General features: G+C 67.5%; 221 protein-coding genes, 1 tRNA gene and 5 pseudogenes (2 of these 227 only partly in view). 144 read left to right on the forward strand and 83 right to left on the reverse strand.

From position 1 onward, the window contains the following. A protein-coding gene (locus KXD98_RS02470) for an endonuclease domain-containing protein (RefSeq protein WP_260761714.1) crosses the window boundary here: on the forward strand, window positions 1-326 show its final stretch. Its footprint begins 508 nt before the window's first position; 326 of the gene's 834 nt are visible here — the last part of the coding sequence; the start codon falls outside the window, past its left edge; it ends in the stop codon at window positions 324-326. Between the two features lie 79 nt (window positions 327-405). On the opposite strand, the gene KXD98_RS02475 is transcribed toward KXD98_RS02470, so the two are convergent. Beyond that, window positions 406-768 (reverse strand): pyridoxamine 5'-phosphate oxidase family protein, encoded by a 363-nt coding sequence (locus tag KXD98_RS02475; protein WP_260761715.1) that lies wholly within the window; start codon window positions 766-768, stop codon window positions 406-408. 58 nt (window positions 769-826) lie between these two features. Between KXD98_RS02475 and KXD98_RS02480 the strand changes: the two are divergent. Continuing rightward, window positions 827-1644 (forward strand): annotated as a pseudogene (locus tag KXD98_RS02480) (SDR family NAD(P)-dependent oxidoreductase). 8 nt (window positions 1645-1652) lie between these two features. Here the strand turns inward: KXD98_RS02480 and KXD98_RS02485 are convergent. The 10 genes from KXD98_RS02485 to KXD98_RS02530 form a co-directional block, all read right to left on the reverse strand. Continuing rightward, the gene (locus KXD98_RS02485) at window positions 1653-2843 is read right to left on the reverse strand and encodes an AI-2E family transporter (protein WP_260761716.1); all 1191 of its coding nucleotides are present in this window, start codon (window positions 2841-2843) and stop codon (window positions 1653-1655) included. Window positions 2844-2935: 92 nt separating this feature from the next. Further along, entirely contained in the window at window positions 2936-3472 is a 537-nt protein-coding gene (locus tag KXD98_RS02490) for a Na+/H+ antiporter subunit E (RefSeq protein ID WP_260761717.1), read from the reverse strand. Continuing rightward, on the reverse strand, window positions 3469-5265 hold the full coding sequence (locus KXD98_RS02495) for a complex I subunit 5 family protein (protein WP_260761718.1): 1797 nt from the start codon (window positions 5263-5265) through the stop codon (window positions 3469-3471). The genes KXD98_RS02490 and KXD98_RS02495 overlap by 4 nt, the downstream gene beginning before the upstream one ends. Beyond that, a complete protein-coding gene (locus tag KXD98_RS02500) occupies window positions 5262-6755 on the reverse strand; it encodes a complex I subunit 5 family protein (RefSeq protein ID WP_260761719.1) in 1494 nt (497 codons plus the stop codon). The genes KXD98_RS02495 and KXD98_RS02500 overlap by 4 nt, the downstream gene beginning before the upstream one ends. Continuing rightward, window positions 6752-8239, reverse strand: a complete 1488-nt coding sequence (locus KXD98_RS02505; protein WP_260761720.1) for a complex I subunit 5 family protein — start codon at window positions 8237-8239, stop codon at window positions 6752-6754. The genes KXD98_RS02500 and KXD98_RS02505 overlap by 4 nt, the downstream gene beginning before the upstream one ends. Next, window positions 8236-8550: an NADH-quinone oxidoreductase subunit K gene (locus tag KXD98_RS02510; protein ID WP_260761721.1), complete on the reverse strand. Its 315-nt coding sequence runs from the start codon at window positions 8548-8550 to the stop codon at window positions 8236-8238. The genes KXD98_RS02505 and KXD98_RS02510 overlap by 4 nt, the downstream gene beginning before the upstream one ends. After that, window positions 8547-9458, reverse strand: a complete 912-nt coding sequence (gene mbhE / locus KXD98_RS02515) for a hydrogen gas-evolving membrane-bound hydrogenase subunit E (protein ID WP_260761722.1) — start codon at window positions 9456-9458, stop codon at window positions 8547-8549. The genes KXD98_RS02510 and mbhE overlap by 4 nt, the downstream gene beginning before the upstream one ends. Next, window positions 9455-9748: a monovalent cation/H(+) antiporter subunit G gene (locus KXD98_RS02520; RefSeq protein ID WP_260764940.1), complete on the reverse strand. Its 294-nt coding sequence runs from the start codon at window positions 9746-9748 to the stop codon at window positions 9455-9457. The genes mbhE and KXD98_RS02520 overlap by 4 nt, the downstream gene beginning before the upstream one ends. Next, window positions 9748-10023: a hypothetical protein gene (locus tag KXD98_RS02525; RefSeq protein WP_260761723.1), complete on the reverse strand. Its 276-nt coding sequence runs from the start codon at window positions 10021-10023 to the stop codon at window positions 9748-9750. The genes KXD98_RS02520 and KXD98_RS02525 overlap by 1 nt, the downstream gene beginning before the upstream one ends. Window positions 10024-10033: 10 nt before the next feature. Continuing rightward, a complete protein-coding gene (locus KXD98_RS02530) occupies window positions 10034-11812 on the reverse strand; it encodes an amidohydrolase family protein (RefSeq protein WP_260761724.1) in 1779 nt (592 codons plus the stop codon). Window positions 11813-11834: 22 nt separating this feature from the next. Between KXD98_RS02530 and KXD98_RS02535 the strand changes: the two genes are divergently transcribed. Genes KXD98_RS02535 through KXD98_RS02550 form a run of 4 tightly spaced genes read left to right on the forward strand, consistent with a single transcriptional unit; the run spans window position 11835 to window position 15257 of the window. Continuing rightward, on the forward strand, window positions 11835-12227 hold the full coding sequence (locus KXD98_RS02535) for a VOC family protein (protein WP_260761725.1): 393 nt from the start codon (window positions 11835-11837) through the stop codon (window positions 12225-12227). 60 nt (window positions 12228-12287) lie between these two features. Further along, entirely contained in the window at window positions 12288-12809 is a 522-nt protein-coding gene (locus KXD98_RS02540) for a mycothiol transferase (RefSeq protein WP_260761726.1), read from the forward strand. Between the two features lie 52 nt (window positions 12810-12861). After that, window positions 12862-14391 carry an aldehyde dehydrogenase family protein gene (locus KXD98_RS02545; protein ID WP_260761727.1) on the forward strand — a complete coding sequence of 510 codons (1530 nt, stop codon included), beginning with the start codon at window positions 12862-12864 and terminating at the stop codon, window positions 14389-14391. Window positions 14392-14408: 17 nt separating this feature from the next. Then, complete coding sequence (locus tag KXD98_RS02550) at window positions 14409-15257, forward strand: hypothetical protein (RefSeq protein ID WP_260761728.1); 849 nt, start codon at window positions 14409-14411, stop codon at window positions 15255-15257. 9 nt (window positions 15258-15266) lie between these two features. On the opposite strand, the gene KXD98_RS02555 is transcribed toward KXD98_RS02550, so the two are convergent. From KXD98_RS02555 to KXD98_RS02565, 3 genes are read right to left on the reverse strand one after another with little or no spacing between them, the layout of a single operon-like run. Continuing rightward, the gene (locus tag KXD98_RS02555; RefSeq protein WP_260761729.1) at window positions 15267-15872 is read right to left on the reverse strand and encodes a TetR/AcrR family transcriptional regulator; all 606 of its coding nucleotides are present in this window, start codon (window positions 15870-15872) and stop codon (window positions 15267-15269) included. After that, a complete protein-coding gene (locus KXD98_RS02560) occupies window positions 15869-17371 on the reverse strand; it encodes an FAD-dependent monooxygenase (protein ID WP_260761730.1) in 1503 nt (500 codons plus the stop codon). The genes KXD98_RS02555 and KXD98_RS02560 overlap by 4 nt, the downstream gene beginning before the upstream one ends. Before the next feature lie 39 nt (window positions 17372-17410). After that, entirely contained in the window at window positions 17411-18307 is an 897-nt protein-coding gene (locus tag KXD98_RS02565) for a crotonase/enoyl-CoA hydratase family protein (RefSeq protein ID WP_260761731.1), read from the reverse strand. A gap of 231 nt (window positions 18308-18538) precedes the next feature. Between KXD98_RS02565 and KXD98_RS02570 the strand changes: the two genes are divergently transcribed. Next, window positions 18539-19204 carry a DedA family protein gene (locus KXD98_RS02570; protein WP_260761732.1) on the forward strand — a complete coding sequence of 222 codons (666 nt, stop codon included), beginning with the start codon at window positions 18539-18541 and terminating at the stop codon, window positions 19202-19204. Here KXD98_RS02570 and KXD98_RS02575 read toward each other — a convergent pair. Genes KXD98_RS02575 through KXD98_RS02585 form a run of 3 tightly spaced genes read right to left on the reverse strand, consistent with a single transcriptional unit; the run spans window position 19134 to window position 22097 of the window. Then, window positions 19134-19454 (reverse strand): hypothetical protein, encoded by a 321-nt coding sequence (locus tag KXD98_RS02575; protein WP_260761733.1) that lies wholly within the window; start codon window positions 19452-19454, stop codon window positions 19134-19136. The genes KXD98_RS02570 and KXD98_RS02575 overlap by 71 nt on opposite strands. Beyond that, the gene (locus tag KXD98_RS02580; RefSeq protein WP_260761734.1) at window positions 19454-20086 is read right to left on the reverse strand and encodes an LpqN/LpqT family lipoprotein; all 633 of its coding nucleotides are present in this window, start codon (window positions 20084-20086) and stop codon (window positions 19454-19456) included. The genes KXD98_RS02575 and KXD98_RS02580 overlap by 1 nt, the downstream gene beginning before the upstream one ends. Window position 20087: 1 nt before the next feature. Further along, entirely contained in the window at window positions 20088-22097 is a 2010-nt protein-coding gene (locus KXD98_RS02585; protein ID WP_260761735.1) for a prolyl oligopeptidase family protein, read from the reverse strand. 95 nt (window positions 22098-22192) lie between these two features. Here KXD98_RS02585 and KXD98_RS02590 point away from each other — a divergent pair, with 95 nt between their 5' ends. The 10 genes from KXD98_RS02590 (at window position 22193) to KXD98_RS02635 (ending at window position 30670) form a co-directional block, all read left to right on the forward strand. Next, the gene (locus tag KXD98_RS02590; protein ID WP_260761736.1) at window positions 22193-22471 is read left to right on the forward strand and encodes a putative holin; all 279 of its coding nucleotides are present in this window, start codon (window positions 22193-22195) and stop codon (window positions 22469-22471) included. After that, window positions 22464-22928, forward strand: coding sequence for a hypothetical protein (locus KXD98_RS02595; protein WP_260761737.1), 465 nt, complete (start codon window positions 22464-22466; stop codon window positions 22926-22928). The genes KXD98_RS02590 and KXD98_RS02595 overlap by 8 nt, the downstream gene beginning before the upstream one ends. A 54-nt stretch (window positions 22929-22982) precedes the next feature. Next, entirely contained in the window at window positions 22983-24557 is a 1575-nt protein-coding gene (locus KXD98_RS02600) for an ABC transporter substrate-binding protein (protein ID WP_260761738.1), read from the forward strand. Continuing rightward, entirely contained in the window at window positions 24545-25579 is a 1035-nt protein-coding gene (locus KXD98_RS02605) for an ABC transporter permease (RefSeq protein WP_260761739.1), read from the forward strand. The genes KXD98_RS02600 and KXD98_RS02605 overlap by 13 nt, the downstream gene beginning before the upstream one ends. Further along, the gene (locus KXD98_RS02610) at window positions 25576-26406 is read left to right on the forward strand and encodes an ABC transporter permease (protein WP_260761740.1); all 831 of its coding nucleotides are present in this window, start codon (window positions 25576-25578) and stop codon (window positions 26404-26406) included. The genes KXD98_RS02605 and KXD98_RS02610 overlap by 4 nt, the downstream gene beginning before the upstream one ends. Then, window positions 26403-27170 carry an ATP-binding cassette domain-containing protein gene (locus tag KXD98_RS02615; protein ID WP_260761741.1) on the forward strand — a complete coding sequence of 256 codons (768 nt, stop codon included), beginning with the start codon at window positions 26403-26405 and terminating at the stop codon, window positions 27168-27170. The genes KXD98_RS02610 and KXD98_RS02615 overlap by 4 nt, the downstream gene beginning before the upstream one ends. Continuing rightward, entirely contained in the window at window positions 27167-27802 is a 636-nt protein-coding gene (locus tag KXD98_RS02620) for an ABC transporter ATP-binding protein (RefSeq protein ID WP_260761742.1), read from the forward strand. Before KXD98_RS02615 ends, KXD98_RS02620 begins: the two co-directional genes overlap by 4 nt. Further along, entirely contained in the window at window positions 27799-29193 is a 1395-nt protein-coding gene (lpdA, locus tag KXD98_RS02625; RefSeq protein ID WP_260761743.1) for a dihydrolipoyl dehydrogenase, read from the forward strand. Before KXD98_RS02620 ends, lpdA begins: the two co-directional genes overlap by 4 nt. Continuing rightward, window positions 29194-29475: a hypothetical protein gene (locus tag KXD98_RS02630; RefSeq protein ID WP_260761744.1), complete on the forward strand. Its 282-nt coding sequence runs from the start codon at window positions 29194-29196 to the stop codon at window positions 29473-29475. Window positions 29476-29551: 76 nt separating this feature from the next. Next, entirely contained in the window at window positions 29552-30670 is a 1119-nt protein-coding gene (locus KXD98_RS02635; protein ID WP_260761745.1) for a diguanylate cyclase, read from the forward strand. On the opposite strand, the gene KXD98_RS02640 is transcribed toward KXD98_RS02635, so the two are convergent. Together KXD98_RS02640 and ramB are read right to left on the reverse strand one after the other, a co-directional pair. Beyond that, a complete protein-coding gene (locus KXD98_RS02640; RefSeq protein WP_260761746.1) occupies window positions 30633-31175 on the reverse strand; it encodes a carboxymuconolactone decarboxylase family protein in 543 nt (180 codons plus the stop codon). The genes KXD98_RS02635 and KXD98_RS02640 overlap by 38 nt on opposite strands. Further along, window positions 31172-32599, reverse strand: coding sequence for an acetate metabolism transcriptional regulator RamB (gene ramB, locus KXD98_RS02645; protein WP_260761747.1), 1428 nt, complete (start codon window positions 32597-32599; stop codon window positions 31172-31174). Before ramB ends, KXD98_RS02640 begins: the two co-directional genes overlap by 4 nt. Window positions 32600-32698: 99 nt before the next feature. Between ramB and KXD98_RS02650 the strand changes: the two genes are divergently transcribed. The 4 genes from KXD98_RS02650 to KXD98_RS02665 all read left to right on the forward strand — a co-directional run bounded on the left by KXD98_RS02650 (window position 32699) and on the right by KXD98_RS02665 (window position 36918). Next, complete coding sequence (locus tag KXD98_RS02650) at window positions 32699-33472, forward strand: acyl-[acyl-carrier-protein] thioesterase (RefSeq protein WP_260764941.1); 774 nt, start codon at window positions 32699-32701, stop codon at window positions 33470-33472. A gap of 265 nt (window positions 33473-33737) precedes the next feature. Beyond that, entirely contained in the window at window positions 33738-35024 is a 1287-nt protein-coding gene (gene aceA, locus KXD98_RS02655; protein WP_260761748.1) for an isocitrate lyase, read from the forward strand. Window positions 35025-35081: 57 nt separating this feature from the next. Beyond that, window positions 35082-35957 (forward strand): 3-hydroxybutyryl-CoA dehydrogenase, encoded by an 876-nt coding sequence (locus KXD98_RS02660; RefSeq protein ID WP_260761749.1) that lies wholly within the window; start codon window positions 35082-35084, stop codon window positions 35955-35957. A 100-nt stretch (window positions 35958-36057) separates the two neighbouring features. Further along, window positions 36058-36918 carry a hypothetical protein gene (locus KXD98_RS02665; RefSeq protein WP_260761750.1) on the forward strand — a complete coding sequence of 287 codons (861 nt, stop codon included), beginning with the start codon at window positions 36058-36060 and terminating at the stop codon, window positions 36916-36918. A gap of 74 nt (window positions 36919-36992) precedes the next feature. Here the strand turns inward: KXD98_RS02665 and KXD98_RS02670 are convergent, their stop codons facing one another. Continuing rightward, window positions 36993-37859 (reverse strand): polyphosphate kinase 2 family protein, encoded by an 867-nt coding sequence (locus tag KXD98_RS02670; protein WP_260761751.1) that lies wholly within the window; start codon window positions 37857-37859, stop codon window positions 36993-36995. Beyond that, a complete protein-coding gene (locus KXD98_RS02675; RefSeq protein ID WP_260761752.1) occupies window positions 37856-38560 on the reverse strand; it encodes a TetR/AcrR family transcriptional regulator in 705 nt (234 codons plus the stop codon). The genes KXD98_RS02670 and KXD98_RS02675 overlap by 4 nt, the downstream gene beginning before the upstream one ends. 92 nt (window positions 38561-38652) lie before the next feature. On the opposite strand from KXD98_RS02675, the gene KXD98_RS02680 reads away from it, so the two are divergent. From KXD98_RS02680 to deoC, 6 genes and pseudogenes are all read left to right on the forward strand, one after another. Beyond that, window positions 38653-39981 carry a DUF445 domain-containing protein gene (locus KXD98_RS02680; RefSeq protein WP_260761753.1) on the forward strand — a complete coding sequence of 443 codons (1329 nt, stop codon included), beginning with the start codon at window positions 38653-38655 and terminating at the stop codon, window positions 39979-39981. Between the two features lie 90 nt (window positions 39982-40071). Then, window positions 40072-40560 carry a helix-turn-helix domain-containing protein gene (locus KXD98_RS02685; RefSeq protein ID WP_260761754.1) on the forward strand — a complete coding sequence of 163 codons (489 nt, stop codon included), beginning with the start codon at window positions 40072-40074 and terminating at the stop codon, window positions 40558-40560. A gap of 494 nt (window positions 40561-41054) precedes the next feature. Next, a pseudogene (locus KXD98_RS28475) lies at window positions 41055-41195 on the forward strand (hypothetical protein); the annotation flags it as partial. Between the two features lie 55 nt (window positions 41196-41250). Then, window positions 41251-41535, forward strand: coding sequence for a DUF2516 family protein (locus KXD98_RS02695; RefSeq protein ID WP_260761756.1), 285 nt, complete (start codon window positions 41251-41253; stop codon window positions 41533-41535). Continuing rightward, the gene (locus tag KXD98_RS02700) at window positions 41535-41951 is read left to right on the forward strand and encodes a DUF2599 domain-containing protein (RefSeq protein ID WP_396882303.1); all 417 of its coding nucleotides are present in this window, start codon (window positions 41535-41537) and stop codon (window positions 41949-41951) included. Before KXD98_RS02695 ends, KXD98_RS02700 begins: the two co-directional genes overlap by 1 nt. Beyond that, entirely contained in the window at window positions 41951-42631 is a 681-nt protein-coding gene (gene deoC, locus KXD98_RS02705) for a deoxyribose-phosphate aldolase (RefSeq protein ID WP_260761757.1), read from the forward strand. Before KXD98_RS02700 ends, deoC begins: the two co-directional genes overlap by 1 nt. A gap of 4 nt (window positions 42632-42635) precedes the next feature. Here the strand turns inward: deoC and KXD98_RS02710 are convergent, their stop codons facing one another. From KXD98_RS02710 to KXD98_RS02725, 4 genes are read right to left on the reverse strand one after another with little or no spacing between them, the layout of a single operon-like run. Then, window positions 42636-43526 carry a DUF2993 domain-containing protein gene (locus KXD98_RS02710; protein ID WP_260761758.1) on the reverse strand — a complete coding sequence of 297 codons (891 nt, stop codon included), beginning with the start codon at window positions 43524-43526 and terminating at the stop codon, window positions 42636-42638. Then, window positions 43523-44341: a carbon-nitrogen hydrolase family protein gene (locus KXD98_RS02715; RefSeq protein WP_260761759.1), complete on the reverse strand. Its 819-nt coding sequence runs from the start codon at window positions 44339-44341 to the stop codon at window positions 43523-43525. Before KXD98_RS02715 ends, KXD98_RS02710 begins: the two co-directional genes overlap by 4 nt. 36 nt (window positions 44342-44377) lie before the next feature. Then, window positions 44378-45169: a class I SAM-dependent methyltransferase gene (locus KXD98_RS02720; RefSeq protein ID WP_260761760.1), complete on the reverse strand. Its 792-nt coding sequence runs from the start codon at window positions 45167-45169 to the stop codon at window positions 44378-44380. A 21-nt stretch (window positions 45170-45190) separates the two neighbouring features. Continuing rightward, complete coding sequence (locus KXD98_RS02725) at window positions 45191-45703, reverse strand: DUF2505 domain-containing protein (protein ID WP_260761761.1); 513 nt, start codon at window positions 45701-45703, stop codon at window positions 45191-45193. A gap of 26 nt (window positions 45704-45729) precedes the next feature. Here KXD98_RS02725 and KXD98_RS02730 point away from each other — a divergent pair, with 26 nt between their 5' ends. Together KXD98_RS02730 and KXD98_RS02735 are read left to right on the forward strand one after the other, a co-directional pair. Next, window positions 45730-46779, forward strand: a complete 1050-nt coding sequence (locus KXD98_RS02730; protein ID WP_260761762.1) for a UDP-N-acetylmuramate dehydrogenase — start codon at window positions 45730-45732, stop codon at window positions 46777-46779. 15 nt (window positions 46780-46794) lie between these two features. Next, the gene (locus tag KXD98_RS02735; protein ID WP_313901261.1) at window positions 46795-48075 is read left to right on the forward strand and encodes an Ig-like domain-containing protein; all 1281 of its coding nucleotides are present in this window, start codon (window positions 46795-46797) and stop codon (window positions 48073-48075) included. A 99-nt stretch (window positions 48076-48174) separates the two neighbouring features. On the opposite strand, the gene KXD98_RS02740 is transcribed toward KXD98_RS02735, so the two are convergent. Then, the gene (locus KXD98_RS02740) at window positions 48175-48930 is read right to left on the reverse strand and encodes an SDR family oxidoreductase (protein WP_260761764.1); all 756 of its coding nucleotides are present in this window, start codon (window positions 48928-48930) and stop codon (window positions 48175-48177) included. A gap of 276 nt (window positions 48931-49206) precedes the next feature. Between KXD98_RS02740 and KXD98_RS02745 the strand changes: the two genes are divergently transcribed. The 6 genes from KXD98_RS02745 (at window position 49207) to regX (ending at window position 55179) form a co-directional block, all read left to right on the forward strand. Further along, window positions 49207-50466 carry an ROK family protein gene (locus KXD98_RS02745; protein ID WP_260764944.1) on the forward strand — a complete coding sequence of 420 codons (1260 nt, stop codon included), beginning with the start codon at window positions 49207-49209 and terminating at the stop codon, window positions 50464-50466. Window positions 50467-50515: 49 nt separating this feature from the next. Then, a complete protein-coding gene (mshA, locus tag KXD98_RS02750; protein WP_260761765.1) occupies window positions 50516-51853 on the forward strand; it encodes a D-inositol-3-phosphate glycosyltransferase in 1338 nt (445 codons plus the stop codon). Beyond that, window positions 51850-52392 (forward strand): YbjN domain-containing protein, encoded by a 543-nt coding sequence (locus tag KXD98_RS02755; RefSeq protein WP_260761766.1) that lies wholly within the window; start codon window positions 51850-51852, stop codon window positions 52390-52392. Before mshA ends, KXD98_RS02755 begins: the two co-directional genes overlap by 4 nt. Before the next feature lie 25 nt (window positions 52393-52417). Then, on the forward strand, window positions 52418-53170 hold the full coding sequence (locus tag KXD98_RS02760) for a phosphoglyceromutase (protein WP_260761767.1): 753 nt from the start codon (window positions 52418-52420) through the stop codon (window positions 53168-53170). 136 nt (window positions 53171-53306) lie between these two features. Beyond that, window positions 53307-54485 (forward strand): cell wall metabolism sensor histidine kinase WalK, encoded by a 1179-nt coding sequence (locus KXD98_RS02765; protein ID WP_260761768.1) that lies wholly within the window; start codon window positions 53307-53309, stop codon window positions 54483-54485. Window positions 54486-54492: 7 nt separating this feature from the next. Further along, complete coding sequence (regX, locus tag KXD98_RS02770) at window positions 54493-55179, forward strand: two-component sensory transduction protein RegX (protein ID WP_260761769.1); 687 nt, start codon at window positions 54493-54495, stop codon at window positions 55177-55179. 4 nt (window positions 55180-55183) lie between these two features. Here regX and KXD98_RS02775 read toward each other — a convergent pair whose 3' ends face one another. Next, a complete protein-coding gene (locus tag KXD98_RS02775) occupies window positions 55184-55984 on the reverse strand; it encodes a hypothetical protein (RefSeq protein WP_260761770.1) in 801 nt (266 codons plus the stop codon). Between the two features lie 12 nt (window positions 55985-55996). Between KXD98_RS02775 and KXD98_RS02780 the strand changes: the two genes are divergently transcribed. The 9 genes and pseudogenes from KXD98_RS02780 (at window position 55997) to KXD98_RS02820 (ending at window position 63719) form a co-directional block, all read left to right on the forward strand. After that, on the forward strand, window positions 55997-57067 hold the full coding sequence (locus KXD98_RS02780) for a Ppx/GppA phosphatase family protein (protein ID WP_260761771.1): 1071 nt from the start codon (window positions 55997-55999) through the stop codon (window positions 57065-57067). A gap of 836 nt (window positions 57068-57903) precedes the next feature. Then, window positions 57904-58180, forward strand: a pseudogene (locus KXD98_RS28480) (hypothetical protein); the annotation flags it as partial. Between the two features lie 24 nt (window positions 58181-58204). Next, window positions 58205-59050: a sugar phosphate isomerase/epimerase gene (locus KXD98_RS02790; RefSeq protein WP_260761773.1), complete on the forward strand. Its 846-nt coding sequence runs from the start codon at window positions 58205-58207 to the stop codon at window positions 59048-59050. Window positions 59051-59075: 25 nt separating this feature from the next. Beyond that, window positions 59076-59903: a thioesterase family protein gene (locus KXD98_RS02795; RefSeq protein WP_260761774.1), complete on the forward strand. Its 828-nt coding sequence runs from the start codon at window positions 59076-59078 to the stop codon at window positions 59901-59903. A gap of 62 nt (window positions 59904-59965) precedes the next feature. Then, window positions 59966-60841, forward strand: coding sequence for a pyrroline-5-carboxylate reductase (proC, locus tag KXD98_RS02800; protein WP_260761775.1), 876 nt, complete (start codon window positions 59966-59968; stop codon window positions 60839-60841). 139 nt (window positions 60842-60980) lie between these two features. After that, complete coding sequence (locus tag KXD98_RS02805) at window positions 60981-61247, forward strand: helix-turn-helix domain-containing protein (RefSeq protein WP_260761776.1); 267 nt, start codon at window positions 60981-60983, stop codon at window positions 61245-61247. A gap of 129 nt (window positions 61248-61376) precedes the next feature. Continuing rightward, window positions 61377-61478, forward strand: a complete 102-nt coding sequence (locus tag KXD98_RS02810) for a 30S ribosomal protein bS22 (RefSeq protein ID WP_003402602.1) — start codon at window positions 61377-61379, stop codon at window positions 61476-61478. A gap of 29 nt (window positions 61479-61507) precedes the next feature. Then, window positions 61508-62608 (forward strand): SDR family oxidoreductase, encoded by a 1101-nt coding sequence (locus KXD98_RS02815; RefSeq protein ID WP_260761777.1) that lies wholly within the window; start codon window positions 61508-61510, stop codon window positions 62606-62608. 49 nt (window positions 62609-62657) lie between these two features. Next, complete coding sequence (locus tag KXD98_RS02820) at window positions 62658-63719, forward strand: lysophospholipid acyltransferase family protein (protein WP_260761778.1); 1062 nt, start codon at window positions 62658-62660, stop codon at window positions 63717-63719. Between the two features lie 14 nt (window positions 63720-63733). Here the strand turns inward: KXD98_RS02820 and KXD98_RS02825 are convergent, their stop codons facing one another. Together KXD98_RS02825 and KXD98_RS02830 are read right to left on the reverse strand one after the other, a co-directional pair. Beyond that, window positions 63734-64273, reverse strand: a complete 540-nt coding sequence (locus tag KXD98_RS02825; RefSeq protein ID WP_260761779.1) for a MaoC family dehydratase N-terminal domain-containing protein — start codon at window positions 64271-64273, stop codon at window positions 63734-63736. Between the two features lie 61 nt (window positions 64274-64334). Continuing rightward, entirely contained in the window at window positions 64335-65240 is a 906-nt protein-coding gene (locus KXD98_RS02830) for an HAD family phosphatase (protein ID WP_260761780.1), read from the reverse strand. A gap of 81 nt (window positions 65241-65321) precedes the next feature. Here KXD98_RS02830 and KXD98_RS02835 point away from each other — a divergent pair, with 81 nt between their 5' ends. From KXD98_RS02835 to KXD98_RS02900, 14 genes are all read left to right on the forward strand, one after another. Further along, complete coding sequence (locus KXD98_RS02835) at window positions 65322-65552, forward strand: glutaredoxin family protein (protein ID WP_396883084.1); 231 nt, start codon at window positions 65322-65324, stop codon at window positions 65550-65552. A gap of 65 nt (window positions 65553-65617) precedes the next feature. Continuing rightward, window positions 65618-67006 carry a glutamyl-tRNA reductase gene (locus KXD98_RS02840; protein ID WP_260761782.1) on the forward strand — a complete coding sequence of 463 codons (1389 nt, stop codon included), beginning with the start codon at window positions 65618-65620 and terminating at the stop codon, window positions 67004-67006. Between the two features lie 25 nt (window positions 67007-67031). Continuing rightward, window positions 67032-67970 carry a hydroxymethylbilane synthase gene (hemC, locus tag KXD98_RS02845; RefSeq protein ID WP_260761783.1) on the forward strand — a complete coding sequence of 313 codons (939 nt, stop codon included), beginning with the start codon at window positions 67032-67034 and terminating at the stop codon, window positions 67968-67970. Beyond that, the gene (locus KXD98_RS02850; protein WP_260761784.1) at window positions 67967-69652 is read left to right on the forward strand and encodes a bifunctional uroporphyrinogen-III C-methyltransferase/uroporphyrinogen-III synthase; all 1686 of its coding nucleotides are present in this window, start codon (window positions 67967-67969) and stop codon (window positions 69650-69652) included. The genes hemC and KXD98_RS02850 overlap by 4 nt, the downstream gene beginning before the upstream one ends. Before the next feature lie 13 nt (window positions 69653-69665). Further along, entirely contained in the window at window positions 69666-70646 is a 981-nt protein-coding gene (gene hemB / locus KXD98_RS02855; protein ID WP_260761785.1) for a porphobilinogen synthase, read from the forward strand. Then, window positions 70643-71083, forward strand: a complete 441-nt coding sequence (locus KXD98_RS02860) for a hypothetical protein (protein ID WP_260761786.1) — start codon at window positions 70643-70645, stop codon at window positions 71081-71083. The genes hemB and KXD98_RS02860 overlap by 4 nt, the downstream gene beginning before the upstream one ends. A 20-nt stretch (window positions 71084-71103) precedes the next feature. Continuing rightward, window positions 71104-71562: a hypothetical protein gene (locus tag KXD98_RS02865; protein WP_260761787.1), complete on the forward strand. Its 459-nt coding sequence runs from the start codon at window positions 71104-71106 to the stop codon at window positions 71560-71562. Beyond that, window positions 71559-72050, forward strand: coding sequence for a DUF3093 domain-containing protein (locus KXD98_RS02870; RefSeq protein ID WP_260761788.1), 492 nt, complete (start codon window positions 71559-71561; stop codon window positions 72048-72050). Before KXD98_RS02865 ends, KXD98_RS02870 begins: the two co-directional genes overlap by 4 nt. Then, window positions 72047-72322, forward strand: a complete 276-nt coding sequence (locus tag KXD98_RS02875; RefSeq protein WP_260761789.1) for a hypothetical protein — start codon at window positions 72047-72049, stop codon at window positions 72320-72322. Before KXD98_RS02870 ends, KXD98_RS02875 begins: the two co-directional genes overlap by 4 nt. 116 nt (window positions 72323-72438) lie before the next feature. Beyond that, window positions 72439-73311, forward strand: coding sequence for an oxygenase MpaB family protein (locus tag KXD98_RS02880; RefSeq protein WP_260761790.1), 873 nt, complete (start codon window positions 72439-72441; stop codon window positions 73309-73311). After that, complete coding sequence (locus KXD98_RS02885) at window positions 73298-73891, forward strand: TetR/AcrR family transcriptional regulator (RefSeq protein ID WP_260761791.1); 594 nt, start codon at window positions 73298-73300, stop codon at window positions 73889-73891. The genes KXD98_RS02880 and KXD98_RS02885 overlap by 14 nt, the downstream gene beginning before the upstream one ends. A gap of 37 nt (window positions 73892-73928) precedes the next feature. Next, complete coding sequence (locus tag KXD98_RS02890) at window positions 73929-74231, forward strand: hypothetical protein (protein ID WP_260761792.1); 303 nt, start codon at window positions 73929-73931, stop codon at window positions 74229-74231. A gap of 34 nt (window positions 74232-74265) precedes the next feature. Beyond that, window positions 74266-74751, forward strand: a complete 486-nt coding sequence (locus tag KXD98_RS02895; protein ID WP_260761793.1) for a pyridoxamine 5'-phosphate oxidase family protein — start codon at window positions 74266-74268, stop codon at window positions 74749-74751. Continuing rightward, the gene (locus KXD98_RS02900; RefSeq protein ID WP_260761794.1) at window positions 74748-76109 is read left to right on the forward strand and encodes a cytochrome P450; all 1362 of its coding nucleotides are present in this window, start codon (window positions 74748-74750) and stop codon (window positions 76107-76109) included. Before KXD98_RS02895 ends, KXD98_RS02900 begins: the two co-directional genes overlap by 4 nt. A 5-nt stretch (window positions 76110-76114) precedes the next feature. On the opposite strand, the gene KXD98_RS02905 is transcribed toward KXD98_RS02900, so the two are convergent. Then, window positions 76115-76735 (reverse strand): superoxide dismutase, encoded by a 621-nt coding sequence (locus tag KXD98_RS02905; protein ID WP_260764945.1) that lies wholly within the window; start codon window positions 76733-76735, stop codon window positions 76115-76117. A gap of 154 nt (window positions 76736-76889) precedes the next feature. Between KXD98_RS02905 and KXD98_RS02910 the strand changes: the two genes are divergently transcribed. The 12 genes from KXD98_RS02910 (at window position 76890) to KXD98_RS02965 (ending at window position 88589) form a co-directional block, all read left to right on the forward strand. Next, window positions 76890-77147 carry a hypothetical protein gene (locus KXD98_RS02910; RefSeq protein ID WP_260761795.1) on the forward strand — a complete coding sequence of 86 codons (258 nt, stop codon included), beginning with the start codon at window positions 76890-76892 and terminating at the stop codon, window positions 77145-77147. A gap of 52 nt (window positions 77148-77199) precedes the next feature. Continuing rightward, a complete protein-coding gene (locus KXD98_RS02915) occupies window positions 77200-77742 on the forward strand; it encodes a hypothetical protein (RefSeq protein WP_260761796.1) in 543 nt (180 codons plus the stop codon). 153 nt (window positions 77743-77895) lie between these two features. Further along, window positions 77896-79488 carry a PepSY domain-containing protein gene (locus KXD98_RS02920; RefSeq protein ID WP_260761797.1) on the forward strand — a complete coding sequence of 531 codons (1593 nt, stop codon included), beginning with the start codon at window positions 77896-77898 and terminating at the stop codon, window positions 79486-79488. Further along, window positions 79488-80018, forward strand: a complete 531-nt coding sequence (locus tag KXD98_RS02925) for a copper chaperone PCu(A)C (protein ID WP_396883086.1) — start codon at window positions 79488-79490, stop codon at window positions 80016-80018. The genes KXD98_RS02920 and KXD98_RS02925 overlap by 1 nt, the downstream gene beginning before the upstream one ends. A 4-nt stretch (window positions 80019-80022) precedes the next feature. Continuing rightward, on the forward strand, window positions 80023-81237 hold the full coding sequence (locus tag KXD98_RS02930; RefSeq protein WP_260761799.1) for a Dyp-type peroxidase: 1215 nt from the start codon (window positions 80023-80025) through the stop codon (window positions 81235-81237). 57 nt (window positions 81238-81294) lie between these two features. Next, window positions 81295-82599: a glutamate-1-semialdehyde 2,1-aminomutase gene (gene hemL, locus KXD98_RS02935; protein WP_260761800.1), complete on the forward strand. Its 1305-nt coding sequence runs from the start codon at window positions 81295-81297 to the stop codon at window positions 82597-82599. Next, the gene (locus tag KXD98_RS02940; protein WP_260761801.1) at window positions 82596-83225 is read left to right on the forward strand and encodes a histidine phosphatase family protein; all 630 of its coding nucleotides are present in this window, start codon (window positions 82596-82598) and stop codon (window positions 83223-83225) included. Before hemL ends, KXD98_RS02940 begins: the two co-directional genes overlap by 4 nt. Beyond that, window positions 83222-83824, forward strand: a complete 603-nt coding sequence (locus KXD98_RS02945; RefSeq protein ID WP_260761802.1) for a TlpA disulfide reductase family protein — start codon at window positions 83222-83224, stop codon at window positions 83822-83824. Before KXD98_RS02940 ends, KXD98_RS02945 begins: the two co-directional genes overlap by 4 nt. A gap of 50 nt (window positions 83825-83874) precedes the next feature. After that, window positions 83875-84597, forward strand: coding sequence for a cytochrome c biogenesis CcdA family protein (locus tag KXD98_RS02950; RefSeq protein WP_260764946.1), 723 nt, complete (start codon window positions 83875-83877; stop codon window positions 84595-84597). 128 nt (window positions 84598-84725) lie between these two features. Further along, window positions 84726-86279, forward strand: a complete 1554-nt coding sequence (locus tag KXD98_RS02955) for a cytochrome c biogenesis protein ResB (RefSeq protein ID WP_396883088.1) — start codon at window positions 84726-84728, stop codon at window positions 86277-86279. After that, on the forward strand, window positions 86276-87247 hold the full coding sequence (gene ccsB / locus KXD98_RS02960) for a c-type cytochrome biogenesis protein CcsB (RefSeq protein WP_260761803.1): 972 nt from the start codon (window positions 86276-86278) through the stop codon (window positions 87245-87247). Before KXD98_RS02955 ends, ccsB begins: the two co-directional genes overlap by 4 nt. 187 nt (window positions 87248-87434) lie before the next feature. Next, entirely contained in the window at window positions 87435-88589 is a 1155-nt protein-coding gene (locus KXD98_RS02965) for a MinD/ParA family protein (protein WP_260764948.1), read from the forward strand. Here the strand turns inward: KXD98_RS02965 and KXD98_RS02970 are convergent. Continuing rightward, window positions 88574-88738: a hypothetical protein gene (locus tag KXD98_RS02970; protein WP_260761804.1), complete on the reverse strand. Its 165-nt coding sequence runs from the start codon at window positions 88736-88738 to the stop codon at window positions 88574-88576. The two genes, KXD98_RS02965 and KXD98_RS02970, sit on opposite strands and share 16 nt — an antisense overlap. Before the next feature lie 48 nt (window positions 88739-88786). Here KXD98_RS02970 and KXD98_RS02975 point away from each other — a divergent pair, with 48 nt between their 5' ends. Both KXD98_RS02975 and KXD98_RS02980 read left to right on the forward strand, forming a co-directional pair. Beyond that, the gene (locus KXD98_RS02975; protein WP_260761805.1) at window positions 88787-89134 is read left to right on the forward strand and encodes a DUF4229 domain-containing protein; all 348 of its coding nucleotides are present in this window, start codon (window positions 88787-88789) and stop codon (window positions 89132-89134) included. 201 nt (window positions 89135-89335) lie between these two features. Beyond that, window positions 89336-89674: an ester cyclase gene (locus KXD98_RS02980; protein ID WP_260761806.1), complete on the forward strand. Its 339-nt coding sequence runs from the start codon at window positions 89336-89338 to the stop codon at window positions 89672-89674. Here KXD98_RS02980 and KXD98_RS02985 read toward each other — a convergent pair. From KXD98_RS02985 to KXD98_RS03015, 7 genes are all read right to left on the reverse strand, one after another. Continuing rightward, a complete protein-coding gene (locus tag KXD98_RS02985; RefSeq protein ID WP_260761807.1) occupies window positions 89671-90381 on the reverse strand; it encodes a hypothetical protein in 711 nt (236 codons plus the stop codon). The genes KXD98_RS02980 and KXD98_RS02985 overlap by 4 nt on opposite strands. Then, a complete protein-coding gene (locus tag KXD98_RS02990) occupies window positions 90378-91292 on the reverse strand; it encodes a VWA domain-containing protein (protein WP_260761808.1) in 915 nt (304 codons plus the stop codon). The genes KXD98_RS02985 and KXD98_RS02990 overlap by 4 nt, the downstream gene beginning before the upstream one ends. Then, complete coding sequence (locus KXD98_RS02995; RefSeq protein WP_260761809.1) at window positions 91289-92302, reverse strand: hypothetical protein; 1014 nt, start codon at window positions 92300-92302, stop codon at window positions 91289-91291. The genes KXD98_RS02990 and KXD98_RS02995 overlap by 4 nt, the downstream gene beginning before the upstream one ends. Further along, the gene (locus tag KXD98_RS03000) at window positions 92293-92766 is read right to left on the reverse strand and encodes a hypothetical protein (RefSeq protein ID WP_260761811.1); all 474 of its coding nucleotides are present in this window, start codon (window positions 92764-92766) and stop codon (window positions 92293-92295) included. The genes KXD98_RS02995 and KXD98_RS03000 overlap by 10 nt, the downstream gene beginning before the upstream one ends. Further along, window positions 92756-93622 (reverse strand): DUF58 domain-containing protein, encoded by an 867-nt coding sequence (locus tag KXD98_RS03005; RefSeq protein ID WP_260761812.1) that lies wholly within the window; start codon window positions 93620-93622, stop codon window positions 92756-92758. The genes KXD98_RS03000 and KXD98_RS03005 overlap by 11 nt, the downstream gene beginning before the upstream one ends. Window positions 93623-93631: 9 nt before the next feature. After that, window positions 93632-94636: a MoxR family ATPase gene (locus KXD98_RS03010; RefSeq protein ID WP_260761813.1), complete on the reverse strand. Its 1005-nt coding sequence runs from the start codon at window positions 94634-94636 to the stop codon at window positions 93632-93634. Window positions 94637-94736: 100 nt separating this feature from the next. Further along, on the reverse strand, window positions 94737-95606 hold the full coding sequence (locus KXD98_RS03015) for a 1,4-dihydroxy-2-naphthoate polyprenyltransferase (protein WP_260761814.1): 870 nt from the start codon (window positions 95604-95606) through the stop codon (window positions 94737-94739). A gap of 42 nt (window positions 95607-95648) precedes the next feature. On the opposite strand from KXD98_RS03015, the gene KXD98_RS03020 reads away from it, so the two are divergent. From KXD98_RS03020 to KXD98_RS03035, 4 genes are read left to right on the forward strand one after another with little or no spacing between them, the layout of a single operon-like run. Further along, window positions 95649-95852, forward strand: a complete 204-nt coding sequence (locus KXD98_RS03020; protein WP_260761815.1) for a hypothetical protein — start codon at window positions 95649-95651, stop codon at window positions 95850-95852. 5 nt (window positions 95853-95857) lie between these two features. Then, on the forward strand, window positions 95858-96634 hold the full coding sequence (locus KXD98_RS03025; protein ID WP_260761816.1) for an S-methyl-5'-thioadenosine phosphorylase: 777 nt from the start codon (window positions 95858-95860) through the stop codon (window positions 96632-96634). Next, window positions 96631-97671, forward strand: coding sequence for an NAD(P)-dependent oxidoreductase (locus KXD98_RS03030; RefSeq protein WP_260761817.1), 1041 nt, complete (start codon window positions 96631-96633; stop codon window positions 97669-97671). The genes KXD98_RS03025 and KXD98_RS03030 overlap by 4 nt, the downstream gene beginning before the upstream one ends. 30 nt (window positions 97672-97701) lie before the next feature. Then, window positions 97702-98829, forward strand: coding sequence for a nitronate monooxygenase family protein (locus tag KXD98_RS03035; RefSeq protein ID WP_260761818.1), 1128 nt, complete (start codon window positions 97702-97704; stop codon window positions 98827-98829). Between the two features lie 86 nt (window positions 98830-98915). Here KXD98_RS03035 and KXD98_RS03040 read toward each other — a convergent pair whose 3' ends face one another. Further along, window positions 98916-99938: a cell wall metabolism sensor histidine kinase WalK gene (locus tag KXD98_RS03040; RefSeq protein WP_260761819.1), complete on the reverse strand. Its 1023-nt coding sequence runs from the start codon at window positions 99936-99938 to the stop codon at window positions 98916-98918. Continuing rightward, window positions 99925-100629, reverse strand: a complete 705-nt coding sequence (locus tag KXD98_RS03045; RefSeq protein WP_260761820.1) for a response regulator transcription factor — start codon at window positions 100627-100629, stop codon at window positions 99925-99927. Before KXD98_RS03045 ends, KXD98_RS03040 begins: the two co-directional genes overlap by 14 nt. A 103-nt stretch (window positions 100630-100732) precedes the next feature. On the opposite strand from KXD98_RS03045, the gene KXD98_RS03050 reads away from it, so the two are divergent. Genes KXD98_RS03050 through KXD98_RS03060 form a run of 3 tightly spaced genes read left to right on the forward strand, consistent with a single transcriptional unit; the run spans window position 100733 to window position 102692 of the window. Then, on the forward strand, window positions 100733-101389 hold the full coding sequence (locus KXD98_RS03050; protein WP_260761821.1) for a glycosyltransferase family 2 protein: 657 nt from the start codon (window positions 100733-100735) through the stop codon (window positions 101387-101389). Continuing rightward, entirely contained in the window at window positions 101386-102057 is a 672-nt protein-coding gene (locus KXD98_RS03055; RefSeq protein ID WP_260761822.1) for a DUF2064 domain-containing protein, read from the forward strand. The genes KXD98_RS03050 and KXD98_RS03055 overlap by 4 nt, the downstream gene beginning before the upstream one ends. 5 nt (window positions 102058-102062) lie before the next feature. Then, a complete protein-coding gene (locus tag KXD98_RS03060; RefSeq protein WP_260761823.1) occupies window positions 102063-102692 on the forward strand; it encodes a class I SAM-dependent methyltransferase in 630 nt (209 codons plus the stop codon). 35 nt (window positions 102693-102727) lie between these two features. Here KXD98_RS03060 and KXD98_RS03065 read toward each other — a convergent pair whose 3' ends face one another. The 12 genes from KXD98_RS03065 to KXD98_RS03120 form a co-directional block, all read right to left on the reverse strand. After that, window positions 102728-104080, reverse strand: a complete 1353-nt coding sequence (locus KXD98_RS03065; RefSeq protein ID WP_260761824.1) for a hypothetical protein — start codon at window positions 104078-104080, stop codon at window positions 102728-102730. A 24-nt stretch (window positions 104081-104104) separates the two neighbouring features. Continuing rightward, complete coding sequence (locus KXD98_RS03070) at window positions 104105-104719, reverse strand: pyridoxamine 5'-phosphate oxidase family protein (protein WP_260761825.1); 615 nt, start codon at window positions 104717-104719, stop codon at window positions 104105-104107. A gap of 8 nt (window positions 104720-104727) precedes the next feature. Then, the gene (gene menE, locus KXD98_RS03075) at window positions 104728-105837 is read right to left on the reverse strand and encodes an o-succinylbenzoate--CoA ligase (RefSeq protein WP_260764950.1); all 1110 of its coding nucleotides are present in this window, start codon (window positions 105835-105837) and stop codon (window positions 104728-104730) included. Window positions 105838-105910: 73 nt separating this feature from the next. Then, window positions 105911-106294 (reverse strand): VOC family protein, encoded by a 384-nt coding sequence (locus KXD98_RS03080; protein ID WP_260761826.1) that lies wholly within the window; start codon window positions 106292-106294, stop codon window positions 105911-105913. A gap of 19 nt (window positions 106295-106313) precedes the next feature. After that, window positions 106314-107852: a long-chain-fatty-acid--CoA ligase gene (locus KXD98_RS03085; protein ID WP_260761827.1), complete on the reverse strand. Its 1539-nt coding sequence runs from the start codon at window positions 107850-107852 to the stop codon at window positions 106314-106316. Then, window positions 107849-108736, reverse strand: coding sequence for an SDR family oxidoreductase (locus tag KXD98_RS03090; RefSeq protein WP_260761828.1), 888 nt, complete (start codon window positions 108734-108736; stop codon window positions 107849-107851). Before KXD98_RS03090 ends, KXD98_RS03085 begins: the two co-directional genes overlap by 4 nt. Window positions 108737-108803: 67 nt before the next feature. Beyond that, window positions 108804-109715 (reverse strand): 1,4-dihydroxy-2-naphthoyl-CoA synthase, encoded by a 912-nt coding sequence (locus KXD98_RS03095; RefSeq protein WP_260761829.1) that lies wholly within the window; start codon window positions 109713-109715, stop codon window positions 108804-108806. Further along, a complete protein-coding gene (locus tag KXD98_RS03100; RefSeq protein ID WP_260761830.1) occupies window positions 109712-110164 on the reverse strand; it encodes a nitroreductase family deazaflavin-dependent oxidoreductase in 453 nt (150 codons plus the stop codon). The genes KXD98_RS03095 and KXD98_RS03100 overlap by 4 nt, the downstream gene beginning before the upstream one ends. A 10-nt stretch (window positions 110165-110174) precedes the next feature. Next, on the reverse strand, window positions 110175-110876 hold the full coding sequence (locus tag KXD98_RS03105) for an HAD family hydrolase (RefSeq protein ID WP_260761831.1): 702 nt from the start codon (window positions 110874-110876) through the stop codon (window positions 110175-110177). Window positions 110877-110893: 17 nt separating this feature from the next. Beyond that, complete coding sequence (locus KXD98_RS03110; RefSeq protein WP_260761832.1) at window positions 110894-112147, reverse strand: hypothetical protein; 1254 nt, start codon at window positions 112145-112147, stop codon at window positions 110894-110896. Between the two features lie 161 nt (window positions 112148-112308). Next, window positions 112309-113952, reverse strand: coding sequence for a fatty-acid--CoA ligase FadD8 (gene fadD8, locus KXD98_RS03115; protein ID WP_396882329.1), 1644 nt, complete (start codon window positions 113950-113952; stop codon window positions 112309-112311). Between the two features lie 76 nt (window positions 113953-114028). Continuing rightward, window positions 114029-114322 carry a hypothetical protein gene (locus KXD98_RS03120; RefSeq protein ID WP_260761833.1) on the reverse strand — a complete coding sequence of 98 codons (294 nt, stop codon included), beginning with the start codon at window positions 114320-114322 and terminating at the stop codon, window positions 114029-114031. Window positions 114323-114558: 236 nt separating this feature from the next. Between KXD98_RS03120 and KXD98_RS03125 the strand changes: the two genes are divergently transcribed. From KXD98_RS03125 to KXD98_RS03200, 16 genes are all read left to right on the forward strand, one after another. Next, on the forward strand, window positions 114559-115782 hold the full coding sequence (locus tag KXD98_RS03125) for a TetR/AcrR family transcriptional regulator (protein WP_260761834.1): 1224 nt from the start codon (window positions 114559-114561) through the stop codon (window positions 115780-115782). A 256-nt stretch (window positions 115783-116038) separates the two neighbouring features. Next, window positions 116039-116896 carry an ABC transporter permease gene (locus KXD98_RS03130; protein WP_260761835.1) on the forward strand — a complete coding sequence of 286 codons (858 nt, stop codon included), beginning with the start codon at window positions 116039-116041 and terminating at the stop codon, window positions 116894-116896. Between the two features lie 3 nt (window positions 116897-116899). Continuing rightward, complete coding sequence (locus KXD98_RS03135) at window positions 116900-117757, forward strand: ABC transporter permease (RefSeq protein WP_260764952.1); 858 nt, start codon at window positions 116900-116902, stop codon at window positions 117755-117757. Beyond that, entirely contained in the window at window positions 117758-119347 is a 1590-nt protein-coding gene (locus KXD98_RS03140) for an MlaD family protein (protein ID WP_260761836.1), read from the forward strand. Then, window positions 119344-120399: an MCE family protein gene (locus KXD98_RS03145; RefSeq protein WP_260761837.1), complete on the forward strand. Its 1056-nt coding sequence runs from the start codon at window positions 119344-119346 to the stop codon at window positions 120397-120399. Before KXD98_RS03140 ends, KXD98_RS03145 begins: the two co-directional genes overlap by 4 nt. Further along, window positions 120392-121429 (forward strand): MCE family protein, encoded by a 1038-nt coding sequence (locus KXD98_RS03150; RefSeq protein WP_260761838.1) that lies wholly within the window; start codon window positions 120392-120394, stop codon window positions 121427-121429. The genes KXD98_RS03145 and KXD98_RS03150 overlap by 8 nt, the downstream gene beginning before the upstream one ends. Next, complete coding sequence (locus tag KXD98_RS03155) at window positions 121429-122547, forward strand: MCE family protein (RefSeq protein WP_260761839.1); 1119 nt, start codon at window positions 121429-121431, stop codon at window positions 122545-122547. Before KXD98_RS03150 ends, KXD98_RS03155 begins: the two co-directional genes overlap by 1 nt. Beyond that, window positions 122547-123890 (forward strand): MCE family protein, encoded by a 1344-nt coding sequence (locus KXD98_RS03160; RefSeq protein ID WP_260761840.1) that lies wholly within the window; start codon window positions 122547-122549, stop codon window positions 123888-123890. Before KXD98_RS03155 ends, KXD98_RS03160 begins: the two co-directional genes overlap by 1 nt. Next, window positions 123887-125137 carry an MlaD family protein gene (locus KXD98_RS03165; protein ID WP_260761841.1) on the forward strand — a complete coding sequence of 417 codons (1251 nt, stop codon included), beginning with the start codon at window positions 123887-123889 and terminating at the stop codon, window positions 125135-125137. The genes KXD98_RS03160 and KXD98_RS03165 overlap by 4 nt, the downstream gene beginning before the upstream one ends. A gap of 28 nt (window positions 125138-125165) precedes the next feature. After that, window positions 125166-125840, forward strand: a complete 675-nt coding sequence (locus KXD98_RS03170; RefSeq protein WP_260761842.1) for a DUF3329 domain-containing protein — start codon at window positions 125166-125168, stop codon at window positions 125838-125840. Next, the gene (locus tag KXD98_RS03175) at window positions 125840-126646 is read left to right on the forward strand and encodes a mannan-binding family protein (RefSeq protein WP_260764954.1); all 807 of its coding nucleotides are present in this window, start codon (window positions 125840-125842) and stop codon (window positions 126644-126646) included. The genes KXD98_RS03170 and KXD98_RS03175 overlap by 1 nt, the downstream gene beginning before the upstream one ends. Before the next feature lie 2 nt (window positions 126647-126648). Further along, window positions 126649-127242 carry a hypothetical protein gene (locus tag KXD98_RS03180; RefSeq protein WP_260761843.1) on the forward strand — a complete coding sequence of 198 codons (594 nt, stop codon included), beginning with the start codon at window positions 126649-126651 and terminating at the stop codon, window positions 127240-127242. Window positions 127243-127305: 63 nt separating this feature from the next. Further along, the gene (locus KXD98_RS03185; RefSeq protein WP_260761844.1) at window positions 127306-128274 is read left to right on the forward strand and encodes an oxygenase MpaB family protein; all 969 of its coding nucleotides are present in this window, start codon (window positions 127306-127308) and stop codon (window positions 128272-128274) included. Next, on the forward strand, window positions 128274-128858 hold the full coding sequence (locus KXD98_RS03190; protein ID WP_260761845.1) for a TetR/AcrR family transcriptional regulator: 585 nt from the start codon (window positions 128274-128276) through the stop codon (window positions 128856-128858). Before KXD98_RS03185 ends, KXD98_RS03190 begins: the two co-directional genes overlap by 1 nt. A gap of 67 nt (window positions 128859-128925) precedes the next feature. Beyond that, the gene (locus KXD98_RS03195; RefSeq protein WP_260761846.1) at window positions 128926-130488 is read left to right on the forward strand and encodes a long-chain-fatty-acid--CoA ligase; all 1563 of its coding nucleotides are present in this window, start codon (window positions 128926-128928) and stop codon (window positions 130486-130488) included. A 54-nt stretch (window positions 130489-130542) separates the two neighbouring features. Continuing rightward, a complete protein-coding gene (locus tag KXD98_RS03200) occupies window positions 130543-131472 on the forward strand; it encodes an o-succinylbenzoate synthase (RefSeq protein ID WP_260764955.1) in 930 nt (309 codons plus the stop codon). A gap of 209 nt (window positions 131473-131681) precedes the next feature. Here KXD98_RS03200 and KXD98_RS03205 read toward each other — a convergent pair. Beyond that, window positions 131682-132428 (reverse strand): annotated as a pseudogene (locus KXD98_RS03205) (SAM-dependent methyltransferase); the annotation flags it as partial. A gap of 3 nt (window positions 132429-132431) precedes the next feature. After that, window positions 132432-133109 (reverse strand): annotated as a pseudogene (locus KXD98_RS03210) (class I SAM-dependent methyltransferase); the annotation flags it as partial. Between the two features lie 297 nt (window positions 133110-133406). Between KXD98_RS03210 and KXD98_RS03215 the strand changes: the two are divergent. Continuing rightward, on the forward strand, window positions 133407-134369 hold the full coding sequence (locus tag KXD98_RS03215; protein WP_260761847.1) for a GlxA family transcriptional regulator: 963 nt from the start codon (window positions 133407-133409) through the stop codon (window positions 134367-134369). An 11-nt stretch (window positions 134370-134380) separates the two neighbouring features. After that, entirely contained in the window at window positions 134381-135106 is a 726-nt protein-coding gene (locus KXD98_RS03220; RefSeq protein WP_260761848.1) for a DJ-1/PfpI family protein, read from the forward strand. A 7-nt stretch (window positions 135107-135113) separates the two neighbouring features. Here the strand turns inward: KXD98_RS03220 and KXD98_RS03225 are convergent, their stop codons facing one another. Then, entirely contained in the window at window positions 135114-135974 is an 861-nt protein-coding gene (locus KXD98_RS03225; RefSeq protein WP_260761849.1) for a type IV toxin-antitoxin system AbiEi family antitoxin domain-containing protein, read from the reverse strand. Between the two features lie 115 nt (window positions 135975-136089). Between KXD98_RS03225 and KXD98_RS03230 the strand changes: the two genes are divergently transcribed. Genes KXD98_RS03230 through KXD98_RS03240 form a run of 3 tightly spaced genes read left to right on the forward strand, consistent with a single transcriptional unit; the run spans window position 136090 to window position 139066 of the window. Then, window positions 136090-136872 carry an alpha/beta fold hydrolase gene (locus KXD98_RS03230; RefSeq protein WP_260761850.1) on the forward strand — a complete coding sequence of 261 codons (783 nt, stop codon included), beginning with the start codon at window positions 136090-136092 and terminating at the stop codon, window positions 136870-136872. A gap of 2 nt (window positions 136873-136874) precedes the next feature. Then, window positions 136875-138521, forward strand: coding sequence for a 2-succinyl-5-enolpyruvyl-6-hydroxy-3-cyclohexene-1-carboxylic-acid synthase (menD, locus tag KXD98_RS03235; protein ID WP_260761851.1), 1647 nt, complete (start codon window positions 136875-136877; stop codon window positions 138519-138521). Further along, window positions 138518-139066: a DUF3592 domain-containing protein gene (locus KXD98_RS03240; RefSeq protein ID WP_260761852.1), complete on the forward strand. Its 549-nt coding sequence runs from the start codon at window positions 138518-138520 to the stop codon at window positions 139064-139066. Before menD ends, KXD98_RS03240 begins: the two co-directional genes overlap by 4 nt. On the opposite strand, the gene KXD98_RS03245 is transcribed toward KXD98_RS03240, so the two are convergent. Next, window positions 139027-139713 carry a thioredoxin domain-containing protein gene (locus tag KXD98_RS03245; protein ID WP_260761853.1) on the reverse strand — a complete coding sequence of 229 codons (687 nt, stop codon included), beginning with the start codon at window positions 139711-139713 and terminating at the stop codon, window positions 139027-139029. The two genes, KXD98_RS03240 and KXD98_RS03245, sit on opposite strands and share 40 nt — an antisense overlap. A 97-nt stretch (window positions 139714-139810) precedes the next feature. Here KXD98_RS03245 and KXD98_RS03250 point away from each other — a divergent pair, with 97 nt between their 5' ends. Both KXD98_RS03250 and KXD98_RS03255 read left to right on the forward strand, forming a co-directional pair. Next, entirely contained in the window at window positions 139811-140932 is a 1122-nt protein-coding gene (locus KXD98_RS03250) for a glycosyltransferase family 1 protein (RefSeq protein ID WP_260761854.1), read from the forward strand. A 30-nt stretch (window positions 140933-140962) separates the two neighbouring features. Next, a complete protein-coding gene (locus KXD98_RS03255; protein ID WP_260761855.1) occupies window positions 140963-141649 on the forward strand; it encodes a demethylmenaquinone methyltransferase in 687 nt (228 codons plus the stop codon). A gap of 12 nt (window positions 141650-141661) precedes the next feature. Here the strand turns inward: KXD98_RS03255 and KXD98_RS03260 are convergent, their stop codons facing one another. Continuing rightward, on the reverse strand, window positions 141662-142045 hold the full coding sequence (locus KXD98_RS03260) for a winged helix-turn-helix domain-containing protein (protein ID WP_260761856.1): 384 nt from the start codon (window positions 142043-142045) through the stop codon (window positions 141662-141664). Between the two features lie 39 nt (window positions 142046-142084). After that, on the reverse strand, window positions 142085-143065 hold the full coding sequence (locus KXD98_RS03265) for a TerC family protein (protein ID WP_260761857.1): 981 nt from the start codon (window positions 143063-143065) through the stop codon (window positions 142085-142087). A 108-nt stretch (window positions 143066-143173) separates the two neighbouring features. On the opposite strand from KXD98_RS03265, the gene KXD98_RS03270 reads away from it, so the two are divergent. The 4 genes from KXD98_RS03270 to KXD98_RS03285 are packed head-to-tail and all read left to right on the forward strand — an operon-like array spanning window position 143174 to window position 148213. Then, window positions 143174-144691, forward strand: coding sequence for a proton-conducting transporter membrane subunit (locus tag KXD98_RS03270; protein WP_260761858.1), 1518 nt, complete (start codon window positions 143174-143176; stop codon window positions 144689-144691). Continuing rightward, the gene (locus KXD98_RS03275) at window positions 144688-147249 is read left to right on the forward strand and encodes a DUF2309 domain-containing protein (protein WP_260761859.1); all 2562 of its coding nucleotides are present in this window, start codon (window positions 144688-144690) and stop codon (window positions 147247-147249) included. Before KXD98_RS03270 ends, KXD98_RS03275 begins: the two co-directional genes overlap by 4 nt. Continuing rightward, on the forward strand, window positions 147246-147590 hold the full coding sequence (locus tag KXD98_RS03280) for a P-II family nitrogen regulator (RefSeq protein ID WP_260761860.1): 345 nt from the start codon (window positions 147246-147248) through the stop codon (window positions 147588-147590). The genes KXD98_RS03275 and KXD98_RS03280 overlap by 4 nt, the downstream gene beginning before the upstream one ends. Window positions 147591-147601: 11 nt before the next feature. After that, window positions 147602-148213 carry a carbonic anhydrase gene (locus KXD98_RS03285; protein WP_260761861.1) on the forward strand — a complete coding sequence of 204 codons (612 nt, stop codon included), beginning with the start codon at window positions 147602-147604 and terminating at the stop codon, window positions 148211-148213. Between the two features lie 21 nt (window positions 148214-148234). On the opposite strand, the gene KXD98_RS03290 is transcribed toward KXD98_RS03285, so the two are convergent. Continuing rightward, window positions 148235-148654, reverse strand: coding sequence for a GAF domain-containing protein (locus tag KXD98_RS03290; RefSeq protein WP_260761862.1), 420 nt, complete (start codon window positions 148652-148654; stop codon window positions 148235-148237). Then, window positions 148651-149886, reverse strand: coding sequence for a menaquinone reductase (gene menJ, locus KXD98_RS03295; RefSeq protein WP_260761863.1), 1236 nt, complete (start codon window positions 149884-149886; stop codon window positions 148651-148653). The genes KXD98_RS03290 and menJ overlap by 4 nt, the downstream gene beginning before the upstream one ends. A 21-nt stretch (window positions 149887-149907) precedes the next feature. Here menJ and grcC1 point away from each other — a divergent pair, with 21 nt between their 5' ends. From grcC1 to KXD98_RS03310, 3 genes are all read left to right on the forward strand, one after another. Then, window positions 149908-150915, forward strand: coding sequence for a nonaprenyl/(2E,6E)-farnesyl/geranylgeranyl diphosphat synthase (grcC1, locus tag KXD98_RS03300; RefSeq protein ID WP_260761864.1), 1008 nt, complete (start codon window positions 149908-149910; stop codon window positions 150913-150915). A gap of 87 nt (window positions 150916-151002) precedes the next feature. Beyond that, on the forward strand, window positions 151003-151872 hold the full coding sequence (gene htpX / locus KXD98_RS03305) for a zinc metalloprotease HtpX (protein ID WP_260761865.1): 870 nt from the start codon (window positions 151003-151005) through the stop codon (window positions 151870-151872). Window positions 151873-152019: 147 nt separating this feature from the next. Further along, the gene (locus KXD98_RS03310) at window positions 152020-152547 is read left to right on the forward strand and encodes a hypothetical protein (RefSeq protein ID WP_396882342.1); all 528 of its coding nucleotides are present in this window, start codon (window positions 152020-152022) and stop codon (window positions 152545-152547) included. Between the two features lie 6 nt (window positions 152548-152553). On the opposite strand, the gene KXD98_RS03315 is transcribed toward KXD98_RS03310, so the two are convergent. Beyond that, window positions 152554-153579 carry an NAD(P)H-dependent glycerol-3-phosphate dehydrogenase gene (locus KXD98_RS03315; RefSeq protein ID WP_260761867.1) on the reverse strand — a complete coding sequence of 342 codons (1026 nt, stop codon included), beginning with the start codon at window positions 153577-153579 and terminating at the stop codon, window positions 152554-152556. A gap of 125 nt (window positions 153580-153704) precedes the next feature. Between KXD98_RS03315 and KXD98_RS03320 the strand changes: the two genes are divergently transcribed. Together KXD98_RS03320 and KXD98_RS03325 are read left to right on the forward strand one after the other, a co-directional pair. Then, complete coding sequence (locus tag KXD98_RS03320) at window positions 153705-155540, forward strand: alpha/beta hydrolase family protein (protein ID WP_260761868.1); 1836 nt, start codon at window positions 153705-153707, stop codon at window positions 155538-155540. A gap of 68 nt (window positions 155541-155608) precedes the next feature. Continuing rightward, the gene (locus KXD98_RS03325; RefSeq protein WP_260761869.1) at window positions 155609-156067 is read left to right on the forward strand and encodes a hypothetical protein; all 459 of its coding nucleotides are present in this window, start codon (window positions 155609-155611) and stop codon (window positions 156065-156067) included. A 14-nt stretch (window positions 156068-156081) separates the two neighbouring features. Here the strand turns inward: KXD98_RS03325 and KXD98_RS03330 are convergent, their stop codons facing one another. Beyond that, on the reverse strand, window positions 156082-156573 hold the full coding sequence (locus tag KXD98_RS03330; protein ID WP_260761870.1) for a YajQ family cyclic di-GMP-binding protein: 492 nt from the start codon (window positions 156571-156573) through the stop codon (window positions 156082-156084). Between the two features lie 156 nt (window positions 156574-156729). Here KXD98_RS03330 and KXD98_RS03335 point away from each other — a divergent pair. After that, window positions 156730-156812: transfer RNA gene (locus tag KXD98_RS03335), tRNA-Tyr, on the forward strand. A 45-nt stretch (window positions 156813-156857) separates the two neighbouring features. On the opposite strand, the gene KXD98_RS03340 is transcribed toward KXD98_RS03335, so the two are convergent. Next, window positions 156858-157931 (reverse strand): sorbosone dehydrogenase family protein, encoded by a 1074-nt coding sequence (locus KXD98_RS03340; RefSeq protein ID WP_260764956.1) that lies wholly within the window; start codon window positions 157929-157931, stop codon window positions 156858-156860. A 122-nt stretch (window positions 157932-158053) separates the two neighbouring features. On the opposite strand from KXD98_RS03340, the gene KXD98_RS03345 reads away from it, so the two are divergent. Both KXD98_RS03345 and KXD98_RS03350 read left to right on the forward strand, forming a co-directional pair. Beyond that, window positions 158054-158869 (forward strand): endonuclease/exonuclease/phosphatase family protein, encoded by an 816-nt coding sequence (locus tag KXD98_RS03345; RefSeq protein WP_260761871.1) that lies wholly within the window; start codon window positions 158054-158056, stop codon window positions 158867-158869. 71 nt (window positions 158870-158940) lie between these two features. Continuing rightward, on the forward strand, window positions 158941-160095 hold the full coding sequence (locus KXD98_RS03350) for an acyltransferase (protein ID WP_260761872.1): 1155 nt from the start codon (window positions 158941-158943) through the stop codon (window positions 160093-160095). 378 nt (window positions 160096-160473) lie between these two features. Here KXD98_RS03350 and KXD98_RS03355 read toward each other — a convergent pair whose 3' ends face one another. Then, a complete protein-coding gene (locus tag KXD98_RS03355; RefSeq protein WP_260761873.1) occupies window positions 160474-162306 on the reverse strand; it encodes a PQQ-dependent sugar dehydrogenase in 1833 nt (610 codons plus the stop codon). A 365-nt stretch (window positions 162307-162671) separates the two neighbouring features. Here KXD98_RS03355 and KXD98_RS03360 point away from each other — a divergent pair, with 365 nt between their 5' ends. After that, window positions 162672-163916 (forward strand): PE-PPE domain-containing protein, encoded by a 1245-nt coding sequence (locus KXD98_RS03360; protein WP_260761874.1) that lies wholly within the window; start codon window positions 162672-162674, stop codon window positions 163914-163916. Between the two features lie 11 nt (window positions 163917-163927). Here KXD98_RS03360 and KXD98_RS03365 read toward each other — a convergent pair whose 3' ends face one another. After that, window positions 163928-165025 (reverse strand): DUF2855 family protein, encoded by a 1098-nt coding sequence (locus KXD98_RS03365; RefSeq protein WP_260761875.1) that lies wholly within the window; start codon window positions 165023-165025, stop codon window positions 163928-163930. An 88-nt stretch (window positions 165026-165113) separates the two neighbouring features. Here KXD98_RS03365 and KXD98_RS03370 point away from each other — a divergent pair, with 88 nt between their 5' ends. Then, window positions 165114-166328: a hypothetical protein gene (locus KXD98_RS03370; RefSeq protein WP_260761876.1), complete on the forward strand. Its 1215-nt coding sequence runs from the start codon at window positions 165114-165116 to the stop codon at window positions 166326-166328. A gap of 97 nt (window positions 166329-166425) precedes the next feature. Further along, the gene (locus KXD98_RS03375; protein WP_260761877.1) at window positions 166426-167946 is read left to right on the forward strand and encodes an alkaline phosphatase; all 1521 of its coding nucleotides are present in this window, start codon (window positions 166426-166428) and stop codon (window positions 167944-167946) included. A gap of 1 nt (window position 167947) precedes the next feature. On the opposite strand, the gene KXD98_RS03380 is transcribed toward KXD98_RS03375, so the two are convergent. Beyond that, window positions 167948-168418, reverse strand: a complete 471-nt coding sequence (locus KXD98_RS03380; protein WP_260761878.1) for a hypothetical protein — start codon at window positions 168416-168418, stop codon at window positions 167948-167950. Window positions 168419-168657: 239 nt separating this feature from the next. Here KXD98_RS03380 and KXD98_RS03385 point away from each other — a divergent pair, with 239 nt between their 5' ends. From KXD98_RS03385 to KXD98_RS03430, 10 genes are all read left to right on the forward strand, one after another. Continuing rightward, window positions 168658-170421 carry a bifunctional serine/threonine-protein kinase/transporter substrate-binding domain-containing protein gene (locus tag KXD98_RS03385; RefSeq protein ID WP_260761879.1) on the forward strand — a complete coding sequence of 588 codons (1764 nt, stop codon included), beginning with the start codon at window positions 168658-168660 and terminating at the stop codon, window positions 170419-170421. Window positions 170422-170480: 59 nt separating this feature from the next. Beyond that, window positions 170481-171029 (forward strand): CsbD family protein, encoded by a 549-nt coding sequence (locus KXD98_RS03390; RefSeq protein ID WP_260761880.1) that lies wholly within the window; start codon window positions 170481-170483, stop codon window positions 171027-171029. 22 nt (window positions 171030-171051) lie between these two features. Next, a complete protein-coding gene (locus KXD98_RS03395) occupies window positions 171052-171720 on the forward strand; it encodes an IF2 family translation initiation factor (RefSeq protein ID WP_260761881.1) in 669 nt (222 codons plus the stop codon). Between the two features lie 26 nt (window positions 171721-171746). After that, window positions 171747-171959, forward strand: a complete 213-nt coding sequence (locus KXD98_RS03400) for a DUF6480 family protein (RefSeq protein ID WP_313901263.1) — start codon at window positions 171747-171749, stop codon at window positions 171957-171959. Window positions 171960-172503: 544 nt separating this feature from the next. Next, on the forward strand, window positions 172504-173769 hold the full coding sequence (locus KXD98_RS03405) for a PE-PPE domain-containing protein (RefSeq protein WP_260761883.1): 1266 nt from the start codon (window positions 172504-172506) through the stop codon (window positions 173767-173769). A 247-nt stretch (window positions 173770-174016) separates the two neighbouring features. Continuing rightward, entirely contained in the window at window positions 174017-176425 is a 2409-nt protein-coding gene (locus KXD98_RS03410; protein WP_260761884.1) for a S9 family peptidase, read from the forward strand. Between the two features lie 134 nt (window positions 176426-176559). Then, entirely contained in the window at window positions 176560-176697 is a 138-nt protein-coding gene (locus tag KXD98_RS03415) for a hypothetical protein (RefSeq protein WP_260761885.1), read from the forward strand. Further along, window positions 176694-177179, forward strand: coding sequence for a DUF5994 family protein (locus KXD98_RS03420; protein WP_260761886.1), 486 nt, complete (start codon window positions 176694-176696; stop codon window positions 177177-177179). Before KXD98_RS03415 ends, KXD98_RS03420 begins: the two co-directional genes overlap by 4 nt. A gap of 113 nt (window positions 177180-177292) precedes the next feature. Further along, window positions 177293-177496 (forward strand): cold-shock protein, encoded by a 204-nt coding sequence (locus KXD98_RS03425; RefSeq protein WP_260761887.1) that lies wholly within the window; start codon window positions 177293-177295, stop codon window positions 177494-177496. A 238-nt stretch (window positions 177497-177734) separates the two neighbouring features. Continuing rightward, window positions 177735-178178: a DUF5994 family protein gene (locus tag KXD98_RS03430; RefSeq protein ID WP_260761888.1), complete on the forward strand. Its 444-nt coding sequence runs from the start codon at window positions 177735-177737 to the stop codon at window positions 178176-178178. 29 nt (window positions 178179-178207) lie between these two features. On the opposite strand, the gene KXD98_RS03435 is transcribed toward KXD98_RS03430, so the two are convergent. Next, window positions 178208-178339, reverse strand: a complete 132-nt coding sequence (locus tag KXD98_RS03435; RefSeq protein ID WP_260761889.1) for a hypothetical protein — start codon at window positions 178337-178339, stop codon at window positions 178208-178210. Window positions 178340-178562: 223 nt separating this feature from the next. Here KXD98_RS03435 and KXD98_RS03440 point away from each other — a divergent pair, with 223 nt between their 5' ends. From KXD98_RS03440 to KXD98_RS03455, 4 genes are all read left to right on the forward strand, one after another. Beyond that, window positions 178563-179759, forward strand: coding sequence for a glycosyltransferase (locus KXD98_RS03440; RefSeq protein ID WP_260761890.1), 1197 nt, complete (start codon window positions 178563-178565; stop codon window positions 179757-179759). Window positions 179760-179900: 141 nt separating this feature from the next. Then, the gene (locus KXD98_RS03445; RefSeq protein WP_260761891.1) at window positions 179901-181028 is read left to right on the forward strand and encodes an acyl-CoA desaturase; all 1128 of its coding nucleotides are present in this window, start codon (window positions 179901-179903) and stop codon (window positions 181026-181028) included. Between the two features lie 79 nt (window positions 181029-181107). Further along, window positions 181108-181818: a GAF and ANTAR domain-containing protein gene (locus KXD98_RS03450; protein WP_396883092.1), complete on the forward strand. Its 711-nt coding sequence runs from the start codon at window positions 181108-181110 to the stop codon at window positions 181816-181818. 34 nt (window positions 181819-181852) lie between these two features. Beyond that, window positions 181853-182611, forward strand: a complete 759-nt coding sequence (locus tag KXD98_RS03455) for a GAF and ANTAR domain-containing protein (RefSeq protein ID WP_260761892.1) — start codon at window positions 181853-181855, stop codon at window positions 182609-182611. Here the strand turns inward: KXD98_RS03455 and KXD98_RS03460 are convergent. The 5 genes from KXD98_RS03460 to KXD98_RS03480 form a co-directional block, all read right to left on the reverse strand. Further along, window positions 182608-183390 (reverse strand): GAF and ANTAR domain-containing protein, encoded by a 783-nt coding sequence (locus KXD98_RS03460; RefSeq protein WP_260761893.1) that lies wholly within the window; start codon window positions 183388-183390, stop codon window positions 182608-182610. The genes KXD98_RS03455 and KXD98_RS03460 overlap by 4 nt on opposite strands. A gap of 42 nt (window positions 183391-183432) precedes the next feature. Then, entirely contained in the window at window positions 183433-185067 is a 1635-nt protein-coding gene (locus tag KXD98_RS03465; RefSeq protein ID WP_260761894.1) for a fatty acyl-AMP ligase, read from the reverse strand. Between the two features lie 393 nt (window positions 185068-185460). Next, window positions 185461-186471, reverse strand: coding sequence for a TerC family protein (locus KXD98_RS03470; protein ID WP_260761895.1), 1011 nt, complete (start codon window positions 186469-186471; stop codon window positions 185461-185463). Between the two features lie 36 nt (window positions 186472-186507). Beyond that, the gene (locus KXD98_RS03475) at window positions 186508-188292 is read right to left on the reverse strand and encodes a thiamine pyrophosphate-requiring protein (RefSeq protein WP_260761896.1); all 1785 of its coding nucleotides are present in this window, start codon (window positions 188290-188292) and stop codon (window positions 186508-186510) included. Between the two features lie 17 nt (window positions 188293-188309). Then, a complete protein-coding gene (locus tag KXD98_RS03480) occupies window positions 188310-188489 on the reverse strand; it encodes a hypothetical protein (protein WP_260761897.1) in 180 nt (59 codons plus the stop codon). 92 nt (window positions 188490-188581) lie between these two features. On the opposite strand from KXD98_RS03480, the gene KXD98_RS03485 reads away from it, so the two are divergent. From KXD98_RS03485 to KXD98_RS03495, 3 genes are all read left to right on the forward strand, one after another. Continuing rightward, complete coding sequence (locus tag KXD98_RS03485; RefSeq protein WP_260764960.1) at window positions 188582-189949, forward strand: wax ester/triacylglycerol synthase family O-acyltransferase; 1368 nt, start codon at window positions 188582-188584, stop codon at window positions 189947-189949. A 72-nt stretch (window positions 189950-190021) separates the two neighbouring features. Next, on the forward strand, window positions 190022-191506 hold the full coding sequence (locus tag KXD98_RS03490; RefSeq protein ID WP_260761898.1) for a serine/threonine-protein kinase: 1485 nt from the start codon (window positions 190022-190024) through the stop codon (window positions 191504-191506). A gap of 139 nt (window positions 191507-191645) precedes the next feature. Then, on the forward strand, window positions 191646-192791 hold the full coding sequence (locus KXD98_RS03495) for a serine hydrolase (RefSeq protein ID WP_260761899.1): 1146 nt from the start codon (window positions 191646-191648) through the stop codon (window positions 192789-192791). Here KXD98_RS03495 and KXD98_RS03500 read toward each other — a convergent pair. After that, window positions 192767-194065: an alpha/beta hydrolase gene (locus KXD98_RS03500; RefSeq protein WP_260761900.1), complete on the reverse strand. Its 1299-nt coding sequence runs from the start codon at window positions 194063-194065 to the stop codon at window positions 192767-192769. The two genes, KXD98_RS03495 and KXD98_RS03500, sit on opposite strands and share 25 nt — an antisense overlap. Window positions 194066-194201: 136 nt before the next feature. On the opposite strand from KXD98_RS03500, the gene KXD98_RS03505 reads away from it, so the two are divergent. From KXD98_RS03505 to KXD98_RS03515, 3 genes are read left to right on the forward strand one after another with little or no spacing between them, the layout of a single operon-like run. Continuing rightward, entirely contained in the window at window positions 194202-195932 is a 1731-nt protein-coding gene (locus KXD98_RS03505; protein ID WP_260761901.1) for a VanW family protein, read from the forward strand. 56 nt (window positions 195933-195988) lie between these two features. Continuing rightward, the gene (locus KXD98_RS03510) at window positions 195989-196777 is read left to right on the forward strand and encodes a maleylpyruvate isomerase family mycothiol-dependent enzyme (RefSeq protein ID WP_260761902.1); all 789 of its coding nucleotides are present in this window, start codon (window positions 195989-195991) and stop codon (window positions 196775-196777) included. Continuing rightward, window positions 196774-197472 (forward strand): DsbA family protein, encoded by a 699-nt coding sequence (locus tag KXD98_RS03515; protein ID WP_313901264.1) that lies wholly within the window; start codon window positions 196774-196776, stop codon window positions 197470-197472. Before KXD98_RS03510 ends, KXD98_RS03515 begins: the two co-directional genes overlap by 4 nt. 33 nt (window positions 197473-197505) lie before the next feature. On the opposite strand, the gene KXD98_RS03520 is transcribed toward KXD98_RS03515, so the two are convergent. Continuing rightward, entirely contained in the window at window positions 197506-198504 is a 999-nt protein-coding gene (locus KXD98_RS03520) for an alpha/beta fold hydrolase (RefSeq protein WP_260761903.1), read from the reverse strand. A 127-nt stretch (window positions 198505-198631) separates the two neighbouring features. Here KXD98_RS03520 and KXD98_RS03525 point away from each other — a divergent pair, with 127 nt between their 5' ends. Continuing rightward, window positions 198632-199441 carry a DUF1206 domain-containing protein gene (locus KXD98_RS03525; RefSeq protein WP_260761904.1) on the forward strand — a complete coding sequence of 270 codons (810 nt, stop codon included), beginning with the start codon at window positions 198632-198634 and terminating at the stop codon, window positions 199439-199441. 7 nt (window positions 199442-199448) lie between these two features. On the opposite strand, the gene KXD98_RS03530 is transcribed toward KXD98_RS03525, so the two are convergent. The 3 genes from KXD98_RS03530 to ponA2 all read right to left on the reverse strand — a co-directional run bounded on the left by KXD98_RS03530 (window position 199449) and on the right by ponA2 (window position 203322). Beyond that, entirely contained in the window at window positions 199449-199871 is a 423-nt protein-coding gene (locus tag KXD98_RS03530) for a lipoprotein LpqH (RefSeq protein WP_260761905.1), read from the reverse strand. Then, window positions 199868-200785: an alpha/beta fold hydrolase gene (locus KXD98_RS03535; RefSeq protein ID WP_260764962.1), complete on the reverse strand. Its 918-nt coding sequence runs from the start codon at window positions 200783-200785 to the stop codon at window positions 199868-199870. Before KXD98_RS03535 ends, KXD98_RS03530 begins: the two co-directional genes overlap by 4 nt. Before the next feature lie 65 nt (window positions 200786-200850). Next, window positions 200851-203322: a transglycosylase/D,D-transpeptidase PonA2 gene (gene ponA2 / locus KXD98_RS03540; protein WP_260761906.1), complete on the reverse strand. Its 2472-nt coding sequence runs from the start codon at window positions 203320-203322 to the stop codon at window positions 200851-200853. A gap of 219 nt (window positions 203323-203541) precedes the next feature. On the opposite strand from ponA2, the gene KXD98_RS03545 reads away from it, so the two are divergent. The 3 genes from KXD98_RS03545 to KXD98_RS03555 all read left to right on the forward strand — a co-directional run bounded on the left by KXD98_RS03545 (window position 203542) and on the right by KXD98_RS03555 (window position 215435). Further along, a complete protein-coding gene (locus KXD98_RS03545; RefSeq protein WP_260761907.1) occupies window positions 203542-209529 on the forward strand; it encodes a DUF4011 domain-containing protein in 5988 nt (1995 codons plus the stop codon). A 49-nt stretch (window positions 209530-209578) separates the two neighbouring features. Further along, a complete protein-coding gene (locus KXD98_RS03550; RefSeq protein WP_260761908.1) occupies window positions 209579-209965 on the forward strand; it encodes a hypothetical protein in 387 nt (128 codons plus the stop codon). A gap of 328 nt (window positions 209966-210293) precedes the next feature. Continuing rightward, window positions 210294-215435, forward strand: a complete 5142-nt coding sequence (locus KXD98_RS03555; RefSeq protein WP_260761909.1) for a DEAD/DEAH box helicase — start codon at window positions 210294-210296, stop codon at window positions 215433-215435. A 444-nt stretch (window positions 215436-215879) separates the two neighbouring features. Here KXD98_RS03555 and KXD98_RS03560 read toward each other — a convergent pair whose 3' ends face one another. From KXD98_RS03560 to KXD98_RS03570, 3 genes are all read right to left on the reverse strand, one after another. Beyond that, window positions 215880-216518 (reverse strand): hypothetical protein, encoded by a 639-nt coding sequence (locus tag KXD98_RS03560; protein WP_260761910.1) that lies wholly within the window; start codon window positions 216516-216518, stop codon window positions 215880-215882. A gap of 250 nt (window positions 216519-216768) precedes the next feature. Next, window positions 216769-218013 (reverse strand): IS256 family transposase, encoded by a 1245-nt coding sequence (locus tag KXD98_RS03565; RefSeq protein ID WP_081284802.1) that lies wholly within the window; start codon window positions 218011-218013, stop codon window positions 216769-216771. 233 nt (window positions 218014-218246) lie between these two features. Then, window positions 218247-218648, reverse strand: a complete 402-nt coding sequence (locus KXD98_RS03570) for a hypothetical protein (protein ID WP_019348132.1) — start codon at window positions 218646-218648, stop codon at window positions 218247-218249. 18 nt (window positions 218649-218666) lie between these two features. Here KXD98_RS03570 and KXD98_RS03575 point away from each other — a divergent pair, with 18 nt between their 5' ends. Beyond that, window positions 218667-219398: a DUF6933 domain-containing protein gene (locus KXD98_RS03575; RefSeq protein WP_019348133.1), complete on the forward strand. Its 732-nt coding sequence runs from the start codon at window positions 218667-218669 to the stop codon at window positions 219396-219398. Window positions 219399-219422: 24 nt separating this feature from the next. Here the strand turns inward: KXD98_RS03575 and KXD98_RS03580 are convergent, their stop codons facing one another. Next, a complete protein-coding gene (locus KXD98_RS03580) occupies window positions 219423-221018 on the reverse strand; it encodes an IS256 family transposase (RefSeq protein WP_260761911.1) in 1596 nt (531 codons plus the stop codon). Between KXD98_RS03580 and istA the strand changes: the two genes are divergently transcribed. Then, entirely contained in the window at window positions 220956-222584 is a 1629-nt protein-coding gene (gene istA / locus KXD98_RS03585; RefSeq protein ID WP_197508292.1) for an IS21 family transposase, read from the forward strand. The two genes, KXD98_RS03580 and istA, sit on opposite strands and share 63 nt — an antisense overlap. After that, on the forward strand, window positions 222584-223345 hold the full coding sequence (locus tag KXD98_RS03590; RefSeq protein ID WP_065069457.1) for an ATP-binding protein: 762 nt from the start codon (window positions 222584-222586) through the stop codon (window positions 223343-223345). Before istA ends, KXD98_RS03590 begins: the two co-directional genes overlap by 1 nt. Window positions 223346-223596: 251 nt before the next feature. On the opposite strand, the gene KXD98_RS03595 is transcribed toward KXD98_RS03590, so the two are convergent. After that, a complete protein-coding gene (locus KXD98_RS03595) occupies window positions 223597-225375 on the reverse strand; it encodes a hypothetical protein (protein WP_260761912.1) in 1779 nt (592 codons plus the stop codon). Between the two features lie 27 nt (window positions 225376-225402). Next, window positions 225403-228266 carry the 3' portion of a type III restriction-modification system endonuclease gene (locus KXD98_RS03600; RefSeq protein WP_260761913.1) on the reverse strand. Its footprint extends 217 nt past the window's final position, so 2864 of the gene's 3081 nt are visible here — the last part of the coding sequence; its start codon lies beyond the right edge, outside the window; its stop codon occupies window positions 225403-225405.

Here is a 228266-nt window from a genome sequence, read left to right on the forward strand (position 1 = left end):
ATGGGGGCGCGGAGTCGCCCCGGGAGACCACATTGCGGCTGATTCTCGTGCGTGGCGGCCTGCCCCGCCCCGAAACGCAGATCGCGTTCCGCGAGCTCCGCATCCGGGTGGACATGGGGTGGCGTGAATGGAAGGTCGCCGTCGAGTACGACGGTGTGCAGCACTGGAATGATCGCCGTCAACGGGCTTGGGATATAGAAAGATCGGTGCTGTTGGAATCCGTCGGCTGGACAGTGGTCAGGGTGAGCAGCGACATGCTCGGTCGTCGGGAGGTCATTGTCGAGAGGGTTCGCTCCAAACTGCGCGCCGCGGGGTGCCCACTGTGAAGCCATGGGAAGCCGACCGTGGGCCCTGTGCACGCTTCCGCGTGAAATTCCGTGCACAAGACCCACGCTGGCGTCGGAACTAGATCGGGACGCAGTCGTCGCCACAGCCGGACGCCGCGGCACTGCCGGGTGTCGCCGGCCGGTGTAGGACGGCGCCGGTGGGCCTCACGTGTAGCCCCGCGTCTACGGTCGCGTGCCCATCGACGATCAGCGTGTATCCCCCGTCGGCGCGCGGCGGCCACACCAACGTCACCTGTGGGTGGGCGGACGCGTTGCGGCGGGTGCTGTTGCCGATCGACCCGAGATGCAGGACATCCCCGTGGAGCACCGGGTCGACGGCGACAGTGTGGGCGCGGAAGTCGTCGCCGACAGTGACCAGGTAGGCGAACGTGAAATCGGCGAGGGTGTCCGCCAAGCGGTCGAGGTTCACCTGCACGCTCATAGGCCGAGCGTACGGCGGCTCGGGGAACAAGAGCACAGCGCGCGTGGTTTCGCACGACATGCCTCTGCCGACACCGTCGCCCACCACCACCGCCGTCGTCACCGGAGCGTCCGCTGGGATCGGCGCCGACCTGGCCCGCGAACTCGCCGCGCGTGGCCACGGCCTGACGCTCGTGGCCGGCGGGAGGACCGCCTGCGTGCGCTCGCCGACGAATTGTCCGGCGCCGTGCGCGTCGAGGTGATCGCGTGCGACGTCGCTGACGCTGCTGCCCGGGCCGACCTGCTTGCGGAGGTGGACCGCCGCGGTCTGACCGTCGACGTGCTGATCAACAACGCCGGCATCGGCACCATCGGGCCGGTGGCCGAGTCGACACCGGAAGCCGAGGTGGCGCAGGTCCGCGTCAACGTGGAGGCGCTGATCGACCTGACCACGCGTGCTGTGCGGCAGATGGTGCCGCGCGGGCGCGGCGCAATCCTCAACGTCGGATCCACGGCAGGTTTTCAGCCCTTCCCCGGCCAAGCAGGTTATGCGGGAACCAAGGCGTTCGTGCGCACGTACACCGACGGGTTGCGCGGAGAGCTCGCGGGCACTGGCGTGACCGTGGCCGCGCTGCACCCGGGACCGGTGCGCACTGAGTTTCTCCAGTCCGCCGGCATGGACGAGGACACCTTCGCCGCGGCGTTTCCGAAGCTGCTGTGGATGCCGTCACCCGCGGTGGCCAAAGCGGGCATCGACGCGCTGGCCAACGACCGCGGCGCGGTGATACCCGGTCTGCAGAACGAGATCCCGGCGCGGTTGTTCGAGTTCATGCCCCGTCGACTACTGCTGCCCCTGTTGGCCGGCCGCCATCCCGCGCTGCGCCGTTCGCGGCGGTAGAACAGCCGTCAGTCCTCACTGTCGCGCGGCGCCTTCGACAGCGCTTCGGCGGGCGCGTCATCGTCGGCCGAATCCGCGGCAGGTTCCTCGTCGGGTTCAGCCGGCGGGTCGGGATCGGCGTCCGTGGATTCCTCCTGATCCGAAAGTAGTCGTTTACCGGCGGCGTTGAGGAAGGCCAGCAACGGCACCGCCAGCAGCGCGCCGATGATGCCGGCCAGCAACGCACCCGCGGTGATCGCCAACAGCACCGCCAGTGGATGCAGTCGCACCGCGCGACCCATCACGAATGGCTGCAACACATTTCCCTCGAGCTGTTGAACGGCCAACACGACCCCCAGCGTCAATGCCGCCACCAGGAAACCCTTCGACAACAGCGCCACCACGACCGCGAGGAAACCGCTGACCACAGCTCCGACCACCGGGATGAACGCGCCGAGGAAGACCAGCGAGGCCAGCGGCAGCGCCAACGGCACGCCGAGGATGACCAGGCCGATGCCTATGCCGACGGCGTCGACGAGGGCGACCAGGAAGGTCGCCCGCACGAACCCGGTCAGGGATCCGTACCCGGCCTTGCCCGCCTCGCGCACCCGCTCGCGGGAAGGCATCGGGATGATCTTGGTGACGTAGGACCAGATGCCGCGCCCGCCGTAGAGCAGGAAGATCACGATGAAAAGGATCATGAAGAAGGCGGTGACGATTTGGGTGACCGCCGTCGCGGTGGAGATGGCACCAGTGGTCAGGCGCGCCTGGTTGTCGGTGATCGCCGAGATGGCGGCCTCGGCCGCGCTGTCGAGTTGCTCGCGGCTCAACCCGAGTGGTCCTTCGGTGAGCCACTCGTTGGCCGCGGCGATGCTGCGGGTGACCTCGCCGCTGAGTTCGGGCAGCCCCGCGATCAGCTGCGAGATCACGAAGGTCAGCACACCGCCCAGCGCTGCACCGCTGACCAGCAGCACCGAGGCCACCGACAAACCGCGCGGGACACCCCACCGGGTCAGCCGGTCCACCTGAGGCAACAGCAAGGCGCACAAGATGATCGAGATGGCCACCGAGACGACGATCAACTGAACTTGCGCGATCACCCAGATGGTGGCGACCACCGCCGCGCCGATGACGAGCAACCGCCACGCCCATGCCGTGGTTTTGCGGACCAGCAGGGGAACCGCCTCCACAACCGGGTCCGAACCAGGGGTGTTGTCCATCGGTCCAGGTTATCCACTGTTTTCATATGCAAAACAGGTTGTGTGACAGCGTTATCGCGTTTGCCACGTCGGCGTCATCTACTCGCCTGGCCTCAGGACTGCGGTGCGGCGTCGGAGATGTCCGGCGGGTCGAACACGTCAGCCAAGAATCGCTGCAACGTATTCAACGGCTCGTCGACGTCGATCTCGTGGTGCAGCACATGCAGCTGCAGCAGATGTCCGTCGGGCACCTCGACGATGTCGACCGACAGCGTTCCGGGCGTCAGCGACGCCAAGTCGGCCAGGAGGACCCGGGCGACCGGGGACTGCAGGTACACGAATAGCTCGGCCTCGGCCGGGGCCACGTCCACCGGCGTGGCCAGGCCCCGCCGTGCCACGTCGACCGCGCCGCCCACCGAGCGGTGCACGAACCACACCATGATCCGTAGGGCGGCCCCGATACGCACCGGCCAGGGCCGGCGCACAGTCGGTCGCGGCGGACTCACGAGCAGGGTCGCCACCGTCAGCGCGCCGATCACCGGCGCCCCGTATTGCCAGAGACCGTCGCCTTCCGACAGCACCCACCACAGCGCCGCGAACACTGCCGTGCGGGTCAGCGCGACACGGACCACCCGTAGCGGCCGGCTCACCAGAGCACCCCGACGCACAACGCGACCACCAGCATCGCGCCGACGCAGAGGATCGCCACACCGGAGACACCCCACCGGTCCAGCGCGGACTCCCACCGCGCGGTGACGGCATCGAGGCGGTGCCACACCCGCCCGGCATCAATCCATCGTGCCTGTTCGAGGTAGCTGCGTGCCCCGGCCCGACGGGCAGCGCGGGCGATCCGGGCCAGCACGGCCTCTTCCGGCACGATGAGGTCCCCGGCGGGCACCAGGGTGCCGTCCGGATGCGCCAGCCGCGGGGGCAGCATGTCGCGGACGGACAGCATCATTGCCGCGCCGGCGATCAGCACCCCGATCAGGATCGGCCAACTGGCGTCCCAGACGGTGACGGTGTCCAGTCCCGGCACCCGGATCAGCGGTGCCCAGCTTTCGGCCAACACCCAGGTGGCGCCGGTCCCGGCGAGGGCCAACAACACCCAGGACGCCAGGGCGGGGTCGGGCCGGTGTGCCGGCCCGCGCCGGCCGGTCAGCAGCACCCAGCCGGCACGGGCGAGCAGCAAGGTCGATACCGTGCCCACCCACGGCAGCAGACTGGTCAGCTCCACGCCCGCGAAGGTGACCGGGCTGATGGCCTCCTTGGCGGCGTATTTGGCGACGGAGCCCGACCCCAGCGGAGCGCCGGCGACGGCCAGCGCCAACAGCGCCAGTACCGCCAGCACCAGGTAGCGGGCCGGGGCGGTGTAGTTACGGCGCCACACCGCGACCCCGAGGAACAATCCACCCTTGGCGACGCCGTGGTGCACGGCATAGACCACCGCGGCCAGGATGGCGGGCTCGGCCAGCTCCGGCTGGGCCAGCGCGATACCGACGAGCACGGTCAGAAATCCCATCTGGCTGATGGTGCTGTAGGCCAGTGCCACCTTCGGATCGCGGTGCAGCACCCCGATCGGCAGCGCCAGGAACGCGCCGAGCACGGCCAGCACCACCAGCGTCACACCCCAGCCCGGCAAGGCGACCTCGCCGAGCGGCAGGAAACGCAACCAACCGAACAGCCCGGCCTTGACCATCGCCCCGGACAGCACGGCGCTGGCGGCAATCGGTGCGGCCGGGTGTGCCAGCGGCAGCCACACATGCAGCGGCACGGTGCCGGCTTTGATCCCGAACCCGACGAACAGCAGCGCGATGATCGCGGCGCGATGCTCGGACTGTGCTACTGCCGCGGGGGCGTCGGCGATCAGTCCCCCGCCGGCGCCGACCACCATCACCAGCGCCGCGAGCACCGCCAATTCGGAGATCATGGTCAGCACCAGATACACCCGCCCCGCCCGACGCGCCTCGGCCGAGGTGGTGTGCACGACGCAGCCGTAGGCCGACAGGCTCATCACGGCGAAGGCGGTGTAGAAGCTCACGGTGTCGGCGGCCAGGAATACCCCGATATTGCCCAGGAAGCTGGTCAGCAGGAAGCCGCTGAGGATGTGGGCTCGCGCGTTGTTGCTGAACGCCACGGTCACCAGGGCAGCGCCGTAGAGCACCACGGTCATCAACACCAATGGCCGGGCCAGTGCGTCGACCTGCAGGCTGGTGCCCAGCACCAGCCACGGAACGTCGAGCACGCCGGCGCCCGGCCCGAGCGCGGCCAGCACTCCGGCCGGCACGGTGGACACGGCGGCCCAGCGGACCAGGGTGCGGCGCCGGTGCACGCCGACTCGGGTGTTCCACCAGCCGGTGGTGGCCAGCGCGATCATCACGGCCAGCGGTGCGCTGATCGCTGCGATCCACAGCGCGGTCTGCGGCGCGCTCAGCCCGGTGGTCATTGTCCGTAGATCCCCTCGGTGATGAGGCGAGCCAGCTCCAGCGGGGAGTAGGGCCAGCCGGCGACCACGCCGATCCCCAGCACCAGCAGGGCGGTGGTGGCGGTCGGCAGCACCAGTGACGGTGCCGCCTCCAGACCCGTCAGGGGCGTCAGTTCGGCGGCCTTCGAGCGCTTCCACCAGAGCCGGTAGACGATCGGGAAGAAGTACAAAGCGTTGAGCAGGCTGGAGGTGATCAACACGGCCAGTATCCAGCCTTGGCCGGTTTCGACGGCACCGCCGGCCAGGTACCACTTGGACAGGAAACCGGCCAGTGGCGGGATCCCGACCATGCCGACCACAGCGATGGTGAACGCCGTCGCCGTCACCGGCATCCGGCGGCCTACCCCGTCGAGTTCGGACACCTTGCTCAGCCCGAGCACGGTGGCGAACAGGCCGGCGCAGAAGAACATGGTGATCTTCATGAAGCCTTGGTTGACGATGTGGGCGATGCCGCCGGTGGTGGCCAACACCGAGGCCACCGATACCCCGAGGGTGACGTAGGCGACTTGGCTGACCGTCGAATAGGCCAGCCGCGCTTTGAGGCCGTCCTGGCGCAACGCCTGGACCGAGCCGTAGATGATGGTCACGCTGGCCAGCACCGCCAGCGGGGTCAACACGCCGAGTTCCTCGGCCAGCTCGACGCCGTAGACGTAGTCGACGAGCAACACCACCCCGAAAACGCCGGCCTTGACGACGGCCACCGCGTGCAGCAGTGCGCTGACCGGTGCCGGCGCCACCATGGCTCGCGGCAGCCAACCGTGCAGTGGGACCAGGGCCGCCTTGACCCCGAGACCGGCCAAGATCAACACGAAAATCGCGGTGGCCGTCAGCGGGTGCTGGTCGGCGAAGTCCCGCAGCGCGGGGCTGCCCCGGTCGGTGAAGTCCACCGGGCCGACCGTCGCGGTCAGCCACACCACGCCGAGCAGCAGAACCACGCCGCCGGTCAGGGTGTAGGCCAGGTAGGTGCGGCCACCGGCTACCGCGGCGGGGGTGCCCTCGTGCACGACCAGCGGGTAGGTGACCAGCGTCAGTAGCTCGAAGAAGATCACGAAAGTGGTCAGGTTCCCCGACAGCGCGATACCGCTGGTGGCCAGCACGCACAGGCTGAAGAAGCCGAAGAATCGGTTGAGGTGCGGCCCCTGGCCCAGGTAGCCGATGGCATAAATCGTGGTGAGCAGCCACAGCACCGCCGACAACGCCAGGAAGTACAGCGCGAACGGTTCCACCCGCAGAACCAGGTCGATGCCGGGCACGAACGGGGCCTGGAACTCGAAGCGTGCTCCTGCCGCGGCAGCCGGGATCAGCGCGGCGACCAGGACGACCTTGCCGATCGCGCCGGCGAGGTTGAAGGCGACGCGGGTGCGCCGGGCGCGTTCGGGGAGGGCGAAGATGACGACGCCGGGAATCAACGACGTGGCCAGCACGGCCAGCGGGAGCAGTGAGCCGGTCACAGCGCCACCCCCAGCACCCCGGTGGAGCTCAGCGCGAGTGCCGCCGAGGTCCCGATGCCCAGGACGGCTGCTGCGACGGCGGCCGCCAGGGCCGCATACCGCATCCTGGCCGGGTCCGCCGGTGATTCGTCGGCCGGCTCGGTGCGCGTCGCGCTGAACATCACGGTCAGGACCCGCCCGCTGTAGGCGGCGGTCAGCAGGCCGCCTCCGACCAGCACGGGCAGCCACCACCACTGACCGCTGTGCATCGAGGCCGTCATCAGCTGCCACTTCCCGGCGAACGCCACTGCCGGCGGCAGCCCGGCCAGCGCGATGGAGGCCAACCCGAAGGCCATCACCGGCACCGGATGGCGGGCGGCTGCGCCGCGCATCGCGGTGAGCTTGTCGGTGCCGTAGCTGTGCAGCAGCGCACCTGCAGCGGTGAACATTGCGGTCTTGGCCAACGCATGGCCCACCACGAACGCGATCGTGCCCTGCACGGCCATGGTCGCGACGGCTCGGGCTTCGGCGCCGGCACCGTCGACGAGTGCCGGCGCGGTCAGTGGGACCAGCAGCACGAAGTAACCGACCTGGGCCACCGTCGAGTACGCCACGACGCGCTTGAGTCGGTCCTGTCGCAGAGCGGCCACGCTGCCCCAGACGACCGCGATGCATCCCAGCACCCCGACCACCTGCGACACGACCAGCAGCGCAGCATCGACGGGCAGCGTGGTCCACAGCCGGAACAGCACGAACAGCGATGCCTTGACGACCAACGCCGACATCAACGGACTGACGGCGCTGGGCGCGCCGGCGTGTGCCGGCGGCAGCCAGGCGTGCATCGGCGCCAGCGCGGACTTCAGACCCAGGCCCAGCGTCGCCACGCTGACTGCCACCGCCACGGTCAGGCCGTCCGCGGTCGTCAGCCGACTGCTGACCTGCTCGAGCGCCAATGACCCGGTGGTGGCGTAGAGCAGCGCGACGGCCAGCAGGAACCACAGCGATCCGAGCACGGCCAACAGCAGGTAACGCAGGGCAGCACCGGCCGCGCGCGCCCCGCCCAACGCGACGGCACCCACTCCGGCCACTGTCACCAGTTCCAGCGCCACATAGGTGTTGAACAGATCAGCCGCGACGAACACGGCATTGAGGCCGGCCCACATCGCCAACCAGAGCGGCCAGAAGAACGGTGTGCCGCGGGCGTCGGCCGACCCGCTGGCGTACACGGTCACCAGCAGACCGACCACCGCGGCGGTGGCCAGGAAAACTACCGACATCCCGTCGGCCCGCAGCCCGATGCCGACCGGCTCGGCCCAACCGCCCAACGTCATCGCCACCGGACCCGACCGGGCCACCTCCAGGGCCAGCAACACCGAGGCCACGCAACCGGCCACTGCCGTCGGCAAACCCACCGCGAATCCACGCTGCGGAATGACCGCGGTGATCATTGCGGCAGCCAGTGGGACGAACACGACCGACCCGAGCAACCACTGCGCCAGGTTCACGCGGGGTCCTCGGTGTCGGATTCGTCGGCCGGGCCGTCACCCGGCGACGGTGGCCGGGTCTGTCGGATCAACACCAGCGCCAGCCCGGTCACCGACACCGCGATGACGATGCCGGTGAGCACCAGGGCATGCAGCACCGGGTCGGGCGGGTCGGTGCGTGCGGCCAACGCGACCAGGATGACGAACACCCCGGAACCGGCCACGTTCACCGCGACCACCCGGCGCACCGGGTCCGAGTCGAGCAGCATCCGGACAGATCCGAGCGCTATCAGGACCGCGCCGAGTGCGAGAAACCACTCCAGACGTGTCACCGGCTGGGCTCCTGGGCCACCAGCAGCGCCGCCAGTGCGACACCGATCGACACCGCCAGCACGGCCTCCACGGCCACGACCGCGGTGCCGGCCCACGGTTCTTCGAGGGTGAGCCAGCCCGTCAGGGTGGCGGTGCCGGCGGCCAGCGCGACGAACACGGCCGCACCGGCCACGATCAGCAGCCGCAACACCGGGCCTGCCGGTACCCGCACCGAACTGGTCAACAACGCCAGGATGAGCAAGCCGGCCACCACGGCTCCGGACTGGAAGGCCCCCCCGGGCCGCGACGAGCCGGCGACCAGCAACCATGCCGCCAGCAGCACCAGGACCGGGCCCAGTACGCGCAGCAGGACCATCACCGTCGGGCGCCGGTCGACGGGTGTGTCGACCGTGCGCAGGGAGCCTCTCGGGTGCAGAGACAGCGCGGCCACCGCGGCCACCGCGAGGACGACCACCTCGAGCAGGGTGTCGTACGCGCGGAAATCCAGCAGTACCGCGGTGACCGGGTGACTGACCGCCGCGTCGGGGATGCTGGCGGTGGCCTGCCGGGCCAGCGCTTGATCGCCGACCGGGCCGGCCGCGGCCGGGATCAGCACCACGGCCAGTAGGGCGCCCGCGGCCAAAACCAGCACGGCCTGGCCGGTCAGCATGGCCCGCCGGATGCGCACTTCGTCGTTGTCGCGTGCCACCGCTGCCACCAGCAGCGCGCCGGTGACCCCGGCGGCCAGCGCGGCTTCTGCCAACGCCACGTCCGGGGCGCCCAGGCGCGCCCATACGCCGACCAGCAGTACGCCCATGCCCAGGAACATGGTGACCGAGGCGATGCGATCGGGGTGCAGCAGTGTCACCCACGCTGCCACCAGCACCCCGCCGCCGAGGGCGATGTCGAGCACCGCGACGGAGTTCATCGTGGTTCGGTCTCCGTGCCACCGCGGGCGAGCAGTCCGGCCGCGGTGGCGCTGGCGGCCAGCGCCAACAACCAGATCAGGATCAGCAGGCCCACGGTGGCCACCGACCCCGCGGCCAATGACAGGCCGATGACCAGCAGGCCCAAGCCGAGGTTGTCGGCCTTGGTCAGCGCGTGCAGCCGGCTGCGGGTGTCCGGGAAGCGCAGCAGACCGATGGTGCCCAGGGTGTACATCGCGCAGCCGGCGACGATGAATCCGACGGTCGCCACCGTGGTCAGGGTTGCCACCATCACCGTCCCTCCCCGGTGCGGCCGTGGTGTTCCTGTGCGGCGACCAGCACGGCCACCACCACCAGGGCCAGCGCGACGAGCACCAGACCGGCGGTGCGCAGCGCGGGGACGTCGACCAGTTCGGCGATCAGCAGCAGGGCGCCCACACCGGTGGTGGACAGCAGTGCCACCCCGGCGATGCGGTCGCGCGCGCTGGGCCCGAGTGCCACGCGCACACCGCCGACGATGACATTGACGATGAGTACGGCAGCCGCGATCGCGAGGAAGCGCTCCACAATCGGGCGGTCACCTCACCGGAGCGGGCTGTCGGCCGCGCACCAGGCGACCGGGCCGCGCGTCGGTCGGCGTGCCGTTCTCGGCGATCACCGCACCTGAGACGATGGTGGCGACATATCCCTCTGCGGTCTGGTCCAGGCGACGACCACCGGCCGGCAGGTCGTGGCGGATCACCGGCCGGTGCAGCCGGACCGCCTCAGGGTCGATGACGTTGAGGTCCGCCTTGTAGCCCGGCGCGATTCGGCCGCGATCGTGCAGGCCGGCCACCCGGGCCGGCACCGAGGTCAGTTCCCGTACCGCTTCGGCCACCGTCAACCTTCCTGACGCACGATATCGCACCCAGTGCGTCAGCATATAGGTCGGAAAGCTTGCGTCGCAGATCATCCCGTAGTGCGCACCGCCGTCACCGAGGCCGAGCACCACATCGTCGCGGCGGATCAGTTCGGCGACGGTGTCCAGGCTGCCGTCACGGAAGTTGGCCAGCGTGACCAGCAACATGGCGTGGCCGTCATCGTCGAGCAGTCGATCGTAGGCTTCTTCGAGCGGACTGACTCCGCGGGCCCGGGCTCGCGCACCGATCGAATCTGACGGTGCCGGTTCGTAATTCGGGGGGTCCTCGAGCGGGAACATGTAGTCCCAGGCTTGTGCGGCGAACATCAGCGGGTGGCCGTCGGAGGCTGGTGTGTCGTCCAGGATCCGCTGTCGCACTTCGGGTTTGCGCATCTCGGCGACCTTCTCGGCCAGCGGCAGCGCCGCGATCTCGCGATAGCTCGGGTACATCACGAACGGGTTACCCGACAGCTCCAGACCCAACACCAGGCCGATGGGGCGAGGAAAGATCTGGGCGGTCACGGCCGGCCCGCCGGCTCCGGCGTCCTGGTTGGCTTTCTCGACCATGGTCAGCGCGTCGAGGAAGGAGGGTTCGCCGGCATTGCCGATCGCCAGCGTGAAGGTGACCGGCAGTCCGACGTCGGCGGCCACGTCGAACACCGTCCGCAGCACCGGCTCGTAATCCCCGGCGACCAGGTCGGGGACGAACTGGATCAAGCCGCCGCCTCCGTCATCGAGTCCGCGAGCGATCGCCTCGATCTCGGCGCGGTCGGCGTCGTAACTGGGGATCGGGCGGCCGCTCTCGGTCTTGTGCAGGGTGAAGCGCGAGGACGCGAAGCCCAGTGCGCCCGACTGGACCGCTTCTTCGGCCAGTTTGCGCATCGATGCCAGATCCTCGGGGGTGGCCGGTTCGCGGTCGACCCCGCGCCGGCCCATCACGTACACCCGCAGCGGTGAGTGCGGCAGCAGGGCCGCCACGTCGATATCGCGGCGTCGCGCTTCGAGGGCATCGAGGAACTCCGGGAAGGTCTCCCAGTGCCAGGGCAACCCGTCCACCATGACCACGCCCGGGATGTCCTCGACGCCGGCCATCACGTCGACGAGGACGTCGTGGTCTTCGGGCCGGCATGGCGCGAAGCCGACACCGCAGTTGCCCATCACGGCGGTGGTCACGCCGTGCGCGGAGGACGGGGTCAGCCGGTCCGACCAGATCGCCTGGCCGTCGTAGTGGGTGTGTAGATCGACGAAACCGGGGGTGACCAGCAGCCCGGTCGCGTCGATGACGCGGGTGGCGTCGACCTGCGCGGGTGTGGCGTCGTCTGCACGGTTGACCACGGCATCTCCGGCGCGGTTCACCGCGACGATCACTGCGTCCCGAACCGCGACGTCACCGACGAACGGCTCACCACCGGATCCGTCGACGATGGTGCCGTTGCGAATGAGCAGATCGAATGTCATACGACGAATGTACGGTGAGCCCATGATCGACCACTTCGGAATCAACTGCGTCGGCTGGGATCAGTCGAAAGCGTTCTACGACAAGGTTCTCGGTGTTCTCGGCTATTCCCGGCAGATGGACTTCGGTGTCGCAATCGGCTACGGCACCGACGGCCATCCGTCATTCTGGATCGCCGATGCGTCGGCCGGACACGTCGAGGGTCCCAACCGCGAGGTACACATTGCGTTCGCGGCCAAGGATGCCGAGTCGGTTCAGTCGTTCTTTCAGACTGCCCTGGCGCTGGGCGCCGAGCCGCTGCACCAGCCTCGGTTGTGGCCGGAATACCACGAGCATTACTACGGCGCGTTCGTCCGGGACCCGGACGGCAACAACGTCGAAGCGGTGTTCCACGGCGGCGGGCCGCCTGAGGGGTGAGGCGGCGGGCCGCCTGAGGGGTGAGGCGGCGGGCCGCCTGAGCGCGCGTAGCGTGGAACCATGGCCGACGCCGACGCCGCCCGGGAACTGCTGCGTGACTTCTTCACCCGGCTGATCGAGCACGTCGACGAAGTGACCGATGGCCTGACAGACGAGGCCGCGTTGTTTCGGCCCACGCCGCAGGCCAACACGATCGCGTGGCTGACCTGGCACAGCGCGCGCATCCAGGACGCGCAGTTGTGCGACATTGCCGGCACCGAGCAGGTGTGGCTGCGTGACGGCTGGGTGGACCGCTTCGCGCTGGACCTGCCCCGCGACGCGCACGGGTACGGGCACACCCCCGAGGACGTCGCGAAGGTGCGTGTGTCGGCCGACCTGCTGGCCGGTTACTACCACGCCGTGCACCGCGAGTCGCTGCAGTATGTGGCCTCGCTGTCGGCAGATGAACTGACTCGGGTCGTCGACCGGCACTGGAACCCGCCGGTGACGGCCGGCGCACGGCTGGTCAGCATCATCGACGACGCGGCCCAGCATCTGGGCCAGGCCGCGTACCTGCGTGGCATCGCCCCGCAGTCAGTTTGACGGGCGTCAACAGGACGGAGACGCGTGTCACGCCGCTCGTTAGCATAGGGCTATGAGCGCCACGCCCGATGTCGAGCTGCCCGACCCGTTCACCGGCACCGGGACGATCAGGAACCCGGCGACCGGGGGCGTTGTCGGTGAGGTGCACTGGACCGATCCGGGCGACGTGCCGCGACTGGCCGCCGGGCTGCGGGCGGCTCAGCGTGACTGGGAAGCGCGCGGTCCGAAGGGCCGGGCGAAGGTATTGGCGCGGTACGCCGTCTGGCTCGGTGAGCATCGAAGCGAGATCGAGGACCTGCTGATCGCCGAAACCGGCAAGTCCGCGGTCGACGCCGCCCAGGAAGTACCGCTGATCCTGATGATCACCTCGTACTACATCCGGACCATGGACAAGGCGCTGGCGCCGGAGTCACGGCCGGCTGCGCTGCCGTTCCTGTCGATCAAGAAGATCTCGGTGCACTACCGGCCGCGGCCGGTGGTCGGCATCATCGCGCCGTGGAACTATCCGGTCGCCAATGCGCTGATGGATGCGATCGGGGCGTTGGCCGCCGGCTGCTCGGTGCTGCTCAAGCCCTCTGAGCGCACTCCGCTGACCGCCGAGTTGCTGCTGCGAGGGTGGCTCGATTCCGGCGCACCCGAGGTGCTGGCTCTATCCCAGGGCGCGCGGGCGGTTTCCGAGGCGGTCATCGACAACGCCGACTTCGTTCAGTTCACCGGTTCCAGCGCGACCGGCGCGAAGGTGATGGAGCGTGCGGCGCGTCGGCTGACCCCGGTGAGCCTGGAGCTCGGCGGCAAGGACCCGATGATCGTGCTGGAGGACGCCGACATCGACCTTGCGGCGCACGCCGCGGTCTGGGGTGCGATGTTCAACGCCGGCCAGACCTGCGTGTCGGTCGAGCGGGCCTACGTCCTCGAGCCCGTCTACGACCAGTTCGTCGACGCCGTGGTGCGCGACGTGAAGAACCTCAAGGTGGGCAGCGGAGCGGGTCACGATGTGGGCTCCCTGATCGACCAGAGCCAGGTCGACGTCGCCGAACGGCACATTGCCGATGCGGTGGCCAAGGGCGCGCGCGTGCTGACCGGCGGCAAGCGCGGCACCGGGCCCGGAAGCTTCTACGAGCCCACGGTGCTCGTCGACGTCGACCACTCGATGTCCTGCATGACCGAGGAGACATTCGGTCCGACGCTGCCGATCATGAAGGTCTCCTCGGTCGATGAGGCGGTTCGGCTGGCCAACGACAGCCCGTACGGATTGTCGGCCGCGGTGTTCTCCAAGGACATTGATCGCGCCAATAGCGTTGCACTGCAACTTGATTGCGGTGGAGTCAACGTCAACGACGTGATTTCGAACCTGATGTGCACCACCGCCCCGATGGGTGGCTGGAAGACCTCGGGTATCGGTGCGCGGTTCGGAGGTCCGGAGGGTCTGCGCAAGTACTGCCGGATTGAGACCGTGGTCAGCCCCCGCACCAACGTCGGCGCCGGCGGCAACTACTACCACAACTCCCACCGGGCGCTGAAGCGGATGAACACGATGATGACCAAACTCGCGCTGATCCGGCCCCGCCGGATCGCCAAATAGACGCTCCGCCACCAGCGATGCGTTTTCTGGCTGCGCTACTACTGTGGCTGCTCACCACCGTCGCGCTGGCCGCGTCGGTGCCCGCGCTGTGGACGCAGGCGACGATCGTCAACGAGAACGGTTATGCCGCGCTGGCCGCTTCGGCCGCGGAGGATCCTCGGCTGCGACAGGCGATGGCCGACGAACTGACCACCCAGGCGATCGCGCTGGCTGCCGAGAACGGGTTTAACCTCAACCTGCAGTTGGTTTCTCGGGTGGCCGATTCCTACACTCACAACGAAGGATTCAGCGGACAGTTCGCCCAGGCCAATCGCATCGCACACCGGTGGATGTTCACCGGAGCTGTGCCCAGCGGCAACTCGACCGACCAGTGGCTGATCGATGTGGCACCCATGCTGGCCGACCCGTCATTCGACGCCACGCTGGGCAGCCTCGACCTTCAGGTGCCCGACAGCCTGACGGTGCCGATCACCGTGGACTCGCCGGAGTTGCGACCCGGCAAGCTGCGGTGGCTGGCGACCTGGGGGCCATGGGTCAGCATCGGGGCGGCCGTGGTGACGGTCCTGCTGGCGCTGCTGACGCTGGCTGCGGCGCGCTCGCGCGGCAAAGCGCTGACAGCGCTGGGGGTTTCGGCTCTGCTGGTCGGCGCTGCGGGGTGGGCCGGTATCGAGATGGCCGACCGCTACCGCGACGCGGCGCTGGACCAGACGGCCGGCAATATCCGAACCGTGGCCGAGGTGATGGTGGCCCACGCTGTGGACAGCCTGCACCACTGGCTCAACGTCACGCTGATTGCCGGTGGTGGGCTGGTGGTGCTGGGCGTGGTCGCCGCGGGGCTCGGGGGGATGCTGCGGCGCTCGGGGTGAGCCGTGAGCTCAGCGCGGCAGCAAGCCGATCTGCCGGTACACGGCACGGAGATACCGACGCATCTCGGCGGTGTCGGGCGGATGTGGTTGCAGCGCCCGATACATGACGGCGCCCACCATCATGTCGATGGCGACCTCGGTATCGGTGTCGGCGGCGACGGTGCCGAGCTCGCGGGCGCGTTCGAGGAGTCGGCCGGCCAGTATGCGGCGGGGCACGATGTAGTTCTCCCAGTAGGTGGCCATCAGTTCGGGATGGCTGACCGCGGACCCGAACACCCTGGCGACCAGCGCCCGGTACTGCGGAGTGCTGGTCGCGGCCGCCGCACTCTCGATGGCGGTTTCGACGAGCTCATACGGCGATTCAGTGTCGATCTGTTCAGCGGAGGCGTGTGCGACGTCGTCGGCGACCAGCACCTCCATGGCTGCGGCGATGACTTCTTCCTTGTTGGCCCAGCGGCGGTACACGGTGGGCTTTCCGACCCCGGCCTGCCGGGCAATCTGCTCCATGCTCGTGCCCTCGACGCCCCGTTCGATGAACAGCTCCAGCGCGACGCGAAGGATCGCCCGGTCGGTCGCGGCGTGTCGCGGTCGACCGCGAGCGGCGCCGGGGGTCACCGTGCACGACCGGTCTGCAGAGCACCCGTCAGCCAGCGGTCCAGGCTCGCCGAGTCGGAGGCCGCACCCCGCCAGGCCAGGTGGGCATCGGGGCGGATCAGCAGCACCTCGTCGCTGCGGTGGTTGAGGGTGGTGACGAAGTCGCCGAGATGGCCGCGTGCCACCTCGGCAGGTGCCCGGTCTGCGTCGGCCGGGAGCAGCAGCGCCCAGTGGGCGCCGAGTTCGCGGTGGATGCTGGTCGCCGTGCCGTCGGGGCGATGGCAAACCGTGTCGGCAACGCGATCTCCCGGTCGCAGTCTGCGGCCCGAACCGCCCAGTGGGCCCTTGTGATAGCTGACCCACAGTTGCGACGCGGTGTAGGTCGTCCAGCGCTGCATCGCCGGGAGCCGGAAGATGCGTGCGGCGACGTGGTCGCGCAGGAACCGGCCGAACGGATTGCTGGCGATGTTGATCTTGGTCACCACGCTGGTGCCGCGCAGCACGTCGGTGGCCAACGGGCGTCGCTCGGCCTGGTAGGTGTCGATCAGGGCGTCGTCAGCACGCCCATGAACGACCAACGCGAGTTTGAAGGCGAGGTTCTCGGCGTCGCCGATGCCGGTGAGCATCCCCTGACCGCCGAACGGGGCGTGGGCATGGGCGGCGTCACCGGCGATCAACACTCGGCCCCGCCGGTAGGTGTCGGCCAGTCTGCGGTGCACGGTGAAGACCGACAGCCATTCGGCACCGTTGATGTGGGCATCCCGGCCGGTGCGTTCGGGGATGATGTGCTCGATCCGGTCGAGGATTTCGCGGTCGGCCGGTCGTTGGGTGAGGCCTGGGTCGTAGGCGAACAGTCGCCAGAGATCACCGCGCCCGGTGTCATCGGGCATGGGCATCGCACCGACTATGCCGGCGGGGTGAACCCAGCCGGTCGTCCCGCCGCGGTCGAGGTCCCAGTCCAGGTGCAGGTCGGCCAGCAGCCAGCGTTCGGTCAGTTTGACTCCGGGAAACGCGATTCCGGCCAGGCTACGGGTGACGCTGGCGGTGCCGTCGCAGCCGACCAGCCAACGCGCCCCGATGGTGCTTCCGTCCTCGAGTTCGGCGTGCACGGCGTCAGGCTCGGCGCGCAGACCCACCAGGGCGCAACCCCATTCGGCAACGGTGCCGAGGTCGGCCAGTCGGGCGCGCAGCGCGGCCTCGACCTTGGCCTGCGAGATGACCATCGGCGGTGCCGCGGTGTGCATCTGCGGATCCCCGAACTCCAGCGTGGCCAGGGGGCGGTCGCCGAGGTAGTTGATGATCCGCATGGCCCGCAGCGACTCGTCGGGCAGGCTGCCCAGCGCGCCGATGCGGCCGAGGACCTCCGATCCCCGGGCATGCAGGAAGTTCGCCCGTGACGTGGTGGCGGGGCCGCCGGCGCGGTCGACGACGCGGACGCCGACGCCCTGCAGACGCAGCGCGCAGGCCAGCGCGAGGCCAGTAGGTCCCGCACCCACAACGAGGACATCGGTGTCGGCCATAGCCATAACGTAACGGAACCGTTCCGTAATGAAAAGAGCTCAGGGTTCGATGACGTGCGACGGGTCGGGTCGTCGGTGTGGCGGAGCCTGGCTGTAGTCCCGCCACGGGCCGTCGCGCTGCTCGACGGCCGCGCGCACCCCGTCGGTGGCGGCGGTCTCGACGAACCGCAGCGCATCGGGGGTGTTACGCATCAGTCCGTCCAGGATGCCGCCGAGGGTCTGCGTCGAGGCCAGGCCCATGTTCTCGTAGGCCTGGTTGACGATCAGCTTCTGCGCCTGCAGCTGTGACAGCGGGATGGTGGCGAGCATGGCGGCGACCTCTGCCACCCGTGCTTCCAGTCGTTCGAAAGGCACCGACTCGTTGATCAGCTCCACGGCGGCGGCTTCCTGACCGGTCAATGGCTCGCCGGTGAGGGCATGCCACTTCACCTTGGCCATCGACAGCCGGTACAACCACATCCCGGTCAGGTAGGCGCCCCACATCCGGGCGTACGGCGTACCGATGACGGCATCGTCGCTGGCGATGACGAGGTCCGCGCACAGCGCGTAATCGCTGGCCCCACCCACGCACCAGCCGTGCACCTGGGCGATCACCGGCTTGGACGCCCGCCAGATCGCCATGAACTTCTGCGTCGGACCGGTCTCGCGGGCGCTGACCATCGCGAAGTCCTTGCCCGGATCCCAGCGGCCGTCGGTGTTCATCGCCTCGCCCCAGTGGGTGAACCCGCCGCCGAAGTCGTAGCCGCCGGAGAACGACCGCCCGGCGCCGCGCAGCACGATCACCTTGACGGCGGGGTCGCGTTCGGCCAATCCCACAGCGGCTTCGATCTCGTCGGGCATGGGCGGCACGATGGTGTTGAGCTGCTCAGGACGGTTCAGGGTGATGGTCGCGACGGGCGGTTCAGCCCGGTACAGGATGGTCTGGAACGACGCCATGATTGCCAGTGTGCCCCGTCGTTGACCTCGGTAAGGCCAGGTCGAGCACCTCCCCCGCCCGGCGACGGCGACCGCGCGGCGACGGGGGTACCGGTCCGGCGCGCGGCTATCCTCGACGAGGCGCGTACCGGCAATCGCCGCGACGTTCGGGGTACAGAGAGAAGAGGCCGGCCGTTGTCAGTAGACAGAATCGCCGAACTCGATGGTCTGGCCGGTTGGACCGTAAGTCTGATGGACGGTATCGGAGGTGCGGGCGCCGGACTGGCGATCTTCCTGGAGAACCTGTTCCCGCCGCTGCCCAGTGAGGTCATCCTGCCGTTGGCCGGGTTCGCCGGACGGCTCGGCGCCTTCTCCGTGGCCGAGGCGATCATCTGGACCACGCTGGGTTCGGTGCTCGGCGCCTGGGTCCTCTACCTGCTGGGCGCGCGGCTGGGCCATCACCGCATGCGCTGGTTGGCCACCAAGATCCCGCTGGTGGACACCGAGGACATCGACAAGGCCACGGCGTGGTTCGCCCGCCACGGCACCAAAGCGGTGCTCTTCGGCAGAATGCTGCCGCTGTTTCGCAGCTTCATCTCGGTACCGGCGGGCACCGAGCGGATGAACTTCCTCGTATTCACCGGGCTGACCGCCCTCGGGAGCCTGACGTGGAACAGTGTTTTCATCGGGCTGGGCTACGGACTGGGCGCCAACTGGCATCACGTCGAGCCGTATGCGGCGGTCGTGCAGTACGTCGTCATGGTTGTCGTTGCCGTGCTGGTCGTCCGATTCGTGCTCTCGCGAATCCGCCGCCGGCGACTGCGTTCCAGCGCCGGCGGCGTGGAGTCTAGGACCGCAGTGGCGGATCAGGCTGGCGGTGCGCAGGCTGCGCCGCGTGAATTCGGCCGCCGATCTTGAGGTTCGGGGTGCGGAAGTAGGCCCACCCGGTCATCAGGATCGCCGCGGCGGCCAGGAACGCCACTGCGCTTTGCACGTCTGGCAGTCCGCCGGCGAACAGCAGCGCCCCGCCGATCACGGTGCCCGACCAGTACAGACGTCGCTTGACCGCGCGCGCCGGCAGCCGCGCGGTGTCTCGGCCGGGCGCCACGATGGCTCCCGCGAGCGCTGCCGCGCCGGCGATCAACAGCAGGTCGGATGTCTGGTCCATCAGGGCAGCAGCAGCTGGAATCCGTCGACGATCTGCTGGGCGTCGCGCTGATAGGTGGGGTTCGCCCCGTCGGAGGTCTGAATGGTCACCGTCGCCAGGTAGGTGGCGTTACCGCGCTGGGCCACCACCGCGTGCATGATGATCGGCCGGCGCGGCGCCGGGCCCATCGGTGGAGCCATGTATGTCGTTGTCTCCGAGGGGAATCCGCATGTGGTGTTGTCCTCGGTCTGCAGATCGGTGGCATTCATGATGCGCACCAGGTTCGCCCGGTTCTCCTCGAACACCTCGGTGGCATCGGCCACCCCCCGGGCGCGTTCCAGGGTGACGACCGCGTTGGGTGCAAAACCGTTGGCGATCAACTGTTCGGCGACGATCGCATACCGGATCACCTGGCTGTCCATCATGGCGTTGCGCTGCCAGCCGGCCGGGACCGGGATGCGCAGTTGGGGTTCACGGGGACTCATGGCCGGCACGTCGGCCAGCGGCGCGTCGACGGTCGCGCACGCGGCCTGGCCGCCGGCCTGCTGACCCGCGGCCAGCACCGGCGTCCCGGTGATCTCACGGGCGCACCCCGTCAGCGCCAACGCGGTGGCGCAGGCGAGGATCACCAGTGATCGGATGGTGGTCGGCATGTCAACTCCCGTCGAGGGTGCGGAGGAGGAACTCGTAGATGAGCGCGGCGCGGAACGCGGTCTGGGGGTTGTCGGCTGCGCCGGCGTGTCCGCCTTCAATGTTCTCGTAATAGCGGACCGGGTGTCCGGCGGCCTCAAGTGCTGCGGTCATCTTGCGCGCATGGCCGGGATGGACCCGGTCATCTCGGGTGGAGGTGGTTATCAGCACCGGTGGGTAGCGGTGATCGGACGAGATATTCTGGTAGGGCGAGTATTTCGAGATGAAGGCCCAGTCGTCCGGGTCGTCCGGGTTCCCGTACTCGGCAACCCAGGACGCGCCGGCAAGCAGTAGATGGAAGCGTCGCATGTCCAGCAGCGGCACGCTGCACACCAACGCGCCGAACAACTCCGGGTACTGGGTGAGCATGATGCCCATGAGCAACCCGCCGTTGCTTCCGCCCTGGGCGCCGAGCTGCTCGACGGTGGTGATCCCGCGGGCCACCAAGTCTTTGGCGACTGCGGCGAAATCCTCGGCGACCAGATGTCGCCCCTCGCGCATCGCCTGGGTGTGCCAGGTGGGTCCGTACTCACCGCCGCCCCGGATGTTGGCCAGCACGTAGGTGCCGCCGCGGGCCAGCCACAGCCGGCCCAGCACTCCGTCGTAGGACGGTGTGCGCGCAACCTCGAAACCGCCGTATCCGCCCAGCAGGGTGGGCGCAGGGCCCTGGGTGTGTCGATGGCCGACGACGAAATAGGGGACCGCGGTTCCGTCGTCGGAGGTGGCGAAATGCTGGGTGACGGTCAGGTCGGCGGCGTCGAAGAACGATGGTGCCCGCTTGATCTCGCGCAGCGTCGCGCCGGCAGCGCCGTACAGCAGCCGCGACGGGGTGTCGAAACCCGAGGAGTCCAAGAAGATCTCGTCGCCCTGGTCGTCGGCGGCGACGATCACGGTGTTGGTGTTCTCCGGCAGCCCGCGCACGGGCTCGCGGTTCCAGGAGCCCGGTGTGTAGATCTCGACGCGGCTGGCCACGTCGGCGAGTGTGACGACCACCAATCGGTCGCGCGTCCACGCGTAGTGGTACAGGCAGGTGTGCGCATCCGGTTCGAACACCGTCGTCAACTCGGCGGTGCCGGCCAGGAACTCGTCGTAAGGCGCAGCCAGCAGCGAGCCGGCCCGGTACCGGGCCCGATCGTGCTGCCAGTCGGTACGCAATTCGATGAGCAGCCAGTCGCGGTGCAGCGAGATGCTGGCGTCGGTAGGCGTGTCGATCCGGATGAGCTCTCCGTCGCGCAGCTCGTAGACCTCCTCGTTGAAGAAATCCAGCGCACGGGCGATCAGGGTGCGTTCGAAACCCGCGGTCCGGTCGACTGAGGCCGCGACCACGACATCGGTGGACGCGCCGCCGAACACCAGCTCCGCCTCGGCCAGTGGCCGGCCTCGCCGCCAGCGCCGCACTTCGCGGGGATATCCGGACTCGGTCAGCGAGCCTTCCCCGAGATCGGTGCCCACCAACAGCGTGTCCAGGTCCTCCCAGGCCACCTGCGACTTGGCTTCCGCCAGCTCAAACCCGTCGGTAACGAATTGCCTTGTCGTCATGTCGAATTCACGGACCACGGCGGCGTCGGAGCCGCCCCGAGACAGGCTGACCAGCGCGCGCGAGAAGTCCGGCTCGATGACCTGTGCCCCGGCCCACACCCAGTTCGTGTCATCGGAGAGAGCCAGTGCGTCGACGTCGATGAGGATGTCCCAGGCCGGCTGCTCACGCAGGTAGCTCTCCAGTGTGGTGCGTCGCCACACGCCCTTGGGATTGTTGGAGTCGCGCCAGAAGTTGTAGAGGTGGCCACCGCGGCGACGCACGTACGGGATGCGGGTGTCGGTGTCGAGCACCTCCAGCGCCTCTGCGCGCATCTGCTCGAAGCGCTGGCCGGACAACTCGGTGAGGGTGGGTTCGTTGTGGGCGCGCACCCAGGCCAGCGCGTCGTCTCCGGTGACGTCTTCAAGCCACAGATGCGGGTCTTCGGTGTCGGCCATCTCCCCATTCTGCGCACCATCGCCGACGGCCGGGCAACCGGAGTCCGCGGCGCGCCGCCGCACGTGGTGGGGGGTGCGGCGTTATCGTCAGAAACGTGATTCCGCTGCCGAGAGCCTCGGCGCTGGCCGGGGTGATGATCGTCGGAGTGGCGATCGGCATGATCGCCGCGATCGCCGCCGCGGTCGAGATCACCGCGACGGTCCGCCCGGACATCGTGATCGCGCTGGTGGTCGGGGTCCCCGGGGCGATCGGGTTGACCATGATTCTGGCCGCGCGCCGCCGCTGGGTCACCGCTGTCGGCGCGATGATCCTCGCGATCGGGCCGGGCTGCCTCGGTGCGCTGACCGCTGTTCAGGTGGCCACCGGTGTCTGACACCGACCGAGACAGCGCCCCAGGCGAGCACACCGAGGCGTTCACCCCGGAGTTCACCGGGGCACTCGCGGCGGCCTCCGTGCTGGAGCAGCCGGCAACCCCCGCTGTCGGGATGCTGCCCCCGCACCCGGCCCAACCAGTGGTGCTCCCTGGTGTGGCGCAGTATCTGAGCCGTTGGCGATTCGTCCTGGTGGTGTTCGCTGTGTGGATCGTCGCCGCGGCGGCAGGGGCCGGGCTGTACTACTGGTGGTTCCATTCGCTGGACAAGACGATGCCGGTGTTCGTGGTGCTGGTCTACCTGGTGGCCGCCACGGTGGGAAGTCTGCTCACCGCACTGGTGCAGAACCGGCCCGCAGCCGCAGCGCTGGCCATCGGACTGATGTCGGCGCCACTGGCGGCGGTGTCCGGAGCCGCGCTGCTCTACGGTGGCTACGTGTTCGGGTGGATCAGCCGCTGAGTTTTTCGACGGTCTGGTTGGCCGCCGGGGCCATTCATATGTTCAGATAAACAGATGAATCGCCGCGCAGCGCTCGCCTGCGCCCTGACTGTTGCGGTCCTCGCAGCCTGCGCCGGGCAGCCCGGCCGGGACAGCACCGACCAGATTGTGCTCGCCGAGGGTTACGAACTCGGCGCGTACAACCCGGTGAACGGGTATTCCGAGTCCGGCGTTTCGCCGATCTACGACGGGCTGTACCGGCCGAGCGCGACCACCGACACCGTGGTGCCCGAACTGAGGCCGGCGCTGGCCGAACAGGATCCCGAACCGATCGGTCCGAATCGCTGGCGCATTCCGTTGCGCACCGGCGTGGTGTTTTCCGACGGCAGCGCCTTCGACTCGGCCGACGTGGTCGCCACCTACACCGCCGTCGCCGACCCGCAGGTGGCCTCGGAGATCTCCACCTCGGTGGCGCCCATCGTGTCGATCGCCGCCGACGGTGCCGATGCGGTCACCGTGGAGTTGAACACCGCCGCCGACCCCCGGCCCCATCTGCTGCTCGGCATCCTGCCCTCGGAGCAGGTGCAGGCCGCCCCGGCCGCCGACTGGGCGGTCAACACCGCGCCGGTGGGTACCGGCCCCTACCGGCTGGAGAGCCTGCGGCCCGACCAGGCGGTGCTCGTCGCGCGCGACGACTATTGGGGTGACCCACCGCAGGTCAGGCGCCTGGTCTACACCTACGCCCCGGACGACAACGCGCGCGCCCAGAGCATGGCCTCCGGCGCGGTCGACGGAACGAATCTGCCGCCCCGACTGCTCGATTCGGTCGGCGGCGACGACGTCGAGACCGTCGGCGTGCAATCCGCGGACTGGCGCGCGGTGGCGCTGCCGGCCGGCAATCTGTTCACCGCGGATGTCCGCGCCCGCCTGGCGATGAACCTCGGCGTCGACCGCGCGGCGATGGTGCGCGACGTCCTGCTCGGATACGGTCGCGAAGCCAGCACCCCGGTTGCCGAGGCCTACGGCGCGGCTCACAACCCCGACGCCCGGTTCGCCTTCGACATCGAGGGTGCCGATGCCATCCTCGACGACGCCGGGTGGCGGGTGGGCGCCAATCAGATCCGCGAACGAGACGGTGTCCCCGCGTCGTTCGAACTGCTCTACAACGCCCAGGACACGTTGCGACGAGATCTGGCCGTGGCCTTCGCCGCGGCCATGCGACCGCTGGGCATCGACGTGCGGCCGCGCGGCACCAGCTGGGACGAGATCGACACCCGGTTCGGGGATTCGGCGGTGGTGCTCGGCGGCGGCTCGCGGCCCTACAGCATCGATTCCCAGGTCTACGACACACTGCACACCCGCGTCGCGGACTCCTCGCCGTACTCGAACCCGGGCAACTTCACCGCGCCCGGTCTCGACGAGATGCTCGAGGCTGCCGCCCAGGCGGCCACCGGTCCCGACAAGGACCGTCTCTACCGCGACATCCAGGCCACCTACGCCGAGCAGCCGTCGTATGTATTCCTGGCATTCCTCGACCACACCTACGCCTACCGCGACCGGGGCTGGACGCAGACGGCGCCGATCATGGAGCCCCACTCGCACGGAGTGTCCTGGGGACCGTGGTGGGACATCGCCCGATGGACACGCTGACCCCGGCGACCGTCGCCGAGCACGCCCCGGCGGGACGGCAGGTCCGGCCGCTGCGGGCGGCCGCGCGGCTGCTGGCCGTGCGCACCGCCATCGCGGTTCCGTTGACCGCGGCCATCTCGGCAGCGATCTTCGCTGTCGCGTCGCTGTCCCCGTTCGATCCATTGGCCGCGTATCTGGGCGGCAACTATCAGTTCGCCACCCCGTCCCAGCGCGACGCCATGCGCGCGGCCTACAACACCGATCAGTCCTGGTACGGGGCGTGGTGGCAGTGGCTGGGTGGACTGGCCCGCGGTGACCTGGGGTGGTCGTCGACCCAGTCCCAGCCGGTGGCCACGGTGCTGGCCGAACGGCTGCCGTTCACGTTGGCCTTGTCCGGGGCCGCGCTGCTGACCGCCACCGTGCTGGCCATCGTGCTGGGGTGCCTGGCCGGTATGCGCCGCGGTGGCCTGATCGACCGGCTGCTCACCGGGCTCTCGGTGACCTTCGCCGCGGTGCCGCCGTTCGTGGTGTCGCTGGCCTTGGTGGTCGTGGTGGCCGTGGGCCTGCGCTGGTTGCCCGCGTCGGGGGCTGCCGCGCCAGGCGCGGACTACACGGTGTCAGGCGTGCTGCGCTACGGCATCCTGCCCTGGATCGCGCTGACGGTCTCGATGATCCCGTGGCTGTTGTTGACCACCCGCGCGGCGGTGGTGGAAAGCGTCGACTCCGATGCGGTGCGCGGAGCCCGGTCTCGCGGTGTCCACGGCTGGGCACTGCTGCGCGGCCACATCGCGCCGGTCTCGGTGCTGCCCACCCTGGCGCTGCTGGGCACCCGGTTGCCCGAGCTGATCGCCGGCGCGGCCATCGTCGAGACCGTGTTCGGTTGGCCGGGCATGGCTGCGGTGTTGGTGGATTCCGCTGCCGCACTGGACTTCCCGCTACTGGCCGCGCTGACGGTTGCGGCTGCGGTGGCGGTGCTGGCCGGTTCGGCGCTCTCCGATGCTGCCGCGGTCGCCCTCGATCCGCGCATCCGGATGGCCGCATGAGCGTTCCGGTATTGCAGCGCCTGCGGCCCGGTCTGAGGTGGCCGTGGATCGTTCTGGGCATCATCGCCGTCACCGCGGTGGGTATCCCGCTGTTCGCCGGTGAGCAGATCGCCGATTTCTCGGCCGCCCTTCGGCCACCGAGCGCCGAACACCTTGCCGGAACCGATCATTCGGGCTATGACCTGCTCACCCGCACCGCCGAGGGGCTGCAGATGTCGCTGTTGATCGCGGTGATCTGCGCAATCGCCGCCACCGTGCTGGGTGCGGCCGTCGGTGTCCTTGCGGCGCTGGCCGGCGGATGGCTCGACGCGGTGGTGATGCGGCTGGTCGACGGCGTCAACGCCTTGCCCCATCTGGTGCTCGGCATCGTGATCGCCGCGATGTGGCGCGGTGCGCCGCTGGCGATCATCGCCTCGATCGCGTTGACGCACTGGCCGGCGGTGGCCCGGGTGGTGCGCGCCGAACTGTTGGCGGTCGCCGAGGCCGGATGGGTGGAGACCGCGCGACTGGCCGGTGGCTCCCGATGGTTCGTCGCGCGGCGGCACCTGGCTCCGGCGGTGACGGCGCAGGCGCTGGTGGCGATGGTGGTGCTGCTTCCGCACGCGGTGTGGCACGAATCGACACTGTCGTTTCTCGGCGTCGGCCTCTCACCGGACCGCGCCAGCCTCGGCACCTTGCTCAGTGAGGCCCGCGGCGCCGTCCTCACCGGCGCGTGGTGGACGTTGGCGGTCCCCGCAGCGGCACTCATCGCCACCGCCCTGGCCTTCGCGATGGCCGGCGCATCATTGCGCAGCCGGCACCGCCCCCCGTCGGGACAGGTGTGGTGACCCCCGCCGCGCGGCTGACCGGCCTGACCGTCGACATCGACCTGCGGCGGGGCCGGCGCTCGGCTGCGGTGTCCGTCCTCGACGCGGTCGACCTGGTGGTCACCGCAGGCCGGGTGACCGCGCTGGTCGGTGAGTCCGGTTGCGGGAAGTCGCTTGTCGCCGCCGCGCTGTCCGGACTGATGCCGCCGGGCTCCCGGGTGCGGGGGCAGGTGCACATCGGTGCGCGTGAGCTACGGCCGGACGACGAACGCGCCTGGCGGACGCTGCGCGGGCGGCACATCGGCGTGGTTCCGCAGTCTGCTGCGACCTCACTCACGCCGGTGCGCACCGTCGGCTCCCAATTGGCCGAGGTCTGCGCGCGCCTCGGCGCCGACCGCTCGCCGGAGCAGCTGTGTGCGGCCGTCGCGCTGCCGGACTCCGTCTCAGACCGCTACCCGCACGAACTCTCCGGCGGGATGGCGCAGCGTGTCGCGATCGCCGCAGCGTTGGCCGGGCGTCCTGGTCTGTTGATCGCCGACGAGCCGACCTCGGCGCTGGACCCCGACAATGCCGCGCTGGTGTGGCGGTTACTCGGTGATGCGGCCGCTGCCGGGGCCGCGGTGCTGGTGATCACCCACGACATGCCGTCGTTGCTGCGCGCCGAGGTCTGCGACGAGGTCGCGGTGATGGCCCGCGGCACCGTGCTCTCCCAGGATCCGCTGGGCGAGGTGCTGACCAGAGCCGACCCGTACCAGCGGGCGCTGCTCGGGACCGTGCCGGTATGACCGGGATCCGCGCCACCGGCATCGTCGTCACCCTGGCAGGCAGGTCGGTGCTGGACCGGGTCGACGTGGCCGCGCCGGCCGGCGCCGTCACCGGTGTCACCGGGGTATCCGGCAGCGGGAAGACCACGCTGCTGCGGGTGCTGGCGGGGCTGCTCACACCTGACGCCGGCGAAGTCCACTACGACGGCGACCCCCGGCCGGTCCCGGGGTCGGTGGCGCTGTTGGCTCAGCATCCCCGGCTGGTCTGCAATCCCCGCTGGACGTTGGCGCAGATCATCGCCGAACCGGCCACGATCCGGGGCGAGCCGTCCGGCTCTGGCAGCATCGATGAGGTTGCCGTGCGGGTCGGGCTGGAACCGGCGCTGCTGGACCGTTACCCGGGACAGGTCAGCGACGGTCAGCTGCAGCGGGCCTGCCTGGGCCGTGCGGTGGTTCAGCGGGCGCGCTACGTGCTGTGTGACGAGCCGACCGCGATGCTCGACCCGATCGCCACCGGCTCGGTGGTTTCCGTGCTCGGCGAGTTCGCCGCAGCCGGGGCCGCGGTGGTTCTGGTCAGCCATGACCCCGGATTGGTCCAGGCGCTCGCCGATGACGCGCTGGCCTTGCCGCGACCACTAGGGTTGGGGACGTGACTCACTATGACGTCGTCGTTCTCGGAGCCGGCCCCGGCGGATACGTCGCAGCCATCCGCGCCGCCCAACTCGGGCTCAACACCGCCATCATCGAACCCAAGTACTGGGGCGGGGTGTGTCTGAACGTCGGGTGCATCCCGTCGAAAGCCTTGCTGCGCAACGCCGAACTGGCCCATATCTTCACCAAACAGGCCAAGACGTTCGGCATCAGCGGGGAGGCTGAATTCGACTACGGGGCAGCCTTCGACCGTAGTCGCAAGGTCGCCGACGGCCGCGTCGCCGGCGTGCACTTCCTGATGAAGAAGAACAAGATCACCGAGATCCACGGCTACGGGAAGTTCACCGGCGCCAACAGCATCGAGGTGGATCTCAACGAGGGAGAGACTCAGACGGTCGAGTTCGACCACGCGATCATCGCGACCGGTGCCAGCACCAAACTGGTACCGAACACGTCGCTGTCGGAGAACGTCGTCACCTACGAAGAACAGATCATGGACCGGGAGTTGCCCGGCTCGATCGTCATCGCCGGCGCCGGCGCGATCGGCATGGAGTTCGCCTATGTGATGAAGAACTACGGCGTCGACGTCACGATCGTCGAGTTCCTGCCGCGCGCGCTGCCCAATGAGGACGCCGAGGTCTCCAAGGAGATCGAGAAGCAGTACAAGAAGCTCGGCGTGAAGATCCTGACCGGCACCAAGGTCGAGTCCATCGACGACGACGGGTCGACGGTGACGGTGAAGGTCTCCAAGGACGGCAACAGCGACGAGCTCAAGGCCGACCGGGTGCTGCAGGCCATCGGTTTTGCGCCCAACGTCGAGGGCTTCGGGCTGGACAAGGCGGGGGTCGAGCTCACCGACCGCAAGGCCATCGGTATCGACGACTACATGCGCACCAACGTCAGCCACATCTATGCCATCGGTGACGTCACCGGCAAGCTGCAGCTGGCCCACGTCGCCGAGGCGATGGGCGTGGTCGCTGCCGAGACCATCGCCGGAGCCGAGACCCTGGCCCTGGGGGACTACCGGATGCTGCCGCGCGCCACGTTCTGCCAGCCGCAGGTCGCCAGCTTCGGGCTCACCGAGGATCAGGCTCGCGAAGAGGGATACGACGTTGTCGTCGCGAAGTTCCCGTTCACCGCGAACGGCAAGGCCCACGGCCTGGCCGAACCGACCGGGTTCGTCAAGCTCGTCGCCGACAGGAAACACCTCGAGCTGCTCGGCGGACACCTGATCGGCCCCGACGTGTCGGAGCTGCTGCCCGAGCTGACATTGGCGCAGAAGTGGGACCTGACCGCCCACGAACTGGCCCGCAACGTGCACACCCACCCGACCCTGTCGGAGGCCATGCAGGAATGCTTCCACGGCCTGGTCGGCCACATGATCAACTTCTAGTTGAGGGCGATCTGGGTCGCCGGTCTCGGCGGGTTGCTGGTAGGCCACATCCTGTGGCTGGCCGGGATCTCGGCGGCCATCGCGACGACGAGCGTCTCCACCTGGGTGCTGGTGGTGGCCGCGGTGTCACTGCTGGTCGGTGTGGCCGCCGGCCTGGCCGGCCGCGCTACCTGGCAGCGCCGCCGGAATCCGAACTCGCAGGTGTGGACCGCGTTCTGGTGGACGCTTCCGGTGGCGCCGGTGCTGTTGTCACTGGTGGTTCTGGGCGTCACCTACCTTTAGCTGACGGCACAGAACCCGCCGCCGGGACATCGCCGATTGTGCCTCGCTGACGTGCACGAGCGACGATACTGAGCGGGTGGGCGACGGCGCATTGGGGGGATTGCTGCGCCAATGGTGGCGGCAGCGCGACGACTACGAGTGGCGGATCGAGTTCCTGCGAAGTCGCGGACTGCTGGCCGTCCTGCGCCATGTGATCGCCGGAATCGGCGCGGTAATGGGCCTGCTGGCACTGATCAACGCCGTCCAACCGCCGGGCGCCGACAGCGCACTGTTCCGGGTCGGCTGGGCGGTCGTGGGGGTGGGCTCGCTGGCCTGGGCGCTGCGCTGGGCGCTGCTGGCATGGCCCGGTATGCGGGAGTCCGCGGCGCTGGTGGTCTATGTCGACGTGATCATGACAATGTCGACGTTGCTGTTCGGCGATCCCAACTTGGCCATGTCGGGAATTCCGATCCTGCTCTGCGCCGGCGGCTACGTGGCGTTCTTCCACGGTCCGCGACTGCACCTCGTCCATATCGCATGGTGCATCGCCAGTGTGGTCGGCATCGCGATCTGGCTGGCAGCGGCCACACCAGATCACGGACTCCAGGTGGCGGTGTCGCGGGCCGTGATCGCGCTGCTGGTCACGGTATGCATCCTGCCGGCGCTGCAATTCGGTTTCTGGCTGCTGCAGTCGAGTTCGATGCAGTCACTGATCGACCCGCTGACCGAGCTGACCAACCGTCGAGGGGTGGCTGTCGCGGTGCAAAGGCTCAACGAGGCCGCGCCCGCCGAGGCGGACCTGAGTGCACTGCTGATCGACGTCGACGGCTTCAAGAACGTCAACGACACCCTCGGGCACGCGGTCGGCGACGACGTGCTGATCCGGACGGCGCGCCGGATCCGATCCAGTGTGCGCAGCGACGCCGTCGTCGTGCGCTGGGGCGGCGAGGAATTCCTGGTGCTGGACCGGATCCCGGCGCGGCGGGCTGCCCTCTTCGCCGAGCGGGTCTGTTCGGCGGTGTCCGCGTCGGGGGAGCCTGCGGTCAGCGTGAGCATCGGCGTGGCGACCTGCGCTGCGGCGCAGGCCCGGATCGATCAGGTGATCAAAGCCGCCGACACGGCGATGTACGAGGCCAAGCAGCGCGGCGGAAACTGCGTCGTCGTCGCCGCCGATGAACTCAGTCCGGGAAGTCCAGCGGCACACCCAGCGTGGTGATGGTGGCCGCTAGGCCGTCGTATTGTGCTGCCAGCATGCAGAATTCGATCAATTGCGGGGTGCTCAGATGCTGGGCCAGCCGCTGCCAGGTCTGGCCGGAGACTCCGCGGGTGACGACGAACTCGTCGGTGGCGGTGATCAAAACCCGTTCCCGGTCGGACAGTCCCTCGGCATCCGGGCCGGTGAAGATGCGCACCTGGGTGTCGGCGTCCACGCCCCGGCTGCGCGCCAGTCGCCGATGTTGTTGCAGCTCATACTCACAACCGCGAAGATGACCCACCCGCAGGATCACGATCTCGGCATCGCGGCGGGGTAACTTGCCGGTGTAGAGCAGATAACCCGACAGCGGTAGCCAGGCCCAGAACAGCAGGCGATGCCGCCCCAGTACGTTGAACAGGCTGAACCGGGGGGCGCGGATCTTGCGGGCGCCGAGTTTGGCTGCAGCCCAATTGATCGGGCCGAGTTCTTTGAACCCACCGGGCGGAATGCGTACGGGGTAATTCATGCGGGCCTCACCAGGTAGGGCGACACCGTGGAGCGGTGTTCGTCGATGTCCAGGGCGCGACCGAGGGCCGGAAAGGCCCGCTGCGGGCAGTTGTCGCGTTCGCAGACGCGGCAGCCGGCGCCGATCGGGGTCGCGCGAACGTTGGAGTCACTGTGCAGGTCCAAGCCTTCCGAATAGACCAGCCGGTGGGCGTGCCGCAGTTCGCAGCCGACGCCGATCGCGAACGTCTTGCCCGGTTGACCATAGCGCGCCGCGCGTCGTTCCACCGTGCGCGCCACCCACAGGTAGCTGCGGCCATCGGGCATCTCGGCGATCTGCACCAGGATCTTGCCAGGGTTGGCAAACGTCTCGTAGACGTTCCACAGCGGACAAGTTCCACCGGAAGACGAGAAGTGAAATCCGGTGGCGGATTGCCGTTTTGACATGTTTCCGGCACGGTCGACGCGCACGAAGGAGAACGGGACCCCGCGCATCGAGGGCCGCTGCAGCGTGGACAGTCGATGGCAGATGGTTTCGTAGCTGGCCGAGTAGTACGCCGAGAGCCGTTCGATGTCGTAGCGGAACTGCTCGGCCACCTGGTGGAACTGTGCGTAGGGCAGTACCGTCGCGGCGGCGAAGTAGTTGGCCAACCCCATCCGGGCCAGCCGGCGCGACTCGTCGCTGGTGAACTTGCCCTCGTCGGTGAGCTTTTCGATCAGCTCTCCGTATTCGAGGAAGGCCAGTTCGGAGGCCATCCGGAACACTCGCTGGCCCGGCGCCAGTTGCGCGTTGAGGTGCAGGGTTTTCGACGCGGGGTCGAAGCGGTGCAGCACACTCTCCCCGAGGTCGTGGCGGCGGATGGTGACCCCGTGGACGAACCGCAGCCGGTCGGACAGGTCCCCGGCGAGTTCACCACGCTGGATCCGCATGCCCGAGGTCAGCTCCTCGGCGGCGGTGTCGAGGTCGTGCAGATAGTTCTGCCGTTGGTAGAAGTAATCACGCACTTCCTCGTGGGGCATCGTGATCGCGCCCGAGCCCGAACCGCTTCCGTCGTTGAACCGGCCCTCGGTGGCCGCGGCCAGCCGCGTGGTGGTCAGTTGGTAGCGCCGGTGCAGGTTGACCATCGCGCGGGCCAATGCGGGGTGGGTGCCGACCATGTCGGCGACCTCGGTGGCATCCACCTCGACGTCGAGGTCACGGTCGAGCAGGACCTCACGCAGTTCGGCGATCAGCCGGGTGTCGTCCTGTGAAGCGAAGAACGTCGCATCGACACCGAAAACCTCGGTGATGCGCAGCAAGACCGGAACCGTCAGGGGCCGGACGTCGTGCTCGATCTGGTTGAGGTAGCTCGCCGAGATCTCCAGCATCTGGGCCAGCGCCGCCTGGCTGAAACCACGCTCACCGCGCAGCTGACGCAAGCGCGCACCGACGAACGTCTTGGCCACGTCAACCACAATAGCTGGGCTGCTAACCAATAATTCGCAAAGGTGGGAAGCCTGGCCGGTGTGGCAGTATCAAGTTTCGTGAGCTTGGCCAAGACGCTGATGCCGGTACCTGACCCGCACCCCGACGTTTTCGACATCCAGTGGCCGCTGCGGGTCGCCGACGTCGACCGTGAGGGTCGGCTCAAGTTCGACGCGGCCACTCGCCACATTCAAGACGTCGGTACCGATCAGCTGCGCGAAATGGGGTACGAACAAACCCATCCGCTGTGGATCGTGCGGCGGACCATGATCGACATGATCGAGCCCATCGTGTTCAAGGACATCCTGCGGCTGCGGCGCTGGTGTTCGGGTACGTCGAATCGTTGGTGCGAGATGCGGGTGCGGATCGACGGACGCAAGGGCGGGCTGGTCGAATCCGAGGCGTTCTGGATCAACATCAACCGGGAGACCCAGGGGCCCGCGCGCATCTCCGACGACTTCATCGAAGGTCTGCGTCGCACCACCGACGAGAACCGGCTGCGCTGGAAGCCCTATCTCAAGGGCGGAGCACGCGAAGATGCCGCCGCGGTGCTCAACTTCCCCATGCGGGTCAGCGACATCGACATCTTCGACCACATGAACAACTCGGTCTATTGGAGCGTGGTGGAGGATTTCCTCGCCTCCGAACCCGAGCTGATGCGCGCACCGCTGCGGGTGACGATCGAGCACGACCTCCCGGTGGCTCTCGGTGAGAAACTCGAGATCCTGCGCCACGTCCATCCGCCCGGCTCCACCGACCAGTTCGGCGTCGAGCTGACCGATCGCACTGTTACAACGCTCACATACGCCGTCGGCGACCAGACCAAAGCGGTCGCGGCGATCTTCGCCCTGTGATCTTGAACCGTTAACAGTACGGGCGTACTGACCTGCGGAAATTCGCTACCACTCGGTAACTTCTGAACCGGTTTAGTGATGACGGACTTAGCAAAGTTTGCAAGTTGTCATCGTTAGTTGGCGAAAGTTCGCAGAGGAAAGTTGTGGACCTGCAGTTATGGGTTGGGGCATCCTCGAGTTAACGCACCAGACATCTGGCTGGAGCATTAACAATTTGCGGCGGCCTCCCGGTCGACCGTGATGTGCACAATGAAGGAGTTGCGCAATGTCGACCGTTGGCACGCCGAAGAGCCCGGAACAGATTCAGCACGATTGGGACCACAACCCCCGCTGGAAGGGCGTCACCCGCACCTACACCCCGGCCGACGTCGTCGCGCTGCAGGGTCACGTGGTCGAGGAGCACACCTTGGCCCGTCGCGGCGCCGAGGTGCTCTGGGAGCAGCTCCACGACATGGACTTCGTCAATGCGCTGGGGGCGCTGACCGGCAACATGGCCGTGCAGCAGGTCCGTGCCGGCCTCAAGGCCATCTACCTGTCGGGCTGGCAGGTCGCCGGTGACGCGAACCTGTCCGGTCACACCTACCCCGACCAGAGCCTGTATCCGGCCAACTCGGTGCCGCAGGTGGTGCGCCGGATCAACAACGCGCTGCTGCGTGCCGACGAGATCGCCAAGGTCGAGGGCGACACCTCGGTGGAGAACTGGCTGGCCCCGATCGTGGCCGACGGTGAGGCCGGCTTCGGCGGCGCGTTGAACGTCTACGAGCTGCAGAAGGCGATGATCGCCGCCGGTGTCGCCGGCTCACACTGGGAAGACCAGCTGGCCTCGGAGAAGAAGTGCGGCCACCTCGGTGGCAAGGTGCTGATCCCGACCCAGCAGCACATCCGCACCTTGACCTCGGCCCGGCTGGCCGCTGACGTGGCCGGCGTGCCGACTGTCGTCATCGCCCGCACCGATGCCGAGGCCGCGACGCTGATCACCTCCGATGTCGACGAGCGCGACCGCCCGTTCATCACCGGTGAGCGCACCGCCGAGGGCTTCTACCGGGTCAAGAACGGCCTGGAGCCCTGCATCGCCCGCGCCAAGGCCTACGCGCCGTTCTCCGACCTGATCTGGATGGAGACCGGCACCCCGGATCTCGAGCTGGCGAAGAAGTTCGCCGAGGGCGTCAAGAGCGAGTTCCCGGACCAGATGCTGGCCTACAACTGCTCGCCGTCGTTCAACTGGCGCAAGCACCTCGACGACGCGACGATCGCAAAGTTCCAGAAGGAACTCGGCGCGATGGGCTTCAAGTTCCAGTTCATCACGCTGGCCGGTTTCCACGCGCTCAACTACTCGATGTTCGATCTGGCCTACGGCTACGCCCGCAACCAGATGACCGCCTACGTGGACCTGCAGGAGCGCGAATTCGCCGCTGAGGAGCGCGGTTACACCGCCACCAAGCACCAGCGTGAGGTCGGCGCCGGCTACTTCGACCGGATCGCCACCACTGTGGATCCGACCAGCTCGACCACGGCGCTGTCCGGTTCGACCGAAGAGGGCCAGTTCCACTAGGTCGCTGAGCCGGTAGGTTCTGCCATCAGGCCCCGTCCTTATATTGGGCGGGGCCTGATGCCGTACAGAGGAGAGCTTGTGAGCATTGAACGGGTGGGCGTCGTCGGCGCCGGACAGATGGGCAGCGGGATCGCCGAGGTGTGTGCCAAAGCCGGCGCCGAGGTTGTCGTCTACGAGCCGAGCGACGCACTGGTCAACGCGGGACGCGACCGCATCACCTCGTCGCTGGAGCGCGCCACCAGCAAGGGCAAGCTCTCCGAGGCCGACCGCGATGCCGCGCTGCGCCGCCTGAGGTTGACCACCGAGCTGTCCGATCTCGCCGACCGCCAGCTGGTCATCGAGGCGATCATCGAAGACGAGGCGGTCAAAACCAAGGTCTTCGCCGAGCTCGATGCCGTCGTCACCGATCCCGATGCGGTGTTGGCGTCGAACACGTCCAGCATCCCGATCATGAAAATCGCTGCGGCGACCAAGGATCCGAGCCGCGTGCTGGGTTTGCACTTCTTCAACCCGGTGCCGGTGCTGCCACTGGTCGAGCTGATCCACACCCTCGTCACCTCCGATGCTGCGCTGGCCCGTGTCGAGCAGTTCGCCGGGGAGGTGCTGGGCAAGAAGGTGGTGCGCTGCGGCGACCGTTCCGGCTTCATCGTCAATGCGCTGCTGGTGCCCTACCTGCTGTCGGCCATCCGAATGGCCGAGGCCGGTGTGGCCAGCGTCGAGGACATCGACACCGCGGTGGTGGCGGGACTGTCGCACCCGATGGGTCCGCTGCGACTCTCGGACCTGATCGGCCTGGACACCATGAAGCTGATTGCCGACTCGATGTACGACGAGTACCGCGATCCGCACTACGCACCGCCGCCGCTGCTCCAGCGCATGGTTGAGGCCGGGCAGCTCGGAAAGAAGTCGGGCAAAGGCTTCTATACCTACTGAGCTGGCGCCGAGTGTCCGCTTTCTGACGGGTTCGGGCCGATTCGCCATCACAATGCGGACAGTCGGGAACCGATCCGGCTCGGTGCGCGCCTAATGCTATGTGCGAGAACTCATCGTCGGGTCCGAAGCCCTCGCCGACCGGACGGTGACACGTCAGGACCTGCGGCGGCGCTTCGTCAAACTGCACCACAACGTGTACGCGCCGCGAGGTATGACGCTGACGGCCCGGGACCGCGCCTATGCGGCGTGGTTGTGGTCCCGACGTCGTGCCACCCTGGCGGGACTGTCGGCGGCGGCGATGCACGGTTCCCGGTGGTTGCCGGCGGATGGCCCCGCCGAGCTGACCCGCATGCGCGCGGCAACGGCACCCGGGATACTGATCCGTCGCGAAGCCCTGCTCGACGACGAGGTCTGCCTGGTCAGCAGCATCGACTGCACTTCGGTGGCGCGCACGGTCTTCGACATCGGACGCCGAGTCCCCGGTGACGAAGCGGTCATTCGCATCGACGCGCTACTCAACGCCACCCGATGTCCTCTCGCTGACGTGGGCGCAGTTGTCACCAGGCATCCCGGCGCGCGGGGGATCCGCCGCTTGCGGGAGGTGCTGGAGCTCGTCGACGGTGGCGCGGAGTCCCCGCAGGAGACCCGGGTCCGGCTGAGGCTGATCCGCGATGGCGCACCGCGGCTGCAGACCCAGATCCCGATCAGGAACGCCTCGGGCCGAGCTGTGCGCCGCATCGACATGGGGTGGGAGGACTACCGCGTCGGCGTCGAGTATGACGGTGAACAGCACTGGACGGATCCGACGGCCCACAGCGCCGACATCGCCCGACTGGAGTTCCTCGCCGATTGCGGATGGATCATCATCCGCGTCAGCGCACGCCATCTGCGTGTTGCACCCGATGACATCTGGCGGCGCGCTGAGCGCGCGCTGCGCCGCAGAGGGTGGCCCGGCTCCTGACCGCGGTCTCGAATGTTCGAAATCTGATGCGAAAGCGCGCCGATCGCATCAGAAACCGAACACTCGGCGAACCTTCAAGCCGAGGCCAACCGCTTCTTCTCCGCCTTGACGTCGAAATCCGGTGGCGGCCAGGACATGTTGAGTCGTTTGAGCGCCTCGATGAGCAATTCGGTGATGGCCAGCCGGCTGTACCACTTCCGGTTGCACGGCACGACGTGCCAGGGCGCGTAGTCGGTCGACGTGCGGTCGAGCATGGCCTGGTAGGCCTGCTGGTACAGCGGCCATTTGCGTCGCTCGTCGATATCGGCCGGGTTGTACTTCCAGTACTTGTCGGGACGCGCCAGCCGCGAGGCCAGTCGCTGCTTCTGTTCGTCGAGCGAGACGAACATCGCCACCTTCACCAACGACATTCCGCCGTCGACGAGTTCGCGCTCGAAGGCGTTGATCTCGTCGTAACGCGGCTCCCAGACCTCCGGCGGCACCAGATTGTGCACCCGTACGATCAGGACGTCCTCGTAGTGGGAGCGGTCGAACACGCCGATGTGGCCTGCTGTCGGCAGTGCCTTGCGAATCCGCCACAGATAATGGTGGGAAAGCTCCTCGGCGGTGGGCTTTCCGAAGCTGCGGTACTGGATGCCCTGCGGATTGCCACCGCCGACAACGTGTTTGACGATACCGCCCTTGCCCGCGGTGTCCATGCCCTGCAGCACCAGCAGCACCGAGCGCTTGTCACCGGCCCGGCTGTTGGCGTACAGCTTCTCCTGCAGCTCGGCGAAGCGCACATTTCGCTCCTCCTGCAGGGTGGGGGCGTCGGATTTGTCGCCGCGGAACCCGGGCGTAGCCTCGGTGTCGATGGCCGAAACCAGGTCGCCCGGCCGGAACTTGAGGTGCTCGTGCGGTTCGTGCGACCACAGCGACGGTAGATCGAGAGGTTCGCTCATCCGTCCAGTGAAGCAGGAAGCAGGGGCGAGGGGTGCGGGGTCTGGCGGAACCGGTCCAGCGAGCCGTTGACCTCGACGATCCCGCACAGCGCACTCCACGACAGCATCGTCAGATAGTCGATCAGCTCGTCGGCGGTCATTCTCGGATGCGACATCCAGGAGTGCGTGGCCAACTGCACGCCCCCGACGATATGGAAGGCCCACGGCTCCACACCGCCGGTGTCCATGCCGACGGCCACCATGCGCCGGCGCAGCATCACCGCGAGCATCCGGGCGATGATCCGCTCGGACTCGGCGACCGCTTTGCTCTTGCTGGCCGAGTTGTTGGCCATCACGAACTGGTACGGCTCGGGCTCGGCGGCGACGGTCGCGACATAGACGCGGATGATCTCGCGAGTGAGTTCGTAGCCATCCAGATTCGACGACAGTGCGGAGGCCATGTTCGGGATCAGCGTGGTCTGCGCGAACCGCATCATCACCGCGGTCGTCAGATCGTTCTTGTCCACGAAGTATCGATAGAGCACCGTCTTGGAGACGCCGATCTCCGCGGCGATCTCGTCCATGCTGACGTTGCTGCCCAGCCGGCGGATGGCCTCCAGAGTGCCATCTACCAGCTCATTTCGCCGCTCGACCTTATGTCGATGCCAGCGACGCTTGCGCCCATCCGTCTTGGCCGCAGCCGAGGGTGATGTTTGTGCCACGTTCGCGCTGATCCGTTCCGTTGTCCTGGTCGATGATACGGGGACGGCCGACCCGCGGCATTGCTGGGACGGCGCACTCCCGCAGGTAGCGGATGATGGTGTGCGTGGCACACCGACTGACCGACGCCGGCCCCGCCCGGCCGAGCTTCGCCGAGACGCTTGCCGGTGCCGATTCTGCGGGCGACGCCGAGCGGCGCCGGTCGCTGCGGCGGATGAAGGTCGTCGCGCTGAGCTTCCTGCTCGGTGCGACGGTGATCTTCCTGCTGTGCAGCTGGGCGCAGTCCCGGGGCGCGGACCCCTGGGTCGGCTACGTGCGAGCCGCGGCCGAGGCCGGCATGGTCGGCGCACTGGCCGACTGGTTCGCGGTCACCGCGCTGTTCAAGCACCCGCTCGGAATCCCGATCCCGCACACCGCGATCATCAAGCGCAAGAAGGACCAGTTGGGGGAGGGCCTGGGCAACTTCGTCCGGGAGAACTTCCTGTCCCCGGAGAACATCAAGACCAAGCTGAGCAATGCCGAGGTCGCCGGACGGGTCGGCAAGTGGCTGTCGGACCGCGAGCACGCCGAGCGGGTCGCGGCCGAGACCGCAACCGTGCTGCGGGTGCTGGTGGAGATGTTGCGCGACGACGACGTCCAGCAGGTGCTGGACCGGATGATCGTCAAGCGGATCGCCGAACCGCAGTGGGGTCCCCCGCTGGGCCGGGTGCTCTCGACACTGCTGGCCGAGGGGCGTCAGGAGGCGCTGCTGCAGTTGCTGGCCGACCGCGCGTTCCAGTGGTCGCTCAACGCCGACGAGGTCATCGAACGGGTGGTGGAACGTGACTCCCCGACATGGTCACCGCGCTGGGTGGACCATCTCGTCGGCGACCGGATCCACCGCGAGCTGATGGACTTCACCGACAAGGTGCGCCGTAACCCCGACCACGAACTGCGGCGCTCGGCGACGAAGTTCCTGTTCGACTTCGCCGACGATCTGCAAAACGATGCGGCCACGATCCAGAAGGCCGAGAACGTCAAAGAGCAGATCATGAGCCGCGACGAGGTGACCCGGGCGGCCGAGACGGCGTGGTGCGCCGCCAAGCGCATGATCTTGGAGGGGGTTGATGATCCGTCCTCGGCGCTGCGAGCCCGAACCGCCGATACGGTCATGCGGATCGGTGAGTCGTTGTGCGAGGACGCCGCGCTGCGCGACAAGGTCGACGCCTGGATCGCGCGCGGCGCCGAGCATCTGGTCGCACAGTACGGGGCCGAGATCACCGCGATCATCACCGAGACCATCGAGCGTTGGGACGCCGCCGAGGCCAGCCGCCGCATCGAGTTGCACGTCGGCCGGGATCTGCAGTTCATCCGGATCAACGGCACCGTGGTGGGGTCCCTGGCCGGCCTGGTGATCTACACCGTCGCCCACTTAGCCTTCTGACCTGCGCTAACTAGTGCTTGCAAAAGTTAGCACCCGGGCGTACCGTGAAGGACGTCGGTAACGGATACCCATCGCACGAGGGGGCAACTCATGGCGCAGGAGGAGAAACTCGCCGCGGTTGTGTCCAATGCGGCCCAGGACATCGGTTCCTTCATCCGGAGCCAACGGGAGGCCGCCCAGGTCTCCGTGCGCCAGCTGGCCGAGAAGGCCGGCGTCAGCAATCCCTACCTCAGCCAGATCGAGCGGGGACTGCGCAAACCTTCGGCGGATGTGCTCAACCAGATCGCCAAAGCGCTCCGCGTCTCCGCAGAGGTGCTCTACATCCAGGCTGGGATTCTCGAGCCGAGTGAGACCAACGAGGTTCGTGACGCGATCGTCACCGATACGGCGATCAACGAGCGGCAGAAGCAGGTGCTGCTCGACATCTACACCTCCTTCTGCCAGCAGAACGAGGTGGCCCTTGACGCAGCAGGGGCACCGGACCGTGTCAGCGAACCAGACGAGGAGTCGACCACTGAAGAAAAGCGCCCACTAGCCATAACGAGCTCAGTGCTGATTGACCCCACACACGTGAATTGAAAGGAACGACCATGGCTGACGACAAGAACCAGTTCGACATCGATGATCTGAAGGCTCCGCTGCTCGCCGCCGTCGGCGCCGCGGATCTTGCCCTCGAGCGCGTCAACGAGATCGTCGCGGCGCTGCGCGAGCGGGCCGGCGATGCTCGAAGCGACGCCGGGACCCGCGTCGAGGAGAGCCGCGCCCGGATCAACCGGCTGCAGGAAGACCTGCCCAGCCAGTACGCCGATCTGCGCGGCCGGCTCAGCTCCGACGAGCTGCGCAAGTTCGCCGAAACCTATGCCGATGCCGCTCAGACGACCTACAACAAGCTCGTCGAGCGCGGCGAGGCAGCGCTGGAGCGGCTGCGTGCGCAGCCGGCGCTGGAGGAGGCCGCCAGCCGGGTGGAGGAGTACACCGACCAGGCCGTCGAGCTGACTCAGGAAGCTCTGGGCAATGTCGCCTCGCAGACCCGTGCGGTCGGTGAGCGCGCCGCCAAGCTGGTCGGCGTCGAGCTGCCCAAGCGCGCGGAGTCCGCCGCCGAGCCGGTGCAGAAGGCTGCCGAGAAGGCTCCGGCCAAGAAGGCTCCGGCCAAGAAGGCTCCGGCCAAGAAGACTCCGGCCAAGAAGGCTCCGGCCAAGAAGGCCGCAGCCAAGAAGGTCACCCAGAAGTAATTCGACGCCGACGTTGACGCCCGCATAGGCTGGTGAGGTGATACTTGCCGACCTTGCGGGCGTCATCATCATGGCGTTGACCCTTGTCGTTCTGGTCGCCGGAGTGTACTCGTTCGTACACGCGGCGATGCAGCGACCGGATGCGTACACCGCAGCCGACAAACTCTCCAAGCCGGCCTGGCTGGCGATCCTGGGCATCAGCATCCTGCTGCTGCTGCTGTTCCGGGGCGTGCTGGGGGCGGCCATCGCCGCCGTCGCCGCGGGTGTCTACCTCGTCGACGTGCGCCCGAAGATCCTCGACGTGCAAGGGAAGTCGCGGTAGTGCGGCGTCGCATCCTCGCCGTCGCTGCGGCGGCGTGCGCGCTGCCCACCGTCTTCGCTCCGGCCGCGCCGGCCACCCCGGTGCTGCAACAGCCCCCGTATGTCGACTCGGTGGAGTGGGCCAAGTGGGGCGATCTGTCGAGCCTGCGGGTCTATCCCACCCCGGCCGGGCGTGACACCTCGGCGCGCCCCGGTAGCAGCGCGGCCGGCGAACAGGCGTGGGTCGAAGTGCTGGCACTCTCGCCCGAGGCCGAGATCCCCGGGATGAAAGAACAATTCATGTGCCACTGGAAGATCGCCGAGATCTTTCAGCCTGGCAAGACCAGCTGGAACCTGGAGCCGTGGCGTCCGGAGGTCACCCCCGAGGTGATGATGGCCAGCGGCTGCAACCCGGGTGGCACCGAAGAACCCTTCTGATGGGTTCGCGCCGCCGCGCCGACGTCGCGGCCTTGGTCGACCACACCCTGCTCAAACCCGAAGCGACAGAGACCGACGTCGCCGCATTGGCCGCTGAAGCTGCCGAACTCGACGTCTACGCGATCTGCGTGTCACCGACCCTGGTGGCCGCGGCCATGGGGGCCTTGCGGGGCCCGCAAACGGTGGCTGCGGTGGTGGGTTTCCCGTCCGGCAAGCACTTCTCGGCGGTCAAGGCGGCCGAAGCCGAGCTGGCCGCGGCAGTCGGTGCAGCCGAGATCGATATGGTGATCGACGTCGGTGTGGCGCTGAGCGGCGATTTCGACCGGGTGCGCGCCGACATCGCCGCGGTGCGCAGCGCAGTGCCGCAGACCGTCCTCAAGGTCATCGTCGAATCCGCGGCGCTGTTGAGTCTCGGCGACCACGATTGCCTGGTGGGTGCCTGCCGGGCCGCAGAGGATGCCGGTGCCGACTTCGTCAAGACATCCACCGGGTTTCATCCCGGTGGCGGCGCCTCGGTGCGTGCGGTCGAGCTGATGGCCGAGGTGGTGGGTACGCGGCTGGGCATCAAAGCAAGCGGCGGGATCCGCACCGCGGACCACGCAGCGGCATTGCTCGACGCCGGCGCCACGCGTCTCGGATTATCGGGCAGCAGAGCCGTTCTCGACGGTTTCGACCGCTAGAGGGTCACAGCCCGCTGAAACAGGGATCCTGTGACTGTTTCGGAATCGAGGCGTTGCGCGTCGAGAATTGGCTCACCACACCGGAATCGGTGACCTGCACCGAATCGGCCTTGATGTCCATCGGATAGTTCTGCGTCAGCTCGGAGGTGAACGCGTCCAACGCCGGCTGGACTGCCTCGCGGGGAAGGGTGAAGCCCAATCCGGTCACCCGCTGCACCTGCAGCGCGATGCCGCCATCGGTGACCTGCGGGCGCGCGGTGATGCTGCCCAGCGCCCCCTCGAGCTCGATGGTGCCGTCACCCGGATTGGTGGTCACCCCGCTGACGAAGCTACCGACCAGCGGGATAGCGCCCTGCAGGGTCTGCTTGATTCCCTCGGCACTCCATGTGATGTGCGCGACCAATGACCCGACCGAGCCGCCGGAGTCGGCGGTGTCCTCCAGCCGGACATCGTTGATGTCCAGTTCCACCTTCATGCCCTTGGCGTCGCGGACCTGATTTCCGGCCGTCTGAATGCGGATGTTGGTGTAGTGACCCGTCACATGCTGCATCAGGAAGGGCGGCAGCGCACCGAACGACGCCTCGGCGTCATCTTGGACCACGCACGCGACGACACCGGCGACCACCGAGTCGGCGCGGTTGCGGGCATACAGCTCGCCGGCGAGGAAACCGGCCACCACCAGAGCGACGACGATCACCACCGCCAGCACCACCGAGAGGGGGTCGCTGAGCAGCTTCTTCAACTTTGCCGGCAACGAGGACCCCTCCTGGTCGGTCGGCGGGGGCGGCGGATAACCGGGGGGAACACCCGGTGCGGACCCCTGCGGAATATTCGGGGGGAATTGTGGCTGCGGCGGGCCGGGTTGCTGCGGCGGACGGGCCCAGGGATCGGTCACGCCCGCGATTCTGCCCTACCCGGATGAGCACACGCTGAGCGGTTGTCCATGACCGCCACGGTGGCGCGGGCCGCGCGGGCCGCTTCCAGGTCGACGTCGCCGACCAGTAGCTGCGGGTCGGGGCCCGCCGAGGTCACCACCTCGCCCAGCGCGGAGGCCACCAGGCTGCCGCCCACCCCGGTGGGGCCCAGCTTGGCCAACTCGTCTCCGGGATAGGCCTGCCCCACGGCGGCGACCACGCAGCTGGTGTCGATGGCCCGCGCGCGTGCCAGCAACGTCCACTGCTCGAGTTTGCCGGGACCGGTGCCCCAGGACGCGTGTGCGGTGATCACCTCGGCGCCACGTTCGGCGAGTTCGACATAGAGTTCGGGGAAGCGGATGTCGTAACACAGCGTCAGTCCGACACCTACGCCGTCGACGGTGACGACGACCGGCTCGGTGCCGGGGGCGACGGTCTTGGACTCGGTGAAGCCGAACGCGTCGTAGAGGTGGATCTTGTCGTAGCGCGCGTCGACGCCGGGTCCGGTGGCGATCAACGTGTTGGTCACCCGTGACCCGTCCTCGGCGGGACAGAACATGCCGGCCACCACGACCACGCCGGCACGCTGCGCGATGGCCCGCACCCCGGAAGCCCACTGCCCGTCGAACGGCTCGGCGACTGGAGCCAGCGGCACTCCGAACCGGCACATGGTCGCCTCGGGGAACAGCACCAGCGACGCGCCGGCGTGCACGGCCTGCCGGGTGTAGTCCTCGACCAGGGCCAGGTTGGCGGCCGGCTCGTCGCTGCTGCGGATCTGGGCCAGGGCGATGCGCATGCCCCCAGCGTAGTGACGGGTCCGGTTCCCGCGGTCTCAGCTGATGGGCGCCACGGCCGACCACGGCACCGTCAGCACCCCGTCACGTACGCTGCGCCGCGGGCTGCTCACCGGAAAACCGGCCGCGGCAAGGGCTTCGGTCATCGCACGCCAACGGGCGCGCGGCCCGAAGACGCCGTGGCCGGCCACGTTGGCCCAAGCCTGGTCGGCGGCGCGCAGCAACGTGTGGATCGGTTGACCGTCGACGTTGTGATGGATCAACACCTTGGGCAGCCGCTCGGCCAGGTCGGAGGGCCGCTCGATGGCGAACGGATCGCAGGCCAGCGTGAGACTGACCGCAGCCTCGCCGTCCAGCAACACCCAGCAGCAGCGGCGGCCGAGCTCGTCACAGGTGCCGTCGACGATCAGGCCGCCCGGCGCCAGCCGGCGCTGCATCTCAGCCCACGCCTGTGGTACCGCGTCGACGGGGTATTGCCGCAACACGTTGAAAGCGCGCACCAGCACCGGGCGATGGCCGGCCAATTCGAAACCTCCGAGCGCGAACTCGACCCCGGGCTCGGTCGCCGGACGGGCGGCCTGCACCCGGTCGGGGTCGATCTCCAGGCCGACCACCCGGACATCGGCGCGCACCTCGCGCAACCGGACGGCCAGCTCGAGCGTGGTGACAGGTTTGGCGCCGTAACCCAGGTCGATCACCAGCGGGTCCCGGCCGGCCTGCAACGCGGTGCGGACCCGGGAGGAGTGCACCATCCATCGATCGCTACGGCGTAACCGGTTGTGGCCGGTGGTGCCCCGGGTGATCGCACCGAGCGGGCGCGCTGGCGGCATGGCCCGATGGTAAGGCCGACGTCAGCCGTTCTCGGTGATCCACCCCGTGGTGAAACGTTGCTCGGCGATCAGCAGCTCGACCAGCTGGCTACCGATGAAATTCTCGATCTTGCCGCCGACCAACGGCACCCGAACCTCGACGGTGGCCTTGAGGTCCATCCGTGCGCGACCGTCGGCGGGCCCCGGAATCAACGACGCGTTGCCGGTCAGGCTGGCCGGAGCGCCCGGAACGGAGCCGCTGACCACCGCGCTGGCCTGCCCGTCGACCACCGGTGTCCACACCTCTTCCCGCACGAAACTGAGGTCGCCGCGGTGGAACTGCGTCACCACCGCCGGGAGCCGGTCGGATCGCAGAATCTGGGTGGTACGGACGCGGATGGTTCCTGATGTCTCGATGGTCATCTCGTCGAGTCGAACGTGATCTGCGCCGGAATCCTCCAGGCGCACCAACCAGTACTGCTCGTCACTGAAGGCGCGGTGAACCTGTTCGACGGTGCCCTCGTATTCGGCGGCCAAGTCGAATGAACGCGGCATAGCAAACCACGCTACCGTTAGCGGCCGTGGTCACTTCGACGCTAGGGGGCGTGGCGGTCGCCGAGCGGGTGCCGCTGGCGCCGCTGACCACATTGCGTGTGGGTCCGGTGGCAGCACGGGTCGCGACGTGCACCACCACCGATCAGGTGATCGACGCCGTACAGGCCGCCGGCCCCGACGCGCTGATCCTGGCCGGCGGCTCCAACGTGGTGCTCAGCGAGGACCTCGCCGATCTGACCGTGGTCCGCCTGGCCAATAGAGGCATCGCCGTCGACGGGGACCGAGTGCGCGCCGAGGCCGGCGCGGTGTGGGACGACGTCGTCGTGACCGCGCTGTCGCACCGACTGGGTGGACTGGAATGCCTGTCCGGCATCCCGGGATCGGCGGGTGCGACGCCGGTGCAGAACGTCGGCGCCTACGGTGCCGAGGTCGCCGACACGCTGAGCCGGGTGCGGTTACTGGACCGACGCACCGGTGCGGATCGCTGGGTCTGCCCGGAGGAGCTCGAATTCGGTTACCGCACAAGTATCTTGAAGAACTCGTCGACGATGGTGGTGTTGGAGGTGGAGTTCACGCTCGACGCGTCGGGCCGCAGCGCCCCGGTGCGCTACCGAGAGCTGGCCGCGGCACTGCGTGTCGAGCCGGGGGAGCGCACCGACCCGGCGGCCGTGCGGTCGGCGGTGCTGGCCTTGCGCGCCGGCAAAGGCATGGTGCTCGACGAGGTCGACCACGACACCTGGAGCGTCGGGTCGTTCTTCACCAATCCGGTGGTCTCGCATGCCGACTACGAGCGCGTGGTGGCGGCGGCCCGAGGACCGGTCCCGCACTATCCGGCCCCGCACGGGGTGAAGCTGGCCGCCGGCTGGCTGGTCGAGCAGTCGGGCTTCGGGAAGGGATACCCGGGCGCCGGCGCACCGGCACGGCTGTCCACCAAGCACGCGCTGGCATTGACCAACCGCGGACACGCGACCAGCGCAGACATCGTGGCGCTGGCCAGGGACATACGCGACGGGGTCGCCGCGGTTTTCGAGATCGAACTCACCCCGGAGCCAACCCTGATCGGGGCCGTTCTCTAGGTACTGTCGATGGGCGTGAGCTCTGCAGATCCCGCGCTGAGCAGACGGCGCGTGCTGGCCGCGCTGGCCGTCGGCGTCATCGCCCCGGGTGCGCTGGCGGCCTGTGGATCCGGTGGCGGGCTCGGCGGTGACGAGGCCGACGAGGCGCCCCCGCAGCCCTCCGTCGATTTCGAGCCGGCAGATGCCGCACGCGAGGTCAACCCGACCGCTCGCATCGCGGTGCACGTCGAGGGCGGCACGCTCGATCACGTCCGGTTGACCAATCCTCACGGCAAGATCGTCGCCGGCGAGCTCAATCCCGAGCGCACGTCGTTCACCATCACCGAACCGCTCGGTTACGGCATGACCTACACCTGGGCCGGCAGCGCGCTGGGCCCGGACGGCGCAACCGTCCCGGTTGCGGGCGCGTTCACCACGGTCAACCCCGCAAACCAGGTCAACGGTCGGTTCCAACTGGCCGACGGCCAGACCGTAGGCGTCGCCACGCCGATCATGCTGCAGTTCAATTCGTCGGTCCCGGAGTCCGCCCGCGCCGGTGTGGAGCAGGCGCTCACCGTCACCACCACCCCGGCGGTCGAGGGTGGTTGGGCCTGGCTGCCTGACGAGGCCGCCGGTTCCCGGGTGCACTGGCGCACCCGCGAGTACTTTCCGGCCGGCACCACCGTGCACGTCGACGCGAGGCTCTACGGGGTGCCGTTCGGCGACGGGGCCTATGGCGCGGCCGACTCCACGCTGGACTTCGCCATCGGCCGGCGCCAGATCGTCAAGGCCGAGGCGAGTAGCCACCGCATCCAGGTCATCACCGACGACGGGGTGATGATGGATTTCCCCTGCAGCTACGGCGAGGGCGACCTGGACCGTAACGTCACCCGCAGCGGAATCCACGTGGTCACCGAGAAGTACGAGGACTTCTACATGACCAATCCGGCCGCCGGTTACGCCAACGTGCGTGAGCGGTTCGCGGTGCGGATCTCCAACAACGGCGAGTTCATCCACGCCAACCCGGCCAGCGCCGGCGCGCAGGGCAACAGCAATGTCACCAACGGCTGCATCAACCTTTCGCTAGAGGACGCCGAGCAGTACTTCCACAGCGCGGTGTACGGGGACCCGGTCGAGGTCACCGGCACCCGCATCCCGCTGTCCTATGCCGACGGCGACATCTGGGACTGGGCCGCGCCGTGGGAGCAGTGGGAGGCGATGTCGGCGCTCTCGCCGCAGGCGCCGGCCGGCATTCCCGACACGGCGCCGGTGACACCGTCGCAGGCGCCGCAACCGGCCGGTGCGCCCGGCGGCTAACCGCTGGCCTGCGTCGAGAGTGCCCACAGATCGCGTCTTGAGGCCGCGCGGACGCTCTCAACGCACTCTCGCGGCCCGCGACAGCGCCGAGCTGTTGGCCTACCGGCGGTTGAACCGCGAACCGGCGGCGCCGCTGACCTGGTCCCGCGGCCGGACCACGATCAGGTCCAGGTCCACGTGCGGGGGCCGGGACGCGACGAACCCGATCACCTCGGCGATGTCCTCGGCGACCAACGGGGTGACGCCCTGGTAGACCTTCTCGGCCCGTTCCGCGTCGCCGGAGAAGCGGTTCAGCGAAAAGTCGGTCTTGACCATTCCGGGCGCGACCTCGGTGAGCCGCACCGGTTGTCCCAGCAGTTCGCTGCGCAACGTGCGGTGCAGCACCCCCTGGGCGTGCTTGGCCGAGGTGTACCCGCCGCCGTTGTCGTAGATTTCCACCGCTGCTATCGACGTGACGGTCACGATCAGCCCATCACCGGACTCGATCAGCTTGGGCAGCAGCGCGCGGGTGACGTGCAGTGTGCCCAGCACGTTGGCCTCCCACATCCAGCGCCAGTGCTCGACGTCGGCGTCGGCGACCGACTCCAGCCCGCGCGCCCCGCCGGCATTGTTGACCAGCAAGTCGACCCGGTCCAGGCGGCCGGCCATGGCCGCCACCGCCGTCGCGTCAGTGACGTCGGCCACAATCGCGGTGCCGTCGATCTCCGCGGCAAGAGCCTTGATCGGTGCTTCCCGGCGAGCCACACAGACCACATGAAATCCTTGCCCGGCAAGGGTTCTCGCGGTCGCCTCACCGATTCCGGCGCTGGCTCCGGTGACCACGGCGACTCGGCGGGTGTCGGAAGGGGTCGTCATGGACTCAACAGTAGGCCGCGCAGCACAGGCTTAGCGCGCTCGCCTGCATCGTGTTAACTTGACTGCGTGTACCGGAATGGTCAGGCAGTACTCGCTGCCGCGCGGCGTGCGTGTTGTTGCCACGCACTTCGCCGCGCCTGACCGAACCCGGACTCCACCGCAGTCCCTGCGAGTCGCCAGGTGTGGCCCAGCCCCCTGACCGACCTCTGCAGAAGGACAACCCTCGTGAGCGCTTCCGTTTCCACCCTTGCCGCCCGCCCCGCACCGGCCGAACGTCTGACGCCGGTCGCCGTGTCGGCGCGCTACCCGCAGGCGCTGCTGCACCACGTCGTGGCGCCGTCGCTGCGTGTACCCGAAGCGGCCGCGGCCCTGGTGTTCGCCGCCGCACGACAGCGCGGTCCGATCGCCCGCGACGTCATCGCCCAGGTCAGCGGCCTGAGCATCGCGACGGTGAACCGCCAGGTCACTGCGCTGCTCGAGGTGGGCATGCTGCGGGAGCGCCCCGACCTGGCGGTATCCGGCGCCATCGGCCGACCCCGCGTGCCCGTCGAGGTCAACCACGAGCCCTACCTGACCCTCGGTGTGCACATCGGTGCACGCACCACCAGCATCGTCGCCGCCGACCTGTTCGGTCGCACCCTCGACGTCGTGGAGATCCCGACACCGCGCGGGCCGCAGGCGCCCGCGCTGGCCGAGATCGCCGCCAGCGCCCGCCGTTACCTGAGCCGCCCCCCGCGAGCCGGCGGTGCTGCCCGGCACCGGCGCCGCCCGTTGTGGGTCGGCGTGGCCACCGGCGGTGTCGTCGACAGCACGCTGGGCTACCTGGACCACCCGCGGCTGGGCTGGTCGGACGCCCCGGTGGGCCCGGTGCTCGCCGAAGCGCTCGGCCTACCGGTCTCGGTGGCATCACACGTGGACGCCATGGCGGGCGCCGAGCTGCTGCTCGGGGTGCGTCGGCAACCGTCTGCGACCGCGACCAGCCTCTACGTCTACGCGCGCGAGACCGTTGGCTATGCGCTGTCCATCGGAGGTCGGGTGCACTCGCCGGCCAGCGGTCCCGGCACCATCGCCGAGTTGCCGGTGCAGTCCGAGTTGCTGGGCGGCTCAGGGCAGTTGGAGTCCACGGTCAGCGACGAGGCAGTGCTGGTGGCGGCCCGCCGCGTGGGTGTCCTGCGCAGCGACGGTCCACCCTCGACGGTGACCGCGGTGTTGCGCGCCGCCCGCCAGGGCAACGAGGACGCCGCGGCCCTGGTCGCCGAACGTGCCCGCGTCCTCGGTGAGGCGGTGGCACTGCTGCGCGACATGCTCAACCCCGACGATCTGGTGGTGGGCGGTCAGGCGTTCACCGAGTATCCCGAGGGCATGGCGATCGTCGAGCAGGCATTCCAGCAGCGCTCCGTGCTGGCGCCGCGCGACATCCGGATCACCGCATTCGGCAACCGCGTCCAGGCTGCCGGGGCCGGTGTGGTGTCCCTCGGCGGGCTTTACGCCGACCCGATCGGCGCGATGCGCCGCGCACGTTCACGCCGCCTGTGAGGTGAGTGCCGCAGTCCCGCGGTAGCGAGAGCGGTGTAGACATGACGATGTGTCTCCCGCGACCGACCAGGCCGGCCTGGCGTCCAGCGTGCCCGAGCCGCGCCGCGTGGCGGTGCTGTCCGTGCACACCTCACCGCTGGCCCAGCCGGGAACCGGTGACGCCGGGGGCATGAACGTCTACGTGCTGCAGACGGCGTTGGAGCTGGCCCGCCGCGGCGTGGAGGTCGAGATCTTCACCCGGGCCACCTCGTCGTCGGATCAGCCGATCGTGAGGGTGGCGCCCGGTGTGCTGGTGCGCAACGTGGTGGCCGGTCCATTCGAAGGTCTGGACAAGAACGACCTGCCCACCCAGCTGTGCGCGTTCACCGCGGGCGTGCTGCGCGCCGAGGCGACCCACGAGCCCGGTTACTACGACGTCGTGCACTCGCATTACTGGCTGTCCGGGCAGGTCGGCTGGCTGGCCGCCGACCGCTGGGCGGTGCCACTGGTGCACACCGCGCACACGCTGGCCGCGGTGAAGAACGCTGCCCTGGCCGACGGCGACAGTCCCGAACCGCCGATGCGCTCGGTCGGCGAACAGCAGGTGGCCGACGAAGCCGACCGGCTCATCGTCAACACCGAACACGAAGCGCAACAGTTGGTTTCGCTGCACCACGCCGACCCGGCGCGGATCGACGTCGTGCACCCCGGCGTCGACCTGGACACCTTCTCGCCCGGCGATCGCGGTGCGGCCCGTGCCGCACTCGGGCTGGCCGACGGCGAGCCCGTCGTCGCGTTCGTCGGCCGGATCCAGCCGCTCAAGGCGCCCGATGTGCTGCTGCGGGCCGCGGCACGGTTACCCGGTGTGCGGGTGGTGATCGCCGGTGGCCCGTCGGGATCGGGACTGGACACCCCGGACAGCTTGGTTCACCTGGCCGCCGAGCTGGGTATCACCGAGCGGGTGACCTTCCTGCCCCCGCAGTCCCGCCCGGACCTGGTGCGGGTGTACCGCGCCGCCGACGTCGTCGCTGTTCCGAGCTATTCGGAGTCCTTCGGACTGGTCGCAGTCGAGGCGCAGGCCTGCGGAACCCCGGTGGTGGCCGCTGCGGTGGGCGGGCTGCCGGTCGCGGTGCGCGACGGCGTCAGCGGGGCCCTGGTCGACGGCCACGACATCGGCGACTGGGCCAGGACCCTCGGTGCGGTCTTCTCCGATAATCCGGCCGGGATGGCCTCGGCGGCCGTCGAGCATGCCGCCAGGTTCTCCTGGGCCCACACCGTCGACGCGCTGCTGGCCAGCTACCGGCGCGCCGCGGCCGACCACCGGGCCGGTGCGGCAGGCGAGGCTGCCCAGCACTCGGCTGTGCGGCAGCGGCCGCGCTTCTCTCGGCGCCGCGGGGTGTCGGCATGAGCGCCGCGGATCAGCCCAGCTCGACCGCCACCCCGGCCACCGTCGTGGCGGTCATCGAGGAAACCCTCAACGAGCATGAACTGACCTACTTCCACCACGCCGGCGCGCACGGCGGGCTGCCCGGTGTGGTCGTCCAGTTACCCGGTGAGCGGCGCCTGACGACCAACACCATCCTGACCGTCGGCGAGCACTCGGTACGTGTTGAGGCGTTCGTCTGCCGCCGGCCCGATGAGAACCACGAGGGCGTGTACCGGTTCCTGCTCAAACGCAACCGCCGGCTCTACGGGGTCGCCTACACCCTCGACAACGTCGGCGATATCTACCTCGTCGGCCGGATGGCGCTGGCCTCGGTCACCGCCGACGAGGTCGACCGGGTTCTCGGCCAGGTCCTCGAAGCCGTCGACTCCGACTTCAACACGCTGTTGGAACTGGGTTTCCGCTCGTCGATCGAGAAAGAGTGGGAATGGCGGGTCTCGCGCGGGGAATCGCTGCAGAACCTGCGCGCGTTCGCGCACCTCATCAGCGATCAGGACGACTGATGGCCCGCGTGAGAAGATGCCGTACATGGCAGATACCGCGACGTTGATCCTGCTCCGCCACGGCCAGAGTGAGTGGAACGCGCTGAACCTGTTCACCGGCTGGGTCGACGTCGACCTGACCGAGGAGGGCCGCGCCGAAGCCACCCGCGCCGGGGAGTTGCTCGCCCAGCAGGACCGGCAGCCCGACGTGGTCTACACATCGTTGTTGCGGCGCGCCATCACCACCGCCAACATCGCCCTGGACAAGGCCGACCGGCATTGGATCCCGGTGCACCGCGACTGGCGGCTCAACGAACGTCACTATGGCGCGCTGCAGGGCTTGGACAAGGCCGAGACCAAGGCCAAGTACGGGGATGAACAGTTCATGGCCTGGCGGCGCAGCTACGACACCCCGCCCCCGGCCATCGAGATCGGTTCGACGTTCAGTCAGGACAGCGATCCGCGTTACGCCGACGTGCCCGGCGGTCCGCCATTGACCGAGTGCCTCAAGGACGTCGTCGAGCGCTTCGTTCCGTACTACACCGAGACCATCGTGCCTGATCTGCAGGCTGGTAAGACCGTGTTGATCGCCGCCCACGGCAACTCGTTGCGTGCGCTGGTCAAGTACCTCGACGGGATGTCCGACGACGATGTCGTGGGGCTCAACATCCCGACCGGGATCCCGCTGCGCTACGACCTCGACGAGAACCTCAAGCCCACCCTCGCCGGTGGCACGTACCTCGATCCCGACGCGGCTGCCGCGGGTGCGGCCGCGGTGGCCGCCCAGGGCGCCAAGTAGCCGGGGACCGGCGCCGGCGAACGTCAGGTGAACACCAACAAACGCGCTGCCGAACAGTTGGGTTTGACGGTGTGAGTTGTCCCGTTCTGGCCGCACGCTGCTGGGATGACGTTCACCGGATACGTACGATCATCGCGTGAGTGTCGTATCGGCGCTGCTGCTCGCAGCGGTCGTGGCACTGCTGGCGTTGCTGGTCGGTGTGACGGTCGGAGCCAAGGTGGCTCCGCGACTGCGTGAGCGCCGTCAGCGCCGCATGGCCGCGCAGTCCGGCCTCACCGTCTCCCAGATGCTCGAGCGCATCTCCGCGCAGTCGCCCAACGGTGTCGTCGTCGTCGACACCTTCCGAGACGTCGTGTACTGCAACGAACGCGCCCAGGAGCTGGGCGTGGTGCGTGACCGGCTGCTCGACGACCGGGCCTGGGCGGCCGCGCGCCGCACCCTGACCACCGGCCAGGAGTGCGAGCTCGACCTGTCGCGCAGTCCCAGCCGGACCGGTCGGTCGGGGCTCTCGGTTCGCGGGTACGTCCGGCCGCTGACCGACACCGACCGGCGGTTCGCCGTGATCTACGTCGACGACCAGTCCGAACAGGCCCGGATGGAGGCGACCCGGCGCGATTTCGTGGCCAACGTCAGCCATGAGCTCAAGACGCCGGTCGGCGCGATGAGTGTGCTGGCCGAAGCGGTACTGGCCTCGGCTGACGACCCCGAGACGGTACGGCACTTCGCCGAGAAGATCGTCACCGAGTCCAACCGGCTGGCCGACATGGTGGGGGAGCTGATCGAGCTGTCCCGGCTGCAGGGTGCCGAAGCGCTGCCCGATCTGGGTGTCGTCGACGTCGACACCGTGGTGGCCGAAGCGTTGTCGCGGCACAAGGTGGCCGCCGACAACGCCGACATCGCCATCACCACCGATGCGCCCACCGGATTCCGGGTGCTCGGTGACCAGACCCTGCTGGTGACGGCATTGGCCAACCTGATGTCCAACGCGATTGCCTACTCACCGCACGGTTCGGCGGTGTCGATCAGCCGGCGCCGCAAAGGCACCAACATCGAGATCGCGGTCACCGATCGCGGCATCGGCATCGCCGCGGCCGACCAGGAGCGGGTGTTCGAACGGTTCTTCCGGGTCGACAAGGCGCGCTCACGCGCCACCGGCGGGACCGGCCTGGGGCTGGCGATCGTCAAACACGTCGCGGCCAACCACAACGGATCCATCCGGCTATGGAGTCGGCCGGGAACCGGATCGACGTTCACCTTGTCGATTCCGGCTTATGTGCCTGACAAGGACTCCGACAACGACGACCGAGAGGACTAGTGCATCGATGACCAGCGTGTTGATCGTGGAGGACGAGGAGTCCTTGGCCGATCCCCTGGCCTTCCTGTTACGCAAAGAGGGCTTCGAGACCACCGTGGTGGCCGACGGTCCCTCGGCGCTGGCCGAGTTCGACCGCTCCGGAGCCGACATCGTGCTGCTGGACCTGATGCTGCCGGGGATGAGCGGCACCGATGTGTGCCGACAGCTGCGGTCGCGCTCGAGCGTGCCGGTGATCATGGTGACCGCTCGGGACAGCGAGATCGACAAGGTGGTCGGCCTGGAACTCGGCGCCGACGACTACGTCACCAAGCCGTACTCCGCACGGGAGTTGATCGCCCGGATCCGGGCGGTGCTTCGGCGCGGCGCCGACCAGGACGAGCTCGGGATCGACGACGGCGTATTGGAGGCCGGTCCGGTCCGGATGGACGTCGAACGTCACGTCGTCAGTGTCAACGGCAGCCCGATCACTCTGCCGCTCAAGGAATTCGACCTGCTGGAGTATCTGATGCGCAACAGCGGCCGGGTGCTGACCCGCGGTCAGCTCATCGACCGGGTGTGGGGTGCGGACTACGTCGGGGACACCAAGACCCTCGACGTGCACGTCAAGCGGCTGCGCAGCAAAATCGAGTCCGACCCCGCCAATCCGGTGCACCTGGTCACCGTCCGCGGGTTGGGCTACAAGCTCGAAGGGTGAGGGCTCACTGTGCGGCGCGGGTGGCCGGATGCACCGCGATAAGCCCTAAAGCGCTGCGGCGCTTGCACATTGCCGCCAGCTCGGCATAGGCCTTCTCGCCGAGCAACTCGGTCAGCTCCGGGGCGTAGGACTGCCAGACCGGCCTCTCGCCGACGTGGGCGGCTGGGTCGCCGGTGCAGTACCAGGTCAGATCCAGGCCGCCCTCGCCCCAGCCGCGCCGGTCGTACTCGGTGATCGTCGACCGCAGGATCTCCGATCCGTCAGGACGGGTGACCCACTCCTGGGTGCGTCGGATGGGCAACTGCCAGCACACCTCGGGTTTGAGCGTCAACGGTTCGACGCCCAGCTTGAGCGCCTTGCTGTGCAGTGCGCAACCGATGCCCCCGGGCCATCCCGGCCGGTTCAGGAAGATGCACGCACCCTTGTACTTCCGCGTGCGCAAGCTGGGTTCGTCGTCGTGCTCGTCCCACTCCAGGTAGCCCTTCTTCCCCAGCCCCTTGTCGCGGTACTGCCAGTCCTCGGCGGTCAGCAGCTGCACGGCGTCGTCGAGTTTGGCGCGGTCGTCGTCGTCGGAGAGAAACGCTCCGTGCGAACAACATCCGTCGTCGGGGCGATCGTCGACGGTCCCTTTGCAGGCCGGCGTGCCGAACACGCACGTCCACCGGGACAGCAACCAGGTCATGTCCGCCGCGATCAGATGAGTGGGATCTTCAGGGTCGTAGAACTCCACCCACTCGCGGGCGAAATCCAGCTCGACCTCACCGGGATAGTCCGATCCGCTCACGGTTTCCCACGGTAGACCCATTAAGTTGGTTGGGTGCGATTAGGCGTGCTCGACGTGGGCAGCAACACGGTTCACCTGTTGGTGGTGGATGCGCGTCGAGGTGGCCACCCGACTCCGATGAGTTCGACCAAGGCGTCGCTGCGGCTGGCCGAGGCCACCGACAACTCGGGCAAGATCACCCGGCGCGGCGCCGAGAAGTTGATCAGCACGGTCGACGAGTTCGCCAAGATCGCCCGGAGCTCGGGATGTGCGGAGATGATGGCTTTCGCCACCTCGGCGGTGCGGGACGCCAAGAACTCCGACGACGTGCTGGCGCGGGTGCGGGCCGAGACCGGCGTGGCCCTACGAGTGCTCAGCGGCGTCGACGAGTCCCGGCTGACGTTCCTGGCGGTGCGCCGGTGGTACGGCTGGAGTGCCGGACGGATCATCAACATCGACATCGGTGGCGGCTCGCTGGAGCTCTCCAGCGGGGTGGACGAGGAGCCCGACGTGGCGCTGTCGTTGCCGCTGGGGGCCGGCCGCCTGACCCGTGAGTGGCTGCCCGACGACCCGCCGGGCCGGCGCCGGGTGAACATGCTGCGGGAGTGGCTGGCCAACGAGTTGGCCGGCACCGGGGGCGCGATCACCGCGGCCGGACCGGCTGACCTGGCGGTGGCGACGTCGAAGACATTCCGCTCGCTGGCCCGGCTGACCGGTGCGGCGCCGTCGGGTGCCGGCCCGCGGGTCAAGCGGACGTTGACGGCGACGGGTCTTCGCCAGCTCATCGCATTCATCTCGAGGATGACCGCGACTGACCGCGCGGAGCTGGAGGGAGTGAGCGCCGACCGCGCGCCGCAGATCGTCGCGGGCGCGCTGGTGGCGGAGGCGAGCATGAAGGCCCTCGGTATCGAAACGGTGGATATCTGCCCTTGGGCGTTGCGGGAGGGGTTGATTCTGCGGAAACTCGACAGCGAAGCCGACGGCACGGCTTTGGTCGGCGGGGCCGACGGTCCTGGTGGGGTCGGCGGGGCCGACGGTCCTGGTGGGGTGGGGGGCCCTGGCGAGGCGGGGGGCGCCGACGAATCGGGCACGCAACGGATACCCGTGCGCGATGCTGGACGATGAAGCAGTGAGGCGCAAAGGCGACAGACCATGACTCGACCTGACGACTCCAGCAGCACGCGGCCGATCTCGGTCGCCGAACTGCTGGCCAAGAACGGCACGATCGGGGCGCCTCCGGTCGGCGGTCGGCGTCGACGGCGCCGCGGCAACGCCGATGCGGTGACCGTAGCCGAGCTGACCGGCGAGATTCCGGTGATCCGTGACGTCGATACCGCCCCACCGCCACCGCGTGTCGAGAAGTCGGCCGAGCCGGTCGCCGAAGCGCCCGCTCCCGAACAACCCGAGGTCGTCGAACCCGCCGAGCAGGACGCGGCCACCGAGGAAACCGGCGTCACAGACGTCTCCGAGGCCACCGACGTCCCCGACGTCACTGAGGAGTCGTCGGAGGCAGCGGAGTCTTCCCAGACAGAGGTCGACTACGCCGACGCCGTCGCCGAGTTCGCCGCACGCGCCGAGCAGGCTGACACCGAGCCAGCCACCACCGACGACGATGAGTCGGCCGTGGACGCCGAGGGCATGAGCCCCGATCCGGTGGTCGACGGTGACGAGGCCGAGGTGGCGTCGCTGGTGCTGACCGACGTGCCCGAGCTGGAGGACCTCGATACCGAGGCGGCGTTCGACGATGGGGACTCTGCCGCGTCCGACATCGATCTCGACCTGGATCTCGATGCTGATGCCGATGCCGAGGATGACACCGACGACGAACTCCCGTCCTATCTGCGTTCGACGTCCGAACCGCTGTTCGGCGGCTCGTCGTTGGCCGATGGTCTCACCCGAGCCGACCGTGCCGAGTTGGAGAACACCGACCTCGACGAGGACTTCGACGAGCCGGAGCACGCCGAGCCGCGGCGGATGTCGTCTTTCGTGCACGGGACCTGGATCGTCGCGCAGAGCGTCCTTGCCGTCGTTTTCGGCGCCGGCCTGTTCATCGCCTTCGACCAGCTGTGGACCTGGAACAACATCGTTGCGCTGGTGCTCTCGGTGCTGGTGATCCTCGGCCTGGTGGTCGCGGTCCGGGTGGTGCGCAAGACCGAGGACATCGGCAGCACGCTGATCGCCGTCGCTGTGGGCGCCCTGGTGACGCTGGGTCCGCTGGCGTTGTTGCAGTCGGGCTGACGGCGGCCAGGCCAAACATCCATCGTGCGCCCCGCCATCAAGGTCGGCCTGTCGACCGCCTCGGTCTACCCGCTGCGAACCGAAGCCGCGTTCGAGTATGCGGCCACCCTGGGTTATGACGGCGTCGAACTGATGGTGTGGGCCGAATCGATCAGCCAGGACATCGATGCGATCGCCGAACTGTCCGCGCGCTACGACGTGCCGGTGCTGTCCGTGCACGCGCCGTGCCTGTTGATCTCGCAGCGGGTCTGGGGTGCCAACCCGATCCCGAAACTGGAACGCAGCGTGCGCGCCGCCGAAGCGCTCGGTGCCCAGACCGTGGTGGTGCACCCGCCCTTCCGGTGGCAGCGCCGCTATGCCGAGGGCTTCAGCGCGCAGGTCGCCGACCTGGAGGCCCGCAGCGATGTGCTGGTCGCGGTGGAGAACATGTTCCCGTTTCGTGCCGACCGGTTCTTCGGTGCCGGACAAACGTCGATCGAGCGGATGCGTAAACGGGGCGGTCGTCCCGGCCCGGGACTATCGGCGTTCGCTCCGTCGTACGACCCGCTCGACGGCGGGCATGCCCATTACACGCTGGACCTGTCCCACACCGCCACCGCGGGTACCGATGCTGTCGATATGGCTCGGCGGATGGGTGAGGGTCTGGTCCATCTGCATCTATGTGACGGCAGCGGCGCATCGACCGACGAGCACCTGGTGCCCGGCCGCGGCACCCAGCCCACTGTGGAGATCTGCGAGATGCTGGCCGCCAGCGACTTCGCCGGCCATGTCATCCTCGAGGTGACGACCTCCGGCGCGCGCAACGCGGCCGAACGTGAGGCCCTCCTGACCGAGTCGCTGCAGTTCGCCCGGACGTATCTGCTGCGCTGAGCCGAAACCGCTGAGGATTGCCCCGATGACGAGCTCGACGCTGTTCACCGACGCCATGGCGCTCACCCCGGCCGGCGGCGGTGTGTATCGCGGTCTGCTGAATGAGCACTGGACGATCGGCCCGAAGGTGCACGGCGGCGCGATGCTGGCGCTGTGCGCGAATGCCGCCCGCCACGAAATGCCCGATCTGGAGCCGATCGCGGTCTCGGGCAGTTTTCTGTGGGCGCCCGATCCCGGTGCGATGGATGTGGTCACGGTGGTTCGCAAGCGCGGCCGACGGGTCAGTCTGATCGACGTCGAACTTCGGCAGGGTGATCGAACGGCCGTGCGCGCGGCGATCACCATGGGTATCCCTGAACACCACGTGCCGCCGCTGTTGTCGGTCAACCCGGTGCTGCCGTTGATGATGCCCGATCCGCCGCCGGGCTTGGAGCCGATCGGTCCGGGTCATCCGATGGCCGACATCGTGCATCTGTCCCGCGGTTGCGAGATCCGGCCGTCGTTGACGACGTTCACACCGCGCACCGACGGCGGGCCACCGATGATCGAGTACTGGGTGCGCCCCAAGGGCGTCGAACCGGACCTGCTGTTCGCGCTGCTGTGCGGCGATGTGTCGGCGCCGGTGACCTACGGGGTCAACCGGTTCGGCTGGGCCCCCACGGTCCAGCTGACCGCCTATCTGCGTGCCCGTCCGGCGCCGGGGTGGCTGCGGGTGATGTGTACGACGACGCAGATCGGTCAGGACTGGTTCGACGAGGACCACATCGTGGTCGACTCGCAGGGGCACATCGTGGTGCAGACCCGGCAGCTGGCCATGGTGCCCCCGGAGCCCGAGGGCGCGTCCAGCGCCTGAGCGGCCCGTGTCACCGCGATGCGGCGGCCAGCACCGCGGGGCATCGTGCGATGCTGGGCGGCATGGCCAGAATCGCGATCATCGGTGGCGGAAACATCGGCGAGGCCCTGCTGGCGGGGCTGTTGCGGGCAGGTAGGCAGGTCAAGGACCTCGTGGTGGCCGAGAAGCATCCGGCGCGTGCGGAATTCCTTGCCGAGAAGTACTCAGTGCTGGTGACGACGGTCGCCGACGCCGTCGACACCGCCACCTACGTGGTCGTCGCGGTCAAACCCGGTGACGTCACCCACGTCATCGGCGACATCGCCGACACCGCGGCTCGTGCCGAAAGCGACGCCGCCGAGCAGGTTTTCGTCAGCGTCGCCGCCGGGGTCAGTACCGATTACTACGAGAACAAGCTGCCTGCCGGGTCGCCGGTGGTGCGGGTGATGCCCAATGCCCCGATGCTCGTCGGCGGTGGCGTCACTGCGCTGGCGCCGGGCCGCTTCGCCACCGCCGAGCACCTCAAGGAGGTTTCCTCGCTGTTCGACGCCGTGGGCGGGGTGCTCACCGTCACCGAGTCTCAGATGGATGCGGTGACCGCGGTGTCGGGTTCAGGGCCGGCGTACTTCTTCCTGATGGTGGAGGCGCTCGTCGACGCCGCGGTCGACGCCGGTCTGTCCCGGGCAGTGGCCACCGAGATGGTGGCGCAGACCATGGCGGGATCGGCGGCGATGCTGCTGGAGCGATTCGACCGGGCAGGCGGGTCGGCGTCGGCGGGTTCGCCCGCGGGCGTGATGGACACCTCGGCTGCCGAGCTGCGCGCCACGGTGACCTCTCCGGGCGGTACCACCGCCGCTGGGCTGCGTGAACTCGAGCGCGGTGGCCTGCGGGCAGCCGTGGCCAATGCGGTGGAAGCTGCCAAAACCCGCTCTGAGCAGCTCGGAATTACATCCGAGTAGTTCACTAATTTCGAACTGATTGCCCCACACCCGTCGCAGTAACCCCACCTGCCACGCTATTCTCCCAGTGGTAAGCATGGGTCGGTGCCAGCGGTGGGGAAGCCGCTGGAACTGCCCGTGCCTGATGGATTGGGTTGCGATGACGTCTACGAACGGGCCGTCGGCGCGGGATTCGGCCAGCGGAGGCAAGGCGGCACGGGATGCCGGCCAGGGTGAAGGCCAGGCGCCGCGCGCGCAGTTCCTCACCGTCGCCGAAGTGGCGAGTCTGATGCGGGTGAGCAAGATGACGGTGTACCGGCTGGTGCACAACGGCGAGCTGCCCGCGGTTCGGGTCGGTCGCTCGTTTCGCGTGCACGCCAAGGCTGTTCACGACATGTTGGAGAGTTCGTACTTCGACGCCGGGTAGTCGCGGCATGGGGTTCTCGACGCAGCCGTTTTCCGTTTGCCGCGAGGGCCCAGGTAAAGTGACCGGTCGAGACTGGCGCCGTTGATCGACGGTGCCCGAATGTCAAGACAACTTTAGGTAGCGGAGTTCATGGGTTCTGTCATCAAGAAGCGGCGCAAGCGCATGTCGAAGAAGAAGCACCGCAAGCTGCTGCGTCGCACCCGGGTCCAGCGCAGAAAACTGGGCAAGTAGGCCGACGGCCCGGCCGCTAGGCTGTCGGGATGGATTCTGGAGGCGGCGCCGGCGGCAAGGCTGACCACTCTGGCACCCGCGATGAACTCAACTACCCGAAGGTGGTACTCGTCACCGGTGCCTGCCGTTTCCTCGGCGGGTACCTGACCGCGCGGCTGGCGCAGAACCCGCTGATCAACCACGTGATCGCGGTCGACGCGATCGCGCCGAGCAAGGATCTGCTGCGCCGGATGGGCCGTGCGGAGTTCGTGCGTGCCGACATCCGCAACCCGTTCATCGCGAAAGTCATCCGCACCGGGGACGTCGACACCGTGGTGCACGCCGCCGCGGCGTCCTACTCCCCGCGTTCGGGTGGTCGGGCCACGCTCAAGGAACTCAACGTGATGGGCGCGATCCAGTTGTTCGCGGCCTGTCAGAAGGCGCCTTCGGTGCGCCGGGTCATCCTGAAGTCCACCTCCGAGGTGTATGGGTCCAGCTCACGTGACCCGGTGCTGTTCACCGAGAGCAGCAGCCGCCGACGGCCACCCGGTGAGGGCTTCGCCCGTGACAGCATCGACATCGAGGGATACGCGCGCGGGCTGGGCCGCCGTCGCCCCGACATCGCCGTCACGATCCTGCGGCTGGCCAACATGATCGGTCCGGCCATGGACACCGCGCTGTCGCGCTATCTGGCGGGGCCGGTGGTACCGACGGTGGTCGGTCACGACCCGCGGATGCAGCTGTTGCACGAGCAGGACGCCCTGGGTGCTCTGGAGCGTGCGACGGTGGCCGGTAAGGCCGGCACCTACAACGTCGGCGCCTCGGGAATCATCATGATGAGCCAGGCGATCCGCCGGGCTGGACGCATCCCGTTGCCGCTGCCGAGTCCGGCACTGGTCGCCGTGGATTCGCTGTGGCGGGCCGCCCGACCGTCCGAACTCGACCGCGAGCAGCTCGCCTACCTCAGTTACGGGCGGGTCATGGATACCACCCGGATGCGTCACGAGCTCGGCTACACACCGAAGTGGACGACGGCCGAGGCCTTCGACGACTATGTGCGAGGACGGGCGTTGAAACCCATCGTCGATCCACAGTGGGTACGCTCGGTCGAGGAACGCGCCGTCGCTGCGGCGCAGCGCTGGGGGCGATAGACTCAGTTCCCGGTTCAAGGCCGGGGTATCTGGGGGAGAGGAAACACCGGTGGCGGGCGAGCCGAAAGCGAAAGTCATTCCGCTGCACTCGAATTCGAGTCGTAGCGCCGCTCAGCGACGCAGCGCGACCCAGCGTGCCGACAGTTCGCGCCGACATCCGTCCTCGCTGGCCGATTCCGACAGCCGCGCCACGGCCGAGGAACTCGACGCCGTCATCCGCGAGATCGATCAACATCGTGCCGGCGCCGACGGTGCCGGCACCGAGCCCAACGAGCTCGCCAAGAAGATCGCCGCGGTGGCCGACTTCGTCCGCAAGAGGATGACCGGTGACTACACCGTCGACGAGTTCGGCTTCGACCCCCACCTCAACGAAGCAATCTTCCTTCCTTTGCTGAGAGTGTTCTTCAACTCCTGGTTCCGGGTGGAGGTCAGCGGGATCGAGAACCTGCCGGAGTCCGGCGCGGCGTTGGTGGTGGCCAACCACGCCGGGGTGCTGCCGATGGACGGTCTGATGGCCTCGGTCGCAGTGCGCGACCATCACCCCGCCCATCGCTACCTCCGGCTGCTGGCCGCCGACATGGTGTTCGACATGCCGGCGGTCGGGCAGGCCGCGCGTAAGGCCGGGCACACCATGGCCTGCACCGACGACGCGCACCGGCTGCTCGTGGCCGGCGAGCTGACCGCGGTGTTCCCGGAGGGCTACAAAGGCCTGGGCAAGCGTTTCCAGGACCGCTACAAGCTGCAGCGCTTCGGCCGGGGCGGGTTCGTCTCCGCCGCGCTACGCACCCAGGCGCCGATCGTGCCGTGCTCGATCGTGGGGTCTGAGGAGATCTATCCGATGGTCGCCGACGTCAAGTTGTTGGCGCGGTTGCTCGGACTGCCGTACTTCCCGGTGACGCCGTTGTTCCCGCTGGCAGGACCGCTGGGCCTGGTGCCGCTGCCGTCGAAGTGGTACATCGAGTTCGGTGAGCCGATCCAGACGACCGATTACGACGAGGCCGCCGCTGATGATCCGATGGTCACCTTCGACCTCACCGACCAGGTGCGCGAGACCATCCAACAGACGCTCTACCGGCTGCTGGCCAACCGCCGTAACACCTTTTTCGGCTGACCGGCCAGTGCAGGTCAATCGGCCTGTGCGGTTTGCTTGGCAACCATCTTCCGCAGGGCCTCGTCGCGGGCCGCGGCGATCCGGTCGCTGATCTCGTCGGCCTCGGTGTCGGATTGGGCTTCACCCATCACCGTGACGACGCTCGTCAGTACCGGGGCACCGTGTTCGTCGGTGACCTCGCCACGAACCTCGGTGACCACGGCGCCGTGCGACTCGGTCACCGAGTCGAGGTAGGAGTCGAAGAAGAGTTTGTCGCCGGCCAGTATCGGCCGGTGGAAGGTGATCTTCTGGTCGCGATGCAGCACCCGTTCCATGTTGATGGGCACGTCGAACTGGTTGAAGATCTCCAATTGCACCCGCCGCCCGGCGACGGCCAGGAACGTCAGCGACGCGATCAGGGCGTCGTGTCCGCACTCCTGGGCGGCGGCCTCGTCATAGTGCGCGGGGTGCTCGTCTTTGACGGCACGGGCGAACTCGCGGATCTTCTCGCGGCCGACCTCGAAGTAATCCGGGTACCGGTAATGGGTCCCGATGATGTTCTCGGCGATGCTCATGCTGGCGCGTTCTTCCGTTGCTCGTCAGGTGGCGGCGCGAGCCTATCAGCGGAGCCAGGTCTCACTTTCGGTCGCGGCGCGACACCGCCGCGGCCAGCGCTCCGCCCGCGGCGCCCAGCGCCAGCGCCGAGGGGACCCCGATCCGGGCGGCCTTGCGGGCGGTGCGGAAGTCGCGGATCTCCCAACCGCGCTGGCGGGCCAGGTCGCGTAGGTGGTTGTCCGGGTTGATCGCGACCGCGGTGCCGACCAGCGACAACATCGGCACGTCGTTGAAGCTGTCCGAGTAGGCGGTGCAGCGCCGCAGGTTCAGCCCCTCGCGGATGGCCAGTGAGCGCACCGCGTGGGCCTTGCCGACGCCGTGCAGCAGGTCGCCGACCAGTCGGCCGGTGAACACCCCGTCGACGGACTCGGCCACCGTGCCCAGCGCGCCGGTCAACCCCAGCCGCCGGGCAATCGTCTCTGCCAGCTCATAGGGCGTTGCCGTCACCAGCCAGACCTGCTGGCCCGCGTCGAGGTGCATCTGCGCCAGCGCCCGGGTGCCGGGCCAGATCTTGTCGGCGATGATCTCGTCGTAGATCTCCTCGCCCAACGCGACCAACTCGGCGGTGGATCGGCCCTCGATGAAAGACAGCGCCTTGCGCCGGCCGGCGGCCACGTCGTCGCTGTTCTCCCGGCCGGTGAGCTGGAACTTGGCCTGCGCGACAGCGAACCGGGCGAGGTCGGAGTAGGTGAAGTAGTCCCGCGCGGCCAGCCCGCGGGCGAAGTGCACCAACGACGACCCGTGGACCAAGGTGTTGTCGACGTCGAAGAACGCCGCGGCGGTCAGATCAGGTGGCGGCTGCGGCGGGCCCGCGGCCTGCTCAGGCAGTTCGGTCAGGCCGAGGGCAGCGGCCTCCGCACTGGCCTGACCGGCGAGTTCCTGCGCCCGGTCGGCGAACCCGCCCTCCCTCTCCCCGGTATCGGACACGGCTACAACAGTAGGGCACCCGGGCGCAATACTGGCGGAGTGGATCGCGCGGTGCAGTTGCTCTCCCGGCAGGGTTGCCCGATGTGTACGGCCGCGGCCGGCCGCCTGGCAGAGCTGGCCGACGAGTTGGGTTTCACCCTGACCGTCACCGATGTCGACGAGGCGGCCGCGGCGGGGCAGCCCGCGTTGCGGGCGGAGTTCGGTGACCGGCTACCGGTGGTTCTGCTCGACGGGGCCGAACACTCCTACTGGGAGGTCGACGAGGCCCGACTGCGTGCCGACCTGGGCGGCCGAGGCGGAGCGCTTAGCTGAGCGAATTTGGTGGCCCAGCGGTCAGCGACTACCTTTGAACACGTGGTGAGGGCGGTGATGGAGCCATGAGCGTACTGCTTTTCGGGGTGTCGCACCGCAGTGCGCCGGTGTCGGTGCTGGAACAGCTGAGCACCGACGAGGCCGACCAGGCCAAGATCATCGAAGAGGTCCTGCGTTCGTCGCTGGTCACCGAGGCGATGGTGCTGTCCACATGCAACCGCATCGAGGTCTACGCGGTGGTGGAAGCGTTCCACGGTGGTCTGTCGGTGATCGGCCAGATCCTGGCCGAGCACTCGGGCATGTCGCTGCAGGATCTCACCAAGTACGCCTATGTGCGCTACGCCGAAGCCGCCGTCGAGCACCTGTTCGCCGTGGCCAGCGGGCTGGACTCGGCGGTCATCGGCGAGCAGCAGGTGCTCGGCCAGGTGCGCCGGGCCTATGCCGCCGCCGAGGCCAATCACACGGTGGGACGCACGCTGCACGAGCTGTCCCAGCGGGCTTTGTCGGTGGGCAAGCGGGTGCACACCGAAACCGGCATCGATGCCGCCGGCGCCTCGGTGGTGTCGGTCTCACTCGACATCGCCGAGCGCAAGCTGGGTTCGCTGGCCGGTCGCCGCGCGGTGGTGGTAGGGGCCGGTTCGATGGGCGCGTTGGCAGCCAAACAGCTGGTGCGCGCCGGGGTCGAGCGGATTCACGTAGTCAACCGGACCTTGCCGCGTGCCAAGCGGCTCGCCGAGACCATCGGCGGCCACGGTGTCGCCGCCGAGGCCTTTCCGTTCGATCATCTTCCTCCGCTGCTGACCGACGCCGACATCGTCATCAGTTGCACCGGCGCGGTGCGCCCGGTGGTGTCGCTGGCCGATGTGCACCGCGGCCTCGCGCATGGGACCGACCGTAAGCAGCTGGTGTTCTGCGATCTCGGGATGCCCCGCGACGTGGATCCGGCGGTGGCAGGTCTGCCCGGGGTGTTGGTGGTCGACATGGAGCGCATCCAGCGCGAGCCCTCCGCCCGGGCGGCCGCCTCGGACGCTGATGCCGCCCGCACCATCGTCGCCGCCGAGGTCGCGCTCTACCTGGCGGGTCAGCGGATGGCCGAGGTCACCCCGACGGTCACCGCGCTGCGCCAGCGCGCGGCTGACGTCGTCGAGGCCGAGTTGCTGCGGCTGGACAACAGGCTGCCCGGCCTGGATTCGCTGCATCGCGACGAGGTGGCCAACACCGTGCGCCGGGTGGTCGACAAGCTCCTGCACGCACCCACGGTGCGCGTCAAGCAACTCGCCAGCGCGCCGGGTGGGGACAGCTACGCCGAGGCGTTGCGCGAACTGTTCGAACTCGACCAGCAGGCGGTCGACGCCGTGGCCGCCGGTGAGCTGCCGCTTGACGGTCTGGACATCAATGCCGTCAGTGGTAGTGAAATATCGGTGGTGACAACAGATTTCGACACGTCCGAGTGACTCAACGCCCGTGGCGAGCCATCCCGTGATACGTCTGGGAACCCGCGGCAGCCTGCTGGCCACCACCCAGGCCGGGACCGTGCGCGACGCGCTGGTCGCCGCCGGCCACCCCGCCGAGTTGGTGATCATCTCCACCGAGGGTGACCGCCGTGCCGACGACCCCATCGCCGACATCGGCGTCGGGGTATTCACCGCGGCGCTGCGTGAGGCCATTGCCGACGGGACCGTCGACGCCGCCGTGCACTCGTACAAGGATCTTCCCACCGCGGCCGACCCGCGGTTCACCATCGCCGCTGCGCCGGTGCGTGAAGACGCCCGAGATGCGCTGGTGGCCCGCGATGGGATGGTGCTGGGCGAGTTGCCGGCCGGGTCGACGGTCGGCACCTCCTCCCCGCGGCGGGCGGCGCAGCTTAGAGCACTGGGTCTCGGTTTGGAAATCCGCCCCCTACGAGGCAACCTAGATACCAGGTTGAGCAGGGTAAGCCGCGGCGAACTCGACGCCATCGTGGTGGCCCGTGCGGGTCTGTCCCGTATCGGTCGCCTCGACGTCATCACCGAGACGTTGGAGCCGGTCCAGATGTTGCCGGCACCGGCGCAGGGAGCGTTGGCGATCGAGTGTCGTGCCGGCGACAACGGCCTGGTGAAACTGTTGGCGGAGTTGGACGACGCCGACACCCGGGCCGCGGTCACCGCCGAGCGAGCTCTGCTGGCCGAACTGGAGGCGGGATGTTCCGCACCGGTCGGCGCGATCGCCGAGGTGGTCGAGTCGATCGATGAGGAGGGTCGTGTCTTCGAAGAGCTGTCGCTGCGCGGCTGCGTGGCGACGCTGGACGGATCCGACGTGATCCGCGCGTCCGGTATCGGGAAACCCGATCGGGCCCGGGAGCTGGGTCTCTCGGTGGCCGAGGAGTTGTTCGAGCTGGGTGCACGCGATCTGTTGGACAAAGGCGGGAGAGACACATGAGCTTGCGAGGACGCAAGGGCAAGCCCGGCCGCATCACGTTCGTCGGCTCCGGGCCCGGGGATCCGGGCCTGTTGACCACACGAGCCCGTGCCGTGCTGGCCAACGCCGCCCTGGTTTTCACCGATCCCGACGTGCCCGAGTCGGTGTTGGCGCTGGTCGGCACCGAGCTGCCGCCGCCGTCGGGGCCGCTGCCCGAGGTGGCAGCCGGCGCGGCCAAGGCCAACGGCGGCGATGCCGACAAGAACACCGACGCGCCGGCGGCCGAACCGGTCATCCCCGGTGGTCCCGATGTGCGTCCTGCGCTGGGCGACCCCTCCGAGGTCGCCAAGACGCTGGCCACCGAGGCCCGCACCGGCGTCGATGTCGTACGCCTGGTGGCGGGTGACCCGCTGTCGGTGGACTCGGTGATCACCGAGGTCAATGCGGTGGCCCGGACCCAGCTGAGCTTCGAGATCGTGCCGGGCCTGCCCGACACCACGGCGGTGCCCACCTATGCCGGCCTGCCGCTGGGGTCGTCACACACCGTGGCCGACGTGCGTGACCCCGACGTGGACTGGGCGGCGCTGGCCGCCGCACCGGGCCCGCTGATCCTGCACGCCACCGCATCGCATCTGCCCGAAGCCGCGCGCACGTTGATCGATTTCGGCCTGGCCGAATCGACGCCGGCGGTGGTCACCGGAAACGGCACCACCTGCCAGCAGCGTTCGGTGGAGACCACGCTGGCCGGTCTGCTCGACAAGGCCGTCCTGGACAAGCCGGCACTGGCCGAGCCCGTCGGACCGCTGACCGGGACCCTGGTGGTGACCATCGGGCGCACCGTCGCCCACCGCGCGAAGCTCAACTGGTGGGAGAGCCGCGCGCTGTACGGCTGGACCGTGCTGGTGCCGCGCACCAAGGACCAGGCCGGCGAGATGAGCGACCGATTGGTCACCCACGGGGCACTGCCCATCGAGGTGCCGACGATTGCCGTCGAACCGCCGCGCAGCCCGGCTCAGATGGAGCGCGCCGTCAAGGGTCTGGTCGACGGCCGGTTCCAGTGGGTGGTGTTCACCTCGACCAACGCGGTGCGCGCGGTGTGGGAGAAATTCAACGAGTTCGGTCTGGACGCCCGCGCGTTCTCCGGGGTCAAGATCGCCTGCGTCGGGCAGGCCACCGCCGACCGGGTCCGTGCCTTCGGCATCAACCCCGAGCTGGTGCCCAGTGGTGAGCAGTCCTCGCTCGGTTTGTTGGATGACTTCCCGCCCTACGACGACGTGTTCGACCCGGTGAACCGGGTGCTGCTGCCACGCGCCGACATCGCCACCGAGACGCTGGCCGAGGGTCTGCGCGAACGCGGCTGGGAGATCGAGGATGTCACCGCCTACCGCACGGTGCGTGCGGCCCCGCCGCCGGCGCACACCCGCGAGATGATCAAGACGGGCGGATTCGACGCGGTGTGCTTCACGTCGAGCTCCACCGTGCGCAATCTGGTCGGTATCGCCGGGAAGCCGCACGCCCGCACCATCGTTGCGTGCATCGGGCCCAAGACCGCCGAGACCGCAGCGGAGTTCGGGTTGCGGGTCGACGTGCAGCCCGAGGTGGCCGCGGTCGGCCCGCTGGTGGAGGCGCTCGCCGAGCACGCTGCCCGGCTCCGCGCCGAGGGTGCCCTGCCGCCGCCGCGCAAAAAGAGCCGTCGCCGCTAGCCGGGGGCCGCCGATGAGCTTCCCGAGCCACCGCCCCAGGAGGCTGCGGACCACTGCAGCCATGCGTCGCCTGGTCGGCGAGACCACGCTGATGCCACGCCATCTCGTGCTGCCGATGTTCGTCGCCGACGGTCTGGACGAACCGCGGGAGATCGCGTCGATGCCCGGGGTGGTGCAGCACACCCGTGACTCTCTGCGCCGTGCCGCCGCTGAAGCCGTGCAACTCGGCGTGGGCGGGCTGATGCTGTTCGGGGTTCCGCGCGGCGCCGACAAGGACGCCCACGGATCGGCAGGGATCGACCCCGACGGGATCCTCAATGTGGCGTTGCGCGATCTGGCGGCCGACCTCGGCGATGCCACGGTGGTGATGGCCGATACCTGCCTGGACGAGTTCACCGATCACGGACACTGCGGCGTGATCGATGAGTCGGGCAGAGTGGACAATGACGCGACTAATCGGCGCTATGTCGAACTGGCGGTGGCGCAAGCAGATTCGGGTGCCCACGTGGTCAGCCCGAGCGGGATGATGGACGGTCAGGTGGCCGCGATCCGGGATGGGCTGGACAGCGCCGGATTCACCGACACCGCGATCCTGGCTTACGCGGCCAAGTTCGCCTCCGGTTTCTACGGTCCGTTCCGGGAGGCCGTGGCCTCCAGCTTGGAGGGCGATCGCCGGACATACCAGCAGGATCCGGGCAATACCAGGGAGTCGATCCGGGAGATCGAACTCGACCTGGCCGAGGGCGCGGACTTCATCATGGTCAAACCCGCGATGGCGTTTCTGGACGTAGTGGCCGCCGCGGCCGACATCTCGACGGTTCCGGTGGCGGCATACCAGGTCTCGGGCGAGTACTCGATGATCTGCGCCGCGGCCGAGAAGGGCTGGCTCGACCTGCACACCGTGGTGCTTGAGTCGCTGACCTCGATCCGGCGCGCGGGTGCCGACTTCGTGCTGACCTATTGGGCCGCCGATGCGGCACGTTGGCTGTCGTGACCGAACCGCCGGCCGCCCCGGGCGGCCCTGACGGGTCACCCCCGGTCCGCCCGCCCGATGTCGACACGGCGTGCTTGTTGTGGCTGGTGGCTCTGCCGCTGATGGTGGCCGGGTACCTGGTTGACCTGTTCACCGTCCAGAACGGGCAAAGCGGCCTGTTCCTGGCCATCAACGGTGTGTTCGTTGCGGTGCTCGCCGCGGTCGTGGCGACCTTCGTGTACTTGATGCGGCAGGGCTACCGCTGGGCGCGCACCTGCCTGACCGGCGGTGCGATCGCCGCGGTGGTCTACTCGGTGAGCAACCTTTTCGGTGTCGAACGGTTGAACCCCGCGGCGGCGCTCGGCTATGCCGCACCGGTGATCATCGGTTCGGTGCTGATCGTCGGCGGCATGTATCTGCTGCACCGCAAGGAAGCCCATGAATTCTTCGCCCGGTGATTGGTTACGCTGACCCGACCATGACCGCGTCATCCTCGTCGCCGTCCTCCGCTGGGCGCCCCCGCGTCGTCGACGTGGCGTTCTGGATCTGCATCGCCGGCGCGGTGGTGCTGATCGTGGGCGGGCTGATGGCCGCCAGTGCCACGTTCGACGCCGCCCGCTCGGCGATCCCCGACGACGTCGGCGACGACCAGGTGCGCACTTATCTGACGATCTACCGGACCACCGGAATCGGGGCGGTACTGCTGGGTGGCGCGTCGGCGTACCTGGCCGGGCAGGCCCGCCGCGGTGACGCCCGCTTCCGTCGTGCGCTGGTGGGTCTGACGTGGGCCACCGTCGTGGTGGTCGTGCTGCTGGCCATCGGCATCGGGGTCGCCCAGCCGCTGATCCTGTTGGCGCAGCTACCACTGCTGATCGGTGCGCTGCTGTTCGTCCGGCCGGCCGCGAGCCGGTGGTTTCACCCCGAGGATCGGCGATGACCGAAGCCACCGACACCACCGAGGTGTTGTTCTACGAGCAGGGTGCGAGCTGGCTGTGGGTGCTGGCCGGCCCCGGCGCAGGCGTGGCCATGGCGATGATCCAGATGTCGGCCGGCTACGGCATCCAGTGGATGGTGCCCGGCCTGTTCTTCATCCTGGTGACCCTTTTCCTGAGCATCCAGGTCAAGGCGGCCCGCATCCACACCTCGGTCGAACTCACGCCCGAGAAGTTGCGCCAGGGCACCGAGGTCCTGTTGGTCGACGAGATCGTCCGGGTCTACCCCGAGGCCAGCGGCGCCGAGACACCGAAGTGGCAGTACGCCCGGGCGCTCGGCGAGCTCACCGGCGTGCCACGGGGCCGCACCGGCATCGGGCTGCGGCTGACCAACGACAGGACCGCCCAGGCGTGGGCCCGCAAGCATCACCAGCTGCGGGCGGCGCTGACCAACCTGCTCGACGAACGCATCCCCCCGGAGCCCGCGCCGTGACACGACGCGCTGTCGTCGAGTTACTGGTGGCGGTGGTCGTTGCCGCCGGGGCTGTGCTGAGCTGGCTCGCGGCCTCGTCTGCGGTCGTCGTCGCGCCGATCCTGGAGGGGGAGCCGGCCACGGTGTCGCAGGTGTACTCCGCGCCGCTGCTGACGCTGTCGCTGCTACTGGCCACCGTCGCCGGGGTTGCGGCGGTGCTCGGCCTGACCCGGGTAGCCCGCCAGCGCCTCACGCCGGACCGCCCCGCCTCGGCATTGAGTTCCGGGTCGTGATTCGGCCCTGCCGCACAGCCGTCATTGCTCACAGGGCGCGAACCGCCCGCTGAGCGTGGTGTTACTCTCACCACAACGGCTTGGTACAAAGTGCAGAATTTGTAACACTGTTGCTCATGACGGAGTTGGCGCAGAACACCGAACACCTCGACGACGCGCTGCCCCTGGGACCGCAATCGCTGGTCTGGCGATACTTCGGCGACAACCGGATGTATCTGATCGGCCCGCGGCCGGCCGTGCTGCAGAACATGCTCGCCGAGCTCGGACAGGGCGTCTACGACCACTCCACGTTCTTCGCCGACACCGCCGAACGCCTCAAGCGGACCATTCCGCCGATCTTCAACACGGTGTACGGCTCCGACGACAACAACGCCGGCACCCAGGTCCGCGACTTCCACGTCTCGATCAAGGGCGACATGCCCGGCCCCGATGGACAATCGGCCGGCCGCTACCACGCGCTGGACCCTGACACCTACTTCTGGGCGCACGCCACCTTCGTCGAGCAGATCTATTACTTCGCCGACACTTTCGTGAAGCGTCTGAGCCCCGCGGAGAGGGAGCAGATCTGGCTGGAGTCCAAGACCTGGTACCGCCGCTACGGCGTCAGTGATCGTCCGATGCCGGCCACCTACGCCGAGTTCGAGCAGTACTGGGACCGGATGATGAACGACGTCGTCGTCGCGCACCCGACCGCCAGGTACGGCGTCGGTTACGTCACCAAGGGCTTCCCGAAACCGAAGGCCGTGCACCCGCTGGTGTGGCGGCTGGTCGCGCCGGTGTTCAACCCGCTGGCGGCGTTCCTGACCACCGGGGGATTGCCACCGCGGGCGCGCACCCTGCTGGGGTTGCCCTGGACCGACCGTCAGGAGCGGCGCTACCAGCGCTTCGCGGCGCTCTGGCGGTCGCGTCCGGTGAACTGGCTGTGGGACCGGTTGCCGATGAAAGTGCGCTTCAACGGGTATGCCGTGCGGGCTTATGGGCGGGGCTGACCGGGCCGCGACCGAGATCCTCGACGCGGCGATCATCGAGTTCGAACGGCACGGCTTCCGCCGGGTGGCGCTGGAGGACGTCGCGCGTCGCGCCGGGGTGAGCCGGACCACCATCTATCGCCGATTTGCCAACAAGGACGAGCTCGTCGGCGCGGTGATCGAGCGGGAGAACGTCCGCCTGTTCGCCGACATCGCCGCCGAACTGAAGCAGGCGGAGCCGCAGTCCAACGTCTACGTCGAGGCGTTCACCTTGTCGATCATGAAGTTTCGGCGCCACCGGGTGCTCAACCAGATGTTCACCGACGAGCCCGGTCTGGTGCTCGAACTGGCAAGCCGCTACCACCGCGCCGCCATCGATCGGATGGCCGAGGCGCTGCGGGTGATCTTCCCGCCGGGATTCGCCGAGCGCATCGGCGCCGATGCCGTCGACGAACTCGCCGACTGCGTCCTGCGTTACGCCGCGATGGTGTTGCTGCTGCCCAGCGCGCAGCCGATGGACAGCGCCGAGGATGTCCGCGCCTTCGCGCGCCAGCACTTCCTGCCCAGCCTTCCGGTGGTGCTGCGCACTGTGCCGGCGTGAAGTTTCGCAGATCACACTTGTGGTCATCCCGAATCGCATGGATGACAACACAGCCTCAGACCAGCAAACCACCGAGACGTCCGACAGCGACGACCAGACCCGGCTCACCGAGAAACCAGAGGTCACCGAGGAGCACCGGGAAAAGGCCAGGGAGATGGCCAAGGCCTACGACAACGACCTGCAGACCACCACGCTGCCCGGCAGCGGTGGCACGGTCACCGGAACGTCGGTCACCGACTGGGTGGACGACGAGCACAAAGGCAAGATCGAGACCAGTGCCGAGGAAGGCAACGTCGTGTACCGCAACACCGAGGAGTTCCGCAAGAAGCTCGAAGAGTGACTGCTCTCGCGGTGCTTGCCTAGGCTGGACACTCGTGACACCGCTGGCGCAGATCGCTCCCGCCTTCGTGGCCATGGCCCATTCGATCGTGTGGGCGTCGGTGGCCACCGTCGACGCCGACAGCAAGCCCCGCTCGCGCGTGCTGCATCCGATCTGGGAGTGGGACGGCACCGACCTGTTCGGTTGGATCGCCACCGTCCCGTCGCCCGTCAAGCGCGCCCACCTGGCCGTCCACCCGGACGTGTCGGTGAACTACTGGACCCCTAGCCATGACACCTGCTCGGCCGAGTGCCTGGTCGAGTGGTACCGCGACGACGACACCTGCGCGGCGGTGTGGCAGAAGTTCGCCACCGCGCCCGAGCCCGTGGGCTACGACCCGTTCGTCATCCCGATGTGGGCCGACGGTCCGACGTCGGAGGCCTTTGCGGTGTTGCGGCTGGCCCCGTACCGGCTGCGGGTGATGCCGGGCACGGTGCTGACGCAGGGCGCCGGTGAAGTGCTCACCTGGAGCGCGTCGTGACGGCCACCGAGTTGCCACCTGTGGCGGCACTGCCGCTGGCGCCCCGCAACCCGCTTCCGTTGTGGCGGCTGGCCAAGCTGGTCCGCACGCTGGACACCGGACAGGAAGTCATCCGTGACGCGGGTGGCCCTATCACCCGCATCCAGCTCGGGCCGAAAACGCTGGTCCCGCCCATCGTTGCGGTGATGTCGCCGGCCGGGATGCGTGACGTACTGGGCCGCAGCGATGCTGCCTCCGAGCGGTGCATCATCCACGAAGAGGTGCAGCACGCGGCCGGGGACAGCCTGTTCGTGCTGCCCAACGAGCAGTGGCGACCGCGCAAACGCGCACTGGCCCCGGTGTTCACCAAGCAGAGTGTGCGGGCCTTTGGTGGTCACATGTCCAGGGCTGCGCAGGATTTCGTCGATCGGCACCCCGCAGGGGGTGAGGTCGACCTGGACGTGGAGTGTCGGCGCGTCGCGATGGCTTCGCTGGGCCGCTCGGTGCTCGGCGTCGACCTCAACGAGCGCGCCGACACCATCGCGCGCTGTATGCATGTGGCATCGTCCTACACTGCCGATCGGGCTCTGCGGCCGGTACGGGCCCCCCGGTGGCTGCCGACGCCGGCGCGTGGCCGGACCCGCGCAGCGGTGGCGGCCATGCGCGGGATCACCGACGAGATGGTGCGCGCCTGCCGGGCCGACCCCACCCGCGATGCTCCGCTGGTGCACGCGTTGATCGCGGCGACCGACCCACAGACCGGTCAACCGTTGTCCGACGCCGAGATCTCCAACGACCTGTTGATCTTCATGCTGGCCGGTCACGACACCACCGCGACCGCGCTGACCTACTCGCTGTGGGTGCTCGGGCATCATCGCGAGGTGCAGGACCGCGTCGCAGCGGAGGTGGCCGCGATCGGGGACCGGGAACTGACGCCCGACGATGTACCCCGGCTTGGCTACACCGTGCAGGTGCTGCACGAGGCGCTGCGGCTGTGTCCGCCGGCTGCCGGGGTGGCGCGGTTGGCGACCCGCGACATCGCCGTCGACGGCTACCGGGTAGAGGCGGGCAGCCTGATCGCGTTGGGATTGTATGCGCTGCACCATGATCCGCAGCTGTGGCCGGATCCGATGGTGTTCGACCCGGACCGGTTCAGCCCGGAGAACGTCAAGAACCGGGACCGCTGGCAGTTCCTGCCGTTCCTGGGCGGTGGACGACCGTGCATCGGTGAGCACTTCGCGCGGTTGGAGACGACGCTGGCGCTGGCCACCATCGTGCGGGCGCGGGTGATCGAGTCGGTCGACGACGTCTTCGACTGCGAAGTGCCGTTCACCACCGTGGCCAAAGGGCCGATCAGGGCGCAGCTGCGTCCGCGGTAGCAACGTCAGAAGATCAGGCCCTGGGCCTTGCTGGTCGCAGCGGCGAACCGATTCTGCACGTCTTCCCAGTTGACCACGTTCCAGAACGCCTTGACGTAGTCGGCTTTGACGTTCTTGTACTGCAGGTAGTACGCGTGCTCCCACATGTCGACCTGCAGCAGCGGGATGATGCCCAGCGGCACGTTGGCCTGCTGGTCGTAGAGCTGGAACGTCAGCAGCCGCTGACCGAGAGTGTCGTATCCCAGGACCGCCCAGCCCGAGCCCTGCAGTCCGTTGGCCGCCGCGGTGAACTGCGCCCGGAACTTGTCGAAGGACCCGAACTGGTCGTCGATGGCCGCGGCAAGTTCCCCGGTGGGCTTGTCGCCGCCGTTGGGCGAGAGGTTCTTCCACCAGATGGTGTGGTTGACGTGTCCGCCGAGATGGAATGCCAGGTTCTTCTCGTTGAGGAAGATCGTCGCGTGATCACCGTCGGCCCGTGCCTCTTCGAGCTTGGAGATCGCGTCGTTGAGGCCCTTGACGTAGGTGGCGTGGTGCTTGCTGTGGTGAATCTCGTTGATCTGTCCGGAAATATGGGGTTCCAGCGCGCCGTAGTCGTAATCCAGATCCGGCAGCGTGTACTCGGCCATGTCAGTCCTCTCGTCCTCGATATCGCGACCAGCGTAGGGGTGCTCGGCCACACCTGTCCACCTGCACATGTGTTCAGTCGCTAGGATATGGCGTGACCGGTCGGACCTTCGGCAGCGCCGTCGGAACACAGCAAACGGAAGTGGTTGACCGCCAATGGCTGACGACGAGAAGACCCGCTGGGCCATCGACGTCATGACCGCCTGGATCGACGACCACGCTGACGACCTGCTGCACGCCAGGCTCGACGAGTATCTGGCCGAGCCTGATGGTGCGGCCTCGCTGACGACCGGACTGGTGAATCTGTCCGGCCTGCTGTTGATGGGCATGGAGGCGACTCTCGGCAAAAGTGCGCAGGAGATTCTGCAAACCATCGCGATGACGCTGACCCACCGGGACCCACCGTCGGCTTGACGGAAACCACCTCTACTAGGCGATGTAGTAGCGCAGCGGTAGGGTCCGTGACGTGGGCACACCGAAATCACGCGCGCGCGGGTTGCGCGGCGCGCTGGTGGGTGTGTGCTCGACGGTGATCACCTGCGGTGCGCATGCGGCCGCCGGCGGACACGTCCCGTCCGGCTCGGCGCTGATCCTGGTGGGCCTGGTGTGCGCGGTCGTGGGCGCTGTGCTGGCCGGGACGGCTCTGGAGGGCCGCCATCTGCGGTTGATCGCCGTCATCGGTGGGCTGATCGCTGCACAGATACTGGGCCACATCACCTTGGCGCTGGCCGCCGGCCACCATCACGGGGGGCTCGGCCTGTCGTGGTCGATGGCAGCCGCTCACGTCGCCGGCGCGCTGCTGTTGGGCGCGGCGATCACGACGGTCGAATACCTTTACGTTGTCTGCGTTTCGGTGCTGAGCTGGTTGCGGCTGTTCGCCGTGGCCAGGCACCGACCGCCCTGCCGCCCACGTCCGACTGAGCCGCGGCAGTCTTTTGCGCAGTCGGTGCTGCGTGCCTCCGGTTTGGGCATGCGCGCCCCGCCGTGGGCCGCCCGGCTGGCCGCTTAGCGGCCTGAACGTCGTTTCCTTACACCGCGCGAAGGCTCGCGCGGGTGTCGCGCGCTGAACCGTCGAGTGCGGCCGACCTTCGTCGTGTCCCCTCCGCCGGATCGCGCTTTCTGCTTCTCCGCTCCATCGAAAGTACCGAAAGCACCCGCCACCATGGCAACATCTGAATTGACCCGTGTCCCTACCAACCGCAGGGGTAATGCCGCCCTGCTCCGCCGCATATGGCGAATCCATTTCTGGGTGGCGCTTTTCACCGCCCCCGCCCTGATCGCCCTGGCCTGTTCGGGCCTGATCATCTTGTACAGCCAACCCCTTGATGACTGGCTGAACCGCTCACTTTTCGTGGTGGATCAGCACAGCCAGAGCGTCTCGCTCGACCAGCAGGTCGCAACGGCCCAACTGCACGTCGCCGCCGACTACACCCTCGACGCCGTGACACCCCCGGCCGGTCCGGGACGTTCCACCCGCGTCGATTTCCTGCCGCCGGACGCGTTGTCGTACCCGGCCGCGGAAGGCAACGTCACCCAAGTCTTCGTCGACCCCTATACCGGTCAATATCTGGGGCAGCGCAGCGAACTGTCCGGTCTGGTCGGCTGGGCGAACCAGGTCCACCGGATGTTCGGCAATGACGCGCCCCAGCTGCAGTTGCCGTCGCTGGGACATCTGATCAACCCGTCGACCTATCCGGACGCGACGATCCCGGTGGGCATCGGCAACCTGTGGCTCGAACTGACCGCGGTCTGGATCTTGGTGTTGCTGGCCAGCGGCATCTACCTGTGGTGGCCGCGGGCGATCGAGGCGACCAAACCGCTGCTGAAGGTGCGATGGCGGCGCGGCGGACGTGTCCGGTGGCGTGACGTGCACGCGCTCACCGGGGTGCTCGTCGCGCTGATCCTGATCGGGTACGTGCTCTCGGGCATGACATGGTCACGGTACTGGGGTGAGAACTGGCGGGCGTTCTCCGCGGCGGTCACACCGTCGACGCAGATCGACGCCCCGTCGACCCCGGCGACGATGGGTGACCACGACCGGCTGGGCCGCCGCATCGCCTGGGCTGCCGTCACCGACCCGGTCTATGCCTCCTCCGCGGACGGCGCTGTCGCGCAGCCACTCTCGTATGCCGATATCGACCGGATCGCCAAGGGCGAGCACATGGTGCCCGGCTACTCGATCATCCCGCCGTCGAACTCGATCGCCGACGAGGCCCCGGTGTACGGCAGCTACACCGTGGTCAACGCATGGCCACAGAAGATCTCCGAACAGCGCACCCTGTACCTGAACCAGTTCACCGGCCGGACCATCACCAACGCCACCGCGGAGCAGAACGGGGCGCTGTCCCGGCTGACCAGTTTCGGCATCGCCGTGCACATGGGCACCCAGTACGGCGTCCTCACCCGCATCATGGCCACCATCGCCTGCCTGGCAGTGCTTCTCAGCGTCCTGACCGGAGTGCTGATGTGGTGGAAACGCCGGCCCGCCGGCCGGACCGGGTTGCCCGCACCGACGAGCGCGGCAGCGCGGGCCAGGACACCGCGCAGCGCGATGGTGGTGCTCTGCGCGGCTGCCGTCGCACTGGGAGTGCTCTTTCCGGTGTTCGGCGTCTCGCTGCTGGTGGTGTTGGTTTTGGAGGCTGCACTGGCCCGCCGACGCCGGACACGTGAAGTGCACAACGAATCCGATTCCCCGGCCGTCGACGAGTCCGGTTCGCTCGTCGATGCCGAAATTGCTGCAGGAGATGAAAAATGATGAAAAACAACATGTTTGGCAAAGCCGTCGGCGGTCTGTTGGTCACCGGGGTCCTGCTGGGCGCGGCGTGCGGATCAGCTGACGAATCGCCGGCGCCGATGGCCGAGGGCGTGACGATCAGCGACCAGTGGGCCTCGGCAGCGGACTCCGGGATGACCGCGGTGTTCGGCAGCGTCGCCAACACCGGTCCCGGCGACGCCCGCATCGTCGGGGGCAGTTCACCCCAGGCCGGTCACGTCGAGGTGCACGAAGTGGTGCCCGATGCGACCGGAACGATGATCATGCGACAGATCGACGGCGGGCTGACCGTGCCTGCCGGTGGGACGCGGGAGCTGATCCCCGGCGGGGACCATCTGATGTTGATGGACCTCACGCAGCCCCTGCTCCCGGGCGCCGATGTCGAGGTGACGGTGGAGTTCGAGGACGGGTCGACACTGCCGGTGATCGCTCAGGTTCGCGACTTCGCCGGAGGTCACGAGGAGTACAGCCCTGGCGCCGGTGCTGAGGGGGCGCCGCATCACCATGGCTGATCGGATGGCTGATCGGCGCTTCTCGGCGGGGGTCAGCCGGCGGCACTTCTTCACCGGAAGTGCCGCCACGCTGGCCGCCGCCGGGGTGGCAGGATGCGCGCCGGCCAACTCGGCGGTCAGCGCCGACGGCTTCGGCAGTTCGGTCGAGGCTTTCCATGGGCCCCATCAAGCGGGTGTCGCGACGGCCCCGCAGGCCCATGCCCAGTTCATCGCGCTGGACCTGGTCCCACAGCCGGACCGCACCGCTCGCGACACCCTCGGGGCGATCCTGCGGCTGTGGACCGCCGATGCGCAGCGGCTGACCCAAGGCCGGCCGGCGCTGGCCGACACCGAACCCGAACTGGCCGAGCGTCCGGCTCGGCTGACGGTCACGGTGGGGTTGGGCTCGACGGTCTTCGACCGGGCCGGGCTGGGCCACCGCAAGCCGGCCTCGGCCGCCGAACTGCCGGCATTTCGCACCGACGCGTTGGATCCGCGGTGGTGCGGTGGTGACCTGCTGCTGCAGTTGTGTGCCGACGATCCGGTCGCCATCGCGCATGCCGGTCGGGTGATGACCAAGAACGTTCGCTCGATGACGCGGCAGCGCTGGCGGCAGCGCGGCTTCCGCAACGCCCACGGGGCCGGCCCGGCCGGCGCCAGCATGCGCAACCTGATGGGCCAGGTCGACGGCACGGTCAACCTGCGCAGTGCCGACGAGTTCGATCGGCTGGTCTGGGACGACGGCGCCGACCAGCAGTGGTTCGCCGGGGGGACGGTGCTGGTGCTGAGGCGCATCCACGCGATCATGGACACCTGGGACGAACTCAGCCGAGACGCCAAGGAGCTGGTCGTCGGCCGGCGGCTGGCCAACGGTGCCCCGCTGACCGGGGACAACGAGACCGACGAGCCGGACTTCGAGGCCAAGGTCGGGGGTATACCGGTCATCGCGCCCAACTCCCACATCGCGCTGGCGCGTCACCGCCACGACGGCGAACGTTTTCTGCGTCGGCCGTACAACTACGACGACCCGCCGGCGCCGGGGCAGACCACCGACAGCGGACTGCTCTTCGCGACCTATCAGAAGAACCCCGCCACCCAGTTCGTCCCGGTACAGGAACGGCTGGCCGCCGCGGACGGGCTCAACCCGTGGATCACCACGATCGGTTCGGCGACGTTTGCCATCCTGCCCGGTGTCGAACCGGGCCAGACCCTGGGAGAGGCGCTGCTGGCCGGCCCGTGAGCGCTACCACTACACCCTGTAGTTGACGCTTTGGCCCCGGCTGGGACACTGGTCGACATGAGCACAACCGAGGCGTCGGCGAAGTTGTTCGCCGACGCGTCCGCCCTGATCCCGGGCGGAGTGAACTCCCCGGTGCGCGCGTTCTCCTCGGTCGGCGGCACCCCGCGGTTCATCACGTCGGCCCAGGGCTGCAAACTGACCGACGCCGACGGCAACCGCTACGTCGACCTGGTGTGCTCCTGGGGACCGATGATCCTGGGTCACGCGCACCCGGCCGTCGTGGAGGCCGTGCAGCGAGCCGCCGCTGACGGACTGTCCTTCGGGGCGCCGACGCCGTCGGAGTCCGAACTGGCCGGCGAGATCATCGACCGGGTCGCTCCCGTCGAGCGGTTGCGGCTGGTCAACTCCGGCACCGAAGCCACCATGAGTGCGATCCGGCTGGCCCGCGGATTCACCGGCCGGTCCAAGATCGTCAAGTTCTCCGGCTGCTACCACGGCCACAGTGACGCGCTGCTTGCCGACGCCGGCTCGGGTGTGGCAACGCTGGGGCTGCCGTCGTCCCCAGGGGTGACGGGTGCGGCCGCGGCCGACACCATCGTGCTGCCCTACAACGACGAAGCCGCCGTCGCCGACGTCTTCGACCGAGTCGGCGCCGACATCGCCTGCGTCATCACCGAGGCCAGCCCCGGCAATATGGGTGTGGTGCCGCCGCTGCCCGGATTCAACGCCGCGCTGCGCCGCATCACCGCCGCGCACGGTGCGCTGCTGATCGTCGACGAGGTGATGACCGGGTTCCGGGTCAGCCGATCGGGCTGGTACGGCGTGGATCCGGTCGACGCCGATCTGTTCACGTTCGGCAAGGTGATGAGCGGTGGATTGCCGGCGGCCGCGTTCGGTGGCACCGCCGAGGTCATGGGCCGGCTGGCGCCGCTGGGCCCGGTGTATCAGGCCGGCACGCTGTCCGGGAACCCGGTCGCAATGGCGGCCGGGCTGGCCACCCTGCGCGCCGCTGACGAGGCCGTCTACGCCAGGTTGGACGCCAACGCCGACCGGCTGGTCGCGCTGATCGGCAATGCGTTGACTGAAGCCGGTGTGGCACACCAGATTCCGCGCGCCGGCAACATGTTCAGCGTGTTCTTCGGTGATCAGCCGGTCACCGATTTCGGCTCGGCCCGGGCCACCGAGACGTGGCGATTCCCGGCGTTCTTCCATGCCTTGCTCGACGCCGGGGTGTACCCGCCGCCCAGCGCCTACGAAGCATGGTTCGTCTCCACCGCACTCGATGACGACGCCTTCGACCGCATCGCCGCGGCGCTGCCCGGCGCCGCCCGCACCGCTGCGAAGGTGCAGAAACCCGCATGACCGACGCCTCCGACGCCGCATCGACCAAGACCGTCGTGCACGTGATGCGCCACGGCGAGGTGCACAACCCCGACAAGATCCTCTACGGCCGGCTGCCCGACTATCACCTCTCCGAGCGCGGTCAGGCGCAGGCCCAGGCCGTCGCGGAGTGGCTGGCCCACCGCGACATCGCCCACGTGGTGGCCTCCCCGCTGGAGCGGGCGCAGGAGACGGCGGCCCCGATCGCAGCCCGGCACGGCCTGGACATCGTCACCGACGACGAGCTGATCGAATCCCTGAATGTGTTTCAGGGGCAACGGGTGTCGCCGGGTGACGGTGCGCTGCGCGACCCGCGCAACTGGTGGCATCTGCGTAATCCGCGCACCCCGTCCTGGGGTGAGCCCTATGTCGACATCGCCGCGCGGATGCGCCGCGCGCTGCACCGGGCGCGCCTGACTGCCGCCGGCCACGAAGCAGTGTGTGTGAGTCACCAGCTTCCGGTCGAGACGCTGCGGCGCGCGATGACCGCCCGCCCGCTGCACCACTTCCCGACCCGGCGGTTGTGCAATCTGGCGTCGGTCACCTCGTTCTACTTTCACGGAGAGGCGTGTGTCGGCTGGGGGTACGCGGAGCTGGCCGGGCAGTGAGTCGGCTGGTGGCCCTGAGGCGTGCGTTGGTGACGGCGTGCGCGGCCACCTTCGTGCTCGCCGGTTGTGCCACCGGCAGCGACGCCGTCGCCCAGGGCGGCACCTTCGAGTTCGTCGCCCCCGGCGGCCAGACCGACATCTTCTACGATCCGCCGGCTGAGCGGGGTAGGCCGGGTCCGCTGTCGGGTCCGGACCTGATGGACACCGACCGGACGCTCTCGCTCGACGACTTCGCCGGTCAGGTGGTCGTCATCAACGTGTGGGGGCAGTGGTGCGGGCCGTGTCGCACCGAGATCACCGAGCTGCAGCAGGTGTATGAGGCCACCCGAGACCAGGGTGTGGCGTTCCTCGGAATCGACGTGCGCGACAACAACATCGACGCTCCCCGTGACTTCATCATCGATCGCGGTGTGACGTTCCCGTCGATATACGATCCGCCGATGCGCACCCTGATCGCCTTCGGCGGTCGATACCCGACCACCGTCATCCCGTCGACGGTGGTGCTCGACCGGTCGCACCGTGTCGCGGCGGTGTTCCTGCGGGAACTGCTGGCCCAGGACCTGCAACCGGTCGTCGAACGGTTGGCTGCCGAGCAGTGAACCTCGATCAGCTCGACCAATTGACTGCCACCGGGCCGGTGCTGCTGGCGATGGCGGTCAGCGTGCTGGCCGGGCTGGTGTCCTTCGCGTCGCCGTGCGTGGTGCCGCTGGTGCCCGGCTACCTGTCGTATCTGGCCGCGGTGGTCGGCGTGCAGGACAGCCCTGGCGCGGTCGCGGTGCGCCGGTCCCGGGTCCGGGTCGCCGGTGCGGCGGCGTTGTTCGTGGCCGGGTTCACCGTGGTGTTCGTGATGGGCACCGTCGCGGTGCTGGGCATGACGACCACGCTGATCACCAATCAGTTGCTGCTGCAACGAGTCGGTGGCGTCGTCACGATCTTCATGGGACTGGTGTTCATCGGTCTGGTCCCGGTGCTGCAACGCGACACCCGCTTCGCGCCGCGGCAGATCTCCACGCTGGCCGGCGCCCCCCTGCTGGGCGCGGTGTTCGCGCTGGGCTGGACGCCCTGTCTGGGGCCCACGCTGACCGGCGTGATCGCGGTGGCTTCGGCCACCGAAGGGGCCAACGTAGCGCGCGGGGTGGTTCTGGTCCTGGCCTACTGCCTGGGTCTGGGAATCCCGTTCGTGTTGTTGGCTTTCGGCTCGTCCAGTGCGGTCACCGGGTTGAGCTGGCTGCGCCGGCACACCCGCAGCATCCAGGTCTTCGGCGGTATCCTGCTGATCGTCGTCGGCACCGCGCTGGTGACGGGGCTGTGGAACGATTTCGTGTCCTGGATCCGCGACGCGTTCGTCAGCGACGTCAGGCTCCCGATCTGATGACCACCTCCCCCGGCATGGCACCGCCCTCTGCGCGAGCAGACGCGCAAACTCCCAAAAAAGGCCCCAGATGGGGGCTTTCGCGACTGCTCGCGGGCGTGCGCAACACCTGGCGCACCCTGACGTCGATGGGCACCGCGCTGGTGCTGTTGTTCCTGCTGGCGCTTGCGGCGATCCCGGGCGCACTGTTGCCGCAGCGCAGCCTCAACGAGGCCAAAGTCGCCGAGTACATCGCCGAGCGTCCCACGCTGGGTCCGTGGCTGGACCGGGTGCAGGCCTTCGACGTGTTCTCCAGCATCTGGTTCACCGCGATCTACGTACTGCTGTTCATCTCGCTGGTCGGGTGCCTGACCCCGCGACTGTTCGAGCACGTCCGCAGCCTGCGCGCAGTCCCGGTGGCCGCGCCGCGCAACCTGGCCCGGCTGCCCAAGCACCACGAGGCGCAGGTCAGCGGCACCGGCGTCGACGCGATCGCCTCCGCCGTCGACGCGCGTCTGCGCGGGTGGCGCCGCACCGTACGTAAAGACGCCGCGACATCGGGCACCGAGATTTCCGCGGAGAAGGGCTATCTACGCGAGTTCGGCAACATCGTGTTCCACTTCTCGCTGCTGGGACTGCTGGTGGCGATCGCGGCGGGCAAGATGTTCAGCTACGAGGGCAACGTCATCGTCATCGCTGACGGGGGGCCGGGTTTCTGTTCGGCCTCTCCGGCGGCGTTCGACTCGTTCCGCGCCGGCAACACGGTCGACGGCACCTCGCTGTATCCGATCTGTGTGCGGGTCAACGACTTCACCGCCACCTACACGGAGAACGGTCAGGCAGTCGGATTCCAGGCCGACATCGACTACCAAGCCGGCGACGACCTGACCACCGGGACGTGGCAGCCCTACCGGTTACAGGTCAACGAGCCGCTGCGGGTCGGCGGAGACCGAGTCTATCTGCAGGGCCACGGCTACGCCCCCACGCTGACGGTGACTTTCCCCGACGGGCAGATCCGCAGCCAGACCGTGCAATTTCGACCCGACGACCAGATGACGCTGCTGTCCTCGGGCGCGATGCGCTTCGACCCACCTGGCGGCATCTACTCCGACGAGCGCGAGCGTCGCCGCAACCAGATCGCCATCCAGGGGTTGTTCGCCCCGACCGCCCAGCTCGACGGCACGCTGTTGTCGTCGCGCTGGCCGGAGCTCAACGACCCGGCCGTCGCGATCGACATCTTCAAGGGCGACACCGGGCTCGACACCGGCCGACCGCAGTCGTTGTTCAACCTCGACGAGCGGATGATCGGTCAGGGCCGGCTGACCAAGATGGCGCGCGTCAACCTCAAAGCGGGCGAGGACACTCGGCTCGAGGACGGAACCGTGGTCCGCTTCGACGGTGCCACCCCGTTCGTGAACCTCCAGGTCTCCCACGATCCTGCCCAGATCTGGGTGCTGGTGTTCTCGATGACCATGATGGGCGGGCTGCTGGTGTCGCTGATCATCCGGCGCCGACGCGTCTGGGTTCGGTTGACGCCGGGGTCGCCGGGTACCGTGAACGTCGAGCTGGGCGGGCTGGCCCGCACCGACAATTCCGGCTGGGGTGAGGAGTTCGAGCGGCTGACCGCACGGCTGCTGGACGACGTCGGCGCCGGGCCGGGTACCGATCACTCGCAGGACGAGAAGAAGGCAGATCGCGCATGAACACCACCGTCGACATCGGGTTGGCCCGCTACTCCGACTTGGCGTTCACCTCGTCGGTGCTGGTTCTGCTGGTGGCGCTGCTGCTGCTGGCGGTGGAACTGGCCTACAGCCGTAGCCGCAGGGTGGAGAGCCGGGATCTGGTCAACGCCGGGGTGAGCGCCGACAGCGCCCGCCCGGGTGTGGTCGTCGATGTCCCCCGCCGTCGCGTCGACGAACGCATCGGGTCGGGCGGCGTCGCGTTGGTCTATGTGGGCACCCTGTTGCTGCTGGCGTGCATCGTGCTGCGCGGACTGTCCACCTCGCGGGTGCCGTGGGGCAACATGTATGAGTTCATCAACCTCACCTGCTGGTGTGGTCTGGTGGCTGCGGCCGTGGTCCTGCGCCGACCGCAGTACCGGTCGCTGTGGGTGTTCGTGTTGGTGCCGGTGTTGATCCTGCTGACAGTCTCGGGCAAGTGGTTGTATTCGCACGCCGCACCGGTGATGCCTGCCCTGCAGTCCTACTGGTTGCCGATCCACGTATCAGTCGTGAGCCTGGGGTCCGGAGTTTTCCTGGTGGCGGGTGTGGCCAGCATCCTGTTCCTGCTCAAAATGTCTCGGTTCGGCGGGCCCGAACGTGCGGATGCGCTGGGCCGGCTGGTGGCCAAGCTGCCCGACGCGCAGTTGCTGGATCGCATTGCCTACCGCACGACGATCTTCGCGTTCCCGGTGTTCGGGTTCGGCGTGATCTTCGGCGCGATCTGGGCGGAGGAAGCGTGGGGCCGCTATTGGGGCTGGGACCCGAAAGAGACGGTGTCGTTCATCGCGTGGGTGCTCTACGCGGCCTATCTGCATGCCCGCTCGACGGCCGGCTGGCGGGACCGTAAGGCGGCCTGGATCAACGTGATCGGGCTGGTCGCGATGGTGTTCAATTTGTTCTTCATCAATTTGGTGACGGTGGGCCTGCACTCGTATGCCGGCGTCGGCTGAGCCGACAATCGAGGCGCGCGGCTGAGCCGACAAATTGGGCGGCGTCGGCTGAGCCGACAGTCGAGGCGCGCGGCTGAGCCGATTCTTTCGGTAGCGTCGGCTATCGAGAGCGTGCGAAGCGAAGGAGGATCGACCGTTGTCTGACGTGCCGACCAGCTTTCGGGCACAGCAACGGTTCACCGACCCGATGGCGGTCGTGCCCGCCGAGTGGACGGCGCCGACCCCGCCCGAGGGGCTGCTGGCCACGCCGCCGCTGGGTCAGCTGCCGGGACCGCCCCCGCCCGCACCCCAGCCGCCGGTGCCGTTGAACCCGCCGCAACCGCAGCCGGCGTCGGCCCCGCCGCAGCCGGCGTCGGCCCCGCCGCAGTCGGGGGAGCTTTCCACCGTCGCGCTGCTCGGACACACCCGCAGTGGCCCGTCGGCGGGTTGGCGCAAGTGGCTCTACCGTGCCTCGGCAGGGCTGATCGATCTCGGCGAGAGCCCGAAGGTCTTGCGACACCACGCCCTGGTCGAGCAGGCCGCCCGGCCGCTGCGGGGCTGTTACCGCATTGCGATGCTGTCCCAGAAGGGCGGGGTCGGGAAGACGACGGTCACCGCAACGCTGGGCGCGACGTTCGCCTCGCTGCGCGGTGACCGGGTGATCGCCGTCGATGCCAATCCCGACCGCGGCACGCTCAGTCAGAAGGTGCCGGTGGAAACCCCGGCGACCATCCGGCACCTGCTCCGCGACGCCGAGGGCATCGGCGCCTACAGCGATGTCCGCCAGTACACCTCGCAGGGCGACAGCCGACTGGAGGTGCTGGCATCGGAGAGCGATCCGTCGGTGTCGGAGGCGTTCAGCGCGCAGGACTACAGCCGCGCGGTGGAACTGCTCGAGCAGTACTACAGCGTGGTGCTGACTGACTGCGGCACCGGCATGGTGCATTCGGTGATGTCGGCGGTGCTCGAACGCGCCGATGTGCTGCTGGTGGTCAGTTCAGGCTCGGTGGACGGCGCCCGCAGTGCCTCGTCGACGCTGGATTGGCTGGACGCGCACGGTCACGAGGACATGGTTCGCCATTCGATCGCCGTCATCAACGGGGTCAGGCCGCGCAGTGCCCGGGGCGGCGGCAAGGTCGACATCAAAAAAGTGGTGGACCACTTCGCTCGGCGCTGCCGTTCGGTGTGCGTGGTGCCGTTCGACCCGCATCTGGAGGAAGGCGCGGAGATCAGCCTGGATCGGTTACGTCCGGGCACCCGTGCGGCACTGCTGGAACTCGCGGCGGCGGTGGCCGCCGGCTTTCCGGGCTCCGGTCATCCGACCGGCGCCTCGTCGGTCGACCCGGCTCAGGACCGCGGCTGATCGTCGCGGGGAGTGATCCGCCGCAGGAAATCCGGATCATCGTCTGGACCGATCACCCGGGTACGCGGTCTGTTCGCGGCCATCCGGGTAACCCGCCAGCCCACATAGACGACGGCGGCCAGAACGAGCATCAGGACCAAATACGCCACCAAAAACCTCCTTACAGTCAATATACGCGTCCTCGGTAGGCTCAGACCGTGTCCGAGCCACGCCCGACAACACGCCTGCTCTTCGACGTACTGGCCTATACCGCGGCCCGTCTGGTGCTGGTCGCGGTGTTGACCGCGGTCATCATCGGCGGTGGACATCTGCTCGGTGTCCGAGAGTTTCCGGTGGTGATGGCGCTGTTGTTCGCCATCGTGATCGGGCTTCCGCTGGGCATCTGGTTGTTCGCACCGCTGCGGCAGCGCGCCACCGCGAGCATCGCGGTCTGGGATGAGCGTCGTCGGCGCGACCGCGAGCAGCTGCGGGCCCGGCTGCGGGGTGAGGCCGCGCCGCAACGGCCCGACGATGATGCAAAGGGTGCTCCGGGCTCGTCCTCCTGACGTTGATTTCGTTATCTACCAGTGGTTTCCGAGTGTGAGAACAATCGGATGCGGCAACGTCGATGTTTGCTCGGCAACATCACGGAGGAATAACGTCCGGCCCTTTCGGGTAATCGGCGTCACATGAGTGAGCGGCAGGTAGCCGACCGACCGAGGTACCTCGGCGGTCACAGAAATGTCAGCGGTCCCCGACCAGGGGTGATGCACAAGATGTTGTTCCGACGGTGGGTGACCGATCTGTGGAGTGGGCGGTGTCGCGCCGCGGACCTGGTGTCCGACGATTTCGTCGGGCATTGGCCCAACCGCGATATCCGCGGCCCCTCCGAACTGCAGTCTCTCGTCGACGACACCCGTGACGCATTCAAGGAACTGCAGTGCGTGATGGACGTGGGTCCGCTCTACGACGGTGAGTTCGTGGCGGGTCGGTGGATCGGGACCGGTTCCACCAAGGACGGGCCGGTGCGTTACACCGGCAATGACATCGTCCGGATCGCCAACGGCAGGATCGTCGAGTACTGGAACGGCTCGGCGCGTGGTTAGCCGCCGGCGGCGTCGCCCAACAGTCGCCGCAGCGTGTCCAGCGGATCGGTGCCCTCGGGTTCGAGCTGACGTTCGTCACGGGGGGAATCCGGGACGTCGGTGATCGCGGGCGGCGGCGGCGCTGCAGCGACGGGCGGGGCCGGCGGCGACGGTGGCGTGAGGGGTGTCACCGTGCCGAGGCCCCGGATCTTCGCCTCGATCCGGGCCGCCGCGTCTTCGCGGACCGCCCGGCGCTGCGGATCGGGGTCCTGATTGCCGGCGAAGCAACCCGAGGGCGCCGCGGCGATCACCCCCAACGCACTGTCGTACTGGGTGCGGGCGGCATCCAGCCGCGCTTCCCAGGCGTCGATGTCACCCTGGCGTTCGCGTACCAGCGCGAGGTTGACCCGTACCGCACACGACGCGCCGGCTGCGGTAGCTGCCAGCGACTCGGTGAAGTGCCGATCGGCCGCGTCGAGTTTCTCGTCGAGGACGGCGAGGCTGCCCGCCGCGAATGCGGTGGTGGACGGCTCGATGACGTCGAGCATCTGCAGGATCGCCACATCGGTTGCCATCGCGTCGGCGCGACCCGCGGCGAAGTCGCGCTGAGCCGCGTTGCCCGCGATCACCACCGAGATCAGCTTGGCCGCCACCATCAGCACAACGAGTGCGGGAAGCGCTGAGGCGACGAGCAGCCGTCGCCGCAACCGCAGCCGGGCCGGTGTCATGACAGCACCTGCCGCTGGGTCGCCCGGGCGCGACGCAGATCGCGCACCGACAGATAGATCTCACCGAGCAGCAACACCGCCGCCACCATGGTCAACAGCCAGTAGAACTCGCGACGTTGAGGTGTCCCGGAGTCGGCGGCCACTGCGGTGGCGGCCGAATGCGTCTGTGCCTGCGGCACATCGGTCCCAGGAGATCGTTGCAGGTAGGGCAGGCCCAGCTGGCCGGCGATGTCACCGAGTTCGGCCTGACCGGTTCGTGGCCCGTAGCCGAACACCGCGCCGCCGTCGACCCCGCCGGACTGGAACTGTCCCTGCGGGGTGTCGGGCGCCGCGGCGCCCGAACCGAAGTAATACACCAGGTTGTCCGCAGCCGGGTACTGCTGACGCGCGGCGATCAGCTGATAGCGCAGCACATTGGCTGCCGCGCCGGGATTGACCTGCTCATCCGGGTCTGCGGGATACGGATTCATCGCCGCCACCACCGGCTCCAGACTCCAGGTGTCACCCGAGAGCGGCCAGTCGATCGCCGGTCGCGACGCGAACGAGATCACCGCGAACCGGGCGTCGGGGTTACTCTGCATCAGCTCGACCATGTCTTGGCGCATACCCGTCAACCGTGGTGCGCCGTCCCAATCCGGTAGTGCCGACTCCGCCGAGCGGTCCACAACGAAGAACACGTTGGCACCCCCGCGCGACGCGGCCGCCGGGCTCGTCTCCTCGGCGACGTCACCGAGGCCCGGACGGAAGGCGGCCAGCAACATCAGCAGCATCGCAGTCGTCATCGCGGCCCACCGCGACACCGATTCCGCTCCGGTGGTCACCGCCGGGCGCAGCGTCACCAGACGCAGCACCAGCAACACCGCGGCGATCACCGCCAGTGCGGGCGCCGGGGCGACCGGATCGAACGTCATCGCCGCACCGCCATCAGAGCCACGCCCAGCAGAGCGCTGACCGCCACAGCCACCAGCAGTGCCGGCACCGGCGCGTCGCGCCGGTCCGCGGCGTCACCGGAGTCCCGCAGATCGGCCATGATCTCGTCGAGTTGTGCGGGTAGCTGCTGGGGGTCGAGTCGGACGAACTGTCCGCCGGTGTCGGAGGCGAGCGAGCTCAGCGTCTCGGTGGAGCGGCCCGGCGTGGCGACGGCATCGATGCGCGCCCCCGCCTGCCGCGCCAGGTCGGCGACTTCTGTGTCGTCATACAGCGAGGGCCTGTTGTCGTCGGGGGAGCGTAGGTCCCCGGGCCCCAGGTAGATCACCGAGCGTGGGGTGTCGCCGGGGGCCTCGAAGCCGGGAAAGCCGGTCAGGCACAACGCGAGGACGTCGGCCACCGTCGGTGCGTAGTCGCCGTAGGTGATCGTCGGCGAAAACGACGCCGCACGGGTTCGCAGGGTCAGCGCCCCGGGCGGTGCCAGAGTTCCGGCCTCGGCGTCGGCGCGTAGTCGGGCCAGCTGCGCATATTCGCCGATTCGGCCGGCCGCGAACTGATAATCGCGCGTCATCGGTATCACCCGCCGGTTGGTCGACGTCAGCCCGATTCGTTCGGCGCCGTACGCACCGACCTGCCGGGCGAAGTAGCCGAGGAACTCTGCGGAGGACTCGTCGGTGACCGGTTGCCCGACGCACAGCATGATGTCGGTGCGTCGTTCGGCTCCCGCGGCGTCGAGCACCGATTCGGTCGGCCGCGCGCTGGCGAGCACTGCGGCGACGAACAACGGAATGGTCAGCGCCAGCACCATCGCGGTGGCTTGCAGCTGGCGGCGAACGACGGAGCGGTACTCGGGAAGCCGGGTCAGCCTGACGGTGTTGGCCAACGGATACCGCTGCTGGGCAGTCCGTTTGGTCGGTGTCAACACTGCCAGTGCGATCGCTGCGATCAACAGCATCACGGCCACGGCCGCGACCGGCCACCACATCAGCGCCATGTGCGGATCAATTCTTCGGTGGCGCTGCCCAACTGGTCGACATCGGCGTGCGACGCTCGGTCGAACCGGGCATCACCCAGCGCCTCCAGTAACGGGGCCGCTGCGCCCAGATCCGCAGCGGCGATGGCGCGCACGTGCATGTACTGGGCAGGCTGACCGGTGGCCTGATGCAGGAAACTGCGCAGGATGCGGCTCAGCGCCGCGGCGGTCTGCTCGTCGGTCAACTCGCCGTCGCGATGCTGTCGGCCCAGCGCTGCGGCGGTCCGGGCGAACCGGTACCGCAGAACCCGGGCGTGCAGACCGCTCACCACCGACATGCGGCGTAAGCGCGCCGACGGCATCGTCGCCACGAAAACTGCTGTCCACCATGCGATCACCAGTGCCAGCAGAATCAAGCCCAGGACCAGCCACCAGGGTGAGTAACCGGGTGGGCCGCTGACGAAGCGCAGCAGATCATCCGGCACGGGAGTACACCCGGGTCATTTCGGCCAGCCGGGAGCGGATGTCGCCGCCTGAGCCGATGGTGGTGTGGGGGATCGCGTGGCGCGTCATCATCTCTGTGACGCGGGCTGCGCGCTGCTGCTCGGCACGCCGGTAGGCGGCCACGACCCGCGGGTCGGTCGCCGCCGGCCCCAGCACCGGTCGACCGGTCGACACGTCGAAGCCCCCGTCGGCGCCGACGGCCACCGCCGCAAGATCGGCCACCATCGCCCACATCATGTCGTGGCGGGCACTCAGCCGGGTCAGCAGTTCGTCGAGGGCAGGGTCGGGTTCGGGTTCGTCGGAGACGACGATGATCAGCATGGCGTGCCGGTAATGCTCTGCCACGTAAGTCAATTGGCAGCTGATGTCGCTGGGGCCGCGTTGCTGGGCGGTGTGGGCGTGATAGCGCTGTAGCAGGCCTTCGACATGGTTCTCGCCGCGCCGCAGCCGTACGTTGATGCTGCCGCGCGCGTCGCCGTAGACCATCCCGATCTCGTCGGCACGGCCCAGGGTGATCAGTCCGACGGCACCGAGGATGTGGGTGGCGATGTCGCACTTGCGTTCTGCGCTGGGTGCCAGGGCGGTCATGTTGGTTCCGGCATCGGCGACCAACAGCACCTTGTGGTGGGTTTCGGAGACGAAGCGCTTGATCAGCACGTGACCGGAACGGGCCGAGGCCTTCCAGTCGATGTCGCGGACGTCGTCGCCGGGGACGTAGGGCCGCAGCTCGTCGAATTCCAGGGTCCGGGTGTGCAGCAGCGCGTGGCGTCCGCCTTCGAGCATGCCGCGGGTATCGGAGCCGAAGACCGACCTGGCCCGGTTGAGGTGCTTGCCCACGCGGCCCCCTCAGGGCACCCGCACTGCCTGCAGCGTCGCGTCGATGACCCGGTCGGCGGTGACGCCGGCACTGGCCGCTTCGAACCCGAGGATCAGCCGGTGCTGGAGCACTCGGTGAGCCACGTCGGCGACGTCGCTGGGCAGGACGTGGTTACGGCCCGCGAGCACGGCCAGCGCGCGGGCCGCGGTGCACAGCGCGATGGTTGCGCGCGGGCTGGCGCCGTAGTCGATCAGCCGGGCCAGCTGCGAGGGCAGGTGCTTGGCCGGCTCCCGCGTGACACCGACCAGGCGTCCTGCGTAGAGCATCAACTCGCGGCTCATGTAGACGTCGCGGGCCACCTGCTGCAGCCTGCGGACCTGTTCGAGGGTGGCCACCGCCCGGGTGCGGTGGTCTTTGTCGTAGAGCCCGGCGTCGCGGCGGATCAGCACCTCGACCTCCTGCTCCGGCGACGGGTAACGCACGATCTCCTTGATCAGGAAGCGATCGGTCTGGGCTTCGGAGAGGGCGTAGGTCCCCTCCTGGTCCACCGGGTTCTGGGTGGCGATGACCAGGAACGGCTCCGGGATCGGGTAGACGGTGCCGGCGATGGTGGTCTGGCGTTCCTCCATGGCTTCGAGCATCGCGCTCTGAGTTTTGGCGCTGGAGCGGTTGATCTCGTCGAGCAACACGATGTTGGCGTGTACGGGCCCGAGCTGGGTGACGAAGGAGCCGTTCGACGCGTCGTAGATCTGGGTGCCCACGATGTCGCTGGGCAGGAGGTCCGGGGTGCATTGGATGCGGCGGAACTGCCCGTCGATGGATTCGGCGATCACCCGCGCGGCGGTGGTCTTGGCCAGTCCCGGCACGCTCTCGAGCAGCACGTGGCCCCCGGTGAGCAGGCCGATCAGCAGCGATTCGCGCAGGTGTTGTTGACCCACCACCTTCGCGGAGAACGCTTCCGACAGCGCCGCCACCACCTCTTGTGCCGCGCGGACATGCTCAGCGGTGTCGCGGGGCGCAGGCGCAGCATTCATCCCGGGCTATGTACCACGCCAATCTGGCCCGCAAACCGCTCACCACCTGTGATTTCGGCGCGTAAAGCGACGCTGGGTGTCGTAAAGCGCGCTGAAACCGCTAGGAAAAGGCGAGTGCGAGGCTCACCGCCAGCGCCCACACCAGCATTGTCAACCCGGTGTCGCGCAGCACCGGGATCAACTCCCGGCCGCCCTGACCACCACGCACCGGCCTGGCTGCGCGCACCGCCAGCGGCGCAGCGACCAGGCCCACCAAACACCACGGCGTGGCGAACACCAGCGCCAGCGTCAACACGAACGCCACCGCCAGCAGCACCTGGAACAGCACCCGGGTACGGGCGTCGCCCAGGCGCACGGCCAGGGTGATCTTGCCGGTCTGCGCATCCGTCGGGATGTCGCGCAGATTGTTGGCCACCAGCACCGCCGAGGACAGGCAGCCCGTCGCGACGGCCAGCGTCACGCCCACCCAGTCGACGCGCAGCGCCTGGGTGTACTGCGTGCCCAGCACCGCGACCAGCCCGAAGAACACGAACACCGCGACCTCGCCGAACCCCCGGTACCCGTAGGGCCTGGCGCCTCCGGTGTAGAGCCAGGCGCCGGCGATGCACATCGCACCGACCGCGATCAGCCACGGCGCCGATACCCACGCCAGCACCAGTCCGGCTACCGCCGCCAGCGTCAGGCTCACCACCGCCGCCGTCAGCACCGCCCGCGGCGCGGCGAGCTTCGAGCCGACCAACCGCAGCGGCCCGGCCCGCACATCGTCGGTGCCGCGGATGCCGTCGGAGTAGTCGTTGGCGTAATTGACCCCGACCACCATGCCGAGCGCGACGAGCAGCGCCAGCAACGCCTTCCACCACGACGCCGCGTCAACATGCGCGGCGGCCCCGGTCCCTGCGATGACGGGCGCGACAGCGTTGGGCAGCGTCCGCGGACGCGCACCCTCGACCCACTGGGCGATAGTGGCCACGACGGTCAGTCTTGCAGGTCGCGACCGTGGCAGACTGAGCGCATGGACGAGCGACTGAGCAAGACCGAGATCGGAAAGGACGCGGTCCAGGAGATCGTGTCGGCCGGCGCGTCGGCCGTCGGTGAGGTCACCACGATCATCACCACGGCGGTCAAGGACGTCGCCAACGCCATCGGCGGCTTTGCCACCGATGTGTTCGAGATCCGCGACAGTGCGCGACGCGCGGCCCAACAGTCTGACGAGTAACGCCGGTGCTGGGAGTCATCGGGGGTAGCGGTTTCTACTCGTTCTTCGGCTCCGACGCCCGGGCGGTCAGCCTGGACACGCCCTACGGTTCGCCGAGCGCGCCGATCACCGTGGGCACCGTCGGCGCCCACGAGGTCGCCTTCCTGCCGCGCCACGGTGTCGGACACGAGTTCTCACCGCACACCGTGCCCTATCGCGCCAACATGTGGGCGTTGCGCGCGCTCGGAGTGCGGCGGGTCTTCGGGCCGTGCGCGGTAGGCAGCCTCGACCCGCAGCTGGGTCCCGGCGCGATCGTGGTGCCCGACCAGCTGGTCGACCGCACGTCCGGACGCGACGACACCTACTTCGATTCCGGCGGTATCCACGTCGATTTCGCCGATCCGTACTGCCCGACGTTGCGCGCCGCGGTCACCGATCTGCCCGGCGTCGTCGACGGCGGGGCGATGGTGGTGATTCAGGGTCCGCGGTTTTCCACCCGCGCCGAGAGTCGGTGGTTCGCCAGTCAGGGTTTCCGGCTGGTCAACATGACCGGCTACCCGGAGACGGTGCTGGCCCGTGAGCTTGAAATCTGTTATGCCGCAATAGCATTGGTGACCGACCTGGATGCCGGAATCGATTCCGGGCAGGGGGTTCGTGCAGTGGATGTGTTCGCCGAGTTCCAGCGCAACCTGGTGCCGTTCAAGAAGCTGGTGCATGAGGCCATCGACGCCGTCGCCGCCGAGCGCACCTGCACACACTGCCTGCCGCACGACGGGGTGTCGCTGCCGATCGAGCTCCCGTGAGGGTGCTGCTGACCGGCGCGGCGGGGTTCATCGGCGCCCGGGTGCATGCCGCGCTGACCGCCGCCGGGCATGAGGTCGTCGCCGTCGACGCGATGCTCTCGGCCGCGCACGGCGACGACGCCGTCGTCCCGGAGGGCGTGCGGCACGTGGATGTGCGTGACGCCGCCGCGGTCGCCGACGTCCTCGCCGGCATCGACGTGGTGTGTCATCAGGCTGCGGTGGTGGGTGCGGGTGTGGACGCCGCCGACGCCCCGAGATATGCGGGGCACAACGACTTCGGGACCGCGGTGCTGTTGGCGCAGATGTTCGCCGCGGGGTGTCGGCGGCTGGTGCTGGCATCGTCGATGGTGGTGTATGGGCAAGGTCGTTTCGTCTGCGCCGAGCACGGTGAGGTTGATCCGATGCCCCGGCGGCGCGAGGACCTCGACGCCGGTGTGTTCGATCATCGCTGTCCGCTCGGCGGTGAGCAGGTCGACTGGGCGCTGGTGGGTGAGGACGCGGCTCTGCGTCCGCGCAGCCTGTACGCGGCCAGCAAGACCGCGCAGGAGCATTACGCGTTGGCCTGGGCTCAGGCGTGTGACGGCTCGGTGGTGGCGCTGCGCTATCACAACGTGTACGGACCGGGGATGCCCCGCGACACCCCATACTCGGGGGTCGCGGCGATCTTTCGATCTTCGCTTGAAAAAGGCGAATCCCCAAGAGTTTTCGAGGACGGTGGGCAGATGCGTGACTTCGTCCACGTCGACGACGTCGCCGCGGCCAACGTGGCTGCGGTGCACGCGGATCCCGCGGGCTTCGCCGCGTTCAACGTCTGCTCGGGCCGTCCGGTGACCATCTTCGATGTGGCGAGCGCGCTGTGCCGCGCCCACGGCGGCATGACCCCGCTGATCACCGGCGCCTACCGTGACGGCGACGTCCGCCACATCGTGGCGGATCCGTCTAAGGCCGTGCGGGAACTCGGTTTTCGTGCTGCGATCGATCCGGTCGACGGGCTGGTCGAGTTCGCCACGGCCCCGCTGCGGGGGGTCACCGCTTAGCCTTGACACCTGTCAAGTCATACTGGCGGCATGAGCAGAGCACTATGTGAGCAGTACGGCATCGACTTCCCGCTCTTCGCGTTCAGCCACTGCCGCGACGTGGTGGCCGCCGTCACCAATGCCGGTGGATTCGGGGTGCTGGGCGCCACCGCTTACAGTCCCGATCAGCTCGACCAGGAGCTGGCGTGGATCGACGAGGCGGTCGGCGGCAAGCCCTACGGTGTGGACCTGATCGTGCCTGCCAAGTTCGAGGGTAAGGGCGAGAAGCTCTCCAGTGAGGATCTCGCCGAACGCATCCCGCAGGACTATCGCGAGCTCGTCGATGACCTGCTGCGCGCCCACGACATCGAGCCCGAGCCGCAGCGCCGGCTGGGTAAGCCGATGCTGTCCGGCAACACCGGCCGCGAACTGCTCGACGTCGCGTTGTCACACCCGATCAAGCTGATCGCCAATGCGCTCGGGGTGCCGCCGGACTACATGATCGAGGCCGGCAAGGAACGCGGCATCCCGGTCGCGGCGCTGGTCGGCGCCAAGGAGCACGCGGTCAAGCAGGTCGCCGCGGGTGTGGACCTGATCGTGGCGCAGGGCACCGAGGCCGGCGGCCACTGCGGGGAGGTCAGCACGCTCGTCGTCGTCCCGGAGGTTGTAGAAGCTGTAGCAGCGGCGGGTGGTTCGACGCCCGTGCTCGCCGCGGGCGGCATCGTCACCGGTCGGCAGATGGCCGCAATGGTGGCCATCGGCGCGGCGGGAGCGTGGACCGGCTCGGTGTGGCTGACCACTGAGGAGGCCGAGACCGCGCCGCACACCGTGGCCAAGATGCTGGCCGCCAGCTCGCGGGACACCGTGCGTTCGGCGGGTCGCACCGGCAAGCCGTCGCGTCAGCTGGTGTCGGACTGGACGAATGCCTGGAAGCCCGCCAAGGACGGTCAGCAGCCGCTGCCGTTGCCTTTGCAGTCGATGCTGTGCGAGCCGGTGATTCGCCGTATCGACGTGCTGGCCGCCCAAGGCCATGAAGGGGCGCAGGCGTTGGCCACGTACTTCGTCGGGCAGGGCGTCGGACTGATGAACAAGGTCAAGCCGGCCCGCGAAGTCGTGCGCGAGTTCATCGAGGACTACCTGGTCGCCGCGGAGCGGCTGAGCAACTCCCTGCCCGGCTGACCATCACCGCCAAGGTGCACCCAGCGTAGTTCCGCCCGTGTGACGACTACCGTGGCTGCACTTTCGCGAGGCCGCGGCAACGGAACTCAGTCGGCCAGCGGCAGCCGCACCTCGAAGCGTGCCCCGGTGGCCAGATTTCGCGCCGACAGCGTCCCGCGGTGCGCCTGCACCAGGCCCGCCGCGATCGCCAGGCCCAGGCCCGACCCGCTCGGCAGCGACGAATCCGCCCGCGGCACACGGTTGTTCGATCCGCGGTAGGCCACGTCGAATACCCGGGGTAGGTCGGCTTCGTCGATACCGACGCCGGTGTCGTCGACCCGGGCCCACGCAGAATCCCCGTCAGAGCCCAGCGTCAGGTCCACCCGTCCGCCGGTCGGGGTATGGGCGATCGCGTTGGCCACCAGATTCGACAGCACCCGCACCAGGGCCCGGTCGCTGCCGCGCACCCGGACCGGCTGGTCGGGCAGATTGGCATGCAGACGCACGCCCGCGCGTTCGGCGGCGATGCGGTGTGCGGCCAGCACGTCGTCGACCACCTCGTCGAGTGCGACCTTGTTGAACGAGGGCGTCATCGCTCCGGCGTTGATCTTCGACATCTCGAACAGGTCGTCGACCATCTCGCTCAGCCGCACCGACTCGTGTTCGATCTGTTTGGCGTGTACCTGCACTTCGTCGGCGGGTACCAGACCGTCGGCGAGTGCCTCTGACACCGCCCGGATCCCGGCCAGCGGTGTGCGCAGGTCGTGGCTGACGAACGCCACCAGTTGCCGTCGGGACTGTTCGGCGGCGCGCTCTGAGTCGCGGATCTCGGCCTCCCACACCGTGCGCCGGGCCTGGTAGCGGCCCAGCATCACCGCCGCGGGGACGGTGACGATCGATACCACCACCAGCACCACGGCGGTGCGCTCGAAGGTCCCGGTGACCATGGATCCGCTGGCGCCCAGTACACCGGCAAATGTCGCCAGCACCGGGATCAACACCAGTGCCACCATGCTGACCGCCAGCGACCAGGAGCGGGCCAACCGGATCACCGCAGCGCCGACGATGACCACCGGAACCGAGCACGCCAGTGCCCAGCCGACGATCTCGAGCAGCTCAGCTGGCGGCATCCGTGTGTCCGGAACCCGACTCGTCGGAGGCCCACATGTAGCCGCGGCCCCACACCGTCTGAACCCGGTGCCGGTCGCCGAGCTTGGACCGCAGCCGCTTGACGTGCACGGTCACCGTCGACAGGTCCCCGAAGTCCCAGTGCCACACCTGTTTGAGCAGGTCCTCGCGGGTGAAGACGGTGTCGGTGTGGGTCAGGAAGAACAGCAGGAGATCGAATTCCCGGTTGGTCAGGCTGACCGGTGTGCCGCCGACGGACACGGTGCGCGACGCGGCCGACACCGCCAGGTCGCCGGCCTGGATCTGCACGGGCGCCGCTGTGCTCGCCGGTGCCCGGCGCAGCACCGAACGCACCCGCAGCGCCAGCTCGCGCGGACTGAACGGTTTGGTCAGGTAATCGTCGGCGCCGGCCTCCAGGCCCGCGATCCGATCGTCCTCTTCGCCCAGCGCCGTCAGCAGGATCACCGGCACCGAGAAGTCCCCGCCGCGGCGCAGGCTGCGGCACAGCGACAGACCGCTGGGGCCGGGCATCATCACGTCGAGGATGGCGACGTCGAAGCGCTCTGCGCGCAGCAGTCGCAGGGCCTCGCTGCCGTCGTGGGCGGTGGACACCTCCAAGCCGTCGCGCTCCAGGTAGCGACGCACGACGTTGCGAACCACGTCGTCATCGTCGGCGATCAGCACACGGGTCACCACTCCGAGGTTAGCGCGCAGTGGCGGTTACCTGCGTGGATGTCACGGTTTTGTCAGCGATGGCACGGCGCACCCCCAGGGTGCTGACCTACCGTCGGGAGCTATGCCCGAGTGTGCGGTCACGGTGGTCCTGCCATGCCTTGACGAGGCCGAGTCCCTCCCCGGTGTGCTGAACGCCATCCCGGATGGGTATCGGGCGCTCGTCGTCGACAACAACAGCACCGATGACACCGCCCAGGTCGCCCGTGCCCACGGGGCGACGGTGGTCTTCGAGCCCCGGCCGGGGTACGGGTCCGCGGTGCATGCCGGCGTTGTGGCGGCGACGACGCCGGTGGTGGCGGTCATCGACGCCGACGGTTCGCTGGACCCCGGCGACCTTCCCGCTTTGGTCGCCGAACTGGATCGGGGTGCCGACCTGGTGGTCGGCCGCCGACGTCCGGTGCCAGGCCTGCAATGGCCGTGGCATGCCCGGTGGGGTACCGCCGCGGTGTGCTGGCGGTTGCGTCAGCGCCACGGCTTACCGGTGCATGACATCGCCCCGACGCGAGTGGCGCGCCGGGATTGGCTGCTCGAACTCGGGGTGAACGACCGCCGATCCGGGTATCCCCTCGAATTGCTGGTCCGAGCGGCTGCGGGGGACTGGCACGTGGTGGAACGCGACGTCAGGTACGGCCCGCGTACAGGGGGCCGGTCGAAGGTGTCCGGTTCAATGCGGGGAAGTGTCACCGCGGCTCTGGACTTCTGGCGGGTGATCTCGTGACACCACCGCCGACGACCGTGCTCGTGGTGGCCAAGGCTCCGGTGCCCGGGTTGGCGAAGACCCGGCTCGCCGCGTCGATCGGTGACGCGGCCGCAGCCGATGTGGCCGCGGCAGCGCTGCTCGACACCCTCGATGCCGTGGCGGCCGCCCCGGTCTCGGCGCGGGTGGTGGCCATGACCGGTGACCTGCAGCGTGCGTGCCGTTCCGAGGAGATCCGGCAGCGCCTGAAATCGTTCGCCGTCGTGGCCCAGCGGGGGACCGACTTCGCCGAGCGCCTGGTCTGCGCCCACGCCGATGCCGCCGCCGCTGCCGGTGAGCATCCGATCGTGCAGATCGGGATGGACACCCCGCAGGTGAGCAGCGAACTGATCGCCGGCTGCGCCGCCGGTCTCGGGGATGCCCAGGCGGTGTTGGGCATGGCCGCTGACGGCGGTTGGTGGGTGCTGGGAGTGCGGTCGGCGGTGATGGCCGAATGCCTGCGGCCGGTGCCGATGTCGCAGCCCGATACCGGCGCGCTGACATTGGAAGCTTTGCGCAACAAAGGATATGGGGTCGCGTTGGTCGAGGAACTGGCCGATGTCGACACCGTCGCCGACGTCGAGGGCGTGCGGCGGTGTTGCGCTCCGGACAGTCGATTCGCCGCCGCGACCAGAGCGGCAGGGCTGTAACGGCGATGATGGGAAACCTCTACGACCGCGCGCTCGACGGTGAGCGCTGCTGGATCCGACGCGACGACGGTGAGATCAGAAACCTCCCGGTGCGCACCTGGCTCGGTGGCCGGCACGCCGACGAGCAGTTCGACCGGGCGATCGTCGACCTCTGCGACGGTCCGACCATCGATCTGGGCTGCGGGCCGGGCCGCCTGGTCGTCGACCTGATTCGGCGCGGAATCCCGGCCCTCGGCATCGACCAGTCCATGGCGGCTGTGCAGCTGGCCAGGAGCACCGGGGCCCAGGCGCTGTGTCGCGACCTCTTCGACGCTTTACCGGGAACCGGTCGTTGGCGCACCGCATTGCTGGCCGACGGCAACATCGGACTCGGTGGTGATCCGCGCCGACTGCTGCGACGGGTTGGTGAGCTGCTCTCACACGGCGGCCGATGTGTCGCCGAGTTCGATCCGACGATCAGCGGCGTGCGCACCGGGATGGTTCGATTGGAGTCGTCGAACACGATCGGCCCGTGGTTTCGCTGGGCATCGGTGGGTGTGGACTCGGCCGCAGAGCTGGCCGACGAGGTCGGGCTGGTGTTGACGGGCCTGCACCCGGTGCGCAGCCGGGTTCTGGCTACTCTGGCGATCCGCTGACCTGCAGATCGCGAGCCGGAACCCAGAGCGCGGCCTTACCAATTGGTGAAGATGACGTGGTTGAGCACCAACGCTCCCAGCGCGTTGACGGCCAGCCACCAGCGCTGCGACCGCGGCGGCAGCAGCGCCGCGGCGGCGGTCAGCCACACGGTGAAGGGCAGCCAGATCCGTTCCACCTCGGCTTTGCTCAACATGCTCAAATTGGCGGCCAGCACGGCGGCCAGCGCGCCGAGCACCAGCAGATGTAGTCCCGCACGGCGGCGCAATGCATCGACGTCGAACACCCGCGCGATGCCGGCGACACTGCCCAATCCGATCGCGATCACTGTCGCCGCGAGGTTCCCCCACACCCAGTACGAGAACGGCCGGTCACTGGCAATGCCCTGCCAGTACCGTTCTTGCACCAGGTGATAGCCGTCGAACCACCAGAACCCGGCCACAGCGAACACGGCAACCACCACCACGGCGGCCAGTGCGGCCGGGACCAACGCCCGCAGCGCGGCACGCCAGTTCGCAGCGCACAGCAGTACCGCAACCGCCGGAAGGGCCATCAGACCCAGGCCGTAGCTGAGGAAGATGGACCAGCCCAGCAGGAGTCCGGCGCCGGCTGCGGCCACCATCGGCAGCCGGGCGTGCCCCGAGACGGCAAGGGCGAGCAGCGCAATGCCCCAGGCCGCCACGCCCGCGAAGTAGCCGTCGGCGGACACCGCCACCCAGATGGCGGTCGGCGCGACCGCGACGAAGGGGGCGGCCATCCGGGCGCAATCCTCATCGGCCAGTGCCCGCACCGCGACGATGATCGCCGCCGCCGCACTCGAGCCGACCAGCAGGCACAGCATTCCCGCCCAGGCGCCGCCGCCGAGACCGATCCGGTCCAGCCAGACGAACGTCAGCAGCGCACCGGGCGGGTGGCCGGAGACGTGAGTGATCCATGAGTCGGGCTGGTAGTCGAGGATCCGGCCGGCGAACGTCCGAACCGCTTCACCGACGTCGTCGACGGTCGGCACCTGGCGCAGATACTCGTGGCGGGCGGTGAGCCGGCCGGCGAAACCCCGCTGCCAGCCGTCGATCATCGCCAGCGAGAACGCCCAGGTCGCCGACGTCGCCCACGTCACGAGCAGCAGCACCCGCCAAGGCAGCCGGCGGGCGACCTGGTGACCCCACACCACAGCGGCCAGTGCGATCAGGATCGCGGGGCCGGTGCCCCAGCCGATGTGGGTTTCCCACCAGCCGAAGATGGGCGCCGCGCCGGCGAAGGCCTCGAAGCGTTCCTCGTCGGCGTTGATCAGCGGCGTGACGGCCAGGTCCAGGCGCGGGACGACGAATGCCGCGACCACCAGGATGACGCCCAGGCCGACCGCCAGCGCTTCTCTACGACCGATGGGCACTATCCCACCCTAGGAGTTCGCGGCTCAGTACAGCATCGTGCGCATGTTCGCCTCGTCCAGATACTTGGCGAGCTCATCGACGTCGACCCCGTCGATCATCATCTTGACCAGTTGCGCGGCGCTGGGCACCGCCGCTGGATCCCAGCTGTCAGGCTGCCACGCGTCGGAGCGCAAGAACGCCTTGGAGCAATGGAAGAACACTTCTTCGACGCCGACCTCGAGCGCCAGGATCGGACGCTTGCCCCGCACGGTCATTGCATCGAAGTAGTCGGCGTCGGCCAGGACGCGGGCGCTGCCGTTGATGCGCAGGGTGTCGCCGCGGCCCGGAATGACGAACAACGTGCCCACCCGCGGGCGCTGCAACACGTTGAGATAGCCGTCGACGCGGCGGTTGCCGGGGCGTTCGGGGATCGCGATCGTCTTCTCGTCGATGACGTGGACGAAGCCTGCGGGGTCTCCCTTCGGTGACACGTCGACCCGGCCGGCGGCGTCGGTGGTCGCCACAAAACCCAGCGGCGAGTGGGCCAGCCACAGCTGATGGGCCGGCCCCAGTCGCTCCTTGACCTTGTCGGCCACCAGTTGGTTCGGATGACCCACGATCTCCCGTAACTCCTCGGCGGTGGTCACTTCTCGGCTCATGGGTGCCATCATGCCGTCGAAGCGCCGGGATCGGGCACGTCCCCGAACGTGCGCGTCAGCGCCCTGCGGTCCACCTTTCCGATGCCGCGGCGCGGCAACTCGTCGACGACGTGCACCTCGCGCGGTGCCGCCGTGGCCGGCAGCTGTCCTGCCACGTGCGCGCGTACGTCGTCCAGCGTCACCGCGGCTCCGGGCCGCAGGACCAGCGCAGCGACCACGCGCTGGCCCAGGCGTGGGTCGGCGACACCGAAGACCGCGCACTCGGCCACCGCGGGATGGCCCAGCAACACCGCTTCGACCAGATCGGGCAGCACGGTCAGTCCGCCGGTGCTGATGCCGTCGTCGGCGCGTCCCAGCACCCGCAGGACCCGCGCTTGGTCGATGGTGCCGACGTCGCCGGTGCGAAACCAGCCGGTCTCGGCGAACGGGTCCGGTAGGACGGGGTTGCGGTAACCCAGGGCGATGGTGGGGCCGCCCAGCGAAATCAGACCGTTATCAGCAACTTTCACGCTGACCCCGGCCAGCGGGACGCCGTCGTACACACAGCCACCGGCGGTCTCGCTCATGCCGTACGTGCGTACCACGGAAACTCTTGCAGCCGAGGCCCTCTCGGAGAGACCGGGCGGCATCGGCCCACCTCCGACAAGCACGGCATCGAATCCGGACAGGGCCTCTGCTGCAGCGGGCTCGCGCAGTGCTTTGTCCAATTGCGCGGCAACCAGCGATGCATACCGGCGCCTGTTGCCCATCGCGTCCACCGCGGTCACCAACTCGGCCGGATCGAATCCGGGATGCAGTGCCACCGGGTCGACGCCGGCAATCACACTGCGCACCAACACCTGAAAGCCGGCAACGTGGTAGGCCGGCAGCGCCAGCAGCCATTGCCCGGGACCGCCCAGCCGGTCGTGGGTGGCCTGTGCACTGGCCATCAGTGCCGTGGCGGGCAGCAGCGCACCTTTGGGGGTACCGGTGGTCCCCGACGTCGACAACACCGCCGCGACGCCGTCGTCGATCGGCTCGCCGGCCCGCAATGCCGTTGTCAGAGCGGAGATTTGTGCGCGATCGGCAGCCGGCACCGGTAGTGCACAGACTCGCCCGGCCACGACATCGTGCACGATCGGCAACGCCGAGAGCGCGGCCGGCCCGGAGCCGATCTCGACAGGGTGCAGGGTGGCGATGGCGTGTCCTCGGCTAGCGGGTGTCGCGACGCAGCGGATGGTCGTCGGGAACTTCGACGAAGATCAGGTTCACCCCGTCGGGATCGGTCACATGCATTTCGTGCAGACCCCACGGTTCTTTCCGCGCTTCGCGCGCGATCGCGATCCCGCGGACCCGCAACTCGTCCTGGGTGGCGTGAAGGTCGCGCACCTGAAGCCACAGCGCACCGGGGAACGGCGGGGCTGCGGTGTCGGGACCACCGTGGCCGGCCAGTTCGATCAGCGACTGTCCGGCATAGAACACCGTGCCGCCTGCGTACTCACGGGCCACGGCCAAGCCGAGCTGGTCGCGGTAGAAGGACACCGAGCGTTGATAGTCCTTCGGTCGGAACAGCACCCGGCTGGCGAGGATCTCCATGACGTCGTGTCTACCACTGTCAACCGATATGACGGTCGGTGTCGGCCCAATAGGGTTCGCGCAGTGCGCGTTTGAGGACCTTTCCGCTGGGTGTGCGGGGCAGCGCGTCGACGAAGTCAACGCTCTTGGGCAACTTGAAGCCGCCCAGCCGCGCGCGGGCGAATTCGATGAGCTCGGGTCCGTCCAGTGCGGTGTCGGCCACCGGCACGACCACGGCTTTGACGGCTTCACCCCAGCGCTGGTCGGGAACCCCGATCACGGCCGCGTCGGCGACCTTCGGATGGGTCATCAGCACGTTTTCGACCTCGGCGGGGTACACGTTCTCGCCGCCGGAGACGATCATGTCCTTGACCCGGTCGTGCAGGTACAGGTAGCCGTCGGCGTCGAGGTAGCCGGCGTCTCCGGTGCGCAGCCAACCGTCGGCGGTCAGTGTGGCCGCGGTGGCGTCGGGGTCGTTCCAATAGCCCAGCATGTTCTGCGCCGAGCGGGTCCACACCTCGCCCACCGAACCGAGCGGTACGTCGGCGCCGTCGGCGTCGGCGACTCGCACCTCGACCCACGGATAGGGCCGGCCGCACGACCGCAGCAGCGGCGGCAGGTGTTCGGCGCCGTCGAGTTGGGTGATCGAGCCGGTCGTCTCGGTCATCCCGTACACCTGCGCGAAGATGCCGCCGAACCGGTCGATACCGCGCAGCAGCACGTCGTCGCTGATCGGGGACGCGCCGTAGACGATCACCCGCAGCGCCGAGAAGTCGGCGCTGCGGACACCAGGGGTATCCAGCAGTGACGCGATGACCGACGGAACCAGCAGCATGTTGGTGACGCGGTGGCGCACGACCGCATCGAGGATCTGCGCGGGCACGACGTCGCGCAACACCACCGTGGCCGCGCCTTCCCACAGCCCGGCGAACACCCACCCGGACCCGGCCATATGGAACAGCGGCATCACCGCCAGGCTGATCGCGTCGGAGCTCAGCTGCCATGGCCCCGCCGCGACACCGCCGGTCTTGCAGACATAGTTGGCGTTGCTGAGCATCACGCCCTTGGGGCGCCCGGTGGTTCCGGAGGTGTACATCAGGAACACCAGATCGTCGGCGGCGGTGCGCACGCCGGGGTCGACCGCGGGATGACCGGCCACCCATTTGGTGAAGTCGGGCCAGCGGGGGTGGGCACCTAGGGCCAGCACGGTGGCTTCGATGTCGTCTTCGATGGCCTCGAGATGGTCGAAGAAGTCGGCGCCGACAACGACCGCCACCGCGCCACTGTCGCGCAGGATGTGGCGAATCTCCGGTGCGGCCAACCGCCAGTTCACCGGCACGCCGACAGCGCCGAGCTTGGCCAGACCGAACACGACGTCGAAGAACTCGGCGCCGTTCTTCTCGACGAACGCGACCCGGTCACCGGGACCGATGCCGGCCGCGGCGAAGGCCTGCGCGGCGCGGCTGGAGCGGGTGTCGAGGTCACCGAACGTGATGACCTGGTCGTCGACGATCAGCGCCGGCGCCTCGGGTCGCCGGCGGCCGTGGACCCGGATGATGTCGGCGACGGTCTGGATCATCGGTCTTTCGGCTGCACCCGCTGGCGCTTCATGATGGAGTCGACGGCGGCCGGGGCGATGCTGTTGATTGCGTGGGCGGTGACGGCGATGCGCGGGGCGATGTGGACGGGCCGATGCCGCGCGGCGGTGACCATCCAGCCGGCCGCTTCGTCGGCCGACAGCCCGGGCAACCCGTCATAGGCCCGGGTCGGCGCGATCATCGGCGTTTTGACCAGGGGGTAGTACAGCGTCGTGGCGTGCACACCCCGATCGGCCCATTCGGTCTCGATGATCCGACTGATCGAGGACAGGGCCGCCTTGGACGCGTTGTACACACCGAACAGCGGCGGCGATTCGGTCTTGACTCCCCAGGTGGACACGTTGATGATGTGGCCGTCTCCCCGGTCGAGCATGCCGGGGGCCAGTCCGCGGATCAGCCGCAGCGGGCCGTAGTAGTTCAGCGTCATGGTGCGTTCGACGTCATGCCAGCGTTCCAGCGATTCGGTCAGCGGCCGGCGGATCGAGCGACCGGCGTTGTTGATCAGGATGTCGACGCCGCCGAACTCCTCCTCGACGGTCGCGACGAGACGATCTATGGCGTCGAGGTCGGACAGGTCGCAGGGGCGGGCGTGGGCGGTACCGCCGGCGTCGGTGATACCCGCGACGAGCGCGTCGAGCAGTTCTCGGCGGCGCGCCACGACGACGACAGTCGCCCCGCGCCTGGCCAGTTTCGCAGCCGCCGCTTCACCGATACCCGACGATGCGCCGGTCAGCAGGATCCGCTTGCCGGCGAGGTCGACGGCCTGGTGGGCGGGTCGGTACTGCAGCAGTGTGGGCAGTAGCGGGGGCCGCATGCTGGTCAACAGCATCTGGTCGGCCAGCCGCCGCAGCGGGTTCCTGCTCACGTCTCGTCCTCTCGTGATTTCGGCGCGGAAAACGACGCCAGGTGTCGCAAAACGCGCCGAAATCGCATCAGAAGTAGCGGGGAAACGGTGACCAGTCCGGGTCGCGCTTCTCCAGGAACGCGTCGCGGCCCTCGACGGCCTCGTCGGTCATGTACGCCAGCCGGGTGGCTTCCCCAGCGAACAGTTGCTGTCCGACCAGGCCGTCGTCGAGCAGGTTGAATGCGTACTTGAGCATCCGGATGGCCTGCGGAGATTTGCCGTTGATCTCCCAAGCCCACTGCAGCGCAACGTTCTCCAGATCAGCGTGCTCGACCACCTCGTTGACCGCGCCCATCGCGTGCATCTGCTCGGCTGTGTAGGCGCGACCCAGGAAGAAGATCTCGCGGGCGAACTTCTGCCCGGCCTGGCGCGCCAGGTAGGCCGAGCCGTAGCCGCCGTCGAACGAGCCGACATCGGCGTCAGTCTGTTTGAAGCGGGCGTGCTCGCGGCTGGCCAGCGTCAGATCGCACACCACGTGCAGCGAGTGCCCGCCGCCCGCGGCCCATCCGTTGACCAGGCAGATCACCGGCTTGGGCATGAACCGGATCAGGCGCTGCACCTCCAGGATGTGCAGCCGCCCGGCGCGCGCGGGGTCCACGGTCTCGGCGGTCTCACCCGACGCGTACTGGTAGCCCGAGCGTCCCCGGATGCGCTGGTCGCCGCCGGAGCAGAATGCCCAGCCACCGTCCTTGGGTGACGGTCCATTGCCGGTCAGCAGAATGACCCCGACATCGGAGGACATCCGCGCGTGGTCGAGCACGCGGTAGAGCTCGTCGACGGTGTGCGGGCGAAACGCGTTGCGCACCTCGGGCCGGTCGAACGCGACACGCACCGTCGGCTGGTCGACGGCGCGGTGATAGGTGATGTCGGTCAGGTCATCGAAGCCGGACACCGGCTCCCACCGGCTCGGGTCGAACGGGTTGCTCGCAGCCTCGGTCACGAGGTCACGGTATCGAAGCGGAACACCGGGCAGCGCCCGGCCAGCGTTTCGAACTCATCGGGATGAGGGCCGGTGACCAACCCGGCGTTCTTCATGAAGCTCACGCCGGTGGGCACCAGCACCGGGAACTGCCGTAGCAGCGGTCGGGCCTGCTCGACGGGCAGCTCGACAAGCCGGACGTGTTCGCGCCGTTTACCCGATCTCAGCTCGGCATCGGGGTTGGCCTGTGCATTACGCACCCAGTCCGAGCCGGGCAGACCACCCACGACGTAGCGGTGGCCGTCGACCTCGAACGGGGTGATCGGCGTGGACCGCGGTTGCCCGGATTTGCGGCCTGTGACGGTCAGGACGACCGGCCCGTCGGTGAGCAGGCCGGTCCGGTTGAGCAGGATCATCGCCTTGTTGACGTACTTGAGCCACCACGGCGGCCGAATGCGATCGCTTGCCATACCGTCGAAGTTACGCTGGCAGATCTAGGCCGTGGGCGCTGAGCGCGGCACGTAGTCCGTCCGAGCGCTGCGTGGTGGGCAGCGGGTCGACGAGTGCGAACCGGCATCCCACCGCTCGTGCGCCGCCGTCGGCCTCATCGCTGTCGCCGACCATCAGGGCGTGCCGCGCCGGCACGCCGAGCCGGTCCAGTGCGGTCTGGAAGATCGCCGGGTCGGGTTTGACTGCGCCCACTTCAAACGACAGCACAAATTCGTCGACGGCCTCGGCAATCCCCAGAGCCTGGAAGGCCGGCCGGATGTCGAACGCGATGTTGGACACCACGGCGGTCTTGATGTCACGGCGGTGCAGCCCGTCGAGCACCGCAGCGGTGTCGGGGTAGGACGACCAGCAGGCGGGGTCGATCACCTTGGAGTAGAGCGCTTCGGCATGATGACGGGCCAGTCCTGACTGGGCCAGCACATGCAGGTAGGCCTCCCTGTGCAGGTGCGGAGCGAGATCCCGGTTCACCCACGCTTGCAGCGCTGCGGGTGTCATCGCCACCGATCGGCCGGTCGGGGCGGTCAGCCGGCGCATCAGTTCGGCCTGGACGTGGCCATCGATCTCGCGGTCTTCCTCGGAGTCGAGGGTCATGCCGGTGAACCAGCTCGTGTCCTCCTCCAATCGGAACAACGTCCCGGAAAAGTCGAACAGCACCGCCTGCACGTCATCCACGCCACCTATGGTGCCAGTTACCCCTCGTCGAGTACTGCGCTGGCATCGGACTTCGCCCACAGGTTCAGGAAGTTCGTCATCATCAACAGCCGGCTGCGGATCTGTTCAGATTCGGTGATTGCCGGGTCGAAGCGGTCGGTGACGGGTTCGGGCAGCGCGTTGAGCAGAAAGCCGGGCACGTCGAGTAGCCAGGTCGTCCCCATGATCGCGACGTAGGCCAGCACGTGGTCGTGCACCGCGGACGTGTCGAGTCGCGGGCCGCCCGCGGCGGCGTACTCGTCGGCGAAGTGTCGCAGCAGATGTTCGAAGTGCTTGTCCCACATGCTGGTTTCGGCGCTGCACAGCGCACCCCAGATGGCCATCGCGAGGTTCATCCGCCCCACACATCCCCAGTCGAGCAAACCGCATTGGAGCTGGTCTCCCGCGCGCCAGAACCAGGCGTTGTCGACGTTGGCGTTCCAGTGGCACAGCGCGACATGGTCGGTGTCGGCGGCCAACCTGTCCCACAGCGCGTCGACACGGCGTGCGATGATCTCCACATCGTGGTGCAGGCACGAAATAAACTGTGGTGCAACGATATCGGCCGGTAGAAGGCCCGGCCGGCGGGCGGCGAGTTCACCCAGCAGGTCGACGCGCCGGTGCAATTGATCGGCGGAGTAGAGCCTCCGGTCGCCGACGGAGAGCCGGCGTATGTCGACGCTGAAGGCCGAGCCCGCGCCCAGCAGTCCCGCCTTGTCGCTGCCGGCGAGCCGGCCCAGCGCGCCCAGCAGTGCCTCGTAGTGCTGCAGTGGTTCCGGCATGGCGTAGTCGGCGCACTTGGCATGCTGCTGTTCGATCCCGTTACTGCCGAACGCAATCCGATCGGTGATCAGGATCCCGGTACCGGATTCCGCGTGGTAGTCGGCGAACAGGCAGCGCGGTACGGCGATCGGGAACCGGGCCGCGCGCGTCAGCAACGCGAAACGGACCTCCAACGCCATCTGAGTGCGGCCCAGGTCGCGTGCCGGGTCGTCGAAGTCGCGGGAGAACTTGACGAACAGCTCCCGCGGCAGACGGTGCGCACCCCGATAGGAGACCGTGAGCAGTGCCTTGCGACCGGTGCTGCCGCCACCGAACTCGGTCAGGCTGTCGAGGGCGATGACCGCGGCGTCGTCGTCCAAGACACCTGCGCGGCGAAACGCCGCGGTGAGGAACTCAGGCCCGGTCTCGTCCAGGGAGACGGCATCGGCGGGGAAGTCAAGGCCGAGATGATCACCCGGGTAGGTCCGCATTCGGTGATTGTGCCCGGAACGGCCACACCTAGCGGTTGCGCCCCGCCTGTCGGCGCCCGGCCGACACCGGCGCCGAGTGTACGCATTCTGACGCGTCCGCCGGGTAGCGCCGTCATAAACCGAACATTGGGCGGCCCGGGCTCAGCCCGGCTCAGCCCGGCTCAGCCGACGGAACGCCCCGAGCCCTCCCAGAACTGTGCCCGCACCGCCTTCTTGTCCGGCTTGCCCAGCGCGGTGATCGGCACCGAGTCGGTGACGACGACCTGCTTGGGCACGTGCACCGAACCCTTGCGATCCTTCACCGAGGCCTGGATCTCGGTGATCATGGTGGCCACGGCTTCCTCGGAGCGCTCGGCGTCGGGCCGCAGCACCACCACGGCGGTCACCGCCTCACCCCACTTCTCGTCGGGGGTGCCGATGACACACACTTGGGCCACCGAAGGGTGTTCGGCCACAACATCTTCGACTTCGCGGGGGAAGACGTTGAACCCGCCGGTGACGATCATGTCCTTGGTGCGGTCGACGATGTAGTAGAAGCCGTCTTCGTCTTCACGGGCCAGGTCGCCGGTGTGCATCCAGCCGTCCCGGAAGGTCTCGGCGGTGGCTTCGGGCAGGTTCCAGTATCCGCCCGACAGCAGTGGGCCCGACACACAGATCTCACCCACTTCGCCCTGCGGCACCGGGTTGCCGTCGGGATCCAGCAGCGCGACCCGGGCAAACAGCGTCGGGCGGCCGCACGACGTCAGCCGCTTCTCGTCGTGGTCCTTCTTGGACAGGTAAGTGATCACCATCGGCGCCTCGGACTGGCCGTAGTACTGCGCGAAGATCGGGCCGAAACGGCGGATCGCCTCCGCCAGGCGCACCGGGTTCATCGCCGAGGCGCCGTAGTAGACGGTCTCCAGCGATGACAGATCGCGGGTGTGGGAATCCGGATGATCCATCAGCGCGTAGATCATCGAGGGCACCAGCATCGTCGCGGTGATTTTCTGTTCCTCAATGACCTTCAGCACCTCGGCCGGGTCGAACTTCGTCATGACCCGCAGTTCGCCGCCCTTGACGATCACCGGAGTGAAGAAGGCTGCTCCGGCGTGCGAGAGCGGCGTGCACATCAGGAAGCGTGGGTTCTCCGGCCACTCCCACTCGGCGAGCTGCACCGTGGTCATCGTGGTGATCGACTGCGTGGTGCCGATGACGCCCTTGGGCTTGCCGGTGGTGCCGCCGGTGTAGGTCAGACCGCCGACGTGGTCGGCGGGCAGGTCCGCGGCGACCAGCTGCTTGGCCGGGTACTTGGCGGCCTCGGCGGTCAGGTCGACGGCGGTGACGTCACTGTCGGCGAGCTCGGGGGGCACCGGCCCGATGGTCAGTACCTGCTTGAGCGACGGCACCTTGGCCACCAACCCCAGCGCACGCTCGACGAACATCGGGTTGGGGTCGATGATCAGCGACGTCACCTCGGCATCGGACAGCACGTAGGCGTGGTCGTCCAGGGAGCCGAGCGGATGCAGAGCGGTGCGCCGGTAACCCTGGGTCTGTCCGGCGCCGATGATCATCAGCACCTCGGGCCGGTTCAGCGACAGCAGGCCGACGGCTGCCCCGGTCCCGGCGCCGAGCGCCTCGAACGCCTGAATGTACTGGCTGATGCGGTCGGCGAGCTCACCACCGGTCATCGTGGTGTCGCCGAGGAACAGCACCGGCCGGTCCTTGTGTCGCTTCAACGCGCCGACGGTGAGGTGTCCGGAGTGCAGGAAGTGGCGGAGCATCGGGTCCGACGAGCGCTCGGGCGAGGAGGCATCGACAAGAGTCATGGCTACAGACTAGAACGTGTTCCAATTCCAGCAGAAGGGTCCGGGCGGAATTGCCGTCAACTCGCGCCCAGTCGGCTCACAGCACCCCGCATCCGGCGGTATCGCACAGCAGTGCGCTGGCCAGCAGGATCGGCCACAATGCAACAGAAGCGGCCACGGCGATCAGGTCGGCGAAGACGGTGAACTGCGGGTTGAACAGCGACTCCAGCCTGCCCAGCAACGGGATGTTCGCAGCGGTGTAGATCACGCCCGCCACGGTGTAGAGCAGCGCGACCAACAGCGCCCGGTCCACGAAAGTCGCTGCGCTGCCACCGGTTCGATAGGAGCGCAGGAATCGCCGCCAGCGCCGTTCCTCGTTGTCTTCGGCCACGGGGCTCAGCCGACGCGCTCGCCGAGCGGTCCGGTCCGCGGCCGAAAACAGTTCAACGCCATGTGCGAGATCTCCTGGGTGCCGCGCGCGTTGGCTGCGCGTGAGGTTGCCGCAGTACCGAGACGCTGATTCGTGCGGCGGCGCCAAGGCTATCCGAGAGCACCAATAAGTAAATGGCGGTTCGGGAAAAATGTGGACTCTTCTCGCGACGGTTTTCGGCGCGTTAGGGTGGCGACATGGCATCGACTGCGGTCGTCCGCGCCGACCGCAGACGCCCCAAAGACCGCAAACAACAGATCGCTCGAGCGTCGGCGGAAGCGTTCAGCGAGCTTGGTTACCACGCAGTAAGTATGGAGGACATCGCCTCGCGCGTGGGCGTTACGGCCGCATCGCTGTATCGGCATTATTCGGGCAAGTACGACTTGTTCCGCGCGGCGGTCCTGGGGCTGGGTGAGCAGCAGGTCGCCGCCACTGCGTTCGTCGACGCCGACTCTGACTCCCAGCCCGCGCAACTCTGGGAGCGGATCGTCGGTGCGCTGATCGACACCTCGATCAAGAATCGTGCCAGCGGGGGGCTGTACCGGTGGGAGGCCCGCTATCTTCGGGAGCCCGACCAGGCCGTGATCAACGAGCAACTCAAGATGGTCAACCGCCGCCTGCAGCGGCCGCTGGCGCAGTTGCACCCCGAACTGGGCAGTCGGCAGCGGTGGGTGCTCTCAGCGTCGGTGCTCAGTGTGATCGCGAGCATCACAGACCACCGGACCAAGCTTCCGGCCGACGAAATTCGTCGGTTGCTGGCCGACCTGGCGCGCCGACTGCGTGATGTTCACCTACCGCCGTGGGCCGCCGATGACGAGCGCAGAGAGCCCCGCGGCCGCCCACTCGACGCGGCCGGCGAGTACGAGTTGACCCTTGCCGCGGCGCTGCGGCTGTTCCACGAGCACGGATACCGTGAGACCGGAATGGACGACATCGCCTCGGCGATCGGTCTGCCGGCGTCGAGCATCTACCGCTTCTTCAGCGGCAAAAGCGCGCTCCTGACCGCCATCTACCGGCGCGCCGCCGACCGGGTCTCCGGGGACGCGAGCACCATTCTGGCCACCGCACCAGATGCCCGCGCGGCGATCGAGCGGCTGATCGCCGCCTACGTGTGGCGCTTTCTCGCCGTGCCCGAGCTGGCCTATGTGTATTACGCGGAGCGGATCAACGTCCCGCCCGAAGACCGCGCCACGTTGCACAACATCCAACGCGCCACCGTGGAGGCGTGGGCGCGTCAGGTGGTCGCGGCGTGCCCGGACCGGTCCGAGGTTGAGTCCAGATTCGCTGTGCAGGCAGCGTTCGGACTCGTCGTCGACATCGGACCGATGATGGCCGATGTCGACACCGACTCGGCCCGGTCGATCATCACCGCGTTCATGCGCAAGCTTCTGCTCGAAGAACCCGTTTCCGATCCGCACTGAAATCTACGAGTGCGTCAATCGCAACACGGTCACCGGCCGGTACCTAATAAGTTAATGAAAGATTCGCGAAACCTTGACGCAATCCGCGAGACGGTCATACGGTATGTCGACCATCGAGGACTGAGTTGCGTCAGCGGACGGTGGCCGAAATCGGAAGGCGTGGAACGAGCCAGTCATGCGCCTGGGCTGACCGCAGGCGCGACGGCGCCTCATCGCGCTGGTGTCGGGATGCGCTGTGGCGGAGTGGATTTCAGGTATGACTATGAGAGATCAACCGGTCCGTCAGGATGACTCCGTACATGCCATCGGGGACTGGGCCGGCGGTTATGTGCGCCGCCATCCGATGGCGTCGCTGGGTACCGTCGGAGATCAGTTCGTCCTGGGCGTGCGCACGCTGCAGTACTTCTTCATCGATCTGTTCACCGGACGATTCCAATGGCAGGAGTTCATCCGGCAGGGCGCGTTCATGGCAGGCACCTCTGTACTGCCAACGGTGTTGGTGGCGTTGCCGATCGGGGTGACGTTGTCGATCCAGTTCGCGCTGCTGGCCGGGCAGGTCGGTGCGACGTCGTTGGCCGGGGCGGCCAGCGGGTTGGCGGTGATCCGTCAGGCCGCGTCACTGGTGGCCGCGATCCTGATGGCCGCCGCCGTCGGGTCAGCGATCACTGCAGACCTGGGCTCCCGCAAGATGCGCGAGGAGACCGACGCGATGGAAGTCATGGGCGTCTCGGTGATCCGGCGGTTGGTGGTGCCGCGCTTCGCTGCCGCGATCATGATCGGCGTGGCGCTGACCGGTGTGGTGTGCTTCGTGGGCTTCTTGGCCAGCTATCTGTTCAACGTGTACTTCCAGAACGGTGCGCCGGGCAGCTTCGTGGCCACCTTCGCCTCCTTCACCACGACCGGCGACATGGTCGTCGCACTGGTCAAGGCGGTGATCTTCGGCGCGATCGTGGCCGTGGTGGCCTGCCAGAAAGGTCTGTCCACCCAAGGCGGGCCGACCGGAGTGGCGAACTCGGTCAACGCGGCTGTCGTGGAGTCCATTCTGGTGCTCATGGTGGTCAACGTCGGGATCAGCCAGCTCTACATCATGATGTTCCCCCGGGTCGGCCTGTAAACCATCGCGGCCTCGACATTCTCCCCGGCCGTGCTCGGCGGGGTGCGGCGCGCGTACCGCGCGACGACGGCACCGATCATCCGGCTCGGGCACATGCTGGTGTTCTTCGTCCGTGCCCTCGCCGGGATTCCGGTGGCGTTCCGGCACTACCGCAAAGAGTTCGTCCGGCTGCTCTCCGACATCGCTTGGGGCAACGGCTCGTTGGTTGTCGGCGGTGGAACCGCCGGGGTCGCTGTCGTGCTCGGCATCACCGTCGGCGCGCTGGTCGGGATCGAGGGCTACAACTTTCTCGACCTTCTCGGGCTGGGACCGGCGACGGGGATCATCTCGTCGCTGGTCAACACCAGAGAGCTGGCGCCGATCGCGGCGTCGCTGGCCTTCGCCACCCAGGCGGGGTGCCGGTTCACCGCGCAGCTGGGCTCGATGCGCATCGCCGAGGAGATCGATGCGCTGGAATCCCTTGGTATCCGGCCTATTCCGTACCTGGTGACGACGCGATTGATGGCCTCGGTGATCGCGGTCATCCCGCTCTACGTCGCCTGCCTGGCCGTGAGCTACCTGACCACCCAGATCGTCGTCCAGATCATCAGCGGCGGCTCGACCGGGTCCTACCTGCACTATTTCACGCTGATGTTGTCCGGCCAGGACATCGTTTATTCGGTGATCAAGACCGTCATCTTCGTCTGGATCGCGTCGACGGTCCAGTGCTACTACGGGTTCTACGCCAGCGGCGGACCGGTCGGGGTCGGGGTCGCCGCCGGGCACGCCATGCGCGCCAGTATCACCGTCGTGATCATGGTGAACATGCTGCTCACCATGGCGCTGTGGTCGGTGGACGCCGGGGCGAGGTTCGGGGGCTGAATGGCGAACTCCTTTGAAATGGACGGGCGCGGTCCCACCGACCGGCAGCTTCTGGGCAGCGGTCTGGCTCTGCTGGTCGTCGTCGCGTTGGTCACCGCAACACTGTTGGTCAAGTCGACCGGACGCCTGGAGCCGGTGATCCGGGTGATGGCCGCGATGGTCAACGTCGGTGACGGTCTGCCGCAGCGCTCCGACGTGAAGTATCACGGTGTGCTCGTCGGTGCGGTCACCGGCGTCACCCCGGCAGCGCACGGCGACCCCAACTTCGTCCACATCGATCTCAAACGCGAATACGCCGGCTCGATCCCGGCCGGGGTGACCGCACGGGTGGTGCCCAGCAACGTCTTCGCGGTGTCCTCGGTGCAACTCGTGGACCCCGGCGGCACGAGCGCCGGCGCGCCGATCGAGGCCGGTGCGGTCATCCCGGAGGACACCGAGCTTCCGACCGTGCTGTTTCAGACCACGATCAGCAAGTTGCGCGACATCCTCGCCGCGACCGGCCGAGGCCGTGAGGACCACACGATCGGCATTCTTGCTGCGGTCAACGCAGCCACCCAGGGCCGTCGTACCGAATTGTTGACCAGTGGTGCGCAGTTGAATCGGATGGTCGACGAACTCGACCAGATCATCGCCACCGAACCGGGTCCGACCACGGTGTCGGCACTGGTCGAGGCGACTCGCGGTCTGGCACAGACCGCACCCGATCTCGTCGACGCGCTGCACCAGGCAGTCCAGCCGATGCGCACGCTGGTCGAACAGGACGCTCAGTTGACCTCGCTGGTCAACGGGGGCATCCACACGGTGGGGACCACCCACACGGCGCTGCACAACCACACCGACCGCCTGGTACAGATCACCACCGAGCTGACCCCGGTGATCGGTTCGCTGGCCAACACCTCGCACCACTGGTTGCCCGCTTTCGTGAAGCTCAACGGCCTGTCGGACAAGTTCTTCGACGAGGTGTGGATTCACGAGCAGGACATCGGCAACATGCGGGTGAATCTGTCGTTCACCCCGAGCTACAGCTACACCAGGGCCGATTGCCCGCAGTACGCCGGGCTGAAGGGGCCGAGTTGCTTCACCGCGCCGCTGGTCCCGACGCGCGCGTCGTTGCCCGATCAGCTGTTGCCGCAGAATTACCAGCCGCCACCGGATCTGGCACCACCGGCGGGCACCGAGATCGGACCGAACGGCAACCTGATCGCCGTCGGACCGCCGCTGGTGAACCCGTATCCGAACCTGGCCGATCCGAACCCGGCGCTGCCGCCGTGGATGAGCCCGTCGGCACCGGTGCCTGGCACCGCCAACCCGGACCTGGTTCCGACGCCACAGCCGCCGGTGCCGTTGTCGCCGCTGGCACCGGTGGCGCCGCGGCCCCCGCACATGCCGCCCCGGCCGCCGGCGCCGGGTCCACCGGCCGCACCGGCGTCCTTCGGCGGCAATGTGGGACCTGTGGGCAGTAACCAAGAACGTGACCTGCTCGGCGTCGTCACCGGACGGCCGGCCACCGTGGCGACTCAGCTGTTGCTCGGCCCGGTGGCGCGCGGCACCACGGTGTCGATCTCGGAGAACAGCGAGGAGACCCGATGAATTACCGCGGTGCGCTGGTGGGGCTGTCGCTCTTCATGGCCGTGGCGATGACGTTGACGTGGTTGGTCTATGTCACCCTGCGCCGTGACGTCGCGGGACCCACAGTGCCGTACGCGGCGATGTTCACCGACGTGTTCGGCCTTCGCGAGGGTGACGATGTGCGGATGGCCGGTGTACGGGTCGGTCGTGTCGAAAAGATCGAGCTGCAGGGCGATCTGGCGAAGGTCTCGTTCGTCGTGCAGAGCGACCAGCAGGTGCTCGGTACCACGGTGGCGTCGGTGACCTACCAGAACATCGTCGGGCAACGCTATCTCGGCCTGTCGCTAGGACGAACCGGCGATCCGGGACCGCTGCCGCCCGACAGTGTGATCCCGCTCGAACGCTCCGACCCGTCCTTCGACGTGACGACGCTGCTCAACGGCTATGAACCGTTGTTCAGTTTGCTCAATCCGCGCGATGCCGACAATCTCACCCGGGGTGTCATCGAGTCGCTGCAGGGTGACGAATCCGCGATCTTCGCCTTGGTCAACCAGACGTCTGAGTTGACCGAATCGTTCGCCGGTCGCGACGAGGAACTCGGTGCGGTGATCACCGATCTGAACACCGTGATGGCCAACCTGGCTCAGCACAACGACAGTCTCGACCAGGTCGTGACCGAGGTGCAGTCGGTGGTGTCGACCTTCGATCGACAGCGTCCCGCGCTGGTGGCCTCGACCGGATCGCTGGCGAGGGTGATGACCCAGCTCTCGGAGATCACCGATGAGGTGTACCCGTCACTGAACGAACTGGTGCAACGCGAGCCGGGTTTCGCTCAGCACCTGGTGAGCATCGAACCGCAGCTGGCATTCACCGGCGGCAATTTGCCGCTGTTGCTCAAGGGATTTGCCCGGATCACCGGTGACGGGGCGTACGCCAACGCCTACGGGTGTGATCTCAATGCCACCGGTTTCTTCCCCGGCCTCAACGACGTCACGCCGATCATCGTGGACGCCGCGACACCGGGCAACAAAGCCAGATACACCCCCAAGTGCAGGAACATGGCCAATGGCTGAAACTCAGAGGGTTCGCCGGCGACCGCTGGAGGAGCGCAGCAAGCTCGGGCTCGGGATCATCGCGGTCGCGGTGGTGGCTGTGCTGGTCGCGGCGCTGCTGCTGGTCAGGGCGGCCGATGTCGGCTACCGACATTTCACCGCGCAGTTCCTGCAGGCCGCGGCGCTACAGCCGGGCAACCCGGTCACCGTCGCCGGTATCCCGGTCGGCGAGGTGACGTCGATGAAACTGGCCGGCGATCATGTCGAGGCGCGCTTCACGGTGCGCAATGACGTTGCACTCGGCCAAGATTCGCGGGCGATCATCAAGGTCACCACCATTCTGGGTTCGCGGTACCTCGCGCTGCAGCCCGCCGGCGAGGGATCGCTGCCCGACGCCCGGTTCGACCTGGCGCACACCGAGGTTCCATACGACCTACAGGAAGCTCTGACCGATGTCGCCACCACCTACGAACAAGTCGACTCCGACAAGTTTGCCGAGTCGCTGAGCGTCTTGGGGCAGCAGCTGCAGGGCCTGCCGGCGATCGTGCCGCAGGCGATGCAGAACACCCATACCCTCTCGACGATCATCGCCGATCGCCGCGACCAACTCGGCGCGTTGTTGGAGACCACCGAGGTGGTCAGCACCACGCTGCGACGTCAACAAGCCAATATCGCCAGCATGGTGCGGCAGGGCAACGATCTGGTCGGCGAGTTCGTCGTCCGCCGCGCCTCGTTTCACGCGATGATGGACGCGATCACCAACCTCGTCCAGATGCTCAGTGATCTCGTCATCGACGACCGTGCCGAGCTGGAAGCGCTATTGGTCGACGTCCGCGAGCTGTCCGGCATGCTCGGCCAGCACGACGATCTGGTCCGCAGCATCCTGCAGACGGCCCCGGTCGCGCTGCGCGGTCTGGCCAATGCCACCGGCAGCGGGAATGCGGTCGACTTCAACGTCGCCAATGGGCTGCTCATCGATTCGTGGATGTGCGCGATCAGTGGTCGTGCCAAACAGTTCGAGATGATCCAGTACCTGAAGAACTGCAAGTGATGAGCGCGCGGACGAAAGTCATGACGCTGATCGCCGTCATCGGTGTCATCGTCGTCGTGATCGCCGCGGTGGGGATCTCCTACGCATCAGACCGGCTCAATACCATCTCGGTCACCGCGCAGTTCGACAGTGCGGCCGGGCTTTACGAAGGCAACACGGTTGCGGTGCTGGGGATGCCGGTGGGCAAGGTCACCAAGATCGTGCCCAAGGGTGGATATGTCGAGGTCGAATTCACCGTCGACGGCGACGTCCCGGTGCCGGCCGATGCGCAGGCGGTGACCATATCGAACTCGATCCTGACCGACCGGCAGATCGAGCTGACGCCGCCCTATCGGGGGGACGGGCCGACGCTGCAGAACAACGATACGATCGGGCTGCATCGCACCCGGACCCCGGTGGAGTTCGCGCAGGTTCTCGACGTGCTCGACAAGCTGTCCACTTCGCTGCGTGGAGACGGTAAGGGCAACGGACCGATCGGCGATGTGGTCGATGCCAGTGCTGCCATCGTCGACGGCAACGGTCAGCAGATGAAGGACGCTCTCGGTGAACTGTCGAATGCGCTGCGGCTCAGCTCCAATCGCGGTGCGGTCACCCGCGATCAGCTGACCGCGATCATCCGTAACGTCAGCACGTTGTTCGAAGCGGCAGCCGACAACGACGCCACGCTGCGTGAGTTCGGTTCCAGCATCCGGCAGCTGAGCCAGGTGCTCGCCGATGAGAACTTCGGGACCGGCAGCACCGGCCGGAAGATCAACGACGTGATCGATCAGTTGGGCGAGGTGCTCGACACCCACCGGGACGCGGTCAAAGACATCGTCGCCAGCGGCGATACTGCGCTGACGACCGCGGTGGACCATCAGCGCGACCTCGCCGAGTTCCTCGACGTGGCTCCGCTGACGCTGGACAACATCTACAACGCGATTGACCGGACCAACGGTTCGGTACGGGTCCATCTGCTCATCGACAAGGTGCTGTTCGACACCCAGACCGTCAAAGAGATGTGCAACATGATGGGCCTGCGTCAGCTCGGTTGTAGCACTGGGACTCTGCAGGACTTCGGTCCGGACTTCGGGTTGAGCTATGTCCTCGATGGACTCGCGGCGATGGGGCAGAAGTGATGGCGGGCCGGGCGAGAACGATTTTGGCGACCATGTTGGTCGCAGCACTGCCGGTGTCGGGCTGTGCCACCGAAGGATTGGCGAGTCTGCCGCTGCCGGCCCCGACGGGGGGGTCGGGGGGATACACGCTGACCGCCGTGTTCTCCAACGCGCTCAATCTGCCGGCGATGGCGAAGGTCCGGCTCGGCGGTGCCGACATCGGCCAGCTGGAGTCGATGGTGGCCCGCAACTACACGGCGGTGACAACGCTGCGGATCCAGGAGGGCGTGCAGCTGCCGCAGGGCAGTACTGCCGAGTTGCGCTCCGCCACCCCGTTGGGCGACGTGTTCGTCTCGATCCGCCCGCCCAGCGACGCGCCGGCCGGCGGACCGCTGCTCGGAGACGGCGACACCATCGGAATCGAATCCACCGCGGCCGCAGCCACTGTGGAGTCGGTGCTCAGTTCGGCGGCGATTCTGGTCAACGGTGGAGCGGTACGCAACTTCACCAACATCATCAACGGTCTGGGCAAGGCGACCGGTGACCAGGGCCAGGCGTTCGGCGACCTGATCCGAAAGACGAACAACACGCTGGGAACCCTCAATGCGCGTTCCGAGCAGATCTCCACAGCGATGACCGAGACGTCGCGGTTGGTCGGCCAGCTCGACGCCAAGAACGATGCTCTCGGTGAGCTGATGGAGGCGGCCGGGCCGGCCACCACCACGCTGGCCGCGCACACCGATCAGATCGCCGAACTGGTGGTCCAGCTCGGTGACACCTCCGATCAGCTACGCAAGTTCCCTTCGATCGCCGGCACCGACACCAGTGGTCGCAGCGTCATCGCTGATGCCAACACGATCGCCGATGCCTGGAATGACGTGGTGCTCGAACCCGATGCGACACTGTATTCGCTGAACCGGCTGATGCCCCCGCTGATCAAGTCCTCGACCAGTAACGCCATTGCGGTGCGCGCCAGCATCGACCGGTTGGTCCTCGGGTCGATCCCTGACATCGGGTTCACCGGCGATCCCGGCCTGCACGGACCCAAGCGCTACAACTGGCACCAGCTGGTCGGCTCTATCCAGTACACGCTTTTCCGGTTACAGGAGCGGATCGTCGGCAAGGGGCCGGGGGTACCGCAGCTGCCGGTCCTGCCCAGCCCGACCGAGCCCGGGCAGATCGTCACCGTGCCAGGCACCGCGGAGCCGCCGCCGGGCCCGCAGGCGCCGCCGGCGTCGATATGGGTACCGCCGCCGACCCCCGCGTCGCAGGCGCCTCCGGGGCCCGGGATACCGGGTCCGGCTGTCCCCGCAGCCCCGGCCCCTGGCCCCGCGCCGCTGCTGCCTGCCGAGGCACCGCAATGATCGGCGCCGTCGCCGACCGTGTGGTCGGGGTGGTCCGGGCCGGTCACCGCCGCCGGGCCTGGTTGTCGGCCGGCGCGTTGGTGCTGACCTTCGTCGTGGCGACCGCATACCTGTTCCTCGGTGCGCTGCAGGTCAATCCGGTCGCGTCCAGCTATCAGGTGACGGTGGCACTGCCGGAGTCCGCCGGGCTGCTGCCGAATCAGAACGTCACGATGCGCGGAGTACCGATCGGCCGGGTGGATCGGCTCGACATCACCCCCGCGGGGGTGAACGCCGTGGTCCGGGTCGATTCGACGGTCGCGGTCCCGGCGTCCAGCCAGGTCCGGGTCTCCGGGCTGTCCCCGGCCGGTGAGCAGTACCTCGACTTCGTCGCCGACAACGACGAAGGCCCTTATCTGGGTGAGGGAAGTGTTGTCGCACAACGTGACACCACCGTCCCGGTGAGTCTGGCCGATCTGCTCGCCAACGCCGACGGAGCGTTGCGGCAGGTCGACTCCGACAAACTCGAACTGATCAAGCACGAACTCAGCTTGAGTGCGGCCGGACCGCAGAAGCTCGCCGACATCATCGACGGTGGCACGTTCCTGTTGTCGACGCTGGACTCGGTGCTGCCCGAGACCACCAGCATGTTGCGCACCAGCCGCGTGGTGCTCACACTCGCGGCCGACAAGAACGAGGGCATCGGGGTCGCCTCGGCGAACCTCGATGAGACCCTTGCCGGGGTGAGCAGAATGCGCGAAGGCTTCCGCACCCTGACCGAGCGGACACCCGGCACGCTGTCCTCGGTGGACAACCTGTTCACCGACAACTCCGACACGATGGTGCAGTTGCTGGGAAACCTGGCCAGTACCTCCCAGATGGTGTACCTACGGGTCCCGGCGCTCAACGCGTTGTTCCCGGATTATCGGACATCGGTTCTGGACGCCATCGGCAGCGCGATGCACACCAACGGGTTATGGACCACCGCCGACATCTACCCGCGCTACGCCTGTGACTACGGAACCCCCCGGATGCCTCCGTCTGCGGCGGATTTCCCGGAGCCTTACCTCTACACCTACTGCCGTGACGACCACCCCGGAGTGCTGGTCCGCGGAGCCAAGAACGCTCCGCGTCCGGCCGGCGACGACGGGGCAGGCCCGCCGGCGGGAGCAGATCTGGGGCGCACCGCAGATCCGACGCCCAGGGGGCGCTACACCCTTCCGACGGAGTACGGCGGTCCGACGCTGCCGATCGAACCGCCCCGATGACCGACCTCGACAACAGCGCCTTCAGGAGATGAAATTGACTGTCATGACCGATCGAGAACGCGACGACGACAAGGCCGCGGAGGAACCTGATGTCGCCGAGTCCGCGGAGGAACCTGATGTCGCCGAGTCCGCGACGGGATCTGATGTCGCCGAGTCCGCGACGGGATCTGATGTCGCCGAGTCCGCGACGGGATCTGACAAGGCGACCGACGCCGGCCGGCCGCCGTGGCGTCGCCGCGCCGCAATCGGCGCGGTGGCGCTGCTGATCTTCGCCGGCTTCGCCACCTCCGGGGTGCTCGGATGGCAGCTTTGGCAGCAGCGCCAAGTCGCCGATGCCGCCGCCGCGGCGCGCAATGCCGCTGTGGATTACGCGCAGGTGCTGACGAGCATCGACTCGGCCAACGTCGACGAGAACTTCAATCAGGTCCTCGCCGGTGCCACCGGGGAGTTCAAAGACATGTATTCCCAGTCCAGTGCCGAACTGCGCCAGTTGCTCATCGACAACAAGGCCACCGCCCACGGCATCGTCACCGAATCGGCTGTCGAATCGGCGGCGAAGAACGAAGTCGTGGTCCTGCTGTTCGTCGACCAGTCGGTGTCCAACACCGCTGTGCCCGACCCGCGGATCGACCGCAGCAGAATCAAGATGACCATGCAGGACGTCGACGGACGTTGGCTGGCAAGCAAAGTCGAGCTGCGGTAATCGTGCTCCGGTTCATTCGCAGGAGCGCGGTCGCCGTGTTGGCCACGGCGGTGTGCGTCACCGCATCGCCCGCGTCGGCATCAGCACCCTCGTTCTGTGATGAGCTGGGCGGTCAGTGGGACGGGCAATTCTGTACGACGTCGGTGATCTCGGACCGCAAAGCCGTCCGAGACATCAAGATGGCGCTGCCCGGCGATCTCGTGCAGAACCCCGTCATCCGGGAATACCTGACCAATCTGATGAACAACTGGCGCAACGCGGCCAAGGCGATGGTCCAGGACAGCTTCGGGGAGCAACATTTCCAGATCTTTCAGCACGGCGAGGCGATGACGGCCGTCTTCCACGAGATGTACTCGGGAACCGTCGGTACCGACGCCTTGGCCCATCCGAACGCGCCCATCATCAGCGACGCGTACCGGACCTTCACCTTCGCCGGCGGGCGGCAGGTGCAACTGGCCGATCTGTTCAAACCAGGCGTCGATCACCTGGCCGAGATCCCGCGCCTCGGTGCGCCGTTCATCGTCGCTGCCCTCGATGCCGCACCGCCGCCGCACCAACCGGGAACCTATCCGTTCATCCCGGAACGCTGGACGCCGGACAAGGTGTATTCGGGGGGATACAGAGCGTGGGCGCTGACCCCCGACGAGCTGATCCTCTACATGCCGGACTACCCCGTGGGGCGCGATTCGCCCATCAACTTCTCGCCGGGCGCCCTGCAGTGGTTCATGGACGGTGGCACGGTACAGGCCCGGATCCCGCTGTCGGCGCTGTCGCCGGTACTGCGTCCCGAATTCGGTGGGCTGTAGCGATGTTTCGTCGGTTGATCGTGGCCATGGCCGTGCTGTGTCTGCCCGTGATCGCTGCCGCACCGGGTGGCGCCCAGCCCGAGAATGACTCCGATGCAGCGACGATGCCGGTCTTCGTTCCGTACCCGTCGAGCTGGTCACCCAACTACACCGTGTGGCCCTACAACCTGTGGCAGAACCGGGTCACGCCCGAACAGGTCACCGCCCAACGCGAGTCCTGTCAGTGGTTCAACGCCCAGTACGACGAACTGATCAACCAGGCCTTCGGTTTTCAGAGGTTTCTGGCCGAGCGACGTGACGACTGGGCCGACCCAGCCGTCCAGGCCGCTGCGAACGTCGTCGCGGCCAATTTGAACCAGTCGGCGGCATTTCTCCAGCCGCGCGCAGACACTCTGTTCATCGTCAACTATCCCGACCAGAGCGAGTATTCACCGTTGTTCCACGGGGATTCGATTTACCGGCTCTGGTACCAACTCACCCAGATCAGCGACAAGATCGCCCGCGAAGTCCCGGCGGGGCAGATCAACGCCAACACCGCGACCGCGAACGTGTACGGCGGCGTGATACGAGATTCCGGCGTCTGCGCAGGAGCCTGACCCGGTTGTTGACATGTTGACACAAAAATGTAGTCTTTGTGTCATCGGCAACCGGGAGGCGCCATGGTGGCGATAGGCAGCAACAACACTGCGCAGATCGCCGCGCCCCCGCTGCGCCTGTGGGTGATGCGCGAGTTCCGCAAGCACTCCGGCAGTGTGTTCGGCGGCTTCTTCGGGGCAGCGGCCTTCGACGAGGTCGCGCTGGTGCCGGTGGCCGCCGCAGTGGACAAGACCGGCCGGTTCGCCGACAACTTCACTGATCGCGGTGTGCGCAGCGGGTTCTCAGCGTTCCTGGCCATCTGGGGTGATGCGCACGATCGCGCTGTCGAGGGTGAACGGCTCAAAACCATGCACCGCGAGGTCCGGGGCACGGGCGCCGGGGACTTCGCCGACGTGCGCTACAGCGCGCTGGATCCCAAGCTGTGGAACTGGATCGCGGTCAGCGGCCTGTTCATCGTGCTGAATTCGTTCACCCCGTGCACCGGGATCACTCTCAATGACGCCGAACGGGAGGCCGCCTACCAGCAGCTGCTCGAGGCGTTCCGCTCGTTGGAGCTGCCCGGAAAGAATGCGAAGCTGCCCGCCACCTACACCGAGGCGTCCGAGTACTACGAGACCATGGTGCGCGAGGAGCTGGCCACCAATCCGTTCCTGCGCCGCGTCACCGCCGACCTGACCCGGCTGCCGCTACCCACGCTGGTGCTACCGCCGGCTCTGCGCGCTGTGCTCACCCCGCCCTGGCTGGCGCTTCGCCCGTTCGCCGGCCGGGTGGTCAAGATCTGCTCGTTCGGCATCCTGCATCCGGGCATCCGGGAGCTGACCGGATTCCACTGGCGGTCCCGCCATGACCGCGAGTTCACGCTTTACACCGGCCTTCTGCAGTTGGCCTGGCGGACGCTGCCCGATCGACTCCTGCTGATTCCGCTGGCCCGCAATCGGATCGAGTACGAGAAGCTGGTGCACCTCCATCGGTCGGTGGCGCTGGACTCGTTCGCACCGCCGGCCGGCCGCTGCCCCGCGGGCCGGCCCTGATGGCCCGGCGCACCACCGGCAGCCGGACCGAGCAGGAGTCGGCGATCCTCAAGGCTGCCGCCGAAGAGGTCGCCATGGTCGGGGTGGGGCGACTCAGCATGGACGTCGTCGCCCGTCAGGCCGGCGTCAGCCGCAGCACGCTGTACCGCCGGTTTCCGACCAGGGACGCGTTGGTCACCGAATTGGGTAGGCAGACTTTCGACTTCGCGATGGCGCGGCTGCAGACCGTCACGATCGACGGGGGTCCGCAGGAGGCGTCGGTGGCGGCGTTCCGGGAGGGCGTGCGATTGCTGACCGGTGAACCGGTGATGCGCCGTTTCCTGCAACTCGACCGGGATTTCACCACCACCGCGAACATGGCCGACGAGGCGCGGCAGTTCCTGATCAGTGCGGCCACCGCGATGGCCAAGGCATTGCGGGCCGCCGGCGCGACGATGCCCGATGACGCACTGCTGGCCGTCGCCGAGATCCACATCCGGCTGGCAGCATCCCTGGTGCAGGTCAGCACACCCGTCTTGGACGTCGGCGAGGACACCGCCGTTGCCGACTATGCCCGGGCCCACCTGGCCCCGCTGGTCCACTGAGTACCGATGAGCAGGAGGTTTGGACGAAATTGTCGAACACATTGCGGCGAGGTGGCACCCTTTGACCATGGCTGAACTGCCCGAACCCCGCTTTCTCGATGACCGCCTCACGCATTGGGCCGCGACCAAACCTGACGCCGAGGCCATGGACTACCTGGACCGCAACTGGACCTGGGCGCAGTGGAACGACCGTGTCCGTCGGCTGGCCGGAGCGCTGAAGGAACGCGGGATCGGGCGCGGAGACGTGGTGTCCTTCCTGGACATGAACCACCCCGCGTGCGTGGAGCTGACCTTCGCCGCGGCCTCGCTGGGCGCGGCCACCGCGATCATCAACTTCCGGCTCGCGGCCGACGAACTCGACTACGTGCTCAACGACTCCGGTGCCAAACTCTTGATCGTCGGTGCGGAGTTCAAGCCGGTGATCGATCGGATCGCCGACAAGCTCTCCGGTATCGATCAGATCATCACCGTCACACCGGAGGGCGACGACGAGTACGAGACCCTGCTCGCGTCGGCTACCCCGGTCGAGCGCAGCGACGACGTCGACCCGGAGGACGTCGCCATCATCATGTACTCGTCGGGCACGACCGGCCGGCCCAAGGGCGTGCAGTTGACGCAGAGCAACCTGATCGCCCATATCGTCAACAACCACGATGGCTTCACCTTCGACGAGGGTGACAAGAGCATGGTGTCGATGCCGCTGTTCCACGTCGGCGGATCGTCATATGTGCAGTTCGGTATCCATGACGGCGTGCCGAGTGTGATGACCCGCGAGGTCGACGGTGGCGCGCTGGCCGGGGCGATCCTCAAGGGCGCCAACCGGACCTTCCTGGTGCCGGCCGTGCTGGCCAAGGTGCTCGACGCCGGGCCGGACGCGGTCAAACTCTTCGCCGCACTCAAGACGTTCGGCTACGGCGCTTCACCCATGCCGCTGCCTTTGCTGCGTCAGGCGTTGAAGGCTTGGCCGGACACCGATTTCATCCAGGTTTACGGTCTGACCGAGGTCTGCGGTGTGATCAGCCGTCTGCTGCCCGAGGATCACCGCACCGACGAGCGGCCCGAGCGGCTGCAGAGCGCCGGGCGGCTGACCAACAACGCCGAGGTGCGCGTCGTCGACCCGGACACCCTGGAGGAGGTGCCCACCAACGAGCAGGGTGAATTATGGTTTCGCACAGCGCAGTTGATGAAGGGCTACCACAACAAGCCTGACGCCACTGCGGAGGCGGTCACCGAGGATGGTTGGTTCCGTACCGGCGACATCGGCCGCGTCGACGAGGACGGTTACATCTTCGTCGAGGACCGGCTCAAGGACATGATCATCTCCGGCGGCGAGAACATCTACTCGATCGAGGTGGAGCGGGTGCTGGCCGAGCACGAGGCCGTGGTCGATGTCGCGGTGATCGGGGTGCCCGACGAGAAGTGGGGCGAGGTGGTCAAGGCCGTTGTGGTGACCGATACGGAGGTCGCCGAGAAGGACCTCATCGCGTTCGCCCGTGAGCGATTGGCGGGCTACAAGTGCCCGAAGAGCGTCGACATCGTCGACGAGCTGCCCCGTAACCCCACCGGCAAGATCCTGAAAAAGGAACTGCGCAAACCACATTGGGACGGCCGCGACCGCGCCACGGTCTAGCTCGTGGTGGAGCTGTCCGATGTCCTGGACCGACTGCATGTGGTGTCGCTGCCGATGCGGGTTCGCTTCCGCGGCATCACCGTTCGCGAGGTCGCGCTGATCGACGGCCCGCAGGGCTGGGGTGAGTTCGGCGCGTTCCTCGAGTACGAGCCGGCCGAGGCCGCGCACTGGCTGGCGTCCGGAATCGCGGCAGCCTACCGGCCGCTGCCCCCGACCCGGCGTGACCGGATCCCGGTCAACGCGACGGTGCCGGCGGTGCCGGCCGCCGACGTGCCCGACATCGTGGCCCGCTTTCCGGGAGCGCGCACCGCCAAGGTCAAGGTCGCCGAAGCCGGCCAATCGCTGGCCGACGACGTCGCCCGGGTCAACGCGGTCCGTGCCCTGGTGCCGACGGTGCGTGTCGATGCCAACGGCGGCTGGACCGTCGACGAGGCCGTTACGGCCGCTCAGGCGTTGACCGCCGACGGCCTCCTGGAGTATCTCGAGCAGCCGTGTCGCACGGTGGCCGAGCTGGCCGAGGTACGGCGGCGCATCGACGTGCCGATCGCCGCCGACGAGAGCATCCGCAAAGCATCCGACCCGCTGCATGTGGTGCGCAGCGGCGCGGCCGACGTGGCGGTGCTCAAGGTCGCGCCGCTGGGCGGGGTGGCCGCGATGCTCGACATCGCCGCCGCGATAGACATCCCGGTGGTGGTGTCCAGCGCGCTGGATTCGGCGGTCGGCATCGGCACCGGACTGCGGGCAGCCGGTGCGCTGCCCGAGCTCGGCCACGCCTGTGGCCTGGGCACCGGCAGCCTGTTCGTCGAGGATGTCGCCGCGGCGCTGACGCCGGTCGACGGGTATCTGCCGGTCACGACAGTGGTTCCGGATCCGGCCCGCCTCGCCGCGCTGACGGCCTCAGCCCAGCGTCGTCAGTGGTGGATCGACCGCGTCACCGAGTGTTTCCCGCTGCAATCCACTCAGAGTGGCTTGCGGAACCGCTGAATTCCCCACGCGAGGTGACCGCGGTCTGCGGCCTCGACCCAATTGCGCAGCCCGACCACCATCTTGTCGAGATACTCCGGCGAAGACTTCTGCTCGAGCTCGCCGCGCCGCGATTCCAGCTCCTGTCGCACCCGGTCGTAATGGGTGCGCAGATTGCCCACCAAGTCGACCTGGTCGAGCACCTCGAACCCGATGGCCAGCGCGGCCTCCCGGTAGAACCGCATGGACCCCAGGTCGCGCAGGTTGAGCCGGTCATACACCGGCGCCAGCACACCCTCGGGAACATCGTCGGCTTGCATCGGATCGGTGAACACCAGCTCACCGCCGGGCTTGAGCAGCCGGAAGGCTTCCTGGAGAACCTTGCGCCGGTCCGGGGCGTGCAGGAACGCGTCCTGCGACCAGATGACGTCGGCGCTTTCCGGCGGCATCGGCACGTCGTCGAAACTTCCGTGGATGACGTGGATTTGGCGGTCCAGCCCGCACTGGCGGTTCTTGGTCCGGTTGGTGTCGTTCTGGGTCTGGGAGATGTTGACGCAGGTGACCTTGCAGCCGTGCACGCTGGCCAGGCGCCGCGCCGAACCGCCGTAGCCGGCGCCCAGGTCGACCACCATGGCCTCGGCGCTCAGCGTCGACAGCAGCCCGGACATCCGGTCCACCGTGTCCACGCCGGCAGAGCCGATGTCGGTGGTGTTCTCGTAGCACCCCACGTGGATGTCCTCGCCGCCCCAGATCAGCGAGTAGAAGTTGTCGGCGTCGTCGCTGTCGTAGTAGGCCTCGGCGGCCTCGGCGGCGGCATCGTCGGATTCCAGGTCGTCCACCGACTTCTCGGCGACGTGGACGAAGAAGTCCGGCTCGTTCTCCTGGTAGGTCTCCTGGAAGTCGCCGTAGGTGCGGACTCGCTCGAAGCCGGCCTCCCGGATCAGCCGCCGCACATAGTTCTTGCGCAGCGGGAACATGTTGAGTGTGTATTCCGACCCGTCGGGAAAGGTGTACTTGAACCGGGCCAGGCCGTCGTCGACGTGCTCCGGTTCCGCGGTGACCTGCTCACCGCAGTAGTAGTACTTGTGCTTCGAGGAGAAGCCGTGATCGAGCATCTCGTCGTAGTTGCGCTGGTCGAGGATCAGGATGCCGTCGTGGCGCAGCGCGGCGTAGAACTCGGCCAGCGCGCGGCGACGGTCCTGCTCGTCGTGCAGATGGGTGAACGAGTTGCCCAGGCAGATGATGGCGTCGTATTTGCCCTGGATGCTCTTGTTGAGCTGGCGCCAGTCGGCCTGGACGCTCTTGAGGATCAGCCCGCGCTTCTTGCCGTTCTCGAACGCCTTGGCCAGCATCGCGGCCGACCCGTCGGCGCTGGTGACGTCGAAGCCGGCTTCGGTCAGGCGCACCGAGTGAAAGCCGGTCCCGGTGGCCACGTCGATCACGCTCTTCTTGTCGCGGGCGCGCAGCACGTCGATGAAGAATCGGCCCTCGGACTGGGCTCGAGCATCCCAGTCGATGAGTTCGTCCCACTTCTCCACAAAGCTCATGACGTACTCGCCGCGATAGAGATCGGTGTCGCGATCAGCTAAGGGATCGTCACCATAGTTCTGTTCACGCAACCGCAGTTCTGCATTGGCCTGGGTGGTCGTGGAAGACATGAGACCTTTCTGTTCCCGTTGCGGGCGCACGCTCTCGGGAAAGGGGTCACGCGTGCGCTGATCCTGCCATCACACGAGGAATGCGCACGTCGTCCGCGGTATCGGGGGCGAAGTCGTAGCTGCGCCGTTCCCCGCAGAGCGGGGGACGGGCGACTCCCGCCGCACCCACACCGCGCTTTTACTGTAGGGCACTGGCAAATTCCCGCGACCGGTGGGCAGGGTGGCCACCCCCGGTTGTCCTGATCTGTGGGATGCATGGCCTAGACGACATCGGTGGTTGCGCTCGACACTGAGTGCATGGTCCGCACCGTGCTCGTCGTAGGGTTTGCCGGGGTGCAGGCCCTCGACATGGTCGGGCCGTTCGAGGTGTTCACCGGAGCGTCGGCGTACCTGGCTGCGACCGGTGCCGACGGCTACGACGTGCGGGTGGTGTCGGCCGCCGGCCGGCCGGTCAGTACCGGCACGGGGCTGACCCTGGTCGCCGAACCGCTGCCGGACCCGGCCGAGCCGGTAGACACCGTGGTGCTCCCGGGTGGCATCGGCACCCACGCCGCCCGCCACGACGAGGAACTGGTCGATTGGATTTCTGCGGTGGCCCGCACCGCGCGCCGGGTGGTCAGCGTATGCACCGGTGCCGTGCTGGCCGCCGAGGCCGGGCTGCTCGACGGGTGTGTGGCCACCACCCACTGGGCCTATGCGGCGCAGCTGGCCACCGAGTTCCCGCATGTGACGGTCAACCCGGATCCGATCTTCGTCCGCAGCTCGGCCAAGGTGTGGACCGCCGCGGGCGTGACCGCGGGACTGGATCTGGCGCTGTCGTTGGTCGAGGACGATCACGGTACCGAGGCGGCGCAGACCGTCGCCAGGTATCTGGTGATGTACCTGCGCCGCCCCGGCGGGCAGACCCAGTTCGCCGCGCCGGTGTGGATGCCGCGTGCCCGGCGCACCCCGGTACGTGATGCGCAGGAGGCCATCGAGGCCGATCCCGGCGGCTCGCACAGCGTCGCCGAGCTGGCCGCGCGGGCCGCGATGAGCCCGCGCCACTTCACCCGGGTGTTCACCGACGAGGTCGGTGAACCGCCGGGCGCCTACGTCGAACGGATTCGCACCGACGCCGCACGCCGTCAGCTCGAAGAAACCGACGACACCCTGAGCGTGATCGCCGCCCGCTGCGGATTCGGCAGCGCAGAAACGTTGCGGCGCAACTTTGTTCGCCGTCTCGGAATTTCCCCCGACCGATACCGCAAGACCTTCGCCTGAGGAGAATCACCATGCAGATCGCCGTCCTGCTCTACCCCGGTTTCACTGCGCTGGACTTCATCGGTCCCTACGAGTCGCTGCGCTATCTGCCCGGCGCCGAGGTCCGGTTCGTCTGGCACGAGCCGGGGCCGATCGCGGCCGACTCCGCGGTGCTGCTCGTCGGCGCCACACACACGTTCGAGGAAACCCCGTCGCCGGACGTGATGCTGGTTCCCGGGGGCTTCTCGACGATGGAGCACGCTCGCGATTCCAAGGTGCTCGACTGGGTGCGCACCGCCCACGCCACGACGACCTGGACGGCCTCGGTGTGCTCCGGGGCGCTGATCCTGGCTGCCGCCGGCCTGCTGGACGGCAAGCGGGCCACATCGCACTGGGCGGCGCTGTCGATGCTGCGCACCTTCGGGGCCATCCCCGTCGACGACGAGCGCGTCGTGGCTGCCGACGACAAGACGGTCACGTGCGCAGGGGTATCGGCAGGCATCGACCTGGGGCTGTGGCTGGCCGGTCAGATCGGTGGGGAGGCCAAGGCCAAGGCCATCCAGTTGTCGATGGAGTACGACCCGCAGCCGCCGTACGACAGCGGGCACATGTCGAAAGCCTCGGTGTCGACCAAAGCCACCGCCACCGCGATGATGGGTCGCGAGCTGGTCAAACCCGCCGCGCTGGCCGCCTCGACCGGCCTGCTGTGGGATGCCGCAGTCCGTTCCGTGCGATCTCGGCGCGCCAAGCGACGCTGAGGGTGCGTCAGCGCGCCGAAATCGCGGCGCGGAGGACGGTGATGACGCGCTCGGGGTACTCAGTGAGGTCCAGCCAGGTGAACCGCAGCACCTGCCATCCCTGCGTCACGATCTCGTTCTGGCGCACGCGATCGATCTGGAACTCGTCGGCGCCACTGTGGAACGCGAAGCCGTCCACCTCGACCGCCACCTTGGGTCCCGGGAACCCCACGTCCACCCGGTAGCCGGCGACCCGGTAGTTCGCCTTCCAGCCGGTGAATCCCGCGCCCCGGAGGAGCTGGTGCAGGATCCGCTCTGCCTCGGAGCGCGCGCCGCTATCGGCAGCTTGCAGCAAGATCCGGGCGCGGGGTGACCCGTAGCGGCCCTTGTTGCGCAGATGCGCACGCCACAGGCTCGCGGTGTCGACGTGCCGCTGCAATGCGTTGTCCATCAGCTTGGCGCCGTCGCGCCGTTTGGCCGCAGCTTCGACAACGGTCAGTGGCAGAGCGGTGAGACGCACGCCGTTGACCTCGACGATGTCGGCGGCGGCGAGGTTGCGGCGCCGCACCCGGATGTCGGGGCGACGGCGGCCGTGGCTGTCGCGTGGGACGGTCACCTCGAGTTCGTCGGGAAGGAACCGGGTCAGGCCATGCCACCAGGCCGCGGTCAGTCCGCTGGCCGCCGACAGCGCCCCGTACCCCCATACCGCTGCCCGCACCCGGGCGGCGTCGGTGAATGGCCGGTCGTCGACGAAGTACACCCCGGGAGTGCATCGGCGCCACCGGCCGGATTCCACTCGGCGCTGGACCGAGCGTCTGCTCACGCCCGCTTGGCGGGCCTGCTGCAGTGTGATCACGCCGTCCTGCTTGCGCAGGTAGTCAGAGAGCATGCGTTTTGGACGCCACTGATCCACTTCCGGGTTCCCTCCGGCGCGATTTCGGCGCGCCAAGCGACGCTGAGGGTGCGTCAGCGCGCCGAAATCGCGAGGCAGTAGCGTCGGCGGGGTGAATCTGGCTTTTGACGACCGCGGCTCGGGGGAGCCGGTGCTGTTCATCGCCGGTCGCGGCGGTGCGGGCCGGACCTGGCACCTGCACCAGGTTCCGGTGTTCACCCGCGCCGGCTACCGCTGTGTGACCTTCGACAACCGCGGCATCGGCGCCACCGAGAACGCCGAAGGCTTCACCACCGAGACCATGGTCGGCGACGTCGTCGGCCTGATCGAGGCGCTCAGCTTGGCGCCGGTGCGCATCGTCGGCGTCTCGATGGGCTCCTTCATCGCCCAGGAGCTGATGGTGGTTCGTCCGGAACTGGTCCACTCGGCGGTGTTGATGGCCACCCGCGGCCGCCACGACCGCACCCGCACCTTTTTCGGGCAGGCCGAGCGGGCGCTGCTCGAATCCGGCGTGCAGCTACCACCGGAGTACGACGCGAGATTACGCCTGCTGGAAAGCTTTTCGCCGAAAACCCTCAATGACGACAATGCGGTGCGCGACTGGATCGACATGTTCACCATGTGGCCGCAGAAGCCCACTCCCGGGCTGCGCGCGCAGATGGCCGTCTCGCCGGAGAGCAGCCGCCTGCCGGCCTATCAACACATCCAGACCCCGGCTCTGGTGATCGGCTTCGAGGACGACGTGCTGCTGCCGTCCCACCTCGGTCGTGAGGTCGCCAACGCGATGCCCAACGCCCGCTTCCTGGAGATCCCTGCCACCGGCCATCTCGGCTTCATCGAGAAGCCCGAGGTCGTCAACACCGCGATCCTCGAATTCTTCGCCGATAGTCTGTAGAGGTGAACCCTTCGACGACGCAGGCCCGCGTGGTCGTCGACGAACTGATCCGCGGCGGTGTCCGCGATGTCGTGTTGTGCCCCGGGTCACGCAACGCGCCGCTGGCATTTGCGCTGCACGACGCCGACCGCGCCGGCCGGTTGCGGCTGCACGTGCGCATCGACGAGCGCACCGCCGGTTTCCTGGCCATCGGGCTGGCGGTCGCCGAGCGGGCCCCGGTGTGCGTGGCGATGACGTCGGGCACAGCGGTGGCGAACCTGGGTCCGGCCGTGGTGGAGGCCAACTACGCACGGGTGCCGCTGATCGTGCTGTCGGCCAACCGACCCTACGAGCTGCTGGGTACGGGCGCCAATCAGACCTTCGAGCAGCTGGGGTACTTCGGCACTCAGGTGCGCGCCAACATCAGTCTGGGGCTGGCCCCCGACCCGGCCGGGGCGGCCGCTGACCTCACCTCGCTCAACGCTCAGTGGCGGTCGGCCACGTGCCGGGTTCTGGTGGCCGCCACAGGTTCTCGGTCGGCCAACGCCGGACCGGTGCAGTTCGACATCCCGCTGCGGGAACCTCTGGTGCCCGGTGCGGCGGAGCCCGCGGTGCCCTACGTGCCGCAAGGTCGTCCCGACGGCAAACCATGGACCTACACCCCGCCGGTGAGTTTCGATCAGCCGCTGGACATCGACCTCACCCCCGACACCGTCGTGATCGCCGGTCATGGCGCCGGTGTGCACCCGAACCTGGCCCATCTGCCGACCGTTGCCGAACCCACCGCCCCGTATGCGCAGACTCCGCTACACCCGTTGGCGCTGAGTCTGATTCGGCCGAAGCAGGTCATCATGCTGGGACGCCCGACACTGCACCGTCCGGTCTCGGCGCTGCTGGCCGATCCGTCGGTGCCGGTGTTCGCGTTGACGACGGGGCCGCGCTGGCCCGACGTGTCGGGCAACTCGCAAGCCACCGGCACCCGCGCAGTCACGGCGGGTGCGCCGTCACCGGATTGGCTACGTCGGTGTGCCGACGCGCACCGGCATGCCATCGACGCGGTCCGCGGTCAACTGGCCACACACCCGTTGACGACCGGTCTACACGTGGCCGCCGCGGTCGCCGACGCGGTGCGGCCCGGTGATCAGCTGGTACTCGGTGCGTCGAACCCGGTCCGGGATATCGCGTTGGTGGGTTTCAACACCGCCGAGGTCCGGGTGCGCTCCAACCGGGGCGTTGCGGGCATCGACGGCACGGTGTCGACGGCGATCGGCGCCGCGCTGGCCCACGACCGCAGCGGCGGGCGCACCGTCGCGCTGATCGGCGACCTGACGTTCGTCCACGACAGCTCGGGTCTGCTGATCGGCCCCACCGAGCCGACTCCGCGACAGCTGACGATCGTGGTGTCCAACGACAACGGCGGCGGCATCTTCGAGCTGCTCGAACAGGGTGATCCGCGCTTCTCCGATGTGTCCTCGCGGATCTTCGGCACCCCGCACGACGTGGACGTGGGCGCGTTGTGCCGGGCCTATCACGTCGAGAGCCGGCAGATCGAGGCCGCGCAACTGGCCGACGCGCTCGACGAACCGTTCGACGGCATGCGGGTGCTGGAGGTCAAAGCTGACCGGTCGTCGCTGCGGGCGTTGCACGCGTCGATCAAGGCTGCCCTGTGAGCGCAGTCTCGGAGCTGATCCGGCGCCTGAAAGCCCTGCGCCAGACCATCATTCCGCACCTCTACGGTGAGCCGGGGGAGACCCGCAAGGGCCGGATCCTGCGGCGTATCCGGATCGGCATCGTGGTGATGGCCTGTCTGGTGACGCTGCAGTCGGTGCTGCTGATCCTCGGGGCGTGGCGCAACGACAGTCAGATCGAGAACCACCTCGGGGTGGCCGAGGCCAATGTCCTCGACGCCGGCCCGCGCCGTTCCACGATCGAGTTCGTCACCCCCGACCGGGTGACCTATCGTCCCGAGCTGGGGGTGCTCTATCCCTCCGAGCTGGAGAACGGTATGCGCATCTACGTCGAGTATGACGTCAACGACCCCGACCTGGTCCGAGTGCGCGACCGCGATGCATCGCTGGCGATCATCCCGGCCGGTTCCATCGCGGTGGTCGGCTGGATCATCGCCGGCGCCGCGCTGGCCGCCACCGCGCTGATCCAGCGGCGCCTCGATGCCGATCAGGAGTTGACGAGCTCGTCGAGCCAGTCGTCGTCGTAGATGTCGAGCTTGCGATCGGCGTCGATGTCGAAGACCGTCGGGGTGCCGGCTTCGTACGGGTCGACGTCGAACAGGAAAGCGAAGTTGGCATCATCCATGTCGATGACGTCGACACCCTCGGTGCCGTCGGCGATGCGGGCCGCCACCGCCTCGGGCAGACCGGCGCCGCGCGCCATATCGCGCAGTTCGGTTCCGCTGAAGGGTTGACCACCGGTGTCCTGATTGGCCCACAACGCGCCGACGAAGCGCTGGAACTGCGCGCCGGTGGTGGCCTGGTCACCGACGGGTATGGCGGCGACGAACATGGCGTTGGCCACGGTGGCCGAGTAGCCGTCGTAATCCTCGTCGAGGAAGATCAGCGGCCGGTAGGTCACGCGCAGGGCGCCCACGGCGATGTAGTAGGCCAGTTCGTCGCCGAAATCGCGTTGCAGGTCGGCGCAGTGGGTGCACTGCGGCTCGGTGTAGATCTCCACGTGGGCTTCAGCGTCGTCGAAACCGGCGACGATGCCGTAGCCATCCTCGGAGATCGTCACCGGCGCGGTGACCGCCGACGCGACAGCGCTGCCCGGAAGCTGCCGAGTGCAGCCGACAGCGCCGATCACCAGGCACAACGCCGAGATCAGGATCAGAAAGCGAGTGCGACGCATGCGACCATCCTGACGGTCGGATCGCCGGTTGGCACAGTTCTCGCGACATATCCCTGTCGGCAACCTGCCGGACAGGTGGTGGTGTCACCGTCGCGGTGTGCGCGTTGCGATCGTTGCAGAGTCCTTCCTCCCCAACGTCAACGGCGTCACCAACTCGGTGCTGCGGGTCATCGAGCACTTGCGCCGCACGGGGCATGAGGTGATGGTCATCGCACCCGACACGCCGCCCGGGCAGCCGGCGGCCGACCGGGTGCACGACGGTATCCGGGTCCACCGGGTGCCTTCGCGGATGTTCCCCCGAGTCACCTCGTTGCCGCTGGGAATCCCGTGGCCGCGGATGGTCGGTGTACTGCGCGGTTTCGATCCCGATGTCGTGCATCTGGCCTCACCGGCACTGCTGGGGTGGGGCGGGGTACACGCGGCGCGGCGTCTGGGTGTGCCGTCCGTCGCGGTCTTCCAGACCGACGTGGCAGGTTTCGCGCAGAGTTATGGCGTGGGCGTATTGTCCCGCGCCGCCTGGGCGTGGACGCGCCGGTTGCACAACCACGCCGACCGGACTTTGGCGCCGTCCACTTCGGCCATGGAAGACCTTGCTTCCCATGGTGTCTCGCGGGTGTATCGCTGGGCGAGAGGGGTCGACATCACCGGCTTCGCGCCTTCGGCACGCGACGAGGAACTGCGCGGGGCCTGGTCGCCGCAGGGCAAGCCGATCGTCGGGTTCGTCGGCCGGTTGGCTCCGGAGAAACACGTGGAACGGCTGGCGGCGCTCACCGACGATGTGCAGCTTGTCGTCGTCGGTGACGGAGTTGATCGGGCCAAACTCCAGAAGCGGCTTCCGGCAGCCGTTTTCACCGGTGCGCTGTACGGCCCCCAATTGGCGAGCGCCTATGCCAGCATGGACGTATTCGTCCATCCTGGCGAGCATGAGACGTTCTGCCAGACGGTGCAGGAGGCCATGGCCTCGGGCCTGCCGGTCGTCGCACCAGATGCCGGCGGTCCGCGCGACCTGGTGACGCCGATGCACACCGGTCTGTTGCTGCCGGTGGCGGAGTTCGAACGGCGGCTGCCCGCAGCCGTCGGGCATCTGCTGGCCGAGCGGCCACGCTACGCGGTGGCCGCCCGGCGCAGCGTGATCGGCCGCACCTGGCCGCTGATCTGCGACCAGCTGCTGACCCACTACGAGACCGTGGTCGGGACCCGGGGCCGCCAGGTGGCGTGAGCGGGGAGGGTCCCCGGTAGCTTTGACCGCATGAACCGCGCGTCGCTGGAGAAGGACCCCCACGAGGTCGCGTCGATGTTCGACGGGGTGGCGCGCCGCTACGACCTGACCAACACCGTGCTGTCGCTGGGGCAGGACAGGTTTTGGCGCCGGGCGACCCGGCAGGCGTTGCGGATCGGGCCGGGGGACAAGGTGCTCGACCTGGCCGCCGGCACCGCGGTGTCGACGGTGGAGCTGGCCGGTTCCGGCGCGTGGTGTGTGGCGGCGGACTTCTCGGTCGGGATGCTCGGCGCCGGCGCGGCGCGTGACGTCCCGAAGGTCGCCGGGGACGCAACCCGGCTGCCGTTCGGTGACGGTGTCTTCGACGCGGTCACGATCAGTTTCGGGCTGCGTAACGTGGTCGATCATTCAGCGGGCCTGCGGGAGATGGCGCGGGTGACCCGACCGGGCGGACGGCTGGTGGTGTGTGAGTTCTCCACACCGACCAACGGGCTGTTCGCCACGGTGTACAAGGAGTACCTGATGCAGGCGCTGCCCAGGATGGCTCGCGCGGTGTCGTCGAACCCGGACGCCTATGTCTACCTGGCGGAGTCGATCCGGGCATGGCCCGATCAGCCGGCGCTGGCCGGGCGGATCGCGGCGGCCGGCTGGTCGCAGGTGCGGTGGCGCAACCTCAGCGGCGGAATCGTGGCGCTGCACGCTGCGGTCAAAGCCTGACGCTCTTCCCCCTCAGGTCAGCGCATCGATGAGATCACCGACGGTGTGGGCGGCCTCCAGGGGGTGGCGCAGCCGGCCCTTCGGATTGACCGTGTAGCTGTTGCGCCGTCCGACCTTGGACTTCTCCAGATAGCCGTCGGCGATCAGGTCGGCCAGGATGGCCTGTACCGAACGCTCGGTGATGCCGATGCGCAGGCTCAACTCGCGGGCGGTCAGCGACTCGCCCTGCGCCAGACACAGCAGCGCGTGGGCGTGGTTGGTCAGGAAGGTCCACCCTCGTGGCGGCCCCCCGGAGGTGGCGCCGTCGTGCGCGGATTTCTTGGCCGGCGCCGCTTTTCTGGTGCGGGTACCGGTCGTCGTCTGCTTCGGTGTGTTCCTCTGTTTCGCCGCAACCATAGCGGCTTCGATCATACTTTGTGATTCACGTCTTGTTCTTCAGTCGTGCGGACGCACCGCGTCGCTGCGTGGCGGCTCGTCGGCGCCGGGACGGGTGTTACGGGTGGCCAGCATGCTGGTGACGATGGAGGTGGCCAGGGTCACCACGATGACCGACAGGGTCAGCGGGATCGGGAGCTTGCCGACCGGGGTTTCGGATAGAATCAGCTTCGCCCCGGCGAAGAACAACAGGAACGCCAGCCCGTAGTGCAGGTAGATGAATCGCCGTAACAGGCCGGCCAAGCAGAAGTACAGGCTGCGCAGCCCCAGTACGGCGAAGGCGTTGGCCGTCCACACGAGGAAGGTGCTGGTGGTGATCGCCAGGACTGCGGCCACCGAGTCGATGGCGAAGATCAGGTCGCTGCCCTCGATCGCCACCAGCGCCACGAAAAGCATTGTTGCCATGCGTTTTCCGTCGATCCGGACGAACAGGCGCTCGCCGTGGTAACGGGGGTCGGTGGGAATCAGCCGCTGGACCAGACGCACCAGGAGCATGCGTTCGGGGTGTATCTCGTCGTCGCGCCTGAACGCCATCTTGTAGCTGGTATAGATCAGGAACGCGCCGAACAGGTACGCGGTCCAGAAGAAGGCGGTCAACAGTTCGACCCCGACGAAGATGAAGACCAGCCGCATCAGTAGTGCGCCGATGACGCCCCAGAACAGCACTTTGTGCTGGTAGCGATCGGGGACGGCGAAGTAGCTGAAGATCAGTGCGAACACGAACACGTTGTCGACCGACAGCGCCTTCTCTATCAGGTAGCCGGCGTAGTACGTTCCGGCCACCTCACCTCCGTAGATCCACCACAGCAGCACACCGAAACCCAGTCCGGCGGCGATCCAGATCGTCGACCAGGTCGCGGCTTCCCGAAATTCGATGACATGGTTGTCCCGATGCAGGAAAAGGTCGACGGCCAGCATCGCCACGATGGCGACCATCAACACGGTCCATCCCCAAATAGGAACGACGACAACATCACTCATGGAAGGCTCTCCTGTCCCGATGGGGTCCGTCGATCCGGAAGCGTATACCCGAATCGTTATAAATGCGAGGGTTGACTCACGAATATAGAAACACGTACTGTGCTTCGTATGTTGAGCGATGCGACGGTGCTGATCGCAGTGGTGGCCGCGCCCATGCTGGTCGGCCTGACCGCTTTCGGACTTCGCGGCCGCGGCGCCGATCTACTCGGCCGCCTCGGCGTGCTGGCATCAGGGGCCGGGTTCGTGACGGCGGTCGGCCTGGCCGCCGGGATCCTCGGGGGCCGCGGTGTCACCGCCCTCGATGGATGGCCGATCAGCCTTGCCGCCGATGAGCTTTCGGTGGCGCTGTTGCTGCTGGTCTTCGGCATCAGCACCGTGGTGCAGGCATTCGGGTCCCGTTACCTCGCGGGTGACTCGCGCCGATACTGGTTCACCGCGGGGGCCGGCATGCTCACGGCAGCCTCGGCGGCGCTGGCACTGGCGGCCACCCTGGTCACCCTGGCGCTGGCCTGGACGCTGGCTGGAGTCGCTTTGTGCCTGCTGCTGGCCACCTACTGGCAGTTGCCTCCGGCCCGAGAGGGTGTCCGCCGCACCGTGGTCGCGTTCCTGATCGGCGATGCCGCGCTGTGGGCGGCGGTCGGTGTCATCACCGCCCGGGCCGGCAACGTCACCCTCGACGGACTGGCTGTCCAGGAACTCGGGGGACCGCAGGCCGCGGTGGTGGCCGTCCTGGTGGTGTGCGCTGCACTGTCACGCTCGGCTCAGATTCCCTTCCATCGCTGGCTTCCGGCCACGCTGGCTGCTCCCACTCCGGTGTCGGCGCTCCTGCACGCCGGTGTCGTCAACGCCGGCGGCATCCTGCTCATCCGCCTGAGTCCGCTCAGCACCGTCGGAGTCGCCGTGGTGGTCACCCTGATCGCCGGGGCGGCAACCATGGCCTACGCCTCGGTGATCTCGCTGGTAAAGCCGGATGTCAAAGGGGCACTGGCATATTCGACAATGGCCCAGATGGGCTTCATGACCTTCACCGTCGGCCTCGGCCTCTGGGCGGCCGCGGTCGTCCACCTGGTGGCCCACGGCTGCTACAAGGCGACGCTGTTCCTGGGGTCGGGCTCGGCAGTCGCGTACCGCCGCCGCGCCGCATCGGTGCCGACGGCACCGCAACAGTCCGGACACACCCGCGCGACCAATCTGGCCGCAGCGGTGCTGCTACCGCTCACCGCGCTGAGCGCCGGCGCGCTGGTGGTGCCCGGTGTCACCGAACACGGCTCCGGGATGGCATTGCTGCTGTTCGCCTGGGTGACCGGTGCAGCCGCGACGTGGGGCTGGCTGACCCGACGGGCGCACACGTTCGCCCTGCTCAGCGCCGCGCTGGTGGCTCTGCCGACCGCCATCGCGTACCTGGCGGTGGTCAGCTCGCTCACCGATTACCTCGCCCCGGCGCTACCGGCCGAGACACTGTCGGCACGAGCGGTGACGACGATCGTCGCCGCGGCCGTGCTGATGCTGGCGGGCTTCTCGGTGCTGCGGTGGTCGAAGACCCGGCCGGGACTGCACCGAGCGCTCTACGCCCACGCACTTGTCGCCGGCTATCCCAACCCACCGATGAGGGGAGTTCGTCCATGACCACCGAATCGACCGCTGCGGTCGAATCAGCGCGCGCGCAGGTGCGCAGCGACATCGGAGTGGCCGCGCGGGTCCTGCCGACGCACTATCCACTCTCGACGTTCATCGCGGTCAACCCGCTGGCCGGACTGGAAGCGATGCCCTTCGAACAGGCGCTGCGCCGCGCCGCCGATCTGTACGGGGTCCGCGGCACGTTGAGCGAAGACCAGTTTCGGGCACTGTATCGGCAGGGCCGGATCACCGACAGCGACCTCGATCGGGTGCTGCAACGGCGCTACCCGAACCTGGCCCAGGAGCCACGCCTGCAACTGGGTCCACGCACTCTCAGTGCGGTCGAACTCGTGCGCGCCGACCTGGTCGAGGGAGTTCCGGCACCACCGCCTTTGCGTCGCAACATGACTCGCTCGGAGCAGTCTGCCCCGACGGTGGCCGACGTCATCGACGCCCACACCGCCAAGTGGTGCACCGCCTTCTTCGGTGGCGCGACCTGGCCGATGCCCGGGCGAGACCGGGGCTTTTATGCGGCCTGGCGGGAACTGGCCCACCGCGACCGGCGATTGCCCCGCGCCGCCCGGGCTGCGTTGCGTGAAGCACCCCAACGCCCCGAGGACGCGGTGCTGGCGGCGCTGGAGAGTGCCGCGGTAGACCAGGACGCGCGAATCGCCTACCTGCAGGCTCATCTGACCAGGCTTCCCGGTTGGGCCGCCCACATCCAGTGGTGCACCGGCCGGCGCATCGACATCGACCTGACCCAGTACGCCGCGGTACGCCTCAGCTATGAGTCGGCGCTGCTGCCCGACCTGCAGCAGGTCGCGGCGCCGGTGACAGAGCCGCCGGCACTGCCGTCAGCCCGTGAGCGGGCCGCCCATCTGGTGACACGATGGGGACTGGGTGGGGTGAGCGAAGCCGAACTGTCCACCGCCGCGCGGGTGCTGACAGTGCTACCGGTGACAGCGCGAGAGTCGCTGTGGCAAAACGCATTCGAAGGAAACTACCGCGATCGGCTACTGGAAACGTTGGAACCCGCTACGCCGCAGTCTGCTTCACCTGCCGACATTCAGGTGGTCACCTGTATCGACACTCGGTCCGAAGGGTTGCGCCGGCATCTGGAGACCGGCGCGGGCCACCAAACCTTCGGCTTCGCCGGGTTCTTCGCGGTCGCGATCCGCTTCACCGACCTGCTGGGTGGGCAGCCCGCCGACCTGTGCCCGGTCCTGATCGCCCCGGCCCACGACATCACCGAGCATCCGGCGCCTGAGGCGGCCGGACTGGCGTCGCGGCGCATCACCGGCCTGACCTGCCTGGCCGGCGCCGAGACGGCTTTCCATGCCGCCAAGGACTCGATGGCGGCGCCGTTCACGCTGGCCGAAGCTGCCGGTTGGGTCGCCGCGCCGTGGGCGGCCGCCAAAACGCTGGTTCCGGCCACCAGCACCGGCGTGCGCCGACGGCTACGCGACCTTGTGGCCCCGCCCGCGCCGACGCAACTCGCCTGTGACGCCATCCCGTTGGCTGAGCGGGCGCTGTTCGCCGAGGCGGCGCTGACCACCATGGGACTGACCCGCGACTTCGGCACGCTGGTCGTGTTCTGCGCGCACGGCAGCACCACCGAGAACAACCCGTATCAGGCCTCCCTGGACTGCGGAGCGTGTGGCGGACAAGCCGGTGGTCCCAACGCTCGCACCGCCGCGACGATACTCAACCAAGCCGACGTGCGGGACGCCTTGCGCGGCTGCGGCATCGACATCCCGCAGCGCACGGTGTTCGTCGCTGCTCAACACGACACCGCCACCGACCGGGTGGTGGTGCTCGACCGGCACCTGGTGCCGCCCACTCACCGGGGCCAACTGGAGCGCCTGGAAGCCGACCTGGCCACCGCCGGCGCCGCGCTGGCCGCCGAACGGTGCGCGACGCTGCCGGGCGCCCGCAGACCGAGGTCACCGAAACGCACGGCGCGCCACGTCGCAACCCGCTCCGCGGACTGGGCGCAGGTGTATCCGGAATGGGGCCTGGCGGGCAACGCGGCCTTCATCGTCGCCCCTCGTTCGGTGACCCGCGGAATCGACCTGCAGCGCCGGGCTTTCCTGCACTCCTACGACGCGGCGACCGATGCCGACGGCACCGCGCTGGAAACGATACTGACCGCGCCGCTGGTGGTGGCGCAATGGATCAATTGCCAGTACTACTTCTCCACCGTCGCACCCGCGGCGTTCGGGGCGGGCAGCAAGACGATTCACAACGTCGTCGGCACCGCCGGGGTGTTGTCCGGCCATGACGGCGACCTGCGCCTGGGGCTGCCGTGGCAATCGCTGGCCGAGGGCGAACGATTGGTCCACGAACCGCAACGTCTGCTGGCTGTGATCCAGGCGCCGCTGGACCGTATCGACACGGTCGTCGAACGAAACCCGTTACTGCAGAGAATGTTCGGCAACGATTGGGTCGCCGTGGCGGCCCGCGAGGACAGCACGGCCGGTTGGCAGCGCTGGACCCGCGCGGGCTGGCGTACCTGGACCGAGGCCGCAGACCCCGAACCGATCACCGAGAAGGAGATGATCCGATGACGTCCACATTGTCGGCACTGACCAAGATGACCAAGGTCGAGGTCGTGGTCCCGGGCCAGGAGGCACCCGCGGTGCGCGACCTGATCCGAAGCGTCGGTGCCACCGGCTTCACCAGCTTGTCCGGGGTGTCCGGACTGGGCCACCACGGTTACCACCAGGGCCGGCTGCTGTTCAACCAGCAGGCCGCACTGGAGCTCGTCATCACCGTGGTCCCCGACGCCCGGGCCGAGGCGCTGCTGGCCGGCCTGCGCCAGCTCCTCGACGCGACATCGGGGGTGATGTTCGTGACCGAGACCTACGTCAGTCGCCCTGAGTACTTCAGCCCAACACCCACCACCTGAGAGGAATCCCGATGATGATGATTGATCCGATGACCGCTTGGCAACGGCTGCGTGCAGGCGGAGAGAGTTCCGGCCCGTTGCGCGTGACGGGCGAGTTGGCCTGCGGCACAACGGCTGCAGCAGTCTTCCGGTGTGCTGATTCGGCGGTGCCGAGCACCGCGGTGTTCGGTCAGGGCGCAGGTGCCCTGCTCGACGTCAGCACCTGGGGACACGTCATCGACACCGGTGTGCTGGCCACGCTGGAGTTCGCGGTGCAGAGTCTGAACGTGCCGCTGATCGTGGTGCTCGGCCACCATGATTGCCACGCAGTGCGGACCGCTCAGCGCGCGTGGGAGCGCGCCGACCTGCCTGATGGCGCCACCCGCACGGCCGTCGAGCAGGTGCTGTGGTCCATCGTGCGGCGCCACGCGCCCGCCGATTCAGCCGACGAGGTCGCCGCAGCGCACGCGATCGAGACCGGTCTGGGTCTCATGCAACGCTCGCCGATCATCGCCGCTCGGGTGGATACCCGCGACTGCGCGATCGTGTGTGCCAGCATCGGCCTGCGCGATGGACGGCTGCGTGTACACGCCACGCTCGGACCGGCCGGCGAGAATCAGGACGCGCTGGCCGAGTGCGTGTGACCCGACCGCGGCGGCCGTGAACTATCGGCGCTCCCAGAGCGATTCCGACTCCTGCCCGACGTGCGGGTGGTGAATCTGCTGGAAGTTGCGGCCGCCCCGGTGGAAGGTCTTGACCACCGCTGCCGGACAACGTGATTCGGCCACCGGCTCGGTCCTCCAGGTGCAGGGCCGCACATGTACGAGGTCGACACTTTCACCGTCGGCATCATAGAAATACGGTCCGTCGATGCGGCCCAGCCAGTACCAGCCGTCGCCGTCACGGGTCCACACCAGTGATCCGTCGGGCACCGCGGCCAGCCGTTGCACCCGACGCGGCAACGAGTCGCCGTGCCCGTGCCGGCCGAATCCGCACAACCGGTGCGCATGCGCGCGTTCGAGCGCCAGCTGCGGGTCGACGTCATCGCGGCGTGACCGCATCGGGGCCCGGTAGACGTTCGTCACGAGAACGGGCGGCGGGCATCGAGCCGCTGCGACAGCGCACCGGCGCCCCGCCACAGCCGGGCCACCGCGTCCTCGTCCTCGTCGGTGACGAAGTTGCCCATCACCCGCACCGCGATCGTCATCAACACCGACGAGCGCATCGCCAGCGGTCCCGCCAGCGGCAGAAACCGGGGGAAGGTCAGCAGCAGCGCCAGCCGGCGCGCCATCGAAAAACCGCGCGCGTAGTGCTCGTGCAACACCGCCGGCCATGCCGTTTCATAGCTGCCTGACCCGAGCAGTTCCACGGCCAGCCGGCCGGTCTCGAGCCCGTAGTCGATGCCCTCGCCGTTGAGCGGGTTCACACATGCCGCGGCGTCGCCGATCAGCATCCAGTTCGGTCCGGCCACGCCCGACACTGCGCCGCCCATCGGCAGCAGCGCCGACAGCGCGGCCCGCGGGTCACCGTCGAAGCCCCACTCGTCGCGGCGCAGCCCGGTGTAGTAGTTCAGCAGCGGCCGCAGCCCGGCCTCGGCGGGCCGCTTGGCGGTGGCCAGCGCGCCGACGCCGATGTTCACCTCGCCGTTGCCCAACGGGAAGATCCAGCCGTAACCGGGCAACACCTCGCCGTCGGGCGAGCGCAGCTCCAGGTGCGAGGTGATCCAGGGCTCGTCGCTGCGCGGTGTCGCGATGTAGCCGCGGACCGCCACTCCGTAGACGGTCTCCTTGTGCCACTGCCGGCCCAGCTTCCGGCCCAGCGTCGAACGCGCCCCGTCGGCGACGATCAGATGTCCGCAGCGGATCGCCTCCCCGGAGTCCAGCACCACCGCCGACACCCGCCCGCCGGGGACGCGCTCGACTCCGACGGCTTTGACGCCGAGCTTCATCTTGGCGCCGTCGTCGACGGCGACCAGGCGGATCCGGTCGTCGAGCTCGGTACGCGCCACCGCGCTGCTCGACGGCGGAAACGAGCGTCCGGGCCAGGGCACCTCCACGTCGGCGCCGAATCCCGACATCCGCAGACCCCGGTGGGCGATCCGGCCGTCCAGCCACGAACCGAGCCCCAGCCGGCGCATCTCGGCGATCGCCCGGGGAGTCAGCCCATCGCCGCAGGCCTTGTCGCGGGGGAACTCCGCGGAGTCGATCACCAACACGTCATAACCGGCGCGGGCGGCCCAGGCCGCCGCTGCTGAACCGGCCGGTCCGGCCCCGACCACGACGACGTCGGCCGCACTACTGGTCGCCGGTGTGTCCATGGTTCCCAGTATGTTGGCAGTGTGAGGACACCGGCGAACGTGGTGGCAGGAGTGGACTTCGGGGATGCCGAGTTCGCCCGGGAGGTTCGCGACGGGGTGGCCCGGATCGAAGCGTTGATGTCCGAGGAGCTGGGCAAGGCCGACGTGCTGATGGCCGAAGCGGTGCAGCACCTGTTCGAGGCGGGCGGTAAGCGGTTCCGTCCGCTGTTCACGGTGCTGTCCGCGCAGCTGGGCCCCGAGCCCGACTCCTGGCAGGTCACCGTTGCCGGGGCGGTCATCGAGCTGGTGCACCTGGCCACGCTGTACCACGACGATGTGATGGACGAGGCCCAGATGCGCCGCGGAGCCTCCAGCGCCAACGCCCGCTGGGGCAACAACATCGCGATCCTGGCCGGCGACTACCTGTTCGCCACCGCATCGCGCCTGGTCAGCAGGCTCGGCCCGGATGCGGTGCGCATTATCGCCGACACCTTTGCGCTGCTGGTCACCGGCCAGATGCGAGAGACGCGGGGGGCGGCCGACCACGTCGACTCGGTGGAGCACTACCTGAAGGTGGTCCACGAGAAGACGGCCTGTCTGATCGCGGCCTCGGGCCGGTTCGGTGCGACGTTCTCCGGCGCCGACGACGAGCAGATCGAGCGGCTGAGCCGGATCGGGGCGATCGTCGGGACGGCGTTCCAGATTTCAGACGACATCATCGACATCGACAGCGATCCCGACGAGTCGGGCAAGGTGCCCGGCACTGACCTGCGCGAAGGCGTGCACACACTGCCGGTGCTCTACGCGTTGCGCGAGTCCGGTCCCGGCGCCGACCGGCTGCGCGAGCTGCTGGTGGCACCGATCGACAACGACGACGACATCGCCGAGGCGCTGCGACTGCTGCGCGCGTCCGACGGTATCCGCCGGGCCAAGGAGACGGTGGCCGAGTACGCCCGCCAGGCCGAGCAGGAGCTGGCTCACCTGCCCGACGGTCCGGGCCGGGATGCGCTGGCCTCGCTGGTCGACTACACCATCAGCCGAGACGGCTGACGATCGCGGAACCCGGGCGGGCGCTACGCGCGTTGGGTATGCGATGACCCTTGCAGGCCGGCACGTTGTTGAAGGAGGCGATCCGCGATGACCTGGCATCCGCATGCCAACAGGGCCAAGACGTTCCTGTTGCTGGTGCTGTTCTCCGGTCTGATCGTCGGGGTGGGCGCGCTGTTCGGGCGCAACATCATGTTCCTGGCGGTGCTGTTCGCCATCGGCATGAACGCCTACGTGTACTTCAACAGCGACAAGCTCGCGCTCAAGGCCATGCACGCCCAGCCGGTCAGCGAGATGCAGGCGCCGGCGATGTACCGGATCGTGCGTGAGCTCGCCACCACCGCACGCCAGCCGATGCCCCGGCTCTACATCAGCGACACCGCCGCACCGAACGCGTTCGCCACCGGCCGCAACCCCCGCAACGCCGCAGTGTGTTGCACCACCGGCATCTTGCAGCTGCTCAGCGAACGCGAGTTGCGCGCCGTGCTGGGCCACGAGCTGAGCCACGTCTACAACCGCGACATCCTGATCTCGTGTGTCGCCGGTGCGATGGCGTCGGTGATCACCGCGCTGGCCAACCTGGCGTTTTTTGCCAGCATGTTCGGCGGCAACCGGCAGGGTGGTGCCAATCCTTTTGCGATCCTTCTGGTTTCGTTGCTGGGGCCGATCGCGGCGATGGTCATCCGGATGGCGGTGTCGCGCTCGCGGGAGTACCAGGCCGACCAGTCCGGTGCGGAGCTGACCGGTGACCCGCTGGCACTGGCCAACGCACTGCGCAAGATCAGCGTCGGTGTCGAGCGCGCGCCGTTGCCGCCGGAGCCGCAGCTGGCCGATCAGGCCCACCTGATGATCGCCAATCCGTTCCGGTCCGGCGAGAAGATCGGTCAGCTGTTCTCGACGCACCCGCCGATCGCCGACCGGATCGCGCGGCTGGAGGCGATGGCCGGCCCGCACCGCTGAGCCCCCGAGGCCGAGCCGAGAAATTGAAACACCGAGGCTGAGCCGAGAAATTGAAACACCGAGGCCGAGCCGAGAAATTGAAACACCGAGGCTGAGCCGAGAAATTGAAACACTGCCGGCCGCGCCGACGACACATAAGCTGTGAACGTGCTGACCCGACTCCTGATCAGCGCTGCGGGCCTCGCAGCGGCCGCTGCCCTGCACGCTCCGCTCGCCGCGGCTCAACCCGCACCGCCTCCGCCGCCACCGCCCGCACCGAACGTCAATGTGTATCCGCCGGTGAACCCGCAGGACTTCGCGGTCTACGAGGGCACGGCGTATGCGTTCGGTGTCGGCGAGCTGGTGTGCATGCTTCAGCGTTCCGGAAGCTATGGCTGTAACGGTCCGCTGCCCGGTGCGCCGCGAGGTGCGAACCTGGTCAGCGGCACGACCGGTGGGGTGCCCGGCTTCGCTTCAGCTCCGGTGCCGATGTACCCCGGGCCGGTCAACGCGCTGGAGCCCAACACCCGGCTGAGCTTCGGCACGGTCAGCTGCGGCACCGACGGCGTGACCACGGCATGCGTCGACAGCCGCAATCAGTCGGGTTTCGTGGTCAGCCCCACCGCCACCTGGGTGGTCAACCCGGTCAACCCGCTGCTGGCCCGCCCTGAGGGCACCAACCCGTTCTTCAACTAGATCGGGTCAGAACCCCGACCCGTGTACCTCGTGCCCGGGTTTTTCGGCCACCAGTCCCCGATAGGCCTGTTCCACCGTGGATCCGTGGTTGACCACACCGTCGACCTCGCGCGCGATGGGCATGGAGATGCCGTATTTGTCGGCAAACTCCATGATCACGCTGGCGGCCTTGACGCCCTCGGCGACCTGGTTCATCGCCGCGATGATCTCCTCGATCGTCTTGCCCTGGCCCAGTTGCTCGCCCACGTGGCGATTGCGGCTGCGCTGAGAGGTGCAGGTGACGATCAGGTCGCCCATGCCGGCCAGTCCGGCGAAGGTGTCACGGTTGCCGCCCATCGCGACACCGAGTTTGGACATCTCGGCCACTGCGCGGGCCATCACCATCGCGCGGGTGTTCTCGCCGATGCCCAGCGAATACCCCATTCCCACGGCAATGGCGTAGACGTTCTTCAACGCGCCGGCCATCTCCACACCGACCACGTCGTCGGTGGTGTAGGTGCGGAACCTTTTGGTGCGGAACAGCTGTGCCAGATTGGCCGCCAGATATTGGTCGGGCATCGCCAGGACCGCGGCCGCGGCGTAACCCTCGGCGACCTCGCGCGCGATGTTGGGGCCGGCCAGAATCCCGGCGGGATGACCGGGGAGGATCTCGGCGACGATCTGGCTCATCCGGTAGTTGGTGCCCTGTTCGAGCCCTTTGACCAGCGACACCACCGGCACCCACGGACGTAGATAGGTCGCCAGCTCGGTCAGCACTCCCCGGAAGCCGTGCGACGGAACGCCCATCACGATGACGTCGGCGCACTCGGCGGCCTCGCAGAAATCGGTGGTGGCGCGCAGCGTGTGCGCCAATTCGACTTCGTCGCCAAGGTATTTGGAGTTGCGATGGTTGTCGTTGATGTCGCGCGCGGTGTCCTCTGAACGCACCCACTGCAGGGTCGGTCCGCGTCGGGCGCAGATCGAGGCGACGGTGGTGCCCCAGGAGCCCCCTCCGAGGACCACGACGTTGGCTTCGCGTTGCGTAGGTGCCATGGAAGATCACATTAAAGTGGCGGACCGGCGGGCAGGGCAGGTTTGGCGAGCGTCGACCGATTGGTGTGCAAACCGGCTGGGCGCAGTGGGCATAATGAGACACGACTTTGCTGAGGGGGTCGCGGGTGTCGGTCACGCTGTCGACGGTGGAAGCCTCCGACCCGCAGGCACTGACCGCCGCCGCCGTCCGGCTCGCGGGTGTGCTCAACGAGCTCGACTCCGTCATCGCGGCGCAGCGTCGGGCGTTGGCGCAGCTGCGCGCGGCCTGGCAGGGCGCAGCCAGTGACGCGGCCATCGCCCGCGCCGAGCGCGACCTCACCGCGCAGGCGCAATTGCGAGCGCGACTGCACGCGATGCAGGACGCGCTGGCCACCGGAGGCGCGCAACTCGGCAGCACCCGCGACGGGCTGCTGGGCCTGGTCGCCGCGCTGCGGGCGACGGGCTGGACGGTCGGCGACGACGGCCGCGCCCGCGCGCCGCTGTTCCCGCCGCTGCTCAAGCACTTCGAACCGGGCTTCACCGCCATCCTCAACCGGCTGCTGCAGTTGTTCTCCGATATCGACGCGACCACCGCCGGGACCCTGCGCACCGCTGCGGGCGGGGCGGCCCCGCACAACCCGCCGGGCGCACCGGTGCCGACGTTGCCGCCCGCGGGCGCGTCGGCCGACGAGGTCAACCAGTGGTGGCACGCGTTGTCCGATAGTGACCGGCAACTGCTCACCGACAATGCACCCGGCGTGTTGGGCAACCTGGACGGCGTGCCCGTCGACGTGCGCGACGCGGCCAACCGCACCGCGATGCAACGCGACATCGCCCGCGTCGAGCAGGCCGCCCAAAGCAACGGCGTGAGCACCGAGCAGGTCACCGAGGCCCCCGAACGCTACGGCTTGAATGCGTCCGATGTCACGGCGTATCAGAACGCCGTGAAAGCCAAAGCGGGCCTGGACCATCAGGGCGGCGGTGACAACCCGAACCGTCCGCGGCCGGTGTACCTGTTCGGCTACGACCCGTTGGCCTACGGCGGTGAGGGAACCGCAGCCATCGCGCTGGGCAACCCCGACACCGCCGACAACATCGGCGTCATCGTGCCGGGCACCGGCAGCAGCCTGAGTTCGGGCTGGCTCAACAGTGGTCGCAACGATGGGATCAACCTGGTCGACCAGATGAACATGGCCGACCCGAGCGCGCAGAACGCCGTGCTGATGTGGATGGGTTACGACGCCCCCGACAGCTTCGCCGATCCCAGGATCGCCAACCCGATGCTGGCGCGCGCCGGGGGTGAACTGCTGGCCGGCGATGTCAACAGCCTGCACGTGACGCACTCCGGGGCGGATGCGCCGACCATCACCGTCCTGGGCCATTCCTATGGGTCGACCACCGTGGCCGATGCCTTCGCCGGGAGTGGGATGCAGGCCACCAACGCGGTGCTGTTGGGTTGTCCGGGAACTGATCTGGCGCGCAGCGCGGCCGACTTCGATCTGCAGGGCGGGCAGGTCTACGTCGGCAACGCCTCGACCGACCCGGTCGGCTGGATCGGCGCGAGCGGGGCGGCCGCCGATGTCCTCAACGGGCCACTGGCCGATCGACTCGGAACCGGGATCGGTCTGGGAAATGACGCTGCTGCCGAGTCGTTCGGCGCTGTCCGATTCCGGGCCGAGGTGCCCGGCGGGGACATGATGGACTTCAACGACCACTCGTACTACTACACGATGGGCAGCGAATCGTTGTACAGCGCGACTGCGATTGCGACCGGACACGGAGATGCGTTGGGTGACTTGGGGATGTTGGCCGGCGAGCGGGTGCCGCACACCCTCAGCACTCCCGACCGCATTCCCACCCCGCTGGGCGACATCCCGTTGCCCCACACCGACATCCCGGTCGGGCCCGCTGTGCTCGATCCCGAAGCCGGTCGTCCCAACCGATCGGTGACCTCCGACCACACCTACGACAATCCGATCTAGGACGACCTGTGCTGACTCGCCGACTGTTGATCACGATGCTGACCGTCTTCACCATTGGAGGTTGTGGTATGTCAGAATCCGTTCCTGCACAAGATAATCCGTTCGACTCACCGGAGAATGCGCTGTCCGACGGACAGGCCAAGGCCGAGGTGGTCGAACCCGCGGTCGCGGTGGTGCGGGCCGTGAGCCTCGACGACGTGACGGGCGGATTCTCGTTCGGCTCGTGCAACGACCAGGGCGAGCCCCCGTTCCAGGGCCGGGTCGAGGTGACATTCCGGCTGCCGGCCGACCCGCAGCCGGTGTACACCCAGATCCGCGACGCGTTGGTAGCTCAGGGCTGGAGCGCCGGGGCGCCGGAGGGGCAGCTGGTTCACGGCACCACGTTGAACCGTGACGGGGTGACCGCGACGGTCGGACCGCGCGCCCTAGACCCCGGATATGGGTCGCTGAAGATCTACGGGCAGTGCCGCAACACCGGCGAGCACGGCGAGGAAGGTGCCGTCGACATCACCGGCGAGCTGCGCTGACTGTCCAGGCGCCGTCAGCGGTAGTTGACGAACTGCAGCGCAACCTCGAGGTCGGCGCCCTTGAGCAGAGCGATGACGGCCTGGAGATCGTCGCGCTTTTTGGAGCTGACGCGGATCTCGTCGCCCTGGATCTGCGCCTTGACGCCCTTGGGGCCCTCGTCGCGGATCAGCTTGGTGATCTTCTTGGCGTTCTCGCTGTCGATGCCCTGCTTGAGGGTGCCGCTGACCTTGTAGGTCTTGCCGGAGGCCTGCGGGTCGCCGGCGTCGAAGGCCTTCATCGAGATGTCGCGGCGCACCAGCTTCTCTTTGAAGACGTCGACGGCGGCCTTCACCCGTTCCTCGGTAGAGGAGACGATCTCGATGGCCTCCTCGCCTTTCCAGGCGATGGTGGTGTCGGTGCCGCGGAAATCGAAGCGGGTGGCCAGTTCCTTGGCGGCCTGGTTGAGCGCGTTGTCGACCTCCTGGCGGTCGACCTTGCTGACGACGTCGAACGATGAATCCGCCATTGGAATCGTTCCTCCTTCGGTGCTGTCCGGACTTGACTCCATCTTGGCCGTCGCGGCGCAGCCCGCCCACACCGCCCCCCACCCGCTGGTTTGTGTCGGGGGCCGGTCCTCGTTGTATCCTGCTGTGCGCGCTGTGCAGTGCACGCGCGTCACCCAGGCAGGTTGCCCGAGCGGCCAATGGGAGCGGACTGTAAATCCGTCGGCTTACGCCTACACAGGTTCGAATCCTGTACCTGCCACGCTGATCAGGCCCGGTTCACCGGGCCTGATTTCGTTCGGGGCGCCTAGGGCCGGAAAGCCAGGATCCGGTCGTCGCCAGCGCGAGGATCGCCGCGGCCGTCGCGGTTGGACGTGGTGAACCACAGCGCCCCGTCGGGAGCCTCCACCACGGTGCGCAATCGTCCGAACTCGCCGGCGAACCACGCTGCCGGCTCACCCACGGTGCCGTCGGCGCTCACCGGGATCTCGATCAGTCGCTGTCCGCGCAGCGCGGCCATCCACAGCGAGCCGTTGTAGAACGCCAGACCTGACGGCGACGCCTCGTCAGGCCGCCACTGCACCACCGGGTCGATCAGCCCTTCGCGACCGGCGCGGCCCTCGACCGTCGGCCAGCCGTAGTTGCCGCCGGGTTCGATGAGGTTGAGCTCGTCCCAGTCGCGGGCGCCGTATTCGCTGACCCACAGGCGCCCGGCGGCATCCCATGCCAGGCCCTGCACGTTGCGGTGGCCGAGCGAGTACACCGGTGAGGCCGGGTCCGGGTTGTCGGCCGGCACCGACCCGTCGGGGTTGATGCGCAGGATCTTGCCGCCCAGTGACTCCGGGTCCTGTGCAAGTGGCGGATCACCGATCTCGCCGGTGGCGATGTAGAGCATGCCGTCGGGCCCGAACGCTATGCGGCCGCCGTTGTGGATGGTGCCGGCCGGAATCCCGGTGAACAGGGGTGTCTGCGGGCTCAACGAGGTGCCGTCGAACTGCATGGTCACCACCCGGTTGTCGGTGGCGGTGGTGATGTAGGCGTAGACGGTCGAACCGGCGGTCGCCAGGCCCAGCAGACCGCCCTCGCTGAGTGACACCACATCGGCGATCTCGCCGACCGGTGTGACGACACCCGGCTCGGTCATGTGCTGAATCGTCGCGCTGTCCCGTTCGGCGATCAACGCGGTGTCGTCGGGGAGGAAGGCGATACCCCACGGCGCGTCGAGATCGGTGACGACGTCGCTGGGTGCCTCGGCGGATGTCTCGGCAGGCGAGGTCGGATCGGTCGGCGCGGTCGGATCGGCCGGTGAGGCCGGTTCGGCCGCACACGCGGCGAGCAGAATGACGGTGGCGGCGACGGTGGCGGCGCGGCGGAGCGGCATGATCATGAATTCGCTATACCCACAACTGAGCTTGGCACGTCTGACATCATCGCCAGCGTGACCGCGACTGCACGCCTGATGTCACCGCAGTGATTCGGCTTCCGTGGGGTCGTCAGCGATTGGTGGTCCGACGTTTCGATGCCGAGCTCGGTGAGTGGGTCGACGCGGGAGTCGACGGGACCGGCGTCGACGCTGACGAACTGACCGTGGTGACCTTCAACATCTGGAACAAGTCGTCGTTCGCCGAGCAGCGTCACCGCGCGGTGGCCGCGCTGTTGGCGCAGAACCCGCCCGATGTCATGGTGTTCCAAGAGGTCACGGCCCCCGCGCAGACCGTGCTGCTGGGCCAGCAGTGGGTGCGCGAGGGATATCGGTGTATCGGGGTGGTCGGCGGCAGGGTCGCCGGCTACGGGATGTTGATGCTGTCCCGGCTACCCCTCACCGCGGCATCGTCGCGCCGGCTGCCCAGCCGACGTCGGCGCAGCTACCTCTGCGCCGACGTCGCGATCAGCGACCGTGCGCTGCGCATCTGTTCGGTCCACTTGGAAAGTGGCAAGGACGGCGGCTGGCTGCGTGCCTGGCAACTGCGCCGGGTCTTCGGTGCGGTGTCGGCCGAGGACGCGCTGATCCTCGGGGACTTCAACATGCGCGACGGCGAGGACCGCTGGATCGCACCGGCCTATCGCGACGTCTGGCCCGTCCTGCGTCCGGGCGAACCCGGCTACACCGAGAACTCGTCGACGAATCCGATGTTGCGGGACACCAAGAAGAAGCCCCGGCAGCAGCGGTTCGACAGGGTGCTGCTCAAAGGTGCCCGCTGGGTACCGAGCCAGATCGAGATGCTCGGCACCGAGCCCGTCTCGCCGACGCTGCCCCGAGTGTTCCCCTCCGATCACTTCGGGCTGCGATGCCGGCTGAAGCTCGTCGCCGACGGTTGAGGCGAATCGGGTGGTCGCGGCTCGCCGGTAGCGTTGACCAGGACAGCCAGTGACGAGTCGAGGAGGCGCCGGTGGAGTGGCGCAGGGCCGCAACGGCGCCCGTACGCACGCTGAACCGACTCGTCGAGGCCACCCCGGATTCCCGCGACCGCGTCGTCGACGCGGCACGTGCGCTGTGCATCGTGGTGGTGATCCTGTGGCACTGGGTGCTCTCCATCACCCATCGCAGCGCCGACGGCAGCCTGGTGATGCCCAACCCCATCCACGAGGTGCCCGGCGCCTGGCTGGCCACCTGGGTGCTGCAGGTCATGCCGTTGTTCTTCGTGGTCGGCGGGTACGCCAACCTGGCCGCCCTGGAGCGGGCCCGCGACGCCGGCACGTCGGCCTGGCAGTTCGTCGGTGACCGGTTACGCCGGCTGCTGTATCCGGCGGCCGCGTGGGCGGCGGTCTGGCTGGCCTTCGAGGGTGTTGCGGCGGCGCTGCCCGGCGAGCACCGCTGGATCTGGGAGTGGTTTCCCGGCTACCTGGTGCCGCTGTGGTTCCTCGGCGTCTACGCAGCGATGATCGCGTTGGTGCCGCTGACCTCGGCGTTGCACGCCCGCGCGGGGGCGGCCACGCTGGCCGCGCTGGTGGTGCTGATGGCCGCGGGCACCGTGCTCGAGCGTCGCGTCGACACCACCTGGGCGGCGTGGACGACGGCGGCCGTGGTGTGGATCTTCTGTCACCAACTGGGCTACGCGTGGCGGGGCTGGAAACTGGGCCGGCGCCCGTTGGTCGTTCGGATCGCCATCGCGGTAGCGGGCTTGGCCGCACTGACGGCGATCACGTCGCTGGCGGACTATCCGCGATCGATGGTGGCCACCGTCGGCGCACCGGAGTCGAACATCTTCCCGACCACGGCCGCCATCGCGGCGCTGGCACTGTTCCAGTTGGGACTGCTGGCGGTGCTGACGCCGCCCGCGCAGCGGGTGCTGCAGCGGCCGGCCTGGTGGCGGCCGGTGGTGGCGGTCAACGCGGTCGCGATGACCGTGTTCGTCTGGCACATGTCCGCCTATCTGGTGGTGGTGTGGATCTATGAGGCCACGGGGGCGACGTTGCCGGCCGAACCTGACACCCAGTGGTGGAGTCAACGCTGGCTGTGGCTGCTGGCCCCGGCGGCGGTGCTGGCGGTGCTGACCGCAGTGTTCGCCCGCGTCGAGATCGCGTCCCGGGGTCGCCGGTCCTGACACGTCTCGCGAGGGTGCGTGTGGAGTGCCATGTCGCGCTTGCGGACGCGCTGAGCGCACTGTCGGCGCGCAGATCACAGCAGGGTCCGAGCGGCAGTGCCACGAAGACGCCGAGCACCCAAGCCACCGCGTACACCTTGCGCTCGCCGGCCAGTGCCCCCAGCCAGGTGGCGCCGCGCAACGGCAGCGTCCGTAGCACGGGTATGCCGAAGATGAGCGTGGTCGCGAACAGGTTGAACAGCAGGTGCACGAACGCTGCCTGCAGCGCATCTGTGCCGCCTTGCCGACCGTGAGTACCCCGCTGCCGGTAAATGCAGCACGAAGTCTTGTCGACCTATCGGTGTCCGGGGCCACCAGATCCACAGCCTTGCCCGGAAGTCAGAGCGCCACCGATTCTCCGACCGGTGAGATGCGCACCAGCGCGCCCGGCCCGTACACCAGTTGGTAGATGTTGCCGTCGGGACCCTCGCGCAACACCACCGTCGCCCCCGCCTGCAGGTCGAAGTTCTTCGGGTCACCGCACTGAGTGAACTCCGGCGTGCAGGTCAACACCCGGATCCAGCCCTGCACCAAATCTGCGATGAACACCTTGTCGTGATAGTCCGATCCGAACGTGGAGCCGTTGTAGACCAGCACCGACGTGATGGCCGCCCCCGTTCCGCGCGGGTAGGTGTAGATCGGGTCGATCACGTTGGCGCAGTTGCTCGTGCACATCCCTTCCGCGCCGGGCCAGCCATAGTTGCCGCCGGCGGTCACCAGGTTCAGTTCTTCCCACGACGCCTGTCCCACGTCGGCGACCAGCAGCTGGCCGCCCGGTGTGAACGTCAACCGGAACGGGTTGCGCAGGCCGTAGGCGAAGATCTGCGGTAACGCGCCAGGGCCCAGCACCGGATTGTCCGATGGCGTGCTGCCGTCCGGGTTCAATCGCAGGATCTTGCCGTGGATGCTGGTGAGGTCCTGGGCATTCGACGGTTTGGCGTTGTCGCCGACACCCCAGTAGAGCTTGCCGTCGGCGCCGAACCCGAGGGCGCCCCCATGGTGATTGACCGCCGACACATCAGTGGAGCGCAGCAACACCAGCTCCGAGTCGGGTGCAACCGAGTCGTTGACGACGGTCAGCCGGGACAGTTGGTTGAAGAGGTTGGTGGTGGTGTAGGCGACATAGAGGTAGCCGTTGGTGTTGAAGTCGGGGTCGATCTCCAGCCCGCTGATGCCACGCTCACCCAGCGTGCTGACCGCCAGGGTCGCCACCGGTTGCGGGCGCACCACGCCGTTTTCGACCCACCGGATGGCGCCGCCCTTCTCGGCGACGATGATCCGGCCGTCGTCGAGGAACCGGAAGTCCACCGGCTGATTGAGACCGCCGACGACGGTGGCGCGTTCGAATCCGATGAACACGGTCTGGCTGCTGCGGTGCCCGCTGGCGCCCAGCAGACCGAAGGTCAACAGATGGAGCAGTCCGGCCGAGCCGTGGATGTGGAAACCGCTGAGATGGTCGCTGACGGTGACGGTGAACCGGTCCTGGCCGGTGTAGGTGGGCCCCGGTGTGTAGGCAAACGTCCCGTCAGAGCTGATCTTCACGGTGCCGTGCGCCGGTCGGGTCGCGGTGAAGCGCAACCGGGTCGAGTCCGGGTCGTCGGGGTGCAGACTGCCCTGGATCACCCCGTCGACGACGGTGTTCTCGCTCGGTCGGTGCGACAGCGTCGGTGTCGTGTTGGCGAACAGCCGCTGCCACGGTGTCGGTGCGGCGGTCTGCACCGCGGCCCCGATGGCCGAGCTCTCTGCGCCGGTCGACGTGGCGCGCCGCGCCTCGGTACGGGCCACCCGGTGGGCGGTGATCGAGTCTGCGGCATCGGCCTGAGCAGCCATCTTGTCGTCGGCCGCGGTGCCGTCGTCGTCCACGGTGTCGTCGACGGCGACGGCCCGCTCGGTGCGAGACGGTGTCGGCTCGGGTCGCGACCCGGCGTCACTGTGGCGGGCGCTGCGTCTGCTCGCTGTCGACGCCGATTCCGAGCGCGCAGCCGGCCCGCGTTCGGCGCGGGACTGCGACGACGACGCAGCGGCGCCGGTGTCCCCGGTGTCAGCCGAAGCCACCGCCTGACCGGTCAGGACCGCCGCCCCGATGCCGAGTGCGAAGGCCAGCCCGCCGACGCGACCGATGTGACGCGCGTACCCGCTTGCCGACCGCTCGGCTTTCCTGGTTTCCCCCATGACGCCTCCCCGTGCTGCAGCGGTGCTGGGCAAACTGTAGGGCGGCAGCCGGGCCGCCACTGCGGTTTCGCGGTCCCGGTCAGCAAATCGTCACCGGAAGTGTGTGCACACGCCGGCGCAAAGTGTGCCCGCGCTGCCGGCCGCGAACGCGATGACCGGTGATCATGATCGCCGAGGGCGGTGTCGCCGGGCTCGCTCACTGCCGGGCGGAAGACCCGCCGACCATGTTGACCACGCGACGTCAGGAGCGCGCGGCGGCTCTGCGGTGCGCCCGTTCAACCCGCCGTTTCGGCGCTCTCAGCTAATTGCGCGTCGTATACTCGCCACGGCTCGGACAGCGGGTCGTTGGTGGGGAGGGGACCGGGATGGGCAAGCACCGCGCTCAGAAGTTGTCACGACAGAAGAAGGCGGCATCCCGACCGGCGATCGGCGTCGCCGCATTGGCGGTGGCCGGTGCCGCGGTGTTGGGCGTGACACCGACACTGGCGACCAGCCCGGACCTGATGGCCGCGCTGCACTATCTGCGGGGTACCAACATCGGCACCGTCCCGACCGACCAGGAGTTCGTCGACTTCATCGACGAGGTGCTCGTCGGTGCCGGCGCCTCCGGCCCCGAGCAGCCGTATCACAAGGTGCCCTACAACGCGGGATTCCGGCCGTTCTCCCGCGGCGGATTTCGCGACCTGACCTTCGACAAGTCGGTGGCCCAGGGCGTGGACTTGCTGACCGGACAGCACCCGGCCGCCGGTGATGTCATCTTCGGGTTCTCCCAGGGCGCGGTAGCCGCGTCGATCTACAAGGGCGACAACAGTGGCAACACCTACGTTCTGGTCGCCAACCCGGGCCGCGCCAACGGTGGTCTGCTGCAACGTTTCAAGGGCCTGAAGGTACCGCTGATCGATGTGTCGTTCGGCGGCGCGACACCGGTCAACGGGGACTTCACCATCGACGTCACCCGGCAGTACGACGGCTGGTCCGATTTCCCGGCCTATCTCTGGAATCCGGTGGCGGTGGCCAATGCGTTGCTGGGTATCGCATGGGTTCACGGTCAGACACAGTGGGAGCTGACCGCGCAGGATCTCGAAGATGCCCGCGCTGCGGGCAGCGACTACTACCAGTTCGACGCGGCCTCCAACACCGCCTACTACGTGATCCGGACCTACCCGGTGCCGTTGCTGATGCCGCTGCAGTCGTTCCTGCCGGCCTCGGCGATCGCCGCGCTGGACGCTCCGCTGCGCGCATTCATCGAAACTGCTTACGACCGAAGCGATTACAGCAAGCCGACGCGGTCCTGGATGTTCAAGCCACTGCGGCCGCGCGCCCCGGCTCCGCCGCCCGAGGCGGCGACGGTGGAAACGCCCGCGCCGCAACCGCAATCAACGCCCACGCCGGTGGCTGACGACAGTGAGGCGCCGGCCGACGATGAGGATCTCTGGTCAACCCGCCGGCAGCTGGCTGACGACACATCGGAGCCGGCCGCTGACAACGTCCGCGCGGCGAAGGTGACCTCGAAGGCCACCGAACCGCAACGGCGCAACGCAGAGGGGGAACGCCCGCAGCGCCGCAGCACCGCCGAGCAATCGCGGTCCGACCGCAGCGACGCGGCCTGAATCAGGCCACGTCACACCGAGAGCACGTGGCCCTCACGGGCCGGGATGCGGCCGTCCAGAAGCGTTGTGTAACAGTCTTCGACGGCTGCGCGGCCCTGTCCGTACACCACCGTCAGCCAGGGCGCGTCGGGTCGGGTGACCGGAGCCATGAACGCTGTCCACGCGACGGCCAACCGCTCCCGCAGGCCCGCAGTTCCCCACTCCTCGGCGCGTTTGGTGGCCTGGTCGGGCGCGAAGAACAACGCCGGCGCCGGTCCTGGCAACGCGTCGGCCGAGAAGGTGGGCCCTTCGGCATCCCAGTGGGTGACGCCGACCGCGCAGTCATAGGCCAGGTGATCAGCCAGCCGCCGGTGTACGGCCGAACGAACCGTGCTGTCGCCGCTGAAATCGACGTAAACCGAGGGTGTTTCGGGCAGCGAGCTGATCGCGTCGTAGGTGAGGACGTCGTCGTAGCAGCCCAGCGCCCGGGTAAAGTCGGTATTGGCCGGTGAGGTCAGTCCCACCACGGGCACCCGATCGCTAACGCGGCGTTGCGACAGGCAGAACGCGGTGCCGTAGGCGGTCTTGCTGGAGGCACTGGAGAGCACCACGGTGTCGGCGCCGAAATATCCGTTGTCATAGAGGAAGTCGTCGATCAGGAACGACGTGGAAAACAGCGGACGCAGCAGCGCCTGCTGTGGCTCTCGTTCGGCGACGTAGCTGGCATCGGAGGTGCACCGCTCGTAGCGCGCATACACCGCCGGCAGTGAGCGCCGGTGTTCTGCGCCGTCGGTGAAGCCTGCGGTGGAGACGTCGTCGGGATGCAGGATCACCTCATCGGCGATCGGGAAGTAGCCGTAGAAACGCTCACCGACGTCCACTCCGCCGCAGCGTGACTGTGTGACGGTGCCGAAGCCCCACGTCGGGATGGCGCCGGTGGCCGGGTCGCCGGTGGGGAAGTGCTGCCAGTAGCCCATCGCGTCCCCGAAGGTCGCATAGGTGACGTTGTTGGCGGTCAGTGCGAACAGGTCGATACCGACCCGCACCGCGCCGGGGATGAGTTCGTGCTGGGTGGTGGTCCAACGGTGCCGCCGGATGTCCTCGCGCCGGACTTCGAATAGCGTTGCCACCGCATGCAGCGTAGTCGCCGAGCTTGGGTCGGCAGAAGTACTCGCGGTAGGGTCGGCGGTTAGTCGCAACCAGATCGGAAGTTTGTTCATGGACCTTGTACTCGGCTTGTCGATGACGTCGTCATCGTTGCGCTGGGTGCTCGTCGAAGGCGCCGACCATGACGGGGCCCCGCTGGACCGGGGTTCCCTCCCGGTCGACCCGCAGCAGGGCCTCGATGCAGACGCACTGGTCAACGCGCTTTTCGAGGGTGCACTGCCGCGTCGTGTCGACGCCATCGGGCTTACCTGGACAACCGACGCCGAAGCACTGGTCAGCGCGATCTGGCAGGTGCTGACCGACCGGGGCGTCGAGAACGTGATTGCGGTGTCCGACATCGAGGCCGCCGAGGCGCTCACCCGCGGCATCGCCGACCTCTCCGGCTGCAACCGGGTGGTTGTCTGCGTGACAGAACCCGGCACCTCGGTGGTGGCGTCGGTCACACCGGAGGCCGTCACCGCGGACCGGGTCGACCCGACCGCACTGGTCGAGGTCGAGGGCCTGGATCCGGACGCGGTGTTCGTCCTCGGTTCCGGTGACGTCGCCGGGGTGGTGTCGGCGTTGCGGGACCGCGTCGAGGTCCCGGTGATCTCGGCCGACGAAGCGGAGCTGGCGCTGGCCCGAGGCGCAGCATTGGCCGCGGCGTCGGCGGTGGCGCTGCTCGACGCCGAATCCGCGCCCCGGCGGCGCAGCCTGACCCCGACGGCCGCCTTGGCCGGTGTGCTTTCGGCGGCCGTGGTGACGTTCGTGGTGTCGCTGTCGCTGGCGCTGGGCATGAACTTCACCCCAGATACCGAGCAATTGGCCCGTGCGGTGGAGCCACCGGCCCGCGAAGCCGCTCCGTCGCCGAAGCCGGCACCGGCAGCACCCGCTGAAACAGCCGAGCCGGCGCAGCCCGAACCGGCCCCGCCGGCCGAGCCTCCGCCGCCCGCGGTGGCCGAGCCGGTGGCCATCGAGATCGCCGAGCCCCCGGCCGCGCCGCCCCCTGCGCCGCAGGCCCCGCCCCCGGTGTATCAGGAGCCCCTCGCACCGCCACCGCCGGTGAACGTGCCTCCGCCGGCCCCGGCCTACGTGCCGCCCCCGCCGCCACCGAACTACCTCCCGCCGGCCCCGGCGCCTGCATATGTCCCGCCGCCTCCGCCGGTTCAGGCGGCCCCGCCGCCGCTGCCGACCGCTCCGGGGCAGCCCCGGCTGCGGGATCGGATCATCGAGCGGATTCCGGTCATCAACCGGTTCCACGAGCCGCAATACGACTACACCCCGTAGGCCTGCCTGAACCCGCCGGCCGCGCTGTTCCGGCGCTGGTTGGACACCTGACGCTTGCGCGTCACCGGCAAGCAAGGTGACCGTCTGACACTGCGCCGTGCCGGTTTCCCGCCGTACGGTGCTCAAAGGGGCACTCGGACTCTCGATCGTCCCGCTGGCTGCATTCCGCACTGATCACCCACGCGGCCCCGTTCGGGCCGACCCGTTCACGCTCGGCGTGGCATCAGGGGAACCGACCGCCGACGGGATGGTGTTGTGGACGCGCCTGGCGCCCGAGCCGCTCGCCGAGGACGGCGGACTGCCGGCGCGACCGGTCGACGTGGAGTGGGAGATCGCCGCCGACGAGCGGTTCGCGTGGATCGAACAGCGCGGCGTCGTGGCCGCGACGCCGCAGTGGGGTCACAGTGTGCACGTCGAAGTCACCGGGCTGCGGCCCGGCGCAGAGTACTTCTACCGCTTCCGGGCCCAGGGTTTCCTCTCGCCCGCCGGGCGCACCCGGACGGCGCCGCCGCCGGGTTCGCTCGCACCGATGACGATGTGCTTCGCGTCGTGCTCGAACTACGAGCAGGGCTGGTTCACCGCCTATCGCCGACTTGCCGAGGACGCCCCGGATCTGGTCCTGCACCTGGGTGACTACCACTACGAGAACGCCGCACGCGATGGTGCGATCCGCCGCCACGTGGGTGCCGAGACCGTGTCGTTGGCCAACTATCGGCAGCGCTATGCCCAGTACAAGACAGATCCCGATCTGCAGGCCGCGCACGCCGCGGCGCCGTGGCTGGTCGTCTTCGACGATCACGAGCTCGACGACAACTGGGCCGGCGAGGTGCCGGCACGGCCGCAGCCCGACTTCCTGGGACGCCGCGCTGCGGCATTACAGGCCTACTACGAGAACATGCCGTTGCGCGGCTCAGCACGTCCGCACGGTATCGCAATGGCGCTACACCGTCGCGTGGACTGGGGCGCCCTGGCGTCATTCCACATGCTTGACACCCGCCAGAACCGCACCGACCAGCCCTGTAATGATGCGTATCGCAGCGACTGCTCGCAGCGCTTCGATCCCGCCGGCTCGTTGCTCGGTGCGGCGCAGGAACAATGGCTGCTCAACGGTTTTCGACAGTCACGGGCGCGGTGGGACCTGTTGGGCCAGCAGGTCTTCTTTGCACAGATCGACCTGACGCCCGGCGCCGGGCGCGGGTTCAATCCGGATGCCTGGGACGGTTACGTCGCCGGCCGGGAACGGGTCGTGGCCGGGTTGCTGAACTCACCGGTGCGCAACGCGGTCGTGCTCACCGGCGACGTGCATTCGCATTGGGCCGCCGAGGTTCACCAGCGCACGGGCGATGTATCGTCGCCAAGTGTGGCAACGGAATTGGTGACGACGTCGATCTCCTCGGGCGGGGACGGATCGGACACCCGCGCCGACATCGAGGCGATCCTGCCCGAGAACCCGCATGTCCGATACTTCAGCAATCGACGCGGGTATGTCCGCACCCGCATCAGCGCCGACGATGTGCGAGCCGACTTCCGCGTCGTGCCTTACGTGTCGACGCCGGGAGCGCCGGTGCATACCGGCGCGACGTTCACCATCGCCGACCGTCTGCCCCGGCTGCTGTGAGTCAGGCTTTCGGAGTCAGCTTCACGGCCGCGATGCCCAGCCGGTCGACGGCCTCGGTCCATTCCTGCTGCGTCGGCACCCGGCCGTCGGCGAACTTCAGGCCCATCATGCGTTGCGCCTTCTTCGCGCCGTAGCTCGCGGTCAAGCGGTGCGCGACGTCGGTGACTGCGGCGCGGTCGGTGATCAGGACGCCCGTCATGGGCGTCGTCTGACCCTGATAGGTGACCTCGGCGTCGGCGCCGTCGCGGAAGTTGTGCTTCCACTGCGCCTCCAGCACGACGTAGAGGTCGCCGTCGAGATGGTGCGCGCTGACCGGGACCTCGAACTGCCGGCCGGACTTGCGGCCGCGGAAGCTCACGACCATCAACTCGGTGAGCCGGCCGCCCAGCGGCGTTCGCAGGACGCGCCGCAACACCGGGTTGAGCGTGCGCAGGATGACACCGGGCGGGTGCGAGATCTCGATCGCGGCCATGCTTCACCGTAGGACCCCCACCGCCCGACCGGGCACGAAACCACATCCCTGGCTCTCACATCGGCCTACGACGTGGTAAAAATGCAGCACCCAAGAACCACTGGCGGTCATGAACTGCACCGGCCTGCGCACATCGGGCAACGTGACCAAAGCCGTTTACATGCGCCCGGGCAGCACAGGGCAAACATTGACTTAGCTTCAATCGACACACCGATTGGCCGCAGCCGAGGAGAGCACCGGTGAATGCGACACCATTCGGGCACTATCGGCTCCACAAGCTGATCGGCCAGGGCGGGATGGGGGAGGTGTACCAGGCCTACGACACCAAGACCGATCGCACCGTCGCGTTGAAGGTGCTGCCGCACCACATGGCAGCAGACGAGACGTTTCAGGCGCGCTTTCGTCGTGAGTCGCAGGCCGCCGCCGGTCTCAACGACCCGCATGTCGTGCCGATCCACGGTTTCGGTGAGATCGACGGCCGGCTCTATCTGGACATGCGGCTGATCGAGGGCCGCAATCTCGGGACCATGTTGCACGACACCGAGAAGCCACTCGGGGCGGCGTTCGCGGTCACCGTGGTCGAGCAGGTCGCTCACGCGCTCGATGCCGCGCACAGCTCCGGGTTGATCCACCGCGACATCAAACCGTCGAACATCTTGATCACCGGCCGCGACTTCGTCTACCTGATCGACTTCGGGCTGGCCCGTACCGCCGGCGAACAGGGACTCACCACCGCGGGCAGCACGCTGGGCACCTTGGCCTATATGGCACCGGAACGGTTCGAGGGCGGCACGGTCGACCACCGCAGCGACATCTACGCGTTGACCTGCGTGCTCTACGAATGCCTGACGGGCGCGCGGCCGTATCCCGCCGACAGCCTGGAGCAGCAGATCGCCGGACACATGGTCACCGCGGTGCCGCGGCCCTCCGATGTCGACCCGCGTCTGGCCGCGTTCGACGCAGTGATCGCCAAGGGGATGGCCAAGCAGGCAGCCAAGCGTTACCAGTCGGCCGGGGAGCTGGCCGCCGCTGCCCGCCGGGCGCTTAATGCCCCGGTGCGCCGTGCCGGCAGCGCGTCGCGCCACGCCGCCCGCTCGGAGCGCGCGCTGCCGAAGAAGGCGCTGGCCGCCGCGGCGGCAGCGCTGGTGGTCCTGGTGGTAGCGGCAGTCGGTGTGTGGCAGTGGGCGCCGTGGGATGACGGATCACGTTCTCTCGCAACGCTGCCCGATGGCGCCGTAGATTCGGTCGCGGCGACGGTGCCCGACGACATCCGCGACACCGGTCGGTTGGTCATCGGGGTGAACGTGCCCTACGCGCCGATGGAGTTCAAAAACGCCGACGGACAGCTCGTCGGCTTCGACGTCGACCTGATGAATGCGGTCGCGCGGGTTCTGGGATTGGTACCCGACTATCGGGTCACTGCGTTCGAGACGATTCTGCCGATGGTCGTCGACGGCACCTTCAACGTGGGTATGTCCTCGATCACCGACACCCGTCAGCGCGAACGGCTCGTCGACTTCGTCACCTACCTCCAAGCCGGTACCCAGTGGGCGCGCCGACCCGGCACCTCGCTGGGGCCCGCGTCGGCGTGTGGATCGAGAGTTGGTGTGGCGCAAGGGACTTTGCAGGAAACCGACGAACTCCCCGCCAAGAGCGGTCAGTGCACCGCGGCGGGGATGGCGCCGATCGAGATGGTGGTGTTCGCCAGCCAGGATGAGGTGACTGCGGCATTGGTCGCCGGCGAGGTCGACGCGATGTCGGCCGACTCCCCGGTCACCGGCTTTGCGATCAAACTCAGTCGCGGTGCACTGGTGCCGGCCGGGGACGTGTTCGACTCCAAGCCCTACGGCTGGCCGGTGCACAAGGGTTCAGAACTCAGCGAGTCCCTGCGGTTGGCCCTGGAACACCTGATGGACAGCGGGGAGTACCGGGCCATCGCGACGATGTGGGGTGTCGAGCGCGGCATGATCGACCAGCCCGCGGTCAACGGCGCGGTCCGCTAGATCGTTTATCCCCCTCTGCAGCGGGTAAGTCCTTGGGGCCGATGCAGAAGGAGGAGCAGTTGAACAGCGAGGACAAGTCTGCCGAAACGCGCAAGAGCTTTGTCGAGTCCGTCAAGGGCAAGGCCAAGGAATGGGCGGGCGCGGTCACCGGTAACGACTCGCTCACCGCAGAAGGGCAGTTGGAGCAGAAGCAGGGCAAGCAGCGCCGCGCGGCCAGTCAGTTGGCCGCGGAGGCCGACGCCGAGGCTGCGCGGGCGCGAGCCGAGGCCGGCCAAGCCAAGGTGGAGGGTGCCGAGCAGCGCCGCCAGGCGCAGGTGGATGCCGCCGAGGCCAAGGCCGAGATCCGCAGCGAGCAGCTCGCCGACAGGCAGGCAGCCCAGCAGGCCGCCCACCGGGACGCGGCCCGCGAGCAGACCAGCTTCGAGGTTGGCGTGCAACGTCAGGCCGAACAGGAAAAGGCCCAGGAGCGGTCCGAAATTCGCTCTGCCAGCGCTGAATACGGTGAAGCGATCGACGACTACAACGACGCCGCCGAAGACGCGGCACGTATCGAAGCCCACGCTGATCGGCTGCGGAGCCGGGCGGAGAACATCGACCCCACCCCCTGATCTGCCATTACAGGAGTTGACGATGAGAATCACCGATCTACCGCTTGCCGTTCTGCGCCTGCAGTACCGGCTGGCCCGGACTCCGCTGCACCTGATCGAGCGGCAGGTGCTGTCTCGGCTGGACGCCGAGGCGCGGCAGCGGCTGTTCCTCGAACGTGCGCTCGGGGCAGTCGACGCGGCGGCCGGCAGCTTGCTGCGCGACGCTGACCTCGAGGCCGGCGGCCTAGACCGCATCGAGAAGGCCGCGGTGCTGGGCGAGGCCGCTCGACTCGACGACCTCGCCGCTGCGCAGCAGCAGCGGGCTGTGGACAATCTCGTACGACGGCGCGAGCACGCGGCCGACGCGCCCGAACAGGCCCGCGAGGAGGCCCAGCAGCACATCGCGGAAGCTCGGCATACGGCCGAGCAGCGCAAGCAGCAGGTGGCCGAGCAGGCCGCGGTGCGGGCCCAACAGGCGCAAGAGTACGTCGACGGCGAAGCCGAGCAGAGGGTCGCTGCGGTCGAGAAGGCGCGATGGAGCGCCGCGGACCGCAGCAGGGCGGTGGAAGAAGCGAAGATGTCGGCCGCGCAGGACAAGCTCGACGACGCCGCCGACAAGCGGGGTTCCGCCGGCGCGGCGCACCGCGATGCCGAGCGGCTGGACGAGCTCAGCGACGTCGAGACGGCCAAACGTCGGGCGAAGAGGCAATGACTGCCACACCCCCAGACCCTGATCCCATGAACACCCCCAGCGGGGAGCAGGGCGGAGGTGTCAGTCCGGGCGACACCCCGCCTGACTCGGCTCAGACCAAAGCGACTGCCAACGCTGACCCGACCGCGGGTCGAAACCTGAACCCGCGCAATGTCATAGGGATCATCGCCATCGTGGCCTTCGTCCTGGTGTTCGCCGCGGTGGCCGTGCTGTTGATCGTGCAGATCATCGGCGGATAACCGCCTGAGTCAAAGCCAACGTGTTTGCCAGTGGCACCACCGGGGAGTCTCTGCTCGGGCGCTGTCGGTCGCCTGGGTAGGCCGCTCGAATGACCATCAAACCCGAAATCATGGCGCACTAGGGACTTTGGTCATAACTTTGCAGGACCTTTGCCATAAGAGCAGACACTCAGGAATAAAAATTAGCCCAATTTTCATTTAGGCAAACATCACAAGATCAATATTGCGTCTCAGTGCGCTAGTGCATTGCGCCCTCTTCAGGAGGCGGTTCGCAACCCGCTCTGCCGATTAGATTGCAGTTCAAAGCACTTTAGTAGGTGCCGAGCCCGTGCGAGACAACGTGGGCAGGCCGAGCGTACCGCGAACGAGCATTGTCCGTTCTGCGACCGCAGCGTTGGGTGCCAGCAATGTATTTGGGGATTGCTAGATCCGCTATTAGGAGAGCCCTAAAATATTTGCTAGAAATGCGCATTGTGCGGCCATACTCTGATGTTGAGCCCCAAAAGGCCGACACAAACAGAACGCAACACAATTGGGGGTTGTCATGAACACCAACTTTCGCAGAGCCGGAATCGTCTGCGGTGCAGCATTTGCTTCGGTGGCCGTCGCGCTGTCTGCTGCCACAGCCGGTGGAGCCGCCAGCTCCGCACTCTTCGTCGGCGGAATCGGCCAGCCGAGCATGCCGGATATCTTGATGGCTCCGCTTCTGGGCGGCGCATTCAAGGGCCAGGAGCGCGTCAGTGTGCTCTGGCCGGCTCAGGCGGCGCCGTTCTCGCCCCGTGTCGGCAAGACCCTCGGTGCCTCGATCAATGAGGGCACCGTGAATCTCAATGCCGAGATCAAGGCCGCGCTGGAGAGGCTGAACAGAGACGCCGACGGCAACATCCTCAACGGTGAAAAGGTCACTGTCGTCGGGCTTTCCGGTGGCGCGCTGGTGGTCAACGAGGTGTTGCGGGCGTTGGCTGCCGACGCCGCCGCGCCGGGCAGGGATCAGATCACCTTCGTGCTGGTGGCCGACTCGAGCCGGCAGAAGATCATCGACAAGGCCAAGTACAACTCCCGGTTCGAGTACACCTATCAGCCGGCCCCGCAGACCGCCTACGACGTCGTGGTCGTGACCGGTGAGTACGACGGCATGTCCGACTTCCCGGACCGCTGGTGGAACACGCTGGCCGTGATGAATGCCATCGCCGGGTCGATCTTCATGCATGTGCCGTCCGCGCTGGCCGACCTGTCGAAGGTGCCGGCCGGCAACATCACCGTCGACGTCAACGCCCTGGGCGGCACCACGACTCACTACCTGGTTCCCGCTCAGCGGCTGCCGCTGGTGCTGATGCTGCCGTTCCTCGCGCCACGCGAGGCCGAGCTGAAGGCCAAGATCGACAAGGCGTACAGCCGCAATGATGTCAAGGCCGTCCAGGCCAGGCAACTGCGCTCGGTGTCGGAGGTTCCGGCGGTGGTGTCGCAGACCCTGGCGGCCGGTGTCGAGTCCGAGCCGGAGGTCCGGGACGTTGACAGCGGAGCGGCCCAGGTGCCGACTCCCGGCTCAGCAGCGGCAGGCAGCGACGCAGATGCTGTGACCGTCGAAAGCGGTTCGCTTGACGAACCGGCCGAGGCGGACGACCAGGCCAAAACCGAGATCGAGCAGGTCAAGGATCTGGCCAGGGCCGAGGCGCAGACCGCGATCCAGGACGAGACGAAAGCCGAGGCCGGCGGCACCGGCGCGTCGGAGCCGGCGCAAAGCCGACCGCGCAACGACTTGGCGGCGGATTCCTCGGATTCCTCGGATTCCTCGGACTCCCCGGAATAGTCCTGCCGATGTCGCGGGTCACCCCGGCACGTCGACCCGAGCCCGAAACCCCGGCTCTGCGCCGGGGTTTCGTGGCGTGCGCTTCCGGTATGGCCGTCACATAGGGGCCGGGGACAGCTGCGGAATCACGCGCCATTCCAGGAGCTGGGCACGAATTCCGCACCGTTGTCCGACCCCTAACTGACTCTTCGGTAAGAAATGTCCGAACGCGCCCGGCCGGCCCGCTGATCGAGGTTGGATGTACCCCATGGGTGCAGGGGGGTACGTGGGTCGCGTCGGTGGGTTGGCGGTAGCTCTCGGGATCGGGGTGGCGGTGGTGGCGGGCGCAGGTGCCGCCTCAGCCGAGGAGAGCACATCGTCGGCGAGGGGTACCACCGGCACGGCCGCGTCCACCACGTCACAGACCTCGAGCAGCACCGAAACCGCTGATCGGCCGTCCCGAGGAGCCGAAGCCCGGGAGGCGCGGCGCGCGCAGCGCTCCGAGACCGCGCAGACCGATCCGACGAGGTCCACCCGGCTGGCGAAGGCCGTTGACGACGCAGAATCGGTCGCCAAGCAGGACGCTTCCGCCGTCGAGGAAAAGGCGGCCCCGCAGACGCCGGCACAGACGTCCGGGACCGAGCCCGTGCCCGACCTCGAATCGGCAGTCGGTCACGTCGTCGAGGATGTCGAGGCGGACCCCGTCACACCGTCGGCGCCCGAACCCGCCGAGTCAGCACCGCAGGCGGCCCAGGAGCCCGAACTGGTCGAGAGTGCGGCCGGTGACACTGCGACCGTTGAAACCACGACCACCACGCTGGGCAGAACGGCTCCCCGGCGCGCCGCCGTGGACCCCGGCAATCCCGCCGTGCCGGGGCTGGCGTCGATGATGCTGTCGCTGGTCACCGCCGGACGGGAGATCACCGCCGAGGCGGCCCAGCCCGCGCAGGCGCAGGTGACCAGTACCGCCCTCGCCGACGCTGACCTGCCTTACCCGATTCCCACTGACGTCAAGGTCACCGAGGTCACCGCGGTGTTCGAATGGGCGCAGCGGATCCCGGTGCTCGGCCCGCTGCTGGTGACGCCGGTGGTGCGCTTCCTGCACGTCATCCCGTTCGTCGGCGACATCCTGCATCCGCTGATCGGCTGGCCGATCGACCACTTCGCCGACCCCGATGCCCCCAAACCGCGCACCGTGCTGGTCGAATCCTTCGACGGCGCCAAGATTTACGTGCATTTCATGCCGGCGAAGGGACTGCAGGCAGGCCAGGCGGCGCCGACAGTGTTCAGCGGACCGGGACTGGGACTGCCCGGCGCGACGACGCTGGACCTTCGTGTCGACAGCTTCCTGCCCAACGATGTGATCGGCGTTGGTGCGCTGCGCGAGGCCGGGTACAACGTGGTCACCTGGGATCCCCGGGGCGAGTGGCGTTCGCAGGGGCGGATGCAGTTGCAGTCACCGGATTTCGAGGGCCGCGACATCTCGCACATCATCAGCTGGTTGGCCACGCTGCCGGAGGTGGCGTCGGACAACGGTGACCCGAAGATCGGCATGGTCGGTGCCTCCTACGGCGGCGGCATCCAGTTGGCCACTGCGGCCATCGACCCGCGCATCGACGCGATCGTGCCGACCATTGCCTGGAACAGCCTGGTCGATGTGCTGTTCCCGCGAGAGGCGGTGCGCAGCGGCTGGGCCACCCTGCTCACCTCGGTGCTGGTGCTGACGCTGGCGCGGCCGCACGAGCGCATCCTGCCCGCCGCGGTCGTGGGCATCCTGACCGGCAAGGCGTCGCAATCCGACATCGACCTGCTCAACGAGCGGGGGTACACCGACCGGATCGACCAGATCACCGCACCCACGCTGCTGATCCAGGGCACGGTGGACACCCTGTTCACCCTCGGCCAAGCCGACCTGAACGCCAAAGCGCTGATCGACGCGGGAACCACCACGAAGGTGCTCTGGTATTGCGGTGGCCACGGCGCCTGCGTGAGCAGCTACAACAACGGTGACGTGGTGATCGGCCGGACGCTGGACTGGCTGGACCGCTACGTCAAGGGCGAAAACGTCGACACCGGACCGCAATTCGAATGGGTGGACCAGCGCGGGCAGTGGTTCAGCTCCGACACCTACCCGGTGGATCTCGACGACACCCCGCTGGTCGCGGAGGGCACGCAACGCCAGTCGATGGCTTTCGTACCGTTCATCGGTGGCTCCGGTCCTGATCCGTGGATCATCACCCGCGGCCTCATCGCCACGATCCTCGGGCTGCCGTCGGCGACCTACGCCTTCAATGCCGTGAACCTGCGCGTCCCGGAGGTCGCCGAGGTCACCCATGTCGTCGGTGCACCGTCGCTGACGCTGACCTATTCGGGGACCGGCAACGCCAAGCACGTCTACGCCCAGATCGTCGACAACCGGACCGGGCTGGTGCTGGGCCATCAGGTCACGCCGATCCCGGTGCAACTGGACGGTGAGAGCCGCGAGATCACGGTATCCCTGGAGCAGATCGCGCACACGCTCAACCCCGGTCAGTCGGTGACCGTGCAGGTCATGACGTCGGCCTTCAATTTCCTTAACTTCTACTCCTGGGGTGCCATCACGGTGGAATCGATGAGTGTGCGGCTGCCCACCCTGGCGGCCGGCACGGTGGCGCAGGTCCCCGCGATCGCGGCGTAGGTGTAGGCTCGAGCTAGGCCGCGCCTCTGTCACAGCCCGATTCGTCGGACTTGTCCCCGCGGGTCGCGGCCCGCGACGCGATTTCTTCGCGCGGACCACGTACGGCAGGCCCGTACCACTCAAGGACATGTCTTATGGATTCGTCTGAACTGTTTTCCCATCGGCAGGCGCCGCAGGTCACCACTTCGGACCACAACTCCCACGAGCCCGTGCAGGCTCCCGTCTTCTCCGACCAGCCGGGCAAGAACTCCTCCGACGCCTCGGCGTCGTGAACGGGATCGCGCGGTCGCGGCGGGCCTCCAAGCCCGTTCGGGCCACGCTGGCTCGCGAACTCGGCGGCGTGATCGACGGCGCCTGGTGGCCACATACGGCGTTGATCGCCGCGGAACTGCCTGATCTGATCGGTGCTTTGCACCGCACGCTGGGCGAGGTCGTCGACATCCGGATCAACTGGTCTGCCACCGAGGGGCAGCTCGATCTCGAGACGATCGTCACCGGGGCGCGATTGATGCGCAGCAATGATCTGTCGAGGCGTCCACGCCTGATGGTGGTCAAGGGCGTCGACGCCAGCGCGAAACTGATTGTGGTGCCGAGCATGACCTCCCAGGCGCTCGGTTCGATCGTGCTGCGTGTGGCGGCCGGTCTGCCCACCTGGGCCGGCAACGGTGACTCCAAACTCTTCGACACCGCTCAGACGGTGCTGCGCCTCGCCGAGGCCGAAAGCGCCAAGTGGGCAGAGCCCATCAACTCTTAATCAATTGCACGCCAGTATGTTTCGCGGTCACGTTTCCCATACGTGCAGCGGGCGTGCTAGCCTGGCCGAGGGTGCCTGTCGGCATCCATATCACATGAGGAAGTTGAAATAGTATGGCACAGGGAACTGTGAAGTGGTTCAACGGCGACAAGGGCTTCGGCTTCATCGCCCCCGATGGCGACGCGGGTGACGTTTTCGTTCACTACAGCGAGATCAGCGGAAACGGATACCGGTCGTTGGAGGAGAACCAGCGTGTCGAGTTCGAGATCGAACAAGGCAACAAGGGGCCGCAGGCCGTTCGAGTGACTGCCATCTAAGGCAGACCAAGACCTCAATGTGGGCCGGTGAGTGATCTCACCGGCCCACATTTTTTCGTGAAGTGGCATTCACGCGGGTTCTCTGCCTTTCACGCCGCCGAAGAAGATCTCGGCATCCCTCGCGGGACCATCGGAGTAGAGTTGGGGCATCGGCGGGTTTCGCACGCGGCATCCAAGTAGCTCGCGTCGTCGCTGATTCCATATTCGAGTCTTTGAAAAGACTTAGACGGGACCCCGAATGGTGCGTACAACGATCACTTCCGACACCAGCACGCGTGAGGGCGGACCAGAGAACACTCCGCGGCTACGATTAAAGCGCAAGGCAGTTCGCACCGGCCAGGTCGACGGAGCCTGGTGGCCGCATAGCGACGATCTGGCCGGCGAACTTCCGGATCTCCTGGCTGTCCTGGCAGTTCGCATCGGTGCCGCCACCCGGGTGACGTACAACCTCGCCGAATGGGCTGTCCCAGCGCGCAAGGTCCGGATCGGCGGTGGCGTTGTTCGACTCGACGGCTATGTGCGCCAACCGTTCCACACCATCGGTATCACGGGATCCCGGGGTGATGAGATCCTACTGCTGGTCGTCCCGACGGGTAGCGATCCCGAGCATGCGCATTCCGCCATGATGACCGCTGCCACGCCAGAAGACGTTTCAGACGTAGGTACTCTCCTTGCTACTTAACCCATTGAGCTCACCGAAAGCGCTGTGCCTCAGCGCTTCTCGTCGCGCGCATCCGCGGCGCGGGCCTTGGCCGCTGATTTGGCATGCTTGTCCGCGCGCTTGGCCTTGACGGATTTCCCGGACTTCTTCGACATCGATTGTCGCGGTGACTTATCAGACATGACGGCCCTTCATCGTGGGGGCCTGGGGGGACCCGCTCAGATCGACAGTACCCTTCAGCACTCGTTCGAGGGGCTCTCTGCGGGGTGTAGCCTGGATAACGTTGGGGTCCTGGTCAGTCCGGAGTTTGACAATGGGCGTCGATCGAGCCACGGCTTGTGCCGGACGCGTCAACACAAGCCATCAGGCGGGAGTGTCTTGAACACCGTACCTACGTTTGAATCCATGCTGTCACCTGCTGTGGCCCAACGTATTCCGCAACAAGCGGTCAGCTTCGCAATCCTGGGTGCCTATCCACCTAGTCAGTGCGGCGCGGCGCGCTTCGCTGATCTGCTCTCGGATGCATTGGTTCTGCGCGGTTCTGATGTCGGCGTAGTGCGAGTTGCCGACTCAGCGTCGTCATCGCCGAACGCCAGGGTCATCGGCGAACTTGTCAACGATTCCCGGCCCTCGCTGGCGGCGTGCGCAGAACTGCTCAATCAAAGTGATGTCGCACTGATCCAGCATCAGGACGGAATCTACGGTGGCGTGCACGGTGCGGACCTTCTCGAGGTCATCGCCACACTCGAGGTGCCGTCGGTGGTCGTCCTGCACACGGTCCTGAAAGCCCCCGAACCACATCAGCGGTGGGTGCTCGAGCGGATAGCCGCCACCGCCGACCGGATCGTGGTGATGTCCGAGGCAGCCAGGGAGCGACTATGTCGAGACTATGCGGTCGAGAGAACGAAGGTCACCACGATTTCCTACGGGGGTACCGTGCCGGCCGGCCCCAGGCTCAAACGCGGGAGCAGGCCGGTGCTGTTGACGTGGGGGTTTCTCAGGCCCGGTAAAGGCGTGGAACGAGTGATCGATGCGATGAGTTCGCTGCGTGACGTGCCAGGCTGGCCACGGTACATGGTGGTGGGCCCGACACACCCCGTGACATTGTCCACCGATGGTGAGACTTACCGGGATGCGCGTATCGCACAGGCCCAGCGCGCCGGCGTGGCCGACTCGGTGGATTTCGATGACCGGTCATATTGCCGGTCGGCTTTGACAACGTTGATCCAATCGGCCTCTGCGGTGGTGCTCCCGTACGACTCGACGGACCAGGACACCTCCGCCATCCTCGTCGACGCACTGGTCAGCGGTAGGCCGGTCGTGGCCACCGCTTTCCCCCACGCGGTCGAGTTGCTGCAGGGTGGGGCTGGAATCGTGGTCGACCATGATGACCCCGACGCGATGGCCTCGGCGCTGCGCCGGGTGCTTACCAAGCCACGATTGGCCGGTGCGATGGCTGCCGAGGCCCGACGCCTGGCGCCGACTATGGCCTGGTCGGCGGTGGCCGACAGCTACGTGCAGTTGGGACGTCGGGTGCTCGCCGAGCGGCGTGCCCGCCTACAGCGTTCCTCCAGCCTGGAAGCGCCCGCGATCCCAGATTGACCCTTGTCACGAGCGTCATTACGCTGGACAGCACGCCGACGAACTAGCGCGGTCTCTCGATTTTGGCTGGTGGTCCGCTTCCGTATCCGGTTCTCACCGTGAGCCCAGATCTGCCATCCGGACACATCGACAGGGAAACCTTTGGCCATCGCCGACATCGCCGCATATGCCCATCTGACCGACGAGGATATCGAGTCGTTGGGCTACGAACTCGACGCCATCCGGCACGACATCGAGGTATCGCTGGGAGCGCGCGACGCGACCTACATACGGCGCACGATCGCGTTCCAACGCAGCCTCGACCTGGCCGCGAGGCTGCTCCTCAGCGTCAGTCGGTCACGGGCCGGATGGCTGGTGGGCACTGCGGCACTGGCGTTCGCAAAAAGCGTCGAGAACATGGAGATCGGTCACAACGTCAGCCACGGACAGTGGGATTGGATGAACGATCCCGAGATCCACTCGAGCACCTGGGAGTGGGACATGGTGGCAGTGTCGGCGCAATGGCGCTACTCCCACAACTACCGACACCACGTGTTCAACAACATCGTCGGCGTCGACGATGACCTTGGTTTCGGCGTGATGCGGGTGACCCGCGACGAACAGTGGAAGCTCGAGCACCTGATCCAGCCGATACGCAACATGCTGCTGGCGGTGATCTTCGAGTGGGGTATCGCGCTGCACGGTGTGCACTCCGAACGCGACCGAGCAGCCGGAGATGTCGAACGTGTCTCTCTTTCTCGGAGAACCCTGGGGCGCAAGATCGTCCGGCAGGTTGCCAAAGATTACGCGTTGTGGCCGGCGCTCAGTGGAAGGCGTTGGCGCAGAACGCTGGCCGCCAACGGCATCGCAAATCTCGCGCGGAACCTGTGGGCCTACGTGGTGATCTTCTGCGGGCACTTCCCCGATGGCGCCGAGAAGTTCAGCCCCGACGTGCTGGTCAACGAGACGAGGGGGGAGTGGTACCTCCGGCAGATTCTCGGCACTGCGAACTTCAAAGCCGGTCGCCTGCTAGCCTTTTCGAGCGGCAATCTCTGTTATCAGATCGAGCACCACTGTTTTCCCGAGTTGCCGAGTAATCGGTACGCCCAGATCGCGGTTCGGGTCCGAGAAGTGTGTGAGAAGTACGGACTGCCCTACACCACTGGCTCACTGCCCTACCAGTACCTGCTGACGTTGCGCACCATTCACAAACTCGCGCTGCCTGACACACTGCTCATCGCAACAAGTGACGATGCTCCAGAGACGGCCTCGGAAAAGAAGTTCCGGTGACCAGGTGCTCCGCGGCGCCCTCGACGAAGGCGCGTGGTAGGTGGAGTTTTCCGTCCTTGGCGCGTCGCAGGTCGACACGATGATCCTCGTCCACGAGAAGCTCTCCGCCGCAATCGAGGGCCGACACGGAGCTGATGCGGCCGATCGGTTGTGCGAGGCCTGTGTGACGCTGTTCAAGATCGATGCGGCGGCCATCTCGTTGGTTTTCGACGGCGCCAACACCGGTACCCTCGGACGCAGTGACGCACAGGCAGCGACCTATGACGAATTGCAATTCGTTGTCGGCGAGGGCCCGTGCCTGGAGACGGTCGCTCAACGCGCCCCGGTCCTGGTGGCCGACCTTGCCGACCCCCTCGAACAACGCTGGCCCCTCTACGGGCCCGCCATGATCCAGCTCCATATCCGCGGGGTGCACGCCATGCCCATCGTCGTCGCCGGAGAGTACATCGGCGCACTCGACCTCTTCCGCGTACGCCCCGGCGCGCTCTCCGACGAGCAGCTGATCGGCGCGGCCATCGCTGCCGAACTCGCCGGCATCCCCCTGCTTGACCTGCTCGACACCGACCTGCGCGCCGCGGCCAGCGACCCCAACAGCACGGCGTGGGTCGAACTGAACGCGCTGTCACGTGCGGAGGTCAGCCAGGCTACCGGGATGCTCGTCGCGCAGCTGTCCATCGAGCCCACCGAAGCCCTCCTGCGGCTGCGCGCCCACGCCTACGCGACCGGCCGCGGGGCCAGCGACGTCGCGCGCGACATCCTCAACCGCCGGCTACACCTGGAGGCCGAGTGACCAATTCAAGGAAGGCTCCGGGAAGGAGAGCACCATGACTGTCGATCCGTCCGAGGCGCGGGTGTTGGACACCGTCATCGAATTGGTTGACCATCTTCTCGCTGATTTCGACGTGGTGGATCTGCTGACCGAGCTCACCGAGCGCTGCGCACAGTTGCTCGACGTAGACGCAGCCGGTTTTCTCCTGGGCGACCCCTTCGGCAAACTCCACCTGATCGCGGCGACCACCGAGGCGGCTCGGGAGCTCGAGCTTTTTCAGCTCCAGTCCGACGAAGGGCCGTGTCTGGACTGTTACGCCTCCGGTGAGCCGGTCTCGGTGGCCGACCTGGAGCTCGCTGCCGCGCGCTGGCCGAAGTTCGTGCCCGCCGCCCGTTCAGGGGGGTTCGTGTCGGTGTACGCGGTGCCGATGCGCGCGGCCGGTAGTGCCCTGGGTGCGCTCGGCCTGTTCGGTACGGCCACCGGGGAGCTCACCGACGCTGACCGTCTTGCGGCCCAGACCCTCTCCCGCATCGCCTGCGTCGCGATCCTGCAGGAACGGGCACCCACGCCGTCCACCGTGGTTCCTCAGCTGCGGGCAGCGCTGGGCAACCGCGTCGTCGTCGAGCAGGCGAAGGGGCTGCTGCGCCACATTCTCGATGTGTCAGTGGAGGAAGCGTTCGCAATACTGCGCTCGTACTGTCGCGCACACGGAGAACACTTGAGTGAATTCGCGCGAAGGTTGATGACCGACCGGTTGGCTCGGCCGGGACTGGTCGCCTCGATCACCGAGTTCGCGCAGTCGTCGGCACGTTAGGGCCGGTGGCGCGCTCGTGCACGTCGCACCGCCTCGTCCACCAGTCGTTCGGCGATCGCGGTGAGCTTGACGTTGTCGGACTGGCTGAGTTGTCTGAGCCGTTTGAAGGCTTCCTCGGCGTCGACTCCGGTCCGGGCCCGAATGATGCCGATCGCCTGATCGATCACCGCACGACTGGTGAGGGCGTGCTGCAGGCCCTCGGTGCGATCCCGCGCGTTGGCCAGGAGCTGCGCGTTGTACACCGACACCGCGGCCGTCGCGGCGAACCGCGACCCCAACGCGACCGCGTGCTCGCCGAAAGCGTCACGGGTGTTGATCGCCCCGATGACCTGGCCGTCGACGACAAGAGGTAGTGCCAGCACCGAGTGCACTGACATCCGGGCGGCCCGACCACCGAAGTGCGGCCACCGGCTGTCGCTACCCAGCGATCCGCTGACCGTGGCGCGACGGGACTGCATGCAGGTGATACAGGGCCCCTCGTGGAGTTCGTCGAACTGGGCCCGTTCGATCACTGATACAAAATCCGCTGTGGCAGAATGGATCTCGATTGCATCGTGCTGAAAACGGGCCATCGAGATCCCTACACCGTCGGTGGCGGGGATGGCGTGCGCGGCGAACCCTGCCACCAAAGCGAGCAGGTCGTCCACCGGGCGTGCCCCCGCCACGATGCCCGTGACGCCTGCCAGGCCGGCCTGCAGGTCGATTTCGTCGGCCTCACATCGTGCGGCCGACAGCTCCTCGTGCGGCTTCCGCCCGGTCTGTGCGTCGAAGTCAGCCATCCTGAGCTGAGACGGTACTCGTCTCAAGCCCTGATCTGCAGGTCAGTTCACCAGCGACAGTGCGTGTGCGCGGCGCAGCTTGCCCGAGGGTGTCTTCGGGATGATGCCCGGCGCGAGCACGACCACGTTGCGCGGGCGGACGTCGACCTCGGCGAAAACCTCGTGGGCAACCTGTCGCTCCACTCGGCGGACCTCGGCGGCATCGTCGAAGTTCTTGCACTCGACCGCCACGGCGAAGGATTCCCGCGACCGGCCTGCGTCCAACCGGACCGCAACCGCACAGCCGGGGCGCACCCCATGCACGCGACCGGCCGCCCGCTCGATGTCGGTGGGGTAGATGTTGCGCCCGGCCATGATGATCACGTCTTTGAGGCGGCCGCACACCACGATCTCACCGGTTTCGGTGAGATAACCGATGTCGCCGGTGTCGTACCAGCCTCGTTCGTCCTGAGCGGGGATGAACCCGGCAACGGTGGTGTACCCGCTGGTGACGGAGGCGCCACGGACTTCGATGACGCCGACGCCGCGCGCGGTGAGCTCGGAGCCGTCCTCGGCCACGACGCGGAGTTCGAGCCCGCCCAACGGACGGCCCAGCGACACCAGCCGGCGGGTGTGGCCTCTGGTGGCAGGTACCGCGCGGTGCAGGACGGCAAGCAGATCCGCGTCCACTTCATCGACGACCATCCCGCCGCCACACGCGGAGAACGACACCGCGACCGTGGTTTCGGCCATGCCGTAGGCGGGGATGACCGCTTCCGGGTTGAGACCGAAAGGGGCTCCGGCGCTACAGAGGTCCTCGACATCGAGTGGGTCGACCTGTTCGGCGCCCGACAGCGCCCACCGCAGCGAGGACAGGTCGAAGTCGCCGGGAGTGGCCTGGCGACGCAACCGACTGGCAAGCAGGTTGTAGGCGAAGTTCGGGGCCGCTGTCATGGTGCCCTTGTACTTGTCAATCAGCTTGGGCCACAGGAGAATATCGCTCAGGAAGTCCATCGGCGTGATCTTGACCAGTTCCGCGCCGAAGTACATCGGCACGGTGAGATAACCGGTCATCCCCATGTCGTGGAAGCACGGTAACCAGCTGACGATCACGTCACGGTCGATGTCGAAATGGCATCCCTGGGTCATGGCGTCGGCATTGGCGACGATGTTGGCGTGCGAGATCTGCACGGCCTTGGGGGATCCACTGGAACTACTGGTCAATTGCATCAGCGCAATGTCGTCGTCACTGGTGTCGAGGGGCTCGACGGGGGTGCCGGCGAGGAGGTCTTCGATGGTCAACACGGACATTCCCATGCCGCTGAGTACAGGGCCGGCTGCCATGAAGGGGTCGGAAATCACCACGGCTGCGGCGTCGATCATGCGGATCACCGCGGTGGTTTCCTCGGCCCAGCGCACCATGTCGGTGCGCGGGGTGGGTTGGTGCACCATGGTCAGACTGGCACCGCGCATCCAGATGCCCTGGGCGGTCGGGGCGATCTCAACAGGTGCTCCAGCCAGCACGGCGACGGCGTCACCGGGGCCGATACCGAAGGCAGCCAGCCCGCCGGCCACCCGCCGGGCCCGGTCGTGGACCTCGGCCCAGGACTGCCGGACGGGGGCGTGTGGCTCGCCGGTGTTGAGCCCCTTGGTGCTGATTCGGGCGTTGGCGTACATGGTGTCGGTAAAGCTGCTCAAGACGGGCCCCTCTGGACGTGGCGCATTGACGCGCGTGTGGTCTGCGGTAGCCGCTGGAGTTCGACTGTCGGCGCTAATAGCCCAGCTGGACCCCGGTCCGATCGAGCGGGGGAGTTTTCAGACGTCCTGATCGTACGGGCAAGCAGCGTCAGCGTCTGCCATGCGCGCCGCGTCTGCGCTGATCTCGACACCAGACCCCCCGGGGACCGCTTGCACACCTGTCAAGTCGGCTGACGCTCACCGGCGGGGATCAGATCGCCGCCGCGACGTTTCCGGAAGGCTGGAAATTCAACCTGGCTTCAGGGTAGCGCCTTGTGACACATCGGTGGACTCAACCCGACTGCGACGCCGGCGTGGCGTCGTAGTTGCGCCGGGTTGCCACCTTCTCGCTGCTCAGGGAGCGCTGTCGCGCTGCCTCTCGGACTTGGTGGCGCGCAGCGATCCGGGGTGCGCCTTGGCGGTCGGGTCGCGCCGCGTCTTGATCAGGCTGGCCACGGTGACGATGGTCAAAATCACCACGATCACCACCAGGCTCACGTAGGTGTCGATCTCGGGGATGTCCGGATTGATGTCGACGTGCGCCCAATGCAGCACCAGCTTGACCCCGATGAACACCAGGATGATCGACAGCCCCGTCGACAGGTACACCAGCCGGTCCAGCAGACCCTTGACCAAGAAGAACAGCGCCCGTAGCCCGAGTAGCGCGAACGCGTTGGCCGCGAAGACGATGTAGGGCTCGCGGGTGATGCCGAACACCGCGGGGATGGAGTCCAACGCAAAAAGCAGGTCGACGCTGCCGATCGCGATCAGCACCGCCAGCAGCGGGGTGGCCACCCTTCGCCCGTTGGCGCGGGTGAACAGCCTTCCGCCGTCGTACTCGTTGCTGATCGGGATGAACCGCCGGGTCGCCCTGATCATGATGTTGCTCTCGATGTCGGGGTCCTGGTCGCGGTGTCGGAAAAGCTGGATGCCGGTCCAGATCAGCAGGATGCCGAACAGCAGGAACATGAACGAGAACAGCGCGATCAGCGTCGCACCCAGCGCGATGAAGATCGCCCGCATGATCAGCGCCAGGATGATGCCGAAGGTCAGCACTTTGTGCTGATGCTCCTCGGGCACTGCGAAGGTCGCGATGATGATCACGAAGACGAACAGGTTGTCGACCGACAAACTCTTCTCGACGATGTAGCCGGCGAAGTACTCGGTGCCCGCGGTGCTGCCGTAGGCCCACATGAACCACAGACCGAATCCGATGGCGACCGCGATGTAGAACACCGACCACGCTGTCGCCTCCCGGAACCCGACCTTGTGCGGGCGCATTGCCGCGAGTATCAGGTCGACCGCCAGCAGGCCGACGATGACACCGACGGTGACGACCCAGGTCAGCAGGCTGATGTCGAGCATTCTCTATTTGTACAGCAGCGCGGGAGGACCGGATCCTCAGCGTTCGTGGACGACCGTTTCGGCGCGTCGTTGCCGGTCCACCCGGTCCCGAGCGGCCTTGCCGTCGGCGTCGGTCTGCAACGCGTGATAGATCTTGTCGGCCTTGGCCTCGGGCATCAGCGGTGGCAGCAGCGGGGTGGCCGCGTCGACCACCGCCTCGATGACCACCGGATGGGTGGCCTGGAACGCCCGCTGCCACGCCACACTCGCCTGGGCGGACTCGGTGACCCGGATGCCGCCCAGGCCCAGCAGCTCGGCGTAATCGGCGTAGGGGAACGACGGAACATCCTGGGAGGCGGGGAATCGCGGGTCGCCTTCCATCTCGCGCTGCTCCCAGGACACCTCGGACAGGTCGGCGTTGTGCAACACCAGTACCACGAAGCGGGGGTCCGCCCACTGTCGCCAGCGTTGGGCAATGGTGATCAGCTCCAGCAGTCCCGACATCTGCATCGCACCGTCGCCGACGAGCGCGACGACGGGCCGGTCCGGGGTGTCGAGCTTGGCGGCGATGCCGTACGGCAGCGCACAGCCCATCGAAGCCAGGTAGCCCGACACGTGCGCGGGCACCCCGGGCGGCAGCCGCAGATGCCGGGCGTACCAGTAGGTGGCGGATCCGACGTCGACGGCCACCCGGGCATCGGCAGGCAGGTATTCGGAGAGTTCGTGCACGACGAACTCCGGGTTGGCGTTGACCGTCTGCTCGCGGCAGCGTTGTTCGGCCAGCGCCAGCCAGGTCCCGGTCCAGTGGTGAATCTGCTGTTCCCAGCTGCGGTCCGTGCTGCGATCGAGCAGCGGTAACAGATCCGAAAGCGCCTGGCGCGCATCAGCACTGACCGCGACCTCGATGGGGTATTTGGCGCCGAGCACCCGCGGCTCGATGTCGATCTGGACGGCCCGAGCCTGCCCGGGGGCGGGGTAGAACTCCGTCCACGGGTCGTTGCTACCGACGATGAGCAGGGTGTCGCAGTTGGCCATCAGTTCCGCGCTGGCGGTGGTGCCCAGGTGGCCCATCACCCCGGTGTGCCAGGGCAGGGATTCGTCGAGGACCGGTTTGCCCAGCAGCGAGGTGGTCACGCCGGCGCCGACGATGTCGACCAGGGTGGTGATCTCGTCGGCGGCGCCGGCCGCGCCCCGACCCACCAGTAGCGCCACCCTGCGCCCGGCGTTGAGGACGTCAGCGGCGGCGCGGATCTGTTCGGGGGGTGCGGTGATGGTCGGCCGGGCGGACTTCGGCGCCGAAGGCACCACCCCGTGGGTGTGGGCCCACGCGTCGGGCATCTCGGCCTGTTGCACGTCGTGCGGGATGATCAGACAGGTCGGGGTGGACGTGGCGATTGCGGTGCGCATCGCGTTGTCCAGCGCGGTCAGTGCCTGCTCAGGGGCGAACACGGTCTGGACGTACTGCGCGCAGACGTCCTTGAACAACGCGTGCAGATCCACTTCCTGCAGGTAGCCGCTGCCCAGCGCGGTGCTGACCACCTGCCCGACGATCGCAACGACGGGGCGGCGGTCCAACTTGGCGTCGTAGAGGCCGGCCAGCAGATGGATCGCGCCGGGGCCCTGTGTGGCCAGGCACAACCCGACCTCCCCGCTGTACTTGGCGTGACCGCAGGCCATGAACGCGGCGAGTTCCTCGTGCCGAGTGGCCACGTACTCGGGCTCCTCGGCGCGTCGCAGCGCGCCCAGTATCGTGTTGATGCCGTCGCCGGCGTATCCGAATATCCTTGTCGCGCCCCACTGTTGGAGACGTCGCACCAGGGCGTCGGCAACCAGTTCTGTCATGATCGGTGATCTCTCGTTCAGGGCCGCAGCGCGAAGCGGATGCAGCCTTGTGACTTGTTCTTGAACATGTCGTAGGCCGCCACCCCATCGTCGAGCGGCAGGCCGTGGGTGATCAGAATCGCGGTGTCGGTGACTATCTCGACCGGGTTCCTGACCTGTTCTCGGTCCGCTTCTCTGGCCGCGTCGACGTCGTTCATGGTGGCTCCTCGGGTGGGTCGAGGTGCGGCTACCCGCGGTCGGTGTGGCGAAACCCGTTTGACGCGGATGTCAGTTGGGGTACGTCGGCTGGGTGGAGCGGCTCAGTGGTCTGGATGCGGGACTTTTGTACAGCGAATCGTCGACGGTGCCGCTGCATGTGTGTTCGGTGCTGGAGCTCGACACCTCGACGGTGCCGGGCGGCTACAGCTTCGAGCGGTTCCGCGACGAGCTGGCACAACGGATTCCCGCGGTGCCGGAGTTCCGCACCAAGCTCGGCGACAGTGGGTTGAACCTGGACCATCCGGTGTGGGTGGAGGACAAGGAGTTCGACCTGTCGCGGCACCTGAGCCGCGTTGCGGTGCCGGCACCCGGGGGCCGCGAGGAATTGGCGCAGTTGTGTGGGCACATCGCGTCGGTGCCGCTGGATCGCAGCAAGCCGTTGTGGGAGCTGTGGGTGATCGAGGGCACCGGTGCCGATCGGCTGGCAGTGATGGTCAAGGTGCACCACGCGGCGGTCGACGGGGTGTCGGCGGCCAATCTGCTCGAACAACTGCTCGACGCCGAACCCGACGCGCCGCCACCTGATCCGGTCGACGGTCCGGGTGATGCGTCAGCGCTGCAGATCGCTGCGGACGGGTTCGTGCGGTTCGCGACCCGCCCGCTGCAGTTGGCCCGGGTGATCCCGGAGACGACCATGCTGATCGCCAAGACGGTCAACCGGGCGCTGACCGGAAAGGCGATGGCCGCGCCGTTCACGGCACCGATGACGCGTTTCAACGCGCAGCTGACCTCGGAGCGCTGCATCGCGATGGCCCAACTGGATCTCGACGATGTCAAGACGGTGAAGAACTGTTTTGAGGTCAAGGTCAACGACGTGGTGATGGCGTTGTGCGCCGGGGCGCTGCGCGGCTTCCTGGCCAAGCAGGACGAACTGCCGGACAAGCCGCTGATCGCGGTCGTCCCGGCGTCGGTGCACGGGCAGTCCGACCGGCCCGGGCGCAACCAGCTGTCGGGCATGTTCTGCAATCTGCACACCGACGTCGAGGATGCGCTGGAGCGGCTGCAGACCATCGCTGAGTCCAACACGCGCGCCAAGGAGCACAGTGCGTCGTTGGGTCCGACGGTGCTGGTCGACCTGGCGCAGAGCATCTCCCGGACGGGTTACTCGTGGCTGTTGGGGCTGCTCTCACGCACCCCGCTGAGCAGCACCGCGATCCACAATGTGGTCATCTCCAACGTGGCCGGGCCCCCGATGACGCTGTACAGCTGCGGGGCGCAGGTCACCGCGCTGTATCCGTTGGGGCCGATCTTCCATGGCTCCGGGTTGAACATCACGGTGATGTCGCTGGATGACCAGCTCAACATCGGCATCATCTCGTGCCCGCAACTGGCCGGTGACCTGTGGGATCTGGCCGACCGATTCCAGACCGAGCTCGACAACTTGCTGCGCCGCTGCTGACGCGGGACGGTTAGGTGGCCGCGGGATGCGGGAAACCTATCGCCCGGCATTCGGCAACGGAGAGGACGGGATGTGAGCTCCCCGAAGGGTGGCGCTCGGCTCGGGACGCGGTTCGGGCCCTATGAGCTGCAGTCGCTGATCGGGGTCGGGGGCATGGGCGAGGTGTACCGCGCCTACGACACCGAGCGCGAGCGCATGGTGGCGATCAAGCTGTTGCGCCCGGAGATGGCCGCGGATCCGAGCTTTCAGCAGCGGTTCCGCCGCGAGTCGCGGGTGGCGGCACGGTTGCAGGAGCCGCATGTCATCCCGGTGCACAACTTCGGCGAGATCGACGGTGTGCTCTATATCGACATGCGGTTGGTGGAGGGTGCCAGCCTCAAGGAGGTGCTGCGCCGCGATGGGCCGCTACCGCCGGCGCGGGCGGCCCTGATCATTCGCCAGGTGGCCGCAGCGCTCGACGACGCGCACGCCAACGGATTGGTGCACCGCGACATCAAGCCGGAGAATGTGCTGCTCACATCCGACGACTTTGCGTACCTGGTCGACTTCGGCATCGCACACGGCGGTGGGGAGGCGTCGGTGACCTCGACCGGGTTGGTGGTCGGGTCCAGTGCCTACATGGCGCCGGAGCGGTTCAGCGGAGACCGGGGCGGCCCGGCCTCGGATGTGTACTCGCTGACCTGTCTGCTCTACGAGGCGTTGACCGGCCGGGCCCCGTACGACGCGGGCGATCTGCGGCAGGTGATGAGCGCGCACATGTTCGCACCGCCGCCCCGGCCGAGCATCATGCGTCGCGGCGTGCCGCGGGCGTTCGACGACGTGGTGGCCCGGGGGATGGCCAAGACCACGGGCGCGCGGTACCCGTCGGCCGGGGAGCTGGCGCGCGCGGCGTCGGCGGCGGTGTCGGGCCCGGTGGCGCCGGCTCCGGCTGCGATGTCCGACGAGGCGCCGACCTCGACGCGGCAGTTCTCCCGGGTGTACCCGAATCCGGCGGAGACGGGGTATGCGCCGTACCCGCCGGCCGCTGCTCGGCCTGCGCCGCCCGCTCGCCGGTTCGGGTCGGGACAGCTCGGCCTGATGGCCGCGACGGCTATATTGCTGGTTGCGGCACTGATCTTGGCGTTGGTGCTGGTGTTCGGTGGCGGGGGCACCGGGTCGGCGCCGCAGACCCGGCTGGCGCCTGCGCCCACCACATCGGCTCCGCCGTCGCCGACCACCGACGGAGACGGGATCTCCGGGGTATCGGGCACCGATTCGCAAGGCTTCGTGGGCCATACGGCGCGCTGTGACTCCGAGAGCACGCCGGCAGCGGCGATCCGGACGTCGCTGTCGCTGGCGATCATCTGCGAAACCGATGACGGTGACTACTACTACCGCGGGGAGCGGTTGCGCGACGGAGCCAACATCAGGCTCGACGACGCGCGACGATCGGGGGACGGGTTCGTCGCGGTGAATCCGGATGACGGGGCGCGCTATGATGTGCAGCCGTCGCAGTTGACGATTTCCAGCCGCGGGAGCGTGGATTCCGCGGAGCCGGCGCTCGAGTTCGGCCCCTGAGCGCGTTGAGACTGCGCTGACGGTGGGGTCCTCTCGCACTTTTCCGCCCTGACCGCAGTCTGAAGGGGGCCACGGATACCTAAGATGGCTCGCGAGAGCCGCGACCACACTCGTGCACAGTGACCAGAGGAGCCTGACGATGGCGTTCGAGCGAATCGATGATCTTCTCCGCGGCGTGACCGCCGATGGTGCGTTGCATGGCGTCGCCGCGACCGTGGTCAGCCGCGACGGCGTGCTCTACCAGGGCGCAGCTGGAGATGCCAAGCCGGACAGCATGTTCCGTAACGCGTCGATGACCAAGGCCGTTGCGACCACGGCGGCGCTGCAGCTCGTCGAGCAGGGCCGCATCGACCTGGACGCGCCGGTGGCGTCCCTGGTTCCCGAGTTCGGCGAGCTACAGGTGCTGGAACGCTTTGACGGTCGTGAGCCGGTGTTGCGGGCACCCAAGACGCAGGCGACGGTGCGGCATCTGATGAACCACACCGCCGGCTGCGGCTACCACTTCCTCAACGAGAAACTGTTCGCCTACTGCACCGAGCAGGACTTCCCGCATCCGCTCTCGGGTATCAAGCAGAGCCTGAGCGCACCGCTGGTGCACGATCCCGGCACGGTCTGGGAGTACGGCGTGAGCACCGACTGGCTGGGTATGGTGGTCGAGGCCGTCAGCGGCCAGACGCTGGCCGATTACCTTGCTGAGCACATCTACGGCCCGCTGGGCATGACGAACTCGACCTTCGACCCGAGCGACGAGCAGCGGGCTCGCTTGTTGCCCATCCGTTTTCGGGCGCCGGACGGCAGCCTGGTGGCCACCGATATCGACCTGCCGGCCCAGTCCGAGTGGGACGCCGCCGGCCACGGGTCCTACGGCACCATCGCCGACTACGGGCGTTTCGTGCGAGCCTGGCTCAACGGCGGAGAGCTCGACGGGGCGCGCATCCTCAAGGTGGAGACGGTGGAGCTGGCGCTGCGCGATCACCTCGACGGTGCGCCGTTGCCGAAGGGTATGGAGCCCACCATTCCCGAACTGGCCAAACCGGTCGAGCTGCTCGACGTGCCGCAGGGATGGGGCCTGGGTTTCCACCTGTACCTGGTGGACCTGCCCGGCATGCGCAGCGCCGGCTCGGCCGACTGGTCGGGGCTGTTCAACAGCTTCTTCTGGATCGACCGCAAGGCCGGGATCGGCGCAGTCATCGCCACACAGCTGCTGCCGTTCTTCGACGACAAGATGGTCGAGACCATCCTCACCTTCGAGGCGGCGGTCTACGCCGAACTCGCCGCGTCCTGAGTACCGGCCTGAGCCGGGTGTCGGTTGGCGTAGATCTCGGCGAGGAACTGCTCGACGGCGACCGCGGCGTGTGCCGCGCGCGCCGAGCCCAGCATGTCGAACGCGTGCTGGGCATACGGCAGTTCGGCGTACACGACCGGCTGGGTGCTGGCGTCCTGCAGTTTGGCGACGAATGCCCGCGCCTGCTCGACGGGAACCAGCGAGTCGTTGCGGCCGTGCAGGACGAAGAATGGCGGAGCATCGGCGGCGACGTAATTGACCGGCGACGCGTCGGCATAGGCCGCCAAGCTCGTGGAGTGTGGTTGCTTGATGACCATCTGCTCGAGCAGCTCCGGCATTGACGGATGCATGGCGTCGTCGAAGCGGGTGAAGTCGTAGACGCCGTAGAACGGCACGGCGGCGTGTACCCGGGTGTCGACGTCTTCGAAGCCCGGTTGGTACCGCGGATCGTTGGGTGTCAGTGCGGTCAGCGACGACAGATGGCCGCCGGCCGAGCCGCCGGTGATCGCGATGAAGTCGGGGTCGCCGCCGTATTCGGCGATGTGCGTCTTGACCCATGCCAGCGCGCGCTTGACGTCGATGATGTGGTCTGGCCACGTGTTGCGGGGGCTGTGCCGGTAGTTGACCGCCACGCAGATCCAGCCGAGCTCGGCGAGGTGGCTCATCAACGGATGCGCCTGTCCGCGCTTGTTCCCGGTGACCCAGGCGCCGCCCGGGATCTGGAACAGAACCGGCGCTTTCCCGGTCGGGTCGAGATCGGGACGCCGCCAGATGTCGAGATGATTGGCGCTGCCGTAGTCGCCGTAGCTGATGTCACCGTCGTGGGTGTAGTCGCGGTAGATCCGCAGCATCCGCAGGGCGCCGGGGCTCTTGGCGGTGCCGGCGCCTGCGGCTCGGCGCCACAGGCCGGTCGAGTCCGTACGCCGATCGGCGCCCAGACCGCTGTCCAAGGCTTGCCGCAACGGAATCCCGGCCCGATGGCCCGCGCGATTGAAGTTCAGCAGACCCACCGCCGACATGGCGGCCACCACCCAGGCGATCGCGCGCACCGGACGGGTCAGCCGACGGGCGGTCAACGCCAGCCCGCCGAGCTGGCTGGCCAGTGTCTGCAGCGGGAACTCGCTCACCACCAGACCGAAGCCGAACGAAACAACCGACGGTTGTCCGCGCCGCACCAGCGGCCGGTAGCCGTTGAGCGTGGACGCCGCGGTCACCGCCGCGACCGTCAACGCCCCGACCTGGCGGGCGATGTGAATGACACGAGCTTTGCGCATCTGTTCACCATAGGAGGCATGCCGTGGCCGGCTCGTGGCCAGGCAACGTCGGTCTCCAATCGCTAGGCTGGCGTCAGTGCTTGCCCGCCGACGTGTGTGAGAACAGCGCAAGCGATGAGTTGAGGATCGAAAAGGAATGCGGGCCGACAGAGCGCAACCACAGGTCATTGCTGCGACCGCACCAGCCGAACCCCCGATGTCCCGGCGTCGACGGCGGCTGCTGGCGCTCGTCGCGGCCCCGTTTGCGCTGCTGATCGGCGCCTACCTCGGTGACCTGCTGTACAGCAAAGACAGAGTGGTCCGGGGAGTGACCGCTGCGGGCGTGCACATCGGCGGTCTGACGCTGCACGACGCCGAGCAACGGTTGCGCGCCGAGGTCATCCCGCGCGCAACCAGACCGATTCCCGTCACCGCCGGCCCCGAGCACAGCTACATCGACCCGGTGTCGGCCGGTCTGTCCGTCGACTGGCGCGCCACCGTGGACCAGGCCGGGGCCCAGCCCCTGAACCCGTTCATCCGTATCGCGTCGTTGTTCACCTCGCGGGAGATCGGCGTCGTGTCCACCGCCGACGACGCGGCACTCACCGCGGCTCTCGAGCAACTGGGGGCCAACGTCGCCCAGGATCCGGTCGAGGGCACCGTGCGCTTCCAGGGCCGCGAACCCGTCGCGATCCTTCCGGAGGCCGGCCGCCGGCTCGACATCGACGCTGCCGGCGATCTCCTCAAGCGCGACTGGGCCGCCGGCGCCACCGTGGATCTGCCCGTCGTGGATTTGCCCACCCGGACAACGGCGTCCGACGTCGACGCCGCCATCGACGACATCGCCGCGCCGGCAGTCTCTGCACCGCTGGTCATCACCGGCGACGACGACACCCGGGCGACCATCGACGAGGACGTCATCGCCGCAGCACTGACGTTCGACATCGAAGACGGCGACATCGTGGCGACCGTCGACGAGACCGCTATCGCCGACGTGGCCGGACCCCAGCTCGCCGAGTCCGAGACTCCTCGGCGCGACGCGACCATCGACTTCGCGGTGTCCCCGCCGGTGAAAGTGCCGTCACAGGACGGCCGTCGCATCGACTACGACCAGACCCTCGCCGACCTGATGGACGTGCTGACCGACACCACCGACCGCGAGCTGGTGGCCGTCTATGTGGACGAACCCGCGACGTTCACCACCGCCGATATCGAGGAGCTCGGTCCCGTTGAGGTGATCGGCGAGTTCCAGACGTCCGGCTTCGCCGGTGACTCCGGCGTGAACATCAGACGCGCCGCGGGCGCCATCGACGGCATCGTCGTCGCTCCCGGGGAGACGTTCAGCCTCAACGACGCCACCAACCCGCGTACCGCCGCCAACGGCTACGTCGAGGCCGGGATCATCCTGAACGGCCGACCGGACAGCGGCGTCGGGGGAGGCGTATCCCAGGTGGCGACCACGCTGTTCAACGCCGCGTACTTCGCGGGCATGGAGCTCGTCGAGCATCAGGAACACAGCTACTACATCAGCCGCTATCCGGCGGGCCGAGAGGCCACCGTGTACGGCGAGGCGATCGACGTCAAGTTCCGCAATGACGGACCGACCCCGGTGCAGATCCAGACCATCTGGACATCATCGTCGATCACCGTGCAAGTGGTCGGGATCAAACGCTACGAGGTGACGTCGTCGCAGAGTCCTCGGTCGGCGCCGACGAGCCCGAGGACGATCACCATCCCGGACGGGGAGTCGTGCAGCGCCAGCAGCGGCGCACCGGGATTCACCATCACCGACACCCGCACTCTGCGCGACATCGTCACCGGCGATACTCGCCGCGAGTCGCACACCGTGCGTTACGACCCGATTCCCACGGTGGTGTGCGGAGGCTGACGGCAATTTCGCGTATTTCGCGAGTGTGCAGCCGATGACAGGACTAAAGAAGAGCTGTGACGACCCCGACAACCTGGAGCCTGGACGAGATCCGCGGCGCCCTGGAGCATTGTTATACCGCGATGGAAGCGCTCTGCGCTGACCTGCGCGACGACGAATGGCAGGCGCAGTCGCTCTGCCCGGACTGGACCGCCCGCGGCGTGTTCGACCACGTCGTCAGCATCGAGGCGGTCATGGTGGGCTGGCTGCCCGAGGACGTGACGACGCTGCCCTCGTTCGACCGCGCCACCGAGTTCGTCAACGACGAGACCCCGTATCTGGAGAAGATGCGTGCGGTGTTCGACCTGCGCCGCCGCGATCTGGCGGGGCTGTCGGCCGCGGATCTTGAGCGCCCGTCCTGGATGCCCGTGGGACCTGGCACCTACGGCCGGTTCCTGCAGATCCGCGTCTTCGACATCTGGGTACACGAACGCGACATCACCACCCCACTCGGACGCACGACCGACGACACCGGTGTCGCGGCGGAGATGGCGCTGGCCCAGGTGGAGAACTCGATCGGCTACATCGTTGGAAAGAAAGTCGGCCTGCCCGAGGGCAAGAGCTTGACGTTCGACCTCACCGGGCCGATTCGCCGTCAGCTGCACGTGAAGGTCGACGGCAGGGCCGCGCGGGTCGACCACCTCGACGACCCCGACGTGACGGTGACGACCGATTCGACGACGTTCATCCAACTGGCCTGCGGGCGCATCGATCCGCAGGCCCAGATCGACTCCGGCGCGATCAGCTGGCAGGGCGACGACGAGCTCGGTGATCGTGCCGCACGCAACCTGAGGTTCACGATGTGACCGAGCACGTGACGTCCGTCGACTTCCACTTCGACGTCATGTGCCCGTTCGCCTATCAGACGTCGCGTTGGATCCGCGCGGTGCGCGAGCTGACCGGGCTGGAGGTGAACTGGCGGTTCTTCAGTCTCGAGGAGATCAACCGTCAGGAGGGGAAAAAGCACCCGTGGGAGCGGGAGTGGTCCTACGGCTGGTCGATGATGCGCATCGCCGCGCTGCTGCGTCGGCAGTCGATGGCCGACGTCGACGCGTGGTACGAGCGCGCGGCGCGGGCGTTGCACGTCGAAGGTCACAAGCCGCACGAAAAGGCCGTGGCCCGACATCTTTTGGCAGAATTGGGTTTCGATCCGGGGCTGGTCGACGCAGCCATCGCCGACCCGACGACCGGGGACGAGGTGATGGCCGACCATCAGCGCGTCGTCGATGCCGGCGGCTACGGGGTGCCGACGCTGTTCTTCCCTGACGGGCAGTGCCTGTTCGGTCCGGTGCTCATCGACCCACCGAGCGGTGCGGCGGCGGTGCGGCTGTGGGACGCCGTCGTCGCGTGGACGGAGTTCCCGCATCTCTACGAGTTGCAGCGGCCGAAGACTCCGGCCGACCAGCAGGCGATCGTCGAGACGTTGCGCCCGTACCTGGAGGCCAGGGACTGGGTGTCGATCAACCGGGGCAAGGTCATCCCGTTCGACAAGTTGCAGTGAGGCGCGACATGAGTCCTATTGGTTAGCAAGCGCTTACGGTGAAACGAGCGCTCCCACCGCGTCGATGACCGCGCGGTTGAAGGTCGACGGTTCGTCGACGAACGGTTCGTGACCGGACTCGTCGAACCAGACCAGTCGCTTGGACGGTGCCGATAATGCATCGAAGTAGGCGACGCTGGTGTCGGGTGGCACCCAGTGATCGCGTCGCCCGAGCAGGAATATCACCGGCATGCGCAATGCGGGGACGGTGCTGAGGAGGTTCAACGCGGAGGCTTCGCGCCACATCGCGTCCATGGTGAACCGGAAGCCGCGGATCTCGTTGACCAGGTCCAGCGGCGAGGATTCCCGGCCGCCGCCGAGCACCGCCCCACGCAACTTCCACAACGATCGGGGTGAGAGTTGGCCGTCGAGGCGCTGCAGCCAGGTGCGCTCGGAGAACACACTGTGCGCCGGGTACGGCGGCGGACCGATAGCGCGCAACGCCTTCAGCGCCCTGCCGTGGCCGCGCCGCTCGGCCGCGTTGAGCGCGCAGGCGTACGACGCGGACTCCGCAGCCGCCGCGTCGCCGATCTGGGCGGTGCCGAGATAGGCCGCGACCCGTTCGGGGTGCCGATCGGCATAGAGCACGCCGAGCAGGGATCCCCACGAGTGTCCGTGCAGCACCACCCGTTCTTGGCCGACGCGGGCGCAGACCGTGGTGACCAGTTCGTCGAGGTCGGTGAGGAACTGTTCGACGGTCATCGAGGACCGCGGGATGCCCCGGTGGAACGACTTGCCGGCGCCGCGCTGGTCCCAGTAGGCGACGGTGAACCGATCCTCCAGCTCAGCGTTGAAATGTCGTAGCAGGCGCGTTTCGCTGAACCCCGGTCCACCGTGCAGATGGATCAGCGGCGGGTTGGCCAGGTCGCGGCCGCGGATCAGCACCCACTGGTCAACCCCGCCGAGTCGGCAGTAGCCCACCTCCGCGATGCTCTCGGGGATGGCGGCGCCGGCCGCCGTGCGGAAGGGTCTGGTCAGGCCCGGACGTCTCATACCTGTCAAGGTGGCCGACGACGCGTCGGCCCCCTAGAGGCGAAGGGCCCTGATGTCGGGGCCGGCGTCGTTTCGCCGACCAAAGCCTCGGGTAGCCGTGTCCGGTGTTGCGGCAGGGCAGAGGACCATGAGCTTCAAGGGCGCGGTGAACCGAGCCACCGGGAGCCGCACTGTGGAATGGATCGCCCGGGCCGGCTATCCGGTCAGCGGGTTGCTGCACCTGCTCATCGCCTACATCATCCTGCGCATCGCATTCGGCTCGCCGGGCAACGCCGACCAGACGGGCGCGCTGGCGACGCTGGCCGACCAGCGCGGTGGCGCGACATCGTTGTGGGTGGTCGCGTTCGGACTGTGCGCGCTGGCCGCCTGGCGGCTCGCCGAGACGGTGCTGGGCCTGCACCCCGGGGAACACAGCTTCGCCCACATGCGGGAGTCCCCGCTTGTCAACCGGCTCAAGGCATTCGGATTGGCGCTGGTGTATCTCGGGCTGGCGTTCGCCGCCGTGCAGTTCGCGCTGGGCGTCGGCCGGCAGGGCAGCGAGCGGGCCGAAGGGCTCAGCGCCCGGCTGATGCAGTCTGACGGCGGCACGGCCGTGCTGGTGGCGGTAGGCGCCGCGATCGCGGCGTTCGGCGCCTACTTCGTCTACAAGGGCGCCTCGAAGAAGTTCCTGGGGGATCTCACCGTCCCGGGCGGGCCGCTGATCTTGGTGCTCGGGGTGTTCGGCCATATCGGCGAGGGGGTGGTGTTGTTCGCCGCCGGGGTGTCGGTCATCGGCGCGTCGTTTCTGCACGACCCGACGCGGGCGCGGGGGTTGGACGCCGCGGTCGAGGCGATCGGTCAGGCGCAGTTCGGGCAGGCGCTGCTGGTGGCCGCCGCCGCGGGCTTCGCGGCCTATGGCCTGTATAGCTTTGCGCTGACCCGCTATTCGCGAATGTGACGGCCGATCAGCATGGTGCCTTGATCTCGAACGGCATCGGCCGCGACTGGCCCGGGGTGGTGCCGTCGCTGCCGACAACGGTGCCGGTGATGGTGTAGACGTCACCGTCGGTGACCGTGGCGACGGCGTCGCCGTTGGTGCTGTCGGCGACGCCGTGGTGGTCTTCGATGCCTTGCATGGTGACGGCGGTGACGACCGGTCGCTCACCGCCCAGCTCGACGAACGCCTGAGCCCGGCCTTGGTTGCCTCTGGCGTCGATGGTCAGCAGCCAGCCGTTCTGGGTGCACAGCACCGACTGCGTGGTCTGCGAGCGGCCGTCGATGCGCAGGTGGCCGGACTGGGCCGGGGGCTCGGTCGATGCCGTACCGGTCAGGCCGCAGCCGGCGGCCAGGGTCGCGGCGGCCAGGATCGGGATTAAACGTGTGTTCATAGGTGTGCCCTCAGGAAGGTGAGTACTTCGTCGGCGGTGGCGAAGCCACCGAGGTGGCTTTCTTCGGGACGGAGCAGAAGTTCGGCGTCGGGCAGGCGATCGACGGCGGCTTGGGCGCAGTGCAGCGGCACGATGTTGTCGGCGTCGCCGTGCCACCAGCGGACCGGGGCGGCGACGTCGGCCAGCCGGAATCCCCAGTCACGGCCGAAGAGGCGTGCGTCGTCGATGATGGCCTGGAAGCCGCCCTTGGACACCAGCACCAGGTCGTCGACGAACATGGCCTCCATCTCGGGGTCGTGCAGGACGCGGCGGTCACCTTCGGGGACGATACCGGCGTAGGCCCGGCAGGCGTAGTGGGCCAGCGGGATGATCGGCAGGATAAGGGCATTGGTGGTCTGCGCCAGGGGCTGGCGGAGCGCGTGCAGCAGCGGGGCGAAGCGGCGCGCCAGGTCGATGACGCCGGACGCCAGCGCGTCGGGGCCGACGGACGGGACGACGCCGCCGAGTACGGCGACGGCTTTGACTCTCGTGGCCAGCGGCGGGACGGCAGCACAGGCCAGCGCGTAGGGACCCCCGCCAGACAGGCCCGCCACCGCGAGGTGCTCGGCGCCGAGCGCGTCGGCGACGTGGGCGACGTCGTGGGCCCAGTCGGCGATCGACGCGTAGGGGTGCGGGTCGGACAGTCCGCTGCCGGGGCGGCCGACCACCACGACGCGCAGGCCGAGTTTCTCGGCGGCGCGGCGGCCCAACAGCGGGAACTGGCGGCGTCCGCCCGGCGTGCCGTGAAACCACAGCACCGGGTCACCGGTGGGGTCGCCGAACTCGGCGAAGCCGAGACGACGGCCGGAGGGCAGATAGAAGCGCCCCTCGGCCCGTGGCTTCTCGGTGCGAGGGACGGCGATCGGGTGCCGCATGGGGTTTGCCACTGTGGTGAGGGTAGGGCGGGGGTGGGTGGCTGCGTGGGGGTTTGGCGGGACCGTCACGCCGGCGGGGGCGGAGGAGGGGGGGGTGGTGGCGGTGGGGGTGCCCACGGCAGCACGATGGGCGGCAGGCCGGGGATCTGGATGACGTTGGGCGGCGGCGGGGGCGGTGGTGCGTCCGGGGGTGGAGGGGGCGGCGGCGCGTCGGGCGGGGGTGGCTGATACACCGGCGCCGGGGCGATCCCGGTGCTGGTGAGGATCGTGACGATCGACCCGGGAATCGTCCTTCCGCGCGGTGTGGTGCCGATGACGGCGCCCCGCGCAGCGCCGCTGTTCACCGCGGTCGGTTCCGGGGCGACCTGGAAACCGGCGTCGGCCAACTTCTTTCGGGCCGCGTCGAGTTTCATCCCGGCCACGCCGGGCACCTCGCTGCCGGGTCCGCCCTCGACGTAGCGCGGATCGGTGGGCGGCATGGCCACCGGGCCGAAGTCCCCGGCGATCGGGTCCATCGCCAGATACCAGGTGCGGGCGGGTTCAGTCCCGCCGTAGACGTTTCCGCTGCTGCACTTGCGCAGTGGATAGGAGCACAGGCCCGAGGGGGCCGGGGAGTCGTCGAACACGTAGTTCGCCGCGGCATAGCGATTGGTGAACCCCAGGAAGCCCGACGAGCGGTGCGACTCGGTGGTGCCGGTCTTTCCCGCCATCGGCAGGTCCCAGCCGACCGATCCTGCTGCCCCGGTGGCGGTGCCGCCGGTGTGGTCCTTGCCCAGCGCGTTGGTCAGCGTGTTGGCCAGCCCCTCGGGCACGACCTGCTCGCAGGCCTGGGTCTGCAGCGGGACCTCGGCGCCGTGGCGATCGAACACCGCGTCGATCGGGTTCGGTGGGCACCAGACACCACCCGATGCGAGAGTTGCTCCCACATTGGACAATTCGAGCGCGTTGAGTTCCAACGGACCCAGCGTGAAAGACCCGAGGTTCTGGCGTTTGACGAAGTCGGCGAGGCTCTCGTTGGACTCGGGGTCGTAGTCGCGGGCGGTGCCCGGCTCGGCGTAGGACCGCAGTCCCAGCCGCACCGCCATGTCCACCGCGCGGGGCACCCCGATCTGGGCGATCAGCTTCGCGAACGCGGTGTTGGGTGACTTGGCCAGCGCGTCGGTGACGTTCATCTGGCCGGCGAACCCGGCGACGTTGCGCACACACCAGGTCTTGGCTGGGCAGCTTGGGTCGGCGCTGTCACCCAGGCCGGTGGCCTGGAAGGTCTGGGGGACATCAAGGGTGGCGTTGATGCCCAGGCCCATCTCCAGCGCGGCGGCGGTGGTGAAGATCTTGAAGATGGAGCCGGCGCCGTCACCGACGAGGGAGAACGGTTGCGGTTGCACTGTCTGGCCGGCGGACAGGTTCAGGCCATAAGTGCGGTTGTCGGCCATCGCGACGACGTCGTGGCGCTCCTTGCCCGGGGTGATCACGCTCATCACGCTGGCCACGCCGACGGCGGTGGGGGCGGCGAGCTCGTCCACCGCCCTCTTGACGGAGCGCTGCACCTTGGGGTCGAGGGTGGTGCGGATCAGGAAGCCGTTGCGGGCCACGTCCTGCTTACTCAGTCCGGCACGGGTCAGGTACTGCAGCGCGTAGTCGCAGAAGAAGGCGCGATCACCGGCGGCAATGCAGCCTTGCGGCAGCGGGTTGGGTCGACGCAGCACACCCAGCGGCGTGGCCTTGGCGGCGCGCAGTTCGTCAGCGTGGGCGGGCAGGTTCTCGATCATGGTGTTGAGCACCAGGTTTCGCCGCTGCAGCGCCGCGTCGGGGTTGGTGTAGGGGTCCAGCGACGTGGGGGAGCGCACCAGCCCGGCCAGCAGTGCAGCCTGCTGCCAGTTCAGGTCGGCGGCGTTGACGCCGAAGTAGGTGCGCGCGGCGTCCTGCACCCCGTAGGCGCCATTGCCGAACGACACCAGGTTCAGGTAGCGGGCCAGGATCTCCGACTTGGGCAGCGCCGCGTCCAGCGCCAATGCAGCCCGGATCTCACGCAGCTTGCGCGCCGGGGTGAGCTCGACGGCGGCGCGGCGCTCGGCGTTGGTCTGCGCGGTCACCAGCAGGTTGAAGTTCTTGGCGTACTGCTGCTCGATGGTGGAGCCGCCGCGGGTGGACAGGTCGCCGCGCAGATAGCCGCTCAGGCCGGTCAGGGTGCCTTGCCAGTCGACGCCGTTGTGTTCGGTGAAGCGTTTGTCCTCGATCGCGACGACGGCCAGCTTTATCGTGTTGGCGATGCGATTGCTGGGGACCTCCCAGCGGCGCTGCTCGTAGATCCACGCGATCGGAGTTCCCTCGGCGTCGACCATGGTGGAGACAAGCGGGGCTTCACCGGCGATGAGTTGCGTGGATTCCGCACTGGCAGAGTCGGATATGCCCATCAGCGTGGCACCGACACCGCCGGCCACCGGAAACATCAGCGCGGCCACCAGCATCCCCGCTGCCAGGCAACACCCTGCCAGCTTCGCGATCGTCTGCCACGCTGCCCGACCGCTGTCGCGCATGGGGTCAGCCTAGACAGGGGTGGGGTGGTGGCGGAGTGGATCGGGCGGGAGGGTGAGTGACGAGCGAGGTCCACAAGTCGAAGTGGTGGGCGGTCGAAAGAGTCTTCGTCCAGCAGCTCGTTGTGCACCAATCTCGCAGAATCTGTCGGTGAGCTCACCTAAGCTTTGCACCGAACCGATGGCAAAGCCGTCAGCACGCGTTATTCGTCCCGGGGGGATATGTCCGACACCGCCATCTGGCCCGCTCGCGTTATCGAGCGACACGGCCTCCGCATCGACGTGCACGCGCAACCTGCTGTGAACCTGGCTCTGGTCCATAATCGGGTGCCGCTGGTCACCGAAATCGCGGTGACGAACGAATCCGATCTGCCTCTTTCCGGGCTCCACTTGTCCGTTCGCCTACACGGCAGCGCCGGAGAACTGGCGCCCGAGTGGTCTCGGTCTCTGTCCGATGACTTGCCACCTGGACGCACTCACGTGTGGAACGACCTGGGCGACGTCATCCCCGATGTTGGGCACCTGAAGCTTCTCAACGAGAGCTATCCCGGCGCCATCGTCGTGTCGGCGGAACAACGGTTCAAGGACGACGTCGTTCATCGAATTCCGGTCCAAGTTCTCGCCCACAACGAGTGGTTTAACGCGCCGGTGTTCTATGACTCGCTGGCCGCTTTTGTTCAACCGAACACGCGAGCGGTCAGAAAGATCCTGGACGAGGCGTCGGAAATCCTGCAACAGCAGACGTCGAGCCCGTCCTTAGACGCATATCAGCGAGGGCCTGAGCGAGCTGCGCTCATCGCCGCGGCCGTCTACGAGGCACTCCGTGCTCGCGGCATCCGATACATCTCGCCCCCGGCGTCATTCGAAGACACGGGACAAAAGGTCCGGACCACCGCGCAAGTTCTCGACGAGCGCTTCGGCACCTGCGTCGATCTTGCCGTCACGTACGCGGCCTGCATCGAACAAACGGGGTTGCATCCGCTGATATGGCTCGTCGACGGGCACGCGTTCACCGGGTTCATGTTGCACGAGGAGTCGCTGGCGCACACCTCGCTCACCGAGACCAACACCATGGTGAACCTCTTCGAATCGCATCGGGCAATCGCGCTTGAGGCGCTCTTCTACGAACAGGGCCCGGAGGGCTCCTTCCGAGGCGCAGTTGAGGCTGCGCGCCGCCATTTCGCGAACCCGGCCACCCTTCGCGCCGTCATCGACGTATCGACTGCGCGCCGCGACGGCGTCCGCCCGTTACCGACGGCGTTCGACGACACACCCGAGAAAGAGGAAGTCGAGCAGACGGCACCCACTACCGCGCTGCTCGACCTTCCGCCTGAGCTCAAGGGACGTGCGACCGGTGACGCCGTCCTCGACATCGCCGACACGTCGCCGGCGCGTGTCAAGAAGTGGAAACGGTCGCTGCTCGACCTCAGTACGCGAAATCGCCTGCTGAATCTTCGCCAGTCAGCGCAGGTCGTCGACCTCGTGGTCCCGGCGCAGGGGCTGGCGATGCTCGACGATCTGGTCCACGACGGTAAGCGCGTTGCGCTCGCGGCGCACAACGACCTCAGCTCGATCTACCGGCTGCAGGGCGCTCGAACCGCCCAGGACATTGATCCCGCCTCGCTGCTGGAGACGCTGCAGAAGGAAAAGACTGCCTTCGTTGCGGTCGGCGAGGAGGCGTACGCGCGACGTTTCAAGCGACTGCAACGTGACGCGAGGACGCTGCTCGAGGAAACCGGAGCGTCGAACCTGTACCTGGCGTTCGGGTCGCTCGTCCACACCACGTCGACGGGCGCCGAGGCGCGGGCACCCCTGTTCCTGCTTCCCGTCCAGCTAGTGGGCGGTACCGGAAACAGTGCGTTTGAGATTCTCATCGACTCGACGAACGTAGCCACTTCGAACCATTGCCTTGTCGAGTGGTTGCGCCTCAAACACAACGTCAGCATCCCTGCACTCAGTAGTCCGCCGCTCGACGATTCCGGGATCGATATCGACGCAGCACTGGTAGCCATTCGCACCGGACTGGTCGAGAACCGCCTCCCCTTCCGGATCGACGAGACAGCTGTTCTCGCGATCTGTCAGTTCGGCACGTTCGGCATGTGGAAGGACCTCAGCGACGCCTGGGACATCCTGAGCCAGAGCCCGCTGGTTGATCATCTCACGCATCGTCCGGGCGAAAGCTTCGTCGACGGAGCCGCTGACGCTGTCGATCTCGACGGTGTCGAAGTCGACGAGACCGCTGAGCCGACGCCCATACACGCGGACGGGTCTCAGCTGCGTGCCGTCGAATTATCTGCGCAAGGGCGCACATTCGTCCTTGAGGGCCCTCCTGGTACCGGAAAATCGCAAACCATCACCAACCTGATCGCTCGCAACCTCTCCGCCGGTCGGTCCGTCCTCTTCGTCGCCGAGAAGCAAGCCGCTCTCGAGGTGGTCAAGAAGCGCCTCGACGCGATCGGGCTGAAGCCGTTTACCCTCGATCTCCACGGAAGGAATCAAAGCGTCGTCGAGGTTCGCAACCAGCTTCGCGAATCGATCGAGTTTCGCGCCGACTACAACGAGCGTGTCTGGGATGCCCGGCTTGCCGAATTTCGCTCCAAGCATGCCCCGCTGGCTGAGTATCCCGAGCGGATTCACTCTCGAAACGTGCTCGGTGACTCGCTGTGGACCGCGTGCGAGACGGTACTCTCGCTCGGCAGCGGTTCGACCGCCCTCATTTCCGACGCGCATCCTGCCGTTACGACTCCCGAACAGTTCACCGCGAATTGCGATGCGCTGCGTCTGTTCACCCGCACCGTGCGACCGGGAGACTGCCGGCCCAACAACCCGTGGAGCTTGGCCGGCGATCCGCAGGACGATGACTCGATCCGAGTCGCCGCCCGCGAGCTCGACGCGGCATTCGCAGCGTTGCAGTCGAACGCGACGGCGCTTGACGTGTTAACAAGTTGTGGCTCAGCAGAAGACGTCACACCACTGCTTGAGCGCGCAACCCGCGAGCTCACTGCTCCTTCGGTACCCAACGAAGAGTGGCGTCAATTCGCAACGGCCGACTGGGAGAGATTCGTTGCGGGGGTGCTGACTCAGACATCACAGCTGCAGGCGACGTGGGCCGGATTGATTTCGACGTTCAATCCAGTTTTTCTCGCCCGTGGTGACCATGCGGTGCTGGTGCAGCAGGCCTCGGAGGTGTCTCGCGGGCTGTTCGGGCGCAAGAAGCGGGAAGAGCAATTTGCCAGGAGCTTAGCCGGGGTGGTGTTGCCCAACGTGACGCTCACCGCCGAGGACGCGATTCCGCTGTTGAGTTCGGTGCCGAGTGCCCGAGATCACAGCGCGCACATGGAGGCGCAGATGCGCCAGGCGCTCGGCTCTTTGGCGCCAGCAGTTTGGGACCCCCTGGCGCCGAACGCGGTTCCGGACTTACAGCATCATTTGGAGTACATCCGGTCGTCCATCGAATTCTTGCGGCGGCATCCGCTGCAGTGGGGCATCCTTCGTTCGGGTGTGCGTGTCGACCAATCGGTGATCGACGTCTTGACTCGCGCGTTGAGGGCCTGGGATGGGTGGACGCGCGCCTTGGGTGCCGGGTCAACCTCCATAGTGGGTTGGCAAGGTAGTTCGACTTGGCTCGAAGCCTGGGCGCGCGACCATCAGTCGTGGATCGCGGAGCTCGACGAGCATGGCCCTGATTTGCCTCGACGCATCGCGCGGGCGTCGGCGGCCTTGGCCCGCTTGCGTCAGCCGGGCCTCGAAAGGTTCGTGGCAGGGCTGCTCGACGGCTCCATCGCAGCGTCACAAGCTGAGGTCGAGTATCGTGCCGGCGCGGCGCAAGCTTCGATGAGAGAGCGCCTCAAGGCTCATCACCTGGACGGATTTGATCCCCACGTGCGCAGCGGCGAAACAACCGACTTCAACGACGTCGCGACGGCGGTGCGGTGGGAGCAGAGTTCGGCGCTTCCCGCGCGGATCATGCGGCACCGCAACTTCCGGGTTGGTGAGCTCAAGGGCAAGATCGGAGAGTTGCGCCGCCAGCTGGATCTTCGACGCAAAGGCAAGAGCGTGCGACGGTTGATGGAGGACTACGGCTCCGAAATCATCTCTGCGACACCCTGCTTCTTCGTCAGCCCGGCGTCGCTCGCACAGTTCGTTCCGCCTGGCTCGGTGACTTTCGACCTCGTGGTGTTCGATGAAGCGTCGCAGATCACCGTCGCGCAGGCCATCGGAGCGCTGGGACGAGGGCGGTCGGCGATCGTCGTCGGTGACTCGCAGCAGATGCCACCGACGGCGTTCGGCCAGGTGACCACCAACCGAGATGACGAGGACGATGCCGACGATGAGGTGGTACCGGAGGACCTTGACAGCATCTTGACCGAATGCGTCGAGTCCAGTGTTCCGCGCATCTGGCTCAGTTGGCACTATCGCAGTCGCGACGAGTCGCTCATCGCTTTCTCGAACGAAAAGTACTACGAGGGCAAGCTCGCAAGTCTGCCTGCACCTGGCGGAAACCCAGCGACTGGTCTGGAGCTCCGCAGGGTTGACGGCCACTTCAATCGCGAGGACAAGAAGAAGGAGTTCCGAACCAACCGGGTCGAGGCCGAGGCGATCGTCGCCGAGATCCGGTCACTCGTTCACGCGCCCTCGGGTACTCAGCAGAGCATTGGTGTGGTCACGTTTAACCGTCAGCAACAGGAACTGATCCTGGACCTGCTCGAAGAGACCGGCGACCAACAGATCATCCATCTCCTCAAACCGGACACCGAGAACGGAATCTTCGTCAAGAACCTCGAGAACGTTCAGGGCGACGAGCGGGACGTCATCCTCTTCAGCACTGCGTTCTCGAAGCGCCCCGGTGAGGGGGCCATGCCGTTGAACTTCGGACCGCTCACGCGGTTCGGCGGGGAAAAGCGGCTCAACGTCGCCGTCACGCGCGCCCGCGCGAAGGTTATCGTGTTCTGCTCGTTCGATCCCAGCGACATCGAGCTGTCCCGTACACGATCGGTCGGAATGGCACACCTGAAGGCATATCTGGAAGCAGCCGCTGACGCTCCCGGTCACGGCGGTGTCACCTCGGTTACCGCAGAACAGCAGCCCGAGAAGATTCAAGAGACGATTGCCGCTGCGCTTCGTGAACGGGAACTCGACGTCGTGACCGATTACGGGCTTTCGGAGTTCGTCGTCGACATCGCGGTGCGTGAACCACAATCGCCGCACTGGCAGGTCGCTGTCATGCTGGACGGTCCGCGCTGGGCCCGCCGGACGACGGTCGCCGATCGTGAGATCACGCCCAGTCTGCTCGACTCGATGATGGGATGGGCTGCCTGCGAGCGGGTTTGGTTGCCAGAGTGGATCAAAGATCGCGACTCGGTGGTGAACCGGATTTGCGATGCCGTCGAGCAAGCCAACGTAGCTGAGGCTAAGCGAGCAGAAGAACAGGCTAAGCGAGCAGAAGAACAGGCTGGGCTCCTCGAGAAGCAACCGCTCGAGGCTATAGATCTTCCGGACACGCCGCCCGTTGAGACTTCTGTAGCGGAAGGCGGGCGCGTGCCGCACAACGAGAGTCCGGACCCTCTTGATGATCCGGTAGGGGTCGACGTGGTGCAGCCGGTCACCCACGTCGCGACATCGAACACGGCAATAGCGCCAACCGCAGGCAGCGGCACACAGGTGCCGTACGTGGCAGCACCAACGACTCCGGTCGGTAGCCGGGACGAGTTGGACCGTCCGCAGTGGGAGAGCGTCCGGACCAGGATCCAAGACGCAGTGCGTGAATCGATCGAGATTGAGGGGCCGATTGCGCTCAATCGACTGATTCGCAACGTTGTTCACCGATTCGGATTCGACCGCGCTGCGGCGAAACGACAGGAGATCGTCCGTCCGTTTGTCCCCGCAGACCTGATTCACGAGGATGAGCTGGGATCCTTCGTGTGGCCGAGCGACCTCGATCGACATGCGTGGACCGGATTCCGGACGACACCATCTGGCTTCGCCCGCCCACTCGACGAGATAGCCGGCGAGGAGATCATCAATGCTCTGGTGCACGCAGCGCGCAACGGCGTGTACGACCGGGAACAGCTGATGCGCGACACGCTGGCGTACTTCGATCAGTCGAGACTCACCAAACAATCCGCCGACCGACTGGAGCTGTGCATTGCGAAAGCGGAGCGGCTCGGCAAGTTGGTGAGGCGCGGCGCCGGATATGTCTCGGCTACATAGGGGTGGTCTGGACCTTGCGCGATCGGGCGAGAATTGGGGGAGGTAATTCGTGAAGTACGGTCGAGGCGATGACGAGTGGAATGACCTAGTCGACGCTGCAACCGAATACCTCATCGAGGTTGCCAGAGGTCGAAGCCTTACGACGTACACCGACCTCAGCACTGAACTCTCCAATCGAACCGGATACGCGAGGTTCGAATACGACTTGCCTCGCGATCAAGCGGCAATCGGCGCGCTGCTGGGAGAAGTGACGGACGGAACGCTCGATGAAGTTGGCGCCATGCTGTCGGCGCTCGTGGTTCAGAAGGGTACGGGCGACCCTGGGGAGGGCTTCTATCGCTTCGCGAGGAAGCTTGGCCTGCTGCACCCGGGAATCGAAAAGTTCGAGTTCTTCCAGGCGCAGGTTGCGTCCATTCACGCCAACTACAGCAACTGAAATGACATAGGTGGAGGAAGTCTTCGATTCTCGAGGTCCATGCTGTACCGGCCCGCGGAGGTGACCCGATGACCAAACGGTTTTTGCTGAGCTCGCGCCCGAGTGCGGCAGCCCACGCTAGATTATGGGTAGCGCAAAGGGGAAGCAGCACGTTGCAGTCGGCCGATCATGTTGAAACATTTCCGCTAACGCCGCGAATGAGAGCGTTGATCGCTGTGAGATGCGGGGGGTGTCTGTCGCAACACCTCGTCGCCAGCACCTCTGTACCTGGTAGGCCCCACGCAACGATCGTCAACTGGGGGAGCTCCCGGGCCGGGAGGGGAGTGAGATGGACGTTTTCCGAGTCCACCAAGACCTGATCGACGATTACAAGACCTTCACCACCAGCGCGGTCGTCCCGCGGGACCCCCGGATCAACCAGTACGTCGCCGATGAACTCGCCGAGGGCAAGCAATGGCCCGAACCGTGGCTCTCGCTGAATCCGACGTTCGCTTCCGGCGGCTCCATCGACGACTTGGTGGCGGAGGACCTCCTGCACCGCGAGTGCGCGAAAATCTTCCGGCCAAAAGCTGACCTGGCGGACCCAGGGGACCAGCCGATTACCCTGCACCGCCACCAGCGCGAGGCCATCAAGGCCGCACGCTCGGGCAAGAGCTATGTGCTCACCACCGGCACCGGTTCGGGAAAGTCGCTGGCCTACATCATCCCGATCGTCGACCGGGTGCTCCGCCAACAACCGCGTCAGGCCGGCGTCAAGGCGATCATCGTTTATCCGATGAACGCGCTGGCCAACAGCCAGGTGGGCGAACTCGAGAAGTTTCTGCGCTTCGGCTACGGCGAGGGCCACGAGCCAGTGACCTTCGCCCGCTACACCGGCCAGGAGCAGGGTGAGCGCCGCGAAGCCATTCTGCGGAACCCCCCCGACATCCTGCTTACCAACTACGTGATGCTCGAGTTGATGCTCACCCGGCCCGAGGAGCGACGAAAGCTCGTCGACGCCGCGACGGGCCTGCAGTTCCTGGTCCTCGACGAGCTGCACACCTACCGCGGCCGCCAAGGCGCCGACGTCGCCATGCTGGTCCGCCGGGTGCGTGACGCCTGCCAGTCACCGGCCATGCAGTGTGTTGGCACGTCGGCAACGATGGCCAGCGCCGGCACCGACGCCGACCAGCGCCGGGTTGTCGCCGACGTCGCGACCAGCCTGTTCGGCGCGGAGGTCACCGCCGACCGCGTCATCGGCGAAACACTCGACCACGCCACCACCGGCGATCCCGACGACACCCTGCAGCTGTCCCGCGAGGTTCAGGCCGGTGGGGCGCACGGCGACTACGAGGCCCTGGCCGGTTCGTCACTGGCATCCTGGATCGAAGCAACGTTCGGCCTTGCGATCGAACAGGATTCGGGCCGAGTAATTCGACAGCGTCCGGCTACGGTACGGGACTCCGCGGCACGCCTGGCGGGCCTCACCGGGCGCACCGTCGACCAGTGCGCCCAAGCGATCCGGCACACCCTGCTGGCCGGTTCGGCCGCCAGACACCCTGTCACCGCCCGACCGCTGTTCGCCTTCCGTCTGCACCAATTCCTCTCCAAGGGCGACACCGTGTACGTATCCCTGGAGAACGAAGCCCGGCGTCACATCACCTCGCAGTACCAGGTCGCGGTGCCTGACCGGCCCGACCACGTCCTGATGCCGTTGGCCTTCTGCCGGGAGTGCGGTCAGGAGTACCTGGTGGTCGCCCGGTCCGTCGAGGGTTCGGACGTGATCTACCGCCCGCGCCGCGACCGCGACGCCAGCGGAGGAGACCAGGCCAACGGCTACCTCTACATCTCCACCGATCAGCCGTGGCCGGCCGACCCCCTCCCGGAGGGGCGGTTGCCCGACTCGTGGCTGGCCGACGGGCAGGTCGCCGAACGCCGCCGCCCTTACCTGCCGCGCCGGGTCCGGGTCGACGTCGGCGGTACCGAGGTCAGCGGTGCAGGCATCGACGCGGCGTTCGTCCCGGCTCCGTTCCGGTTCTGCTTGCGTTGCAAGGTGTCCTACGAACAGGCCAGGGGAAGCGACTTCGCCAAACTGGCGACGCTGGACGCCGAAGGGCGAAGCTCCGCGGTGACTGTGCTCAGCACATCGATCGTGCGCTCACTGGACAGGATCCCGCCCGGCGAACTCAGCGAGGAGTCACGCAAACTCCTGACCTTCGTCGACAACCGCCAGGACGCGAGCCTGCAGGCCGGGCACTTTAACGACTTCGTCCAGATGGTCCAGCTTCGTGGCGCGGTCTACCGGGCGTTGCAGAAGGCCAGCCTCTACCACGACGACGTCGCCCAGCGTGTGGTCGAGAGCCTGGGTCTGCGATTCGAGGACTACGCCGCCAATCCGGAGGCGGTGTACGGCGCTCGGTCGTCAGCCGAGCGCGCATTCAAGGAGTTCATCGAGTACCGCCTGTACTCCGACCTCCAACGCGGCTGGCGGGTCACGATGCCCAACTTGGAGCAGACCGGGCTGCTGGTGGTGGACTACGACTCGCTGCCCGAAATCGCGGCCGACGACGCGCTGTGGGCCAAGGCCTACGACCCGCTGCGCAACGCCACCGCTATCCAGCGAAAAGAATTGTGCCAGATCGTGCTTGACGAGTTCCGGCGCGACCTGGCGGTGGCCATCGACTGTCTGACCGACGACGGCTTCGACCGGCTCAAGCGGCAGTCCGATCAGCACCTCCAGGGGCTGTGGTCGATTCCCCCGCACGAGCCACGGCCCCGGCCGGCGGTGGTGTCCACCCAAGCGGGCAGACCGGGCGCCCTGAGGTCGATCGCCCGCCTGACCGGCCGGACGGCGCTGGGACGCTACATCCGCGAATCCAGTGGCCTCACCCTGGGCGGTGACCAGATGGACACCGCCGACTCTCAGAAGGTGATCGAGGATCTCCTCGCCGTGCTCGACCGTGCGGGTCTGCTGACCATCGTCGACGTGGAGGGTCTGTCGGGACCGAACTACCGGCTGAAGGCTTCGGCGGTGATCTGGACGCGCGGCGACGGGGTCACCGGCGCACCCGATCCGCTGCGGAAGGGCTTCGACCCGGATCAGGGTACCCGGGTCAACCCCTTCTTCCTTGACCTGTACCGCACTACCGCACCCGAACTCGTCGGAATGTACGCCCGCGAACACACCGCTCAGGTGACCGCCGCGGACCGCGAGGAGCGTGAAAAGGCCTTTCGTAAAGGCGAATTGAAAGTTTTGTACTGCTCGCCCACGATGGAACTCGGTGTCGACATCGCGAGCCTGAACACCGTGGCGCTGCGCAACGTCCCGCCGACGCCCGCGAATTACGCGCAGCGCAGTGGACGTGCGGGCCGGTCGGGCCAACCCGCGCTGGTCACCACCTACTGTGCCACCGGTAACTCGCATGACCAGTACTACTTCCGGCGGTCGGTGGACATGGTCGCCGGCTCGGTCGCCCCGCCGCGCCTGGATCTGACCAATGAAGCCCTGCTCGCCTCCCACCTGCAGGCGCTGTGGCTGTCCGAGACCGGTGCCGACCTGCACTCGCGTATGCCTCAGCTGCTCGAACTTGAGGCTCCTGGGATGCCGTTGACATCGGATCTCGACAAGACCCTGCGCAACCCCGATGCGATCGGGCGGGCGACGCAACGGGCCGCCACGGTGATCGCCCCGCTCATCGAGGACCTTCAGCGCACGTCATGGTGGCATGAAGACTGGCCCGCCACCGTCATCGCGGCCGCACCGGACGAGTTCAACCGGGCGTGCGACCGCTGGCGGGAGCTGTACCAGGCCGCTCTCGACGACCAGGCCGAGCAGAACCGGATTGTGCTGGACGGCTCGGTCCGCAAGCAGGCACGGACTGCGGCCGAGGGGCGCCGGCGGGAGGCCGAGGGACAACTTCGGCTGCTGCGCAACGAGGATACCGACCGCACCCACTCCGACTTCTACACTTACCGCTACTTCGCCAGCGAGGGATTCCTGCCCGGGTACAGCTTTCCTCGGTTGCCGCTAGCCGCCTACATTCCGGGGGTGCGTCCGACACTCGGCAACCGAGCGGGCGGCGACTACCTGCAACGCCCGCGCTTCCTGGCGATCAGCGAATTCGGACCTGGCGCAATCATCTACCACGAGGGCGCGCGCTACGAGATCAAGCGCATCCAGGTCCCTATGAATACGGGCGGTATCGGCACGGTCGAGACCCAGGACGCCTACCGATGCGAGTCGTGCGGTTATCACCATGTGCGTCGCCCCGGCCTCGACGTGTGCGAGAACTGTGCAGCACCGCTGAGCGCGCCGCAGTACGGGTTGATGCGCATGCAGACGGTGTTCGCCCGCCGCCGCGAACGCATCTCGAGTGACGAAGAAGAGCGCCGCAGAGCGGGTTTCGAGTTGCGCACCTCCTACCGGTTCAGCGAGCACGGGCCGCGGTTGGGGCGCTCCGACGCCGCGCTGGGGGATGTCGAAGGTGGGCTGATGACCGTCAGTTACGGCGACACTGCGACGGTGCGTGTCACCAACGTCGGCCGTCGGCGGCGCAAGCATCCGGCAGACCTCGGGTATTGGCTCGACACCGTCAAGGGCAACTGGCTCTCGGAGCGGGACGCCGAAGACAGCACGCCCCAGGATGAATCGCTGGACGACGCCGCCGACGTGCCCACCAAGCAGAAGGTGATCCCCTACGTGGAGGACACCCGCAACATCCTGGTGGTCCGCCTTGACACCCCCGTCGCCGAGGAGGTGTCCACCAGTCTGCGCTACGCGCTGGAACGCGGCATCGAAGCCCAGTTCCAGCTTGAGGACTCCGAATTGTCCAGCGAGGCGCTGCCGGACAACGACGGACGCGGCCGAATGCTGTTCACCGAGTCGGCCGAGGGTGGCGCCGGTGTGTTGCGGCGGCTACACAGCGAACCGGGTGCCTTGGCGAGCGTCGCCGCTGCCGCATTGGAGATCATGCACTTCAGCGCCGACGGCACCGATCTGGGCAGGGCGGAGGGAGCCCGGGAACGGTGCGAGAAGGCGTGTTATGACTGCCTATTGTCGTACGGCAATCAGACCGACCATGCGGTGATCGACCGGCATGTGATCCGCGATCTGTTGTTGCGGCTCGCACGAGCGACGACGGTGCCGGCCATCGACGACGAGCCCCGCGCCGACAAGGTGTCAGAGCTCAAGGCGCAGTGTGACTCTGAGCTGCAACGCGCGTTTATCGACTTGCTGGTCCAGCATGAGTTCGCCCTCCCCGACAAACTCGGGCAACCGGTGGTCACGGCGACGGTGCGCCCCGACTTCGCCTTCAGTGCCGATGGATCGGCACTGGCGGTGTTCGTCGAGGAATCCGCCCCACCGGACGCTGAGGAAGTCGAGGAGATGTTCAACGATGCCGGCTGGTCGGTGCTGAGGCTTCATCCCGGCGAGGACTGGCTGGCTCGGGTGCGCGAGCACTCGTACGTATTCGGCGATGGAAGGGTCTAAACGCTGTGGGATTCGCCCCTGGGAATCTGGTCACGGCCCGCGGCCGCGAATGGGTGGTGCTGCCGGAGAGCACCGATGACTTTCTTGTGCTGCGGCCCATCGGCGGCATCGACGACGACATCGCCGGGGTGCTGGCCAGCGAGGGGGTCAGCCCGGCGTCGTTCCCGCCGCCGCGCGCGGAGGATCTCGGCGATCATTTGAGCGCGTCGTTGCTACGCAGCGCGCTGCGGATCGGGTTCCGCTCCACCGCAGGCCCGTTCCGATGCCTGGCCTCCATCGCCGTCGAGCCTCGCGCCTACCAGATGGTGCCGCTGATGATGGCGCTGCGCCAGGACGTCGTGCGCCTGCTGATTGCCGACGAACTTATGCGAAATTTTTGTGTCTCACGAGACACAATTTGCGCTCGGAAGCGAGCTCGCGGAGCGGTGATACACAGAGAAGGGGTCACTCGGTCGCGGCCAGGTAGTGCGCTCGGGCGTCCTGCAGTTCCTTCCAATGCTCCTCCAATCCAGTGAGGCTCGGACCAACCCCGAGAGTCGGTAGTGGTTGCGAATGAGCTGCGATAAATCTGCAAGCAGCCTCAAACACTCGCGTCACTACTTCGGATGCGGCAGGCAGCGCCCCTGCTTTGATCTCGCTCAGTGTGGTCATGCGAATGTTGGGTTGATAGCGCTGCGAGACGCCCTTCAATAGTTCTGTCTCAGTGAACACTTCGCACCAAGACCTAATCCAGCTGTAGCCATCCCGGACCAACGCGGCGCGAGCCTCGCCGTCTACAGCTCGCGCGGCCTCGATCGTCTTGTTGATGTTGGCCTTGAGGCTGCTGAGTGAATCCCAACGCGGGCCGGATGCGCGAGTCACCTTACCTTTCCCATCTTCATCGGTGACTTGGTAATAGACGCATCGTTTCGACGTTTCAAAAAGCGCTAGCAGAGTGATCGCAAAGAAAATGTCGTGAGTGAAGACGATGACCTGGTTGGCTTCCGCGAGGCCCGCAACTCGGCGGGCAACCTCGTCGATACGGCGATGGTCAAGGCTGGAGACGGGATCGTCGAAGATGATTGGGGCTGTGATGCCGGCCAACCGGGCTTCAGCGAGAAAGTCCGCAAGGGCTAGGACCTTCTGTTCCCCCTCAGACAAGATCTTCGATGGCCGATGCCTGCCGGCCAGGGTCTTTCGGCGGTGGGCGCGGCCTTGTCGGCCAACGAATTCGACCTTGAGCTCAGGAGCGCGGAGAGCATCGCACTCTTCGGCGAAAAGTTTGTCGAAGTTCTGATTGATGAGTTGGTCACTCGCAGCCGAGGAATAGTCAAATCCTGTGGATCGGGGGTCGTCAGGCGACCTCGGACACCGGAGTGTCGGGCGAGGGTTCCGGGGTGATGTCGACCGGCCGTTCGAGGAGCTTGCCCTTGTGGAACAGCGCGCCCGCTCGCACCAGTGCGACCAGCTGCGGTGCGTTGACCGCCCGCCACCGCGACTGCGCGGCCTCGATCAGCTTGTAGGCCATCGCCATCCCCGCCGCTCGTGAACCCGGACCCTTGGTCACCCTGGTCCGAAGCCGCACCGTCGCAAAAGTCGATTCGATCGGATTCGTCGTACGCAGATGCACCCAATGCTCGGCCGGATACCGAAAGTACTCGAGCAACACATCGGCGTCATCGACGATCTTCTTCACTGCCTTCGGATATTTCGCACCGTAGTCCTGTTCGAACGCCGCGATCGCGATCTGCGCCTTGTCGATGTCCTCGGCTCCGATGATCTCCTTCATCGCCGCCAACGCGCCGGGATGCGCGGACTTCGGGAGTGCTGCAAGGACGTTGGATTGCTTGTGGAACCAGCAGCGTTGTTCGCGGGTGTCGGGGAACACTTCCCGCAGTGCCTTCCAGAATCCCAGCGCGCCGTCCCCGATCGCGAGCACCGGGGCCCGCATTCCGCGGCGGCGGCAGTCCCGCAGCAGATCGGCCCAGCATTCGGTGGATTCGCGGTAGCCGTCGGCCAGGGCGACGAGTTCCTTACGTCCGTCGGCCCGCACCCCCAGCATGACCAGCAGACAGAGTTTCTCCTGCTCGAGCCGCACCTTCAGGTGGATGCCGTCGACCCACAGGTAGACGTAGTCGACTTGCGAGAGATCCCGCTGTCCGAAGGCTTTCGCCTCGTCCTGCCACTGCGCGGTCAGCCGGGTGATCGAGGCCGGCGACAGGCCGGCACCGGAGCCGAGGAACTGCTCGAGGGCGGGCCCGAAGTCGCTGGTCGACAGGCCGTGCAGGTACAGCAGCGGCAACACCTCGGACACTTGGGTGGACCTGCGGGCCCAGGCCGGCAGGATCGCCGACGAGAACCTCTTACGCTGGCCTGTCTCGGGATCGATGCGCTTGTCGTTGACCCGTGGCGCCTTCACCGTCACCGCACCGGCGGCGGTCATCACGTCGCGTTCGGTGTGGTAGCCGTTGCGTACGACGAGGCGGTGGCCGTTGTCGTCGACTTCACCGGCGTGCCGGGCGATGTAATCGGCGACCTCGGCCTGCAGGGCTGCGGCGAGCATCTGCCGGGCACCGTCGCGAACGATCTCATCGAGCAGCGACCGGCCTGCACCGGCGGCGTCGCCGGCCTCGTTCGGGGGTCGCGTCCGAAAGTGGGTGTAAAAGCACCGGTCGGTTCGCAGCTTCGTGGGTGAGCATACGGGCTGGGGAACTCAAGTGACAGGCTCTTGCAGCTTGAGCTGGTGGTGTTGGGGATAACGGCGAGCGGGTTCGGTAGCTTGCTGCGGATGCTTTGGCGCGCCCAGGGCTGATGCGTAGGGCCGAGAGATGCTCAGCTGGAGAGGGTTTGGGCGGCGTCGGTCAGTGCGTTGAACGCGGCGTCGAGGCGGTCTTGGCGGCGGCGGTTGGGTTCGTGGTTGGCTTCGGCGGCTACGAACCCGATAAGCTCTTCGAGGTCGTCGGCATTGGTCAGTAAGGCAGCGCCGTTTGGGTGGGCGCGCATGCCGTACACCAGTCGCTCACAGTCGGGGTCAAGCAGCATCAGGTCGCGTAACACGGCGGCGGTCGTGTCGCTGACGATGACCTCCTTGAGGTCGCCGGCAACGCTGGAGCGGCGGCGGCGCAGGTCGTATGGGGAGTCTGCCCAGTTGCTGATCACCCCCTCGTCGTCGCAGACGCTGCACGACCATCGGATCGGCGCCGCCGTCTCGGCCGAGGCGATAGCGATGGTCATCCGCCCGGGGCAGCGCCTGTGGGCGGGGCGGCGCCGACACGGCAATGCCGATACCCACCGATCACCGACCTGGCCGGCGGTGCCCGCCCGGACAATGTCGCCCAGGTGTTGTGCCAGGCGGCGCGCGGGACCGGAAGCGTCGTGCGGCATGTCGAGGAAGTGATGCAGATCGGCGACCAACACGTCGCCACACTGTACCGGCGCCACGTCGCGGTGTTCTTGGGTACCGATCCTCGGGGACGCTGCCTACGATCATGGGTCGTGATGCTGCGATGTACCGCCAAGGTGTTGGCGCTGCTGAGGGCGCCTGAGCCGGCCATCGGCCAAGCCTGCGCGACCGACTGGTATGCCCACCTGGTCTGGATCGACCGACGCAAATGCCTGCTGGTGACCCACGCCGGGACCTTGTTCTCGGTGTTCATGCCGAACGTCACCGCCGCCGGGTTGCGCCCGATCGGCCCGCCGGTCGTCTCGGCGATCCAGGCCGCGTTGCACGTCGAGGGTCTGCCCGCCGATACGCTCGGCGATCTTGATCCCCAGCAGGTGGCCGTGGCCAAGACCGCCGACCGCCGCATCCTGGGCACGATCAACGACCTGGCGTTCACCACCGAACACGTCATCGCCACCGCTGGCGGCCTGGCCCGCTGCGACATCGACGCGCTGCACCACGGCCTGCATCGCACCATCAACAGCATCACCGGCTACATCCCACCGATCGACCTGGTCACCGCCAGCCGTCACCGAAACTGAGCCTGCCAAAGCGACACGGAGTTGTTACGCGGTGGCCGAGATGGGATCTGCGGGGTTGGTGCCGTTACTCGTGGTGGACGGTGTCAGCCGCAGTTCACGGGGTGGGTCCAGCAGCGATCGACGTAGGTCGTGCAGCAATCGGGTACCGACCGGTGTCATGGACAGCCCGCGCCAACCGGCCGAGGCCCGGTCGAGCACCGCCCATACCAGGCTAACGGCGCTGGTCTCGCCGGGGAATCGGCCGATGACCTTGGTCCGACGCTTGGTCTCCCCAAAGGAGCGCTCAATAAAATTCGAATGTCGAACGCGCCCATGGTGTTCGACCGGGAACCGCAGATAGGCAGTCAACCCAGCTTTGTCGGTGAGCAGAATGCGCATCGCCGCCGGATAGAGGTCGAAGTATTTGGCGGCGAACGCCTCGATCCGCTTGTCGATGATCTCAACGAGCCCAGGCCCCGGTTCAACCGTCAGATCGGCGGTATCGAAGATGGCCCAGTAGCCGTCGCGGACCTCGGCTTGCATCCCGGCGGGAATCTTCGCGAGCACGTTGCGGAGTCGATGAATAAGACATCTCTGCCGCAACGCTTTTGGGAAAATTTGTTCGATGGCTGCGATCAGGCCCTTGGCGCCGTCAGAGACAACCAACAGTGGACAACCCAGGCCGCGATCGCCCAGATCAGTCAGGAAGTCGGCCCATGCGTCGGTCGACTCGCCGGTCCCGGGCGCCAACCCGACGAACACCGGCTTGCCCTCGGTGGTGATGCCCCAGGCGGCCAGCACCGGCTCGGCCGGCGACCCCGGATGCATCCGAAAGAAGCTGGCATCCAAGAACAGGTAATCCAGCGTGATCTCGTCAAGTCGACGACGCGCCCACGCCTGGTATTCGGCTCGGATCGCCTTGCACACTTCCGAGACCGTGGATTTGGAGATCGCGGCCTGGTCGCCAAGTGTTTCGGCGAGGGTGGCCTGCACGTCGCGCACCGATAACCCGCGTACGAACGAGGCAATCACCAGCGTCTCCAAGGCGTTGGTTCTCGTCACGTGCTTGCCGAACAACCGCGACGCAAACGCTGCGGTGGTGCCACGCAGCTTCGGCCGCTCCAACGTAACCGGCCCAGTGGTGGTTTTCACCGTCACCTGTCGATACCCGTTGCGCGAGCCGCCGTTAGCGTCGGGACAGGCAGCAGCGCGTTGGTAGCGTTCGCGACCGAGGAACTCGGTGACCTCAGCCTCCAGGGCCGCCTGCATCAACAGTTGAGCGCCCAGCCGGGCAACCTCTTCAAGGATCTCCGAAAGCTCCCGATCCTCGGCAAATAGGGCATCGATTCTGGTGCGGATGCGATCGACGGCTGATACTCGAACAGGCACGGGCGTGACTCCTTCTTCGCAGACTTGTGTTAAGACGGGGCTTCGGGTAGCGGGCGTGTAACGATCCGGTAGCACGTGCGCGGGGAGGCGGTAGCGCTCCGGCGTCGGGTTCGAGGATGTCTCCCGCCGCGGCCAAGGGCTGGTCGCTGGTGGAGAGGAACGTCGGCGATGACGGATTACCGGTTTGTGATGAGCCTGCTGGTGCAGGGGTATGCGTATAGGCAGATCGAGGCGATGCTGGGGTGCTCGCATCGCGCGATCGCGCGCGCCAGGCGGGTCCTCGACGAGGAGGGCTTCACGACGCGGGAGCAGGTCGACGGGCTGTCGCTGGAGAACATAGACCGGCTGTTCACCGATGGCCGCAAGAGCGTGGTCTGCGAGTTCGTCCCCGTCGACATCGAGCGGGTCGTCGCAGCCAGGCTGGGCCGGAACAAGCCGCCGTTGAAGGTGTTGTGGGCCCGCTATCTGGAGACTGATGCGGCGGCGGGCGCCCGGTTCTACGGGTATGAGCGGTTCTGCCAGATCGTCGCGGAGCATGTCCGGGTGAACGATCTGACCCTCCCAATCGCGCACGTTCCCGCGCATACGATGCAGGTCGACTGGGCGGGCACGCAGATGCGGCTTACCGACCCGGTCACGAGGGAGACGACGCGGGTGTCGGTGTTCGTCGCGTCGTTGCCGTTCTCGGGGATGGTGTTCGCTTACGGGTGTCTGGACGAGAAGCAGCCGGCCTGGTTGGACGCGCACCGCCGCGCGTTCGAGTACTTCGGCGGCGTCACCCAGGTCGTGATCCCGGACAATGCGTCGACCGCGTCGAACCAGATCTCCCGGACCGAGAAGGCCCGGGACGTGAACGCCTCCTATGCGGAGTTCCTGGAGTACTACGCCACCGCCGCCGTCCCGACCCGCTCGTATCGTCCCCGCGACAAGGGGCATGTCGAAGCCGGGGTGAAGGTCGTCACGAACTGGGTGATCCACTACCTCGAAGGCCGAGTGTTCGCGTCGCTGGACGAGCTGAACACCGCCGTCGCCGCCCAAGTCGAGGCGATCAACGACCGGACCCCGTTCCGGGGTGAGCAGCGGTCGCGCCGCGACTGGTTCACCGAGTCCGAGCGGGATGAGCTGATCTCGCTGCCGGCTCAGCGTTGGGAGCCGGTGATCTGGCGGAAGGCGAAGGTCCACCGGGATTGGCATATCCAGCTCGACACGATCAAGTACTCCGTCCCGTCCCGGTTCGCCGGTCTCAGCGTCGACGTCCGGGTCATCGGGGAGCAGATCGACGTGCTCTCCGGCGGGGAGATCATCGCGACCCACGTCCTGGGGTCGCGACGCAACGGGTATGTCACCGACCCCGAGCACGCGCCCGCACATGCCGACGCGGTGTCGGGGCTCTGGACGCGCGGGTACTTCCTCCGGCAGGCGTCGAAGGTCGGCCCCGGCACCGTGACCGTGCTGACCCGGCTGCTGGACGGGAGGGTGATCGAAGCGCAGGGCTACCGGTCCTGCATGAACATCCTCGACCTCGGCAGACGCGGCAGCCGGGTCCTGCTCGAGCAAGCCTGCCAGGGCTTGGTCGACGAGGACCCACACCGGCAGATCACCTACACCGCCGTCAAGAACCGCATCACCGCCCTCCGAGCCAGCGCCGACGCCCGTCCCTCCACCACCGACGGCGACATCCTCGGCGGCATCGTCGCATCGCCGACGGTCGGGGCGTCGGGTCGTCGGGACACCAGTCGGGCGCATCTGGCCGGCGCGGGAGCGTTCAGCCTCGACGCTCTGCGATCAGGCGGCGACCGGGCGGGAGGCGGTAAGTGATGTTGGATCAGCACCTCACCACCGATGACATGCCCCTGTTCACGAGGCTGCGGATGACCGCGTTCGGGGAAGCGGTGATCGACATCGCGAACGACCCGACCTACGACCAGTGGACGTTCTCACAGAAGATCCGCCACGCCCTCGAACAAGAGACCGCCGCCCGCACCGAACGCCGCGTCCTCAAGCTGCTCAAAGCATCCCGGACCCCGAACCCGGCAGCCTGCGTCGAAGACATCCACTACCTCGACGGGCGGAACCTGAACCGGGAACTCGTCGCCCGACTCGCGGCCTGCCGCTGGATCGACCAGACCCACAACCTCGTCATCCTCGGCAAATCCAGCGTCGGGAAGTCCTACCTCGCCCAAGCGCTCGTGAACGCCGCCTGCCGACGCGACTACACCGCACGCTACTACCGGCTCGACGACCTCGCGAACCAGCTCGCCGTCTACCACCGGCAAGACGCGCAACGCCTCGCGTTCCTCACCGGGCTGCATACCTGCGACCTGCTCGTGCTCGACGACTTCCTCACCACCCCGATCACCGGGGAAACCGCCGCGGAGCTACTGAACATCCTCGCCGCCCGCGAAGGACGCGGGTCGACGGTCGTGACCAGCCAATTCGACCCCGAGGACTGGTATCGATCACTACACGACGCGGTCATCGCGGAATCCATCCTGAACCGCATCGTCAGCAACGCCGAACTCGTCCAACTCGACGGCCCCAACATGCGCCGCCACGCCCACAGCGAAGCCACTGCCTGACCCCGGAAGCACGGGCGCGGACCGCTACCCCGTCGCCGCGCCCGCGCTACCGGATCACTACATCCGCGCTACCCAAAACTCCGGCTAAACAGACTTGCAGGTCGTGAAGCGGAACCTACGCCCGTGCTCCGTATTTACACCGCGTCCCGGACACGACCTCGTTCGGGTCTCGGCCTTCGTGTACTACCGTGAGCACGGGCGTGCCTTCCCGCCAGCGCGCCAACGCTGGTCTTGATCAGAATCCTGTTTCGTCAAAGATCATCATCCGGGAAGGTGCGTCCTCCCGGGATCCACAGGTTCTGATCATTGCTCCTCGCAGCCTTGGCGAGTTCCGTCACCGACCGCCCCAGAGCAGAGAACTTGCCTGCCAAGACCCTTAACTTGTCCGACTCTTTTGCCCGTGCTACTTGTGCCTCGATGGTCATCCACGATTTCGCCAATTCTGCAGCTGCAGTTAGCTCCGCCAGCTCACGCTTCTTCAATCGAAGGGCATCGGCGCGATTTGCCTCTTGGGCTTTGAGGTCTGTGATCTCGGCCTGCAGGGCACCTCGCGCTTCCAACACCTCAGCGGACAGAGTCGGCATGGTGGCCAGGAGCGAGGGATCTATGCTCTCTCCTGCTCGAATCGCTTCCACGACAGCAGTAACCGCACCGCTGATGTTAGAGACCGCCGCGTAGAAGGACGGCCTGTCGGAGCGGTCTTCGCATTCACCTAAAAATGTGTCGATGTCGGTGAGCTGAATCGCCAGGATGGGAGTAGTGGTGCTGTCGATGCTTTCACGCACTGCAGCGATGTCGGAGCTGATTCTGTCCGTCAGGTACTCGGAATACTTCTCGACAAGGGCTCTTGCTGGATCAGCCAAAGGCTGCCGACAGTAGAGGCATCGCTCCGCATCGTGAACGTTGAGTGATTCCAGATGCGCCTTATACCGATCGCCACTCGAGACGAAGGCTTCCCATGTCTCTTCCGGGTCCGCTGGGAGATCGGCGGCTGAGAACAGTTCTGCACGGAATGCCCGATAGTCGGCCTCGAGCTCAATGAGGCGGTGGACATTCTCGTTCAGCCCTTGGGTGTTCATCGACCCGAGCGCGGCCGCAGCAGAGGCCGCCTGTCCTAGGACTCGCTCGTTCCGTTGTCGCTCGGCGATATGAACAGTGATGGTGTCGGCTTCGAGCGCCGCAACCGCGCGGCGCAAGATGTCGATCCGTTCGTCCGCGTCTGACGCCCGGTCGGCTCGCGCGTTCAGGTCAGCCAGGTCTGTGGAGGCGCCGAGCGTCTCTACAAGCGGATAAATACTCGACTCTCGCGGAAAGCGACTTAGGAGTGCAGTCGACCCGGATGAGAGGACGCCGACGGATTGGTCGATCCTTTCGTGCACGCTTTTAATCGCTGCATTCACGTGGTTAAACAGAGCGAGAACAGTTGGGACGTAGGAGTATTCCAAGTCATCATCGACGTGAAAGTTAACTGCTGGACTATCAAAGATAGACATCCGTGTGAAGGGCGCTTGCGCCTGAGCTCCAGCCCACGCGAACTCCTTTGCTTCAGCTCCAACTAGGTATTCGACCTTCGCGGAGAGTGCCACATCTTCATCTGTAGTTATGTCGCCGAGAATTGCGTCTGCGGTACGACTTCCTGCGAGCGCCTTGAAGATTCGGGCGTAGCCAGTCTTGCCGGTGCCGTTTTCCCCGAACAGAATGGTCATTCCAGCGTGCGGTTCGATTACCGAACCGGTGACAATTGCGTTAACGCCGGTGACTCCAGAGAGTTTGGTGATGACGAGGGGGAGTTCGGCGTCTTCCTCCACTGCCTCGACGGCAAGGTCCGGTTCCGCCGGGAGGGAACGCTGGTCGAGCCCCTTCTCCTGTCTGAAGAGTGCGTATGCCACGTCAATGTCGTCTGCTGAAAGAGCCCGCCCGCTGCCGAGTACCTGGCGGACGATTAGGCGTACCCACTCGTCCTGCTCATTTGCCCACTCGGCCAACGTCTCTCGGGGGTCAGGAGGGCTGGGATTCTCCTGGCCAGCCACCTGAGACGCCTCCTGTTGCCTGTCCACTCAGACCGTCACCAGCTGCATGAGTTGGGTGTAGTCGGTAACCACGTCGTACTTGACGTCTTCACCGTTCTTCTCGTTGAGTGATTTGAAGAACTTACGTGCACATTCGATCTTGGCCTCCTCTGCTCCTTTCAGCTGGAGAGAGGAGAGCGAGCCTTTGGTTTCGGCTACGAAGTAGATGTGCTTGACCGCACCGTCGGTGAAGGCGACCGCCCAGTCAGGGTTGTAGTCCCCAACCGGAGTCGGAATGAAGAATCCACGTGGCAACTTGGCGTAGACGGCGACTTCGTTACTAGTATCAAGCTCGGTGACGAACTTGCGCTCCACTTTTGAATCGGTGACGACGTAGTCATAGATGTGCTTCGTTAGCTTGCTTCCGGCGTTGGCGAAGTCGTGGGTGGTCTGATTTTCGGTGAAGATCGCTGTGTCGAAGCGGTCTTCGAGGGTGTCGTATGTCAGATGCTCGATGATGGCGGTCGCCTTCTGCTCATTGATGAGCCGAGCGGCCTCAGTGATGAACTGCTCTGGGTTGAGCCTAAACTTCGCAAACGTATCTGGATTGACCCCCTTGAGTATCGCAGCGGCTGTCCTCCGGGTGAGATGAGTCTTCTCGGTGACTTCACCGAGCAAGTCGTACTTGACCTGCGAGCCGGCAGAGGTGTTCTCGGTGTGCGTGGCTGTACTAGAGATGCCAAAGCCCTTGCCGGTCGAGAGGTCGTCGGCATCGAGGGCATCGATCTGACTTCCTGCTTGAACGACATACTGCATTGCTGCGACATTGAGGTGGTTGTCGAGCGTATGAATACACTTGCTGATCAGTTCGGCAGAGTCGAACTCAACCTGATATACGGCCTTGTGATTGATGCGGTTCCAGAGTGCCTGGAACTCCTTCTTGGAGAAGTTGGCCTCGTTAAGCGGAATCCTCTTGCTCTTGCGACTGTCGGCGGGAACAGGCAGTTTCTGGTCGAGGGAATCAACCAATGGCAGAAGATGTCTGATCATGGGCTTCAGAATTTCTGACGATGGCTCTTCGAGCGTCCCAGCCTTCCTGGCATCCCGGTACGTATCGGAGAGCGTGTAGTCCTCATTGAGGTAGTCGTTCTTGATGAGGTACATCTGAAGCGCACGGGCGAGGGCTTCTTCGACGATTGACTCGCCATCCTCGGTCTGAATTGTCTTACCGGTAAAGAACTTAACCTCCGCTTTGCGGGGACGCACACTGAGCGTCTCGGCGATCTCTTTCTGTAGCCCTGCGACGAAATCCGTGTATGACTCGTCCGTGACGACCGTCAGCTCGTTGATGTCGTGCACGGTGACGGGGTTGTCCATGCGCTCGCCATTCTGGTCAACGGCCAAACGAAGTCCGCGTCCAATTTCTTGGCGCCGCGAGACGGTATTGTCGCTCTTCTTGAGCATGCCCATCACGAAGACGTTGGGGTTGTCCCAACCTTCACGGAGGGCGGAGTGGGAGAAGATGAAGCGCACCGGCTCGGACAAAGACAGTAGTCGTTCCTTGTCTTTGAGGATCAGGTCGTAAGCGTCGGGATCTGTTGATTGACCGACCTCGTCTCCCCGCTTCGCTACGGTGGGGTCGACTTGCCGTTTGGTCTTCCTGTCGATAGAGAAATAGCCCTCATGTACCGCATTCACGTCGTCGCGGCGTAGGTACTGTTGGTATGCACTGGTCGCGGCGTCGAGTTCGAGCTCACTAAGCATCTCGGAGACGAGGGCGAGGTATTCCTCTTCGAAGAACCGTGCGTAATCACCTAGGGTGTCCTCACGATCGTAGTCACGGTACTTCGCGACCTCGTCAATGAAGAGAAGCGACAACACCTTGATGCCTTGAGTGAAAAGCTCGCGCTCGCGGTTGAGGTGTGCGCGGATAACCTCGCGAATCTGGATGCGCCGCTTGGTTTCTTCTGTGATGTCGCGGTCCGCCAGCTGGCCGGCCATGACAACGTCGCCGTTGCTAAGTTCGATTACATCACGGTTGGCGTCGATATCAGTAATGAACAGGCCCTTGTAGGCCTCAATGCCATTGGCGATATCGTGAAGGTTGGCGCCCACATCCAGGCGCTTAGTCTGACGGGCGATCGGCCCGGTCTTCGTCTGGACTTCGATCTCAACACGAGCACGGGGTTTGGCACCCTTGGCTATCTCGATAGCATCGAGGTAGAGGTAGGCAGTGGTGCCGGCGAGCCCCTTGACTGTGATTCCGCGCACCGAGATTCGCTTCACCAACTTTTGGTTATAGGCGTCTACGGCGTCCAGCCGGTGGACTTTGGTGTGCTCAACCTTGTGAGTGGCGGAGTAGCGCAACACCATAAGTGCATTGAATCGCGATAGCGATTCCAATGCCTTTGGAGCACCGATCTTTTGGGGCTCGTCGATGATCACGATTGGCCGGTTGGCACTGATGACGTCGATAGGACGTCGGGATTGGAACTCATCGAGCACTTCGTAAATTCGGAGGTTGTCCTTGCCCGTCGAATTGAATGCCTGAATGTTGATGATCATCACCTGTACCCCTGCATCGGAGCTGAACCCCTCAAGCTCGTGAAGCTGAGAAGAGTTGTAGATGAACGACCGCGGCTTCGAGCCATACATCTGTTGGAAGTGCTCAGCCGTCACACCGAACGACTTCTGCACGCCCTCGCGGATGGCGACTGACGGAACGACGATGATGAACTTGGACCAGCCGTAACGCTTGTTCAGCTCCATGATTGTTTTGATGTAGACATAGGTCTTGCCGGTACCGGTTTCCATCTCGACATCGAGATTCGGTGCCCCTGGGGCAGCCTTACTGTCTACAAGCTTCGGTGATAGCGGCAGGTTCCGGGAGCGCTGTACCTTGTGAACATTGT

Source organism: Mycobacterium sp. SMC-4 (genome assembly GCF_025263265.1).
In the GTDB taxonomy this organism is placed as follows: Bacteria; Actinomycetota; Actinomycetes; order Mycobacteriales; family Mycobacteriaceae; genus Mycobacterium.

Bases quoted from the DNA above. Each gene is read 5' to 3' on its own strand.
- KXD98_RS02475 (WP_260761715.1), bottom strand. From the start codon at position 768: ATGAGCGTGCAGGTGAACCTCGACCGCTTGGCGGACACCCTCGCCGAT.
- KXD98_RS02485 (WP_260761716.1), bottom strand. From the start codon at position 2,843: ATGGACAACACCCCTGGTTCGGACCCGGTTGTGGAGGCGGTTCCCCTG.
- KXD98_RS02495 (WP_260761718.1), bottom strand. From the start codon at position 5,265: ATGACCACCGGGCTGAGCGCGCCGCAGACCGCGCTGTGGATCGCAGCG.
- mbhE (WP_260761722.1), bottom strand. From the start codon at position 9,458: ATGAACTCCGTCGCGGTGCTCGACATCGCCCTCGGCGGCGGGGTGCTG.
- KXD98_RS02520 (WP_260764940.1), bottom strand. From the start codon at position 9,748: ATGGTGGCAACCCTGACCACGGTGGCGACCGTCGGATTCATCGTCGCC.
- KXD98_RS02530 (WP_260761724.1), bottom strand. From the start codon at position 11,812: ATGACATTCGATCTGCTCATTCGCAACGGCACCATCGTCGACGGATCC.
- KXD98_RS02535 (WP_260761725.1), top strand. From the start codon at position 11,835: ATGATCGACCACTTCGGAATCAACTGCGTCGGCTGGGATCAGTCGAAA.
- KXD98_RS02540 (WP_260761726.1), top strand. From the start codon at position 12,288: ATGGCCGACGCCGACGCCGCCCGGGAACTGCTGCGTGACTTCTTCACC.
- KXD98_RS02545 (WP_260761727.1), top strand. From the start codon at position 12,862: ATGAGCGCCACGCCCGATGTCGAGCTGCCCGACCCGTTCACCGGCACC.
- KXD98_RS02550 (WP_260761728.1), top strand. From the start codon at position 14,409: ATGCGTTTTCTGGCTGCGCTACTACTGTGGCTGCTCACCACCGTCGCG.
- KXD98_RS02560 (WP_260761730.1), bottom strand. From the start codon at position 17,371: ATGGCCGACACCGATGTCCTCGTTGTGGGTGCGGGACCTACTGGCCTC.
- KXD98_RS02565 (WP_260761731.1), bottom strand. From the start codon at position 18,307: ATGGCGTCGTTCCAGACCATCCTGTACCGGGCTGAACCGCCCGTCGCG.
- KXD98_RS02570 (WP_260761732.1), top strand. From the start codon at position 18,539: ATGGACGGTATCGGAGGTGCGGGCGCCGGACTGGCGATCTTCCTGGAG.
- KXD98_RS02575 (WP_260761733.1), bottom strand. From the start codon at position 19,454: ATGGACCAGACATCCGACCTGCTGTTGATCGCCGGCGCGGCAGCGCTC.
- KXD98_RS02580 (WP_260761734.1), bottom strand. From the start codon at position 20,086: ATGCCGACCACCATCCGATCACTGGTGATCCTCGCCTGCGCCACCGCG.
- KXD98_RS02585 (WP_260761735.1), bottom strand. From the start codon at position 22,097: ATGGCCGACACCGAAGACCCGCATCTGTGGCTTGAAGACGTCACCGGA.
- KXD98_RS02600 (WP_260761738.1), top strand. From the start codon at position 22,983: ATGAATCGCCGCGCAGCGCTCGCCTGCGCCCTGACTGTTGCGGTCCTC.
- KXD98_RS02605 (WP_260761739.1), top strand. From the start codon at position 24,545: ATGGACACGCTGACCCCGGCGACCGTCGCCGAGCACGCCCCGGCGGGA.
- KXD98_RS02610 (WP_260761740.1), top strand. From the start codon at position 25,576: ATGAGCGTTCCGGTATTGCAGCGCCTGCGGCCCGGTCTGAGGTGGCCG.
- KXD98_RS02620 (WP_260761742.1), top strand. From the start codon at position 27,167: ATGACCGGGATCCGCGCCACCGGCATCGTCGTCACCCTGGCAGGCAGG.
- KXD98_RS02640 (WP_260761746.1), bottom strand. From the start codon at position 31,175: ATGAATTACCCCGTACGCATTCCGCCCGGTGGGTTCAAAGAACTCGGC.
- KXD98_RS02650 (WP_260764941.1), top strand. From the start codon at position 32,699: ATGCCGGTACCTGACCCGCACCCCGACGTTTTCGACATCCAGTGGCCG.
- aceA (WP_260761748.1), top strand. From the start codon at position 33,738: ATGTCGACCGTTGGCACGCCGAAGAGCCCGGAACAGATTCAGCACGAT.
- KXD98_RS02660 (WP_260761749.1), top strand. From the start codon at position 35,082: ATGCCGTACAGAGGAGAGCTTGTGAGCATTGAACGGGTGGGCGTCGTC.
- KXD98_RS02670 (WP_260761751.1), bottom strand. From the start codon at position 37,859: ATGAGCGAACCTCTCGATCTACCGTCGCTGTGGTCGCACGAACCGCAC.
- KXD98_RS02680 (WP_260761753.1), top strand. From the start codon at position 38,653: ATGATGGTGTGCGTGGCACACCGACTGACCGACGCCGGCCCCGCCCGG.
- KXD98_RS02685 (WP_260761754.1), top strand. From the start codon at position 40,072: ATGGCGCAGGAGGAGAAACTCGCCGCGGTTGTGTCCAATGCGGCCCAG.
- deoC (WP_260761757.1), top strand. From the start codon at position 41,951: ATGGGTTCGCGCCGCCGCGCCGACGTCGCGGCCTTGGTCGACCACACC.
- KXD98_RS02715 (WP_260761759.1), bottom strand. From the start codon at position 44,341: ATGCGCATCGCCCTGGCCCAGATCCGCAGCAGCGACGAGCCGGCCGCC.
- KXD98_RS02720 (WP_260761760.1), bottom strand. From the start codon at position 45,169: ATGCCGCCAGCGCGCCCGCTCGGTGCGATCACCCGGGGCACCACCGGC.
- KXD98_RS02725 (WP_260761761.1), bottom strand. From the start codon at position 45,703: ATGCCGCGTTCATTCGACTTGGCCGCCGAATACGAGGGCACCGTCGAA.
- KXD98_RS02740 (WP_260761764.1), bottom strand. From the start codon at position 48,930: ATGACGACCCCTTCCGACACCCGCCGAGTCGCCGTGGTCACCGGAGCC.
- KXD98_RS02755 (WP_260761766.1), top strand. From the start codon at position 51,850: ATGAGCGCCGCGGATCAGCCCAGCTCGACCGCCACCCCGGCCACCGTC.
- KXD98_RS02760 (WP_260761767.1), top strand. From the start codon at position 52,418: ATGGCAGATACCGCGACGTTGATCCTGCTCCGCCACGGCCAGAGTGAG.
- regX (WP_260761769.1), top strand. From the start codon at position 54,493: ATGACCAGCGTGTTGATCGTGGAGGACGAGGAGTCCTTGGCCGATCCC.
- KXD98_RS02775 (WP_260761770.1), bottom strand. From the start codon at position 55,984: ATGGGTCTACCGTGGGAAACCGTGAGCGGATCGGACTATCCCGGTGAG.
- KXD98_RS02795 (WP_260761774.1), top strand. From the start codon at position 59,076: ATGACGAGCTCGACGCTGTTCACCGACGCCATGGCGCTCACCCCGGCC.
- proC (WP_260761775.1), top strand. From the start codon at position 59,966: ATGGCCAGAATCGCGATCATCGGTGGCGGAAACATCGGCGAGGCCCTG.
- KXD98_RS02805 (WP_260761776.1), top strand. From the start codon at position 60,981: ATGACGTCTACGAACGGGCCGTCGGCGCGGGATTCGGCCAGCGGAGGC.
- KXD98_RS02810 (WP_003402602.1), top strand. From the start codon at position 61,377: ATGGGTTCTGTCATCAAGAAGCGGCGCAAGCGCATGTCGAAGAAGAAG.
- KXD98_RS02815 (WP_260761777.1), top strand. From the start codon at position 61,508: ATGGATTCTGGAGGCGGCGCCGGCGGCAAGGCTGACCACTCTGGCACC.
- KXD98_RS02825 (WP_260761779.1), bottom strand. From the start codon at position 64,273: ATGAGCATCGCCGAGAACATCATCGGGACCCATTACCGGTACCCGGAT.
- KXD98_RS02835 (WP_396883084.1), top strand. From the start codon at position 65,322: ATGTGTACGGCCGCGGCCGGCCGCCTGGCAGAGCTGGCCGACGAGTTG.
- KXD98_RS02840 (WP_260761782.1), top strand. From the start codon at position 65,618: ATGAGCGTACTGCTTTTCGGGGTGTCGCACCGCAGTGCGCCGGTGTCG.
- KXD98_RS02850 (WP_260761784.1), top strand. From the start codon at position 67,967: ATGAGCTTGCGAGGACGCAAGGGCAAGCCCGGCCGCATCACGTTCGTC.
- hemB (WP_260761785.1), top strand. From the start codon at position 69,666: ATGAGCTTCCCGAGCCACCGCCCCAGGAGGCTGCGGACCACTGCAGCC.
- KXD98_RS02865 (WP_260761787.1), top strand. From the start codon at position 71,104: ATGACCGCGTCATCCTCGTCGCCGTCCTCCGCTGGGCGCCCCCGCGTC.
- KXD98_RS02870 (WP_260761788.1), top strand. From the start codon at position 71,559: ATGACCGAAGCCACCGACACCACCGAGGTGTTGTTCTACGAGCAGGGT.
- KXD98_RS02880 (WP_260761790.1), top strand. From the start codon at position 72,439: ATGACGGAGTTGGCGCAGAACACCGAACACCTCGACGACGCGCTGCCC.
- KXD98_RS02885 (WP_260761791.1), top strand. From the start codon at position 73,298: ATGGGCGGGGCTGACCGGGCCGCGACCGAGATCCTCGACGCGGCGATC.
- KXD98_RS02890 (WP_260761792.1), top strand. From the start codon at position 73,929: ATGGATGACAACACAGCCTCAGACCAGCAAACCACCGAGACGTCCGAC.
- KXD98_RS02905 (WP_260764945.1), bottom strand. From the start codon at position 76,735: ATGGCCGAGTACACGCTGCCGGATCTGGATTACGACTACGGCGCGCTG.
- KXD98_RS02910 (WP_260761795.1), top strand. From the start codon at position 76,890: ATGGCTGACGACGAGAAGACCCGCTGGGCCATCGACGTCATGACCGCC.
- KXD98_RS02920 (WP_260761797.1), top strand. From the start codon at position 77,896: ATGGCAACATCTGAATTGACCCGTGTCCCTACCAACCGCAGGGGTAAT.
- KXD98_RS02925 (WP_396883086.1), top strand. From the start codon at position 79,488: ATGAAAAACAACATGTTTGGCAAAGCCGTCGGCGGTCTGTTGGTCACC.
- KXD98_RS02930 (WP_260761799.1), top strand. From the start codon at position 80,023: ATGGCTGATCGGCGCTTCTCGGCGGGGGTCAGCCGGCGGCACTTCTTC.
- hemL (WP_260761800.1), top strand. From the start codon at position 81,295: ATGAGCACAACCGAGGCGTCGGCGAAGTTGTTCGCCGACGCGTCCGCC.
- KXD98_RS02940 (WP_260761801.1), top strand. From the start codon at position 82,596: ATGACCGACGCCTCCGACGCCGCATCGACCAAGACCGTCGTGCACGTG.
- KXD98_RS02950 (WP_260764946.1), top strand. From the start codon at position 83,875: ATGGCGGTCAGCGTGCTGGCCGGGCTGGTGTCCTTCGCGTCGCCGTGC.
- KXD98_RS02955 (WP_396883088.1), top strand. From the start codon at position 84,726: ATGGGCACCGCGCTGGTGCTGTTGTTCCTGCTGGCGCTTGCGGCGATC.
- ccsB (WP_260761803.1), top strand. From the start codon at position 86,276: ATGAACACCACCGTCGACATCGGGTTGGCCCGCTACTCCGACTTGGCG.
- KXD98_RS02965 (WP_260764948.1), top strand. From the start codon at position 87,435: ATGGCGGTCGTGCCCGCCGAGTGGACGGCGCCGACCCCGCCCGAGGGG.
- KXD98_RS02980 (WP_260761806.1), top strand. From the start codon at position 89,336: ATGCACAAGATGTTGTTCCGACGGTGGGTGACCGATCTGTGGAGTGGG.
- KXD98_RS02985 (WP_260761807.1), bottom strand. From the start codon at position 90,381: ATGACACCGGCCCGGCTGCGGTTGCGGCGACGGCTGCTCGTCGCCTCA.
- KXD98_RS02990 (WP_260761808.1), bottom strand. From the start codon at position 91,292: ATGACGTTCGATCCGGTCGCCCCGGCGCCCGCACTGGCGGTGATCGCC.
- KXD98_RS02995 (WP_260761809.1), bottom strand. From the start codon at position 92,302: ATGGCGCTGATGTGGTGGCCGGTCGCGGCCGTGGCCGTGATGCTGTTG.
- KXD98_RS03010 (WP_260761813.1), bottom strand. From the start codon at position 94,636: ATGAATGCTGCGCCTGCGCCCCGCGACACCGCTGAGCATGTCCGCGCG.
- KXD98_RS03020 (WP_260761815.1), top strand. From the start codon at position 95,649: ATGGACGAGCGACTGAGCAAGACCGAGATCGGAAAGGACGCGGTCCAG.
- KXD98_RS03035 (WP_260761818.1), top strand. From the start codon at position 97,702: ATGAGCAGAGCACTATGTGAGCAGTACGGCATCGACTTCCCGCTCTTC.
- KXD98_RS03040 (WP_260761819.1), bottom strand. From the start codon at position 99,938: ATGCCGCCAGCTGAGCTGCTCGAGATCGTCGGCTGGGCACTGGCGTGC.
- KXD98_RS03050 (WP_260761821.1), top strand. From the start codon at position 100,733: ATGCCCGAGTGTGCGGTCACGGTGGTCCTGCCATGCCTTGACGAGGCC.
- KXD98_RS03060 (WP_260761823.1), top strand. From the start codon at position 102,063: ATGATGGGAAACCTCTACGACCGCGCGCTCGACGGTGAGCGCTGCTGG.
- KXD98_RS03070 (WP_260761825.1), bottom strand. From the start codon at position 104,719: ATGAGCCGAGAAGTGACCACCGCCGAGGAGTTACGGGAGATCGTGGGT.
- KXD98_RS03080 (WP_260761826.1), bottom strand. From the start codon at position 106,294: ATGGAGATCCTCGCCAGCCGGGTGCTGTTCCGACCGAAGGACTATCAA.
- KXD98_RS03085 (WP_260761827.1), bottom strand. From the start codon at position 107,852: ATGATCCAGACCGTCGCCGACATCATCCGGGTCCACGGCCGCCGGCGA.
- KXD98_RS03100 (WP_260761830.1), bottom strand. From the start codon at position 110,164: ATGGCAAGCGATCGCATTCGGCCGCCGTGGTGGCTCAAGTACGTCAAC.
- KXD98_RS03110 (WP_260761832.1), bottom strand. From the start codon at position 112,147: ATGCGGACCTACCCGGGTGATCATCTCGGCCTTGACTTCCCCGCCGAT.
- fadD8 (WP_396882329.1), bottom strand. From the start codon at position 113,952: ATGACTCTTGTCGATGCCTCCTCGCCCGAGCGCTCGTCGGACCCGATG.
- KXD98_RS03125 (WP_260761834.1), top strand. From the start codon at position 114,559: ATGGCATCGACTGCGGTCGTCCGCGCCGACCGCAGACGCCCCAAAGAC.
- KXD98_RS03130 (WP_260761835.1), top strand. From the start codon at position 116,039: ATGACTATGAGAGATCAACCGGTCCGTCAGGATGACTCCGTACATGCC.
- KXD98_RS03140 (WP_260761836.1), top strand. From the start codon at position 117,758: ATGGCGAACTCCTTTGAAATGGACGGGCGCGGTCCCACCGACCGGCAG.
- KXD98_RS03145 (WP_260761837.1), top strand. From the start codon at position 119,344: ATGAATTACCGCGGTGCGCTGGTGGGGCTGTCGCTCTTCATGGCCGTG.
- KXD98_RS03150 (WP_260761838.1), top strand. From the start codon at position 120,392: ATGGCTGAAACTCAGAGGGTTCGCCGGCGACCGCTGGAGGAGCGCAGC.
- KXD98_RS03155 (WP_260761839.1), top strand. From the start codon at position 121,429: ATGAGCGCGCGGACGAAAGTCATGACGCTGATCGCCGTCATCGGTGTC.
- KXD98_RS03160 (WP_260761840.1), top strand. From the start codon at position 122,547: ATGGCGGGCCGGGCGAGAACGATTTTGGCGACCATGTTGGTCGCAGCA.
- KXD98_RS03165 (WP_260761841.1), top strand. From the start codon at position 123,887: ATGATCGGCGCCGTCGCCGACCGTGTGGTCGGGGTGGTCCGGGCCGGT.
- KXD98_RS03170 (WP_260761842.1), top strand. From the start codon at position 125,166: ATGAAATTGACTGTCATGACCGATCGAGAACGCGACGACGACAAGGCC.
- KXD98_RS03180 (WP_260761843.1), top strand. From the start codon at position 126,649: ATGTTTCGTCGGTTGATCGTGGCCATGGCCGTGCTGTGTCTGCCCGTG.
- KXD98_RS03185 (WP_260761844.1), top strand. From the start codon at position 127,306: ATGGTGGCGATAGGCAGCAACAACACTGCGCAGATCGCCGCGCCCCCG.
- KXD98_RS03190 (WP_260761845.1), top strand. From the start codon at position 128,274: ATGGCCCGGCGCACCACCGGCAGCCGGACCGAGCAGGAGTCGGCGATC.
- KXD98_RS03195 (WP_260761846.1), top strand. From the start codon at position 128,926: ATGGCTGAACTGCCCGAACCCCGCTTTCTCGATGACCGCCTCACGCAT.
- KXD98_RS03200 (WP_260764955.1), top strand. From the start codon at position 130,543: ATGCGGGTTCGCTTCCGCGGCATCACCGTTCGCGAGGTCGCGCTGATC.
- KXD98_RS03215 (WP_260761847.1), top strand. From the start codon at position 133,407: ATGGTCCGCACCGTGCTCGTCGTAGGGTTTGCCGGGGTGCAGGCCCTC.
- KXD98_RS03220 (WP_260761848.1), top strand. From the start codon at position 134,381: ATGCAGATCGCCGTCCTGCTCTACCCCGGTTTCACTGCGCTGGACTTC.
- KXD98_RS03225 (WP_260761849.1), bottom strand. From the start codon at position 135,974: ATGCTCTCTGACTACCTGCGCAAGCAGGACGGCGTGATCACACTGCAG.
- KXD98_RS03245 (WP_260761853.1), bottom strand. From the start codon at position 139,713: ATGCGTCGCACTCGCTTTCTGATCCTGATCTCGGCGTTGTGCCTGGTG.
- KXD98_RS03255 (WP_260761855.1), top strand. From the start codon at position 140,963: ATGAACCGCGCGTCGCTGGAGAAGGACCCCCACGAGGTCGCGTCGATG.
- KXD98_RS03260 (WP_260761856.1), bottom strand. From the start codon at position 142,045: ATGGTTGCGGCGAAACAGAGGAACACACCGAAGCAGACGACGACCGGT.
- KXD98_RS03265 (WP_260761857.1), bottom strand. From the start codon at position 143,065: ATGAGTGATGTTGTCGTCGTTCCTATTTGGGGATGGACCGTGTTGATG.
- KXD98_RS03270 (WP_260761858.1), top strand. From the start codon at position 143,174: ATGTTGAGCGATGCGACGGTGCTGATCGCAGTGGTGGCCGCGCCCATG.
- KXD98_RS03275 (WP_260761859.1), top strand. From the start codon at position 144,688: ATGACCACCGAATCGACCGCTGCGGTCGAATCAGCGCGCGCGCAGGTG.
- KXD98_RS03280 (WP_260761860.1), top strand. From the start codon at position 147,246: ATGACGTCCACATTGTCGGCACTGACCAAGATGACCAAGGTCGAGGTC.
- KXD98_RS03285 (WP_260761861.1), top strand. From the start codon at position 147,602: ATGATGATGATTGATCCGATGACCGCTTGGCAACGGCTGCGTGCAGGC.
- menJ (WP_260761863.1), bottom strand. From the start codon at position 149,886: ATGGACACACCGGCGACCAGTAGTGCGGCCGACGTCGTCGTGGTCGGG.
- htpX (WP_260761865.1), top strand. From the start codon at position 151,003: ATGACCTGGCATCCGCATGCCAACAGGGCCAAGACGTTCCTGTTGCTG.
- KXD98_RS03315 (WP_260761867.1), bottom strand. From the start codon at position 153,579: ATGGCACCTACGCAACGCGAAGCCAACGTCGTGGTCCTCGGAGGGGGC.
- KXD98_RS03325 (WP_260761869.1), top strand. From the start codon at position 155,609: ATGTCAGAATCCGTTCCTGCACAAGATAATCCGTTCGACTCACCGGAG.
- KXD98_RS03330 (WP_260761870.1), bottom strand. From the start codon at position 156,573: ATGGCGGATTCATCGTTCGACGTCGTCAGCAAGGTCGACCGCCAGGAG.
- KXD98_RS03340 (WP_260764956.1), bottom strand. From the start codon at position 157,931: ATGCCGCTCCGCCGCGCCGCCACCGTCGCCGCCACCGTCATTCTGCTC.
- KXD98_RS03355 (WP_260761873.1), bottom strand. From the start codon at position 162,306: ATGGGGGAAACCAGGAAAGCCGAGCGGTCGGCAAGCGGGTACGCGCGT.
- KXD98_RS03360 (WP_260761874.1), top strand. From the start codon at position 162,672: ATGGGCAAGCACCGCGCTCAGAAGTTGTCACGACAGAAGAAGGCGGCA.
- KXD98_RS03370 (WP_260761876.1), top strand. From the start codon at position 165,114: ATGGACCTTGTACTCGGCTTGTCGATGACGTCGTCATCGTTGCGCTGG.
- KXD98_RS03380 (WP_260761878.1), bottom strand. From the start codon at position 168,418: ATGGCCGCGATCGAGATCTCGCACCCGCCCGGTGTCATCCTGCGCACG.
- KXD98_RS03395 (WP_260761881.1), top strand. From the start codon at position 171,052: ATGAGAATCACCGATCTACCGCTTGCCGTTCTGCGCCTGCAGTACCGG.
- KXD98_RS03400 (WP_313901263.1), top strand. From the start codon at position 171,747: ATGAACACCCCCAGCGGGGAGCAGGGCGGAGGTGTCAGTCCGGGCGAC.
- KXD98_RS03405 (WP_260761883.1), top strand. From the start codon at position 172,504: ATGAACACCAACTTTCGCAGAGCCGGAATCGTCTGCGGTGCAGCATTT.
- KXD98_RS03410 (WP_260761884.1), top strand. From the start codon at position 174,017: ATGGGTGCAGGGGGGTACGTGGGTCGCGTCGGTGGGTTGGCGGTAGCT.
- KXD98_RS03415 (WP_260761885.1), top strand. From the start codon at position 176,560: ATGGATTCGTCTGAACTGTTTTCCCATCGGCAGGCGCCGCAGGTCACC.
- KXD98_RS03425 (WP_260761887.1), top strand. From the start codon at position 177,293: ATGGCACAGGGAACTGTGAAGTGGTTCAACGGCGACAAGGGCTTCGGC.
- KXD98_RS03430 (WP_260761888.1), top strand. From the start codon at position 177,735: ATGGTGCGTACAACGATCACTTCCGACACCAGCACGCGTGAGGGCGGA.
- KXD98_RS03435 (WP_260761889.1), bottom strand. From the start codon at position 178,339: ATGTCTGATAAGTCACCGCGACAATCGATGTCGAAGAAGTCCGGGAAA.
- KXD98_RS03440 (WP_260761890.1), top strand. From the start codon at position 178,563: ATGCTGTCACCTGCTGTGGCCCAACGTATTCCGCAACAAGCGGTCAGC.
- KXD98_RS03450 (WP_396883092.1), top strand. From the start codon at position 181,108: ATGATCCTCGTCCACGAGAAGCTCTCCGCCGCAATCGAGGGCCGACAC.
- KXD98_RS03455 (WP_260761892.1), top strand. From the start codon at position 181,853: ATGACTGTCGATCCGTCCGAGGCGCGGGTGTTGGACACCGTCATCGAA.
- KXD98_RS03460 (WP_260761893.1), bottom strand. From the start codon at position 183,390: ATGGCTGACTTCGACGCACAGACCGGGCGGAAGCCGCACGAGGAGCTG.
- KXD98_RS03470 (WP_260761895.1), bottom strand. From the start codon at position 186,471: ATGCTCGACATCAGCCTGCTGACCTGGGTCGTCACCGTCGGTGTCATC.
- KXD98_RS03475 (WP_260761896.1), bottom strand. From the start codon at position 188,292: ATGACAGAACTGGTTGCCGACGCCCTGGTGCGACGTCTCCAACAGTGG.
- KXD98_RS03480 (WP_260761897.1), bottom strand. From the start codon at position 188,489: ATGAACGACGTCGACGCGGCCAGAGAAGCGGACCGAGAACAGGTCAGG.
- KXD98_RS03495 (WP_260761899.1), top strand. From the start codon at position 191,646: ATGGCGTTCGAGCGAATCGATGATCTTCTCCGCGGCGTGACCGCCGAT.
- KXD98_RS03500 (WP_260761900.1), bottom strand. From the start codon at position 194,065: ATGCGCAAAGCTCGTGTCATTCACATCGCCCGCCAGGTCGGGGCGTTG.
- KXD98_RS03505 (WP_260761901.1), top strand. From the start codon at position 194,202: ATGCGGGCCGACAGAGCGCAACCACAGGTCATTGCTGCGACCGCACCA.
- KXD98_RS03520 (WP_260761903.1), bottom strand. From the start codon at position 198,504: ATGAGACGTCCGGGCCTGACCAGACCCTTCCGCACGGCGGCCGGCGCC.
- KXD98_RS03525 (WP_260761904.1), top strand. From the start codon at position 198,632: ATGAGCTTCAAGGGCGCGGTGAACCGAGCCACCGGGAGCCGCACTGTG.
- KXD98_RS03530 (WP_260761905.1), bottom strand. From the start codon at position 199,871: ATGAACACACGTTTAATCCCGATCCTGGCCGCCGCGACCCTGGCCGCC.
- KXD98_RS03535 (WP_260764962.1), bottom strand. From the start codon at position 200,785: ATGCGGCACCCGATCGCCGTCCCTCGCACCGAGAAGCCACGGGCCGAG.
- ponA2 (WP_260761906.1), bottom strand. From the start codon at position 203,322: ATGCGCGACAGCGGTCGGGCAGCGTGGCAGACGATCGCGAAGCTGGCA.
- KXD98_RS03545 (WP_260761907.1), top strand. From the start codon at position 203,542: ATGTCCGACACCGCCATCTGGCCCGCTCGCGTTATCGAGCGACACGGC.
- KXD98_RS03555 (WP_260761909.1), top strand. From the start codon at position 210,294: ATGGACGTTTTCCGAGTCCACCAAGACCTGATCGACGATTACAAGACC.
- KXD98_RS03570 (WP_019348132.1), bottom strand. From the start codon at position 218,648: ATGACCATCGCTATCGCCTCGGCCGAGACGGCGGCGCCGATCCGATGG.
- istA (WP_197508292.1), top strand. From the start codon at position 220,956: ATGAGCCTGCTGGTGCAGGGGTATGCGTATAGGCAGATCGAGGCGATG.
- KXD98_RS03580 (WP_260761911.1), bottom strand. From the start codon at position 221,018: ATGCGAGCACCCCAGCATCGCCTCGATCTGCCTATACGCATACCCCTG.
- KXD98_RS03590 (WP_065069457.1), top strand. From the start codon at position 222,584: ATGTTGGATCAGCACCTCACCACCGATGACATGCCCCTGTTCACGAGG.